This is a genomic window from Paraniabella ginsengisoli, assembly GCF_022513635.1.
Classification (GTDB): Bacteria; Bacteroidota; Bacteroidia; order Chitinophagales; family Chitinophagaceae; genus Niabella; species Niabella ginsengisoli.
This window is the reverse complement of the sequence record NZ_JAKWBL010000001.1, coordinates 747,820-978,505: the sequence shown is the minus strand read 5'-3', so window position 1 is coordinate 978,505 and position 230,686 is coordinate 747,820. Positions and strand designations below refer to the sequence as shown.

Below are 230,686 nucleotides of genomic sequence, written 5' to 3'. Positions count from 1 at the left end.
GTTCTAACATTATTCTTTTATTCAGTCAGGAGTTGATTAATGAATTTATAGAAGTCGCAAAACGACCAAAATTCAGGAAATACTTTTCGCTAAATGATTTGGATGATTTGTTAATTGACATGCAAACAAAGGCTATGTTTATTTCAGTTAAATCAGAAATAACTCATTGCCGAGATCCCAAAGACAACTTTCTATTAGCACTCGCAAAAGATGGCAGAGCAACTCATCTACTAACGGGAGACAAAGACCTTTTGATTTTAAAGAATATTGGTAAGACAAAAATCGTAACTATTGTCGAGTATATTTCCACATCGTAATAATTGCCCAATAACTATATTCGTATCTCGCAATCGCATAACAAAAAAATCAAAAAAATAATCAGTATTTTTGTTATCGAAATTTAACTATGCGTATTACATCTGAAAACAGGTTTAAAAAATTAATTGTTATTGGTGACAGGATTTTGATAAAACCAGCGAAGCCCGACGAACGTACTGCCAGCGGTTTATATCTCCCTCCCGGTGTTCAGGAAAAAGAAAAAGTGCAACAAGGTTATGTAATTAAAACAGGCCCGGGTTATGCCATACCAGTAGCCGTTGATGATGAGCCCTGGAAAAGCGAAGAAGACCAGGTGAAATATGTGCCTTTACAGGCAAAAGAAGGTGATCTTGCCATCTTCTTAATCAGTAGCGCCACCGAAGTAATGTATGAAGGTGATAAGTATTTTATCGTTCCGCAAAGCGCCATCCTTATGCTGGAGCGCGAGGAAGATTTGTAACCAATAAAAAGTAAAACACATGCAAGGTTTCCACACGAACATTGAATCGCTCACCATCGAGAACAATAACTTTAGAAAAGTATTATATACTGCATCACATATGCAATTGGTGTTGATGAGCTTATTACCCGGCGAAGAAATTGGAGAAGAGATACATAACGAAAATGATCAGTTCTTTCGCTTTGAACAAGGCGAAGGTAAATGCATCATTGATGGTAATGAATATGCAGTAAAAGATGGATCAGCGATCATCATTCCTTCGGGAGCAAAACATAATGTAATCAACACTGGAAATACTGCGTTAAAAATGTACACCATTTACGCACCACCTCATCATAAAGATGGTATTGTACGATCTACAAAAAAGAAGCCGAAGAAAATGAGAAAGATTTTGACGGGCAAACAACAGAATAACATCAAACCCAACGCCTGTAAATGTTTCGACAAACTATCATCGCTATTTTAGTTGGCATAGCTGCAACGCTTGCCACACAAGCGCAGCAAACAAAACTGCAAGTCGAACGATCATTTAAGAGCTATAAACGTCATTCAACTATTCATCCTGAAACAAAGATGATGGAGTTAAAACAAGTTGTACCGGGCATTGTGTATGACTTAAAATATGCCGACAGCGATAATTTCATGCAAAGGCGCATGTATTCAAAAGGAACGAATACCACATTTTTAAGAAAGCCGGCGGCAGCAGCACTTGCGGCAGTCCAGGAAGATTTGAAAAAATCCGGACTTGGCATTAAAGTTTTTGATGCTTACCGGCCATTTTCAGTAACTGAGAAATTTTGGGAGCTTGTAAAAGATGAACGCTATGTTGCAAATCCTGTCAAAGGTAGCAACCACAACAGAGGAACAGCCGTTGACCTTACATTGATTGACTTGAAAACTGATAAAGAATTGAACATGGGAACAGGCTTTGACAATTTTACCGATACTGCTCATCACACATTCAAAGCATTACCAAAACATATTTTAGATAATCGCGCGCTGTTGAAATCAGCTATGGAAAAACATGGCTTTACTGCGCTAGCCACAGAATGGTGGCATTACACATTCAAAAGTAATATTTCGTTTACCGTTCTTGATATTCCTTTTAGAAAATTATTCCGCTGATGGGATACGTTGAGGAAACATGAGCTGAATCAACAAAGCAATCACATAAACCATAATTGCTCCAATCATATTCAGCCATAAAAATCCGAGACTTATTATTTCATATTCATTTAAAATAAATAACAAAATAATCACTACTTCAGTAATAATGGCCGCAGCGAAAACAGCGTTGCCTTTTACTCTTTTTGCATAAAACGCCACCAGGAAAACGCCCAAAATAGTTCCGTAAAAAAGTGAGCCCAAAATATTAACTACTTCAATTAAGCTACTGCTCCAGTTGGCTACAAACATCGCAACGCCAATACAAAACAAACTCCATATAATCGTGTAGATTTGGGAATAAGCATAATCATCCCGCTTGGCTTTTTTGTAATATTTTTTATGAATATCTATTACCGTGCTTGATGACAATGAATTGATAGCTGCCGCAATGCTTCCCCAACTGGCCAGGAAAATCACAGCAATAATCAACCCCACAAGCCCTTTCGGCAAATAATCCATCACGAATTTCAAAAAATATAATTAGTATCATTTTCACTGCCGCCGTTTTCCTTAATTAAATCTTTTATATCATTTCTAATAAGGCTTACGCTGTCCTGTAAATGTTTTAAACCAATCAACTTTTCATCCGAATTAGTTTTAGCGTACCCTTTCAACAATACAGCTTTCTGATCATTAATGTGAGCAAGCTTTTCCTTCTGTATATCCAACGCATCATTGTATTGGGAATTCTCAAGTCTTGTTAATTCATAATCATTAAAAAATGCCGGAGCTTTGTGAAATTGATAAAATGAAAACACCAATACGCCTAGCAACAATATGCAAAACTGCATCGGCACCTTTACAATACCATTCATCAATAATCCTACCCGGCTTTCCTTTAAGTTTTTAGCTGTCAGATAGCGCCCCACCTGCGATTGATCGGTTCCAAAATAGGAAAGCGCTAAAAAAAGCCACCGATAATACCACTGAAAATATTGTAACGATCTCCCCAATCGAACGATCCGTTTTCAAAACCAGTTGTAATTACATTGAACTTCCCCAACTTACCTCCTATCGACAAAGCATCAGTAAAACCAATCCCTTCAGGCAATCCTTTCACCATATAATAACCCGCTAAAAACAAAGCTATCATTATAATAAAAAACTGCAATTGCTGTGTGTAAGCAATAGCCCTGGCTCCACCGCCAACAGTGTAAATAATAAGCAAACCACCAATTAACAAGTTTGTGACATAAATATTCCAGCCAAAGATCACTGACAAAATAAGCGACGGCGCAAATATGCTAATGCCCGTCGACAAACCACGTTGTAATAAAAACAGGAAAGAAGTAAAGGTTCGTGTTTTAGAATCAAATCGGCTCTCAAGATATTCATAAGCGGTATATACTTTAAGCCTGCTAAAAACTGGCACAAACGATATGCATATTACTATAGCAGCTAGTGGTAATCCAAAATAATACTGAACGAAACGCATGCCATCTGTGTAAGCCTGTCCCGGCGCGGCTAAGAAGGTGACAGCACTCGCCTGCGTACCAATAATACTTAGCAAAACAACATACCAGGGCATACTGCGGTTCGACAAAAAATACCCATCAAGATCCTTGCTGCTCTTGCTTTTATATATTCCATACAGAATAATGAGTATAAGTGTGCCGCCAAGTACTATCCAGTCTAATGAAGTCATGAAAATTTCTTCGTCAAATAATAAAAAAATACAATTAACAATATCAAAATAGCCGCCACAACTACATACCAGATATGCCACGATCCAAACAAAGGAGGCCTATTATCATCTTCATGCATAGTTATTATTTTTTACGAAAGCTGTTTAAAAAAACAATACACAATCCTATAATCAGCCCCAACATCAGGCCCAGTCTTACTTTCTTCACCAATGTGCCTATTATCAAGCCAATAATAATGGCTACAAAAAATGCCATTTCACCGCGCCTTACTCCCATTATCGTTTTCTTATTATTATCGCTCATTATTCAAATACATTTTTTTATTGACCCAGCTGTAGAATATATAGCATCGGTATTGCCACGCTCGTTTTATCGTTCCGGTTATCAATCAACAATTGATATACGATGTAGGAATTACGATGTACGAAATACCAGTAATCCGGAACCTGTAACCTGCAACCACACTGTCATCTATCAACTGTCACCTATCAACTTATCACTCCTGATTCAACGCAATCAAATTTGCCAGCAAGCGCATAGCACCTGGTACTGCGGCGGGCAGCTCTCTAAAAACACGAGTCCGGTATAAGTAAAATTTCCTTTTCCGTATTTAGCTGTAATCAGGCTACCTTCTTCGGCTCCTTCGCCCGGATCAGCCATTGACAGCAACGGTTTGAAATTGCTGTCCCAACCGCCTGCGTGATAAATACTTCGCTCCTGTATCCAATGTTCGAAATCTTTGTCTGTTATCTTGTTCGGAAAGTTAAACACTTTATGTGAAGGCGCCATAATTGTCACTTTAGCATTCTCATCAGTAATCCTGTTTCGAGTAATGCTAAAGTCATACGGACCAATTTTAGACTTTACAGAACCTATGTTATTACTCGTATTATATTGAACGATCAGGTTTCCGCCTTGTTCCACATAATTCATCAGCTCATCGTAATATTCATCCATCCATTCGTTGGTGTTGTAAGCTCTCACGCCAGTAATAATAGCATCGAAACGGCCTAAATCATATACAGGAAGTGTTGTTTTATCCAGAATAGTTACATCATAACCCATGCGCTCCAATATCACAGCCACTTTGTCCCCGGCCCCGGGAATATAACCTACTTTTTTCCAACAGTTTTTAAATCAATATTCAAAGTAGTTATAAAGTCAGGATAAAAATACCTGATGGAAGGTATGTGGTCGTAATCAATACTTCTTAAAGCAAGATGATAACCAACAGTATCTTTCGCAGTTTTTTTATTGGCATAAGCAGTTAAAGTATATACTTCTTCAGGCGCATGCTTTTCTGTTACATCAAAATTGAAAACAGCAGTTTTGCCGCTGTTTAATTGAAGTGTATTTTGCTGCACCCCAGAATAATCAATGCCAGTAAGGCCTGCGGTGATATTACCTTCAATATTTGCAAAAGCGTGCAATTGCGTTTGAACACGTTGCGTGCGATGATCGGTTTGATTAAACACCAGCAAATTAGGCGAAGCGGTTACGGTAGCGGGCGGCACAACAATCATGGGTTGATAAGTTTCGCCTTTTACAGGATCAGTATGTTTATACCTAACCGGCTTTTCAAATACAAAATCCTGGCCTTGAATATTAATTGAAAACTTAGCTATGTAAGCGAGTTGCACATCCGCAACGCCAATCATCTGCTGATCAGCCACAAAAAACAAACCTTCCTCTTTTCGTTCGTTTAACCAGTATGGTTGTGTTACTTCTTTGCTTAACGGCACCTCGATTTTCTTATCGAGTGTGAAATTCTTATTTTTTTCCAGTGTTTTATTTACACTCGTATTCACATCTGCAAGAGAAACAGATTTTAAAGTAGCATCTGCACCCAGCCTGTTATTTAAAACGATATTCAAAGAAACATTGCCTGTTTGAACAGCAAAAGGCTGGTTGGTATAAGCGTCAATATATAAGCCGCTACATTGTGCAATTAAAGCCTGTACTTCTTTTTTCTTTTTATTGATCCAGTAATCATCACCATTTTTATGCAACAATTTGTACAGCTTAACAAGTGCCGGCACGGAAGCCTGTGGAGTTGCAGTATTAAATTTTTGTTCAACTTCTTTAATCAGGTTTGAAATTTCAGTTCCGTTTTCACCTATTCTACTCCAACTTACATCAACACCATCTGTAAGCTCTTTCTTCGGCGCTTCACCTGCTGTTGTCCTGAAATATTCATAACTATCGCCTCTTGTTGCAGCAGAACCAAACCCCTGTGACTTATGCTGGCTGCGGCTTTCAGCTGCTATTTCTCCGTAACTTTTTCCAAGCAAACTATTAAACCCGCCAACATTTACATTAAACTGAGACGGATCGGTAGTATTGTTTCCTCCAAAATTGAAAGTGTTCCAAAGTATTCTTTTCGCCTGCCAAGGTTTTACATATTTGAGTTGTTCTGCAAATTGTTTAGGATCTGCAGCAGCTTTAAACGCTTCATTTGCCAAAATAGCGCTGGCCGTATGATGCCCGTGTCCGCCTTCGCCGGTTACCGGAAATCTTGTGATAATAACATCGGGTTGAAAATTACGGATCACCCAAACTACATCCGCTAATACTTTTTCTTTATCCCATTTAGTGAAAGTTTCCTGTGGGTTTTTTGAATAGCCAAAATCATAAGCTCTGGTGAAAAACTGTTCACCACCATCAATGCGTCGTGCAGCAAGCAATTCCTGTGTTCTTATCAAACCTAATTCAATGCCCTGCTCATCGCCAATCAGGTTTTGTCCTCCATCGCCGCGTGTTAGCGACAAATAACCGGTTCTATACAATTTATCATTAGCCAAATAAGCAATCAGCCGCGTATTTTCATCATCCGGATGCGCCGCAATGTATAGCACCGACCCCAACACTTTGAGCTTTTGAATACGCTGCAAAATTTGTGATGCACTTGTGGATTGTGCATACACGTTTATATAACATAACAAAAATGTATAAACAAGAAACCGAATTTTCATCTTACGAAAATAAAAGAAAACCTCGAAGGTTTTATAATTTATAGCCCACGGTTTAAACCGTGGGCTATAAATTATACGTGTATCCCGTATCAATCCTGCTGCACCAGTAACCTTAGCCCTTTTGCAGCATCTACCATTTCTTTCAATGCTGTTCTGGTTTCTTCCCAATGCCTTGTTTTGAGGCCACAATCAGGATTCACCCAAAGTTGCTCGACAGGTACAACGGCCATCGCTTTTTCCATCAATAGCATCATTTCTTCTTTTGAAGGTACTCTTGGAGCATGAATGTCGTAAACGCCAGGCCCTATTTCATTAGGATATTTAAAATCAGCAAAAGCATCCAGCAATTCCATTTGTGAGCGGCTACATTCAATAGTAATAACATCTGCATCCATATCAGCAATATTTTGAATGATGTCGTTAAACTCTGAATAACACATGTGCGTGTGAATTTGCGTATCGTCTTTTACGCCGCTTGCGGAAATACGAAACGCCTTCACCGCCCATTGTAAATATTCCTGCCAATTCTCTTTACGCAAAGGCAAACCTTCGCGGATGGCTGGTTCGTCAATCTGGATAATTTTGATCCCTGCATTTTCTAAATCCACTACTTCATCTCTGATAGCCAATGCAATTTGAGTGCAGGTTTCGCTACGTGGCTGATCGTTGCGCACAAAACTCCATTGCAAAATGGTAACCGGCCCGGTAAGCATTCCCTTTACCCATTGTTTAGTAAGCGATTGTGCAAATGCAGTCCAGCGCAACGTCATAGGCGCAGGGCGACTTACATCGCCATAAATGATGGGTGGCTTTACACAGCGGCTACCATAACTTTGCACCCATCCATTTTTAGAAAAGACAAAACCACCCAACTGTTCACCAAAATATTCCACCATATCATTGCGTTCAAACTCGCCATGCACCAACACATCAATGCCGGTTTCTTCCTGCCAGCGTATAGCTTCGGTTGTTTCCTTCGCAATCAAATCATCATATTCCTGCTGTGTCAACGCGCCATTTTTCAACTTTACTCTCCAACTTCTTACTTCAGCTGTTTGCGGAAAAGAACCAATTGTAGTAGTTGGAAACATTGGTAAACCCAGTGCTTTTCGCTGTTTTACTTTTCTTGTAGAAAAATCGCTGATACGCTGATCATCTTTTTCACCGATGGCTGCAACACGTTCTTTCACTTTATTATTATGAATTAAAATAGACGTTTTACGGCTTTCATTGGCCTCAATATTTTCTTTCATTTTGATACTTACAGCTTCGGCATTTTCATTGTTTGCCAGCTGTTTCAATGTTACTACTTCATCAATCTTTTGTTTGGCAAATGCAAGCCATGGCTTGATTTCAGGCGTTAGCGTTTTATCATTTGTTTCCAAATCCAAATCGCAGGGAACATGGAGCAATGAACAAGATGGCGCAATCAAAACCCTATCCGATCCTATTTTTTCAACTGCTTTATTGATCAATGAAAGTGATTGTTGAAAATCGTTTTTCCAGATATTTCTGCCATCCACAACACCTAATGAAAGATTGGTTTTAGTTTTTACAAAATCGGTTGCTAAAATATCATCCAATTGTGTGGGATAACGAACCAAATCAAGATGAATGGTTTGAACAGGAAGGTTCAAAACTGTTTGCAAGTTATCGCCATAACATTCAAAGTAACTTGCCAAAATAATATGCAAATGCGGGAAACGGTTCTTAATTTCCCTGTAAGCTTTTTCAAAAACTTTTTGCTCGGCTTCGCTCAGGTTTAATGAAAGACAAGGCTCATCAAACTGTATATAATGAGCATTGGCATCATCGAGTTTGCTTATTATTTCCAGATAAACAGGCAATAATTTTTTGATCAATTCCAATCTGTGAAAACCTTCCTCTTTTTCTTTTCCCAATAATAAATAAGATACTGGGCCTAACAAAACAGGCTTCGCGTTAATACCGCTTTCTTTTGCCTCCAAGAATTCATTCAGAATTTTTGTGTTATACAAAGTGAATGTTTGATTAGCAGTGAATTCAGGAACAAGGTAATGGTAATTCGTATCAAACCATTTAGTCATCTCCATTGCTGTTACATCCTGTCCATCTTGTTGATATCCTCTTGCCATTGCAAAGAGCAGGTCAATATCAGGCAACTGTTTGGCTTCCATCAAAGAATGATATCTTTCAGGAATAGCGCCAACCATAATGCTAACATCAAGCACCTGATCATAATAAGAAAAATCATTGCAAGGAATCAAATCTATTCCTGCTTCTTTTTGCAATTGCCAGTTTTGATTTCTGATTGTTTTCCCTGTTTGCAATAATTGTTGCACAGGAATTTTGCCTGACCAATATTGCTCGCAGGCTTTCTTGAGTTCACGCTGGCTACCAATCCGCGGATAGCCTAAGTTTTGTGTACGCATTTGTTGCTTTTAAAATGATAAAATCAGATAAAAGCTCTTTTGCTCAACTTCAACAATACTTAGGTGGATAAAAAATGTAAAGAATGCACATAAAAATCCCGGCAAGGCAAAGCAATTCCCTGAGATAAAATGCATCAATGACAATTTGCTTCATTCCACGAAAGCATAGTCAATACAGTAAAGGCAGGTCTCCTGGCTTGTAACATTTTCACCGTCCTTCCCGTCCCGAAAAGCATTCGGGGCAGTGGACAACAAGGGTAAAAACTTTTTGTTACTTACAGTTGCGGGACAGCTTGCGATTTGCACACAATTCCCTATTAATCTACGTTAAGTAAAACCTTTTCCGTTTGATAAAGAAATAAAGTAAAGAACTTGGGGCGCAAAGGTAATGATAAAAAACAAAGCGTTCTTCTTAACCTTCGCTCATAAATTCGGGTAACAGTACAAACTCTTCAACACCGGATACAATAGTTAATTTATGTAATGGATTTTCATATAAAAATCCATTATGTAGCATGGTTTCAATATGCGCCAGCAAATGATCGTAAAACCCGTTAAGATTAATGATATAAATATTCTTATCGTGAATAGAAAGATTGTTCCATGTGATCATTTCAAAAAGCTCATCCAGCGTTCCGTAACCACCGGGTAAAATAACGGCCGCATCACAGAGTTCGTACATCTTTCTTTTACGTATATGCATATCGCCTACTACCAATAATTCCGTGATTGTCTTGTGCGATCTTTCTCTGGCATCCAAGATCTCTGGAATTACACCTGTTACTGATCCGCCATTTTCCATAACCGCATTTGCCACATGTCCCATTAAGCCTACATTTCCGCCACCATAAACTAATTTTATACTTTTTGATGCCATCCAAATGCCCAGTGCAGTTGCTTGTTCTATAAACAAGTTTTCTTTACCGTCTTTCGAACCACAAAATACCGCCAGTGACTTTATTATCATGATTGAAAATTTTCTTACAAAGGAGTAGCATTTTTCCCTATCTTCAAAAATTAGTTGGACCGAAACAAAATAATTAATCAACAAATAATATGTCTGCAGGATTTTTATTCTCCATTGTCATTGCGTATTTTATCCTATTGCTTGTCGTAGCCTGGAAAACAAGTAAGAACAGCAATAACGAATCCTTCTTTATTGGCAACCGAAGCAGTAACTGGATGCTGGTGGCTTTTGGAATGATCGGAACATCTTTAAGTGGCGTCACTTTTGTAAGTGTGCCTGGCGCTGTGGGCAATGATGCTTTTGGATATATGCAGATAACACTTGGCTATATGATCGGTTATTTGGTGATAGCTTTTGTATTACTTCCTCTTTATTACCGGCTACAACTCACTTCTATATATGGCTATCTCAAAACCAGAATGGGGATGCTATCTTACAAAACAGGAGCTTGGTTCTTTATCATAAGCCGCCTTTTGGGCGCTACTGCAAGGTTATACTTAGTTGTAAATATTTTGCAAGCCACTATTCTCGACAGTTTTGGCATTCCATTCTGGGTGTCTACCGTTATTATATTAGTGATGATCATACTTTACACATTTGAAGGCGGTGTAAAAACCATTGTTTGGACTGATACATTACAAACATCGGGCATGTTACTTGGGTTGATTATTTGTACGATCTATTTGTTGCAACACATGAATATGAATATTACCGAAAGCCTTGATGCGATGCGTAGCTCAGGCCTTTCAAGGATATTTAGTACAGATGTAAATTCAAAATCATATTTTATCAAACAAATACTTGCCGGAGCTTTTATAACGCTAAGCATGACAGGTATTGATCAGGAAATGATGCAAAAAAGCATCTCCGTTAGCAAGTTAAAAGATTCTCAAAAAATATGGTATCGCTGGCCTTTATCATGGTAATCGTAATTGGATTGTTTTTGTACCTGGGAGGTTTACTACATTTATTTGCAGCAACGGAAGGCATTGCTGCAACTGGAGATCAGCTATTTCCTGAAGTGGCTGTGCAACACATGCCTCCATTCATTTCTATCATTTTTATCATCGCTTTAATTTCCGCCCTGTTTCCAAGCGCCGATGGTGCTATGACTGCGCTTACCTCATCTTTTTGTATTGATATTGCCGGGCTTAACAGAAGAGATGATATGACTGAACAGCAAAAAAAACGCTTCCGTCAAAAGATACATTTACTAGTTGCTTTTTTATTTTTATTATTAGTAATTATGTTCCATATTATTAATAATAACAGCATGATTGGCATTATACTTAAGTTGGCGGCATACACCTATGGACCGCTGCTTGGACTTTTCGCATTTGGTATTTTTGTAAAAAGAAGACCAGATGACAAACTGGTACCTTATGTTTGTTTCATTGCGCCCATCATCTGTTTTTTATTGATAAGTATCAGTCGCTGATATTCGGTGACTTTCAAATTGGATTAGAACTGATTATTATAAATGCATTATTAACTTTTATTGGATTATTTATCATATCAAAACCAGTAAGTGCAGAAATGCTGGAGCAGGATAGTGTACATTAGGCGGGGTTGATGCTCATCATTGTTTCGTGGGGACACGAACCAAGGCAGAGGGAAATAGAGAGTAGAAAATAGGAAGTGAAAATATAGTAAAACACATGGGTAAAGCAAATTAAAAATATGTTACAGTTAGCTCACAAAAATCTAACGGTTTATCAGTTTGCATTGCAATTGGTAAAGGAAGTGTATCAGCATACAAAGTCTTATCCGAAAGAAGAGCAATTTGTATTAGTAAGTCAGCTACGCAGAGCAGCAATATCAGTATGTAGTAATCTTGCCGAAGGTTCAGCAAGGACATCCAAAACAGAGCGGAAGCGGTTTTACGAAATATCAAGAAGCTCTTTGGTAGAAGTTGATACTCAAATTGAAATATCCCTGGTATTAGAATATTTACAGAAAGAGGATATTTCGAGCTTGGAAAATTATTTGGAATCTGTATTCAAAATGCTAAGTAAAATGATAGGAAATTTAAAAATAGAAACTAAATAACCCTTGTTCGTGCCAGCACCTATTACCTATTCACTACTACCTACTATCTAAGCAGAATGAATTACGAACTCTTGACCCAATTTGCGGATCAATACACAACAGCAGAAAGCGATTTACTCAAGAAAATAAATGATTTTACTTATAAAAATCATGCGGAGCCACACATGTTAAGTGGCCATGTTCAGGGCCAGCTGCTGAAAATGATCAGCTGCATGATCAAACCTGAACGCATTCTTGAAATAGGAACTTTTACAGGCTATAGCGCATTGTGCCTGGCCGAAGGACTTACTGAAAATGGAGTTTTACATACCATTGAATTCAGAGAATCGACAGCTAATATTGCGCGCAGTTTTTTTGAAAAATCAAAACATAAAAGCAAAATAAAACTCCATATTGGCAACGCATTGGAAATCATTCCTCAATTAAATGAACAATGGGACCTGATTTTTATTGATGCCGATAAGCCAGGTTATATCAACTATTTTGAGCTAATTTTCCCTCACATTAAAAAAATGGTTTTATCTTAGCCGATAATATTTTTTTCCATGGCGAAGCTTTGAAAGAAGATGCTAAAGGTAAGAGCGCCAAAGCCATCAGGCAATTCAATGATTATATCAACAATAGAGCGGATATTGAAAAAGTAGCCTTAACTATCAGAGACGGGCTTTACTTAATAAGAAAAATTTAAATCAGAGATGACAAAAAAATTTATTGTGTAGCTGTCTTTGTGCTTGCATCCATTTTAAGCTATGCACAAAACAATGAGATCATTAAAAATTACATCAAAACTTATTGCGGAATAGCCGTAGAAGAAATGCAACGGACCGGCGTTCCGGCGGCTATAAAACTGGCACAAGGCATTCATGAAACTATGGCTGGCCAAAGCCCGCTGGTAATGAAGTCCAATAATCATTTCGGCATAAAATGTAAAGAAGGTTATGCCGGACCTTATGTATTGCACGACGACGATGCACCGAATGAACGTTTCATGAAATATGAAAGTGCCGATCAATCTTACAAAGACCATTCTGACTTTCTGAAAAACCGCAGTCGCTATGCGGCACTGTTTGAATTAGATCCGACAGATTATAAAGGATGGGCTTATGGCTTGAAAAAAGCGGGCTATGCAACTCATTCAAAATATCCTCAACTGCTGATTAATTTCATTGAAAAATACAACCTGGAAGATTATACGTTGATGGGCCTGGGCCGATTAGCTTTTAATGATGACGTCAAAACTTATTTCGCCAAAGCTAGCAATGCAGCTCCGGCTTTGATGGAAGAAGTGCCTGCTATTAGTTACCCTGAAAATGATTTTCTTATTAACAACACAAAAGTAATTTTTGCGAAAGCTGGCTCCTCTTTAAATGATATCGCCCGAAGCTATAATATTCCATTAAGTAGATTGTACGACATGAACGATTTTGGACTTCCTGCTGACAAAGTAAAAAAAGGAACACTTATTTTTCTTCAATTAAAAAGAACTGTTTCGGATAAAGCTTATCATGAAGTGCAGGCCGGAGAAAGTATTTATGACATAGCACAAGCGGAAGGTATTCGACTTGAATCGCTGTTAAAATATAACAACCTAAGTAAGTTCGACTCACCAACTATCGGTACCAAATTGAAGCTACGCGATGACAAAACTTCTTTGGTTAAAAATTAATATAGCTCCAGTTATATGCATACCATTAAAGTTCATGATAAAACATTTACAACTTATTTAAGCGAACAGCAGCTTCAAAGCCGTATTAAAGAGCTTGCCAATTATATTAACCGGGATTTTGAAGGCAAAAAAGTTGTTTTTATTGCGATACTTAATGGATCTTTTATGTTCGTTGCGGACATTTTTAAATACCTTACTATCGACAGCGAAGTGAGTTTTATTAAACTGGCTTCATATAAAGGGCTTAATTCTACCGGCAGTGTTACTACTGCCATTGGACTTGACACTGATCTGCATGCGAAGCATGTTGTTATTTTAGAAGACATCATAGATACTGGCAAAACACTTCATTATTTCCTCCCACAATTGCAACACCAACAACCTGCTTCTTTAAAAATTGTTACATTGCTTCATAAAGCAGAAATGACACAATATCCGGTACCGATCGACTACACTGGCTTTGTGATTCCTAATAAATTTGTTGTAGGTTATGGCCTGGACTATGACGGGCTGGGCCGAAATTATAAAGAAATTTATCAGTTGGAGGAAGCCACATAACCCTAAAGGGGAATCGGCGGTTGAACGTTTGACAAAGTATCACCTTGTAAACTTATTAACTTATAAACTAGTGTCGTGTCATGCATAATACATCGTGTCTATTGTCACCCTGAGCTTGCCGAAGGGCGCATTGAACGGGCTTACAAGCTCAGCCTGACAGTCACCTTATGCATGACACGACACTAATAAACTACCAACAACTAATGACTATCTATACGTATTTAATTATTTTGATTTGTCTGTCCGCTACATTTGCCTACATCAATCAAAGATGGATTAAACTACCTTTCGTGATCGGACTTTTTTATTATCGACAATACTTTCTATTGGGATACTAAGTTCGCAGTTTTGGTTGGAACTACCTCATGACAGGTTTCATGATATAATAGAAGGAATACATATTGAAAAAATAATTCTAAATATACTGTTGGGATTTCTGCTATTTGCAGGAGCATTGCATACGGACTGGTCTAAATTAAAAAAGAAATCAGGCCCATTTCAATATTTGCCTTGTTTGGGGTAATTGTGTCTACAGCCATAATTGCAACGCTGTTTTACTACACAGCACATTTGTTACATGTAGAAATCAGTTTCATTTATTGTCTTTTGTTCGGCGCTTTAATTTCACCAACAGACCCTATTGCGGTGTTAGGAATTTTGACAAAAGCCAATGTTCCTAAAAAAACTGAAATAACAATTATTGGCGAAAGCCTATTTAACGATGGTGTGGGCGTTGTGCTTTTCATAGCACTTTTAGAGCTCGTAAAATCTGGTAGTACTACATTCGATTTTTCTGCGTTTGGTTTATTGTTTTTGCAGGAAGCCTTAGGTGGCATTTTAGTTGGACTGGTATTCGGATATTTGTTACATGCGTTGCTGAGAACGATAGATCATTACGAAACTGAAGTATTGCTTACGCTAGCCTTCGTGATGGGCGGTTATTCTCTCTTCAATTATGTTCACATATCGGGCGCGCTTGCGATGGTTGTAATGGGGCTTATGGTTGGAAATTTCAAACGAAAGGTGGCATTGAGTGACACATCGCAGGAATACGTAAACAAATTTTGGGAATTGGTTGATGTGGTACTGAACGCCGTTTTGTTTATATTAATTTCGTTTGTAATTCTATTAGTTGAGTTTAAAACAGAATACTTGATTTTAGGAGCTATTACCATATTCACTGTATTACTTAGCAGGTTGATTGTAGTTTATGTTCCTCAAAAGTTGATTGGAAGATTTTTAAATATGGATAGCAAAGCTGCTAAAATAATTTGGTGGGGCGGCTTGCGTGGCGGGCTTTCTCTTGCGCTTGTGTTGTCACTTCCTGCATCAGAAACAAAGGATATGTTATTAGTAGTAACCTATCTGGTAGTAGTGTTTAGCATTTTGATACAAGGATTAAGTATTGGCAGAGTGGCAAAAAATGTAATGAAGGACAAACAGACCTCATCCCAACCCTCTCCAAAGAAGAGGGAGTAAAAAATTCGAAAGAAAAGCATATCATAAAAACAATGTACTTTTTGCTAAAATCTTAAATCATGAAGCGCAATTATCTTTTACTATTATTCATTTTACTTGGCTTGTCCCTTTTGTCAGGCAGCTTAACTGCCGGTGTATCTTTAATAGGAAAAATAGGTATTAGCTTTTTTATAAGCAGTTCTCCTTTTTTAAAAGCTGGTGGCAATCTGCTTTAATGTTTTTTGCGCTGATGTTAATTATTGGTGCCATTTTATATTTTATAGACAAATCACTAAATGGAATCAAACGCAAAACTGTTTTAGTATTTTGCTTTATTATTTTCATGGCAGGATTGTATTTTACGTTCCGGGATTTCAGAACCGATTTAACACATCGCTGGTTGGGCGAGCGTTTTCACGTAGGTGTTTATTTATACTGGATAGGCTTTGGCCTCATGAGTTTATTTTTTGCATTGACAGAGAAAAAGAAATCATAATTGAGATAGAACCGAATGATTCAATACAATAAAAATGCGCGGATCAACCGCGCATACGCTCTATTTAATACTTTATTTATTTTGTTGTAATTATAATTGCGCCTTCTTTAGCTTTATCGCCGTAAAATTTTTTTGCCGTGTCTCCTTTTAAAACATCAATAGATTTAATAGTATTGGGAGCTAAACGATTTATGTCATTCTGTTTTACATGTTCACCGTTTAATACGTAGTAAGCGTTGGCTGGAGGATTTGACAAAACCCTTGTGTCTGATTTAGCCGGATATCCAACTACAACAACCTCTTCTATACCTGTTGATGGCTTTATCTGTACGCCAGACACTTTGCCTTTTAAATTCTTTTCGGGAAATACTTGCCCATCAGCAACACCCTGAAATATGATCTCTTTACCCCCTTCACTCATTGTAATCTTCTTCGCAACAATTTCGTTTCCTGAAGTGGTCATTTTTATATTACCGCCTTGTGAAGTCAATATAATTTTTTCATTTTTTGAGGCTATCGTCTTTGTGGTTACAATTACAACGCCATGTCCCCCTTTGGCCCATAAACAGCTTTAGCTGACGAATCTTTCAATACTGTGATACTTTCGATATCATTTGGATTTATATTTTCGAATTGTTCTCTTTCCATAGGTTGCCCATCCACAAGATATAAAGGATTTTCTCCAATTTTAAAACTTTTTGCCATTATTGCTGGTCGTTTCGAAGCGTGTTGTTTCGTAGTTATTTTCACAACTCCATTCGAACCCTTATCTCCATAGATACTGGTAGCAGAAGTGCCTTTTAAAACGTCAACGCTTTGAATGTTTGCTGAATTAATCGTGTTAATATCAAATCCATCTTCTTTAGTTTCACCATCTACAACTATCAAAGGTTTTACATCGGGATTACCAGTACTAATTGCAGTTTTCAAAGTCACCTTCGGCACGGTATCTTTTCGAGATACCTGGCTTTCTTTTTGTCCATCCCTTTTAACAATAGTTTCCTTCTGAGTTGTATTTTCTTTTTCAGATATATTATTTTTTATCACTTCCTTTCTAAAAGAAAGCAATAGCACCGCCACAACAGGCAGTAAAAACATAAATTTTATTAAGTGGATCTTTGCGCTTTTTATAGTGTTCATCATAACAATACGTTTTTTTAAAGATGAAAAATTGAAATGGTTGGTAAAGGCAAACTGACGGTTGCCCATTACTTTTAATAATAAATATTGATACTCTTTTCTATCCAATCCATTTTGTAATACTTTGCTGTCTGCAATAAATTCAAGGTTTTGTTTTACACTATGTCGAAGCAACCAAACAATTGGATTAAACCAGTTAAGCACACACAATAGCTCGCACCACATAATATCAATAGTATGTTTTTGCTTTACATGTACAAATTCATGCCTGATAATTTCTTCCAAATCTTCACCACTATGCATTTCGGTATTTATAAAAATGGCGTTGCCAAAAGAGAAAGGAGCAATAGGCTCATTAAGCTGATATATCTTCGTTGTATCATTTGAAATAAGTTCTGCTTTAGCTTTCATTCTTTTAAAAGAATAATAACGAATCATAAACCTAACCAACAAAACCAGCGACCCCAATAGAAGAACACTGATAGCCCAATCCCAATAAGAAAGCGCTTCGAAAAAGTTCTGTTTTTGTGGCAGCACAAAATTGATAGCCGGAATCCATTGCATCATAGCGTTTTCCTGCAATGCACGTTTTTCGAGAGATGGCATTATATCGATCAAAGGAATAATAAAACTTAACGCTGTGTAACCCAGCAAATACCAGCGGTTCCAGTTATAAAAAGTGAGCCGGCGCAAAAAAGTTGGTAAAAAAGATATACCACCGCGAGACAAATATTTAATTTCAGGATATAATCGATTATAACAGGCATTTCTTTGGATTTATGATTTAAAGATTTCAGATTATGTTCCCTCTCCTTCGGAGAGGGTTAGGAGAGGCCTACTTCTTCTTCCCTCCTTCAATCATATTCACGATTTCTTTTAATTCATCCGCGGAAAGTTTTTTCTGATCAATAAAAAAATTGACAAGCTCCTTGTATGAATTGCTGAAATAATCTTTAACCACACTTCCCATAAATTTTTTCTTGTACTCATCTTCTGAAACGATGGGCTTATATACATAAGTGTTGCCAAAAAGCCGGCCTGAGATATATCCCTTTTTCTCCAGATTTTTAATGGTTGATGCGACTGTTGTATAAGGACCGGCATTAGGTATATGTTCCATATAGGCCTTTACATGCCCCTCTCCCACTTTCCAGATGGCTATCATCAACTGCTCTTCCTGAGGTGTAAGCTTTATCATATTTTACGATTTAAATGCTAAATTACGATAATTTCGTAGAAAATCAAAAAAATATTTCCTCTGCATCCAAATGATACCAAAACACATCAATGTATTACCTTTATCAAATTCTTTAAACAAGTATAAATGAAGTATATTATCGTCTTTCTTTTTTCGCTGGTATTTAGTTTTAATAGTTCTGCACAGGAGAAACCGATGTACCTGCAGCAAAACACACCTCCGCCAGCTGTTTTATTGCTTGCAGACAGTACTACAAAGTGGAACCTCAAAGCTAAACTTGAAAAAGAAAAACCTCTTTTAATCATGTTTTTTAGCCCGGAATGCGATCATTGTCAACATGAAACGGAGGCGTTGATAAAAAACATCAATAAATTTAAAGGTATTCAGATTGTAATGGCCACTACCAGGCCTTTGTGGGAAATGAAAGCATTTGCACAAAAATACGGACTCAATAAGCACGGCATTACAGTGGGAAAAGATATTGCTTATGTAATACCTTCTTATTACGAAATGAAAAATCTTCCTTACCTCGCTTTTTATAATAAAGATAAAAAATTGATTTCCACTTTTGAAGGCAGTTTAGGTATTCCAAGTATTTTAAAAGCATTTGGAAGATAGGAATAGTTCATGGACTTATTCGTAACTTATTGTTTTCAATTTCTTCCCTGCGTTTTCAAAAGCTTTTTTATCAAGCGCTTCGCAACTAACAACAACGTTGAGCGGATCAGCCTCTCCAAAAATATTTGCAAAGGAAGTATCAGCAGCATCATACCCATGCGCAATTTTCACCAACCCATGTAGCGGAACCATTCGTGTTGCATCAAACAATATCCATTTACCATCAATATATGCCTCAAAGCAGGCATGAAAATCAGGTGGATTCAGCTGATATGCGTAAGCTGCTATATATCTAGCAGGTATGGATAAGGCACGGCACATTACAATGCCCAGGTGAGCAAAATCGCGGCAAACACCTTCACGCTGTGTGATCGTTTCAATAGCAGACGTATTTGCATTCGTACTTCCACTTACATAATGAACCGTTTTATATATCCAGTTGCAAATTGCCGTAACCTTTCCATAAGTTGTTTTGATGTTTTTGAATTCCATCTCTGCAAATTTGTACATCCTGTCTGCCTGGCAATACCTGCTGGGAAATAAATACGAAACCGCGTCAGGATGAATCGTATTTGCTTTCAGATCTGACTCTTTTTTAAAACGAACAGACTTTAAATGAAGCTCAACGGTAGCAGTGTAATTAATTTTAAAATGTCCGGGCTTAGTCACATGCACACGTAAAAATCTTGCTTTGCGCACACCCAAATCAAAAGGCTCTATTTTAATTTTCCCCGGACTTGTAACCAACTGCTCCTCAATGATAGTTTGAGATTTAGTTTGAGCTGCCTGTATATTAAAAAAGAATGTCGTGTCAGACTTTATGTTATACGACAACTCACTTGAAACCTTAAACTTCATATTGTTATTGGGCTTTTTTGTATAAATATTATTAAGTGATCTCTTTTTGATGAGTTTTAATGGAATTATTATCCGTCTCCGTTTGTTTAAAAGCTTTATCCATCCAGTCATCAGGCACTTCATCCAATGCCTGATGTAATTTCTTAGCCCACACATCAGATACAGGTTTTAGTTCGTCATACTCATATCGATTCTCAATGATATCACGGCTGTCTTTTTCGTAGATCACAACGTCTATCGGAAACTCAACATCATTAGAACTTACACGTGTAGAATCAAACGATAAAAAACCAGCCTTTAAAGCCTGCTTTATTGTTGTATTTTCATCAAGCACACGATTTAAGATCGCCTTCCCCTGTCCACTATTACCAATAATAGCATACTGCGAGCCCATTGCCATTTCTATCCAATTCCCTTCGCTGTAAAGCAGAAACAATTTATGTTCCTTGTCCTCTTTCAATTGCCCACCAACAATGGCGTTCAGGTTAAATTTATAACCAGACGCTGCCAGTTCCGCTTCATCTTCTTTGGCTACTCTTTTTATTTGTTCTCCAAAAGCGTTAACGGCCTCATACAATTTATTATATGGAATTCCATCTGCAACAAGATCCTGAAAATAAGTAATAGCTTTATCCCTTACAGATCGCAGCCCGCTTGTCATAATAAAAAGAGAACTTTTTCCATCTTCGTGAACGGATACTTTTTTCTGGTGGTAACATTAGTTCCTGCAGAAATGCGTGTATCGGAAATACCCACTAAACCATCCTTCAATTTAATTCCTAAGCAATAAGTCATATTATTTGAAAGTAATTTGAGTTGAAAATCTATATATTAATATGTACTTATAAATGTAAGGTTTTTTATGAAGCCAGCTTTAATGCTACTATCATCTTCCTTGCCACGCTCGTTTTATCGTCCCGATTATAAATCATCAAAACCTCGGCAGTTTATCCCTGAACTTGCCGAAGGATCGCACGCTTCTTTTATGTTACAAAAACCGACAGGTTTGTCGTTATACTTTCTTCAGTTTCCATCCTCCCCTTTTGAAGAGTATAAAAGATACAACTGTTATAGCTCCTTCTGCTACAGGAATAGCGATAAAAACTCCTGTCGCACCCATCTCAAAATAGTTGGCCAGTAAGTATGCAATGGGAATTTGGAACAACCAAAATCCAAAGAAATTAACTTTTGTTGGCGTCCATGTATCGCCGGAGCCATTAAATGCATTGATCATCACCATACCTACTCCATAAAATACAAAGCCAACCGCCATAATATGCATTGCTTGCCTGGCTACATTTCGCACATTTTCTACCTCGCTAAAAAAACTAACCAGCCAATCTCCCAGTAAAAAAAGATCAATGAAACCGTAAGCATAAAAATCACATTATATTTTACTGTTTTCATCACACTTTCTTCGGCACGGCCAGGTGCGTTTGCTCCCAGATTTTGGCCAACCAATGTAGATGCTGCTCCACTCAATCCCCAGGCAGGCAGCATAAAAAACATCATAAGTCTTAAAGCCGTTTGATAGCCTGCGCTTCCATCTTCACCACCGGTTACAGCAACCAGCCTTGCTAAAACGATCCAGCTGCACGATGCGATTACAAATTGAAAAATGCCCGGTGTTGCTATTTTTACAAGCGACTTCATTACTTCAGCATCCACTTTAAAATGCCTGGCAGCCAGCCGCATTAAACCTTTGCCCCAAAACAAATGGTAGGATTGATATAAAACACCAATACTTCGGCCAGTAGCTGTTGCAACTGCTGCGCCAGTAAGGCCCATCGCAGGTATAGGGCCTAAACCGTTAATTAAAATAGGACAAAGTATCACATTACAAATGTTTGCTACCCACAAGCTTTTCATAGCAATTGCCGCATTTCCAGCGCCTCTGAAAATACCGTTGATCAGAAATAACAACATAATAGCAATACTGCTTCCCATCATTATTTTAGTAAACATCTGGCCATGTTCTGCTGCTTGTTCAGTAGCGCCCATCGCCATCAATATTTCTTTGGCATAAATAATTCCTGCTATGCTCAAAACTGTATTTACCAAAAAGGCTATGATCAGCACCTGCGCTGCACTATGTGCTGCACCTTCCTTATTTTTCTCGCCAATACGCCTGGCTACAACTGCTGTTGCTGCCATGCTCATACCTATTGCTACTGAGTAGATCACTGTTAAAACAGATTCGGTAAGGCCAACGGTTTGAATAGCAATGCTGCTCTCTTTAAGGTGTCCTACAAAATAAAGATCCACTAATGCAAAAACCGATTCCATCATCATTTCCAGCATCATGGGAATAGCTAGCATGATAACCGCTTTGCGAATGCTAACCGTTGTATAATCAATCTCTTTACCCTGAAGTGCTTCTTTTAATAATTGAAATGATAGCGCTACTTTACCAGCACTCTTATGTGTCGTTGTCATGTAATAATGTATAAATGAATGAAAGTAATATCAGGCACCGAAATGGATTCGGTACTGATGCGTGTCAAAATAAAATCCGGCTGTACTAGTGGGTGCGTACGAGGATACCGGCAAAAAATACTTTCATTGTTTGGGCATTTAGTTGCGCAAAGATAGGAGGAATCATTAAATAAAAAAGCTGCCTCAATGTATTGAGACAGCTTTTAGTATTTTTCGAAAAGTTCTTTAAAGCTTCTGAAATATTTATTTCACTTCTTCGTAAGGAACGTCAGTCACATCTTCCCCACCAGCGTTACCACCGGGTTGAGCACCTTGCTGATCGTCTCCTGGCTGAGCTTGTGCACCTGCTGCTTCAGGGCCCGCCTGGCCAGATTTGTATATATCCTCACTTGCTGCGGTCCATGCATTGTTCAACTCAGTCATAGCAGTATCAATACCGGCTATGTCTTGTTGTTTATGCGCTTCTTTCAATTTTTCAGCAGCACTTTCAATGGTTGCTTTCTTATCCGCAGGCACTTTGTCACCATATTCTTTTAACTGCTTTTCAGTTTGGAAAATAAGGCTGTCTGCCTGGTTCAATTTTTCTATCTTTTCTTTTTCAGCTTTGTCAGTAGCTTCATTAGCTTTTGCTTCAGCCTTCATTTTTTCTACTTCGTCTTTACTTAAACCACTACCCGCTTCGATATGAATTTTTTGTTCTTTTCCGGTTCCTTTATCTTTTGCAGTAACGTGCATGATACCGTTCGCATCAATATCAAACATTACTTCAATTTGAGGAACGCCACGTGGAGCTGGCGGAATACCATCCAGGTTAAACATACCTAAGCTCTTATTATCTTTTGCCATAGAACGCTCGCCCTGTACTACATGAATCTGTACACCCGGTTGGTTATCGCTGGCAGTAGAGAAAACTTCTGATTTTTTTGTCGGGATGGTTGTATTAGAAGGAATCAATGTTGTCATTACACCACCCATAGTTTCAATACCTAAAGAAAGCGGCGTAACATCTAATAACAATACATCTTTCACTTCCCCGGTTAATACAGCACCTTGAATCGCAGCACCAATCGCTACTACTTCATCAGGGTTCACACTTCTATTAGCTTTTTTACCGAAGAATTTTTCTACGATTTCCTGAACTTTAGGAATACGAGTTGAACCTCCCACCAAAATCACTTCTTCAATTTCACTGGCGTTCATGCCTGCATCTTTCAATGCCGCTTCACAAGGTTTCAAACAACGCGCAAAAAGATCATCAGCCAATTGTTCAAATTTTGCACGAGTTAATTTCTTAACCAAGTGTTTAGGAACACCATCTACCGCAGTTATATAAGGCAGGTTAATTTCTGTTTCCGATGAGCTTGAAAGTTCAATTTTCGCTTTTTCAGAAGCTTCTTTCAAGCGTTGCAAAGCCATTGGGTCTTTGCGCAAATCGATCGCTTCTTCAGATTTGAACTCATCAGCCAGCCAATCCATGATCACTTTATCAAAGTCATCACCACCAAGGTGTGTATCACCATTTGTCGATTTCACTTCGAAAACACCATCACCTAATTCAAGTACCGAAATATCGAAAGTACCGCCGCCAAGGTCAAATACTGCAATTTTATGATCTTTACCACCCTTATCTAAACCGTAAGCCAATGCTGCTGCAGTAGGCTCGTTCACAATACGGCGAACATTTAAACCTGCAATTTCACCCGCTTCTTTTGTAGCTTGTCTTTGCGCGTCATTAAAGTAAGCCGGAACGGTAATTACCGCTTCATTCACTTCCTGGCCCAGATAATCTTCAGCCGTTTTCTTCATTTTTTGAAGCACCATTGCCGAAATTTCCTGTGGCGTATATAATCTGCCATCTATATCAATACGAACTGTATTATTGTCGCCTTTTGCCACTTTGTAGCTCCAATGGCTTATTTCTTCCGAAACCTCGTCAAACCTGCGCCCCATAAAGCGCTTCACAGACATAATCGTGTTTTGAGGATTAGTGATAGCCTGCCTTTTTGCAGGATCCCCAACCTTACGCTCACCATTTTTCAAAAAGCAACCACCGAAGGCGTGGTACGGCGGCCTTCATCATTAGCTATTACCACCGGCTCGTTACCTTCCATCACTGCTACGCAGCTATTGGTGGTTCCCAAGTCAATACCAATAATTTTACCCATAATATTTATATTTTTTCTTTGTTTTTTAGAATTTACCGTTTATGCGGCAATTACCTTTTTCAATGATTGTGCCGAAGCAGAAAATATGCAAAAATGTCAGTACTAAAAAGAGTCTTCCCAAAAATTGAGGCACAATAAGGTATTTTATGAGGTCGACAGTAAATATATGGCAGCGATCTTGCGTCGCACTCGTCAACGATAGAATATTACTGATCCTATATAAACGACGCCATTTTGCTTCTCCATAGCTGACCAGACGGAGACCGTCAGACCAGGTCAAAAAAAATTATGGATTTTTTAGGATCTGTGTTGCGCTTTTACTATAGCATACGTATATACCAATAGATTCAGCTGATTTATTTTTTAATCCCTACCTCTTTAAACATATTAAAAAGATGAACGCAATTAAATTTTTTAAATTTAACTACCGAAACAGCCTTTTAGGCGCGGGTTTACTTACCCTGGTACTTGTTAGCTGCTCAAAATCGAACGACGACTATTACGATCTGCCGGATGCCGCGGCAGTAGGCGTTGTACATGCATCAGCAGGGTTGCCCGCTTTAGATGTTGCACTTGACAATAACAGGCTTGGTGTAAGTTATTTTAACTACACCGACAGAATAGAATACTTCCGTGCTTACACAGGAAACCGGGAAATAAAGGTATATAATGCAGGCGCTGCCAGTGCAAACCCATTGTTTTCTAAAGGTTTAAGTTTTGATGCAGGAAAATATTACACCGTATTTATAGTTGATACTGCCGCCAAAATGGATGCTGTTTCGTTAGGCGACAGTACCCGTTCAGCTGGGCAAGATTCTGTTCGCATCCGCTTCGCGAATATGAGCCCGGACGCTTCCGGCCTCGACTTATATGTGAAAGGTGAAGCAAACCCGATAGCTACAAACATCACCTATAAAAAAGCTGGCAATTTTTTCAGTTATAAAGCAACTTTCAATATTGTATTCGAATTAAGGCCAACCGGGCAAAATACTTTATTGGCAACAATGGAACCGATTAATTTGATGAGAGGAAATATTTATACAATATGGAGTGGCGGTTACAGGGCCGGTAGCCAGGCAACCGGTACACGAATAAAGTTGGATGCCTTCGCTCATTAATTTATTGACCCGTACCTTTATGAAACTAAATCAGCCTACGCTTGCGAAAGTAAGCATGGCTGATTTTTTAGGATAGACGATCTTTTAAATTACAGCGGTAACGGGTGAAGCACAAACAACAAATAAAGAAGATTACTGATAAAACAGATAGGAACAAGCTAATTCCCGGTGATGCTCATTTTAGAAGACGTATATCCAGCAGATAAAACAGCACGGGCTGAAAATTCAAACGAAGCAGGTAATAAGCTGGTTAAAAAACACACATTGGCGTTAAGCGGAGATGAACTGGAACATACTTTAAAGGGATGCCAAAACAATAAAGAGCATCACAAAGAGGCGCTTTACAGAGGCTTTTACGGCTATCTAAAGGGTGTGGTGATTCGCTATGTAAATGATTACCACTTTGCTGAAGAACTTGTAAATGACAGTTTTATTAAAATCTTCAATAATATTTCTTCTTTCAATGCTCTTGGTCAAACCGGGGATATCACTTCATCGTTTAAGGCATGGGTTGCCAAAATTGCATCCCGCACGGCTATTGACTTCTTAAGAAAAAAGAAAATAGATTTTGGAAAAGAAGATATATCGGAAATGCAGATACCCCCTTTAGCACAGGTACAAATGCAGACCACAGAAGCAAAAGATATTTTAAAGCTATTAAATAAACTTCCACACACACAAAAAGCGATTTTTAATTTATACGAAATAGAAGGTTTTACACACCAGGAAATTTCAGGCTTATTGGCTATTCCTGAAAACGTAAGCCGCTCCTATCTATCCAGGGCAAAAAATAAACTCAAAGCCTTGTATAGCGAAAATTTCAGAACATGACAGATCCAAACGACGATATTATAAATTACATAAAAAGTGCGTTGCAGAGCCACGAAGAGCCGTACGATGAGGGTTCATGGGAAAGGTTTGCTGCAAAACACACTGCAATTCCTGTAAGGAAGAAGCCTGTTATTGCCTTGTGGGTAACAGCAGCTGCCGCAGTTATTATCGGTGTGATTTTATTTGCGCGTATTTTTAATAATACCAACGTTACTGACATACCCGTTGAAACGTATGATGTTGTAATTAAAAACAACACGGATACCAACATCGAAAATGAGATAATCAACGAGACTTTGCCGCAAATTGATAATGCGCAGGTAAATCCTAAAATATCTGATAATAACCAACAACAGTTGGCTGTAACAAAATCCATTGCAGCACCCGCTTTTAACAATAATGCTATTTTACCTGCACCTAATCCGGTAACACCTTCTTATCAACCAACACAACAACCAATAGCTTCGAATGCACCAATAATTAAAGAAGAGAAACAACAGGAAAAGAAAGTAGATTTTTGGAGAAACAATGTAGTGGACAACAAAAACAACGTCACCACTACAAACACTCCTAAAGAAAAAGAAAGTAATATTCTTATAGCTTCAACTGTACCAAAAACATCTGACAGAAAGCAGTCTGCAGAAAGAAACAGCAGATGGCAGCCGAGTCTTTATGTATCTCCATTATTTGGTGAACTTGGCATTAACATGGGTTATGGTGTTTCGCTTGGTTATGCTATCAATGATAAAATAAAAATAAGTTCAGGGATTGCACATACAAAACTATCGGCCTCCCGTGCTTTTGATCCCACCGCTCCAGCGGGAGGAGTTGCCAACGCTATGGCATCTGCACCAGTTGATTTAGCAGGTTCAAAAAATTCACTTGTAACTTATAATAGTTCAACAGCAAATTCTTCTCAAATAAGGACCTTACAACAAGTGGACGCTTCTTTATCCGGAATAGATATACCTGTTGAAATCAATTATAGCATTAATAAAAAGTTGTATGCCACAGCCGGCGTGTCAGCGTTGGTGGTAATAAACGATAATAAGACATACACATTTGCCGACAGCAGAAATGTAAAGATTTCGGTGGAAACAAATAAAGGAACACTTAAAGAAGACAGGTCTGTAATGTTTAACGAACAGAGTACCAGCAACAACCAGCCTTCTCAGGTACCTACAGAGAATACACCATTACTTGGCTTTTACAATATATCTTTAGGATATCGTCAAAAGATATCTGACAAGAATGCTGTATCACTTGAGCCTTTTATAAAAGTGCCTATGAAAAATGTAACGCAACAAAATCTTAAATATATGGGCACCGGGATACGCTTAAAATTTGATCTCTAAATATCGTCCTTATGATGCTTAGACCTGCCCTCAGCCAGTAGGTCTTTTTTCTTTTGCGCTACCTGACAAAAAAAACTTAGTAATAAAATAAATTAAAATCTATTTTGCTGATTGCGACCACACCCCTAATTTTGCGCCCGGAGAGATGGCAGAGTGGTCGAATGCGGCGGTCTTGAAAACCGTTGACTGTAACAGGTCCGGGGGTTCGAATCCCTCTCTCTCCGCAGACCACTGAAACCCGCATTAACTGCGGGTTTTATTTGTATATGAAGTATTGCTCGTGTATATGCAAATTTTATGCGATGAAAACATGAGAAAATTCCCGATAATTGGTTTGCTAATTTCTTCAGAAAATGTTTCTCACAGCTATAGCAACATTATTCTCTAATCTTTCAACTAAAAAAAGGTATTGCTTTGGTAAGTGATGTTGCCACACATTAGGATTGTTGGGATCGTTGCTGTAAAGCGTAAAATATTCTTCGTCGGGATTCAGTACGATTGTTGGACCGATTCTAACATAATAATTGCTGTGATAATAACCAGGTGTAACCAGATCAGGTATTTGTTTTCTTACAGCTTTAGACACTATATTACCAAGGTACTTTTCATATCTTTTTTGCGCTTTTTTACCAGGCTTGCTTAATTGGTTATACACATATTTAAGAGCAATATTTTTGGGAAATTTTTGCTGCCTGATCATCTTTTTCGCATGACGAAATGGATTTACAGTTGTAAAATCATCAACGGTTTGGATTGAAAAAGGAACTTCCGGTACCCAGTCAACAGGGTTTATGACGTTGTAAGCCCATCCGCCCTTAGTCTTCCTTTCATAATCATACGCATAATAAAGATTTCCTGGCTTGGGGCCAGCGCTGCAATAGGTTTTAAACTGTATGTCGCCCGGTAAACGACCATGTGCTTTTAAGTTTAGCAAATATGATGTTAGCAAAAAAGTGATCCCCGCACCCTGGCTATGGCCTGTCAGTATAAAATCTTTTATTCCTGTTTTATAACACGAATCAATTTTGTCTTCTATAGTAGATGAAAGGTTGGCCATTGCCACCAACCACCCAACATGTACAGCTGCATTAGGATTATCAGAAAGATTATACTCAAAGCTCTTTCCCTTTTGAAGTTGAATTTCACCTTTGGCCGGAACCATTGCTGCATAAAGATTCGCTAAAAAACTAGCCTCGGTTTGAATACTACCCTGAACTGCTATGACGGCTATTTTTTGATTTTTATGCACCCACAAGTCCCAAATATTATCAAAGGCCACAACTGGTGATCTGTATATGAAATCGTATTGATCTGGAACAGGAACGGCTTTATCGCCAACCCATTTATCTAGTGCAATATGTGCTTTCTGATTTATCTTCAACATTTCTATATATTCCTGCTTGTCAAAGTAGGGCTGCAACTCACTTGCGGCAACATCTACCAATTGACATACAGAGAACATAATCATTAAGATCTTCTTCATATAAGCTTCGATTATTTATTATACAGGGCTCTTATGTTCCGGGCCAAATCAATGGAAAGTTATGAAAAAGCTTTATGAAGTGAAAATAAATTAACAGCGCGGCATGCTCTTTACTACATATATGCTGCCCCTATTTGGGCTTTGGAATTACATGATGCTGATGAGCCCAGTTATTCCAACTATCAGACAAAGCTTTTACTTTATCCGGAAATTGCACGGACAAATCATTTAACTCCGTAGGGTCTTTTGTTATATCATATAAGCTCCATTTTTTTGTCCTTGTGCCATTACCAATTTCCAATTATTCTGCCGTACATATTTTGCACCTTCGTGCTCATTAAATAAAATACTGTGGCCATCATCTTTTTACCATTTAAAGAAGCTGCAAAACTCTTCCCTTCCAGTGGCAATATTTTATTACCCTTATATTCTTTAGGATAACTTGCTCCAGCAAGTTCGATAAAGGTTGCCATAAAATCCATCACATGCCCTACCCTGCTGGTGTTAATACTTCCTTTATGTTTTATGCCTGAAGGCCAGGAAACGATCATAGGTGTATGAATACCGCCTTCCGTTGATTGTGATTTCCATAAACGAAAAGGAGTATTAGCAACATTAGCCCAATCAGGGCCGATAGAAAAATAAGTAGTTTGCGGGCCAGGCATCACGCTCTTGTCCGTATTATAAGCTATTTTTTGTCCATCTCTTGTCTGTCCTGCTCTGTCAAATCCCGGCCCGTAGCGTTCACATAATTCAGCGCTTGCTCCATTGTCGCTTAAAAATACAATCAGTGTATTCTCCAACTGTCCTGTTTCTTTAAGTGCTGTCAATATGCGGCCAATCCCTTGGTCCATGCGATCAATCATCGCGGCATGCACAGCCATCGCTCTCGCATCCCAATCTTTATTGGGATTGTCTTCCCAATCGATTTCAGCGGGATGTCTGGGCGACAGTTTGGTTACCTTAGGATCTATCAGGCCCATTTTTGCCATTCGGCTGAAACGTTCTTGTCTAATGGCCTCCCAGCCTTTTGTGTAAGTATTTTTATATTTTTCAATATCCTCCGGCAACGCATGCAAAGGCCAGTGTGGAGCATTTTGCGCTACATATAAAAAGAAAGGTTGATCACCTTTTGCCATTTCCCTGATATAGCCAGCAGCCTTATCATTAATAGCATCGGTATGATAATAATCTTTAGGAACTTCCTTCACAGGTTCCGTTCCTTCCACCAGACTGAAAGGATCAAAAAAATCAACCACACCCCAAATAGTTCCGTAATATTTTTCAAACCCTCTGTTAGTTGGATATTGATCAATGGGAGAAAATAAAGGATGTTGTTCCTGGTGACTCAACCATTTTAACTGAGCTTCTTTAGTAGGTTGTGTAAGTGTATTAGAAACATGCCATTTACCTGACATTGCGGTTTTATACCCTGCTGCTTTCAACACTTCCGCAATTGTTACAGCATCATTTCCAATATGACCTTTATACGCCTGATCATCTTTTTGTGTTGTCATATCACCAATACCCGCGTCGTGATTATACAAGCCGGTAAGCAATGAAGCCCGGGTTGGGCAACACCTTGATACGTTATAGAATTGCGTAAAACGAATTCCATCTTTTGCGATCTTATCTAAGTTGGGCGTATGAATTTCTCCTCCATAACATCCTAAATCAGAATAGCCTAAATCATCAGCCATTATTAAAATGATATTAGGCCTTTTATTTTTTGCAGGCTTTTCGGGATTGGCACAACACAAACAAGTAATTGCTAAAAAACCAAATAAGAAATATTTCTTCATGTTTATTTTTTCACTGTTTATTAAAAGCTATGAATGTTTTAATCATTTCCTTCATTGCGTGGCTGACGGCTTAATGCCTGCATTTCTGTATTCACTCCTTCATCTCCTTGTTGTTTCATAAATTCTTTAAGCTTATCCTTGAGTTTTTGCTTGACGTCTTTATATGCAGTTTGCTGAGCCAGATTATTAAGTTGCCACGGATCTTTTATAACATCATACAATTCTTCTTCCGGCCTTATTACATACTGTTTTGCCCTTTCTGCATTTACTTTCATCCATTGCTTAAACAAAGGGGAAGAAGTTACAACATTCGAAAAGCTATTTTTAAAATTAAGATTATGAATAAGAAGATAGCGATCATTTCTGATAGATCTGTTGGCATAGGCTTCGCTTCCGTTTATAATACCCCGTGTTGTATTTACACCAAAAACATACTCCCGCATTTTATTTCGTCTACCAGTAAGAACTTCTTTAAAACTTTCACCGTCAAAACCTGTATTTCCTAATGCATCTTTAGAACCTGTGTTCATTGACATAGGATTGCCCCCGGCAATATCAATCAATGTCGGGAGTATATCAGTGTATTGAACCATCGCATTACTACGTGTGCCTGAACTAACCACACCAGGCCAGCGCACAATAAAGGCAGAGCGAAGTCCCTGATCATACAATGTCCATTTAGAAAAAGGAAAAGAATTGCCTTGTTCTGATGCAAACATCACGATCGTATTATTTTTATTACCGGTTCGTTCAATCATATCAAGACAGTACCCAACAAGACTATCAAGATAGGTGATCTCAGCAAAATAATCAACCATCTCTTCACGTGTCATTTTAGTATCAATCATGTTAGGTTCGAGCTTGATCTTAGATGCATCATATTGGCTTCGATCTCCCCTGTTCCATGGACCATGTGGTTGATTGCTTGTAAACATCAGGAAAAATGGCTTGTCAGCGGATGCATGAATGTATGCTTCAGCTTTGCTCAAATATACATCCTGTCCTTTTCCATTATCATGATTGCGACCTCCTAAAAAATCAAACGGATAAGAAGGCGCCGGGCCAAAATGTTTTTTACCAATTAATGCGGTGTTATAACCTAAATCTTTCAAATAGACCGGAAGCGTTTTAATACCATCATAAATAACACTATGATTAGGATAAGCGCCATTCCGCACAGGGCCAAGGCCCGTTAAGAGCGTTTGCCTTGTGGGAGCACAAATAGGCACCACATTAAACATATTATCAAAACATACACCTTCTTTTGCTAACCGCGACAGATTTGGTGTCTTCACCTGTGTACTGCCATATGGCTGAAGATCCCTCATCGTAAGATCATCTGCCATTATGAATAAAACGTTGGGTTGCTTATTCGATTGCTGGCCAATAGCAGTGGAAGTAAACAGCAGGCAGGCAATGAATGTTTTTAAAAAACAGTATCGCATCAATTTCTTTTTATAAACTAAAATTTTTGAACTTCATCAGGCTCTTTGATGGCCATGCAGGCCAAAGGTTTAATTAGCTTGTCAATATTCTATTTTGCACGATGTGTTTAGTAAAGAACATTTAAAATAATTACGGCTTTCTTGATAATTCGTTCATTGTAAACCTAAGGTCATAAATAGTTCCCTTATAAGTTTGCAACTTCCCAGCTTGCTCTTCGCCTTGTAAATGGCCATTGGTAACGTATCCGGCTTTGATCTTTGTAAAATCTTTAGCAAGCTTTTTTGACAATATTATATCATGATCAAATCGAATTTCAAGATCACCGCTGGCAGATAATCTAAAAAGAAGTTGCCCTTTTGTTTTTGGCAGAACGATATTTTCCAATATTAAACCGTCATTTATCTTAACTCCAATTTTACCTTGATAGGCATAAAGTTGGAAATTATCGAAGTAATCACAAATAACCCCTCCTTTGTCAACATTGGTTAAGTACGCTGTAATATAGAGTACATCAGGATTCCAGAGTTTTTTATTAAAAGAAAGGTCTGCAGCACTTTTATTTTGATCGACGCTATAACTCTGATCGAAAAATGCCGGCAGTGTTCCATCTAAGATCATAGTTTCAGTTTCGCCTTGTCGGTCTAACTCTTTTTCCAATAGCTGCTGCATTTCTGTCAGCTGCTTGCTTTGTGCAGTTTGTATTGCAAGATTTTTAAATTCTGATATGTCTGTATTCAAATTATAAAGCTCTTCTGGCACCCTATAACTATAACGATCTAATAAAAACCTCGTACGTTCATTTGTTTTCGCGTGTTCTATCCATGAATCAAAATAAAATTCATTACGCTCGACTTTATCAATATGTGTTATAAAACGCAGGCCAGGATGGTAGTTGCGGATATAATGAAGTCCGTCATCTGTAATAACCGCCCGTGCCGGAGTATAATTATACCAGTAATGAGGTTCTACAGATGTCTCTGCAAAAACATATTCGTGATGTGTTTTTTCTTATTCAAAAGAATGTCCTTGAAAGAAGCGCCGTCCCAGTTCTGCTCCGCCTTTCCTCCGGCAATATCAACCATCGTCGGCGTAAGATCGACCAACGAAACCAACGCATCCGACTCCGTTCCTTTTACTGTTTTTCCCGGCCAACGTACAATAAGCGGCACTCGTAAACCGCGGTCATACACGGTCCATTTTGCTGACGGGAACTGTGCGCCCTGATCGGAAGTAAACATTGTTACAGTATTCTCTTTCTTGCCCGCTTGATCAAGCGCTTTCATTACTTCGCCAAGCATCTTATCTGCTTCACCGATGCTTTGATAATAAGATGCAAGTGCGTGGCGGGTTTCTTTAGTATCGGCAAGGTAATCAGGCAATTTTAATCTTTCAGGATCAAAATCGCGATTCGGAAACCAGGGAACATGCGGCACCCAGGGAGCTATAATCAGGCAGATGGGTTGTTCAGGTTTTGTTTTGAAATGTTCCTCTATCATTCGCACTGTTTCCATTTTACGATCTAATCTATTTTCAACAGGTGCATATTTGCCGAACTCCTCACCAATACGTTCAAAAGGGAAATTATCTATTGGGTAAACATCCACCTTTCCGGAAATAACAACACGGTATCCCTGCTTCTGTAAAAACTGTGGAAGATTGGGCGTTCGGGCATGCACAGTAAAATGATTCATTTGCGAACCATTTTTAAATGGGTAAAGACCTGTAAATATTACACTTCTTGACGGTGCACACATCGGAGATGCAGCATATGCTTTATTAAAGCGCATCCCTTCAGAAGCTAACAAATCAATATTAGGTGTTTTAACATCGGCATTTCCATAACAACCAACATCCTGCTGATTCAAATCATCTGAAATAAATAATACAATATTGGGTTTGCTTTGAGCACTCGTCAAGATGAAAATATGCAGGCTAAAAATAGTTGCCGCAATCATCCTGGCTATATTTGGACAAATATATAATTCAGCAATTCTTTGAACTTTCTTCATAATATGTATATTCTTATACAGAAGGCAAGAACTGTTAACAGCTGGCAGTTTAAACATAATTTTCGAAGGCTTATTCCTATGATTAATTCAACATTATGGGGAATCAAGAAATCTTAACGCCAGTTATTTCAAATGGCGAAGCCAAGTTACTAAAAGTACCGGGAAACATGCTATTCAAAATCTAGATGATTTGTCTCAAAGCATTAATCATATTTCGAATAACATGAAATCAGTAAGCAGGTGTATAACAAATTGCACTTTTATTTATGAGAAAAAGACCCTTCGGCAAGCTCAGGGTGACAGTGCCTCGGTACTTGTCAGGCTGAGCTTGACGAAGCCTTTATACCGCATTTTCAAACTATCATTCCAGCAGAAATTGTATATCCTCAATCGTCAGCCCTTTCATTAAATTCTCTTCTGTGGTAATAAGATCATCTGCCAGTCTTTTTTCCCACTTGCCATTTTCAGTATTTTTTCTTCAATGCTATCACGGCATATCATTCTATATGCAAACACCTGTTGTTGCTGGCCGATCCGGTGTGTGCGATCTATGGCTTGGCTTTCAACTGCCATATTCCACCAAGGATCGAATAGAAATACATAATCTGCTTTGGTTAGCGTAAGCCCAGTATTTCCGGCCTTTAAGCTAATCAAAAAAACGGACGTGGTGCTTTCTTCTGATTGAAATGTGTTTACGAGATCCTGTCTTTTCTTCACATCAGTCTGACCGTCTAATCTCAAGGTTTCTATTCCTGCTTTGTTCAGATCACGTTCCAGTAAATCAAGCATAGAAGTAAACTGACTAAACACCAGCGCGCGATGCTGGGGTATAATACAATTTAGCTCATTGATCAGCACCTTTGTTTTCACGCTATTATAAGTAAATATATCTTCATCTTTTATAAGTTCACAACTGTTGCAAAGTTGCCTCAACTTGGTCAAACCAGCCAGCACACTTAGTTTCCCCTTGTTAAGGCCTTTTTCTTTTATTTCTGTGAATATATTTGTACGCACTTCTTCCTTAATACTTTCATAAGCACTCCGCTGATCGGCATCCATCTCACACCATAAAATAGATTCTGTTCTTTCAGGAAGATCTTTTGCTACCTGTTCTTTTGTACGCCTTAAAATAAAAGGCTTTATAAGTTTTTGCAAGGCAGCAGCTTTCTCTTCACTTGCCTGTTGTTCGATTGGTATCGCATATTCCTTTTTAAAAAACTCAGGCGAGCCTAATAAACCGGGCATTAAAAAATGTATCTGGCTGTGAAGGTCGCTTGTATTGTTCATAATGGGCGTTCCACTTAAAGCAATTTTTGTTCTTGCAGTAAGTTGCCACACAGCTTTGGTTGTTAACGCAGCCGGGTTTTTTATGTGGTGGCTTTCATCCAGCACAATCGTCTCCCATGCAATATTTTCAAGTAAATGAAAATCCTGTCGCATGGTGCCGTAACTTGTAATAAAAACCTGCGCTTCATTTTTAGTTAGTAACTGCATGTCTCTACTAGCACCATGTAGAATAACAACTTTTACAACTGGCGAAAATTTCTCAAGCTCCTTTAGCCAATTATATAAAAGGCTTGCCGGAGCTATTACCAAATGTTTACTAAGAGGATTAGCCTCTATTTTATATAACAAAAAACTGATTGTTTGCAAGGTTTTACCCAAGCCCATATCATCGGCAAGGCAGCCACTGGCACCAATTTCAGCGAGCAACCGCATCCACTCATATCCTGTTCGTTGATACGAGCGCAACTCATTTATTTTCAGGCCATCCGGTATTGGATAAAGTTCAGCTTCCTGCTTTTCCCATTTCTGCCATTTACCAAACCATTCTATGCCGATACCTGTTTTAACTAAAGGTTCACCATCAGCTCCGTCACTGGTAATATCACCAAGCATCAACCATTTGGCTACAAGTATTTCATCCTTTCTTACTTTTCCATGGCGCATTATTAAAGCATATTGTTTCATCCAGTCTTCACCCAATATACCCAGGCTACCATCTTTCAACATCACTGCTTTCTGGTTGTTGAGCAACGCTTTTTGCAAGCTGCTCAAAGGCACAACTTCTTTACCAAATTTCACCACAAATGCTATACAAGCGAAGTCTCCTTCGTCTGCCTGTTGCCTAATGATCGTTTCGGCTTTATGAGGCGAGTAACGAAAATGCCGCAACATATCAATTCCAAGCAAATCAATTTCATTATCAAGAAGTTTATGATAGGCTTTTAAAAAACCAGCTTCTTTTTTGTGCTTCCGCAAACGTTAAATAAAAGAAACCATTATTTTGATTGCTGAATTTTTCATGCAAGGATTGTAAAAACTCAACCAGTTCCTTTTCTTTTTCTTCGTTTCTTGTAATATTGACTATCCTGTTAGCTATTTCAACCTTAGAAATGGGTTCAAACAAACCCTCCACAATGATGCCATCATATACAAATTGAGGTTCGAGTTTCAAAAAGGTATTACTAAGTTCACTCAACAAAACCTGTACTTGCGGCACTACACATATCGTTTCCGTTTCAGTAAATTCGGTGCGGTCTATCTTAACCTGCCATTGATCCAATTTCCCTAAAACTATTTCAAGCTCGTCAGTCTCGTTTGTACTCCATTCCAGCTTACACTGTGTTAAAAACCAATCCAAGGCATCAAAGCTTTTCGGAGATATCTGATAATAACAATGATCGCGTTCTAATAAAAAATCAAAACGGCAAAAATCATCTATTCGCAATTGTTTCTTTCCAATCTCCACAAAAATTTCAATGGAAAAAGAAAGAGCAGCTTTACGCACTCTAAAAGCGATTTCAACTGGATATTGATAAAAACTACATTTAATGTTTTGAATGCGTTTGTCACCGGTTTGCACCGGATGATACCACTCGTTAACAGACAGACGCCTTATTGCACCAACGAACGCGTATATCTGTCGCTTATACGCGTTCTGCACTGCCGCTTGTTTATCTATATCATCAGTAATATAACCACATTGTTGATGCAGCGCTGCAGTAATTTTCTGCAATTCAATATTTGAAAAGCACAGGATCGATTTTAAAGTTTCATCATTAAACCCTTTGAAAGCCGTTCTGAGCTGTGCTCGTGTAAGAGGCTGCTCTCCTATTGTAATTCCGTCGGGTGTCTTGATCAGTTGCCGTAAAGATATGACCGGTTTTTTAGAGAATAAATTTGCCGGTTGAAAAAGTAGAAAATTCCTTGTATTTGCTATCGCCATTATATCACTTATCTGGCGCACAAATATAATAGATGAAAACGTTTTTACTATACAATCATACTTCAATAAATTATAACTTTTCAATAATCAACCATTACCAATAATAAGCTGTAACCTAATAAGCTATTACCTTTGGCGAAAGGTACAAATAATGAACAATTCTAATATTTCAAGAAAAAAATTTATAAAAAACAGTGCGATAGCAGCGCTTGGAGCGGGTATTACGCCATCGTTTGCAAAAAAATGGAATGATGATTCTTTAACAAGAAAACCTATAAATGCTGAAAGTCAAAATATGAAATTAAAAAATGTAAGACTGGAAACGGGTTTTGAATATGATGGCAATGAAGTAATAGCTACAAAAACCGAATTGTATTGCATTGAAATTGCTGATGGCAAATTTTCAGCCATATTACCCAACGACCCGAATGCAATGGCAACTGATGCCAAAGGTTGGTTAATGCTGCCAGCATTTAAAGATATGCATATCCACCTGGACAAAACTTTTTATGGAGGGCCGTGGAAAGCTGTGCGGCGAAGACAAGGAGGTGTAAAAGGTATGATCGCGCTGGAACAGCAAATACTGCCGGAACTGTTGAATACATCGGTTGAACGTGCAGAAAAATTGATCGAACTTTTGCAATCACGTGGATCTTCTTTTGCAAGAAGCCATGTAAATATCGAACCTACTTCAAAACTAAAATCACTTACAAATCTTCAGGAAGCTTTAGAAAACAAGAAAAAAACCTTTGGTGCAGAGCTGGTCGCATTTCCACAACATGGTTTATATTATACAGATTCGGTACCGTATATGAAAGAAGCTGCCAAAATGGATATTGATTTTATAGGCGGCGTTGATCCTTTTTCGGTTGATGGAGATATTGCAAAATCAATAGACTTTATTGTAAACCTGGCCCTTGAATACAATAAAGGCATAGATATACATTTGCATGAGTCTGGTGACTCGGGTTTAAAAACAGTAGAATACCTTATTGATCGCGTAAATGATAATCCGGTATTAAAAGGTAAAACTTTTCTTAGTCACTGTTTTGTATTAGGTAAACTGGAAAAAGCACAACAGGAAGCTATTGCAGATAAGTTGGCAGCGGCTGAAATAGGGATTGTTTCAACCATACCGTTTGGCGGATTGATCATGCCTATTCCAACACTTTATAAATATGGCGTTAGCGTTGCAGCAGGCAATGATTGCATCATTGATCACTGGAACACATGGGGATCAGGTAGCGTATTGCAAAAAACAAATGTTATGGCGCAACTTTATGGTTATGCAACGGAATTCGACCTTTCCCGAAGTTTGAAACTTGCTACGCAAAATATATTACCATTGGATGACACAGGAAAGCAGCAATGGCCTAAGAAAGGTATTGATGCCGATGCTGTATTATTAGAAGCGAGTTGTTCAGCTGAAGCTGTATCCCGCATTTCTCCTGTAAAATCACTCATATATAAAGGCAACACCGTTTTTTAATCTAAAAGATAATTTGTATGAATAGTTGTAAATTCGGACATAAACTTCAGCCACGAATGAGCCGTAATCATTCTACGCAAATGAGTATTTGAAGAACGAAGTTCGATGAGGTAAAAAAACAATATCAATGTTATTAATCAATTTCATTTGACCATTAAAAACATAAAAACAAACTGATGAAACAACCCCTCTATCTACTTGCACTAGCTTTGATTCTTTTAAACGCTTGTAGCAATACAAAAAAACCACCACATCTGAAAACAACATGGAAACAACATCCTTAACCGGCAAGAAGTGGAAACTGATTGAAATTGGCGGACAGCCTGTTGCAGATAAAATAAACAATAAAGAGCCTTTTATCGAGTTTAATAGCGGCGAGGAAAATCGCTATACTGCATCCGGCGGATGTAACGGACTGGGAGGCACGTACACATCATCTGATAATGGAAAAATAAAATTTGAGCAAGGCATGTCTACAATGATGGCGTGTGAAGATATGAGCATTGAAAATCAGCTAAAAAATGTTTTCGGCACAGCAGATAACTACACTATTGCCAACAATATTTTATCATTGAACAAAGCTAAAATGGCGCCACTGGCTCGTTTCCAGGCGGTAACTACAGTCAATGAGGGAGCTCTTTTAAACGGCAGCTGGGAAGTAGATTATATTTCTGGACCGCGAATCGCATTCAATGGTTTATACCCTAATAAAAAACCAACTATTACATTTAATCTTCCCGATACAATAGCAACCGGAAACAGCAGTTGCAATAATTTCAGGGTCTCATTCAAATTGGATGGCGGCAATATAAAATTCGGAATGCCAATGAGTACTAAAATGGCCTGCGAAGGCCAGGGAGAAAGCACCTTCTTCAAAACCTTGCAAACCATCAACAAGTTTAGTATTTCAGAAAATACATTAACTCTGATCATGGGAGATATAGCAGTGATGCGGCTTCAAAAGAAATAATAGTTTTTTTAAATAAAAAAGCAGGCGTTCGTTTAAGAGCGCCTGCTTTTTTGCTTATTAATCAATCTCAAACATTATTTTAGCTTATACACTTCAGTTCCTGCTAATAAGAAACAGCCCAAACCATAATCTTCAAAATCTGGCTTACTTGTGTAAGTAACAGGCTGCCCGTCTTTAGGCTCTTTCCCTGTACCCTGAACGTATCCCAAAAACCCATCCTTATGAACAGCATCTTTCACCATAGTTTTCCAGGCTTTTGTAATTGCTGGCAAGTAACTCTTTTTATCAAGAAACCCCTTTCTTACACCCCATGCAAATCCATAAGTAAATAAAGACGAACCGGTAATTTCTTTACCACCAAAATGATTAGGGTCGTGCAAACTTGCCGTCCACAACCCGTCAGGTCTTTGAATTTTTAACAACGCTGCACTCATGTCTTTAAAGTCTTGTAAATATTCCGCATAGTGTGGATCAGATGATGGTAACTCATCCAATACTCTTACCAATGCAGCAAGCACCCATCCATTGCCACGGCTCCAGTAACAATCTTCACCGTTTGGTTCTTTATAGGGTGGGTCAAAATCTTTATCGCGCCACCATAAATGATCTTCCCGATTGTATAAACCTTTATCTCCATGCGTATTTTTCGTGTATGCATAGATGTCGTACATCTTGTCGAAATACTTCTTATCGTTATACAAATTACCTAGTTTTGTAAAAACGGGCATCGCCATTTGAATCGCGTCAACCCAGCTCCAGTCTTCATTTCTGTCGCTGGCCACTACATTATCAATACAGGTTTTAATATCTTTTACACGCTCTTCCTTTTTATCTATCAGGTACAAATCAATATAGATTTGTCCGCAGCATTGATTATCTGCGTTTTTAGTACTCGTTCCTCCGTTCAATCCCCACTTATGTTTTTCACCCCATTGTACAGCATAATCATAATATTTTTTCTGAGGATCAACTTTATGCAGCGCCATCAAGCCTTCATAATAAACCGCTCTTGTCCAAATATTGCTCGGCCTTTCTTTATTAGTAATGATCGTCTTACCGGCATCAGGCCATTTATTCATGAAATATTGATTGGTAAGCCTCATCGTTTTCAAAATACTTTTTTCGATGGAAGCTTTTGACCAAAGGAATTTCCGCTTAAAATAAAAACTAAGCTAAGTAGCATTATAAACTTGAATCTCATGGCAAAAATTTGATTTCGTTAGACTTCAATATTACTTCATCGCAATTATTACTCCATCCTGTGGCGTCCTGACATGCTTATTTTAATGTTGTATTAATTTTCTATTGAATCAGCAATAAACAAATATCATCTTTGTTGCGTCGCACACTTTTTTGTGGAATATATTTCATCTTATATAAACGACAATTACACTATCGATAAATCAGAAAAGCAGGACAGGGATTACGCTTTTAACATTTGAGTATTTTTTTCCCGCTGATTGCCGCTGATTCTTTTTGTGCGTACATCTGCTGTTAAAAATTTGCGCTCATCTGCGGGGAAAATAGATAACAAATTTATCTAAAAGCGAAATCCCTGAGAAGCAGGATTGTACAGGACGTAACATACCTTGTTTCCTATTAAATTTGTTATCCATCGAAAGATTGCTCATATGAACCTAAAATTAATCACGGTAACAATTGCCTTACTATTCTTTTGTTTCACAGTTAATGCACAAACAAAAATTGACAGGAAGCAGTTGGTACAACGTCATACAGTAAAACTTAACAAAGCAGACACGCTCGCTTCCCTCTCAGTAGGCAATGGATCTTTTGCTTTTACGGTTGATGTAACAGGTCTGCAATCATTTCCAGATGAATATGCAAAAGGCGTTCCCTTAGGCACACAAAGTGCATGGGGTTGGCATGCATTTCCGAATGTTCATAATTACAAATTTGAAGATGCGCTGCGCGTCTATCATTTAAATGGCAGGGATGTAAGCTATGCAGTACAAAATGGTAGCGGGCCAGAAATCAATAAAAAAACCGCTGATTATTTCAGAGAAAATGAACACCGCCTGCATCTGGCTAATATTGGCCTCGAAATCACCAAAAATAATGGCTCGTTGGCTTCCCTGGCAGACATAAAGAATATTCAGCAATCACTTGACATGTGGGATGGCAGCATTAGTTCTTCCTTTACAGTAGAAGGTGTGCCAGTAAAAGTAATCACTTATGGCCATCAGCAACAAGATGCAATAGCTGTAAAAATCAATTCTCCATTAATGCTCAAAGGGCGTATTAGTATCCGTGTAAGACTTCCTTATCCAACAGGTAGTTGGGACGACAGAGGCAACAACTGGACAAGCGAAAACAAGCACCAATCAACAATAGTCAACAAGCAAGCCAATGCATCAACGATAAAGCATGTATTGGATACTACTCATTACTTTATTCAATCACTTTGGTCATCAAAAGCCACTTTCAAAGAAAAACAACCTCATTACTTTTTGATTACTCCAACAAATACTAATGATTTTGAATATAGTTGCTCTTTTTCTGCACAAGAGAAAAAAACAACCGCGCCCTCTTTTACAGCAACAAAAACCAGCAGCACAAAAGGATGGTTTGAGTTTTGGAATAGTGGTGGCGCAATTGATTTTGCAGGAAGTACTGATTCTCGCGCTAATGAATTAGAGCGCCGCATCATTCTGTCACAGTATCTTACCCGCATTCAATGTGCAGACGATTTTCCACCACAGGAAACAGGCCTTACCTATAATAGCTGGTATGGAAAACCACACCTGGAAATGCATTGGTGGCACGGTATCCATTTTGCCTTATGGGGTCGGCCTGAGTTATTACAAAAAAGTGTAGACTGGTATCTTAAAGTAGCAGATGTAGCAAAAGGAATAGCCCAAAGACAAGGTTACGAAGGTTTGCGCTGGCAAAAAATGACTGACAATGAAGGCCGTGAAGTGCCTTCATCTATTGGTGCATTTCTTATTTGGCAGCAACCGCACTTCATTTATTTTACTGAATTACTGTATCGTGCCAATAATAGTAAAGCTATACTTAATAAGTACAAAGACCTTGTTTTTGGTACTGCAGACTTTATGGCATCTTTCGCAAGATATGATTCTGTAACACATAAATACATTTTAGGCAAAGGCCTTATTCCAGCACAGGAGCGATTTAATGCTGAAGAAACATTCAATCCAACTTATGAGTTAGTGTATTGGCATTGGGCCTTGAACGTAGCACAGCAATGGCGCAAGCGCCTTGGTTTAAAAAGAAATGAAAAATGGGATGCTGTATTAAAAGATCTATCGCCGCTGCCAAAACAAAAAGACAAGTACTTGTTTGCCGAAAGTGCAACTGATTCTTACACTAATCCTGAATACAAAACCGATCATCCTTCTGTATTTGGAGCATTTGGAATGATGCCAAAGACGTCTATGCTTGATGAGCATATCATGAAAAACACTTTCAACTGGATATGGAATAACTGGAGCTGGCATGATACATGGGGATGGGATTTTCCAATGACAGCTATGACCGCAACCAGACTGGGTTTACCCGACAAAGCGATTGATGCTTTGTTAATGGACATACAAACCAACACCTACTTACCTAACGGACACAATTACCAGGAAGGCCGGTTAACTATTTACCTGCCCGGTAATGGAGGATTGCTTGCGGCTGTTGCTATGATGTGTGCCGGGTATGATCAGGCAAATCATAAACTTCCTGGTATACCCAAAAACGGTAAATGGAAGGTGAAGACTGAAGGCCTGCAAAAGATGCCTTGATTTTTTTAGCAATACCATATCAATGAATCGAAAACAATTCATACATCAAAGCAGCCTGATCAGTGCAGCAATATGCATAGCACCTGATAATTTTCTGACATCTTGGGAACCAGTATCTGACTTTGCCAAACGCTTAAAGCCCGTAGGCAGAGCATTAGAGCTTGAAGGGTATTACGTATGGTGCAACACCCCTATTAAAGGGCCTGATGGAAAGATTCATGTTTTTTCTCACGATGGGACAGTAAAAAGAAAATGAGCGGATGGATCAATGGCTGCGAAATTGCACACGCTGTTGCCGATAACCCTGAATCTGAATTTAATGTTGTGGGTACGATACTAAAGCCGCGGGAAGGTTATTGGGATGCAACCACTTGCCATAATCCATTCATTACAACATTCAATGGAAAATATTATCTGTACTATATGGGTAATTCAAATGGCAAAACAAATACTAAGCGTATTGGCCTCGCCGTTTCCGAGTCACTTAACGGCCCTTGGCAAAGAACCGACGCCCCCATTTTACTACCTGGGCCAGAAGGCGGCTGGGATGATCATTGTACAACAAATCCTTCTGTTATCCATCATAAAGGTAAATATCTGCTATATTATAAATCATGGAATACAAAAGAATATGAAGAAACAAAAGGCTCCATAAGAGGCAACAGAAAATATGGATTAGCCATTGCCGATAACCCTGAAGGCCCATTCATAAAATATGACGGTAATCCAGTAATAGATTTTTCAAAGCGGGGAAACAATGCCCAATTGGAAGATGCCTTTGTTTGGTATGAAAAAAATAAATTTTATATGATAGCCAGAGACATGGGTTATTACAATCATGAATATGGTATCATTATGCATTCGAAGACTGGCAAACATTGGAGCAAACCAGAGATTGCATTTTATGAAGCAGACAAGTATATCAAACAAGCTCCTGCCCCATCTCACTTATCGCGTTACGGCAGATTTGAACGGCCTCAATTACTTTTAGAAAATGGAAAACCGACTTATTTATTTATGACATCTCAGGGTGGCAAGTTTATGACAGCCTCCTCTTTTATTTTCAAAATTGTTTAATGCCGCATTACATAAAATATTTCCTGTTTACAACACTGGCTTGTTTAATATCCCTGGGCTTTGGTTTTCAAGCCATGGCTCAGCTGTGGCATAATAAGGAAAGGGTGCTCCATTACAAGCCGTCGGGTACAGATTTCATTTTACATCAAGGCGCTAAAAAATTCAATCGTGCCCTGTATGGCACAAATACTGGTTTTAGGGTTGAAGCTGGAGACTTGCCCGAATTTGCCCTCTACATGCCGGGAATGGGTGGTAATTGTAAAATTGGAATTTTATTCAACAACCAAAGCAAATGGATAACCGAAGCCGATGATATAAAAACCACTTACAGGCCGGGCGCTATGCTTTATGAAATAAAAGACAAACTATTAAAAAATGGAAGGCTTTACATTTCAGTACTTGCTATGGCAGAAGAAGAAGGAATGATACTGAAATTGGAGACAAAAGACGTACCCGCCAATACATCATTGATTATAGCTTATGGCGGAGCAACAGGCAAAAAATTCAGCCGTGACGGCGATATCGGAGCGGATCCGGAATCTTCTTTCTACCTTGATCCTTCTTATTGCAAAGACAATCAATACAACATCAAAGGGCATACATTTCAATTATACTATGGTTTTACAAAACCCCTGACGGATGATGAGCGGTACGAAATTCAATATGGGAAAAAGCCTGACTCCACTAAAAAAGATAAGCCCAAAATTATATCAGGCATATTTCCATTAAACAGCACAGTAAAACTTGCAGATGCTTATAAACAAGAATCGCCTTTACAATTATTTAAATCACATAATACAGTTACAGCACCCGCTATTGTAGCTTCGGTAAAAGTTGAGAACAATGTTTCCTATCTGCTTTTAAAGAACAATCTTTCTTCTATCAGTTACGCCATGCTTGATGGCCTTTTTCAAAAAGCAGAACAGGCAAGAAAGAAAATAGCAAACAGAGTAATTTTAGAAACACCTGATGTTTATATAAATCCTCTCGGAAGTGCATTATCTATTGCTGCTGATGCTATTTGGGAAGCTCCCAGTTATTTACACGGTTCCGTGGCATGGCGCATGCGATTACCTGCATGGCGGGGCGCTTATGTTGCGGATGCATTAGGTTGGCATGACAGAGCCAGATTGCATTTTGATAGTTATTTAAAATCACAGGTAACTAACATAGATGCAGGAAATATAGAACCTGACACCGCATTACATTTTGCCAGACAAAAAGAAAGAATGGGTAATGCAATGTTCAGCAACGGTTACATCTGTCGCAATCCCGATGGGAAAATACAACCGCATCATTATGATATGAACCTCGTATTTATAGACCAGCTACTTACTCATTTAAAATACACAGGAGATATTTCCTATGTCAGAAAAGTATGGCCGTCTATTAAATTGCATCTTCAATGGGAGAAAAGAAATTATGATATAGACGATGATGGACTTTATGATGCTTACGCGTGCATCTGGGCTAGTGATGCGCTGCAATACAGTGGTGGCGGCGTCACACATGCAACAGCATATAACTACCGGGCAAATAAAATGGCCGCTTATATTGCCAAATTGTTAAAGGAAGATGCAACTGCTTACGAAACAGAATCAGCTAAAATACTTAAAGCCCTGAATCAAAAACTATGGCTAAATGAAAAAGGAACGTTTGCAGAAAATAGAGATATATTGGGCCTTAAGCTCGCTCATTCGGCTCCCGGCCTTTGGACTATTTATCACGCCATCGATGGTGGAATAGCAACGCCTGCTCAACAATTTCAGATGCTACGTTATGTAGATGATAATATACCGCATATTCCAGTAAAGGCGAAAGATCTTCCTTTTAATGATCTGCAACTATTGTCCACTACAAATTGGCAACCTTATACCTGGAGTGTTAATAATGTTGCATTGGCAGAAAACCTGAACACAGCTTTAGCATATTGGCAAAGTGGTGAAAATGATAATGCCTTCAATCTTTGGAAGAGCAGTATTGTAGAGAGCATGTATTTAAGCTCCAGTCCTGGCGGCTTTCAACAGCTATCCTTCTACGATGCAGTAAGAGGCGAGTTGTACCGTGACTTTGCAGATCCGATCGGCGTAGCAGCCCGCACATTAACCGAAGGACTTTTTGGCATTGTTCCAGACGCCTTAAGCGGTTCACTATATATACATCCTGGCTTTCCTTCAGATTGGCGGTTTGCAAAGCTTTCTTTACCAAATATTTTATTTGATTTTAAAGCATCGGGAAACGAATCTGTATATAATATAAAACCACGTTACAGCAAGCAGATGAACCTTGTGTTACGCGTGAATGCATTTAAAAATGGAGTAGAAAATGTTTATATAAACGGCAAGAAAGCAAAATATCATTGGGTTCAAAATACGATGCATAACCCGGCAATAGAAATAAACGCAGGCGCACAATCGAATTATGAAGTAAAGATTATATGGAGTGGCAATGCTTTAAAAAAGGATGTATCCATTATCAACTCGGTAAAAGGTGAAAAATTCAAACTTCCCTATTCAAAATTATCAATTCAAAAAATAGATGATATTCAGGATGCTTTTTCCTTTCCGCAGCAAGGAACCCAAATCAACGAACTACATGCTAACACAGATGGGAATCATAACTTACTGTTGCATTTAAAACAAGGGAATGCCACATGGATTCAACCGGTATCCATTCACACAAAGCCCGCCATTGAGATAATAGAAACTGAAACCAATGAAAAGAGTTCCGCTATTAAATGTATCAATCATACGTCATTACGCAAAGAAGGAGTATTGCACCTTAACAATTATAAAGAAACATTTTCAATAGACGCCGGAGCAACAAAAAATTTCACATTAAGCGCCACTCATCTGAATAAAGGAAGAAATAAAATCTTCATTAATTTAAGTGATGGAACCAGCACCATTCAAACTATAACCAATTGGGATGTTCCTGCTTCAGCTCAATACGAGCCGATAAAAATTGACAACATCCTTAACGACAATATCACCAATACCTTTAAACATAAGTATCTTTCGCCCAGCGCGACAAGCACTACTTTACAAATTCCATGGCAGGGTATTGGCAACTGGTGCTACCCGCTTATTCAGCCCGAGATCGCTGAAGCAGGAATACAAAAGAAAGCAGTATATCTTGATAAGATACCTTTCAACATTGGCACACAAAATAACATTGCTTATACTTCACAATGGGACCAATTCCCGGATTCGATCAATATCCCGCTTAGCGGAAAATCATCTCATGCTTATCTTTTAATGGCAGGTACCACTAATCACCAACAAAGCCAGATGGTTAATGGAATTATTTATATAGCCTATACAGACGGATCGAAAGATTCTTTGGAACTGATCAACCCCGAAAATTGGTGGCCAATAGAACAAGATTATATGAATGATGGATTTGCATTCAAAACCGGAGCCAAACCTTATCGCTTGATTTTAAAAACAGGCGAACTTACAAGATCTTACAATGACTACACAACAATTAAAGGCTTTACAAATATGGCGATAGAAGGTGGTGCGGGAACCGTACTAGATATCCCTCTAAATCCAGATAAAGAATTGAACTCGTTAACATTTCGAACATTAACTAACGAAGTTCTAATTGGCTTAATGAGCCTAACTTTGCAAAGAAACTGATAATAAACAGTTATTATCATTAAAGAGCACCAAACATCTTTACATTGGTAATATCATATTCAAATGCTGTAGAATAATTTGAATCCGATTCTCCCACTCCAATTCTTACAAACTCCGTAGTTCAAAAAATTGAACTTTAAATAAAAAATCATTGCGCTATTTTTGTTCGCCATGTCCAAAGCAAAAAAAATATAGAAGATACACCAATGATGCAGCAGCACAAGGCTATCAAACAAAAATATCCTGATGCTATATTGCTGTTTCGTGTAGGAGATTTTTATGAAACTTTCGGACAAGATGCTGTGATTGCATCGCAAGTGCTGGGCATTACCCTTACCAAAAGAAATAATGGAGCGGCAGCTTCTTTAGATCTGGCAGGTTTTCCGCATCATGCGCTGGATACTTACTTACATAAATTAGTGAAGGCCGGTTATCGTGTTGCGATCTGCGATCAGCTGGAAGATCCCAAACAGGCTAAAGGTATTGTAAAACGCGGTGTTACCGAAATGGTTACGCCAGGTACGGCCATTAACGACAAATTGCTTGAACATAAAAGCAACAACTTTTTAGCCGGATTGCATTTTGTAGATGATCATAATTTTGGATTGGCGTTTTTAGACCTTTCTACCGGCGAATTTTTAATTGCTGAAGGCGACAGGGAATATGCTGATAAGCTATTGCAAAGCTTCTCCCCTTCTGAAGTAGTTTTTCAACGCCATCAGCAGAAAAAGTTCAAAGAATTCTTTGGTGGAAAAATGTATGTCTATACTTTGGATGAATGGATTTTTGATGAAAACTATGCGCAGGATACTTTATTAAAACATTTCCAAACCCACTCGCTAAAAGGCTTTGGTGTTGATGAACAAAGAAAAGGATTGACTGCTGCCGGTGCCATCATTCATTATTTAAAAGATACAGAGCATCCTAATCTGCAACACATTACTTCACTGCAAAGCATTCAGCGAAATGATTTTTTATGGATGGACAGGTTTACCATCCGCAATCTTGAGTTGATACATGGCAGCAACGACGGCAATCATACCTTATTAAAAGTGTTGGACAACACTGCTTCGCCAATGGGTGCGCGTATGTTGAAACGCTGGATATTATTTCCACTAATTGACATTAATAAAATAAATGAGCGTTTAGAATTAGTAGAAACCTTCATTAAGGAAACAGATCTGCGAAACGAATTAGTGCAAGCCATCAAACATTGCGGCGATATTGAAAGGCTTGTTGCTAAAATCCCTACAAAAAAATAAATCCGCGCGAAGTATTGCAATTAGCAAAAGGACTGCAACAGGTACAACTGATCAAAAACATCTGTCTAAAACATAGCAACTCGTACTTACAGCGTATCGGCGATGCCCTTAATCCTTGTCCGCTGATTGCTGATAAGATTTTTAAGGAGATCATCGAAAACCCTCCCGCAACAGCTACTAAAGGCGGTTTCATCAATAATGGCATTGCAACAGAGCTGGATGAGCTGCGTGAAATATCGCAAAGCGGGAAAGCATACCTGGCAAAAATGCAGGCTAGCGAAGCCGAGAAAACAGGTATCACCTCTTTAAAAATCGGTTTTAATAATGTATTTGGTTATTATCTGGAAGTGACCAACAGCCATAAAAACCGCGTACCTGAAAGCTGGATACGCAAGCAAACACTGGCCAATGCTGAAAGATATATTACACCCGAACTGAAAGAATACGAAGAAAAAATTACCGGAGCTGAAGACAAAATATTCGTGCTTGAACAACAACTGTATGATCAGTTATTGAATGAGTTGTTCGATTACCTGCAACCCGTTCAAACCAACGGAAATTTACTCGCTGTTCTGGATTGCCTTTGCTGCTTTGCACACAACGCCATTCACTATCAATATAAAAAACCGTTGCTGCATGATGGCGATGACTGGCAATTGAAAGAAGCCCGCCATCCGGTTATTGAACGTAACCTTCCGGTTGGCGAAAGTTATATTCATAACGACACAGAATTAAATAAAACCGATCAACAAATTATCATATTAACCGGGCCAAACATGAGTGGTAAATCTGCTTTGTTGCGGCAGACTGCGCTTATTACTTTGATAGCCCATATAGGAAGCTTTGTTCCGGTAACGGAAGCAAAAATTTCTTTGACGGATAAAATATTTACACGTGTTGGCGCATCAGATAATTTGAGCGGTGGCGAAAGTACATTTATGGTTGAGATGAACGAAACAGCTGCCATCATTAATAATGTTACAGACAGAAGTTTAATTTTGTTAGATGAAATTGGTCGAGGCACATCCACGTATGATGGCATTTCTATTGCCTGGAGTATTGTAGAACATTTGCATCAGTCGCCTCATCAACCTAAAACATTATTTGCAACGCATTATCACGAGTTGAATGAATTAGAAGAAAAATTTGACCGCATCAAAAACTATCATATCACTAACAAAGAAGCAGGCAATAAAATTATCTTTTTAAGAAAACTCGCGCGCGGTGGCAGTACACACAGCTTCGGTATTCATGTAGCAAAAATGGCAGGCATGCCCACATCACTGATTAAAAGAGCCAATGAAATTTTAACGCAGCTGGAAACGCAGCATGTGGATGAAGAGTCGAGAAGACAGGAAGACGGAAAGACGGGACAACGGAAAACCGAAAACATTTCGCAAAAAGTAAAGCAGCTAAACACGCCAGAATTTCAACTTTCGATTTTTGATGCACATAGCCAAACCTTTGATGAAATACGGCAATTGCTTTCAGATATTGACATTAACCGTTTAACGCCGGTTGAAGCTTTATTGAAATTGCAGGAGATTAAAGGGAAGATTAAGTAGGTTTTAAAACGCACTAAAAGTCACCTATGAATCAGTTCTTTTGTATTATTTATTTGTCTTTGCTGATCGCTTGCAGTTCTGGGGAGAGCAAAAAAATAATTCCAGAGAACCAATCATTACAACCCAGGTTTGACATACGTGTAGAATTGATCAGCATTGTATTACGCTTGGCAAGCTATGACGAATACAATATGCCTAATGCGACAAACTATATAAATCGGATTCATGATCATTACGACCATTATAAGGATCATGAATTAATTCAGTTTGCGAAAAAGCTGAGAATTGAGACAGGTATGGGATTTGATGGCCCGATGTCATTGGCTGTACATTTAAAATACAGCGGCAATAAATTTTCTTTTATGGAATACAGCCAGAATCATTTGGATTCGCGATGGAGTCTAAAAAATGCAAAGAAGTATGTTCATTTACTGAATGACTTTTACATTAAATCAAACTCTTCAGTTTTTTTAAAGAAAATCAAGAATACTATAATAGAGGTATTCAATTATTTAAAACTGCCATGATCAGTTTCGATCAAAAATGGTACACCGCATTTTACGGAACTCCACCTTTGGAAAATTTTAATATCATTATAGGATTTTCCAACGGTAGGGCGAATTACGGTGTGAGAGCATTACCTGTTAATAGCCTATTAGACGTGTACTCAATTATAGGCAGTTCTCAATTCGACAGTTCGGGTTATCCAACTTTTAATTCAAATGATGTTGAACAACTCCTCACACACGAGTTTAATCACTCTTTTGTTAATCCTTTACTTGACAAAAATATAAATAATGAAAAACTCGTCGTCAGTGCGAAAAAACTGTTTGGAATCACGTCTGAGCAAATGCAAAAAACACTTATGCGAGTTGGCAGCCTTTAGTTAATGAAACAATAGTAAGAGCCTGTGCCATACAATATTTAAAAGATCATCACGCTTCACAAAGCGAAATAGATTTAGCAATAAATAAAGAAATAGAAAAATCATTTCTGTGGATGCCGGCATTTGTCGAACTCATTGCTGAGTATAACAACAATAGAAAAAAATATCCTACGCTAGAATCGTTCTATCCCAACTTAATTCAAGGATTTGTTGATGCATCTAACAATATACCAGCTTTATTGAAATTGCAGGAAACGGTAAAGTGAATCATCATATCTTATTTCAGCGGATTTATAAAACTTGGCTCAGCCGGTTCCTGAATGTCGTAATCCCTTACCCAGCCTTCGTTTTCAATTTTAATATGTTCTATTGCAACACTTGTGGAATTAGCGTCTAAATCTGGCAATGCCTGATACTCTGAAACCCAGCATCTGTATATTTTATAAACGATTACCAGTTGCCCTGCTTCGTTATATAGTTCAATAAGTATATCCTTTCTGAAATCTTTTAAAGAAACTTCAGCGCCTAATCCTGAGCCGAGATTCCAAACCTTATTAGCCCATCGCTCAAACTCCAGATCATGTGTTACACCCCTTTCCAGGATGATCGGCGCATAATCAGTTTTGCCAGGACTTTTTCTTACATTATTGGGTTCTCCGCCATCTCTGAATTCTACAACTTCCGTTATTTTAGTAAGTCCGCTTATTTTGCTTACACCTGCGACATATTTTCCATCCCATTTTACACGGAACTTTAAATTTTTATACGGATCAAACCTCGTTGGATTCACTGTAAATTTTGCCATAACTTTTGGGTGCTTAGATGATATAATCTCTGTAACATCTAAAAGTAAATCGTTTGATTATATCAAAAAATACCGCATTTATGGGGCTGTTATTTTTCTCTTTCTGTCAAAATAAATTGCAACAAGTAAAGGAATTAGATGCTTCATTAATTAAATCCAATACGATCAACAATGATCGCCCCTTCTGGTTGTTTGTCAAATATGAATCTGATCTGTTGTATTTGATCTGGCTCAAAGTGGGGATCAATATTTTTGAAGGTCGAAAAAGGCAACTGTACAAATTGTAAAACCCTTTCAACTGGCATATTCTTTCTAAGGTCAGGCAGGTAGTTCCATTTGGCAAGTTCTGTTTTTAACAACGGCGCCATTACATAAAAATCAGTAAGTGTTTTCGTCACCACACAATTTTTCGTTTTTATCTGAATAGAAAAATTAACCTGATTAATTTGGTCACTGTTATTGCTAACAAAAAAGAAAAGTCCTTTTGCAGTGTTTAATGAAGATCTATTTAATGCAGTGTCTGATACATTTACCGCATAATAAGGATAACGCTTATTATTTTTCTTATATGCCCACTCCAGAAATGCGCCAACGTTTTCCTGCCCAAACTCTTCACCATTTCTAAGCGGCAATACCTTTTCCGACCATTTTTTTAGTCCTGTTGTTTCTATTGAACAGCCTGGCAAACTGGCCGTTAGCAGATCCTGGTCTTCCTCAAAATCGGCAAAGTATTTAAATGAATTGTCTTCGTACTGATTAATGTAATAATTTTTGGGTAAGAAGTCGAAGCCATTTCTACAATCTTTCAATAAAGGAATATATTGTTTCTGCCCTTGAAGTGTAGCATGTAAAAACGCAGAAATGTAAATATCCGCAATCTTTCGTTGATCCTCTCCGTTTAGCAATGTTGCTGAATTTACAAAATACTGGTTGGGGAATCTTTTATCCTTTACTCCCCATGCAGTATTAAACTGTCCGTGATTTGCCTTATATATGTATAATATTGCTTTCAGATAATTTTGAGATGAATCAAACTTAATGCGGTTATACATTTTTACACCGGCACAATAATAAACGTCCTGGTCATGGCTTCCATGAAGAAGCAAATAATTTACATTCTTAAGTTTTAAAGGAAATTCAATCCCCTTGGCCTGTCTACCGGCAGGTGCAATCTGAACAATGCTTTTGATAGAAAAATTAAAATTAAAACTGATGCTTCCATTAAATGGGTACCTGTCCATTTTGTTTAAAGCCAGAGCAATTGCAACTGCGTCAGCTCCTCTTGAATGACCAACTAAACAAATATTGTTCATGTCTACCTTTCCCTGAAATGGGTTTCCCTGAGTATTGTTCCATTTTCGCCAATATTCCAGATGCTTTAAAATAAGCCAGGCGCGTGTATTCATTTCGCCAAACCAAAAATCATCAAACCAGCTTTCATTCAAAAAGTTCTCATCAATAGATACTACGATAAAGCCTTTACTCGCCAGTAACTCTCCCATATATTCATAACCCTGGTCTGAGTAATCCGACATTAAATGATTTCCATGCACAAATACCACCAGCGGAAAATTGCCTTTTTGTTCGGGATACCATACGCTGCCATTAAGGGGTAAATTCTCTGTGCCAAATCCCCAGTAAGATTTTCTTAGGTAAGATTTTACTGCCGATAAAGGTTGAAGAAATGCTGAACCGTCAACAGGATCTGTCTTCAATGATATATTCTTACTGTATTCAGCGCGTTGCTTATCTGTACCCGAACCATAAAACATCCGCGCCACTTTGTAAATTCGTTTTTGCATCGGGTCCTCTGCTTTCTGCGGAACAGGTATATTTTGTTGCCAGTATTTTTCCGACACCGGCACAGCATGATTAACACCTTTGCTAAATAGCATTAAAAATATTACGACATTAATACTAACTGCCAAAAAAGCAAAACCAGCCGCTCTTTTCCGCTGGCTCTTCTATTAAGGCCAATGCCAATCAGAATACCGCAAATCAGTTCTAAAAAAAAAAAAGGTCGATTAAACTTTTCATCCGGCAATATAGCCGTTAGCACAAAAGTTCCGATTATAGCAATAATAATATACTTGTTAACCTTACGTATAAACCTGTATAAATAGTACGATAAGCCAAAAATCAATACTGTTAATAATAAAGAGCTTAGTATTACAATGATCAGATCAATAATAAAAGGTAATCCGGTTCTTATAACACTTCCCAAATATAAAATGCAAATAAGCGCGGCTACCATGGCAGCTACCAAGGCACCCAGAGATGATCTGTTTAAAATTTCGAGACTTTTTTCAGCATGTTGCTTCAGCCGTAATTTGGTTTTGTGTAGCATTGGTAGTATTGGGCTATAAAACGATCCCTGTAAGGATAATACAGTAAAATTAGCAGCTCTTTTTCAATTTGTTTAGAAAACATTTTTTTAATTATATCAGCTTTCTTAAACGAAAATGTTATAACTCAAATACATAGTGAATATTACAACAATATAACAAGTAGCAGAGCACTTATATTCAAAATCAGTATTTCTTCGTTTCTTTGCGCACGATGATTTTTAATAAAAAGATAATATTAGGACTTAGTGTGCTTTTTGCAACTTGCGCCAACGCTCAGGATACCTCTACCGATAGTATTGCAAAAGAAAAAACGACGGTTGAATTCAATGATAAAGGCTTACAGTTTAAAAAAGGTGAAAATTTCCTTTTAAACTTTCGATTTAGAACCCAGCTAAGAGCGGGCTATTTTAGCAGGTTGGACGATGAGAATGAACCAGGCTTTGAAGCTATTGTAAGAAGGATGCGTTTAAGATTTGAAGGCCATTTACTTTCACCTAAACTTGAGTATAAAATACAGCTAAGTTTTGCCAACCGCGATATGGACCTGGAAAGTGGTGCACCGCAAATTGTTCGGGATGCCGTTTTTTATTATAAGCCTAACAGCTTTTGGTCATTCGGTATGGGCCAAACTAAACTACCCGGAAATCGTGAGCGTGTCAATTCATCTGGCGAGTTACAAATGCCTGATCGTTCTATTGCTAATGGAGAATTTACCGTTGACCGGGACTTTGGGATTTTTGTGGACCGTGATTTTGAAATAAAGAAACATGTGATACAATTACGTACCGCTATTTCTACAGGAGAAGGCCGTGGCCAACTTAAAACTGATGATGGGCTTGCCTATACCGGCGTGTAGAATACATGCCCTTTGGTTATTTCAAAAACAAAGGTGACTATTTCGAAGGAGATCTTGATTTTGAAGAAACTCCAAAAGTTTCGCTTGGGTTCACTTATACAAAAAATTTCAAAACAACCAGAACGGGCGGCCAGTTGGGTAAACCAATGGTGAGCGCTTATGATGAGGATGAAAAATTGTCCGCTAATATCCGAACAATAATGGTTGATGGTGTATTTAAATACAATGGCTGGGCATTTCTGGGAGAATATTATGACAGAAAAGTTGATGATTTTTCAGTTACAGATTTTAGTTCAAGGCCTGACGACAGACTTATTTTTTTAACTATGCCAGCAGGTACGGCTATCAATTTACAAGGAAGTAAAATGGTCTCTAAGAAAGATGAAATAGTAGCACGTTACACCCAGGTAAAGCCACACGACGATCTGGCTCCTTATCAATATTTATTAAGAACAAAGGCAATTGGTTACTCCCATTATTTTAATAAACATAAATTTAAAATACAAGGGTATCTGGGACTTGATGATCGCATCGGAAATTCAGAAGAGTTAGATGATCCCTTCGAAAACCGGTTAAACGGAATGATACAAATAGAGATTGGTATATAACACTATAATCAATTGTATTGTTAAAATACTCCTTCTGAATTTGTAATATAAAAGGAAGTCGAAAGTTCTGAACCTTTCTCTTCCTTTTCTCAATTTGGCAGAAGTGATTTTATATTACCATTACGGCGTTGAATAATCAATATTACCGTCCGCATCTATTAAAATCTTCCCTCCGCTCACTGTTCCTTTAGCTTTTATTTCAAACGGCCTGCCTGCTTCTAATAATAATACAATGCGATTATCAACAATTTTCACATTGTTCACATCTGATGTATTTGTGGGAACACTTGCAATTATTTCCTGAGAGTTGAACCTTATATCAGTAAAAGATTCTCCAACATTATTGTTGTGTGCGCATAGAAAAATAGGTTTGCTACTGCCCGAAAGATCAACCCTCCTGAATTTTTGTTGTGCCTGAAAACCTGCAACTATTTCCCCCTTTGTATTGGCCAGCATTATATAGGGAATTTTACGCCCGTTAACTTTTTCAGGATCAATTATAGCTGGAATAACAATATGCTCCTTCTGTTCATCTAAATAATATATTTCGTTAAAATTTTGTATATACGGCAATCCGTACATAATCATCCGGCGGGCATTGCAATCATAAACAAAGTGTGTGTCATCATCAATGCGGCCGGTGATAAAAGGAAAATCAAAACCATAATCAATACTTTTAACTGCGTAGCGCTCTTCAAACAGTAGTTTACCATCCTCATAAATATTCGTCTTTCCTTTTCCGCCAATTTCTTTTTCAAAAACAATAAATAATTTATCATTAGTGTTAAAAACGGTGTTTACATAAGTAGCTCCTTGTTCAAAAGGTAATAGCATTTTATGCTCCTTACTACCGTACAAACCGTAAACACCGTTTTTCTTTACCCGGTAATACTCATTTTTCACAAAGCCGGCCTCCTCAAATTCAAAAGGAACTATTTCTGTTTTATCAATGAAGTTATAAATGCCAAAATTACTGCCGTCAAAAGATCCTAAAATTGTGTTGTCTTTTACAAAATCAACCGTAGGTTCCTGCTTAGTATATACAAAATTTTTAGGGAGTATATTTTTGCCAAGACTATCTGCAATAAAGTATTCTTTATTCGTTGTTAAAAACAGATAGTGTTTACCATTAGCGTCTAATGGCATTATATTAGAAAATTCTTGAGGTACAATAAGTGCATTATTTTTATCGAGTGCGCCCAACAGGTTGTTTGACTTTACAATTACAAAATTTGCATTATCATAATAATGAGCCAAAACAGTAAAATCCTTTTTTCTATTTGCCGTGTAGCCAAATCGATTACTTCAACATCAAAATATTCAGCAGAGATAAAGCCTCCCCGTCATTAAAGCCTTTAACATTATTTGCGTAAAGTAGTTTTCCATTATTCATTTCAAAAATCAAGGGCTTTTTCTTATCAAATGCGATTATTTCTGCTCCATTCGCATCTATTACAATTTTCTCGGTGGCCGTTTTTTTGAAGTCAAAATCGCAAATCCATCCATCACATTGGCATCATACTTTTTCATATTTTTGGGGAATTGTCTGCGCCAAACAGAAAATTGGTAAAAAGAGAACTATAAATGAAAAGGGCAAATATTTTACGTTCATAATTTTTTTGTAAATAAAGCTTGCGTAATTTAAAAATGACGCCTATTTCGATGAATCAACGGAAATATTCGACAAAATGCTGAAAAGGGTCTTAAAATGATTATGGCAGCACTTAAACTTTTTGCAAATTATATTTGTTCTTTGTACCAATATTCAGGTAAAACACATACATGAAACTTGACATACTCGCAATTGGTGTACATCCCGATGATGTAGAACTGGGCTGTGCCGGCACCTTAATAAAAGAAATTCAGAACGGCAAAAAAGCCGGAATAATTGACCTCACCCAAGGAGAATTAGGAACTAGGGGAACTATTGAAACCAGGTATGCTGAGGCTGCAGCTGCCGCCAAAATATTGGGAGTTTCCGCTCGGAAAAACCTGAAAATGAGGGATGGTTTCTTTAAAAATGATGAAGAACATCAGTTATTATTGGTAAAAGCTATCCGCAAATACCAGCCAGATATTATTTTAGGAAATGTATTGATTGATCGCCACCCCGATCACGGAAGAGCGGGAAACCTGATTAGTGACGCCTGCTTTTTATCCGGTTTGGCTAAAATAGAAACGAAAGATGACGAAGGTAATACCCAAAAAAGTGGCGCCCACGGTACTTTTTGCAATATATGCAGGATTGGTACCATGAGCCTCAACTGCTTATAGATGTGAGCGATGTTGTTGATCTGAAAATGAAAGCAATAGAAGCATACACAACCCAGTTTCACACTAACGAAAGTGGTGCCGAAGGACCCCAAACGTATATCTCAACTCCTGATTTTAAGGATAGCCTTTTGGCCAGAATGAGAATGATGGGGAAGCGTATTGGTGTAAAATATGCCGAAGCTTATATGAGCCAAAAACATATTGGCCTTAACAACCTAGATGCCCTCATTTTACAAGAAACCTGATTATTAAGAGTTTTACACTTTTTTACATTGATCGCCGATGTAATTGGTTACCTTTGCAACCTAAACAACAAACGAATTTAATTTAATGTCAATACCTAAGTTTGCCACGCCTCCCGCTCCATCATTTCATACCGTTTTAAAAACGCGTATTAATGATTATTTTAAGCAGCAAGGTAAACCAGGCACAGGCAATATAAGGCTTTATTCCAAAGCTTTGTTCTTGGTTGTTGGGTTTATCGCTTTATATGTACACCTTGTATTTTTTACGCCACCTGCCGGATGGGCTATATTTGAGTGTTTACTCTTAAGCCTTTTCACATCAGCAATTGGCTTTAATATAATGCACGATGGTGCGCACGGAAGTTTTAGCAGCAAACCCTGGGTAAATACTATTGCGGCATCCTCATTAAACTTTTTAGGGGCTAACACTTTTATGTGGAAGATGAAACATAATGTAATTCATCATGCTTATACCAATATAGATGGCATTGACGATGATATTGACGCAAAACCTTTTTAAGGCTTTGTGAAACACAGAAATACCATAAATTTCATAAATATCAGCATCTTTATTTTTGGTTTGCCTACTCGCTACTTTATCTGTTTTGGATATTTTTTACTGATTATAAAAAATACTTCACAAAAAAAGTAGGAACTATTCCTTTAAAGAAAATGACAACGAAAGACCATCTTACCTTTTGGGGATTTAAGCTATTGCATATTGTGTTATTTATTGTTGTTCCAATAATAACTGTGGGTGTTGGTACTTGGGCAATTGGATTTGTATGCTACGGATTGTTTGCCGGCTTTGTTTTAAGCATCGTATTTCAATTAGCACATACTGTTGAGCATACTCATTTTCCTGTTCCAAACATAGAAACTAATAAGATCGATGATGAATGGGCTGTACACCAGTTAAAAACAACAGCCAATTTTGCTACCAAAAACAGGTTAGCTTGCTGGTTTATGGGCGGGTTAAACTTCCAGGTAGAACATCATCTTTTTCCTAAAATCTCACACATACATTATCCCAAAATTAATAAGATCATTAAAAGTACCTGCGAAGAATTTAATGTAGGGTATATTGAATATAAGAAAGTGAAAGACGCTGTTGTTTCACATGTAGCTTATTTAAAGCAACTTAGTTATCCCAGCTTTAGCCATTAAATTTTACTTTCAGAAGAGAAGATGAAAATATCAGCGATTTACAGCATTAAGTTGTGATATTAACTTAGTTTAAAAGGTAAAGTAAATTTGAAGTCGCTTCCTTTACCAGGCACACTTTCAACCCATATTCTGCCACCAAGTTTTTCTACAAATTCTTTGCATATAACCAGACCAAAACCTGTATTAGTTGAGGACAAGGACGACATACTTCCAAACAGATGTTCCTGATTGTTTTCACTTATACCAATACCATTATCTGATACAATTATTTCGACCCAATCCTCGGCCATAATTGTGAAGATCGTTACTTTACCTCCTTCACCTGTAAATTTAATGGCATTAGAAACCAGATTTCTCAAAATGGTTTTTAATATTTTATCATCAGTATAAATTTCCATGTTGGGAACAGTGATTGAAGACAGGTCAATATCCTTTATTTGTGCGATAGAATCAGATGAGATTACTATGTCTTTTATAACCTGGGCCAGATTGACCTTATGTGGACGATAAACAAGTTGCCCTGTTTGGGATTTAGTCCACTCCAAAAGGTTATCGAGTAACGAAAATGTATTTTCAGCCGTTGTATGTATCAGTCCCAAATACTCCCCTGCATCGTCCTGATTTAGATTTTCCGTGGGTTCTAATAATAATTTCGATAATAACTGGATGTTATAAATCGGGTTTCTCAAGTCATGAGCAATGATAGATAAAAGCGTATCTTTTGTAGCATTAAGCTCCTTAAACTGCGCTTCACTTTTCTTTATAATATCCTCTGCTTTTTTTGCTCTGTAACATCGCGAACAACGCCAATAAGAAATCTTTTTCCGCTAGCATCGAAAAACCTAGATTTACGTGTTGAAATGATCCGGGTAACGCCACTACTGAGGGTTAAAGACTCTTCCTTAATACTTTCTATACCTGTTGCCAGAACATGCCTGTCTATTTCCAGGAAGGAGTCCTTTTCATGCGGCAAAACATTTTCTAATAATTTCTGACCGATTATTTGCCCTCGCGACAATTCGAACATATTACAAAAAGCATCATTAACTAACAGCAGAGTGCTATCTTGATCTTTTACAAAAACAGAATCACCCATATTATTTAAAATAATATAGAGCAAACTTTCTCCGTTTGTATCAATCATCGTTTCATTTTTCAACGATGATTGACTAAGCAAACTGAAAATATTATCCGCCCTTATTAAATCTGCAATTTTATGATGTAGGTCATTTAGAGGTTCTGTGTTATTCATACATATTATTGTCCCGTTCTAAATAAAGAGGTATGGTTTTCATGCATCTGCTATCAGAATGAATAGCGGTTAAATAAAAATAATAAATTAGCGCAAATTATTCAAGATTTTAACAATGTCTCCGCTCTTACGCCCTTTATCAATTGATTCACAATGATAAAAACGACTATCCTTTCATGAAAAATCATACGAATGTAAAACTCGTTTAATTTATAATTACACTATCAAAATTTTTAAGGGTCGTTAATTGACTTCTACACTTTCCTTCCATGTAATTCCGCTTATGTCCACCAACTCCAAAGTATAACTTCCTTGTAAAAAGCTGAATTTTTCATCGATAAACTGAATCGTTGCTTTGGCCCCCAAGGGCAGTATTAAGCTATGCTTGCCAGGTTTCACCTTAGCAACATATGCATTCTTTATATGACCAGTTGTTAATTTCGAAAGGTGTTCTTGTTTCTGTCCGAAAACAATATTACCTTCTTTATCGGCCAATTTTATACCGATAAGAAAAGAGCCATACACATCTGCTCCCTCGTCCCGAAAAACGGTGAATGATAAAGTATTACCTTTAATATATGTATTGCTAATGTCGACGTGTGGACGAACGGAAAGATTGTGCAGCTTTCCATATACGCCGCCATGAAAGTATTGATTCGTAAATAAGGTTAATCCTAAAATTAAAATAGAACCTGTCAGAACAGTCATACGTAACCCTTTGCCTTCAAGTGGTAACATCCCTGAACCTAAAAGCTTAAACCACTTACTCCCTGTAAAAAGCTTTTTCTTTATAAAATAAGCATCCAGGGAATATTGCCCACCGCCAGAAAGAAAAACTGTAAACCCGGCAGCTACACCAAGTACGCCAATCTGCCATTCATCCAAACAAGTGGTTCCCAGCCAGCCGGATGCCAGGAGAATACCGAAGGCTAAGCTAAATACAACAATGCTCATCAGACGGGTAAATAAACCGAATATGAATAATAAGCCTGCTATCCCTTCGACGATCGTAAAAATGCTCATAGCCCACCAAAGTGCATCAGGGCTAGATACCAAATATTCTATAATGGGTTTTATACCCAATGCGTTTGGCAGAAAATGATTGAATTTTTCGCCGATATATCCGGCCTCGTCCGGGTTGAGTTTATTTTCTAAGATTAATCTTCTCCAGAAAGCTGAGAAATAAGTCCAACCTACCACCAAGCGTAATGCCAGGGTATATAACCCCTGATTCAAATATGTATTTTTTTCCATTCTTATGGATTTGAAATTAGATAATTTGATGCATCTGAAACCGCCAATAAGTATCGTTATTGGAGTTACAGATTCAATCAATCAAAAATCAAATCAGATATTGCTGGTGAAGGATATAAATAAGGACTGATCTAGCATAATCGTTTTCAGAAAAAGCTAATTCGATATAGCCAATTTTCGAGTTTTGCCAATTGAAAGGGTCAAACGCATGCAGAGACTTGTCAACATTTTTTTGTGAAATGATGCAGCTGAGCTTCTGTCATAATTCGCTCTTAAAAATGTATGACAAGCAGGAGCTTTATTAACTTTTATTGATAGATCGGCAATTGGTAGATCAAGAATTTGTTTGATCTCTCTTTTGGCTGAACAGGGAAGGAACAGCAAAACAGCTATTAGAAAGGTAGTGGCTTTGATGAATATATTTTTTGTATTACCTATCACTATACCGATATTTCATTTTATAAGAATGTCAAATATATCCATTTTTTGTATAGTGCTGGCGATGCTAAAATGCATTGTGTACATATAGTTTTTTTTTATTACATTTCTTGTCAACACCCTCGCTTTTGATCAATTATCTCGCACTCGTCCGGTGCGAATGAAAAATACTTGTTATGTACAAAACAATCTCAGCATTTTCATTTTATCACCAAATAGTGATATATTCGCTCACCTATTATTAAAATTATTGATCAACCTATGATGAATAAATGACCTTAAGCTAGTTTGATGAAAAACCACGCCGTGAGCTTTATCTGGAAACGCCAAGCACCTCCCCTTTTGATGGGGGTGCTTTATTGTGTGCCAATCGTTAGAAATATTTCTTGTCTTTTATTAATTCATTGAGGCAGAGCCAGTATCAACAATGGTTTTGAACGCAATTTTTATTTGCTCAACAGAATAGTGATGGCGCTTTAAGGTGTCAGCAAACTCTTCATTTAAAGCATTTACCATCTGCTCTATGCATTCGAATGATTGTAGAACAGTGATGGTAAACCTGACACCAGAATGCTTATGAGATACTGCAGGGAATATACCCAGATTTAATAAAAATCCCCTTTTCATCATTTGTTCAACAATTTCACAAGCCAATTCAGCTCTGGAAGTTGCCACGAAAAAAATAGCTGAGTCGTAATTTGAGATTAACGGTAGAGATGTTTTTTAAATAGTTCACGTGCATATTGTATCCTTTTGGTTAGTTCATCCTGAAGAACGTATATCTCATCTGTCAAGTGAATTTTTGCAGAGGCGATTGCCGCTCCCAATATTGCCGGTTGCAAAGGTCCTGAAGAGTTGAAGGTTGTGCCACAAGTTCTAACTTTCCTTGCCAATTCTTTATCAGGAAATACCAGTATTCCGCCGCCAGTCGCAAAACCTTTCGCCATCGAAGAAGCAACAATCATCTTACGATGTATCTGCTTATTACCTAAAACAAAGCCTCTTCCATTTCTGCCGAAAATACTCATACCGTGAGCGTCATCAATATATGCATAGAATGCAGGATATCTATTCAGAAAAGTAAATACATCCTTCAGAGGAAAGCGATCTCCAAACATCGAATAAATGCCATCTGCAAAATACCAAACTCGCTTAAATCTTTTTTGCAAAACTTTTATCCGCTCCTCCAAAAGATCGATTCGATTATGTCTGAGCACCTCAAAGTGAAGTGGCCAATTAGCTCTGAAAGTATTAATCCCACTCAAAACAGAATTATGTAGCTGCTGATCAACGATAACAGCATCCTCACTATTAAGTAACACGGGTATAGCAGAAAGATGGGCCAAGGTAGTAGACGGGGCTATAAGACAAGGTGCATCAAATATATGGCCCATCAAAGATTCTAATTCATCATAAAGTTCTAAAGATACATAGGCCCTGGATTCAGAGAATTGTGTTCCAAACCTGTTAATAGCATCAATTGCAGCATTCTTCAGGCGCGGATCATGTTCAAGCCCTAAATAACTGCATGATGTAAAGTTATGAAGCTGATACCTATTAATAACAATGGTGTTATTAATAGCCAAGTTGCCTTCCTGAATCAGATGTAATATACCCTTTTCAACTCCTTCAGTAATAGAGTGATCGATTGCTTTTAACAAAGTTTCGTGATTCATAAAGCGGTTAAATTCAGGACTGAAAATTAGAAAGAAATCAAATAGAAGTAGCACTATTTTTCACCGGATAGTAACAATTTATTTAAAGCAAAAGTTTAATTGTATAGGATGCAACATATACTGGCTAGCATTATTATCTATCTGAATATAGATGAGCGTTGAGGACTTATATAGCGACGTTTGAATATTTGTAAGTCAAGCCAAGTAGACGCTCCAGGGCTTTGAAAATTCTGTCTCTACCTTCCTGCGTAGTTACATCAATGCCACACATTGTGCTGCGATTCGATTTTGCATGAAGGATGGTATAATAGATGGCGGCAACAAAGATCGCAACTGTTGGCCGATAGTCGACATTGGTTCCTTCAAAAATTTCATCTGCTTTATTCAATATTATCTCGCCTAGTTCTTCCCGCTCATCAGACAAGGTTTTTATAGCTTTATTTTTCTCCGAAATGCCCCACAGAATAATTTTTTGCATTTCAGTGGATTTTTGCAGATAATCGAAATCATCTCTAAGAAGTTTTGCCATGAAAGCTTCGGTAATATCCGGTAATACGGGTGCTTCATTTTCTGTCAGCTTCTGTTCTTCCATTTTCCAGAAGTCTACTTGATTAAGATACGCTTTAATCAAGCCATCTAAATTTCCAAAGTATTTATAAATTAATTTTTTGGAGACACCGGATACCGTTTCAATTTTATTAATTCTTATATTTTTGTATCCTTCTTTAACAAGGATTTTACCGACTGCAGTTATCAGTTTTCCTTTAGTTCTCTCTTTATCATAAATTTCGCCTTTATGTATTTTTCTTTTCATAACGTAAAATAAAGTGTTCGAATCAAAGTATTTAAACTAAGATATATAAGCCAAGCCAGGTATTTCTGATCACCCACCTTATTTTCTCCAGTCCCCTATTAACCAAAGTAGTGGAGCTTTATAAGGTATAATTCTAATACTCAACAACTTTAAAGCATAATTAGCTATAAAATTTTATTGGGAAAATAAACTAAAAAGGCTTTACAATCATGTAAAGCCTTTACTTCGGTGGAGGATACCGGAGTCGAACCGACGACCTCTTGCATGCCATGCAAGCGCTCTAGCCAGCTGAGCTAATCCCCGTTAAATTAGTGGAGAGCGAAATTAAAGGAAACAATTAATTTATCCAATAAGATTTTGCTGAAATAGTTATTGAGCTTTTTTGCCTTTAGAAAGCTGTGGTATGTCAACCTCCCGTAATTTATCGGCTGTATTTCTAAGTGTGCTGGCAATTTTTTCATCAGCTTTTACGCCAATTGTTCGTGTCGCAATTTCTCTTACCACAAACGGCACTATTAATCGCGGCAGCCACCCTGCACGTTTTAATAATACTTTTCCTATTAAAAATTCCGTGGCCCTTTTAATTCCAAACTTAACAAGCGGGTTGGTTGTACTTGTCTGCAATGCGCCATGTGTCATTTCTTTTACAGCAGCAAAAGGATTTAATTCATCCTTTATCCCTTCAAAGGCCTGTTTTATATTCGCTTTACTCTCTGTCAGCCTGGATTTGAGACGGTCTTTCTCGTCCATCAAATCTTCGTAATTATCAATATTAGGTTTAGCCATAAATTTTATTTATAACAATGTTTCTGATCAGGTTTATAATCTTCTTTTTCAATAATACAATTATTAATAACACTAAAAACAACCCGCCAGCTACTATGAAGAAGCCCAGCATTTGATTATTTAACTTTTGCCCGATCCACCAGCTTAGTCCAAGGCAGGCAAAAAACATGGCAAAAAGAAAGAGGCCAAATAAAAAAAGCTGAGAACTAAAGAAGCTCCTAGTTTGCTTCCTTTGTCCGCGATGCGTACAGTCGATAGTCGATAATAAGTTTTCGCTATGTCTTCTACATTATCAACAATGTCATCTAACTTGTCTTTTATATCGAACATGGAATTAGTTTGAGTAGTTAAATAAAAAGGTTGCCTGCAAAATTTGTCACAATAAATGCTATTATGAAAAACCTACGGGCAACCCCCTTTCAGCTAACGATTATATTAGCTTATCTGATTGGAATATTCTTCTGAAGCATCTTGTGCTTTGCTCTTTACTTTCTTAAAATTTGCCTTCGCCTTGTGGGAGAGATCCGACAGATTTTCTTTTCCTGATTCGATAAGGCTACCTAATGAGTCGGCCCAATCGTCAGCAGTATGTTTAATTTTCTTTCTTGTTTTTTTCCCTTCTTCGGTGTAAAACAATAACCCTATTGCTACGCCTGCCGCCGCTGCACCTAAAATACCAAGCAAGATTTTGTCTTTATTTTTCATAATTTAACTGTTTTAGTATTAACTAATTAATTTCTTTAATTACATACCCAAAAAACCGTACCAAAAAGCCACAAGCCGTAAAGAATTAAAAATTTAATCAAAAATAGAAATTTTAAAAATCAATCTCCTAAATTCTCTACTTCCTTATTCAACCACCTTTTTACAGCAGCGGTCGTTATTGATTTTGGTCTTTCAAGAGGCATACCTAACGCTCTGTCCCAACAAAGGCTCGAAAGAACACCCAGCGAACGGCTTACAGCGAAAAGCACGGTGTAGTATTCATACTCAACCATTCCGTAATGTACCAGCAATGCGCCGCTGTGCGCATCTACATTAGGCCATGGATTTTTACTTTTCCTAAAGATTGTAAAATAGGTGGCACCGTTTCATATATCCGCCAAACGGTGTTCACCAAGGGATCGTCAGGCATATGCTTTTTCCCAAAGTCCATCTGCGCCGAAAAACGAGGATCAGTTTTACGAAGTACAGCATGACCGTAACCAGGAACAACTTTACCTTCCGACAAAGTCTTTTCTACATATTCTTTAATCTGCTCAGCCGTTGGTTCGTCAGTGTTTAATTCCTTCTGCATTTCAAATATCCACTTAATCACCTCCTGATTAGCCAAACCATGTAAAGGCCCTGCCAATCCATTCATACCGGCAGCATAGCTCAAATAAGGATCGCTAAGTGCAGAACCCACCAAGTGCGTTGTATGCGCAGAAACATTGCCACCTTCATGGTCAGCATGAATCACCATATACAAACGCATCAGTTCTTTAAACTGTTCGTCGTCATAACCCAGCATATGTGCAAAGTTGCCAGCCCAATCCAGTAAGCCGTCTGGCTGCAAAGCCTTGCCCTGTTTGTATTTGCGGCGATATACATATGCAGCAATATGCGGAATGCGTGCAATCAGATCTAAAGTATCTTCAAACGTAGCAGCCCAATAATCTTTTTTACTCATCCCCTCCGCATATCTTTTTGCAAAAGTACTTCCACCTTGCAACGCCATAATTCCCACCACAAACATGGTCATCGGATGCGTTTCTTTAGGAAGCGCACTCATGGTCTCAAAAACATAAGAAGGTACATGGCTCCGGCGTTGTAATATCGAAGTAAGGTTTTCCACTTCTTCCAAAGTAGGTATTTCTCCAACCAACATCAGGTAAAACAAAGCCTCTGGCAGGGGTTCGCTACCGCCATTAGCTTTTGGTAATTTCTCCCTTAGTTCATCTATCGAATGTCTTCTAAAGCGTATTCCATCCTGAGCGTCCAATAAAGAAGTTTCTGTAATCAATGCTGTCATACCGCGCATCCCCTGATAAACCTGGGCAAGCGTTGTTTCACCAATGACCGTATCTCCATGTTCTTTCAGTATAGCTTTAATTTCATCGCCCAGCTTATCAGCCTGCGCCTTAAACTTTTGTTTCAGCATTTCCATAACACGTAAAATATTTGTTCTTTGATTATTCGGGTAAGCGTTCGCGCTAAAGATAATTAAAGGCAAGTGGTTCAGCAAATTATCTTACAGTTTTAACAGCAGTGTATTTACGGAAACGATTGCACCAGATATTCCATGCTTTGAAACATGTAAACAAGGTTTTATTTGACCGGCAATAAATATATGGTATCGGTATTGCCACGCTCGTTTTATCGTCCCGATCACAATTCATCCTACATAAACGACATGTAGTATACAGGGAACCTAAACGCGTTCTTGCAAAATCCTTCCTAAAATATTGATCACAATGTATTAAATATCAAAATTCAACTATTTTTGGCGGCTGAATGAAGATAATCGACTGGTTTATATTAAAACGTCTGCTAGTAACATTTATATTTTGTATGTTATTATTTACTGTTATCGCGGTTGCCGTTGATAGCAGCGAAAAGACAGACGACTTTGTAAAAACCGGATTGAGCAATTGGGAAATCTTTACACAATATTATATAGGCTTTATTCCTTTCATCTGGAGTTTGCTGTTTCCATTATTTGTATTTATTGCTGTTATATTCTTTACCAGCAAAATGGCCATGCGAAGCGAAGTAATTGCAATACTGGCCAGCGGCACATCTTTCAATCGTTATTTAAGGCCATATATAATTGGAGGCATTTTGCTGGCCGCTGTGTTGTTTATGGGCAGGTATTATTTTATTCCAAAAGCCAATGTGATTTACACTACATTTATGCAGCAAAAGCTTGACAAGCACAACCCGCTGAAAAACCGTCAGGAAACCAGTTGCTCCAATTGCTTTTATAAACGCATAGACAGCATTTCCTACATGGGCATAAAGAACTTTAATCCTGAAACACAGACCAGCGGCATATTTTTTATGGAGCGCGTAAAAAAGGAAAAGTTGTTTACAACCTGCGTGCTGAAGCGCTAAAATGGGACACAACCGGGAAAAAGAAAAGATGGGTGGCAACAAATGTTGTAGAACGTTTTGTTGACAGCCTGGGCGAACGTGTAAAATATTATACCGAGAAAGACGTAAAGCTGAATATATTGCCTACAGAACTTATACGCGACGAATATCAAAAAGATAAACTTACTACGCCTCAACTAATAGACTTTATTAAGAAGGAAGAACTCAGAGGCACTGAAGGACTTAATACATTGAAGGTAGAGCTATACAAGCGTTCGGCAACACCATTTACCGTTTTGCTGCTTACAATTATAGGCGCTGTTATTGCCTGCAGAAAAACCCGCGGAGGCAGCGGGTTGCATATGGCTTTGGGTATTTTGATTGCGGCTGTGTTCATTATCGCCGATCAATTCTCAACTGTATTTGCTGTTAAAGGCAACTTCTCTCCTTTCCTTGCTGCCTGGTTGCCTAATATCGTGTTCTTTTGTGTTGCGGTACGATTGTACTTTACAACACCTAAATAATCTCTGTTCATATACAGATCACAATCTCGTCTTCAACTTCAGCACCATTTCTTCTTTCCAACTTGCGTAATCGCCTGTTACAATATGTTTTCTTGCTTCGCCCACAAGCCATAAATAAAAGCTTAAATTATGAACGCTGGCAATGGTAAGCGCAAGTAGTTCCTTGGCTTTAAACAAATGCCGTAAATACGATTTGGAATAATATTGACTCATTTCGCAAGGCAATGCTTCATCTATCGGAGAAAAATCAAACTCCCATTTTTTATTATCAATATTAATAACTCCCTGTGTTGTGAACAACATGGCGTTGCGGCCATTTCTGGTTGGCATCACACAATCAAACATATCAATGCCCAGTCCAATACATTCTAAAATATTCCATGGCGTTCCTACACCCATTAAATAGCGCGGCTTCTGTTGTGGCAAATGCTGGCAACACCAATCGCAGATTTCATACATCACCGGTTCGGGTTCGCCAACGCTTAATCCGCCAATAGCATTGCCCGGGGCATCTTTCGAAGCAATATATTCGCAGGATTGTTTCCGCAAATCTTTAAAAGTTCCGCCTTGCACAATGGGAAATAAATTCTGTGTATAGCCGTATTTATCAGGTGTAGCATTAAATTGTGTAAAACAACGATCCAGCCAGCGATGTGTCAATTCCATGCTTTTATGCGCATATCCATAATCACTTCCGCCAGGCGGACATTCATCGAAAGCCATAATAATGTCGCCGCCGATACTTCGCTGTATGTCCATCACCTTTTCAGGTGTAAATAAATGTTTACTTCCATCTATATGCGATTGAAAGGTGACCCCTTCTTCTTTTATTTTTCTGGTTCCTGCTAAAGAAAAAACCTGGTAACCACCACTATCGGTGAGTATAGGTTTATCCCAATGATTAAACTGGTGCAAACCTCCAGCTTTTTCAAGTACATCTGTTCCCGGTCTTAGGTATAAATGATAAGTATTTCCTAAAATAATCTGTGCTTTAACATCGCTTTGTAGCAATTGCTGTGATACTCCTTTCACACTTCCGACAGTGCCAACCGGCATAAAAATGGGCGTTTGTATTTCGCCGTGATCGGTAGTAATTACCCCTGCCCGCGCATTGGACTTCTGATCCTTGTGTTGTAGCTCAAAACTTAGTGTTGCCATTGCCGCAAAAGTAATCAGTTAAGAATATATTTGCGCCATGCAGTTCTCGGCTGATATTATCCTTTACATTTTTATTTTCGTTAGTGCTGTTTTAACCGGCTATTATCTGTATTTTTTGCCAGATTAGCGTTTTACAGAACTAAAGCCAGAACCACCTTTCAAAACCCTGCTTCCATCATTGTCTGCGCGAGAAACGAACAACATAATCTTGAGAAAAATCTCCCTACCCTACTCCAACAGAATCTTGACAATGGATATGAATTGGTTTTGGTAAATGACAATTCTGAAGATGATACAAAGCAGGTATTACAGTGGATGGCGAGAAATAATCCTTTGCTCCGCGTTGTAAATATTGAGCGCAAGGGCAATGACCGCATCGGTAAAAAATACCCTTTGTCAATTGGTATACGTGAAGCAAAAAATGAACATTTCTTGCTTATCGATGCAGATTGTGTACCTGCATCCAATCAATGGGCACAAAAAATGATGGATGCTTTTGAACAAGATATTGAAATTGTTTTAGGCTACGGCGCATACGAAAAACACCCCGGCTTATTGAATAAGATCATTCGTTTTGAAACCTTCCATAGCGCACTTCAATATTTGTCTTATGCTTTGGCAGGACAAGCTTACATGGGCGTAGGACGAAACTTAAGTTACAAAAAAGAAGTATTTTTTAGACATAAAGGATTTGCATCCATCAGCCATATTCCCGGTGGAGATGATGATCTTTTCATCAGCAAAGCTGCAAAGAACAACAATACTGCAATCGTAATTGATACTGATGCACATACCATTAGTGTTCCACAAAAAACATGGCAAAACTGGAGGCGCCAAAAAACCAGACACTATAGCACTTCAAAATACTACAAGCCGAAACATAAGCTATTATTAGGATTGTACAGCCTTTCCCAATTTTTGTTTTATCCATTATTGATCGCTGCGGCAGTCATTTCGGGATGGCAAATAGCTTTAGCGGCATTTGTTATAAAATCAACCATACAGTATATTATTTTTTCTAAAGCCATGAAAAGATTGAATGAAACGGACCTCATCAAATGGATTTTTTCATGGATGTATGGATGATGTTTTATTACCTGTTTTTTGCCAACACGCTCTGGAAGAAGGAAAAGAAAACATGGTGAATGTAAAGTGATGGCAGTGGAGCGTTGACAGATGACAGGGATTGTAAAATCCAATAACTTTAATTTTATAAAATGGATATTCTTCTAAAATACTTTTCAGAATTTTCAGAAACACAACTCAAACAGTTTGCATCTTTAGAATCATTATATAAAGAATGGAACGAGAAGATCAATGTGATCAGCAGAAAAGACATCGACAGTCTTTATGAAAAACACGTGTTGCATTCTTTGGCGATCGCTGCGGCATTTAATTTTGATGCGGAATCAAAAATTGTGGATCTGGGTTCTGGTGGCGGATTTCCTGCTGTACCACTTGCTATTTTTTTCCAGACGTACATTTTCATGCGGTGGACAGCATTGCCAAGAAACTAAAAGTAGTGCAAGAGGTTTCGGATGCTATCGGATTGAAAAATATAACTGTTCAACATACAAGAGTTGAAGAAATAAAAAATAGAAAATTTGACTACGTTATATCTCGCGCTGTAGCGCCGTTAAAAGATTTGTGGACTTGGGGAAGGCCGTTGATTCAGAAAAACCTCACCCCAGCCCCTCTCCCAAGGGAGAGGGGAGTGACGGCGCTCCTGCACCAGGACTGATTTGCCTGAAAGGCGGCGACCTTGCGCTTGAAATTCAGGAAAGCGGCACCAAGCCTTATGTGACAGCTATTAAAGATATTTTTAAAGAAGACTTCTTTGAAGAGAAGTATATTTTATATGTACCGAAGTAAGGATCATAGTTCATGGCTTATGGTTCATAGCTTAATTACTCATAATGGAGCAGCTGATTCAACATCTTAAAAATTATTATCCGCTTAGCGACAAGGCAAACGAAGCTTTGATGAACTGCCTTGAAGAGAGAGTGTATGCGAAAAATGATTTTCTTATAAAAAAAGGTCGTATATGCCGTCATTTTTATTTTCTACAACACGGCGCTTTGCGCGGTTTTTATCATTTGAATGATAAAGAAGTAACGCATTGGTTTGGATTTGAAAACACGTTTATTACTTCTTTTCACAGCTACATAACGGAACAAACATCCATTGAAAATATCCAGTTTTTAGAAGGCAGTGTTCTTTGGGCCATTTCAAAAAAGAGCTAACTGGTTTGTTTAATGAATTTCATGAAATAGAAAGACTGGTACGGATCATCTATGAAAAGTATTACATACAACTGGAAGAACGCTATGTAAATGCCCAGTTCAAAACAGCATCCGAATTATATGATGACCTGATTAAAAACGCACCGCATATACTTGAAAGAGTGCCGCTTGGTTACATATCATCTTATTTAGGCATCACCCAGGAAACGCTTAGCCGCATCAGAAAACTGCATTAACAATTTCAAAAGTATTTTTTGATAAATATCAAATAGTCTCGATCATTGTCCATTTAGCTTTGTTCTAACAAAACAAAAAATTATGGAATCGAAACAATTTCAAAAACCATCAAATGCATTTATTGGCGCTTCATGGTCTGCGCTGCTGATTGGCGTAACTGCTTACATTATTGGATTATGGAATGCTGAAATGCAGCTAAACGAAAAAGGATATTATTTTACGGTGTTAATGTTTGGATTATTCTCGGCAATCTCCGTACAAAAAGCCGTGCGTGATCAGTTAGAAGGCATACCGGTTACAAACCTATATTATAGCATCGCATGGTTTGCCACCATTTTATCAATTGTATTAATTACCGTTGGACTGTGGAATGCTGAACTTACCAGAAGTGAAAAAGGCTTTTACGCCATGTCGTTTGTGTTAAGTATTTTTTCAGCCATTGCTGTGCAGAAAAATACAAGAGACGCGAGGATTGCGGAGGATAAAAATGGCGATAATAATTCAACTGAATCCAAATATTAAAATGGTGGATAGTCCATTGTCCATGGACTATCCACCAAAAACTCATTCTCCTTTCGAACTGTTCGAGGCGTCCTCGCCTCGAACGTTTATGCTATCGCCTCTTGGCGATTATAAAACACTTGTCGCCCGGAGGCAACAACATAGCGAATACGAGGCGAGGACGCCTCGTATAGCACAAGCCTACAATCATTCCCCTTTCAAATCCAACCTTATTTGCAACTCGGTAAATTGTTTGTCATCGATTGCCGATGGCGCATCGATCATTACATCGCGGCCACTATTGTTTTTAGGGAAAGCGATAAAATCGCGAATACTTTCGCTGCCGCCTAAAATAGAACAAAGCCTGTCGAAGCCAAACGCAATACCACCGTGTGGTGGCGCACCATATTCAAATGCTCCTAAAAGGAAGCCAAATTTATGTTGCTGCTCCTGCTCATCCATACCCAATGCTTCAAACATTTTTTGCTGCAATTCTTTCTGGAAGATACGGATGCTTCCGCCGCCAATTTCGTTACCGTTCAATACCATATCATAAGCATTGGCTTTGATATTGGCGTACGGATGTTTTAGATATTCAGCAGCATTTTCAATAACCGGATTGTTGTTAATCATTATATCAATATCCGAAGGCTTAGGCGATGTAAATGGATGATGGCGCGCTACCCAACGATTGTCTTCTTCGGCATACTCAAACAATGGGAAATCCAACACCCACAATAGTTTAAACTCATCATCTTTTCTAAAGCCTAATCTTTTGCCCATTTCCAAACGCAGTTCGCTGGTGGCTTTGCGGGTTCTTTCTTCAGCACCAGCTAATATTAATACAAGATCGCCAGCTTTCGCTCCGGCCGCATCAGCAATGGCTTTCAGCTTATCTTCACTATAAAATTTATCTACACTACTTTTATAAGTTCCATCTGCATTGCATTTGATAAACACCAAACCTTTCATACCAATCTGCGGACGCTTTACCCATTCTGTCAATTCATCGGTTTGCTTGCGCGTGTATTCGCTACCACCCGGTACAGCAATAGCAATAACGGTTTCAGCCGAATTGAATACCTGAAAATTAGCACCGTCTACTAAATGCGTATTCTCTTCTTTATCTGTAAAAATATGTTTAGGATATTTGATATTGAGTAGCTTCATACCAAAGCGAATGTCCGGCTTATCATTACCATATTGCCACATCGCTTCCTGCCAGCTCATGCGTTCTACTGCTTCGCTGTAATCAATTCCTTTTACTGTTTTGAAAATATATTTGATCAGGTTTTCAAACATATTCAAAATATCTTCCTGTTCCACAAAACACATTTCGCAATCTATCTGTGTAAACTCAGGTTGGCGATCTGCACGCAAATCCTCGTCTCGAAAGCATTTTACAATCTGATAATAGCGATCGTAACCGCTTACCATCAATAATTGCTTAAAGGTTTGTGGCGATTGAGGCAAGGCATAAAACTCACCGGGATTCATGCGGCTTGGCACCACAAAATCTCTTGCTCCTTCCGGTGTGGATTTGATAAGGAACGGAGTTTCTATATCCATAAAATTTTGCTGATGCAGATAATCGCGTGTGGCGCGGTTAACGGCATAGCGCAATTCCAAATTTTTCTTAACAGCATTACGGCGAAGATCGAGATAACGATACTTCATTCGGAGGTCGTCGCCACCATCCGTATCATCCTGAATAGTAAAAGGCGGTGTGACACTTTTATTTAAAATAGTAAAGCTTTCTACTAACAACTCCACATCTCCGGTTGGAATGTTGGGGTTTTTATTACTGCGTTCGTTTACCTTCCCGGTTGCCTGCAACACAAATTCGCGCCCTAAAGGATTTTCATCTAAAAGCGTATTCAACGATTCATTAAATAACAACTGGGTAATACCATAACGATCGCGCAGATCAACGAAAGTAATGCTGCCAAACTTACGAACCGTTTGCACCCAACCAGCCAGGGTAACTTCTTTATTTACGTTTTCGCTTCTTAATTCACCACAGGTATGCGTACGAAACATTATTATAGTTTTTCTTTTTGATGGATGACATTTATTCTACTGATGAACGGAGCGTCGCAAATTCGTCGCTATATATTCACCAGTCGGTAACATCATTTTTATGGGTTGCAAATATACCATGATTGGTCGATTTGCAGCCATTTGTAAAGGATTTGAAGGCATAAAAGCCAAATTTAACATCATCTCCTGTCAAATAACGCATTTAAGCGATGGCATTCATTTGCTTTGCGTGTGCCGTTTAAATAACTTGCTGCTACTTAGCAACCTCAAACAACTCCAATGCCTGATGTAAAAACCGAAAAAAGAAATCGCTTTCGTCTATTGACGCTACTGTTTATCTAAAAAAATTCCAGCCTTACCAAAAGCGAAACCTTTAGGCGCCGGAAACCGAAGTGTAAAAAGAATTATGACGGACAACGAGGTTTTGGCAATTTATGGATCGCCTGGCAATACTAATAATTTTACACAAATCTTAGCCCCCTTCCCGCTGGTTATAGCCTGGGATAAAAATGTGTTAGTACAGAAACTAACCTGTCATAAAAAAATTGCACAGCCCCTGCTAAATGTTCTAAAGGATTTACTGTCTACTTATGGAAAGAAAAGATTGCGCGAATTACATATAGATTACTACGGAGGTCTTTACAATCTCAGAAAGATGCGAGGCAGCGCCACAAGATGGAGCAGGCATTCCTGGGCGATAGCAATTGATCTTGATCCTGAAAGAAACCTGTTACGTGAAGATCATACCACTGCCCGTTTTGCAAGGTCCGAATACAAACCCATGATCGATATTTTTTACCGACACGGCTTTGTTGGTTATGGGCCGGAACAGGATTATGACTGGATGCATTTTGAAATAGGCATTTGAATTCTAATAATAATTTTTATACTCTAAATAATACGTTATGTCTTACGCCATTTCCTTACATATTGGTCTTAACAAAATTGACAAGAAACATTACGGCAGCGAATACCCGCTTGCCGGCTGCATCAACGATGCTAAAGATATGCTTGCTATAGCCAAACAAAAAAGTATGACGAATCGTATATTTTAATAGATGAGGCAGGCACTTACGCTAACATCACCGGTCATATGGCAGCCGCTGCAAAAAGCTTAAAAAGGGTGACATGTTCTTTATAAGCTATTCGGGGCACGGGGCTTACGTTCCAGATAAAAATAAAGATGAGATTGATGGCAAGGATGAGACCTGGTGTCTTTACGATAGAATGATTCTGGATGACGAACTTTCACAATATTGGGGCAAGTTTAAAAAAGGCGTTAAAATCTTTATGATATCTGATAGCTGCCACAGCGGAACTGTATCAAGAGCAATGAAAGCTAATGGCACACTTGATGAACCATTGCAAGGCAGAACAAGACTTATAAAAGACGGACCAAAAATTTTTGCAAAGCACAAAAGCCTTTATAATAATGCTTCGTCCGGAAATGCAGCTTCCACAAAAAGCAGTATTAAAGCATCTGTAATATTATTATCAGGTTGCCAGGATAATCAAACTTCGCTGGATGGTGACAAGAACGGCTTGTTCACAGAGAAGATGTTGAAGGTTTATAAGAATGGCTCATTTCCGGGAAGCTATGCTTTTTTACTGAAAGACATTTTGAAGCTCATGCCTTCAAACCAAACACCAAATTATTATTTAAGTGGCGGGCGCAATAAGTTATTCGAAAGCAGTAAGCCTTTTGATAAGTAAGCTGGCTTTTTAGGTGTTAGTTTATTCGTTTATTTTCTGAATGATCTTTGGAAGATTCATTTCAAATTTGCTTTCAGTGATATCCATACATAAACTATTTCTTAACCTTCCGACAATTTCGCCCAGTGAGTTACGTAACCTGATCAAACGGGAATATTCATCATTAATGTCTAAATTATCCTGGCCCTGCTTAACGCGGGTTTCAATTAACACAGCCAGACCGTCAATTTTTTGTTCTATTTGTTTAAGGGCTTCATCAGTAAAATGTATATCGAAAAAATCCGGTTCAATATAACACGGAATAAATTTCTTGGGAACAGTTCCTAATTGTAACCCAAAAGTATTTAATGTTTCCATTGCCACCCAGGCCGACAGAAGACTATTTTTAGATACTATAGAAAGCGTTGTTTCGGTATCCCGAACGCAACTTTCTATAAACTGCTTTATGTTGTCGCCTGCACCCATTGCCTCGCTATCTATTGTAACATCAATTCCAGCTTTTACAAGCGCATCCTTCAGTTTGTTTGCTATTAAAGCATCTTTATGATTATACGATATAAAAACCCTTTTTTGAGAAACCTTACTATTTTCCTCGATCGATCCTATCAGTTCAAGTAAAGCAAAAGCAACCTGGTTTCTAATTATACTCGCATTTTCAAAACTTAACATTCCCATGGATTCCTTTCGCAACATATCATTAAGCCTTGCGGAATGAGTATTTATCTGGCCGCTCAAGTCAGCATTATATTTTGTTCCAAGAAGTAACTCATTTACTGCAGCTTTTAAATTTCCTTGCTGGATGAATGCCTTGGCTCGCTGTGTATTTGTCTGCATAATTCAATTATTTAAAATCATAATCTTCTTCCAGCAAATAGCGAAGTGCAATTAAAACTTCTGCCTTTGCGAAACGGTCGGTTTTTCCTATTTTATCGGCATCTAAGTTTTCGATAACAATATCGATCCATTTGTTGGCTTTTAGCTTTTCAGAAAAGTCTCCATCCTTATAAGCGCTTACAGTTGCGATTATCTGCCAGGGAATGACCAGCTGGCGTGTAGCATCAGTATACGCCACAGCAGTGTTATCTGTTTTGAAATTTTTATCGCTCCTTTCTCTTAAGTTTATATCCACAGCCGCATCCGCTTTTTCCAGGCTACGCAACCAGTTTTTATTAAGCGTATCTATGTCGTTACCTAATATATTTAAAGTATGCAACGATAGTCCAGATAAACTTTTAGAAACAGCAAGACTTTCATACTCTCCTTCCTTTTGTTCATAATCGCTCCAACGGGCGTGGCTCTTGTCAGCAATAGTTTGAAGCAACCATTGTTTACCCTTTTGTATAGATGCTCTTATTTGCCTTGCGAATAAACTGTCCTTTATATTGGGAAGCGAATTATGCAACGCACGGAGCGCATGGCAAGTAGCATATGTTGCGCTATAATTCCTTACATGCTTTGGTAAAATAAACATAGGCCATGCACCATTGCTATCCTGATGCGATAATAAAAAATTGAGTGTAGAACAAGAAAATCTATTTGTCAATCCTAATATGCCATTGGTACTCACGATCCAGCTTGTAGCTCTGACATCATCAATATCTACCATTTCACGCCAGGAGCAATTGGCCTTATTCATTGACTTTTGTGCCTGATTAAGATATTGTATTTTTATATTATTATTTTGATCGAATGCAGGATCATGATATAACGCTGCCAGCAACTGAGAGGCTTCCCAGGTATTGATGTCGCTCGTACGGTTTACCTGACGAGCGCTATTGATTACTTCTTCTTTCAACTTTGAAGTAATAAGAATCAGTTTCTCCGGTTTGCGTATCACAGGCCTTTCATCTTTTTCAAAAAATATTTTATAACTAAAATAAATAGTTTCCCAATTGAAATAAGCCAATATAGCAATCAGCCAAAGCGACAAAAATGCCAGCGTAATGCGTCCGAAAATACGCTCGCGTTCAATACGTTTTTTTGAAATAAGCAATTGAGCAATTTTCTTTTCATTCTCACGCTCTTGCCTTTGCTTTTTAATATTTACAATAGGATCTAAAATCGTATCGTGTGCAATTTCGTAACTATAGCCACCAACCGAGTTTTGTTCACGACGGATTAGGAATGCTTGTTCCAGCATATCCAATATTTCTGGTGGTGCTTTAATATTAGTTATCTCGCTTATTAAAACATCTTTATCAACAGGAATGCGTCTGTATTCATTAGTGTTCGGAACAGTGTGAATAAGATTATTTTCCAGCAATTGCTGTGCCTTTTCTCTTAATTCTTCTGGTAACTGTTCAATTTGTCTTTTGTAATAATCACCATATAAATTATCAAAAGAAGGCAGATCTGATTTGTTGATTTGCTGGTCTACTTCGCCATGCTTTAGTTTATCCTCGATCCGCACTTCACAAGCCTGGCAAATAATCTGTAAATGGAATGGTTCAACCGTTATATTTTCATTATCCCTCCCAGTCGAAAATTGAGACAAGATGGAGCTAAGTGCATCTTCATCATAGCCGAAGGGATGTGTGGCAAACATTTCACTTTCAATTGCAGCAGGTTTCAAAATCGCTTGTCGCGCCTGCTCTGTAGAAAGGCTATGAATTTCGAAACGATTTTTAAGTAGGTTTGGCAATACATCAGTAAGCGAATGCATACTGCTTAATCTGTCAGAGCGGATAGAGAACAATACATGCACGTCTATATTTTCCGAAAGCATATCGTATTCATCATGCGAAAGATTATCAATATTTTCTCTTATTATATTGGGAACAGCAGTATAGAGAAGTTCAGCTAGTTCTCTTTTGAAAGCATCCTGCACTGCAGGTGGATTATTAAAAAACTCTTCGAACTGATCGAATATTAATAAAAATTTACGGGGCTGGGTAAGTTGTATTTTTTAAAATGATGCCATAATTTATATTGATAAGTGAACCTGTCAAGTACCGGATGTGGATGTTCCGGAACAGGCGCTATTTCTTTTAACCTGGAAATGATCTTATCTATCGGCGAGGTGGCATCGCCTTTCACTTCACTAAGCCTTATTTCAACTGGCGTATAACTTTGCTTTGTATTAAACGTTTCATTGTCAAGTAAAGGAACAATTGCTGCATTTATAAGTGAACTTTTACCACGACCAGATTTGGCAAAAAGCACTACCATTTTTTCTATCAATAACAGGTCATATAACTTTTGCGCATCCTGCTCTCTTCCAAAAAATATATTTTTCTCTTGCCTTGTAAAAGGTCTCACGCCGGGGTATCTGTACATTTTTTCCATGTATTATCCTTTATCCGATGGAATAAGGTCAATCAACTCCAGCACTGACATTGTAATACGGTTTAGTTCCACATCCAGGTTCATCTTATACTCTGTTCCATTGCTCACATCCTGGCAATATTTAGAATAGCGCATCTGGCAAGCGATAAGCTGATTTTTCTGATCGTTATCAAAAATATTACTGGCTATTATTTCAAATGCTTTTTCAAATTCACTTTGCTTAATGTAATCTCTTGCTGTGTCTTTAAAAGGTTTTATAATTGTTGCTACAGCTTCATCAATTTTGTTAGAAGCAACATAAAGTTTGTGTATCTCGTTTAGAAACTCAACCGGCGCACCATAATATTTTATATTGAATTGTTTTCTAAAAAGGATTCTGAATCATCATCAGCAAATGATGATTTTGCCGTATAGTTCTTATCCCTGTTATCAAAATCGTGCGTTTTTGTATTGATATATCTCATCAACAATTGAGTCCTCAACTTTTCCATTCGAAAACCTATAAAAATATAGGTATCCGCCTCTCTCAAAACGGTATTAAAAACATCAGGCACTTGTTTGTTATTTTCGAACAATGCTTTTAGATGTGTGAACATGTCTTCGAAATCGAGTATGATAGATTCCAATGCTTCGGGTTGGGCGGAACCAAAAAGATTATAAACCAAGGGTGTGTCTTTATCTGGCTTTTGCACTTCTGCAGGGCATTTGCTGGCCCTGCCGGTAAAATAATCGAACTGTGCTTTTTTTGAAGTTTTGCCATATGCGCCGGTCAACGTAAAATCAGGATTTGTATTAATCACTAGAGGGAAAGGAAGTTCTGTAATGCATTTTAAAATGGTCTCATCTGGTATTATCTTTTCATAAAACATACTTGCGAATCTTTGAGCTTTCGTTTTATGGTATTGGCTTTCAAACAAAAAAATTTCATTGTCATTATCAAAGTGAAGTATGCCATTATCAGGCTTATGCTTTAATTCTTCATATAATAATTGCTTAGCTGTTTTATCATTTTGTACTAAAAATCCAGGACCCAAAACCAGGATCGCTTTCTGGGTTTTGATATCATAATAGATATCATCCCAATCTATTGAAAACTGCTCAGGAGGTGTTCGTTCGGTATTGAATACTTCATTCATAATGTTAGGTTTAGAATCAGGCTTAGTATCAGGGTATCTTATATTTTTTCATAAAATGCAGGTACTTTACTATTTGATCAATTTCTTCATCACTTATATCTTTCATTGCAGGCATGTGAGCATTATATCGAAAACTTTTAGGAGCTTTGATATAGTGTGCAATATGATCATCTGTCCAATATTCTGTTATATTTTTGGGCACATTCATCTCAGGGCCAACCTTTCCTCCTATCTTGTTCATAGAATGGCAACTCAAACAATGTCTGCGAAACAAATGATAACCTTTTAGTATTGTGCTTTTCCCGGACAACGCATTCAAAAGCGAACTATCTCTTTCGACCAACCTGATTTGAACAAGCCCGTATGGCCAGGGAAGTTCCTTTGTTTTACTCAAATCAACATTCCAAACCAGGTAGAAAGGGCTATACGAATTATATAAACTATCAGGCCAGTTCCTTCCATCTTTGGCTTCCATATCTTTATAAACAATATAGCCTCCGGACAATTTCGTCATTTCTGAAGCGTGGCGTACGGGTGCATAGCCGTCCTTACATACAAAGATCACATCCGTTCCATCAGCCGAAAGATTATATTGATGCAATAAGTCAATCAGCATATCATTCAGCTTAACACCTCTATATATTTTTTTCTGTCAAAACCCGGATCGTATAAGATTTCTATTTCTTCAATTCGCTGAGCAGGTATTAAATTGATAAGCGAATCCACACGCACTTCAACTTCTCTTCGCTTTGCTATATCATTATTATATTCCTTTTTATGATTACTTCTGCAAGACCACATACAACAGGTTAAGGCAATTAAAACAACATGTCTCATGTGGAATCTTTAAATAGACTTTTGGTATAGCTGCGAAGGCTTGAATATAATAGCTCTGTTTTACTCAATTCTAAGTTATATCTTTTTTTAATGATAAGACATTGACTCACATCGCATAAATAGGTGATAAAATATAATTGCAGTTGCAGGTTACACTCAAAAAACGAGCTCTATTTTCCTGTACTTTTTTGAAACAGGAGCCTTAACTTTGACCTTTATAACTTAATATTACTTATACAACCTGATGCGTGTAAATAAAAAAGAAGCCAAATTACTGGAAGAAGCTATCGAACAATGGCAAAAGGATGATCTGCTTGACAATGATAAAGCGGGTCAGTTAAAACACTCTATTTCTTCTTATCGGAATGAATTCGATTCAGTAGCATTTTATTCTTCTATCGCAGCGGTTTCCTGCGCTTTACTTGCATTTGGCGCATTAGTGTTAGACGAAAAGTGGATTGAACGCCTTCGAAATTTCTTTGCTTTTTCTGAAATGGTGATTGGCGTTATGTTTGGGGCGCTTACTGTTTTCTTAACATGGATTGCAAAAAAAGAAAAAGAAAATATCAGTACGCATTTTTAGCTAACGAAAGTTTTACTGTTTTGATTGCGCTGGCTACGGGCGTATCTATTGCTTATTTTACCAGAAGTTTTGATGCCACTTATTTATCATATGGGTTTGGCATATTTATAGCCGCGGGCCTTTATGGATTGCTGGCCATTTACCTCGATTCTAAAATTTTATGGGTTTGTGCTTTGCTGGCCTTAATAACCAGTTGGGCCACTCAAACCTATGCCTGGTCTGGCGATGCAACGCACTCCTATTTTTTGGGTATGAACTACCCTTTGCGTATGGCTTTCTTTGGTGGCCTGCTTATAACTTGTGCGGCTGTGCTACAACGTTTTCATCAAACAAAAACTTTTTACAACCTTACCTGGTATAGCAGCTGGATATTCTTTTTATTGTCCGGTTTATTTTTATCCGTATCCGGCAACTTAAGCTACGACGTGTGGTCTGCTATAAAACAAGGTAAATTATTTATGTGGGCACTTTCTTACACCATTCTTTTAATTGCGGTGCTTTTATATGCAGTAAAGAAAAAAGATGACACATTGCGCGATATAGCGATCATATTTTTTCTACTTAACATTTACACACGATACTTCGAATACTTTTGGGACCGCACTAATAAAGGGCTATTCTTTGCATTGCTCGCATTATCGTTTTGGTTAATTGGCAAAAAAGCAGAGCAGGTTCGAAGACGGCTTTCGGAATAATTTTTATTGACCCAGCAGTTGAATATATGGCATCAATATTGCCACGCTCGGTTTATCGTCCCGGTTATAAATCAACATTTGAGATCCGTTCAAAACATAAAACCAATACCAACATTGGCGCCCAAACTTGTGTTCTCGCCAAAGCGTTGTGCATTCAGGTTAAGTGAAGGAAGGAAGGAAATCGTTTCGTTTAAAGGAACGCGGTAAGCAGCACCTAATTTTACCAGGGCTCCGCCATTAAGATTTACCCTGTCAAAATCGTTTGCTATTTTCAAAAGAGGTGCATATCCAACATCTAAAATAAACATCAAATTATTTCTGGTGCCATTGGGATAATATCTGAAGTCAGCAAATATGGGCAGCAAGGTCATATTGTGGTTGTCGCTAAAATAGCCTTCAGCAAATGTACTATCTGGTGTAAATGAAGTTTGAGAAGCTTTATAACTGGTGAATTGCAAGCCCACGCCCAAGCCAACAGAAAGATAAGAATTCAAAAAAACACCGTTTATAGTGCTTAGGGAATAGCCAAACTTTTTTACATAACCGCTTGCATAAGTTAGATTTGTTGAGTCCAGCGATTGAAGATATTGTGGTTCTGCAATATTAGTTATATTAAAATAGCCGCGCCCCTCTTTGGCTCTGAGTTGTGCAAACAACGATTGGCTGCAGATAAGCAGGCAACATATAAGCGCCAGTTTATTGATCTTCATTAAGAAAAGGTTTATGATGATTTTAGATACCGTTCTAAAGTTAGCGAAATAACCTTAATAACAATAGCTTTAGAATAGCACTAAACTTTTCATTTCAATAGCGGAATAAATCTATTCTTGCATTAATTAGTTTAAACCCATTCGCTCCTCTATTAGATAAGAATTTCTGTTAGCAGCATTGCGGGAAACGAGCTCGCTTAAAAATCCTGCAAGAAACAGCTGCACACCTATTATGATAGTAGTAAGTGCAATATAAAAAGTAGGACGGTTAGTAATCGCGTATTCTGGGGTAATGATCTTTGAAACGATCAATACAATTGATGTAACAAAACCTACTAAGAAAAAAGCATTCCCCACAAGCCAAAAAAGTGCATGGGCTTTTTAGAGAATTTTCCAACAAAAGTTATAGACATCAAGTCCAAAAACCCATTTATAAAACGATCCCAGCCAAATTTTGTGACGCCATACTTTCTTTTGCGATGCTCAACCACTTTCTCGCCTATTTTCTTAAACCCAGACCATTTGGCAATTACAGGTATATAACGATGCATTTCACCATATACTTCTATGCTCTTTACCACTTTTCGGTTATAAGACTTGAGGCCACAATTAAAGTCGTGCAATTTTATTTTAGAAACCTGGCTGGTTACCGCATTAAAGAATTTGGAAGGAATATTTTTTGTCAGCGTGTTGTCGTATCGAACCTTTTTCCAACCGCTTACCAGATCGTATTTATCCTCGACGATCATTTTATATAGTCCCGGAATTTCGTCAGGGCTATCCTGTAAGTCAGCATCCATGGTAATCACTACATTACCCTGTGAAACCCGGAAAGCCTCATTCAACGCAGCCGATTTGCCATAATTGCGTTGAAACTTGATCCCTTTAATATTTTCGTTTTTAGCACGAAGCTGTTGTATCACCTCCCATGAGCGATCCGTACTTCCATCATCAATAAAAATGATCTCATAACTAAAATTATTGTCCCTCATCACACGCTCAATCCATTCGGAAAGCTCCGGCAAAGATTCTTCTTCATTCAAAAGAGGTATAACAACTGAAATGTCCATTATGATTTTTTGTTACGCAAATATAAAGAGCCGGCAGTTGCCATGGTAACAACAACCCCTATAAATAAATATTGAAAAATAGCCCCCGATGCTGCCATTATCGCAAAATTCTTCTTGCCGCTTTCAATCATTGTGTCTATTTCTTGCGGTGTCCTGTTTTTTTCAGTTTTTAAAAGCTCCTGTTTAGTAAGCGCTGCTTTCTCTTCAATAATATGGGTATTCACTTTATAGAATATCAATGTGAAAAGCGCCATTATTAAAGTTACCACAACAAAACATCTGAAACCCTGATTAAATAGTGCTCCAAACTTAAATGGTTCTGCACTTTTTTTAACGAAAGCAGTAATAGCCCAAACGATTCCTAAGCCATAAATTAAATAACCGATATATTGTACAGGCGAGGTTTCGTCAACCTTATTTAAATAAAGTACCAATCCGGCTGCTACCATTAGCAGACCAGTTATTAACCCTTTAACCGTAGAAGATATTTTCAATCTGTAAGTTTTATTTTGCAGCTGCGCTGCGATTATTTTTTGTCGGAGGGAACGCTTAGTTGGTATTCGTCATGCACAGAAATAACCACGGCATTCAATTATGATTGATTTAATGTAAGCTTGTTTTTATGATATATACCCAAAGGTTTGCCGGTAAATTGTTTACCAACAAATGGCGTGTTTTTACTGAAAGACAAAACATTGCTTAATTCAAAAACCCAGTCTTCTTTAGGTAAAAATAAAGTAAGCGATGCCTCCGAGTTTTCAGCAATTGTTGGAACGGGTATATTTAAAATCCGCCTTGCATTTATCGCCAGAAGTTCCACCCAACGCTCCTGGGGCACTTCAGGCAAAGTAGTATTAAGAATGGCGTAAGTCGTTTGAAGATTGATCATTCCATTCTTCGCATATTCAAATTCTACAACCTTGTGGTCTTTATCCTGCGGTATATGATGTGATGCGATACAGTCGATCAAGCCATCAGCAACGGCTTTTTGAAGCGCCTTCCTATCTTTTTTATTTCTTAATACGGGGTTTACCTTTAGATTAGAGTCATAAGTGGTAAGATCCTCGTCGCAGAAATATAAATTGTAAGGTGTTGCCGAGCAGGTTACGCCTACTTTTTTTGTTTAGCATCTTTCACAAGTTTCAGTGAGTTGTCTGTGCTGATACCGGTTAAGTGTAGTTTAGATTCTGCATAAGCCGCCAACCTGATATTGGAAGCCACTGCAATCTCTTCCGCTATTTCCGGCCTTCCAGACAGCCCCATTCTTGTGGAAGTGATCCCTTCATTCATCAATCCATTCGGATTAATAGTTTTATCATCAGGAACCTGTATTAAAACCCCGTCAAATGATTTGATGTACTGTAATGCTTTTACCAAAATGCCTGCAGACTGCAACGGGCTTTTACCATCGCTGAAAGCCACAGCGCCACTGAGTTTCATGTCATACATTTCCGCAAGTTCTTTTCCTTCGGTGCCGCGCGTTATGCCACCCAAAGGATGAATGCTTACCGGTAATTGTTTCGCTTTTTGCACCACATATTCAACTACAGATTTCTGATCGATAGCAGGTTTGGTGTTGGGTACAATACAAACATCGGTATAACCGCCCGCCGCCGCCGCATTAGCGCCGGTTTCAAGCGTTTCGCGATATTCATAACCAGGGTCGGCGAAGTCGCTAAAAATGTCAATCCATCCCGGAGACACATGTAATCCTTTAACTTCAAGGGATTTGACACCCTTGGCTACAATATCTTTACCAATTGAAACTATTTTGCCGCTGGCAATTTGTATATCAGCAATATGACCATTGTGAGGCGATGTTGGGTCAATAATCTTTGCCTTCTTAATGATGATGTTCATTAAGTTGCGAAGATAAGGCTTCATCATTTATGATGTATAATTTATGATTTGTGATTTGAAATATTGTTTGATTTTAATACCTTTGCGCTCCTCCTGTTCAGAAATATCTGAATGTGATTGAGCTCGGGACGTAGCTCAGCCCGGTAGAGTACACGTCTGGGGGGCGTGTGGTCGCAAGTTCGAATCTTGTCGTCCCGACAATCAAAGTGGATTATCAACTAAATTAGGTAGCAATTTTGGTATTATTTTTTACTGAAATTGCTACCTTTTTTTATCCAGACCGGTTTCACTTAGCACCCACACCATCCTCGCGCGTGATATTGGAAAAGTAAAGGATTACCTTTCTCAAAGTGAATCTTGCCATAATGGTTCAGATTGCCATTCAGGTTTCAATCCTAATGCCTTCGGATCGACATTAGAGGCAAAACGGTCAACTAGCGACCTTATCTGTCCCGAAAAATTATTTCGGGGCTGGATCGTATTTAATAAGTATTTCATGCAGCAGAGATGAACATAAATCATGTGGTATTCATTTTCTTTAGGAACATCTTTTATCCAGGCATTCGGAGGTTTAGGTAGTAACTTGGGTTTTCCTGGCAAGTTTCTATTCCATAGCCTGCTATGATGCGCGCAGTGATTTCTGATTTGGGTAATTGACTGCAACCAGCTAGGTAAGAACGTGTGATTTACAGTCCCGAAATCTGCCGCAATTTTATCTTTTGATTTGATATCAGGTCTTAGATTGCCATATAGCTTTGAAAGGCCGCCAAAGCTCGTGAGCTCAAGAGATTTCCATGCTGGAGGAAACCTCAAATCATCTTTGTACTTTTTCTTGTGTTCTTTAATAAATGTATCTTTTGAACGATCAATTTCTTCTTCCAAAGTAGCTAACGTCTGAACCAGTTCTTTTACATTTGTAAATAACGCTGTATTTTGAAACCACCATGGGTCGAATTCATGAGACAAATAATAAACTAATTTTGTGCGAAGGCTAATTTCAATCTTTTCAATTACATCAAAGAGCAAAATCCTTAACTCCCGGTCGAAAATATAAAGAGCCATAACATCAGAAAATTTACTGCCAGATTTGAAAATATGTTTATCCTTATCGCTCTGCATTGGCCACCAATATCCTGCTAATCGATAATAACTGATATTGGAAAGAATCGTAACTATATCATCTTTAGGGTCTATTAATAAACCTCTTTGTTTTAGCTGTTCTATTTGTTCATCTATAGTGTAAGGTGGCTTGGTGTACATTTTCTAATATAAGCTAGTAAAAAAAACCCCTTGACCATCTAGACCGAGGGGTAAATATTGATAACGTATTGTTTAAAAGCAAAAGACACACCCTGGTACGCTGTTCTTATGGGTAGCGTGGTGTGTACTGTTATTACAAAGATAACCCATTATCACTACACTTGTGGAATGTGCGACGCAAAACCGACTTGATTTCTAAAGATTTAACTATTCTCAAATTTAATCGAGAGAACGTTGAAAAACTTCAAAATTTGCTCCATTTATTAGATAAGAAACCTGGTTCGTCGGTAAAATACATAAGCGTCTAATATAGGGCCACTTCCTCCGGTTATTCCCTTAACTTATTACAACTCGAACAAGTTAAAAAGATGATGCTGAAGCCGTTGATAATCCTTACTTAACGAAAAAATATCATGAGCATTCAGGATAAGCACTTTCTGGACAAGTAAGAAAGGAGCGCAGAGAAAAATAGAAGGAAATAGATATTGGCTAGCAATAGTTGTTTCGATTGCAGCGCTCTTGGGTGCTGTTGTTTCTTTGATATTGCAATTTCGATTGTTCTGATAACAAACTTATACTTCAATATTTCAACAGTTATCCTTTTATCTATTTGATTGAATTTTGAGAAATTTTATGTAAATTCAGATATGCAAAAAACAATAAAAAAATAGAATGTATAGATGAGGCAAATATCTTAAACATCAAAAGTTATTATTATAGCATCATATTCGAGGATGGAACGCACGATTTTTTGTTTTTGGATGATCAATTTCTATTCATACCAGTTAATTCCAACTTAGAATATGGTAAAACTGCACAAGGCTTAGGCATTATTTAAAAGAGGGTCAATTTAATCTTTTAGGCGTTCATGAAACGCTTGCTTCTTTAGGTGCAAAATTCACAGCACAACCTTAAATACTATTTTTATGAGTAAAAGGGCTGCTGCTGACGAACTCTCAAACCAAATAAGAAATCTCATACCTCTGATTTATCTTTTTTATCATACGCTTTAATGCATCATCCTAAATCAGTTCATGTGTTTGCTTTACCACGCCCATTACAAAAGTGCTTTGTACATGGCCAACATTATCTGTCTGGCTGAGTTTATTTACATGAAAATCGTAATAACGTTCCATGTCTTCTGTAAGCACTTTTAGCAAAAAATCAAACTCGCCGGAAATACTGTAACACTCCAACACTTCGGGCATGGACAAAATGGATTTGATGAATTTAGAGCCTGCTATTTTATTATGCTCTCTTAAAGATACGTGGCAAATAACCATTAAACGTTTACCCAGTTTGGCGGCGTCGAGCATGGCTGCATAATGAGTTATAATTCCAGATTGCTCTAATCGTTTTACACGCTCATGCACCGGTGTTGTACTTAAATGAATCGTATCTGCAATTTCTTTAACAGTGATCCGCGCATTTTTTTGAAGCAACTTCAATATTTCTAAATCTTTATTGTCCAGATTGATAGTAACTTGTTCTTTAAGCGCTTTATTTGCAGGCATAAAACAGTATTTTATTCTATAAAAATATAAATTTAAAGAATTATCTACTTAAAATATCTTTTAACTATATTCATTTATCCTGTTTTGTACTTTTGCCGGAGCAGCATGTCTGAACCTGGATTTGGGTGGATTTTCTGGATTAGAAGACTTAGGTGAGGAGAATTATTGAAAATATGATTCGTGCATTTGTGACATACATTTATTATAATCCTGCAAATCTTCTAATCTTATAAATCATGGTTCAGACAATGGCGAAGAATATGTGGGATGCCATATATTCAAACAGCAAAAGAGTGCGACGCAAAATTGATGAGTAATATTCATTTGCTGATAACAAAAAATATTAAATTCTAAATTTCAAATCTTAAATAAATAATATGTCAACCGTTACAAAAACTCAGATCGATTTAGACCTGAAGTACAAAGTAAAAGATATTTCATTGGCTGAATGGGGCCGCAAAGAAATCCGCCTGGCGGAAGCTGAAATGCCTGGCCTTATGAGCATTCGTGAAGAATATGCAGCTTCTCAACCGCTGAAAGGCGCGCGCATTGCGGGTTGCCTCCACATGACCATCCAAACTGCAGTGTTAATTGAAACGCTGGTAGCTTTGGGAGCGGAAGTTAAATGGAGCTCTTGCAACATCTTCTCAACGCAGGATCATGCGGCTGCGGCCATTGCTGCTTCTGGCGTTGGTGTGTTTGCATGGAAAGGCCAAACCCAGGCAGAAGCTGACTGGTGTATTGAGCAAACATTGTTCTTTGGTGCTGCTGATCGTCCTTTGAATATGATTTTAGATGATGGTGGCGATCTTACTAATATGGTGTTGGATGTTTATCCTGAATTGGTTCAACATGTAAAAGGTATCAGCGAAGAAACAACAACTGGTGTTCATCGTTTATACGAGCGTGTGGCTAACGGCACTTTACCTGTTCCTTCTATCAATGTAAACGATTCTGTTACTAAATCAAAATTTGATAACAAATACGGTTGTAAAGAATCATTGGTTGATGCTATTCGCCGTGCTACAGATGTAATGTTAGCAGGGAAAGTTGCTGTAGTTGGTGGTTATGGCGATGTGGGCAAAGGTTCTGCTGCATCTCTGGCTGGCGCAGGCTGCCGCGTTATTGTTACAGAAATTGATCCGATTTGTGCATTGCAAGCAGCAATGGACGGATTTGAAGTTAAGAGAATGATCGATGCTGTAAAAGAAGCGGATATTATTGTAACAGCTTCTGGCTGCCGTGATTTGATCACCGGCGAACATTTTAAAGCCATGAAAGACAAAGCTATTGTTTGTAACATTGGACACTTTGATATTGAAATTGATGTTGCCTGGTTAAACGATAATTACGGCAATACAAAGGATACTGTTAAACCACAGGTTGATATTTACACGGTAGATGGCAAAGACATTATTTTATTAGCTGAAGGCCGATTGGTGAACTTAGGCTGCGCAACTGGCCACCCAAGTTTTGTGATGAGTAACTCTTTTGCCAACCAAACACTGGCTCAAATTGAGTTATGGACGAACAACGATAAATATGAAAATAATGTTTACGTGTTGCCTAAACAGTTGGATGAAAAAGTGGCACGCCTTCACCTTGGTAAAATTGGCGTTGTGCTTGAAGAGCTGACAGACAAACAAGCATCTTACTTAGGTATTCCTAAAGAAGGGCCATTTAAGCCAGAACTTTACAGATACTAATAAAACTTTTAAGTTTTATATAAAGAAAAGCTGTCTCGGGGAGGCAGCTTTTTCGTTTTTAATAGAGATGATAATATTCCCCGCTGATTTTCGCAGATATAAAACATTGCTGATTTCCGCCGATGCGTTTTGCCTAAATTTGCGCAAAAAAATCAGCGTTATTTGCAAGAAATCCCTTTAGGTTTAGAAAGTTTTAAAACAATTTAGAGCAACATATTTCAATACATAGGAAAATAAATGAATCTTTCTCCTATATTAAAAGAAGCATAGAAATAAACCTCAAGAAACGATTTAAGTTACGGTTCAACTGACAAAGTAATATTTAATTTATCCATATTTGAATTTAAAAAATATTAAATAAAATACAAATATTATTTATATGTAACTTGATATTATAAATTATTATTTTATAAGCATTTACAATTTCTAATTTTTGAACTTTTTTGTTAGCGTTTTGTTGTAATCGTTGAAAAATACATGTCATTTCTTGAATAGAAAGGCATAAAAATTAACTTCGCAAGTATTAATGAAATTAAGACTTATACATATCATTGCATTCTTCCTTTTGTCACTTTTTGTGTCAAAGGAAATAGCGGCTGATGTAAAATTGATACATGCTCAAAAAAAGAAGTATGTAGCGATTGCGAGTCTCGTAGTACCGAAAAAGGCACAGAAGAAAGAACAGCAGAACAAGAACAAAAATTATTGGTGGATGCCATGCAAATACCTTTGCCTGCATGTAGTTTGTTGTTCGATCAAATTGTCTATAATGCCCCTTATATTCCTTGCATTGATTTAGGTATTCTTACCCCGCCTCCCGAACTTGCTTAATAGGTGTATTCCGCTCGCTGCGGCCAACACTTTCTATTCCACTCCTTTTGTAGTGACAGTTTAGTCCTGCAAAAATTCATTTTAATTAATAATAATACTGCCTATCAGCGGTTTCTAAATAACTACATTAAAACCTTTATATGAAAAAAGTATTTATAGCTTTCGCATGCCTTTTTGTTTCAGCGGTATCTTTTGCCCAGGTTACTGAACCTCAAAAAGTGATCAAACTCGGCTCTGATGCCCATTTTATAGAAGAACTGAATCTGGATCATGGAAAAGAGTATGGATTTTTAGCAAAAGATCTGCAGGAACTTTTTCCAACATTGGTTAAAGAAAAGAGGATCAGCGAGCGGTTTGGCAAAAATGCTTATCGCACCAAAGTAATTAAAGTGATAGATGAGAAAGCTTTAATTCCAGCATTGGTTTCCTCCATTAAAAAACAAAACGTAGAAATACAAGATTTGAAAAACAAACTTGTTACGATAGAAAAGAGTATGTAGCCTGATCAGATATTAAAGCTTTGGAGCCGCCTTTGTTGGGCGGCTTTTTTGTATTGCAACCAAAAATAATATTGCAGCGTCAATCGGTTATAAATGATACCATTATGCGAGCCCTGATATTCCTTTTAGTACCTCTGGTTTTATTTGGTTGCACCAAACACAAGCTTGAAAAATTCAACAATCGCATTATAGGCAATTGGGCACTTGTTGAAATAAATACATTCGGCGTAGGCAGTAGCCATATTGTTTTTGACGGGGGCGTTTTTCGTTCAACAATGACAACAGTGCAAAGTATTATGATCGAAACGACAATTCCTATTCGGGTGAGTGGTACATAGATGCTTACTTACACCGATGGAGAAAATAATAGCGACACCGAATTTATTTTAAGCATTGATGTATCTGATGGAAGGAATACCAAATTTGACAGTTTTGAAATACCACGCTTTGGTAATGCCAACCGGTTCAAAGCTAAAATTCGAAATGGCCTTAACACAGTAACTTATGTTTTTGAAAGAAGATGAAATATAAAAACACATACTCCTTTAATACCTGGATACTATAATCCGCCATTGGCGGAATCTATACAGCCTTAAAAGCATTAAACATAGAATCTATGTGGTTATGCAATTTCGCCAGAAATAATATATCTGCTTTTGGGTATAAAACTTGTGTAAATTTAGAAGAAGATACATCTTACTGATATATCGAATTATTACAACGAAAACACAATGATCATGCAAAATACATACTCCATAAAAAATACGATTCTTCTATTTTTCCTATTCATAATTGGTGTAGGATGCGCATCGCAGCAAAGCAGCACGCAATCAACAAGTACCACCGATTATGAGAAACTCGTGGACGAAAAAAGATATACATTTATTGCGCAAACAGTTATTCCAACCGAAGACAGTCGCTACAATCCCAGGTTGATGTTTCCTAATGGTAACAACCTTTATAATCTTACGTCCGGCTATGATCTAAAAATAACTCCAGATTCTGTCACTGCGTTTTTACCATTTTTTGGAAGATCTTTTACTGCCCCGCTTGATCCTTCCAAAGGAGGTATAAAGTTCACATCAACTGATTTTGAATACAAAAAATCAGTACGCAAAAAAATTACCAGATCACCATTACACCGAAAGATGTAAACGAAATACGAACGGTGTTTATTACAGTAACACCTTCAGGATACGCATCAGTACAGGTTTTAAGTTTGAATAGAACACCTATTTCTTTTAATGGAAGAATTGAACCTAAATGACCTCACCCCCAACCCTCTCCCGAAGGAGAGGGAGAGCAGACTCCGAAAATATATATTTCTCTATACTGACTTAAGTGCGACAATTATAAATTCACCAGTAAACTTGATCATAAACAACTGTTAGTAAATCAAGCTTGTTAATGGTTTTCCGTCCAAACAAAACCCTTTAAATTTGCCGGATGGTTGATTATGATAAAAAGCAGATACGTGTAGCAGTTTTAGATCTGAATGCAGGATATCCCAACCAGGGAATGCGGTGTATTAATGAGATCGTGCACAGGTGGGCAGAGCAGAAAGGTTACGATATTATTTACGATATTTTTGATGTTCGGGTAAAGAATGAACTTCCTGATTTGTCTTATGATATTTTTATTTCGAGCGGTGGTCCCGGAGATCCTTTAAGCACTCGTTTTGACGATTGGGATATCAACTGGAACAGATGGTTTGGAGATGTTAACAGATGGAATGAAAATCCTGACAATTCGAATAAGAAATTTGTATTTCTGATATGTCATTCTTTTCAGTTGGCATGCAGATATTTTAATGCCGGCTTGCTTTGCAAGCGAAAATCAACATCCTTCGGAGTCTTCCCGATGCATGTGATGCCCGAAGCGGTTGGAGATCCGGTATTCCGAAATCTTAAAAATCCTTTCTTTGGCGTTGACAGCCGCGACTTTCAGTTGATACAACCCAATCTTGATTTATTACACGACATAGGCGCTTATATTACCTGTCTTGAAAAGGAACGCCCGCATGTTCCTTACGAAAGAGCTGTGATGGGCATTCGCTTCAGCGATTATATTTTTGGAACCCAGTTTCACCCTGAAGCAGATGCAACAGGCATGAGCAGGCATTTTCAGGACGAAGATAAACGTGAGATGGTTATTAACAACCACGGAGAAGCCAAGCTTAATAGCATGTTAGAACACTTAGAAGATCCCGATAAAATTCACTGGACCAACAAAAATCTAATACCTAATTTTTTAAATGAAGCGTATAGTCATCTAATGGTGGAAGAAATGGCGGAAGTGTGATTTTATATAATCATATAGTACAGAAAAGCTCCTAACTATTCAGGAGCTTTTCTGTACTATATGAGTTGCTGTATAAATTTAATAACTTATTTGAACTACAATATCATTAGTGTCCAACTCTGTAGAAGGATATATAATATATTCTCCAGCAGAAGAAACATTAACGAATTCTTGCTGTCCTCCGTTATAATACAACTGAATTGTTGCTGTCTTATTTGGCGAAAGGTAAGAGATAACAACAGACATTCCTCGATATTCTCCAAAACCAGCATAATAAGTACCCTCGCCGCATTGATCACCCCCTAACGGCCAAGAAATATCCGAAACACCCGGGCCGACAGCGTCAAGAATAACATCTGAGTTATTATTGCATACTGTAATATTCCCCGAATCAAAAGTGACATTCTCGTTTTTTGAGTACTCTTTGATAGGAGAGTTGTTTGATGTAAAAGAAGTTACAAATCCGAAAACAAGAATAAGTAAAACTTTCATAATAAAACCGCTTAAAATAAATAGTAGGAATGATTGTGTATATTAAAATTCAATGAACTCTTTATCATAATCTGCTAACCACTTGCTTCCTTCGAAGCCCCATGATTCGCTAACAGGTACGCGCAACCAATAAAATGCTGTCGCCGCAACACTGGAGCTTGTAAGCAATAATGTTCTGCGATTAGGATCATTTATAGCAGGAAAAGTACAAGGATTAGATGCGACATTTGCCCAGGAAAAACCAGTAGTAAGTAGAAAATCCTTATTTACTGCTCCGGGCGCATAGTTTTTAAAACTACCACCAAAACCGTCATTACAAGGCCAATAGCCTGTAAGCGCACTATATTTTGAATGCTGTTTAATATCTGTAATACATAAATTTTGTACAATTTCTGCTCCGGTTAGCGCTGTGTTGAATACACGCACATCAGCCACATTAAATTGCATATGAGATGCAATAACATCACCTCTTCCCCATCCTATTGTCAAGGGTTCAGGCGAGGTAATCGGCCCCCAGGTCGTAATATCTAATTGATTAGCTCTTACACCATCGCTATACATTTGTAACCATTTTTTCCAATACTATCAGCCCAAAATACCATTGAGATAGTATGCCAATTCTCCCCATCAAACACAGGAGGTGCTGCAGCTCCGGGCCTTGACCTGGTTGTCCCTCCTTTTACTTCCATATTCCAGCCGCTGTTATTTGTCCAGCATACGAATCCAGCACTAGATGCACCAGCAAGTAAACTTCCACCACCAGGTTGTTCCGACTTTTTGTAAAAAATGGTGGGTAGGATCCAGCCGCTTTAGATCCCCTCACCTTTAATTCAATAGTGGTTGGAGCAGAACCGGGATTATATGCATTAGGATCACTCAATATAGCTTTTATAGCAGAACCTTGATTGCCTGTTAACAATGGACTTATGAAAGACCCTTCTTTCGTAAACTCAACAGACCCGAATCTTTCATTAAAGTGCAGCATAAATCCAGTAGTTTCATCAGGTGTTGTTCCTCCATAACTTTCATCTATTCCGCCATGCGTATTGGTGACAATTACTAACCATTCTTCATTTTTATTATATTCCGGTCTTGCTTTCAATGCTGTCATTATTTCTCCTATATATCCGTCAATCTTTGTAATAGCATCTTTATATCCTGTATTCGCCTGCGTAAACCCGCCTGCTTTGCCTGCAATTGATGGCGAATTAAAGTGAAGCACCATAAACTCAGGGTTATTATTTTTAATGCGGGTAATGGCAGAATCTTTTACTCCCTGATCACCAGTAGTAATTACCGGATCCAAAACTTCCGGCACCACTCTTTCAACTAATGTAGGCCAGGAAGAAATAAAGCTGGTTCGCATATTATTTTTACTAGCAGAAGATAGTATGTAAGAAAACATGGAAGGGAAAAATGCTGGAGCACCTCCATGCGTATCGTCCCCTGCAGGCGGCGAATAAATAAAAGTACTATCTAATATTTTATGGCGGCTATAAGATACACCTGAAACTAAAGTTTTCCACGAAGCGGCATCTGTACTCACTTCGTCTGTTACAGCATCCCATTGATATTTGGAATGGCTCAGCATAGCCGTAATAGTTGGCGGCGCTATAGCTTTTATTTCACTGCTCACAGCTCCGTCAATACCAATTAACAACACCCTTCTGCTGGTAGTTCCCGAAGTTGTATCTAGATCATCTTCAAAATAAGGAGGTGGATCTGCATATTTTTTGCAGGAGGTAGAAGCTACAGCAGCAATTATAAAAACCGTAAGTAAACTATATACTAATTTTATTTTCATCTTATTTCATTTTTTAGACAGATTGATAAACTTGGATACTTATGGTAGTTTAGCAGCCCCTATTTCACTGAACGCAGCAAACTTATCACCATCAAAAATTGCAGCCCTGTTGGGAATTGTAATTTTAAAATAACGTGCAGAAACTGGTGCAGGTAACAGTAGCGTTTGTAAGCCCTGAATATTCTGCAAAGTAAAGGGGCTTCCCGATACAGTAGTCCAGTCTGTTCCATTGTTACTGGTTTCTACAATAACTGTTCTAACTGCACGGCTGGTTCCCGTTCCATTTTGTCGCTGTGCCAATTGAAATGCGATAACATCCTGACTTGTCTGCATATCAACAGAAATAAAATGGGGAGGTTCTGGTGAACTTCCTGACCAGTTGGAATGCCAGAATGTTGTAAAGTCACCATCCTTTAATGTAGTAAGCCTGCCATTGGTAGCACCTTCACCTGAAGTTTCTTCCGAACTACCGGTAATCACCCAATTGGTTCTTACTAATGGAACCACGTTGGGTGCATCTCCACCAGTTTGAGTAATAGGGTTATACTCCCATATTTTTTGAGGCATAGGTTGATACTGCGCATTCATTCTTGCAGTTAAATTAGCACTCACAGCAATTCCCCATTGTTGAAAAAATGGTTGCCAATTCGTTTTCGTATAATCACAAATGGCTTCAAAGAAAAAATCTCTTTTTTGCTGGTCGCTGGTAGAAATACGTACCGCACGCCGGGTTCTTTTATACAGGTAGGGCATAAAATCCCAACCCCATGGCTGCCCGTTGTAGCCCCAGTTGGCAGGTATTTTATTAAATATTTGAAGAAACGGAGTCAGCCTTGCAAAGGGATCGTTAATCGCTGCATCCGAGCCATCAAAATTTCTTGTACCAATAGCAGACATAGCCCAAGTCACCGCAGGAGTAATTTTTCCTGCAAGGTCATCTACCGGAAACGTATGCTTTGCGGGATAAACGCCAAGTCGTTTTGCGTTTTTAAATATAAACAAGTTACATGTTGTTTCACCTAAAGTTCCCCAGCTCCAGTATTGGCCCTGCTGATTATTGTGTCCTATCTCGTGGAAGGTTCCCCAGCTTGCAGCATTTTCAAGATATTCATGGTCCGTAAATTCATCAAACCATCCATAACCATATTGGGCGCGAAACGGATACCCCGAAACGCCACCCGCACCAGGCGGCAAAGTAATATCCTGAACTACCCTCCATGGTAATAGAGGTGCCTGATCTACAGGATCATCGCCAGGTCCTAAAACTTCCTTCAAGCCTTCCCATTCATAATAATCAAATTTTATGGCATCGTTCCATTGCTTCATCAAGCCGTCTAAATTTGTAACATTTCTATCAATAAAAAATTGTCGCGGTAATGTGAAAATGATATTCTCGCTACGAAGCTCCAACCATGGCGTACAGGAGCTTCTTATAGCTGCCTGAAAATCGGCTTCGCTGGTTTGCCCATAAATATAATCAGGCATCTTCACTACATTGCTGAATGTAACCGGCACCGGGTTATCCATAGGCGTTTGAGGAATAATATATACAGGTCCGCCATATAAATTGCGCAGGTAATTGCGGCCCGGCGAGAGGCTTGTTCTTGAAAAAATAACCGGATCGCGCTGCGAATTTTGAACAGCCGATGCATCGTAGGTCCACGCACCAATCTGAACTAATAAAGAGTTCATCCCAACAGGCACATCAATTATTAGCAGCTCACCAGGTGCAGCATATAAGCCAGTACTTGTAATAGGCCCCACAGGATTTCCTATACTATTTAAAATAATTGGAGGCTGCGAAATTCTTAATTGCTCTTTGTCGGCCGGGAAATATTTAAAGTTCATATTAACGGTGACATTATTAAGCCTTGGCTCGTTGCTGCAAACAAGTCCGGGAAATATTCGGGCTTTTGCATATTTACTTGCGTCGACATTCTTTACACTGGTATCCACCGTTACGCCTGATGTGCCTTCCCCGTCGCCGGGAAAACCATCGTCAATGCCAAAATCCCGGTCTCTGTTGCAGGCAGACAGTACCAGCATTAAAGTGGCACAACCTGCTAATAGGGATAACAAACTTTTATTCATCCGTATATTTTTTAGTTTGCAGCTTCGCTGCGATTTTTCTTGGTAGGATGGAACTACGCTTATACATTCTCCTATGCGAGAAACATTTATTATGCTTTGTTTCATCTGTATACTTTTTAGGTTGCAGCTCCGCTGCGATTTTTTTTTACAAGACCCGTTATCGTACATTAATATATTGAGGTACCCATGTTTTACCATCTAGTTTCCATGACGGTGGCGTAAGTATACCTAACCATTGGTACACCTGCATGGCTACATCCACTGAATTAGGAACGGAACGATAAACTGCGTCTACAATAGGGGGACAAACTTTAGTACTGACATCATTAAAAATGCCAGGGTTGTAAGACTGTATTGTCAGATGATTGTTACCACCGCTTTGATCTTTGATAGTCTTACCATCAGGCTCAACTACATTTGACGGCCAAAATCCCATCAAGTTTGTTTTATATCCGTCTTCAGGAATATCAGTTCTACAGTAATTAGCCTGTATATAAGCATCTGGTAAAGCTGTATTATAAAACCGTATATCTGTTACAAAATAGTCGGCATTAATCTCACCATTACTTGATATAAGATTGCCTACATTAAATGGCCGAGGAGAATTAAGGTTACCGCGACTCGCTATATTAATGGGGCTGGCCGAGCGCACTCCATCAGTAAACACATAAACGTTACGAGTATTAGCATCTACCTGATTAATGGTAGCAGTGAGTGTATGCCACTGATTATCGGATACTTTTGTACCAGCTAATTGTGCATTTCCACTACCACTTTCATGTCCGAAATTAATCATCCAGTAATCCCCTTCTAAGAAGAACACCCAACCGGAACTCCATTAGAGAATCCAGCTCTTTTACCCAATATAGCAGGATAGTAATAATTACCAACGGGAACTTTCACTTTACATTGTATGGTAAAACTACCAGTAGCTCCAATATTCCCTAACGTACTGTTATTTTCAAGAGTAGCTCTTCGATTATCGGCTTGAGTTCCGTTATATAAAGGTGCAGTTCCTATATATGGTATCACGGTGGGCTTAGCTGCACTTTGAATTCTGAAATTAGGAATGGGTGTAAAGTTGTAGGCCAAAAACATTGTATTATGACGGCCATCTTTAAACGCGGACCAAATTTCACCTGCGCTTGGCACAAAGGGTGTATTGTTTCCTTTATTAGAACAAATCATTATAAGCCAGTTTTCTTTCAAGTAGGTTGGCCTGGCAGCAATTGCATCCATCATCTCTTTTATTTGAGCGTCTACCGCTAATACTGCATTTTTATAATCAGTATTTGATGCTAAATAGCCGCCAGCCGCGCCCACTGTTTCTACATTATGAAACTGTACCATTACGAGATCAGCAGATGAAGCTGCAGATAGCTCCGTAATTGCGGCGCCTTTTACCGCATCGTCATTATTGTCAAAAGATTGCTTCACGTTGGCATCAGCAGTAAGATTATCACCCAGCACTTTTGTTGCAGTAAAAGCAGCGGTCTTAATATCGGGCCTGGCATTTTTAATGCGTGTAAAAATGGTTGGATATTCTGAAAAATTGTTATCGCTGAAACTATTGCCAGTTACGCCATGTTTATCAGCGCCTGTACCGGTAAGTAGGTTAGCCCAGGTTAGATAATTGCCGTTAGCATTGTTTTCATAGTCGCTAAGCGCATCCCACGAAAATATTGCATTATCTGCCATATTTACCAACGTAGGTGCCTGCACTTTTCTTACTTCGTCGCCTACAGCACCATCGATCATTATAAATAACACTTTATTTTTTATAACAGTCGTATCAGCATCTCCTTCTCCTCCTAAATCGCTTTGTACTGATTTATTACAAGCAGACAATATCAACAGCCCTGAAAGGAGTGATGTAACAATGCCGCCTAAAAATTTATTTTTCATCTGTTTATTTTTATACTTTTTATGGTCAGATGGAATTACGAATATTCAATCTTGAAATAGTCTATATACTAAGCTGAAGAGCTATTAATTCTGAAATCTGATTTTGACAATATTCCCAACATCTTTACTATCATATCTAAAAAAGGAACCTACAAGCATTACATAGGTGATGGTGGGGTCGGTATCACTTGGAAACTCAATAAAGTCATTCACAACTCCATCAAAATACCCGATGTTATTGTAGCCCACAGCCAGGCTGCCATCAGGATTGAGTACCATAAATCCCGGACGCACAATGCCGTCGTATTTATTAAATGTACCGGACACCATAATTTTACCATCATTTAATTGGCCTGCAAAATTGGGTATACCACCTTCAACAGGTTTAAAATTGAATGTGTTATCTACATTACCATTCTCATCTATCATCACAATACCATTAGCCGCCTGTCCGTTATAGCTGGTGAAAGTACCCGTTAGCAATAACTTGTGTGTAGTACTGTTATAGGTGATTTTATTAATGCTACCATTTGCTCCTGCTGCGGCAAATGATGGATCGCGCCTGCCTGTTGCCAAATCAATACGTACGATACGGCCAGCAGACTGGTTTTCAAATGTTGTAAAATTCCCTATCAACAATAATTTGTTTCCCGGCGTTTCCACACCATCGAAAACATATCCGTTGGCAGATGTATAACCCTGTACCGGCCTCAAACCTACATTCAGATTAAAAGAGGAATCAATTCCACCATTCACATTTAATCGTGCAATCTGGCTAATTCTTATTTTATCGATGTAGGGGCTTTCTGAAGTTGATCTTTCATATAAAATACTATTATAATCCGTATAGTTACCTATCGCTACTACACCGGCAGATGTATTATAGAGTTTGTTTACAGCACCGGTAAATCCGCCGTTGAACGACGGTCCTATGGCAGTAGGTAGCGAACCGTCGCCGGCAATATCGAAAGCTGTGGTATCTAACATACCATTATCATGAAACCTCGTAATGTTGCTTATATTTCCTCTTGAATTAACGGAGCTGAAAACACCACCAGCAATTATTTTATCATCGGCGTTAATAAAAGCTGAAGTAACAACTCCGTTCAAGCCAACTGTTCCGATATTGAATACAGGTCTCAATCCAGTACCGCTAGCACCATTAGTAAGCAAACCTCCATTATTATTTATAAATGTAAGGCCGGTTATGGCAGCTAAAGAACTAGCTTTATTCTCATAATTTCTAAATGCACCATAAATTAAATATCCTCCTAAGCGCCTTGGCTCTATTCCAAGAATAGGGCCATCTGCAACACTGGTAGTTGTGTTAAAGGTTGGATCGATATTTAACTTCCCCTAATGTCGATAATGGGTCCGAAATAAAACTGACCGTTTATTTCTATAGCGCAGCTACCCGTACTGGCTGTAATAGGGATTCTTATACTTACTTCATCTGCTGATACAGACACTACATCAGCCGGAGTTTGATTGATATAAAAGCGAAAGTCGCCTTCCTTCCCTTCCAGCCCGTTTACTTTTAAGGTAACAACGGAACCTTCTGCAGCTATAGAAGGCGTAGGTGGTACATCTTCAAAATCTATTAATCCCTCAGGAGAAGTTGTATAAAGTGGATCTTCACTCACAACATTCTTCGTACAGGATAAAGCTCCGGCAGAAAGTACCGCTAACAATAAACAGTAAGCAGCTATTTTATTTTTAAGTTGTATCATGCTAATTAAAATGATGATGATAAATATCATTAGTTATCTATGCCTGCTGAATTTGCAGTTTCAAAAAATTTATCCGGATCAAAACCAAAAAATGAAAAGGATACTGTAGAACATGTACATACCCGTTTGAAGGATGTATGTTTACTGATGCCGCTAACGTAGGTGTCCATGTTTGAAAATCCCTGGCAGAAGATGGCGATGGGATATAAGACAACATCAACTGTCGATAACCTGCATAAGGCACACCCCCACCCGCATTATAAATGGAACCAATATTCATAATCTGCTCATCGTAAGAATTATAAATTTGACCCGGATAGGCCGCCATATTTTCAGGGTCTAATTGAGGAAAGTCGGTTAAAGACCGTGCCCCTTTAAACAAATACCTGGATAAAGCCTCGCGCCACACAGATGGTTTTATCTGCTGATATCTTGTAAGCGGTGGTCTGCCCAACTCATTTAACCTTGTGTTACATATTAAATAAGTGCGCCTAAGGCAGGAATCGGCAGGAGCAAAAAAGGTCACCTCTTCATTTTGAAAAGCCTCCGTCATTCCGGCGTAGTCAATGATCTTCACCAAAGAATCAAAATACTGTGGCTTTGATTTAAGATAGTCCAGTACGGTGCCATTAAATTTGTCGTCTTTAACACCGGTATCATTAAAGTAATCCTTTTTACACGCCCCCAACAGCAAGCTGATTATTAATAAGGGTAACGTTAATAGCTGAATTTTTTTATTCATCAGTATATTTTTATGCTTCATTTGCTAACAATAATTCTCCGTGTTATAGTTATTATTCCCAATAGTTATTCAGAGTCATTTCAGGATTATTGATCAATGCATCTCTATGTATCGGCCATGTCCACGCTCCTGCTCTAAAATTTTCTACAGTAGTATGATAGCAAAATTTATATGAAAGATCTATTACTCTCCTGCTTCTTACACAATCGAACCAATAATGCCCCTCGCCGATAAATTCGCGGGCCCGTTCTAAAAATATTTGTTCTTTTAATTCTTCTCCGGTCTGGGTTAGCGGAGAGGCTTTCGCCCTGTTGCGTATAATGTTAGCTGTTTCTTTAGCCGCACCATCGTTGCCCAATGCAGCATACGCTTCTGCCTGCATTAAAAAATATCCGGGTACCGATAAACACACTGCGTAGCATCGTTGCGATCATTAAAATCGATTGAGTTAGGATCTGCCGTTACCAGGAACTTCTTCATTTGGAAAGTTCTGTTTGCATTATAGGCAGTGGCAGGATTAAACCAAAGCTGTAAGCGCTGATCTGCTTCACCTTCAGGATACAAAGCTCTCATAAAATCTCCGGTGTAGCTCATGTAGGGAATACTTGCCGTATTTGGATTTAAAGGATCGTATTTCACCTGGTCAAAGAAATCACTCCAACCAAAGCGTTCACCATAATTTCTGTTTTGCGGAATACCAAATAAGTTTTCGCTGCTTCTTCCTTTAAAAATTTCAATATACCTTTCAATAGGAAGCAATTGATAAGCTCCTCCATTTTCATTTCTTGCCTCGTTAGCTAATTCTATTACATCGTTGTAGTACAGCTGGCTATTAGGGATATCAAAACCTGCCAGCCATAAATTCATTTCCATCATTAAGGCAATAGCCGCGCCTCTCATACCTCTGATACCAACGTAAAAGGGATCATCATAAGTCCAGGGCATTCCTTTATAATATTCCTTCATGTCGGCGATGCAGCCTCTAAGCACGTCGGCCATGGGCGCTCGTTTTAAAGGTTTGGCAAAATAGGGTTCCGTATAGTAAGCGACATCCCCAAACTGGCGCACCATAAAAAAGTAAGCTAAGTTTCTTATAAAAACTGCTTCTCCTGTGTAGGCAGCTTTCAATTCACCCGTAAGTGCCGGGTCGGGAACATCTCCAATTCTGTCCACCGCAATATTAGCCGCAGCTATTACACGATAATACCTGTCCCATTGTGTAAACCGAACGTGGTTAAAGATGGTACGCCAGTTATTTCCACTATAGTTAAGATCCACAAAGCGACGAATGTTATTATTAGCAAGATCAGCTATATAACCACGCCCCCAACCAAGCTCCGTATTTTCTTTTACCATACCCCTCTAAGCTCTCCTGCAAAAGGTAAATACGGATATTCATCTGTTCCTGCCCCAGCCTGCATATTCGGACGTGTGGTAGCCTGCCTAAACAACTCGTAATTACCGTTGGTGAAATTTTCTACATCCTTTAAGGTTTGCCAAAAGTTATTACCAGATAGATCACTCGGTGGATCTACATTCAGAAATTTTTTACAACCGCTTGTTGATGCGATTAAAAATGCTGCTGTAAAGAAATATATTAAACGTTTCATCTGTTATTTTTTTATTGATTTTATTGGTCAGATGGAATAGCTTGAAACAACTATTCTTTTGGTATTAGGTATAATAGCTATTTCATAATAAACATCATTTTTAAAATTGAACATTTAGTGACATTGAGTACGTGCGGGCATTGGGATAACCGTTAGAGTTATCACGGCCTAATGCTGATACCAACTCAGGATCGGGACCAGAGTACTTGGAAAAAGTGTACACATTGGCAGCCGTAAATGCAAGGCGGGCAGAAGACATACTTAATCTTTTAATCAGATTTCTGTTAAAATTATATGCGAATGTTATCTGGCTGATTTTCCAGTAGGAACCATCTTCCAGAAATAAAGACTGGTTGGTACGGAAAGGCTGTAAAACACCTGCTCTTCTGAAATCAAAAGGATTAGGATAAACGGCCCCAACAGTTCCGTTATAGCTACCCACAGCATCTGGTTTCCAATAATTATAATCCTCAATAGGTGGCAGTGCAGTACCTCCAAAAATATTCCCGGAGAAATTTGATAAATCGCTGGCAGCTGCTGCATTTAATACATCCCGCACAAGGGTATAGTTTACCTGTGTGGTAAGTGTAAAACCATTCCACTGAACGTTGGAAGTGATACCACCCGTGGCCCTTGAAACGGATTACCTAACGGCAACAGATCCCTTTCATCAATTACATAGTCTCCATTTACATCAACCCATTTAGGATCTCCTCCCTGAAAATAAAAACTTTGGTTACCAAGTTGCTGGCGCAAACCAGTAGAAGGATTTACCGGTACATCGCCCGTGCTTGCATATACACCCTGGTTGTAATAAAGCAATGGTGAAAGATCGCGGCCAATCCGATAAACTACCGGTACGTTTACACCGCCATCAGGAATCTCAAATATAAATTCTCTTACACCGTTTGGCAACCTGGTAACTACCCTTCTGTTAAGCGACCCAACAGTGTTCAACGTCCATTGAACAGGATTTTCATTTTTAAATATTCTCAGGGTCAACGATAACTCATGCCCGAATTTTGCTGTGCTGATTTCGTTGGTTACGAGATTCTGAAACCCACTTGTATTAGGTAACGGAATTTCTCTAGGTTCGTTATCGGCAGTTTCATAATAAGTATCATAGTTTATTTCAACCCTGTTCTGATCAAAAAGACCCAGCTCTACACCAAAGTTGGTAGAGGTTTTGGTTTGAGGTAAGAACCCTGTGTTAGGTACTCTTCCCAAATCAAGAAATACAGTTGGGTTATTATTATATTGTTGTCCAACAACGTATTTACCATATACATCGAAGATGCTGCCGGTAGGTGTAATATTTTTACCCCAGCTTACTCTGAAAGCACCAAATTTTATCCAGTCTACATTTTCGTAAACGAATTTTTCTTTTCCAAAATTCCAGCGGCCGCTGATGGCCGGATTTACTGTGTAACCAGCATTAGCACCGTTATTTGAAGTGGCATCTCTGCGGTAGTTAAAGTCGATAATATACCTCGTGTCCCAGTTAAACGTGGCATACCCACCATAACCATGTAAGCGTTTATCAGCAAGATTGTTTAAAACCCCACCCAGCGAAAATTGAGGATTATAACCGATGGGGCCTTCAATATCATCATTAGGGAAGCCAACTAATACATTGCGGTTTGCCCTGAATCCTTCTGCACTTATTTCAGTAAATGCTCCGGATGAGAAGAGGAAATACTCTCCAAACTTGTGTACATAATCCAGGCCAGTCCTGTTATTCAATACATATCGCCTGTCATACTGTGTTGTTCCTTCAGCATTATTGTTATTAACATAAGAAGGAATAAACACATCTTCTGTTCCCGAATTGAAATTATAACTGAAATTATTTCTGGCAGTAAGACCAGGTATAAACTGCCATTGCAGATCTAACGAACCTGATATATTGGCTGATTTGTTATTGCTTCTTACAGCATCAAAATTAAATATAGATCCCGTTCCTGAATAAATAGATGCAGGTAATAAAGATGAAGATCGTATCGCAGTATTCAACTCATCTTGTGTTAGATTTGAGCTACTTCCGGATTGACGCTGTCCCAAAGTTCCCCGCAAGTCTATTTGCGCCCTGAACTTTTCTGTGGGCTGGTAAAGCGCATTCATACTTAAAGTATAGCGCTTAAATCCGGTATTTTGAATAATTCCGTCTTCAATAATAGCCAATATTTGTTTTATAGTTGAAATTGCGATCACCGCCATATACCTGAATGTTATGTGTTTGGTTGAACGTTGTACGATAAAACAGATCCTGCCAATCAGTTGAATTATTATAGTATGGATTTAAACTATCCGACAAAGCGGGATTTACATTGATCAATGCCATCGCCGAGGCCAGAGAAGAATCATATTCCAAAATAGCATTAACCCTTCTCATACGCTCTTCCAAACCCCCAACTACCGACCGTAACCTTGGTGGCGTTTTGGTAAAGAATTGTCCGCTATACTGTACAATAGGCGTTTTAGACAAACCACGTTTAGTAGTAATAATAATTACACCATAGGCCGCACGAGAGCCATATTGAGCAGTAGCAGAGGCATCGCGCAATACGTCAACTTTCTCAATATCTTCAGGCGGTATAAGTGCAATGGGGCTAATACCTGGGCCACTACTTTGGAAGCCGTATTCGTATCCACCATTTACATCAATAGGTACACCATCTACCACAAATAACGGAGAGGTTGGCGTTAAAAAACCATCGGAGCTTATACTAATGCTGGAAGAACCACGCAGGTTAATAGAACCCATTCCACCAGGAGAGCCGTTATTATTTTGAACATCAAGACCAGCAACTTTACCTTGTAGTAATTCCACTACGTTAGATACAGGTACATCCTGCAAAGCTTTACCACTTACAGTAGCACTTGATCCGGTGGCAACATCCCTGTTCTTGTTACGATATCCTTCTACTCTTACTTCCTGCATTGAACTTCCGGCAGAACGTTCAAGTAATACCTCAAGCGTACTGTCTGAGGCGGTTATAACACGAAAATTCTGACTGTAGCCAGCATGGCTAAAAGTCAGCCTGCTTCCTAAAGCTATATTTACCGAAAAGTTCCCATTGTCATCTGTTACGCCTATCGCTTTGGGCGGTGTTCCGGAAGATATGGTCACATTTGCTTTACCCGTCAGAACATCTTTATCGATTACACGGCCTTTTACCGTAATGGTCTGATCGTTTTGGGCGTTCGCATCATTACACAGGCTGCAAACCAATATTAATATAAATGTCAGATAAGATAATCTCATTTCGCTCAATTTTGACTTTAATAAATTCATAGCCTGTTTTTATAGATCGTCTGTAGTTTTAGGTACGTCAGTTTTAAATGCAAATATGATTTCCCAATCGCCTGGCTCAAAAATGCCGAAGTTTAAACCAAATTGAGAGTTGATCCTGGCGCCGCCAAACCCAATACGGGAATATTTAAACCTTACGGCTGCCGTAGCACCATCTGTAGTGGTATATTTTGTTGGGATATTTGCTAATGGAATAGGATAAGCAACATCATACTTTACATAAGTAGCTGTTTTTTGCATATTGAAACCATGCACTAAATTCTCCCAATCAGTCTCACTAAATATGGAAGGGTTTAGTGGATTAAACAGTGTATCTAAAAACCGGAAAGTAATGGTATTCCCAACAGAAGGTTCTACTTTGCGGATATATACATCTACATCACCAGATCCTAAAAAACGGCGATCGTCTTTAGCTCCAACAACATTAGCTATTACAGATATTCCGAAATTCTCTCTAACAGGCTGGCCTGTATAAATATCAAGATTTGAAGGGATTGTCGGACTCTCACGTAATGGTTTTACTTTTAGATTTCTGTAAAATCTACGTCCACCAGAGTTTGATAATTCTACATCAAACAAATAACCGGAATCGGGCTGAGGGAGTATAAATTCAGACCTTCCTGATGACCAAAACGTAATGTTACCTGTATGAGGGCTCATTTCAAGAATAGGGTGATACTCTGTAACTCGCTTTGCTTCAATTTCGGCTAAAGAACTTTCAGAACCGTCATAAGCCTTTTTCCAAACTTTTACAGGAAAAGCCTCAGTTAGTTCATTAGCAGTTTCGCCGGTAACCCGACGTACGTTTATAATTTTAAAATCAGCAGGATAAGTAGTACTTCCTTTAAAAAAGTTATTAGTAAAATAAGTAGTTCGCCCTAAGTAAGGCTCATAAAGATCAATTGTAAACTGAGAATCGGCTCCTACTGTATTTCGCTCTTGCGGTAAATATTTTTTGCAAGCAAGTGCAGAAGCTACCAATAAAACGAGTACATAGCCGGCTTTTCTGCTGAATATACGGTTCATATATTTATTATAATTGTTCATTAATAGTTCTTTTATCTTATTCAGTTTCTTCTGAGCGCCTGTTTAAAGCATTGATAAAATCATTACCAAAGCCAAAATTGTGACCTACATCAAGCACATGCACAATAGCGTTATTGGTTTTAATATCGACCGTGTTAGTGTACACTCTTATCCAGTTTATTGTAAATACCGAACCGCGGGGATCACTAAATAATATGGCTTTAGGACCACCACCAAGAAAACCTGATGCATTGGTAACTTCATATTGCATATGCATATTATAACCATACTTCATAGAAGGAAACGGTAATCCATCTGCCCTGGCAGTGAGGTCTTCGGTGGTAACGAGGCCTTTGATAATATACTTACTAAAAAAACTGTCCAGTATGTTTTGATCCATTGTGCTAAACGATACCGGCGGTAAAGATGGCACCGAATCCCTGCGCGCATTATTTATATTCTGCAAAGCAATAGCGTAAGACCGGTTGCTTGTAGCAAATATTGTATAGCTTCCATTTTGCAAAGAGTCAGCTACGCCAGGCAGCCTGTTTATCACCAGCAACATGGAATCATAAACTCCGGGAGAAGAGCGCAGGTATGACAAAGCGTCTCCATTATAATGAGCGGCGTTATTATCATAATCTACAAACGGACTTTCATCCTTATTGCATGCCTGGAGCATTAACACCGCAATTAGTGGCAGCATCATCGCCCTGATCAACTTTATTGTAAATACTTTACTTTTCATCTGTTTATTTTCTATTTTTTTAAAGACCAGATGCCTGCCTGGTCTAACTGACAGAGAATTGATATATTCTTATGAGTGTCTTAAACATTAATGTGTTACTTCCAATAGTTGTTTTGCTGTATACCTGGGTTGCGGTTTATCACATCCTGTGCTATGGGCCAGTAAATTCCTCCTTTGTCTATCAAATCGTTAAAGGCCGGATTATTCCGTTTCAGTTTATTATATCTTACCAGGTCAAACCATCTCCACCCTTCGCCTAAAAGCTCCCTCCTTCTTTCAGCAAAAATTTCGGTAATCAAATCCAGATCTGCTGAATAGTTGAGACCAGAAATGCCCCGGTTCGAACGCATTGTATTAAGTTTCTGAATGGCCTCTTCACCACGACCCAATACTGCTAAAGCTTCGGCATTTAAAAGAGTTATTTCTTCCAGCCTTGTAAAAACAATTGAAGAATTGTACTTGGCAAATGTTCCATCGCCACTGCCACCATCAACTTGCCTAATCTTTTTGAAAACAGGGATTGCAGAAGAAAAATTTTCAAAATAAGCTTCTGTCGGAAGACCATTCAATGGATTAAAACCAAATCGCTGATCATTTCCGTTTGATCGCGGAAACAGAACTGCTATACTATCTTTATTCACATAAATATCCGGGAGTTGCTTAGACATTGGGAATGCTGTAGTATTGGCCAACGCTAACTGTTCAATATGACCAGAGGTAGTAGACTCTCCTCTCTCATAAATAAAGTTGAAGCCAACAAACTGGTTCCAGCTTACGTCCGAGGTACTGAAGAGAAACAGATCACTTACCAACTCCGATGTTGATACAGTTGTCAATTGCGCCTTAGGAGCGTTATCAAGAATAAATTGTGAGTACACAGCAGCGTTAATATAATCTCCTTCCAGGGCAGCAATATGTGCAAGGATGGCATAAGCCGATAATCTGCCAAGTAATGTATTTTTCCACTCGTCAGCACCTTTTCCATAATAATTAGGAGGATAAACAAGATCTGGATCTACTGTTGAATACTGATAAGGGAGCCTGGTTGCAACCTCGATCAGCTCGTTTTTTGCAAATCCTAAAACAGCGCTTTGATTGGTACGTGGAAAATTCTCAAAATTGCCTTCTCCTGTAGACGTTACCAGAGGTACATCTCCCCAGGTTCTTACCAGCATGTAATAAGCAAACGCTCTTATGGCACGCGCTTGCGCTATGTCAAGTTTATAATATGACTCAGTATACCTGGGATCTACAAGGCATTCGCCTACACGCTCAATAAACAAATTGCTCGCATTGATGATCGTATAATACCGGCGCCAGTTAGTGGCCTCCGTAATTAACGGAAAAGAGGCATTTAGATTTCCGTCAATTACAGCTTTTAAATCCGGACGACTTACGGCTTGAAAATCGCCGCCTCGCAGTTCACCTAATATCCAGTATGCATTATTATCTGAAAGTGCCGCGCGGAACAACCCATACATACCCAACAACCCAGCCCTTGCATCTTCAAATTTTGTCCAATGTTGATCTTCCGACGCCTGCCGCGTAGAAGCTGTATCTAACTGCTTATTGCAGGAGCTCACGAACGTGATACTGTAAAGTGCAACTATTGCAATGGACCATCTGTAAAGATAATTTTTCATTCGTGTATTCTTTTTTTGCCAACTTCCGTGGCCATTATTTATTCGAATGGAAACCCCGCTGATAAACTATACCCGCTTCGTTTTATATAAAGATGTAGTAACTTTTAACTGTTGATTTGAAAACTAGAAATTCACTCTAACTCCAAGTATTAATGATTGTGGATTAACCAAACCATATCCATTATAAATTCCATTATAATTAACCAGTTCCGGATCGTCGCCCTTAAAGGGTGATAGCGTTAACAAATTGGTTCCTGTAACATATAGCAAACATTTTCTAAACGCAGTTCTCGTACCATTTCTGCTCAAATCATATCCGATAGATAAAGAGCGAAGCTTGAGATAAGAGGCATTCTCAAGGAAAAGATCCTGATCTTGTCTGTAAGGGACAACCGCGCTCCAAGGGTTATACACCGGATATTCCGATAAATCCTGCTTACGCTCCCAAAACGTAATTTCTTTTACTGAATTAATATTGTTGTTCACTTCGGTATTAATAAAATCTAACCGTGAAGCTGCATATTGATTTAATGCATTTCTTTTAAGTGCATAGTAAAATTGAAAGTCCAATGAGAAATCATTATAGGTAAGGCTACTACCAAACCCACCGCTCATTTTTGGCATATAGCTTCCCTCCAGCACCTTATCATCGTCATTAATAGTATAATCGCCGTTTACATCTACCCAGCGAGGATCGCCTGCTTTTAACGGCACGCCTTTATACGTTATTGGCGTATTTGTTGATGGATTTTGAGGCACTTCTCCATCAGAATTGTAGATACCATTATTCTTTAGTATCCAAAAAGCATCGATTGGTTTCCCAATTTCCAATCTGGTATTTCCGATTTCTACATTGGCCAAACCATCGGGCAATGCAGACAATTCATTTTTATTATAATTAAAATTACCTGTAAAAAGCCAGCCAAGCCTATTCGCTCCCTGCGGTAGTATTTGTGCTGCCAGCGTTATATCAATCCCGGTATTATTTACTTCAAGTCCGTTTTTGTATGCACCTGTATATCCCCACTCTGCAGCAACTGGTACAGGCATCAGCATATCTTTATCGGCTTTTCTGTAACCATCAATACCAATTCTCAAACGATCTTCGAGCAGCCCAAAACGCAAACCGATGTTTAACTGATTTGTATAAGCCCAAGGTATTCCATACCCTACCCAACCAGTGCTATACGGTCTTGACAACCCACCGATTCCTGAATAAGACCCTAAAGTTGGTTCATCAGTAAAACCCAGATCTACACGATAAGCGGGACCAGCATTAAATCGGTCATCATTAAGTAGTTTGCCAATATGTCCATAAGAAGCGGTTGCTAATAATGAACTCAGGGTGTTAGAATTGATGATCATATCCTGAAAATCATATTCAATACCACCAGAGTAATTGGTAAACCAACGATTATCCGCCTGCATGTTTGATGAGCCTTCCCGACTTACAACTGCGCTTAATTTCAGCATTTCATTGTGAGTATAAACCGCGTTACCAAAAAAGGAGACCAATTTCGATTGCATTTTTCCAGGAAAATAATTCACAAGGAAACCTCTGGGAATTAAGTATTCCGCCTTATTAGGGTCGCCCTCAACAACGTTTATCTTAATGAAATCATTAGGAGTATTATTAGCATATGCATAGTCATATTTATAAACATCTGATACAAAATTTTGACCGCCTTTCAGGATTAACTTCCCCGCATCGCCTATTTCTAAATCATAGCTTAAACTATTGGTAAGAACTAATCTTTGATTATAACCAAAGTAGTTAGATACAAAATTATTTCCTTCAAGTAAGGTTCTTGGCCAAAATACATCACGAATACCTTCGTTATAATCAAATCCGATACGACCGGTATAATTTAATCTTTCAAATGGATTGGCGCTAATTGCCAGATAACCATTAATAAGATTATTAGTATTATCATCTGTTGCTCCAGTTGCATAGTCCTTATCAAACTCCTTTAGATAAGTGCCATAAAGTTCTTTATTAGGTGTTAGTGGATTAGTTAAATCTGGTATATAACGCTGCTCTGCCAATCGATCTCTTACATTTCTGTTTCTTTCTCTTTCCTGACGGGTATAGCTAAGCATACTGGAAACCATCATCCATTTTACAGGAGCTACATTGATATAAAACGATCCGTTGTAACGCGTGAATGACGTGGCATCGGCAGTGTTTGCATTTTTTGTAAGGCCGCTAAAGAAACGAAAGTTAGCACGGTCTGAACCACCGCTGATACTTGCATCTACATTATAGGTTGGAGAATATTGATAGTAAAGATCCGTCCAGTTGGATGCCCCATAATAATCAGCATTAGTAGAATCCCGCAAATATGGAGGGTAATTAAGACGATCATTTATAGTTCCATATTTGTTATAAAAAGGCTGTCTGAAACCATCTTCATAAGCCGCATTGGTTGCGTAAACCTGAGTTTGGCAGCATATCCAAAATAGGAATTAATGCTAATTTCTCTGAATCCTGATTTTGCATTTTTTGTAGTGATCCATATCGCTCCGTTTGCCGCCATTGATCCTAAAGAAGCCAGTGTAACAGGGTCTTTAATAACTTCAATAGACTCTATATTGTCCTGGTTATATGCAGCTAACAAGTTTGTAGCAGGGCCAATGCGATTAAAGTCGTACTTCTGAATTTCGTACGCAAATGGATTGTCTTGCGTCAACGGAATTCCATTTACATAAATTGTAGGTTGCTGATCGAATAGCTCTCGCTTACTTAACAACGGTGTAGAGATACCACGAATAAAAATATTTTGCTCAGTACCAGGTTCACCACTTGTTTCCTGAACATATACACCTGCTGCATTACCTTTTAGCATTTGCTGTACAGAAATGAAGGGTTGGCGTTGAACATATTGCAGGGGAACCTCGTTGATTGTCGATCCACTGAATTTTTCTGCCATCTTAACAAGGGAAACACCATTCGTTGCAGCACTTAACAATGTATCCTCTTCGGGTGAGGTTGTTGTATCTATTTCCTGGGCTGTGGCAACAACTGAGAGGCACAGTAATATCAATTGAAAAATAAAAATCCGTAACGAACAGAGGGCATTAACTAGTCTCATCAAGTTAAAATTTTAGTTTAGTCTGCGGCAATTGTTAAACTTTGAAATCCAAATATCTTTAACATCTTCTTAAGGGGCATGCAAATTATTAATCAATCATAGCAGTATATTAACCCATCTTGATAACCCTTAAATTATTACTATCAATATCCGGTAACACTGTAAATGTATAGATGAAATTTTGGTAAAAGAACGCGCAACCGTATGCGCAAATTTTCACGATTTGGTATGACCCTTTACTAAAAGATGCATTTGGTGGAGACTAAATGTTAAAATTAATTTTTTAAAATGCGCAGTTCTTTTGGGTAGTAATTGTTGATTCTATTAGGCAGAGCATTCATCCATCCTAAAGAGAAATATTCATTGGTAGCCAACTGCCAGCCTTGCCCTGAAACACTTGCGGATAGTGTGTTTTTCTGTAAATAAGCAATTGCGTCTGAAAGAGATAATTCATTTTTTTGACTTCTTCAGAAACCATTAAACTCATTGCTAAAGCATGATCAGGAATGAATTTTTTATGAGCCATTTCGCCCAATAAAACGCCAGAATAAATGACACGTAAATGTTGAAGCAATAAGTCAAATTCGTTGAACAAAATAGAAGGCCATGCATATACTTTGTCATTAACCTGTATTAATTCATGGCCATCTATTTTAGCCCATTTTTCAACAACAGAGGCTAATTGCTTAGTTGAAGATCTGGTGGCAACACGATGTCTATTTTTATAAACATCAGCATTTTTATTTTGAAAAGCAGTCAAAAAAAGCCTTCGCCCTTTGTTAGATGCGGCCAAAAGCGGTAACCATAATGGTTTGAAAAGGTTTTCACTTCCGTTATATTCCAATCAGGTTTGATTTCTAATTTGAGATTTGCAATTTGAAATTCATTGGCCAGCCAGTTCGTTATGTCTTCGTTTTCATCTTTTGAATAAGAGCAAGTGGAATAAATTAATACACCATCTTCTTTAAGCGCTGGCATCACATCGGCTAAAATCCTTTGCTGTCGCTGATTACAGAGCATTACATTATTTTCACTCCATTCATTTATGGCATTCCCATCTTTTCTAAACAAGCCACTTCCGCTACAAGGCGCATCAACCACAATAACATCAAAATAACCTTTCAGCTTTGAAAAATCTTTGGCGTCGTTGCTGGTTACAACTACATTACTACTCCCCCATTTTATAATGTTATCTTTTAGAATATTTACACGCTGCCTTATCACTTCATTACTTACTAATAAACTATCGTTAGAAATGAGCGATTGTAAATGTGTTGATTTACCTCCGGGAGCAGCACAAAGATCTAAAACCTTTAACGGTTTTGAAAGATCAACCGTTTGTTTTAATGCCTGTTCCAAAAACATACTGCTGGCTTCCTGCACGTAATAACAACCAGCATGAAACAACGGATCGAATGTAAAAGAAGGGCGTTGTGAAAGGTAATGACCATACTGGGACCATGTAACAGGTTGATCTAAAACATCTTTGAAATGGCTGTCCAGACTGTCTTTCCTTATCTTATGAGGATTGCGCCGAAGGGATGTAATCTGTCTGCCCGATTGATGAACATCAACAAAAGCATCTTCATTAAAACCTTCAATATCGGTTAAGGAATTTATTAAAGATAAAGGTAATTGCACAGGGCAAAAATAAGGAACGCAAGTGGGAAATAGCAAGTAGCGGGTAGGTTGCAGGTTTTCAGATTGCTATTGTTGGTTTAAAGCGTACCATTCGCACACCGTAATTTACAACTCCTGCATAGACATTTCCCACTTGCCACTTGCTCTTTTCCTACTTGCCAAATGATTATAACGCTTTTATTGCACCAACCAAATCCTGCAAAACTTTTTTAGCATCACCAAAAAGCATAGATGTTTTAGGTCGAAAAAATAAATCATTTTCAATACCTGCATAGCCCGGCTTCATACTACGTTTATTGACAATAACTGTTTTTGCAAGCTCTACATCTAAAACAGGCATACCGTATATAGGAGAAGCAGAATCTGATTTAGCAGCAGGGTTTACAACATCATTAGCACCTAAAATTAAGACAACGTCAGTTGTAGCAAACTCATTATTAGCCAGCTCCATCTCTAACAGTTTTTCATACGGCACATCAGACTCCGCCAGCAAAACATTCATGTGGCCGGGCATACGTCCAGCAACAGGATGGATAGCATACTTTACATCTACACCTTTGCTTTCTAATAATTTTTCAAGTTCATGGCATGCATGCTGTGCTTGCGCCACAGCAAGGCCATATCCGGGAACAATCATTACTTTATTAGCGTAACTCATTACAACTGCTGCATCGTTCAAGCTAATCTCTTTATAAGAGCCCTGCTCCCCTATAATCGCTGATCCTGTTTTCGATCCGCCAAATGAACCAATTAATACATTAGCCAAAGAGCGGTTCATTGCTTTACACATAAGAACAGTAAGTAAAGTGCCTGCTGCGCCAACAAGTATTCCGCCTGTAAGCATTACTTTGTTGTCATACAAAAATCCGCCGCAGGCCGCGGCCACACCTGTGAAAGAGTTGAGCAATGAAATAACAACCGGCATATCTGCGCCGCCAATGGGAAAGACAAACAGCAATCCATACAAAATGGAAAGAAAAAAATGATATAAAAAACATACGCATGTTCCGCAAGTGAAAACATCAGAAAAACAGACAATCCAATTATTGAAACAAGAATAAGTATATTGATTATTTGCTGTCCGGGAAATGAAAAGTCTTTAAACTTTCCATTTAATTTACCCCAGGCTACTATGCTGCCTGAAAACGAAACAGAGCCAATAATTAAGCCCAGCAAAATAATGATATAAGTGCCGATAGGTATAGCAACACCAATGCCACTTTCACCAACAAATACAGCATTTGTTTTAAGATGATCAAATTCAACAATACTAATCAATGCAGCACACAAACCGCCCATGCCATTAAATATGCTTACCATCTCCGGCATGGCTGTCATCTTTACTTTTTTGCTGACACCAAACCAATAACAGCGCCAATGGCTATGCCGCCAAAAATCCATACATAATTTCCTAATTTATTTCCTTCTTCATCCTGATATAAAAAAATAGTACCGATAATAGCAAGTCCCATTCCAAAAGCCGCCAAAAGGTTACCAGCTCTGGCTTTGGCGGGGTTGGACAACATTTTTAATCCAAGGATAAATGTTACAGATGCGATCAGATAAGTAAGTGTGAGTAAATGCATGTATAAAATTCTAATATTAAATTCTAATTTCTAACCGCCTCCACGTTTTCGGAGAATAGCTGCAAAAAATTAACATCAATTCTTCGGCTTCCTTCAAAAGGCCACACCTAGTTGCTTCTAAATCCAAATTTCCGTAACTTAAAATATGTCGTAACCAATATCTAGATTCCTTCGCCTCTCTTTTACAAATTTTAAATTTCATAGCAGCATCCTTCGCTCCAACATTGTCATTGACCTCAATATAATTAGCACCTACTGAATCCGCGGCTCTTATAAGTTGTTTTATGTATTCAATATTAATAACATCCTTCTTCACATTTACACAAAAGTCCCTTACAGTAAGAGAAAATTTCTCCGATCGTTCTTCAAGGTTATATATTTTCCCGTCCGCCAAATTGATAACTTTTGGTAATTAGATATTAGAATTTAATTTTTAGTATTTCTTCTTTTTGACTTAAACATTTCTAACATTCTGTCAGTCACTACAAATCCGCCTACAACATTTAATGTACCAACAATAACGGCAATAAAACCCAATGTCAATGCGAGATAGTTATCAGATTCTGCTTGCCCCATAACTATGATGGCACCAATAATTACTACACCATGTATAGCATTTGCGCCGCTCATCAATGGCGTGTGTAATACACTTGGTACGCGGCCTATTATTTCTATTCCGACAAAGATCATCAGTATTACAATGTAGATGATTTGCTGATTTGCGGTGATCCATTCTAACATATTTCAAATATTAAATTATGAATACTAAATAATGAATGATGAATTGCCTATTGTTTATTGTCTCGCCTATTGTCTATTGTCTATCGCCCTAACCCGTTCATTTACGATTCTTCTCTGATGCGTAATACACGCACCTTTCACCAATTCATCTTCCCAGTTAAGTTGTAATTCGTTTTCTTTATTAATGATGAGTTGAAGAAAGTTGAATATATTTTTTCCATACAATTTACTCGCATCAGAAGGCATAGTGCTTTGCAAATTTGAATTACCTATTATAGTAATACCATTTTGAAAAACCGTTTCGTTGTTTTTTGTAAGAGGTGTGTTGCCACCTGTCGATGCCGCCAAATCCACTATCACAGCACCTTTGCGCATACGCTGCATCATTTCTTCTGAAATAAGTATGGGCGCTTTTTTACCTGGTATTTGCGCAGTGGTAATTACAATGTCTGATTTAGCAATAGTTTCAGCAATTTTCTGCTGTTGCTTTTGCTTGTACTCATCTGTTTGCTCTACAGCATAACCTCCAGCTGTACTGGCATCCGCAGCACCTTCTACTTCAACAAATTTTGCGCCGAGGCTTTGCACTTCTTCTTTAACAGCAGGACGTGTATCAAACACTTCCACAACGGCACCTAATCTTTTTGCTGTAGCAACAGCCTGTAAACCAGCAACACCAGCACCAAGCACTAAAACCTTGGCAGGTGCTACACTTCCAGCTGCCGTCATAAACATGGGGAAATAGCGACTGTAAGCATTTGCAGCAGTTAATACAGATTTATAACCGGCAATATTTGCCTGAGAACTTAACACATCCATCGACTGAGCGCGAGTTGTGCGCGGCAACATGTCTAAAGAAAAAGTAGTAATGCCTTGTGCCGCATAAGCCTGTATCAGGCTTTGATTATTCAATGGTTGATAAACGCCTATTAGGATTTCCGATTTGAGATTTACGATTTCTGATTTTGATAACGGATGGATGGACAAAAGAATATCTGATTGCTCAATAACTTCTGCCCTGGTTTTTATTATAGCTCCTGCTTTTTCATAGTCGGCATTGGTGCAAAATGCCTGCTCACCTGCCCCATCTTCAATTTGTATATTGACAGTTTGCTTTATTAGCAAAGCCGCCACTTCTGCCAGTAAAGAAACCCTGGTCTCAAAATCCGGTTCTTTTAAAACGCCGATCGTCATAAGGGTTGGTTTTTCGTAAAGGATAGATTATATCCTAAAGATATTGAAACCCATTAAACCCTTACGCTAAAACTTTGTTTTTCTTTAAACTCTTTTCTGAAACTTACGATTCCGATATAAAATAAATCGATATCGCAGGAAACAGCTTCGTGACTTAGAATATTTTTCCAGGCAGTTTCCATTTCTTTGCTCCAATGAATGTCGTCAAAAATTAACAATGTTTCGTTATGTATATGTGGCAGTAATTGTTCAAAATATCTTTCGGTAGGCTCCTGGCGATGATTGCCATCAATAAAAGCAAAATCAATTTTTGAATTATTTTGTAAGACTTCTGATAATGTGTTATCAAAATTGCCACTTACTATTTCAATATTTTGCAGGTCTAATTTCTTGAAATTGTCTGACGCTTTATTAATTATAGCCGGCGCACCTTCCATAGTAATAATTTTTGCAGAAGGGTTTGCAAGTGCCAGATAACTTGTGGTTACGCCCAGCGATGTTCCTAATTCCAGCACGGTTTGAGGCTGATAAAACTTTATCATTCTATACAATAACTGCCCAAATTTTTTAGGCTTTGCGGCATTTTTGGCAATTGAGGCCACAGTTCTTTTGTCAGAAGCTGTCACGGCCGATCCAGCACCCATATCTTCTATGGTTAATTCCGTTGTATCATTCAATAATTCCTTACGCAATGTTTCTACCTTGGCGTAATCATCATATTTAGTAAAATCGTTCATCACTTTTGTTATGAACTCATATACAAAAGGCGAATGCATACCGTGGCCTTTGCTGTTGGCTGCATGAACATAGTATTTAAAATACTTAGCGGCGGCTTGTAATGGAGAGTAAGACATATCGGTTTCAGGTTTCAAGTTTCAGGAGACATACAACCGGCAACTTGTAACCAGCAGCCGGCCTCTCTTTTCTCATTTTCTTTCCCACAATTCATACGTATAATTAAAAGCATGCTTCTCGTCAGCATTGTTTGTGATGCTACTTATCAGTTTCCATTCTTTTTCTTCAATCACCGGAAAGGCAGTATCACCTTCAATTACAGTATCCACACGGGTCAGATAAATTCTTTTGGCTTTTGGAAAATACATTTTATAAATCTCGCCGCCGCCTATTACCATTAACTCTTTTACATCAGCTTCTTTAACCATAAACTCTACATCTTTAGTGCTGTTTAATACAATTGCACCATCAATTTTTAATCCCTTTTGGCTACTCAATACAATATTTTTTCTACCCTGCAAAGGCCGCTTGAAACTCTCAAATGTTTTGCGCCCCATCACAACAGGCATACCCCAGGTTACATTTTTAAAATGCTTCATGTCTTCCGGTAAATTCCAGACAAGCCCGTTGTCTTTACCAATAATGTTATTATTCGAGGCCGCAACTACTAAAGATATAATCATAGGAAATGTAAAATATTGAATGTTAAATTTAAAGTTCTAAATACTAAACTCTAAGTACTAATTTCTTAAACCGCTACCGGTGCTTTAATCGACGGGTGACTTTGATAATTTTCAAGTTTAAAATCGTCATACTTAAAACTAAAAATATCTTTTATTTCAGGATTGATTTTCATTACCGGCAATGGAAGCGGTTCGCGGCTCAATTGAAGATTAACTTGCTCCAAATGATTATTGTAAATATGTACGTCACCAAAAGTATGTACAAAATCACCCGGTTGTAAATCACAAACCTGGGCCACCATCAACGTAAGTAACGCATAAGATGCAATGTTGAAAGGTACTCCTAAAAATACATCAGCGCTACGCTGATATAACTGGCAACTTAGTTTACCATCAGCTACATAAAACTGAAATAAAGTATGGCAAGGCATTAAAGCCATTTCAGGCAATTCACCCACATTCCATGCACTAACAATAAGGCGGCGGCTATCGGGTGTCTTTTTTATTTGATTAATCAAATCACTGATCTGATCGATCACTTTACCATCTTTACCTTCCCAGCTGCGCCATTGCTTTCCGTAAACAGGCCCTAATTCCCCATCTTCATCTGCCCACTCGTTCCAGATACTCACACCATTTTCTTTGAGATAGGAAATATTGGTCTCCCCTTTTAAAAACCAAAGCAACTCATGAATAATACTTTTGACATGCACTTTCTTAGTTGTAACCAGGGGAAATCCCTTTTGCAGATCGAAACGTAGCTGATAACCGAAAGTGCTGATGGTGCCGGTGCCGGTACGATCTGTTTTTTGTGTGCCGTTGTCTAAAATATGTTGAAGGAGGTCTAAATATTGTTGCATAATGCAAGATAGATAATAATCGTTGCATAAATAAATGCCTGCAACAAATGTGAGAAACCTGTCAGTTACTAATACTGGCCGGAAACTTGCTTTATCATTTACTGGTTAACTTTTTATTAAAATGACAGGTATTATCTTTATCCCGCGTTAGCGGCATTGGTATAAACCACTAAAAATCACACAATAGTTGCAGCGCAATTGATTATTCAAAAAAGAAATTTTAAAGATGCAAGTTCAGAACAACAAAAATCATGTAAGATATTATGCACCGCATCATTTTGTATTTTATCCATTAACAGCCGTTCTAACATTTATCGCAGGATATAAAGCTGCTAAAGATGAAGGAACCATCTGGTTTTTTATAACCGTTCTCTTAATAGTTATTATATGGCTGGCTTTCATGATGCGCCAACATTATGCGCTTACTTTACAAAATAGATTGGTAAGGCTTGAAATGAGACATAAATACTCCATGCTTACAGGAAAGGACTTTGAGCCTTTGGAAGAGAAACTTTCTTTTGAACAAATTGCAGCGCTTCGTTTTGCTTCCGATGAAGAATTGGTACCTTTAGCAATAAGGGCAGCAAAGGAAAATTTATCTCCACAAGCTATTAAAGAAAGCATCGTTAACTGGAAACCCGATCACATGCGGGTTTAAACATGTAAGATGTCAGAAGTAGAGGATGTACGAAATTATCATGAGTCTTGCGTCAGACATCGTAAGTCGTGCACTGTTGAATCATATTGTGGAGTACAAGAGTGCGACGCAATATCGCTGCCATATATTCTTCAGCCTGGTTCAAAAAAATAACGCCATTATTTGAGAACCGTACTTGTTAACTTGTAAACTCTTCAACCCGCCACCCGCCTTCGCTTAAGCTCCTTTTCGATTAATCCTAATTCTCTACCTGTCTGGCCTTTTACAGAAGTATTTTCTTGTGCACGGCGCATCAGATAAGGAATTACATCCTCAATAGGCCCGAAAGGCAGGTATTTACTCACATTGCAACCCGCCTTTGCCAGGTTAAAAGTAATATTATCGCTCATGCCATATAACTGGCTAAAGTTGACATGAGGATGATTGAATGGAATATTATTTTGCTGCAATTTTTCTACTGCCAGCATATTGCTATGTTCATTATGCGATGCTACTAATAACCCGACACGATCTAAATTGGTGATGCACAAAGCTACTCCCGCGTCAAAATCGCGGTCGCTACTAATTTTATCGGGTTGAATGGGAGACGCATAACCTTCTTCTTCAGCACGTTTTCTTTCTTTCTCCATATAAGCGCCTCTAACCAATTTGACTCCTAATATAAAATTCCGCTCTTTCGCAGCATCAATACAGTCTTTTAAAAACATAAGCCGATCATGCCTGTAATGCTGAATCGTATTATAAATAATAGGATTTTCTTTATTAAAAGAATCCATCATCAACATTACCAAAGCATCGACAGGATCCTGTATCCATGTTTCCTCCGCATCTACGAGCATGCCGATATTTTTTTCCGCAGCCTTCTCGCACACGCGCATCATCCTGAGTCTTACTTTATGCCATTCTTCTCTTTCTTTGGGTGTAAGCTCATCTAAAGCACCCAGGTATTTTTTATTAAAGATCCCTGCCTTTTGTGCATTATCTGATCCAGCTTCTCAAGTAACGAAAACCTTGTCAGTCCCGTTACCTTTACGCTCATAAACGGAATATTGGGTTGCGTTGCAGCGTAGTCGATCACTTTTATAAATTCTGAAGCGGCCTGATCATATGCTGCATCACCGCCTTCACCTCCTTCTACACCATAATCCAATATTACATCTACCTTATATTTTCCTAAAACTCTTGCCACATCGGCTGTTTGCTCCAAAGTTTCGCCACCTGCAAATTGTTTAAAAATCGTATTTCTTATCAATCGCTTTACTGGCAGCTTAGCCTTTATAGCCCAAGGTGTTACTCTCGTGCCTATTTTAACCAACAAAGGATTTCCCATCAGGCTAAACAATGTTTTAGCGCTTTTAAGTTCCTTGTCCGATTTATGCTGGAAAGCAAATTCTGTATTATTGAATGATATTTCGGGTACGTTCATACGCATGCAAAAATAATAGGAAGTGGTATATTTTGAATACAGATTGTTGCACAAACGATTGAGCAGTTAAGTGATACATTTATTTCACCCGTTAAATAGCTGCATTTTTGATTTTACAAACACCCGGATAAAGTGAAAGCCGCACCGAAGCGCGACTTTCACGAAACCATTTATATATCTTATATAAGATTAATCCTACAATAATCCAGCCAATTCCAAGCTTTTTTCTTCAACTTTCTTACTTCTATATTTTCGATGATGGGATCAGGCTCCAGAATCAATGAAGTTCCATTTTCCTTCCACCAAATAGTTGTTTTCAGCTTCTTCAAGGCAATAACTCCTGAAAGATATTTCCTGTCTTCCTGCGCATGCCATTGTTCTATCCATTCAAAATCCTCTGTGGGGATATTTTTAACGTCTGTGAAACTCACATATACACGTAAATAAATATCATCATTTAGTTGGTTAGGCTCGTGATGGTACAACTTTTTATATTCGTATTTATATCCATAACGCAATGCCGAAAGATCACTTAACACTGCTGATGCCGTTGGAAAACTCCCAGCGCCTTTACCATAAAAAAACTGCTGATCAGCAAAACCACTTTCAATAACAACGCCGTTATATTCATTTTTGACAAATGACAAAGGATTATCCGCAAGTACAAACTGTGGCAATACAAAAGCCGCAACGCCACCATCTACCAACTTTTTAGCTTGCGCCACAAGGCGTATCTGCTGGCCGCGGGCTTTTGCTACCAAAGCATCCGATTTATGTATGTTTTGAATTCCGGTAAATAAAATCTGGTCGGGCGTGGTTACAATTCCGTAGGCATGGCATAAAAATATGGTCCATTTGTTCAATGCATCAAAACCTTCCACATCCAATGTTGGATTGCTTTCAGCAAAACCCAATTGCTGCGCTAATAATAACGCTTCTTTAAAGCCGAGATTTTCGTCAAACATTTTGGTAAGAATAAAATTCGTACTTCCATTTACAATCGCCCTGATGCTATGCAACAAATCATTGTCATAATATTCTTCCAGATTTCTGATTGCCGGAATAGATGCACACGCCGACGATTCATACAAAAAGACCTTCCGGTTTTTTGTTGCATATCCAGCAACTCTTGCAAATGTTCCGCCACCATTTTCTTGCTAGAGCTTACCACTTCTTTTTTATTGTTCAGCGCCGTTTTCACAATCTCAAAAGCTGCATTGGCATCATCAATCACTTCAACGATCACGTTGATATCTTTATCCTCCAGCAATTCATCCCTGTCAGTTGTAAATAACTCCGCCGGTGCGTTCCTTTTTTCTGCGGATTTTTGATACATACTTTTTTGATTGTAGCACTTAAAGACGGTGTTTGTTTTAATACTTTATACAAACCTTCTCCCACTACCCCAAATCCAAACATTCCTATTACTAATTGCCTATGCTTGCTCATTTATATTTCTAATTTTTATTATCACTTTTTTTATTGTCCCGGCTTTTGAATATAGCTCAACTGTCTTGCCACGCTCGCTTGTGCTGTGGTACATGAATGATCTTTTTAGTTCACAGATAATAGTTGACAGATGACAGCAAAAACAACATGCTTTTTACTTCTTCGCTACCAATCGGTCAGACGGAGACCGTCAGACCGAGTCAACCCGTCAACCATCAACCGTCATCTGTCATCTTCCTAAAAACTCCCCAATCGTTTCTGTCAATTGTTTAAACTCCAGTAAAAAACCATCATGTCCGTAGTCAGACAAAATAAGTTTTACATGTGCATTAGGAATATTACTTGCTATAAATTCCTGTTCGTATGGTGGAAACAAAATATCGCCTTCCATACTTAACGCCAATGTTTTTGCCTTAATACTATTAAGCGCTTGTACCACGCCGCCACGCCCTCTTCCCAAGTTGTGCGAATCCATACTTTTGGTCAAAGCGTAGTAACTAAAAGCATTAAAGCGTGCCGATAATTTCGATCCCTGGTAACGCTGATAACTTTCACTTTTAAATCCTTCAATTAAATCGTCATCTACCTCCGACTGTGTTTTATTATAAGCCAGATCTGTTCTATAAGATAACAACGCAATACTTCTTGCTACTTCCAAACCTTTCTTTCCCGCATCTACCATTTTATTTTTCCAGGTTGCATCTGCTTCAATTGCTTGCCTTTGTGTAGCATTAAAAGCCTTTCCCCACGGCGAATGCACGGCATTGGTTGCGATCGGAAAAATATATTCAAACAGATCCGGATCCTGTACCGCCCATTCCATCAACTGTTGGCCGCCCGTGCTGCCGCCTATTCCTATTTTTATTTTGTTAATGCCTAATGCTGCCTGCAAAAGCCGGTAAGCATGTACCATATCCCTGATAGTGAAAAATGGAAAGTCATGATAATAAGAACTTCCTGTTGTCGGGTTAACATCTAACGGATTAATGCTTCCATAACAACTGCCCGGCATATTTACACAAATAATAAAATGTTTTGAAGGGTCAAATATTCTTCCTTCCCCAAGCATTTCCGGCCACCACTCATGCGGGCAACTATTAGCAGTTAAAGCATGAAATATCCAAACTACATTGTCCTTATCTGCATTCAACGCTCCATATGTAGTATATGCCAGATGAAGATTATTTAAAACCGATCCGCTCTCTAAAATAAATGGTTGCGTGTAACTAAAAACCTCTTGATTCATATTTATAGAAACTGTCTTTGCACAATGGTACAAAGACAGTTTGGTTTATTTTTATCCAAAAACTGTGGTAAAAGCCTGTTCAAAATCCGCCTTAAGATCATCAATGTGTTCAATACCTGCACTAATGCGTATCAGATTATCCAATACACCAGCGCCTTTTCTTTCTTCCTCACCTAATTGTTCATGCGTAGTAGATGCAGGATGAATGGCAAGTGTTTTAGCATCGCCCACATTAGCCAAATGGCTGATCAGCTTCAAAGAATTAATAAAATTTTTACCATTTTCAACGCCGCCTTTAATACCAAATTGCAACACACCGCCAAAACCATTGCTCAAATATTTTTTCGCTAAAGCATGATATTCGTTGCTTTCCAAACCCGGATACCATACAAACTCAACTTTATCATGTGCCTCTAACCATTTGGCTAATGCCAAAGCATTATCAACCGTACGTTGCACACGCAGCGATAACGTTTCAATACCTTGCAGCAACAGGAATGAATTAAATGGACTTATAGCCGGACCAAAATCGCGCAAACCTTCCACACGCGCTCTTATCGCAAATGCAATATTGGGTAAGCCCAGCGGATTGCCTTCACCAAAAACATCCCAAAACTTCAATCCGTGGTATCCTTCTGAAGGTTCGGTGAACTGAGGGAATTTGCCGTTACCCCAATTATAATTTCCGCCATCTATTACAACTCCACCAATGCTGGTTCCATGTCCGCCGATCCATTTGGTAGCAGAGTTCACCACAATATTGGCTCCATTCTGAAGCGGTTTAAACAAATAACCACCAGCGCCAAAAGTATTGTCAACGATCAATGGAATATCAAATTCTTTTGCTAATGCAGCGAACTTTTCAAAATCAGGAATATTCAACTTAGGATTGCCAATTGTTTCCAGATAAATAGCTTTTGTTTTAGCATCTATTTTTGATCGGAAACTTTCCACATTATCGCCTTCGGCAAATCTTGCTTCTATACCCAATCTTTTAAAAGAAACTTTAAACTGATTATAAGTACCACCATAAACAAATGAAGTACTTACGAAATTGTCGCCAGCTTCAAGAATATTAGTGATGGCTAAAAACTGTGCGGCCATTCCAGAAGAAGTAGCAACGGCTGCCACTCCGCCTTCCAACGCAGCGATGCGCTGTTCAAACACATCGGTTGTTGGATTCATGATACGTGTATAAATATTACCAAACTCACGAAGGCCAAAAAGATTTGCAGCATGTTCTGCATTCTTAAATTGATAAGAAGTGGTTTGATAAACAGGCAACGCCCGGCTGCCGGTTGTAGGGTCTGGTTGCTGACCCGCATGTAGCTGTAAAGTATCGAAATGCAGTGTATTGCTCATAAAATAAATTTTAAGCTTGAAGTAAAATGTAATAACAATAAAATAGGTTGGATAAGGCTTAGTAGCCTATAGAAAATATGTTATGCCCCGAAAGGCATACAACGCATACAACAACACATTGCTGACGCAATATTAAGTTTGATAGTATATGTTTGTTGCTGTAACATTTTCTCTAAAATATCCGTACTTTCTGTTATTCCAAAATATATTTCAATAACTCCGTTTATACACCGTCAAAAAAAGACAACAAAAAAGCCCACCAGATAAACAGGTGGGCTTCATATTTGAAATAATATTTTGATACTGAAACTACCGGCTTATCTTTCCCCGATTATTATCGGGGTTGGAGTTGGCACCTTGCTTCGTTTTATAGAAACAGGTTGCCAAGGCTTCACAGGGCCATACCCTCTGCCTTTCTTGATAAGTATATTAAAGAGCGATCTAATCCGTGGATAGATGAGGCGCAAATATAGAACAGTAATTTCAAATAAAAAAGCCCCGCAAAAATTTGCGAGGCTTTGAAATACTAAATTATTTTAGAATTTGTAACCTAAAGAAACTCCAAAGCCTACATTTCTAAATTTGGCATCTGGTTTTTCGCCGTCATCTTTAGGCTCTATGTTAGCTAATCCCAATTGAGCGTTTAGCTGTGCAGAAAATTTGTTACTGAACTCATACCCAACTAAAAGATTAGCACCCGCATCAAATGGTTTTGCATAAGAATATTTATCATCGTCCCCATCATTGTAATCATTTACAAACTGCAATTTAACCTCGTCGCTATTGGAAGCTCCACCGCCTTCCCATGAAATATTATCATCAAATTTTGCTTTACCGCCTATACCATAAGCTACATACGGACCGGCACCTAGCAATAGTTTTCCAGAACCTAATTCTGGCTTGTATAAGAAGTTAATAGGAACTTCAATATAAGAAGCATTCCACCTTGTTTCACCTTCATAATCTAAAAAATCAGTGCTTCTGGTTGTTTTAAACCCTTTAACGCTGAATAAAGCACCTGGCTGTACATAAAATTCATCGGCTACAGGAATATCAAATGTTACGCCCGCATGAAAGCCTGGGTTTATTTTAGTATCCCATTTATCGCCACCTCCATCTTTATAAGATACATTATTAAGGTTAAGACCAGCCCTAACACCTATTTCTACTTGTGCTTGCGATTGAATGGCTACTGTGCTAAAAGCAGCAAATAATAACCCTCCAAATAATAATTGTTTTACTTTCATCTGTTTACTTTTTAAGTGATTTAATGGTCAAATGGAATTCGGTATATAGTTACTTCACTTGAAGAAGAATAGCAACTGTTGCCTATTTCATAAGATTTTAAAAAATTTATTGAATTAACATAATAGACGGATACAAGGTTCAATTACTTTAAAAAAAGTAAAATTATTTTGTGCCAGCCTCTTGCGCTGCATCATTTTTCATTTTATCGTTCGCGGTAATTAAAAATTCCACACGACGGTTTTGTGCACGCCCATCAGCTGTTTCGTTAGAATACTTAGGATTTCTTAAACCGTAGCCAATCGTACTTAATCTTTGTATACCAATACCATGATCTCCTAAATAATTTGACACAACAGAAGCTCTTCTTTCTGATAAAGCCTGATTATATTTTTCTGTACCGGTGTTATCTGTATGCCCCTGAATCTCTACATCTGTATCCGGATATTTATTCAGAATAGTGATCAAATCATCCAAAGTAGATTGAGACGCGGCTGTAAGTTTTGCCTGGTCAAATCCAAACAATACAGCACTGCTAAATTCTACCACAATACCTTCTTCAACACGTTCTACTTTTGCACCAGGTACTTCCTGCTTGATTTCTTCAGCCTGTTTATCCATTTTTTTACCAATGATTGCACCGGCAGTACCACCAACAGCAGCACCAATAATAGCACCCAGCCCTGTATTTCCGGCAGCCTTTCCAATAACTGCTCCAATTGCAGCGCCTCCACCCGTGCCAATAGCTGCACCTTTTTGTGTTCTGGTAGCTGACTCGCACCCTGCTAATGTTAAGCCAGCGAATGCAGTGGCAAATAATGTTGTTTTAAAGTTTTTGATCATGTTTTGTGTTTTTTATGCCTGAACGGATGGTTTCCGGTCGGACGGGGTTTTTAAAAGATTTAAGCTCCTGTTTAAAATTTGAAGGATAATAAATGAATCTAAATGCTAAAAATTTTAACAGACTAAAATCCGTTATGCAGCCATCAAATTATATGCCAACGAAATTTAATAAACCATAGACTTGTGTCAAAACAAAAAGGTTGCCTGTTTGACAACCTTTTTATTATTAATATATTATGTCTTGCTATTGCTGAGCGTCTACGGCGCAGCAGCCATTTCGACAACTTTCGTAAGAACATAATTTGTTCCTTTCGCCATATCCTTTTTCTTTTTATCTTTTTTATCAGCTTTTTTACTGTAGCAACTTCTGAAGACTCCTCAACTGTTTCAGTTGTAACGTAAGCAGCACTATCGCTTACCGCCATTTCAGGGAAAATAGCTACAGGATTCTCTTCATCGAACTTACTTCCAACATTTATATATAGTTTGTTGCTGGTAGAATCGAAAACAAGAGTACCTTCTTTCAAAGATTTTCCAGAGTACCTGCTATCAGATTTAGCTGTAGTGCTAGAAGCTACTGTAGTTTCTTCCGTTTCTGCTACTACAACTCCGCTGTCAACATCATTTTGCAAGGTTTTTTGCACCGGAATTTTATAGGTAGATGGAGAAATTCTCAAATCTGCCTTAAACTTACCTTGCGGCATCCCATTTACCCAAACCATACCTTTGTTTTCAGCATCGCGGGTAATAGTAACCTGTGCAACACTTCCTTCCGTATCGGTGTATTCATATTTCCCAAGTACCGGAAAGATCATTTCATCTGTTAATTCGCCAGGCATTGGTGCCAAATCTTTTGCTTTTGGTTTATAATTTGTGGGTGTTTCAGGAGTTGTTGATACCTGAGCAAATGATACAGTAGCTACAGACATAGAAAGCGCCACCATCAATAAGAAATTCCTCTTCATTTGTTTATTTTTTACTGTTTTAATGGTTCAGATCAAAACCAAAAATTTATTGGTTTATTTTCTGATTATTTCAGCAAGGGCTTTATTAAAACGGTTTGACCCGTAGGCCCGAACTCAATCGGTGTAAGTAGAAATTATTATGCCAAAAATTTATTTGTAGGGTAATAAACCTTTATTTTAGATTTTAGTTATGAATTAGGATTAGCCAATGTTACAGGCCCAAATTTTCAAAAACAGGAACAATAAATTGGAAAAGAAAGATTTAAACAGCATAGATGTTACAGGAGCCCGTGTCCATAACCTCAAAAACATAGATATATCCATTCCCAAAAATCAATTAGTGGTCATTACCGGTATAAGCGGCAGTGGAAAATCTTCGCTTGCTTTCGACACAATATATTCTGAAGGTCAACGCCGTTATATGGAAACTTTTGGTGCTTATGCCCGCCAGTTTATTGGCGACATGGAACGGCCGGATGTGGATCAGATCACTGGCTTGTCTCCCGTTATTTCAATTGAACAAAAAACCACCAATAAAAACCCACGTTCAACAGTTGGAACCGTTACTGAAGTGTATGATTTCTTTCGCCTTTTCTATGCCCGTGTGGGAGAAGCGTATTCTTACAATACTGGCAAAAAAATGGTGAAGTGGAGCGAGGAAGAAATTGTTGAAAACATTTTTCAGCGATTCTATAATCAAAAAATCAATGTGCTGGCACCTTTGGTTAGAGGTAGAAAGGGACATTACAGAGAACTATTTGAAGATGTAAGAAAAAAGGGATTTTTAAAAGTAAGAGTAGATGGTGAGATAAAAGACATTGCTGCAAAAATGCAGGTTGATCGTTATAAAATACACAACATAGAACTGGTGGTGGATAGATTGCAGGTTACAGATGATCTTAAACCCCGCTTGAGCCAAAGCGTACAACAGGCTTTGAAATTAGGAAAGGATTTGATGTTTGTAAGCCCAGCCTCCCCAAACCCCTCCAAAGGTGGGGCTTACGAAGAGTCTTTAAAGAGCGGAGATGCTGCTGAAAATTCACGTGTGTCTATCTCCGATCAAAAAAGCATCTCCAAAATAGCAGCGGCTTGCAGGCTTCCCCTTTGGGGGCGGGGGGCTTCTTATTCCAAACTCCTGATGTGTGAAGATACAGGCATCAGTTACGAAGAGCCGTCGCCAAACGCCTTTTCATTTAACTCGCCTTACGGAGCATGTCCTTATTGCCGTGGATTAGGCACCAGCTCGGTAATTAATATGGATGCGATATTGCCCGACACATCTAAAAGCATAAAAGATGGCGGTATTGCTCCTCTGGGGGAAGAACGAAACGCCAGCGTATATCAACAGGTTGAAGCATTTGCCAAAAAACATAAGATCAACCTTATCAAACCAGTGAAAGATCTTACGCAGGCGCAGTTGGACTTATTATTATATGGAGATGGCGGTGCGGACAAAACATTACATCTCGACGGAACTGATGAAACCATTCCTGATTATTACAGCGGCAGCTACGAAGGTATCATTCCGATGTTAAAACGTTGGTATCTTTCTACTCAAAGCAATGAAGGTTTGCGCGATTGGGTTGAAAGGTTTATGGAACTACAGCCATGCCCCTCTTGTAATGGCGATCGCTTAAAGAAGGAAAGTCTTTGGTTTAAAATCGACAATAAAAACATCGCTTATTTAAGCAATCTTAATCTTGACAATCTTGCTGCATGGCTTGATGGTATTGAGTTGCGGCTCAGTAAAAAACAAAATGCTATTGCAAAAGATATTTTAAAAGAGATCAGGGAACGCTTAGGATTTTTGCTGGATGTTGGGCTTACTTATCTTTCTCTTAATCGACCCAGCCGCACTTTAAGTGGTGGCGAATCACAACGCATCAGGTTGGCAACACAGATCGGTTCTCAGCTACAAGGCATTACTTATATTTTAGATGAACCATCTATCGGCTTGCATCAACGTGACAATCATCGGCTTATTACATCTTTACAAAATCTTCGGGATATTGGAAACAGCGTATTGGTGGTAGAGCATGACAAAGATATTATGCTTGCAGCAGATTATCTGATCGACATCGGCCCACGCGCAGGTTACCATGGCGGGCGCGTGGTTGCGCAGGGAACACCCAAAGAAATTTTAAAATTAGATACGATTACGGCGGGTTATCTTAACGGACATCTAAAAATCGAAACACCAAAAGAAAGACGTGCAGGAAATGGAAAATTCATTGAGCTAAAAGGCGTCACAGGCAATAATCTTCAGAACGTAAGCGCAAAATTTCCTTTAGGAAAAATGATACTGGTTACGGGAGTGAGCGGCAGTGGCAAATCTACACTGATTAATGAAACGCTTTATCCTATTTTAAGTAATCATTGTTTTCCTGCCAGCAAGATGCATCCCATGCAGCATAAGTCTGTAAAGGGTTTGGAACATATCGACAAAGTGGTAGAAATAGACCAGTCGCCTATTGGACGCACGCCGCGTAGTAACCCATCAACTTATTGTGGATTTTTTACAGATATCAGAACTTTGTTTGCATCTGTTCCGGAAGCTAAAATTCGCGGTTATAACGCTGGCCGCTTTTCTTTTAATGTAAAAACCGGCCGTTGCGATGTTTGCGAAGGCGGTGGCATGCGCGTTATTGAAATGAATTTTTTACCAGATGTTTATGTGCCTTGTGAAAAATGTAATGGCAAAAGATACAATAGGGAAACCCTGGAAATTCGTTATAAAGGCAAATCCATTTCGGATGTTTTGAATATGACAGTAGATGATGCTGTCGAGTTTTTTCAGGCTGTGCCAAATATCTTTCGAAAAATAAAAACACTGCAAGATGTAGGCTTAGGCTATATTACATTAGGCCAAAGCGCTGTAACCCTTAGTGGTGGCGAAGCGCAGCGTGTTAAGCTTAGCACCGAGCTTTCTAAAAAAGATACCGGTAAAACTTTTTATATTTTGGATGAACCGACAACGGGGCTTCATTTTGAAGACATTAAACACCTGATTCATGTTTTAGATAAACTGGCCAACAAAGGGAACACGGTTTTAATTATCGAACATAATATGGATGTAATAAAAATAGCGGATCATATTATTGATATAGGTCCGGAAGGTGGCGATGGTGGCGGTAAAATTTTATTTGAAGGAACACCCGAAGAACTCGTAAAAAACAAAGAAAGTTATACCGGTAAATATTTAAAAGCGGAGCTGTGATGCATCTATGCCAAGGATCTCTCACAGAAAACCCACAAGTACACAGATGAATCATAAAAAAACTTCTGTGTTGATCTGTGCTTTCTGCGAGAAAAAAATTTGTATTTACTCTTAAATCTGAACGATATATGGCAAAAAAGACAAAACCATACAAGCCAACATTTGTTGACAAGTTTGAAGAATTGCCAGCGTCAATTCAGTCTGTCACAAATAAATTGCTTCAGAAATCTTTACAGGAATTTGTAAAACAAGCTGAATTCACGATAGCTTTTGTTAATGATATAGAAAAATGTCTTGCGGAACGAGCGGATCATTATAAATCGTTGCCTGATAATACGCAATACAATATTATCGGCAATGTTATTCCAAAATATCATCTATCCTATTTATTCAAACGCTCTGAAGATCAATTGGATTATTATAATTTTTGCATCAAATTTGACGAGTATGGACAAGTTTTGAAATACGGTTTGCCAAAAGATTATTATTCTACAATTATTCCTTTATTTGGTAAAGAAAAAGCGATACAATTGGCTGTAGAATATTCAATGCACAAAGACTACAAAAGCGAAAACATAGAAGAATCCCGATTGTATTGCGAAAACAATGTGCTTCTTTGGGACATATATTTATTGCAAACCAAAGAGAGAAAGAGAAGCAGCATAAAATATTGTAAAGCTGTTACGGTTGATGTTTCTACAAGATCGGTTGTTCAGGATTGTGATGCTCAAATATCAAGATCCGGCAATTCGCAAATGTCAGTTAAAACAATTGAGGTTGACGAAAATGACCTGGCCGGACTTTCACAAATTGATGAGTAATTTTATTTTTTTATTCTGAACTTGTTCAAACCTTTTGAATTAAAAGATTAGACAAGTTCCCTATCTTTAGTCAGACCTCAATTAATATTTATGCGTATTGATAACCTTAACGACCTGCCCGATTGGGATGATGACAAATTTGGAAACGAGGAAGAAGGTGAAGAGTGGAAGCCAAACCCAACCCGGGATGCCTGCAAAGCACTTTATCAAAAGTGGAAGGAAGTCATGATGATGTTAAATGGTTTGCTAGAAAATGATAAGCCCGAGAAAGGTGACGAAGTTTCCTATTTGGCCAGCGTAAAACAAATGGTTCTGGGTGATGCCTACGAAGTAGCCGCAAAAATCAGAAGTTCGGAAGCCGGCGGATTGTATGTATTGCGAATGGAGAACGCTGCCATTATTCGAAAAAATGCACAATACGTAGCAAGCGCGTTGCTTACACTTGGTTTTGAGGATAGTATTGACGAAAAATATGTAACCCTTTTAAGAACCGAAATTGATCAGTTCAAGGCGCTGTTTAAGGTTTGGGTAAACAGTTTTGAAAAAGATGAATATACCGACGACTGGGGACTGTTTGTGTAAAAATAAGACCTCCGAGGTTTTGAAAACCTCGGAAGACTTTATAATCAACCTCTGATCATTTCAATATGATCAATGCCTGCATCATCATAGATATCACTACAAGATTCAAACCCCAACAATTCATAAAATTTTTTAAGGTGAAATTGCGCTCCTATTTTTATAGATCGGCTTCCAAATATTTTTTCACTTGCGTGAATACTTTCTTCCATTAATACTTTTCCAAGACCTGTGTTTCGTGCTTCTTTTTTAGCACAACACGACCAATTGATTGTTCAGCGTAGCTTACACCAGGAGGCAATAGCCTTGCATAAGCCATCAATACTCCGTGCTGCCAGCCCATTAAGTGGTAGCTCTTCTGATCTTTTCCATCTACATCCTGGTAATAACAATGCTGCTCTACCACGAAGACCTCGCTACGCAATTCTAAAATAGTGTACAGCTCATGTAACGACAGCGCTTCAAAAGGCTTGCAAATCCATTCAATCATACAATGTATTTGATAATTTTCGATTGTTCTTCATCGCAACATAAAAAATAAATTACAAACTGCTAAATTTATGGCTTAAAGCTTTGCAAATGCACAGAATAATATCACTCTTTTTACTACTCCCTTTATTTCATAATATATCCGCACAAAATACCTTAGGCTCGCTTACGGTGGAAAAAATAATGCGCGATCCTATATGGATGGGTACTTCGCCATCGCAATTACAATGGAACCGAACCAGCGACACTTTATATTTCCTTTGGAATCCTGAAAAAAAACCTGCGGATTCGCTATACTACATCACACTAAAAAATCAAAATCCGCAAAAAGCCACAGTGGTGCAAAGACAACTTCTTACGAGCCCGGGGAGCTATGTATATAATTATGGGCGCGATCAATATGTATTTGAAAAGAACGGTGATATTTTTTTACAGATATAAAATCTGGCAAAACAAAACGTATTACAACAACAATTGAAGACGAAACAAATCCTCAGTTTTCCTTTCTGGATAAAAAGATTGTATACATGCTTTCATCAAATTTATATTCATGGGATATTAACTCCGGCGAAACGCAGCAGCTTACTAATATTGGAACGACCAGCAATAATTTTGGTGCAAAACAAAATGGCGGCAAAGAAGAACAATGGTTAAGAAACGATCAGCTTCAGAATTTTGATGTGCTTCGTGAACGAAAAGCAAAAAATGACACAAGTAATGCTTATAAAAAAGCATTGCCTAAAGAAAAAGCATTACGTTACCTGTTTGTGCGCGAAGGTTCTGTAAGGGGTTTGAGCATTAGTCCTGACGGGAGATTCGTAAGTTATCGCGCATTCAAACCTGTAAGTACAAGGAACACGATAATACCGGATTACGTAACAGAAACAGGGTACACAACAGATATTTCAGGACGAAATAAAGTCGGTGCTGAACAAGGTATTTCATCCTTCTATATTTTTGATAGGGAACGTGACTCTGTATTAACGCTTCCCATTGATGCGATTCCAGGTATTAAGGATCTGCCCGATTATCTTAAAGATTATCCTGTTGCCTTCGACAAAAAGAAAAAAGAAAATGCTAACCGAGCTGTTTCAGTTTATGGCATATCCTGGTCGCCAAAAGGCAAAAATGCCGTGATAGATATTTATGCAGATGATAATAAAGATCGCTGGTTAATGTTGTGGGATATGAACAGCAACCAACTAACTTTATTAAGCCGCCAACGGAATGAAGCCTGGATTGGCGGCCCCGGCATTAATAGCAATAGTATTGGCTGGATCAGCGAAGATATTTTTTGGTTTCAATCGGAAGCAACCGGCTATTCTCATTTGTACACCATTAATATAAAGACCAAAGAAAAAACGCAACTCACATCAGGTGAATATGAACTACATGATGCTATTTTATCAGAAAATAAAAAAACTTTTTTATCACTACCAATGAAGTTCATCCCGGGGAAAAACATTTCTACAGTTTGGATATTGCAAGTGGTAAAAAGGAAAAGATTACTTCGATGACAGGCTCCAATGATGTGAGCCTGGCGCCGAACGAAAAATATATTGCGGTGCTTCATTCCTATTCCAACAAGCCATGGGAATTGTATTTGCAACCTACCAAAGCTGGCGCTAAACCCCAACAAATAACCTTTAAAGCACAAAGCAACGAATTTAAATCGTATCCATGGCGCGATCCGGAAGTGATCACATTCACTGCATCTGACGGAGCCAAAGTTTATACAAGGGTTTACAAGCCTACCAACCCACATCCCAATAAACCAGCAGTTTTATTTGTGCATGGCGCAGGCTATTTACAGAATGCACATAAATGGTGGAGCAGTTATTTCAGAGAGTATATGTTCAACAACTTGTTAGCTGATAATGGCTATTATGTGATGGACATTGATTATCGAGGCAGCGCAGGATATGGCCGTGATTGGCGCACCGGCATTTACAGACACATGGGTGGAAAAGATCTGAGCGACCATGTTGATGCGGTTAAATACATGGTAGACAATTATGGCATCAACCCTAATCATGTTGGATTATATGGCGGATCTTATGGTGGCTTTATGGCGCTCATGGCAATGTTTACAAAACCCGATGTATTCAGCGCTGGCGCTGCATTACGTCCTGTAACAGATTGGGCAAATTATAATCATGGATATACTTCTAACATTTTAAATGAGCCTTATGCGGATAGTTTAGCCTATTACCGAAGTTCGCCAATTTATTTTGCAAAAGGCCTAAAAGGCGATCTGCTAATATGCCACGGCATGGTAGATGTGAATGTACATTTTCAGGATGCTGTAAAACTTTCGCAAAGGTTAATAGAGTTAGGTAAAGACAGTTGGGAACTGGCGGGTTATCCCATGGAAGACCACGCTTTTACCGAACCTAGTAGCTGGACGGATGAGTACAAAAGGATTTTTAAGTTGTTTGAAAGAGTTTTAAAGAAATAGTGAGTGACTTGTCCATGGTCGATTGACCATAGTCCATGACGTTCCCCATTAACCCCTACCATCAAAAAACTATTCTCTATTTTCGCTGCTTACATGAATACATTCTCCAACATAAAAGAATTACTGTCAACACTGATACGGGAACATAAATTGCTGACGGAAATGTTTGAAAAAAGAAAAACGCTTTCGTACAAATATGATTTTGCGCTGGAGATGGTTGATTATAATGAAGATCGTATCCGTTATTTAATTGCTCATTCTGTAATTAGAGAAAATGGAAATTTTCTTGAAATAGATGACCAGTTTTTACAGTTTTTTGAACAGGTGTTGGAAGTGAACGAAGAAATCAATACCGCTTCCATCAATGCTAATATTCAAAATGTAAAAGAAAATATTCTTTATTATCTAAAAGAAAATAATGAAGCCAGAAAGTATGATTATCTGAGAAAGGTAAAAAACACTTTGCGGAAAATAGGCACCGTAACTTTAAGAAATGTGATCGACTTAAAAAGGAACACGGATAATACCTTTAAAAACGAACCTAATTACAAAGTAAAAAAGCCAAGCTTGAAAATCTTGACCAAAAAAGAATTGACATCAATTCGTTAACGGAGCAAACCTATTATCTGGTTTCGGAAGAAGAACAAACCTTTTTTAAATCGGCTTTGGATGAAGAACTGAACAGGGTAATTACACAGCTTAAACTTCAATTAAACGAATGCCGACACAATCTGATCAATACTCAAAAACAAATAATTGAATACCTCAATCAAATCAGGTATCAAAGCGGGATTATTGAAAAACTGCGACAAATAAAATACCTGAAAGACCAGTTTACCTTGCGCACAGACACGGATATTGACGAAGTGTTTACGAAAAACAATGATGTGATTTTTGAAACAAATCCAACCTATCCGCTTAAATTAAGTTTAGACTTTTTGCAAATTAATAGCGAGGCCCACAACAGCATCCGGAAAGTTGCAAAGAAAAGAACGGCATCTGTAAAAGTAAAAATTGCATTAGCAAAAGCTATCTCAAACGAATATTTTGAAAACAATGTTGAAGAGGAAATTCAAATCAATTTGGAAGAAATCAGAAATAGTTTTGTTGCTTCCGGAAACAACCTCTTCGATTTTATAATGGCTTACCAGTTTGAAAAAACTTTGTCTTTTGATGATAAAGTAACCGTGTATTGCCAGTTGATTTCGCAATACGAATCTTCATTTACTTTAACAGGAAAATACAACTCGCACCAAGAAATTGAATACGCAATGGTTTACCCCAAATAACGCAACAATGGACGCACCAAAATATACAGCCGAAATTTTTGACATACTAAGTAAAGGAAAATTCATTTGCTCCAACAGCAATGAGGAGCATATTCGTAAAGTTTATGCAACCATTGATAACGAACAAAATTTCGAATTCTTATACAATTATTTTCTGAATATCAATTTCGTTTTAGAAAAAGGAGATGAATACTATTATTTCAGCAGGCAGGAAATAACAGTTGACTTAGAACGCAAAATAGAACAGGCATTCAAGTGGATTGACATGCTCGATTTTTTAAAACCTTTGACAACGCTTTCGGTTCGGGCTACCGTTTTACGCCTTCCGACATTTTGGTAAAGTTGAATCTTGATGCGGAATTAAAATCAAAAATAGAAGGGCTAAAAAATATAGCAGTGGAAAAGAAAAGCCCAATGAAATACTGGAAAAGATATTGAGCGACCTTGTAAAAGATAAGTTTATTGATATTGAAGATCCCAATTTTCAGCGATACAAAGTATTGGCTTCGTTCAAATATCTGGAACAAATTGTAATGACCATAAATATTTCTGAAGAAATTAAGAATGAGATACCTGAGTAAAATAATAATGATTGAAAGTGCCAACGTCAGGTACACAGAAGTAAACCTTGATGGAAATGTGCATTTAACAGGCACGCAAGGAGTTGGAAAAAGTACTTTGCTCAGGGCTTTGCTTTTTTCTATAATGCCAACCAGCAAAAGTTGGGAATACCTGTTGGCAAAAAAGCCTTTGTTGACTTTTACTTTCCTTATCCCAATTCTTATATCATTTATGAAATAACAAGAGAAACCGGCCCTTACTGCATTCTACTTTCAAAATCGCAAGGCCGTGTCAGTTTTCGATTCATTGATAGCGGCTATAAAAGAGCCTATTTTATTGGTAACGATGGAAACATTTCTGAGAGCTGGGACAAAATAAAGCTGGCATTAAACAAAGACAGCATCGCTAGCTCCAAAAAGATTGATCGTTATGAAGATTACAGAAATATTTTGTATGGCAACAGCCAGGGATTAGGCGCTGAATTTAGAAAATACTCATTGCTTGAAAGTAGGCAGTATCAAAATATTCCGAGAGCCATTCAGCACGTATTTCTTAACTACAAAGTAGAGAGCGAATTTATAAAAGACACAATCATTAAATCTTTAAATGAAGAAGAAATAAAAATTGATCTTTCCAATTATTCGCATCATCTGAAAGATTTTGAAAACCAATTAGGCGATATTAAAAAATGGACAGAAAAAACAAAAAGCGGAGAAATAGTTGTACGTAAGCAGGCAGAAACCGTTATTGCCACTTACGCTACAATTAAATTTAATGAAAACGAAAAGCGCAAATTGGCGGGTGAACTGGTTTGGCAGCTAAACGAAATAAAGCAACAACAGCCTAAAATAGCTGAAAAACTAGAAAAGGAACAGGTAAAGCAAAACCATCTTTTGGAAAAAACAAAAGACATAGAAGCAAAATTTCAGCATAAAAAGATAAGATTACTGCCGAAATAAATGTATATAACGGTAAGCTGAAAGAAGCCAAAACAAAGGCTGACGAATATGCAAAACTGAACATTGAAAGCATTATTAAAAAAGTAGCGAAAAAAGCAGATTGGGAAACGGAAAAAGAAAATCTAATCGGTCAAAAAGAACTTTTAGAATCGAACTTTACCGATATCAAACAAAAGTTTGAAGCTCAGATTCATCAGCTTCAAAATCAATTTGTTGCTTTTGAAAATTTGAAACAAACAGAAATTAATGACGCCCTTCAAAAACAATTCATTTTTAAAGAAACGCTTACAAATGAATATGACCAACTGTTTGACGAAATAGAAAAACAGCATCAAGAAAAATCGGATCTGGCTCAAACCTTAATTGAAGAAAAGAAAACGGCTATTTCAAATCTGCACATTCAAAAAGCGAAAACAGAACACAAGCGATTATACGAAACTGAAATAGATACGTTGCAAAATGAAAATCGTGATTTTTTAGAAAAAATACGTATTGCCGAAAGCAACATAAAACAACTGAATGCAGAAACAGAAACCATAAAAAAACAATGGGAATTAGAAAAAGAAAAAATTGAAACATCGGCAACCAGCCAAAAAGAAAAATTTAAAGAACAGAGCTATAAATTTCAAGAACAAATAACACAGATTGAGAATAAAATAGAACAAAGCAAAGATTCTCTTTATAGCTGGCTGAATAAAGAATATCCAGGTTGGGAAAAAACAATTGGAAAAGTAATTGATGAAGAACAGATTTTATTCAAATCTGACTTGTCGCCGGAATTGATTGCAAATGCTGATGCTGGTTTTTATGGCATTCGTTTAAACCTGAATGAAATTGACAGATCGGTAAAAACCGTTGCCGATTATGAAAAGGAGCAAACAGATTTAAACAAAAAAATAGAATTGTTGCAAACAAAGATTGCTACAATTGATAAACAGTTCAATTCCGAAACAGACAATCTTAGAAAACAAAAACAAACTAAAATAAACGATTGTAAAAAAATTATTCAGAAAACCGAATATGATGTGCAGCAATACCATCAAAAATTGAATGCTGCAATTATAAAGCTGGATGAGTTGACGGCTCGCGCATTGGAAGAAAAGAAAACAGCTTTGGTTCAAATTGAAAGTAACATTGTAAAAGCAAATGCAGAAAAATTAGATGCAGAAAAAGCGGCAACCGAAGTAGCAAGAGAAATTAAAAAGCAAATAGACGCAAAGAAAAAGAGAAGCAGAAAAAAATTGAGGCTGAACAAAGCAGCGTTGCCGAATGGATTGCTGAAATTAAATTATCAATAAAGTCCGAACAGCAGGAAACAACAAAAAAACAGCCGCATTAGAACTACAAAAAAGCAGGAACTAAACGATAAAGGTGCAGACACAGCGCGCATTTCAGCTTTTGAACAAAGAATAAACGAACTAAAAACGGAACTGGATTTTATAGAGAAAAATCGCGACCGGGTTGCAGAATATAACAAGGATAAAAAAGAACTTTTTGATAAGGTTGAATTTTTTAAACATAAAAGAAAAGCCTTTGAAGAACAGTTAAGCACGGAATTTTCAAAACATCTTCAACAAAATAAAAAGCTGGCAGATGAAAGAAAACTACTTGAAGAGGAAATTGAGGCAACCGCAAAGCAGCTTAGCAATGTGGAAGAAGATTTGCGCGAATATGAAGCATTCAAACTAACCGATGCGTTCAAAAGCATTCCTGAGCTTTTAAGCGAGCCTAATGCAGAAAACAAAACGTTGGAGCGGGGCAAAACTTTGATAGCAGGGCTTAACGAAAAGCATTATACCGGCATCCAAAGATATACCGATTTGCAAGCCGCTATCCATAAGTTTAACGGCAATTTTTCTTCTCAAAACATATTCAAATTCAAAACGAATTTGATAGAGCAGGAAGCCTATTTTCAATTTTCAGAAGACTTACAAGAATTTGTAGAAGAAGATAAAATTGCTCTTTTTGAAAAAAGGATCAACGAACTTTTTGCTGATATTATCAGACAGGTTGGCAAAGAAACAACCGATTTAATGTCGAAAGAAGGCGAAATTGAAACGGTGATCAAAGACATCAATTCAGATTTTATAAAGCGAATTTTTACAGGCGTCATTAAAAGCATTGAGCTTAGAGTGGTGCCAAGTGAAAATAAAATTGTTCACCTGTTGGCAGAAATTAAAAAGTTTAATGATGAAAATATACATGAAATAGGAGCCTCCAATTTGTTTTCCTCAAATGAGCAAACAAGAGAAGCAAAAAATAAAACAGCTATTCATTTGCTATCACTTTTAACTGCCGAAATAGCGAAATATAAGCACAGCGATATTAATCTTTCTGACACGTTTGAGCTGGAGTTTAAAGTTATTGAAAACGATAACGATACCAATTGGGTTCAAAGCCTTGCCAATGTTGGCTCTAACGGAACGGATGTGTTGGTAAAAGCGATGATCAACATTATGCTGCTCAATGTATTTAAAGAGGGCGCCACAAAAAATAAATTTAAAGATTTTCGTTTACATTGTATGGTAGATGAAATTGGAACATTACATATTGAAAATGTTCGGGGTTACTGAAATTTGCTAACGATCGAAACATCTACATTTTAAACGGTTCGCCTCAGTCTATAGATGCGCTGGCATACAGATACACTTATAAACTTGCCAAACAAACCGACCCTCGTGATGGAAAACCTGTAACAATTATCAATCGGTTAATAACAAACAATAGAGATAGAAAATGAAGCTGCCTTTAAACATTGCCGAAAAATTATTATCTCTTCAAAATGGTGCAGCGATTCCTTCGAGTCAATTGCGCCACGGCATTATTGAAGATATGGTTTCGGATGGAATACTTTACAGGCCCGGAAAACACAGAAGCCTTATTCATGTTATGAATCAGGATCAGCTCCATCTTTATTTAGAAAATCGTTTTTCAATAAAAAATCTTGACGGATACGTTACAGCATGCAAAAACGAGAATATAACAAGGAGCGAATTGGTAGCTGTTTCTTCCGATTCGAAACTTACAAAAGTGAGAACCTTTAAAGGCTTTTTGGTGAATTGCTATACGCCCATACAGGCAACCTTAAATGACAAACCCATAACACTAAATTGCCTGAACGGAACGTTTCAGTTTATTTATGATTTTGAAAATTTTGTTCCTGAAAAAAATGTCACAATCATTGGAATTGAAAATCCTGAAAATTTTTATTACATCAGTCAACAGCAATATTTGTTTGAAAACATGTTGCCATTATTTGTGTGCCGGTATCCGCAAAATCAAAGCAAAGACTTGATTAAATGGCTTCAATTGATTCCTAACAATTATTGGCATTTTGGCGATTTTGACTTTGCAGGAATTGGTATTTATCTAAATGAGTTTAAAAAACATCTTGGCGAAAAAGCCAGATTTTTTGTACCTCCGAATATTGAAAAGCTCATTTCTCTAAATGGTAACAAACAACGTTACGACAAACAGAAACTATACTTCGACATTGATTTAATAATGGAAGAAAAACTGAAAGAACTGATACAGATCATTCATAAATACAAGAAGGGGTTGGATCAGGAAATATTAATCAGCGGATAGTCCATTGATCATTGACTATTGACTCTCAATACCCATACTTTTCCTTCCACAATTTCTTTAAATAATTACGCAATTCATTCTCGCGGGCATTATTTCCGGGATCATAAAATGCAGTGCCCGAAAGCGTTTCAGGCAAATATTCTTGTTCGGAAAAATTATTATCGTAGCTGTGTGAATATTTATATCCCTTTCCGTAATCCAGGTTTTTCATCAGTTTCGTAGGTGCATTTCTGATGTGTAGAGGCACGGGCAGATCTCCAAATTTATTAACGGCGGCCATTGCTTCATTTATGGCCATGTAAGAAGCATTGCTTTTGGGAGATGTGGCAAGATATACCGCGCATTGAGATAGAATAATTCTTGATTCGGGATGGCCTATTTTATTTACAGCATCAAATGTAGCATTGGCAAGCAGCAGTGCATTAGGATTGGCATTGCCAATATCTTCACTTGCCAATATCAACATTCTTCTTGCAATAAATTTTACGTCCTCCCCTCCTTCTATCATGCGCGCCAGCCAATACACGGCGGCGTTTGGGTCGCTGCCACGCATTGATTTTATAAAAGCTGAAATAATATCATAATGCTGTTCACCACTTTTATCGTACAGTGCTACTTTCTTTTGCGCTACATCCATTACTAATGCATTGGTAACTTCAATCGTATCTTTTGCAGTGCTACAAACCAGCTCAAGCAGGTTCAATAATTTCCGGGCATCGCCTCCGCTGATATTTATTAATGCATCTGTTTCTTTTAGAATTATTTTTTCTTTTTGAGAATAGCATCGTCGCTTATGGCTTTATGCAATAATTGTATCAAATCCTTTTCGTCTAATGCTTTCAATACATATACCTGGCAACGGCTCAACAATGCGCTATTTAATTCAAAAGACGGATTTTCTGTTGTAGCGCCAATCAAAGTGATAATGCCTTTTTCTACTGCATGCAGCAAAGCATCCTGCTGGCTTTTGTTAAAGCGATGTATTTCATCAATAAATAAAATACTTTGATATTCGTGCCTGGCTTTTTCAATTACTTCCCTTACTTCTTTCACGCCGGCATTTACCGCGCTTAACGAAAAAAAGAAACAGATAGTTGGCTTGCAATAATATTAGCAAGCGTGGTTTTACCTGTTCCTGGTGGACCCCAAAAAATAATAGATCCCAGCGATTTATTTTCAACAGATTTTTTAGTATGCTACCGGGTCCGATCAAATGTTGCTGACCTACAACATCATCAAGCGTTCGGGGCCTTATACGTTCTGCAGTGGAGTCATTCCACGAAATTATGGCACATTTGTTTTTAAAAACGTTACAATTTTCTGAAGACTCTCAGTTAGCTCAGGGCCATCCCAACCATGTTCTTCATTAGGATAAAATATCAGTTCGCTTTTTACATTAAAATTTTTTAATCTGGCCTCTAAAGAATAAGACTGCTGCTTCGGTACAACATTATCCAAACCTCCCTGCAATATTATTGTTGGCGGAGATTGAGCCGAGACAAAATTAATAGGACTGCTATCGTAATATAGTTGGGATCTATTCGCTGGTGTACCTCCTAACAAAAGATTCAGGCCGTATGCCATTTGCCTATTTGTGGAATAATAATAATTATATAAGGCTTCCATATCAGCAGGGCCAAAAAAAGACACAATAGCTTTGGGTTTCACAACGGAATTATTCTTATAGGCTTGCAATTGTGCTAAATGAGCTCCGGCACTGACGCCTACCAATACAAATTTATCAGAAATAAAAAAATCGCTTCTTTTATTGAAAATAAATTCCACAGCAGACTTTATATCCTGTTCCTGAGCAGGAAAAGCATTTCGAACAAAGTCAAATAACCTGTAGTTAACATTGAATATTGCATAGCCGGGAAATACATTTTTGAACTGCTCTATATTGGCGTTAAAGTCGGTTTTATCTCCTTCAATCCAAGCTCCACCGTGTATCAATACCATAACCTTTGTACCTTCAGTGCTTCTGTTAGCTGGTAGGTACGCATCCATTTTTTGATTTGCATTGCTTCCGTATGATATGTCAATAAGGGTTTGCGCCTTCTTAGCAGATAGAGGTATATCTTCCCTTTCATCTTTAGAACATGAAACCAAAGTGATCGTAAGCAGTAATGTCAGAATATGTTTCATAAGGGCAGGCTTTAATATAGAGAAGAGCAGCAACAGAAATCTACATCAAATCTACTCTTTTTCCATTTGCTTTACCGGCATTGTTATTTTCGCCTCTATACATAACAAATGCATTTGCTATTTTTGATATTTTCACTTTTCTTTGTACAAACAATTTTATCAAAAATTCCAGCAATATATCATCTCTTTTGCAGCAGCACCTCGATCTGCTAAATCACTGACATTTTTTAATTATCAGTAAACAAGTTTATCCATTTTAAAAAGATTTTGATATGTCTGCAACTGTAGCGCAAACAGCCGGTTATTTTATAGAGCTTGAAGAGGAATACGGAGCACATAATTATCACCCACTTCCAGTTGTATTAAGCAAAGGATATGGTGTATATGTATGGGATACAGATGGCAAAAAATATTTTGATTTTCTTAGTGGTTATTCTGCGGTAAATCAAGGCCATTGCCATCCAAAGATTGTCGATGCATTTACTACGCAGGCTCGGCAACTCACTTTAACAAGCCGTGCATTTCATAATGATAAATTGGGCGAATTTGAAAAATACATTACGTCGTTATTAGGTTACGATAAAGTATTACCAATGAATACCGGGGTTGAAGCTGTAGAAACAGCCATAAAACTTTGTCGTAAGTGGGCTTATGAAATAAAAGGTATTCCGCAAAATGAAGCACAGATTGTTGTGTGCAATAATAATTTTCATGGACGCACAACAACCGTTGTCTCGTTTAGCAGTGATCCCGAAGCGAAAAAAATTTTGGACCTTTTAGCAGCGGCTTTATTAATATTCCATATAATGATGTAGCGGCTTTGGAAGCCGTATTGCAATCGAACAATAATATTGCCGGTTTCTTATTAGAACCTATTCAGGGTGAGGCTGGCGTTTTTGTACCAGATAATGGTTACCTATCTAAAACTAAAGCTTTGTGCGAAACACATAATGTTTTATTTATTGCAGATGAAATTCAAACAGGACTTTGCCGTACCGGGAAGATGCTTGCCTGCGACCACGAAAATGTTCGGCCTGATATTGTCTTATTGGGTAAGGCATTAAGTGGCGGCATGATGCCTGTGAGCGCTGTTCTTGCTGATGATGAAATTATGTTGACTATTAAACCCGGGGAACACGGTTCTACTTATGGTGGAAATCCTTTAGCCAGCGTTACCGCTATTGCTGCTTTAGAAGTTTTGGTAGAAGAAAATATGGCCGAACACTCAGAAAACATGGGTGCTTACTTTCGCGAAGCTTTAAAAAAATACAATCGCCTTTAATTAAAACAGTAAGGGGAAAAGGTTTATTAAATGCCATAGAAATTGATAGTTCCAATGATAATATGGCCTGGGATATTTGTCTCGCTTTGAAAGAAAATGGCCTGCTTGCTAAACCTACGCATGGAGATAAGATACGATTTGCGCCACCATTGGTAATTACTGAAGAACAATTAAAAGATTGTGTTGTTATTATTCAGCAAACTTTACAAACATTTGAGTAACCCCCGACATTCATATAATTTCTTACCTGCTTTTTTGATTGGGGCCATAGAAGGCCTGATCGTGACTTTGGCGCTTTTTTGTTTTTTGTTAGCAAAAGGTATAGATCAGCAACATATATATATATATGTTGGTATAGCAGTACTTTTCATTGCAACGTTACTTGCGCTAGGCGCTTATTATACGCGAAAAGGAGAGCTTGAAAGCAGCAGCGGCGAAAGCAAAATTTTAAAAATATATCAGGCATTAGATATTGATGAGAAATTAAAAGAAGCAATGGTAGCTGATACGGTGCAGGAAAACCAAACATGGGAAAAGGAATGGCAGGAAAGTAATAATGCAACCAGCAGCCTTATGCCCTTGCATTACGCACGCTCCATGTTTAGCGGGTTTATACTGGGAGGAATTGTTATTTTAATCAACAATTATTTTTTGCAACTTCCAGATTACGCCGCATTCCTGATTCCATTTTTACTATTAGCTTTTTTAGGTTATAATAAATATAAACTATCAAATCAAAAACCCGTAAATGGTTTATTGCTTATATCGCTTTCGGGTATGGCGGCGGCAGTAGCGGCATATTATGCGGGCGGACTTTTTTAATCAATATTCAAATCCCCGGTTTTTATTTTGGGTTCGTTAGGAAAAAGTGCTGTGATCATCAATACTATACAGGCGAGCAACAACAAATAAATACCTAATAATTTTTCCGGGCAAACACCACCTTCACATCTTGTTATCACACCAAAATTTCTAATACCCCAGGCTAAGTTAAGCGCCGCAAAAAGTAAATTCACTCTTTTTGCCCAAACCCTTGGAATAAAAGAGCAAAGCAATATTAATCCAACCAATATAAAATGAGTTAAAGCAGGTTTTCCATACCTGGTCCCAGCGGTATCAACGCCAGAAATTGTTATAGCAGGATCTTCAATTCGCATCCAGGGCATCAAACATGCCGCAATTAAAAGCACTGCTCCAATTATTGTTATTAGTAAAGAACGATTCATGGGTTGCAAAATAACAAGGTTTATCGGCAATAAAAAAAGCGCTCATTTAAAAGCGCTTTCAATTACATGATTTTTATACTTCTTAGAAGTAAAAAACACCACTTACACCAATTGCACGATGCTGATTGTTTTTGTTCGCATTGTCTTCGTTACTTCTTCCTGGATTAGTATTGGTTAACCCTATACCATATTGCGCATGCACACCAAATTTTCCAAAGTCTAAACCGGCAATAATGTTAGCACCAAAGTCAAATCTTTTAAAATCACCAGAACCGACAGTACCTTGTAAACCGGTACTATTTTCGTTAGGGTCTGCAGGATTATCATTACCCCAGTTAATATTTCTGGAAGTAGTATTTGTTTGGCCATCAACTGTTGTGGTTGTTTTAAGCTTACCACCTAAACCTAAAGCTGCGTAAGGACCAGCGCCTATATAAGCTTTCATTTTTTCATTAAGAGGCAACATCACCGCAACATTCACAGGCAATTCCAGGTACATAGGATTTACTTTGTTAGTAATTGTTCCGTCACTATTTTCTGACTCTGTACCTTTAGATTGAAAGTCAAGACCCGTTCTAATTTCAAATGTTGACCCTAAAGGTATAGCACCAATAACACCAGCATTGAAGCTATTAAGGCTTTTACTTGCATCGACAGACCCTTCTCTACCATTAGTAATATTTGTGTTGTTCCATCCCCTTTAATTCCAAATTTTGCATCAGCAAAGCCTTGAGCGTTTGCAGCACCAGCAAAAGCAAATAATGCAACCGCACCGATAATCATTTTACGTTTCATAATTTTTAATTTTAAGTTTACTTAGGATTCAATTTTCGACCTACCTTATCAAAATATTGTGCCAAATTTCGTAAATGATCAGGCCTGCTTTTTATAAATACTTAAAATAACTTGATTATCAGTATAGTGTAAATTAAATTATTTAATTCTTTGATAGAAATTCTAATGAATACTCATCAGAGATTTTTGTTTGCTCGTTATTGATATTTTGAATTTTTCTGACTGTTTTTAAAAGTTCAAGCAACTCCTTTCGGTAACCATCTTTATCCGTTTTAGAAGTTTGAGAAATGATCTGTTGCGCCAATTCATAACCACCAGTTCCTTTATATTCAGAATTTCTAAGCAACATGCCGAACTGTGCAAGACCTGCAGCTAAATGAATATTTTCACTCGCATTTCTAAAGGTAACCGGGCTTCCTGCAATTACTTTTTGTAATAACAAGCTTTTATCTCCATCTGGTTTCTTATACCTGAATTTAACCGTCATCACTTCATTGCTATTTGCAAAGCCAGAAGCTGCTTCTTTGTTATTGTGATATTTTAAATCATCCACAATTTTTAGTTCCGGTGCATTAATACCGACTGGTATTATTTCGTACAAAGCTGTAACGGTATGCCCGCTGCCTAGTTCGCCTGCATCTTTTTTGTCATCATTAAAATCTTCATTGGCAAGCATCCTGTTTTCATAACCAATCAATCGATAGCCCTGCACTTTTGCCGGATTAAATTCTATCTGCAATTTTACGTCCTTCGCAATGGTGAACATAGTGCCACCAAACTGGCTGATCAATACTTTTCTAGCTTCGCTTAGATTATCAATATATGCATGATTTCCGTTTCCTTTGTTGGCAAGCTTCTGCATTTTGGCGTCCTGATAATTGCCCGTTCCATAACCCAATACCGTTAAGAAAATACCGGTCTTTCTTTTTCCTCAATCATTCTTTCCAGTTCATCATCGCTGCTTTGACCTACGTTAAAATCACCGTCAGTACAAAGCACAATTCGGTTATTACCATTTTTTATGAAATTTTCCTGTGCTATTTTATAAGCCAGCTGAATACCGGCGCCACCCGCTGTAGAGCCCCCAGCCTGCAATCGATCGATAGCATCTTTTATTTTAATAGTTTCATTTCCTTCGGTAGAAGGCAATACAACGCCTGCGCTACCTGCATATACAACCATTGCCATTTTATCCTGCGGCCTTAATTGGTCGGCCAGCAATTTCATGGAAGATTGAACCAACGGCAATTTGTCGGGCGACGACATGCTGCCGCTTACATCAATCAGAAAAACGATATTGGCAGCTGGTAAATTTTCAGTTGGTATTTTTTACCCTGCAGGCCGATTGATATCAACTGGTGCTTTTCATTCCAGGGACAAACGGTATATTCTGTATTAATGCTGAAAGGCTCGTTGTTAGAGGGCTGCGGATAATTATATGTGAAGTAATTAATCATTTCTTCAATACGCACCGCTCCGGCTGGCGGCAATTGTCCATTATTAATAAATCTTCTGATGTTGCTATAAGAAGCGCCGTCCACATCAATCGAAAAAGTAGAAAGCGGATTTTCTTTTGATTTTAAAAATGGGTTTTCCTGAATATGATCATATCCTTCGCGGCTGAAATTGGTATTGTTGCGCCTGCTATCGTGTTGAGCAACAAGCCCTCTTACGTGATCAGCGACGGCAGCTCTTACACTTGTCATTTGACTTTTTTGTTTGCCAAAAGCAGCAACATTGGCAACACTTCCAACAATGGCGCTTTTCTGTTGAGTGCCGTACCCAACTACGACCACTTCCTCTAAGTTTTGATTGACATTTTTTAGAACGATGTGCATCTTCGTTTTTGCTCCAACCTTAATTTCCTGCTGCTGAAAACCGACAGCAGTAATAACTAACACCGATTTGTCGTTTTCTATATCCATTGAAAAATTTCCATTATCACCAGTGGTAGCTGAATTTGATGTTCCTTTTTCCTGAACAATAGCAGCGGTAATGGGTTGATTATTTTCATCCACAATTTTTCCATTGATGCTCTTTTTTACAATGGTAAAGGCCAGTAAAGCGATACATAATGTAGATGCAGTTAAAATTTTTATGTATTTCATAAAATTATTTTTGATGTATGAACATAAGATGCAGGAAAGAAGAGGATTGCATAAATACCGCCCATCCTACCTCCACATAGACCTCCGAGGTTTTGAAAACCTCGGAGGTCTATGTCACATTGTAATGATGATGCATTCGGTTCAAATCAGAAAATCTTAAATTGCATGTGTAATCTTTTGGATTTTTGCATCATTGTTCAGTTATGTGCTAAAGTTGAAGAGTGCGACGCAATTTCGCTGATAGAATTACAGAAGCTGAGTTCATAATAATAATTGTTAAAAACTCCCCTTCAGGGGGCGGGGGTAAAAATATTTGGCGCAGGTTTTTAAAATAACATCTCTTAAAGAGGCAAGTGATGACAGCTTGTTGCTTGAGTTTAAGCAAACCGGCGATCAGCAGGCATTGGCGGAGCTATACCTGCGCTACAGCGATTTGCTATATGGTGTATGCCTGAAATATCTGGAAGACGCTGATGATGCAAAAGATGCGGTAATGAATATTTACCAGGAATTGTTGCGCAAGATACCGCATCACGACATTCAAAATTTTAAAAGCTGGGTGTATGTGCTTACTAAAAATTATTGCCTGATGCAATTACGCAGCGCCAAAAAGCATATTACCGTAAATTTAGAACAGCACACTGTGCAATCGGACGATTTTTCGCATCTGGATAGTATAATAGAAAAGGAGGAAGCTTTTAAAAGGCTCGAAAAATGCATCGAAAAATTGCCGGAAGAGCAAAAAAGCAGCATCCGATTATTTTATTACGATAGTAAATGTTACAACGAGATTTCGGAAACAACAGGCATGGATTGGAATAAAGTACGCAGCCTGATACAGAACGGACGGCGTAATCTTAAAATTTGTATGGAAAAAAATGCAGCAAACTAATAATACATATCCGTTTTATGGGCCGGAAGATATTAAAAGATATCTGAGCGGCAGCATGAATGCACAAGAAATGCATGATATGGAAAAAGCTGCGTTGAGCGACCCGCTGCTGGCAGACGCCATTGACGGGTTTAGAGGGTTTAGAAATGCAAATGCAGCTATTGTTGATAAGCATCTGAACGATATAAGAGCTGCCATTTTAGGCACCCAGGAAAAAGAGAACCTGGTAGTTCCTATTACAAAAAATAATAATAGTTGGTGGCGTTGGGCGGCTGCGGCTTGTAGCCTGGGTATTATTGCCAGCAGCATTTGGTGGTTTACTCAAAAGGATCAAAACGGAATTGGGAAAAGTCCTGTTGCTGTAATAGAGACGCCAACGGCTGAAGAACAAAAACCTGCTCCGGCTCTGCAAAATTCAGATTCTGTTGAAACCGCCCTCACGGATATAAAGAAAGCAGGTAAAATTCCAACGCCATTAGTGGCTGAACAGCCTGTCGCTGATCTTTCTAAAGGAAAATCAAAGATAAATGCATTTTCTGAATCGAAAAATAGTACGGTACCTGTAGAAGCAGCGGCAGAAGTAACCCCAGATGCACCTTTAATAGCTGCCACCAACAGCGAAGCCCAACCGGCTCAACAGCAAGATTTTAACGTTAGCCAACAGCTTATGATCAGAGGAGACAAAGCCTATGCTCGATCGAAAAACGAATTAAAGGCCGCGATAACGTCACAACCGCCGAAGATGATTTACGGGAAAGTAACTGACAAACGAGGTATTCCTGTCCCCTCTGCTACAATCGCCTTTTCGCCAAATAAGGGAACAGTTACCAACTCAGATGGCAGTTTTGCGCTACCCGCTGACGATAGTAGTGTGAAAGCAACCATATCTATGGTTAGCTATCAGCAAACAGTAGCTACTCTTACACCTGGAAAAAGTAATAATATTACACTTTCGAAAATGGATCAGGATTTAAATGAGACGGTAGTTGTTGGGTATGGCCAACAGAAAAGGAAGGGTAAATTAGGCGATTTCCAAAAATTCAAAGCAAAAACTGAAGCGCCAAATGAGGAGGTTATTTACCCCGAAGAAGGCTGGTCTGACTTTTACCAGGAACTGGGCAGCAACCTGGGGGTGGATAAATCGAAAGCCACCAAAACGCTGCAAATAAAATTTACAGTTGACGAAAATGGAGATCCGGTGGATTTTACTATTGTGGAAAGCCCTGATGAAATTTTAACCAAAAAAGCTATTGAGTTTATCAAAAAGTCAAAATGGAAAAACTTTAAGCTTGATAAAAAAGCCTTGGTAAAAATAGAAGTCAATTAAAAAAATGCTCCTGTTAGAGATTAAATCCTTAATCGACAAACTGCCATTTCGGCGCAATTAAATTAGGTTCGATTTTCATCATTCAAAATATACGCTTCAAATTTTCAAGAAAGAGTCTTTCTCACTTCTTCGTTAGGGTGGGGGATGAGTTAATATGTCATAAAAAAAGTGATTAATTTATACGTCTTCTAGAGCGGTTCTATCTAAAATTTAATTTTAGATAGAACCGCTCTTTCATTTCAATGTGTTCTTCGTTTTATACATTTTCAGATTTTTTATCCTTCATAATAACTTGAGATAACAAAATGAAATAATAAGAATTTATAATTCGAAAATTATATCAAAAATATTTTCATTTAACTAATATAATAAATTTAAAATGAAATAGTTATTATGCAACAAAGGCAAAAATATTCAAAAGGTAATTTTCACAGTAGAATTGATCCTTAACTTCCTGTAGGAAATTATATTTTACAATATATATAATTTACAAATGATTAATAAATAATATATTATACAAATATTGATGACTATTATTTTTAGTAACAAAAGACATGATAAGAATTTAAAAATATACTAATATAATTAGTATATTTTTCGGCACTTTTCTTACAGAAACAAAAAGCATTAAAAACGAAATTTTTATGTTTTTAAAAGCAGGTACTAAAAATTATTTTAACAGTTATGAAAAATACAGAAGTGGAAAAATGAGAGAATTGATGCTTAAATTCAATTTAGCTAACATAAAAAAGCGAGCCACTTCTTACTTGAAGTGGCTCGCTTTTTTTATTGTAATTCCTCAGTGAGAAATAATATAGACCGTAATTATACTCCTGTCCAATTGGCAGGATCCTCTCTCCAACTTAACAATTGAGTTGCCTGTTCTGCTTGTATCATTCCCTTTTCCTGAGCAAGCTCTAGCAAGACAGGATAGCTGGTTAAAGGGTGATATTTTATATTGCGCTTTTCAAAAGCTTCTCTTGCAATAGAAAAGTCGTAAGTAAAAATCGACACCATTCCAACAATTTCCAGCCCCGCTCCTTCTAATGCATCTACTGCCTGCAAACTACTTTTTCCTGTGCTTACCAAATCTTCTATCACCACAATTTTTTGTCCTGGCTCATAACGCCCTTCAATTTGATTACCCAATCCGTGATCTTTGGGCTTTGGACGAACATATAAAAAAGGAAGTTTTAACTGATCGGCGCCATCGCTCCCCAGGCAATTCCGGCTGTAGCCACACCCGCCAAAGCATCGGCATCTGCAAATTCTTCAAACAACACATTGCACATTTCGCTTTTGATAAAATCGCGGATAAAGGGATAAGATAACACGCTTCGGTTGTCGCAATAAATGGGGCTTTTCCAGCCGCTTGCCCAGGTAAACGGATTTTCGGGACTTAATTTTACGGCATTGGCCTGTAATAATTTTTCTGCAACAACTTTTGCATCATTCATTATATGCTAATTTTAGGTTGCGAAAATATACGTTTCTCAAACTCCGGCGTTAAAAAGCTGGGTTTTATAATCCACATAGTTATGCAGATTACTATTTATATACACAACAAACCCGTTTATTTGGTTGATGCCCTGGACGAACAACTGGAAAAATGGCACCATCAGCCAGAGACTATTTTTATAGATGAGTTGGACATGCACACTATAAAATCGATGCTTCATGAAATTAATTTGCCCGAAATCAGGCGGGGCATATTTCTTCATGCTGATCTTGGCGAGCTGAAAAGCCAGTTTTTAAAAAATTTGAAGTGCATGTAGCAGGCGGCGGATTAGTTATTAATGAAAATGAAGAATTACTGATGATCTTCCGCAGAGGCGCTTGGGATTTACCAAAAGGCCACCTGGATAAAGGCGAAACCATTGAGGAATGTGCTTTAAGAGAAGTGCGGGAAGAAACAGGTTTGCAAAATCCGGAATTGAAACAATTTTTGGCGACTACATATCATAGTTACGAGCAGGGAACGCATCATATTATGAAAGAATCTCATTGGTTTTTGATGAAAAGTGCCCTCGCAGAAAAGCTGATTGGTCAAACTGAGGAAGATATTGAAAAGATCGAATGGGTAAAAAAGGAGGATATGAATCAGTATTTGGCTAAAGCTTATCCGTCTATAAGGGATGTGGTGAATGCGTATTTGTCCTAATCCGATTGTTTAAATTGTGACTGAAAATTGACAGCTTATCCATCAAAAACTCTATCTTTAATAAATGTCGATTAGACATTTTATAGCAAACCGTCTTTCAGGCATGTAAATTCAGTCCAAATTAAACAATAGCATGACCCGCGATTTCTTTCTTAAAGCCATATTCCATTTAATATTAACAACCAACGCTTATACCGCTTTTGCAAATAGTATTTTTCAGTACACTAAAAAAGACAGCATACCTGTTGCGACGCAAGTTGGCGTTTCTGCGATAACAGAACATATTGAGCCAATTAAAGCCCCATTCGCTATGCCTCAATTGCAAAGGCCGGAATTTCCCGCATTAAGTGTAACTATTCTATCGTTGGGCGCTAAGGAAGGAACAAAAGTTACCAAAGAAATTCAAGCAACGATAGATAAGGTACATCAGCAAGGCGGTGGTAAAGTCATTATCCCAAAAGGACGTTGGCATACCGGGCGCATTGAACTGAAGAGCAACGTAAATCTTGAAATAGCTAAAGGTGCCGAACTTTATTTTAGTGGTGAAGTGGAGGATTATCGACCAGCAGTTTTTACAAGGAATGAAGGTATAGAAGTAATGTCGTTGGGCGCTTGCATTTACGCAAACGGGCAACGAAATATAGCAGTAACAGGTAAAGGGAAATTAATCGGGCCAGCAAAAGATGGATCAGTACGGAAGCAAATTATGACAAAAGATGTGATTGAAAATGTTGTATCGCATACAACACCTGTAGCAGAAAGAGTATATGAAGGTCACAATGGTGATTTTATCTTTCCGCCCATGTTCATCTCTCCTATCAATTGCAGCAATGTATTGATAGAAGGGATTTCACTTGAAAACACAGCCTTTTGGAATATTGTTCCTGTTTACTGCGACAGCGTTATTATACGTGGTGTAACCGTTCACTCCGTTGGAATACCAAGAGGCGACGGTATTGATATCGAATCTTCCAGAAATGTGCTGATTGAATATTGCACGCTTAGTTGCGGCGATGATTGTTTTACTATTAAAGCCGGAAGAGGTTATGATGGCCTTCGTGTGAATCGCCCTACAGAAAATGTAGTGGTACGTTATAACCTTGCCAAAGAGGGCCATGGTGGCATTACCTGTGGAAGTGAAACGGCATCAATGATACGTAATCTTTATGTGCATGATTGCGTGTTTAATAAAACAAGATCGGCCATCAGATTTAAAACGCGCAGGCCAAGAGGCGGCGGAGGTGAAAATCTTTTTTATGAAAATATAAGAATAAGCGACGCTAAATACGCTTTTGAATGGGATATGCTCGGCAGCGCACAACATGTTGGCAGTATGGCATCTCGCTATCCGCCAAGAGAAAAGAATGAATTAACACCGATGTTCAGAAACATAACTGCAAAAAATTTTATTATTGAAAGTACCAATCAGTTGATAAAAGCTACTGCTATTCCTGAAAGCCCGTTAACCAATGTTTCAATAGAAAATATAAAAGGAAATGTTGAGAACCTTATCGCAGCAGCTGATGTAGATGGATTTACTATCAAAAATGCTGAATTGAATGTACAAAATCCGGGAATCAATTTATTGGATGTTAGAAATATAATCTTCAAAAACGTGCGATTTACTTCGCCAGGAAAAGGATTGACTACAAATGTAACCGGTCCATTATCAAATAATATAAAATTTATTAAAACCATTCCTGCCAAACCTCAAAACTGGAAGAAACATTTTTGGCAACCTGATAAAGCAAGCGCGCCATTAAAGAGATAAATAGGATTCAACTGCGTTTATGTAGGATGAATTATATATTTTATAGTTGAAAAGTGCGACGCAATACCGATGCCATATATTGATTGATGACTCAAAAAAACTTCACAAATATTCAAATACAATGACCAATAATTTTCGACGTTCTTTATTATTTCTTGCTTTTGTATGCATGATGTACTTTACTGCAATAGCACAACCAAAATTAAAAATGGTGAGTGAACATAAAGGCCCGGTAATTGCATCGAGCCACCCCGATGTGCTGGCAAGTGGCAACAGATCAGGGTTTGAAACGGGCCAGGTAGTGAAACTTGACAACGTATATCACATGTTTGTGAATGAAATGTTTGAGCGGCCGCACAGGGATATGAGAATTGCTTACTGGACAAGCAAAGATGCTGTGAACTGGAAACGACAATCAACTATAGTGCCCAGCATTCCGGGAAGAACACATACCAACCCACGTGCGGAAGTTTGGGTGAATGCAGTGATTTTTAACGAAGCGGAAAATGTATGGAATATTTTTTATGTTGCTTATCGCGGCGGTGATAGCACTAAAGGTGAAATCACCGGAAACGATTACCAGGGGCGGATTTGGCGGGCAATGTCGGTTGTAAAAGGCAAAGAAGGTATTGCGGGACCTTATGCTGACATGGGCATTATGCTGGAGCCGGATGGAGAATCTCAACCGTGGGAAGGCCAGCAAGCAATAGCCTCTTTCTTTCCTTATAAAGCCGGCAATAGCTGGTATGCGATGTACGACGGGCATTATCACACACCGAAAGGTGGCTGGCCAACGGGTATGGCTTTTGCAAAAAACTTAAACGGCCCGTGGAAACGCATGCCAGATGGCTTTAATCCGTTAAAGGTTGCGGATGAGTTTATGGAAAACGAAATCGTGTATCAATTAAAGAATGGTAAGTATATAATGATCTTCGATTCGTTTGGTGACCAGGAAATTGGTTATAGCCTTTCGGATGACGGTGTGAACTGGAAAAAAGAAACGAGGATTAAAATACAGTCAATTAATAATACATGGGCCGAGCCGGGCGACCATTATACACGTACACCACTGTGCGCAATACCTGAAAAAGATGGAACTTTTACTGTTATTTATACAGCGATGACTAAGGTCAATAACAGGAATTTCTATGCTATTGGGAAATGCTCAATAGCGTGGAAATAGAATGTTTTTTGTTAACATGAATATGCTTAATTTTTAATTACATACCCATCAACAAGGCCAAATTGTTGGGCTATGGCTTCCGATAAATAATCTTTTAGTGAGCAGGCCTCAAGCGCTTCAATACCTTCAACCACCTTTGACGCATTAAGCTGCGAACCTTCCTTGTTTGGATGAGTGTGATCTTTTGGGAAAAAATCTTTTACAGCATCCGCGCCCATTTCATCGTAAGCATCAGCAATCAATGCATTTAGGTCAATAAAGTAAGCACCAGATTCTTCAGCAATCTGCTTGGCCCATAAACCATAATCTTTATCGCTTCTTGCGGTCTTTCCGTTTTTAAAATTATTACGGGGAACCGGCGAACAAATAATGAATTGCGCCTTTTGTTTTAGCATCTTGTACATACTTACGCATGTAGTAGCCATAGGTATAAACGGTTTCATTTATTTTTCTGATAGGATTATAAATGTCTTTATGCTCATTTCCTATTCCTTTTATGGTTCCTCTTGCCCGTGCTGTATCATCAAGCGGACTACCATCATTATGACCAAATTGCATAATAACAAAATCGCCTTTCTTTAACGTTTTCAATATAGCTTCCCATCTTCCTTCAGTAATGAAGGTGCGGCTACTTCTTCCACCAATTGCATGATTTTGTACATCGATCTTTGTGGTATCAAAGTAAGTATCAATCAGGCTTCCCCAACCCCACAACTGATCAGCACCTTTGCCACTGCCATTTTTAACAGTAGAATCGCCAATAATATATAATACCGGCTTTTCTGTCAAAATAGTGAACGACAAAAAAACAAGTGACACACTTAATATTAAACAAATCGTTTTTTTTACAATCATAGTTATTCGCATTTATTATTGATTAATAACAGACCCTATATGAATAATATATACTTCTTAGCTACTAAATATGCAGCACATATTTAGCAAGTAGCAATACCACTTTTATTTAAGGTCTTTAAAATAGGTACCAAATTCCGTTTGCGTTATACTGAACACAGTCCCGTGTCTCAAACCTTTTGGCATATCAATTTTATCAGAAATATCCTTCCAATTTTTCAGATCACTTGAAACAATTGCCCCATATTTATGGTCGCGATATTTATCAAAATAAACGATCCACTCGTTTCCCTTCTGCAATACTGTAGGGCCTTCTGCCCAATAGTTGCCGGTTATCGGCACACTTGCATCTGAATAAGTACCATTGATGGTTTTGCTGGTAGCTATCTTAATATTTTTTTCTGCAACAGGAAGTTTAGTTTCATCTTTTAGGAACATGATGTATTTTTTTCCCTTTTGCTTTATCGTAGCATCAATAACTGTAAAGCCCTTATCATAAAGTATTTCTGGCTTTGTAAAATTTTTAAAATCCTTAGTAAATACATAATACATGCGATGGTTATATTTTCCGTCTCCTGAAGAATCCGTCTGAGGAAATTTACCGGGAATGGTTGTTGCCCAATAAATCATATATCGTTGCTTTTCCGCATCATAATTAATTTCAGGAGCCCAACAGTTCAGCGCATTCTGCTGTTCCATCAACGGAATGTATTGTTGATCACTCCAGTGGATCAGGTCTTTCGATGACGCATAACCAATCCCCTTTTCATTCCAGCTCACCGTCCATACCATATGATATAAACCGTCGCCACCTTTTATAATGCAAGGATCACGCATCAATTTATCATTACCCGCAGCAGGTTTTAAGAAAGACTGATCATTATTAAGGGCGCTCCATTTATATCCATCTTTGCTATAAGCCATATGCAAGCCATCCTGCCCATTGTCTTTAAAATAGCAAAACATATACACTTGTTGCGCAAAAAGATGCCCACCAAAAAGAATATTGCTGTTATCAGGAAAAAATATTTTAGTCTCTTCATATACACTTAGCGGTTTAAGTTTTATTCAGATGGCTTTAGACTTATATAAACAGGTCGGTCACGGTCACATACGATTTCTCCATACTCCAACTTTAGTTCAGCAACCTGAATCACACTTCTCTTGTTTTCAAATGATCCTTTAGAAGCAGGCTTATCTTGCCTTCTGCCGGGGTGAGTAAAATAATAAACATAAGCACGGTCATTGTTAACTACCACATCGCAATGCCCGCCAATGGCCTGGTCATCGTTGCCCTTTCCCGGTTGTTCTAAAATTCGGTCAGATTGTTTTTCCCAATTCATTAAATCATCACTTGAAAAAATCTCCATTCCTTTCCACGCATCAACAATCATAAAATACTTATTCCTCCAAAAAAATACTTTAGGCCCCTCACCCCTTGTGTCTATTGCTTTTCCTTTATCTTCCCAATGATACAAGTCTTTGCTATCAGCATAGTAAATACTTTTACCATCCTTTTCATTATTATACCACATGCGCCAAAATGAATCATTTACTTTATAAACAGAAGCATCTATCACTTTTTCATTTACCAGTTTTAAAACTGATTGATATTGCCAATTTTTCAGGTCTCCGCTGGTTAGATGAACAATAACACGAGGATGGTTCCAGTCTTTAAAAGTGCCTGGCACATACGTCAGATACATATGATATAAACCATTATGCACTGTTACATCCGGAGCCCAATGTGTGTAGCCTTTATCCGGTCTGAAATTAATATTTGCTGTATCTAAATATTTCCAACTTGACCCGTTAACGCTTTCTGCTATACCGATGCGTGTACCATGTACCCAGCTAACCGAAGAGTCGGCAATACTCGCCCGGCGATTTGTATAAAACATCCACCAGCATTTTTTGTGCTTATTATAAATAATTACGGGGTCGGCTGCGCCGTGATAAACAGGATCATCATATAAAGGTTTTGTTACTGCTTTTTGTGCTTCAACATTTGCAACCCAAAAGCAAATAACTATCATAAAAATCAAACACCTCATAGTTTTATTTTAAAGGTGTTAAAGTAACGCTTCCTGAAAGTCCTGATGGAAGCGGGCTCCAATGCGAAGCATTAAAAATACCGTTCTTTGCGTTCTCAGGTTTTCTTGCCGGCATATTTGTATTATAGAATATTTTCCAGGGAATATTATTTTTATCCATGTAGGAAATCCTGTTAGCCATAAGATTGGCCACTATTATTTCCAGTTTGTTTTTCTGTTTGAAATCAGAAGCTGCAATCGTTGTTGTATAAGAAGGACCTATTAAGGTTGCCATCTTTTTTCCATTCAATAATACTTCAGCAGTTTCATGTACTTCACCAAGATCTAACAAATAATTTTTGGCTGCCGCTGGCCTATCAAACTCAATCGTATATTTAGCAACTCCTGAAAAATTATTCACTTTTTCATCTTTGAGTTCCGTCCATAAAGAAGGCGTTATTAACGTTGCTGAAGATGGCAGCTCAGGACCACCTTCCAAAAATTCTATTTTCCAATTTCCTTTTAAATCAACTGCGTCACCAGCGGTATGAATGTAAGGATAGCGCGTGCCTTGTTTTTTGTTATTATAAGACTGAATAATTAAAGACGCATGTGGCTCTAACTGCACTAGCACTTCCACGCCACCATCATTTGCCTTTCGCACATCAGCTAAACCTTTTTTCCCGTTTGTCGGATCAAATAAAGCTATAGAACTTGCTGCATCAGATAGTTTTATCCATTCTTCAATTTTCTGATCACTACGATTATTAGTAAAATACAAATGACCATGCTCATTTTTCCTGCGTAGTATATATACTGATTTATCTTCGGAATTCTCAGAACGCGCCTTAGCGTAGCTCATTAATGCTTCGATATCCTCGCTAACACAAACAACACCTTTACCCCAATTCGCCTTTGCGATAGCCCCTTCTGTTTGATAAGTCAATCTACTTAAAAGATCTTTCAGGCTTTTTCTTCGCATGTCAAGTTGGCCATAGCCAGGAACGTCTTTTGGCAATTCTTTATAAACTAAAAGCTTTGCGCCCTGTTTCACCAGGTTCATTATTTTACTAAACGATGCATCAGATATCAATTTGTTTCCGGGGAGCATTATAGCTTTATACTGATTGCCGCCTGTTATGAGTTTATTGTTTTGAAAAACGAATTGTTGCAACTGTCTATCTGAAAAGAAATCGAAGCTATATCCTCTTTCAATCATGTCATGAGAAACATGTTCAAAATCAGTATTTACAAAATTCTTTTCCATGCCATCAAAATGTTGGAGCAGTGTATTACCGGGTTCAGAATAACGATCAATTATTGGATAATACAATAGAATATCATTATCGGGGTTGCCTCTTTGTAAGAAAGATTGCACTCTTGCCACATATTTATTTAATGCATGAAAGTGTCGCCATTGTGGGTTTTCCGGCTGAAAGTGCACTGCAGCATAAAACAACCATCCAGGCCATTTCACTTCTTTCGGAGAGTATTCCGTACCATGATAAAAAATGTGGTTAACACCCCTAAAAAGAAAAGATCAACAGCCTTCTTAACATCACCCCAGGAAGACAGAAAATGTTCATCAAGCCATGTGGCTGATTCAGATGAAACAAGTGGTTTGCCTGTAACATTTGCTGCGGAGGTAGCAAACTTGAAACGCAAGACATCATTGCCTTCCGTTTCAGGAATATCAACTACACTGTACAAATCAAGCGTATTAGCAGGAGAACCATGACTTTGATTGCGTAATAACTTACCTTTTCCTTCGCCCCACTTTTTCCATTCCATTGTAAAATGTTCCAACAATAATTCATCAATCACTGAGCGGTAATCGTAAATAACGCGGCTATTTTTATCTGCATTTGATGTACCAAATAAAGCAGGCAATTCATTACGCAAGTCATATCCTTTCCTTTTTTCAAATTCCTTAAAAAAATTGGTGTCCAATTGGCTTCTCCTCTTGCGTCGTCTACTTCATAAGAATCATTAAAAAAGGAACGGAGATAACTTATATCATAACCTTTAAACGCTTCATCAAATCGTTTAAAATAATGCTGCGCGGCTTCTTTGGAGAAATGATCAATTGCATAACCTTCACCGCCGGGTGCTGCTCTTTCCACCATTTTCCCATGCAGTCCTTCAAACAGTGCGTACAAAGTCCAATTAGATGACGTTGATGGAGCTACCCACTTCAGTTTTCCGTTAACGTCAACTTTGCTTTTTATATCAATCGATGTACCATCATCCGCATAAGCCATTAAAGCTATAAGAGGCAAATCACCAGGAAACTGAATTTGATCCAGCGCCAGCTCCTGCAGGTTTTTATTCAGATATAGCGGATTTTGTACATTTCTTATATCCGTTTTCTTATTATTTGCCGTGCGAACGAATGCTTCACGTTCATAACTAATCCTTTCTTGTAATTGCTGCCCGGCCTTTAATGTATAAACTTTGTGAAAAATACTTTTGCTTGCATCAGCATCTTTCACCCATGGGCCTCCAAAAGGCCAACCCGTTCCGTTTGCGAGATCAACGCCCAGGCCCAGCCTTTTGCTTTCTTTCAATGTATAACTAAACAACTGCATCCATCGAGGAGAAAGAAAATCTACAAAGTTTTTTTCTTCACCATATATGCCATAAATGGGCGTTATCTCTACACCTCCAAGTCCAGCCTCTTTGTACTGTTCTAAATTCCAGCTAAGTCCTTTTTCACTTACAGCGCTGCCCTCCCACCACCATCGTGTCCAGGGTTTATTTTGTTGTGTAATGGAAGGCCATTCTATTTGGGCATCTACTTTTACACAAATAAGAAAGGAGATTACCAGACAGCCAAATTTCAGGGATGTAACTGTTGATTCAAATATTTTTTTAAAAGCACAATCGTTTCGTTAATGTTGACAAAAAATGTTACTGATATATGAACAAATACAATTCGTTTGTTAACTGATTCGTATTTCCAATAAATCAGTATGCTATAAAATTAACGAACTCCAATCATTAGCAATCCTGAACTATCCTGCACCACACCATATAAAAATGCCGCCATACAAATAGCGGCATTTCAACATACTTATTAATTAATCTTAGTACCCGGGATTTTGATATTGTGCCATTTGCTCGGGTGTCATGGCCCTTCCATCTATCTGTTGTGCAATCATCTGCAGATAAGGAATAGGTCGACGTTTATGATACATAGCAAAAGAAGGGCTAATATCAGCATTATAAAGTTTTGTTCTGTCAAACAGGGTTTCGGTACGAACAAGATCCTCCCAGCGAAAGAACTCACCACAAAGTTCACGTGTCCGTTCATTCAACATAAAATGAATAAACCGGCTTGTTGTTGACGTTACTGATGGCGGATACATCTCACTAGGCGCATTCGTTGTAAACAGCAAAGGCGTTGCAGCGTTCTGCATTTCTGTATTGTCCAAAGTATTGGAGCCACCCATGAATTTCCATATTTGGGGGCTTGCTTCGTTGGCTTTATATGCTGCTCTATTGCGTAAGATATTTACATAACTAAGCGCTGTTGTATAATCGCCTTTTCTACCATACGCTTCGGCTATAATCAGATAAGTTTCTGCCAGACGCGCGTAAGTACCATTTCTAATTCCTCTTGCTTCATTGTTTGTATTAGTTAAACGAATAGGATCAGAGAATTTAATCATCGATAAATACTTATTATTATTATAATCAGAAGTTATTGTTCCGCCTGAAGTTGTTTGTTTATATCTAGCAAATACAGAGTAGTAGCGCATTGCGGAAATTTGCGAACTTGACAACGGATTGTTTATGGGATTGACAATAAATAAGGTAGCAGTATCCCCCAACATTACCCTGGGTAGCCCGACCAATTCCGGAGAAGGCGCATTGGCAGATGTGAATACAGGGAGCCCGTTATTGGATGCGACGTTTCTGTAAAACACGGTTTGAAAGGTTTTGAAAAATCTGGAACTGAACTGATGCACCAACAACAGGCTTAGCTGTTTCATCAACAACAACACCAGTTACGGCTGTACTTTGTTGCGCCAGAGAAGTTAAGGGAATGATTAAAAAGAATGTTGCACATAGCAGCAATAAGCAACAAGACCACTTGTTTTCTTTCATCAGTTTATTTTTTATGTTTTTTAATGGTCTGATGGAACTTCGCAAATAATCATTTCTTCTTGAAAGAAGGAATGATCATGCTATGTTTCATATGACTGTTTGGTTTTAAAAAATCGTTAGAAGTACAATACTAATTTAGACAATTGAGAAAGCGCAACCGTCCTGAACCATCCTGCTTTAAATAAATAATTATATAAAAAAGAGTAATTAGTTTTTTAAATTTTAGCCTCTACATACGATATGATATGTGATGTAAAAAAGCAACTTCAGATTGTTCTATTTCATTTGCACAGCACTGTCATTAATTTCGAAAGGATGTTCTTTTAATAGCCTGTACATTTCAGCGCCAGCCAATAAAACAGGGCCATATCCGTGTGCGACAGCAAAAATTGCTTATAGGTCTGTAATAGTAAAACGCAGGATCGAATCCCATACCCGTGCCGACACACACACCTTCAACCTGTCCATTCGCTGCAACCTTTGTAGACACAGCATTCCAGGCTAATATCGCCATCGGCCCATAGGCCTTAGCATCCAGCCAGCCTTTATTGATGGCTCTTGCTATACAATAAGCATATATAGCAGTTGCAGAAGTTTCCAGATAAGAATCATTCCTGTTTAAAAGTTGATGCCAGAAACCCATTTTATCTTGTAACTGAGCCAGGCCCGAAGCATGCTTCCTGAGCATTTGTAAAATTTCATTTCTTGCAGGATGTTCTTGTGGCAAAGCATCAAGTAATTCAATCTTTGTCATAATAGCCCAGCCGTTAGCGCGTGCCCAGTGAAACTGAGGATGAGGTTCCATATCCTGTACCCAACCGTGCATGTATAAATTATTATCACTATTGAACATGCGCTTCGCAAATAGCTTATACTGTTTCACTGCTTCATCAAAATATTTGGAATTGCCGGTAAATTTACCCATTTGAGCAAGCGCCGGTAAGCTCATATACAAATCATCTAACCAAAGTGTATTTGACAAGGGCCGGTTGCGGGCTAATGTTCCATCGCTCAGCCTAAACTCTTTGGTCATTATATAATTAATGTAATTGTCAATTATCGGTTGAAGACGTTTTTTATCAAAACCCGCTGTTATTGTCTTTATCATAGCAGCAGCCATTGAACCAGCGTCGTCGAGTGCATGCGGTTCAATAACAGATCTCACAGGATTAGCAGCACCTTTATTCTTTTGTAGATACAATTGATAATGCTTCACAACATCCGCAATAAAATCAATTCGATCTTTTGTATAGGTCGTGTATTTCTTATCGCCGGTAGCAGCACCCGCTTCAAGCATTCCAGTATAAGTAACGCCCCATTCATAACTAATTAATCTAAAATCGCCTTTAGTGAATATGGTATTATTATCAGCCCGGGAAATATCGTTTACAGGTTTCTGATTTGTTTTATCTATGAGCGACATTGGTGTTACTGCATTCAGATAATTATAAACCTTATCTAAAACGTCCTTAACATTCTGAGGCGTCACTTCTCCATAAGGCACAACGTATGCAGGTTTCATAAGATGAAGCGGCATAGTAGCATCATTGCCTTGCCCGGTAACGTACTGCGCGGATGCTGTTGCGTTAACAGTAAAGCACAGCACCGACAATAAAAACTTGTTGATTTTTTTGCAAGCATGTAATAGGTTTTGATTTTGAATAAGCGATGTAAGCAGCAAGATATTATTGCATATAAAACACTTCTTTTAAGGGAATGGATACAGGTGATTTATCAGGATTAGTTTCCATGATGTCAGACATATAGGCCCACCATTTTTGCATGATAGATTTGGCCGGTAAGCTATCCATTGAATATCCCCGTCAAGCTTGAGTACACCAAACAGATCATTTGTCTCGGGATCAAGGAAGATTGAATAATCACCAATTCCTGTTTCTTTTAGTAGCTGAATCAATTCAGGCCAAATGTTGTCATGTCTTTTTTGTATTCTTCCTCAAATCCTTGAAGTAGTTTCATTTTAAAAGCAATCCGCTGCATATTATTTGGTTTAATAATGTTAGCAAACACAAAAGTATCAACAATGGAATGTGCAGCATCGCAAACAATCAGCACATACTTTAACCAAATTAAAAAGTTAAAATGATTAAAGCATCCTGAACTGTCCTGATATGTTAATCTATAAATGCAGCGCTTTTAAATGAATTATGGATTTAATGCATTTTTAAAGAAAGGAAAGTCGTTATTCTCAACATGTTGTTGTTTCATAACAGATATTATTTGGGAAATAATATCAGGATAATCTTTGGCAACATTATTTTTTTCGGCAGAATCATTTCTTAAGTTATATAATTCAACAGGTGCATTGGCGTCTTCCATAGCACCTAATCTTATCCCCTTCCAATCCCCAAGTCGCACAGCTTGTTTTACCGCCTTGCTCGTGAAATTCCCAATACAGATGATCATGTTTTTTTGTTTAGCAATTCCAAGCAATTCCGGCACTATTGAAATTCCATCAATATTACCCGGGACTTTCGCACCAGCAAGCTCAGCAAAAGTTGGTAACATATCCCAAAAAGCTCCAGCATAATCAGATCTTGTACCTGCTTTTATCTTACCTGGCCACCAGGCAATAAAAGGTGTTCTTATTCCACCTTCATACAAATCTCTCTTTATTCCTTTTAATCCTGCACTGCTATTAAAAAAAGCGGGGTCATTTCCTCCTTCTTCATGTGGACCATTATCACTCGCAAAAATGATAAGCGTATTGTTACTTATACCTTGTCTTTCTATTTCCTTTCGAATCTGCCCTACATACAAATCAAGCCGGCTAACCATCGCAGCATAAGCAGCATGGGGATACGCCTGAGGTTGATAACCTTTACCGCCCCACTCCTTAGGAACAGCAACTGGTTTTTCATCAAAAATTTTTATATAGTAATTAAGCAGGGAATCATTTTCAGGCAACTGTAATGCAGCATGTGGCAATGTATAGGAAAGAAAAAGAAAGAATGGCTTGTTGCTATTTGTTTGAATAAATTGTTGGGCTTTGTCTTGAATGAGTTGTGCAGCATAATCAACCTGATTTGAAGCCGTGTTAGGTAAGGTTATCTTTTTTTCATTGTGCCATAAATGATCGGGAAAATAATTATGCGCCAACGATTGACAATTGTAACCATAAAATTCATCAAAGCCTTGTTTGTTTGGATCACCTGTTGTGCCAACAAAACCAAGCCCCCATTTACCAAAATCTCCAGTTATGTACCCGGCACTTTTTAAAATCTTCGGGATTGTATTAGCGCCTTCTGGCAAAGGCCATTGGCCTTCTGGCTCGGTGGCTTTATTTCCTCGAATTGGTGTGTGGCCTGTGTGTTGGCCTGTCATCAAAGAAGACCTGGACGGAGCACATACAGATGTTCCGGCGTAAAACTGATCAAACTTCATCCCTTCATTTGCAAGCTGGTCAATATTAGGTGTTTTTATTTTTTGTTGTCCATAAACACCTACATCACCAACACCGAGATCATCTGCCAGGATAAAAATAATATTGGGACGTGTTTTATTATTTTGAGCTGCACATGAATAAATACTTCCGATAAATAATGTATAAAAAATTATTAGAACTTTTTTCCAATCATAATAATTCGGCTATTTGCTTTCAATAGTGGGTATTACTAAAATTGGAATCTGCGCTTCGTGTAAAATGCGCACTGATGTTTCGCCACTAAGTAATCTGGCTAATCCGCTACGATGATGAGAACCTACCACTATCATACCCGCACCTATTTCATGCGCGTAATTTATCACTTCGTCTTCTACCATTCCCAACAAAATTTTTGATTCTATTTTTTTGGTAATAACTCCGCTACAATTTTATCTAACTGCTCTTGCGCTATATTTTTATGCGCATCAATAAGATCCATCTCATTAGGAAGCACAGCAGTTTCAATACCCGATAAGGGATCAACCATATTGGCGGCTATATAACTTCCAACCGGAGCAATTACATGTATTAAATGCAAAGTGGAACCAAACTTATCAGCCATTTCAATTGCCTTATCCACTACCAAATTGGTTTGATCCTGTAGATCTAACGCTGCAATAATCTTTTCCATAGTTTTTTTGTTTATTAGCCTAAAGCTTATATTTAAATCTGATAAAAAGATAAGCTTAAATTAGTTAACATAAAGCTACTATTTTGAAACAAGAAAAAGAAGTTTGGTTACGGGGAAAAGATGTTAACGGTATCACAGCACATCTGCAACCAGTGGGCCATGCATTGCTTCAGGCAGAAGAAGAAATAATAATCCTCTTAGAAAATTTAAATGCCAAGTATTTATGGCAAACACCAGCCGGCTGCGCATCACCAGGATTTCATCTGTTGCATATTGCCGGAGTGCTTGATCGGCTACTTACTTATGCAGAAGAAAAAAAACTCACCGCAGATCAGCTTGATTATTTGCAACAAGAAACACATGTGCAGCCTGTAACAAAAGAAGAATTGCTTAGTAAATGCAAGATCCAAATCAATAACACTTTGGAACGGCTTAAGCAATTTTCAACCATCAACCTTACCGATAAAAGAAATGTCGGGCGATCTGCATTACCATCAACAGTAATAGGGCTTTGTACACATGCTGCAGAACACACTATGAGACATGTAGGCCAGCTTTTAGTAACGGTAAGAATATTAAACCACAAAAACTAATTATATCTTTTTCTCAGTCAGATATCTCCAATAACGCTTTGGAACATGGCGGACGTGCAATTTCGTATTTTTTCTGGCAGCTATGTTTGTACTTTTAAAATAATCCTGCCATAAAGTGCTATATAGTGGCTCATCTGCATCCAGAGGAATATAACTTTCTACGGTGCCCGCGTTCTCTGCAATACTCAATTCTACTTCATTAACAAGATCGCCATTATAATAAATTCCATAATTTCTTTTTTATCATAAATCAACCATTGCTGGTCGGCATAGCGATCTTTAAAAAATTTAGCAATCAACGGAAGTACATTAAAGTCTGGTTCTACTATAGAAAAATATAAACCATCACTACTTTTTTGAAAACGTACAAATGCTTTCATACGGTGCTTTTCCCGGTCTACTTTTTTCGCCAACTGATTTACAAAAAGCACATTAGGATCACCATAATTTTTCAGTATTTCATTACCACTTTTAAAAACATCAATTATAATCCTGAAGAGTTTATCATAAGCTTCGTTGACCTCCGAAAGAAATGCGACATAAATCTTTCTGGCATCGTCTGCAGATAATCGTTGCCGCAACCCTTTCCATACGCGGCTGGCAGACTTTTCATCAGTATGTATATGATGAATAATACCAAATATTGAATTTTGATGCGAAGACTTTTCATACAGGCGGGCATGAAATTCTTTCCTTTCAAAACAATCAAAAACCGCGGTGAGCATGCCTTTAAGGCTTCCATCAAAAATATAATCCATGGAAAATTATTAAAACATTTTCAATTGACTGGCATGTAAATCCTTGTACTTACTATGACCTAATTTCAGTATGGATGATCTAATATCAATCATTTGGAGATCACCCAAAGAAGTACGTGTATCTGCACAAGTTATAAAATACTGAGCTCTGTTAAAAGCAACACCTATGTTTTTAAGTTGATGGATATAAAGTTTACCAAACCTTCTGGCAGCAATTATTTTTTGCGCACTTTGCCTGCCAATACCTGGCACACGTAAGATCATGTAATAATCGGCTTTATTAATATCTATCGGAAATAAATGCGGGTTACGTAAGGCCCAACTTAATTTAGGATCAATTTCTGTTTCAAGGTTGGGATGTTCTGTATTTACTAACTCATCAACATTAAATCCATAGAAACGCATCAGCCAATCACTTTGATACAAACGATTCTCCCGCAATAACGGCGGTGCAGACCCAAATGCCGGCAATATAGACTTGGCATTAGGAATAGGTATAAACCCACTATAATAAACGCGCTTTAATGAAAACTTCTTATAAAAAAATCAGCAGTTTGCATAATCTGCTGATCAGTTTCGGGTGTAGCCCCCACTACCATTTGTGTACTCTGACCTGCAGGTACAAATGTTGGCGTTGCTTTGATCAGTTTTTTGTCTGCCTGGTACTGCCCTATTTGATTATTTACAAATAAAAGAGGCTTCTTTACATCTTCATGACTTTTATCAGGCGCAACCATTTTTAAACCAGCTTCAGTTGGCATTTCCAGGTTAATGCTCATTCTGTCTACATATAATCCCGCTTCCTGTATAAGTTCTTCGCTTGCTTTTGGAATTGTTTTAAGATGAATGTATCCATTGTATCGCTCATCCAGCCTAAGTTTTTTCACAATGCGTAGCAGACGTTCCATTGTGTAATCGGCATTCTTAAAAATACCGGAACTTAAAAAAAGGCCTTCAATATAATTCCGCCTATAAAAATTCATAGTCAGCTGTACTACTTCATCTACTGTGAAGGCAGCTCGCTTTACATCATTACTTTTTCTCGAAACACAAAAAGCACAATCATATATGCAATGGTTCGTGAGTAAGATTTTTAGTAGCGATACACAACGCCCATCTTCAGTATAGGTATGACAAATACCATTAGACGCATTACCAATACCATTAGTATTTTTTCGTTTACTGCCACTACTGCTGCAGCTAACATCATATTTAGCTGCATCAGCTAATATGGTTAGCTTTTCACGTAACCGGTCATTCATATTTAGAGATATTATTTACAGGTTGAACCATTTACCACAAAAATGCAGATACCCATAACTATCTCTTTAATCAAGCCTTTTCTTATACATCCAATTTTCCTTCAACACCATCACTATTATCGGTTTTATTCCCTGTAATAGCAGACCATGCGAATGTAGCTAACGATACTATTTTACCGGTTTTTGTATCCCAATAATAAGTATCACCTGGAGCAACCCTGATAATTGTTACATTCGGATCATCCTTACCTTCTTCAAACCAGGCTTTGGCCAAAGGCGACCATCTTTCTTCGATCGTTTCTTTATCTGTATAAATAAATGCTTCACCGAAAACTGAGAGATACTCATGATCACTATTATTCATAAAAAATAACTGCACCTTTTTGTCGTCGCCAATTTCAAAATTTTTGTTGCTATCAGCACTGCTAATAAACCAAAGATTTCCATCTTCATCACACTCCTGCAGCGTCATGGGCCTGGCGGTAATAGGTAGTTCATCCATCTGTGTGCAAAACATACATATTCGGGCTTTTTCAGATAATTCTTTTAACTTTTTTGCGGCTTCCTGGTGGTTTAGATTTTCTGTAGACATAAATTTAATTTTAATCGTTTTTACCACAAATGCATAAAGCGCGCCAAAAAATTTATGTTTAAAAAAATTATCACCCATCATACAAATTCAAAAATACTAAATATTACTAATATTTTTAGCATTATTTCCGGCTTGATTCTGGGTCAAATAAAAGATAAACGTCTTTACTTTTAAATCCACAACAAACCAGTATCATTCACGTACATTGATGTTTTTAGTCGCTTTCTTCCTCTACAGCAAAGACACCCGGAAACAGACTTCAATTTTTTCCTTAATTTTAAGCAGATAGTATAGCACCAGAAAAACACAAGCAACATGACAAAACTTCAAATACATGCTGGAGGCTTAACAGATTATATAAAAAATTTAAAAACAAAATATTTACTTCTTATAAAAGAAATAAATAGTGATGCAAAACTCACAGCATCAGAAAAATTGGATGCCCGACAAAAAGCACTGGAAGAATTTGAGGTTAACAAAAAAAACATCTATAGAAATTTATATTAGCAGTGCATGAATCGTTTCCTATAAACAGCACATCCAACTTCGGCTCAAATATTGCTTTGTATTCATTACGTTAAACACAAATAAATGAAGAAAAAATATGTATTTATTGGAGCTGGCATTATTGTAGCCACCGGCATTTTTATTTATGCAAATACAGGTAGAAACATTCCAAAAGGCATTACAGCCATTAGCAATTTTCAGCAAGAGCGATATTTGGGAAAATGGTATGAAATAGCACGTTTCGATTTTAGGTTTGAAAAAAACATGAGTCATGTAACGGCCGAATATTTATTAAATGATGATGGATCTATTAAAGTAATTAATTCAGGTTACGATTTTAAAAAATATAAGCGAAAACAATCAATAGGCAAGGCCAAATTCGTAGGTGACGAAGACGTTGCTATGCTGAAGGTTTCATTCTTCGGACCATTCTATGCAGGTTATAATGTAATTGCCATTGATGAAAATTATCAGTATGCATTAGTATGCGGAAAGAACCGGAAATACTTGTGGTTATTATCACGGGATAAAACGATGCCCGAACCAATAAAAGATAAATATCTTGCAGTAGCGAAAAGAGCGGGTTTTGATATTTCAGATCTTGTTTGGACCAAACAAAATTAAACAAAGACTGTGTATGCAAATCGTACAACCCGAAAACTATGATCACCTAAGTCCCTCCGATGCAGTTATACTACAGAAACAGCTGAGACAACAAATAAATCTTACGCCTTTAAAAAAGCCTATCAAGTTAATTGGTGGTGCAGATATATCTTTTAATAAATTTGAAGATACAGTATATGCAGGTATTGTAATTTTAAAATATCCGGAGATGATACCTATAGAAACAGTTTCTATTGTTGCCGAAACAAAATTTCCTTACATATCCGGCCTTCTGGCTTTTAGGGAACTCCCGCATTATTAAAAGCATGGGAAAAGATTATTACAAAACCCGATTTACTGGTATTAGATGGCCAGGGAATTGCACATGGGCGCCGCATGGGCATTGCCACACATTTTGGATTACTTACGGATGTCCCATCCATCGGTTGCGCTAAATCTAGATTAACCGGAACTTACACAGAGCCTGATAATAAATTATTCGCAGAAAGTGTGCTTATGGATAAGCAGGAACAGATTGGTGTTGTTTTAAAAACAAAATTAAATTGCAAACCTGTTTTTATTTCGCCAGGTCACAAAATAACTATTTCACAAAGTGTAGATATCATAAAAAATGTGCAGGCAAGTATCGCATTCCTGAGCCTACAAGACTTGCACATAATCTGGTTAATGAAACAAGAATAGCAGCGAAATCTACTAATGATTTGAAACTACTGTAAATAAAAAACCCGGCAACATACCGGGTCTCTTTGTTTTTTAGTAGGTTAGCGTTTTATGATTTTATGACTTCTCAGCTTTATCAGCCAATAATCCATCGTATCTTTTGTCATATCGTAAGCTTCTTACTTCTATATATACAAAACCAAAGCCGTGCCAAACTCCGATGAAATATGTTAACGATTTTTATAAAATGGGAAGCATAAATATTTCCGCATCTCGTAAATAGTTTTTCGCATCTCGAAAACTGCTGCATTATACGTCACTTAATTTCGCGGCTCAAATAACTATTCTAACAATGAGCTATCTAAAACAATTTATTTTTATTCTTTTAACTTTTACTTGCATTTGTGTATATGGACAAAACGGAAAGTTATCTGGAAATGTTTCTTCTTCCGATAACAAATCAGTTGCTGGAGCAACTATAAAAATTAATAAAACGCTTATTGCAACGGTAACAAATGATGAAGGTTTTTATGCAATTAGTAATATCAAGACAGGAATATATAAAGTTGTGGTATCAGCAATTGGTGTAAAGAGCCAGGAACAAGAGATACAAATAGAAGACGGAGATAATAAACTTGATTTCATACTTGACAAAACAGCCATAGAACTAGATGAAGTGCGAGTAAGCAGCAGCATTAAAAAATTTGCGGAAAAAGAAAGTGACTATGTGGCCCGCATGCCACTAACAAATCTGGAAAATCCGCAGGTGTATTCTGTTATTCCTAAAGAATTGTTTGCAGAACAGATTGCTACCGACTACCGGATAGCATTGATGAATGCACCTGGTGTAAACAATGTAACGCAAAGTCTGGGTTCTGGAGGTGTTGGGTTAAGTGTTCGTATGCGTGGCTTCTCGGGCAATGCGGGAACTATCAGAAATGGTATGAATACAAATTGGGTAACAATGAGTGATCCGGTAAATCTGGAAAGAATTGAAGTTATTAAAGGCCCGTCAGCTACATTATTTGGATCTACTCTGGTTTCTTATGGTGGTCTTATCAACCGCGTAACAAAAAAACCATTCAATTACTTTAAAGGCGAAGCAAGCTATACAATGGGCAACTGGTCTTTAAGCCGGGCCACGGTTGACATCAACACGCCTCTTACTGCTGATAAAAATTTATTATTCAGAGTTAACGCTGCCTTAGACAATCAGAAAACATGGCAGGATTACGGAAGAAGTAATTCTTTTGTAGTAGCGCCTTCGCTTACTTTTTATGCTACGCCTCGATTAAAACTTGATTTTGAACTTGAGCATTTCAATTATAATCTTAATTCAACTTACGTACAATTAACACCTAATTACAAGCAGGCCGGTTGGGATTTTAAAAGATCTTACACAAGCAATGACTTAAGAAGTGAGCAAAAATCTACTAATGTATTTGCTAAAGCGACTTATACTATTTCACAAAATTGGCTATCGGAAACTTACCTTTCGACTTCTTATACAGACAATAAGGCGAACTATTTATTCTTACTGTTTAATAATACTGCCGATAGTTTAACAAGGCAGCCGATGAAGATTAACAGCATTTTTAATACGAGCCAGTTTCAGCAAAACTTTATAGGCAACTTCAATATTGGTTCGTTTAAAAATAAGCTTTTAGTAGGCGCTGAATATACTTATTTGGCTACCAATGATACGAGATGGAGGTTTGTTTATGACAAGGTTAAAATAAACGGAGAGATTAATACCCCTGCAGTACCTATTATTAATATGGATAAGTATAATCAAACAATCGCAGGCCTTTCTCCCTTTTTGGCTGCAAATAGAAGCTATAAAACTATAGCTGCCTATGCTTCGGATGTAATTAACTTCACGGACAATTTCTTAGCGATGTTGAGTTTTAGATATAGCAACTATGAAGATGAAGTTAGTAATTATAAACAGAGTGCCATATCTCCAAAACTTGGTTTAGTTTATCAGGTGCTGCCTAAGAAAGTTTCATTATTTGCTAACTATATGAATGGCTATACCAACAAAGCCCCAGCGGTAACGAAAACCAGCCAACCTGACCTTGAACAATTTGAACCCGAATATGCCAATCAATTTGAAGGCGGTGTGAAATTTGAACTTCTGCATGGTAAGCTAAACGGTACAGTAAGCTACTACGACATAACTGTTGACAATGTAGTACGTCGCGACCCTACCGATGCAAACTTTTCCATCCAGGATGGAACAAGGCAAAGCAAAGGCGTTGAATTTGATTTGATCGCAAACCCTGTAAATGGCCTTAACCTAATCTTGGGTTATGGTTACAATGACAGCCGTTATACTAAAGCTGATGCATCAGTAGAAGGTAAAAGACCTTATGCGACACCATTAAATGTAGGCAATGCATGGTTAAGTTACAGAATTACCAGTGGATCTCTCAAAGGAATTGGATTGGGTATTGGTGGAAACTACCAGGACAAATCATTCTTCGATGATGCCAACCTAACTATCATTGATGAGTTTACAACTATTGATGGATCTATATTTTATGAGCATTCTAAAGTAAGAGTTGGTTTAAAACTTAACAATGCAACAAATAAAAAATACTGGACATCTGATTTCTGGGCAACACCAATGCCGCTGCGCCAGCTTGTTGCAAACTTTACTTATAAGTTTTAAATCTTAAGCTTTTTACGATGTGGGGTAGTAATTACCCAACATTTTTTTTATAAAAAGATGAAATCAATATTACTATTTTTTTCGCTTGTTGTAAATATATTGTGTGTAGCGCAAGACTCTGTTGTATCAGGTGTAACGCACCCTATTTATTCAACAATATTAAAAGAGGAAAGAACTTATACTATAAGTCTCCCTCAAAGCTATTATAACAAAAAATATACTCCTGTAAACTATCCTGTTTTTTATGTGCTGGATGGGGAAATGTCTTTTGATTATATGAACAGCATTGTAAAGTTCTTAAGCAAAGGTGTGTATGCCCATATTCCAGAAATGATTATTGTGGCGGTTCATAATACTAATCGAACAAGAGATCTGACACCCACGAAGTCTTCCGCCAAATCTCCCGATGATTCGACCAAAATACTATTCGAAAAAAGCGGCGGCAACGAAAATTTTACCAATTTTATTTCTAAGGAACTGATATCGCATATTGACAGCAACTACCGAACAAATACTTTTAAAATCATAGCAGGACATTCTTTCGGTGGCCTGGCTGTAACTAATGTTTTATTGCATCATCCGGAAATGTTCAATGCATACATTATACATGATCCCAGTTATTGGTGGGACAATGAATACACATTAAAAAGAATTGAAACGAATTTTACCTAATACTAATTTTGAAAAAGACGTGTTTTTATTTCCCAGGCGACCAACGAAGATAAAGGTGCTTTCGATGCACACTTTGAAGACATCAAAATTTTCAGGCATATTGTTGATTCAATCAACAATGCATCACTTGCTTTTAAATATGCGTATTATGAAAACGAAGATCACGGCACAATAGCGCTGCCAGCCACTTTTGATGGACTCAAATACATTTTCGAAGGCTTTTGGATCGACTTTAAAAAGGTAAAAGATCATAAGAACTTATTACCGGATCACTATAAAGATTTTTCAGAAAAAGTGAATTGTCGATTTAATCCGGGAGAACCAATGCTGGACTTTATTGTAAACTATTTTAATCAACAAAATAAAAAGGAAGAAGCGCAAGAAATATTAAAACAGTATCAATCTCTATATCCCAAAACAGCTCCTGCGAAATTATAATCATTTTTTGGAAATACTTCTCTTAAAACTATACATGGCTACTGTAATCGGCAAAAAGAAAAAAGACAATCTATTGAATCGCATCATTGCATGGATACACCTTTGGCCCAGCATTGTATCAGGACTAATATTAGTATTTGTTTGCCTGACGGGAACTGTCATTGTATATGGTGATGAAATAATGGACTTCACAGCGGGAGATGCAAAATATGTAAAACCACAAACCACTGAAAAAATTACAGTACAACAGATTACCAAAAATCTCAAAAAGTCTTATCCTGGATATACGGTTTCTGAATATGTATTTTTTAAAGACCCGGCAAGAAGTATTAGGTTACGTGCCTTTAGTGCCAAGCCGCTGATGCTTTCGATGATATACATGGATCCTTATACAGGCAAAATTCTGAAAAAGGACAACAGTATTTATTTCTTTTTTACAACTGCTCATTTGCATGCCGAATTGCTAGCTGGGCCAATTGGGCATTGGATCGTAGCCATTTCCACTATTATTTTTGTAATCAGTTGTATAACGGGCCTGGTTTTGTGGTGGCCTAAAAAATGGAACAAAGCTACGCGCCAGGCCAGCTTTACCATTAAATGGAAAGCAAGGTTTAAAAGGTTTAACTACGATCTGCATAATGTTTACGGATTTTATTCGCTGATCATTTGTCTTGTTTTAGGATTAACAGGATTGATGATCGCATTTCCCGGCTTTATGGATTTTACTATAAAAACCTCAGGTGCCCAAATAGCCGAAATGAAAGAAGCGCTACCAGTGATAGATACTACTAAAGAATCAAAAGACGCTGTAGCCTTTGCCTATAAAGTTTTGAGCAACGAGCCCCAAAAGGAATCCGTAAGTATATGGAATTTTGATCAGCAAAAGCTCGGAGCATTTATATTTACATCTGGCAATGTAGGATTAAAGAGTATTGAAAAAGCTGATATTACAATTTATGATCGTTATACCGGAGAAAAACTAAACATTGACCCTAAATATATCAAACACGAAAAAACAGAGAATATTATCTGGCAATTACACATGGGACAATGGTGGGGATGGATTGGCAAAACTTCTACATTTCTTGCGGGAGTTGTAGCCACTTCCTTACCAATTACTGGTTTTCTGATTTGGTGGGGTAGAAGAAATAAAAAAGAAAAAAGTAGCCTCACAAGCAACAATAGTTTCTACCTAATTTTTTTCAGATGGCTGTGCGCTTATTGTGTTAGCGGCGATCCAGCCAGTAGTCCAGGCATTCTGAAAATTGTAGCCTCCGGTGATACCATCTACATCAATCACTTCGCCGGCAAAAAAAGATTAGGTACTATTTTACTCATCATCGTATTCGAATTAATCTCGCTTAAAGTAATTCCACCAGCTGTAACAAACTCTTCTTTAAAAGTTGTTTTTCCTTTTACTGAAAACTGATACGCCGTTAACTTCTTAATGAGTTCATTTTGAGGCTTCGCCTGTAAGTCAGCACGGCGGCAGGTTTCAGGCACGCTGCATTCTTTTAAAAAGAATTCCCAAAGCCGCTGTGGCAAACCAAAAGGGTTTTTATGATGCAGCAATTGAGCACCGCTTTCATTACGAAGTTGTAAAAAAATTCTTTCAAGCTATGCTCATTGTATTCCGGGAGCCAGTTGATCAATATATCAAACTGCCAGTTTTTATCAGCTAATTCTATTGCAGCATAGGCACTTAGCTTTAATGTTGCCGGGCCGCTTAATCCCCAATGCGTAATAAGAACAGGTCCTCGTTGTTGCAGTTTGATTCCTGCAATTTTCACCATTGCATCTGCTACGCTTACACCCATCAATTGTGTGATTGGGTGTTTTGGAAGATTGAATGTAAACAGTGATGGAACCGGAGCGGAAATGGTATGGCCTGTATTCTTTAACCATTCGAACATAGTTGCTTTAGGAAAACCGCCGGTAGCAATACATATATAATCTGCTGTTAGTTTTTGATTGGTGGATGTTTGCAATACAAACATATCAGCTTCGCTACAAATTTCTTTTACCTCACATTGCATGTTGATCTGAACATTATATTGATCCACTTCACGCAACAGGCAATCAATAATGGTTTGAGAAGAATTGGTTACCGGAAACATCCTTCCATCAGCTTCTGCTTTTGTTTCCACACCTCGCTCTTTAAACCATTCAATCGTGTCTTTCGTAAAAAATTGATGAAAAGTTTTCTTTACAAAATGAGTTCCGCGCGGATAACGTTTACTCATTTCTACTATATCAAAACAAGCATGCGTAAGGTTACAACGCCCACCGCCACTCACTTTCACCTTGCTTAATAATTTATTTGACCTTTCAAGTATTATAACTTTAAGCTCAGTATTTAATCTTGCAGCGTTGACCGCACAGAAAAAACCTGCGGCACCGCCTCCTATTACTATGAGCGTCTTTTTTTAATGATCTGAAATTTAGATAAGAGTTACAAGTGATCGTTTATCATCTATTCACAAACAAAAAGATTAGCATTATTTTTTTCAGCTTCTTCAATTGGCGTATAATCAGAAAGAATATCGGCCTTGTCTTTTCTTACACATACATCGTGCTCAAAATGAACGGAAGGTTTACCATCTTTTGTTCTAACTGTCCATCCATCTTTTTCGGTGAATACATTTTTAGAGCCCATATTTATCATTGGCTCAATAGCTATTACAATTCTTTCTTTAAGCTTAGGGCCACTGCCACGCTTTCCATAATTAGGTACTTGCGGATCTTCGTGAAGGCTTTGTCCCAACCCATGTCCTACAAGTTCACGCACTACGCCATAGCCATTTTTAATTTCAGTATGTTCCTGAATGGCAAACGCAATATCACCAATACGATTTCCCGTCACTGCTTTCTCTATGCCTTTATAAAGCGATTGCTTTGTAATCCGAACTAATTGCTGCACATCATCTTCGGCCTCACCAAGTACAAAAGTATAAGCATGATCTCCATGCCACTTGTTTAAAATAACTCCAACATCAATAGAAATTATATCACCGCTTTTAAGTTCGTTATTATTAGGAAACCCATGTACTACAACATCATTTACCGAAATGCATGAATTGAAAGGATAACCGTGATAATTTAAAAAAGATGGAATTCCATTGTTGTCTTTAATATAATTGCCAATAAATTCATCAAGGAACAATGTGGTCATTCCTGGTTTTAATATTTTAGCAACTTCACTTAATGTACTACTTACCAGTAAAGCGCTTTTACGCATTAACTCAATCTGCTCATCTGTCTTAATAATAGTCATAGCCTGCAAATTTCATAAAAAAACCCGGCATTTTTTACCGGGTTTACTTTCTAAAAATAAAATATATTTTAAATCTGAACAGCTGAAGCAGATTGTCTTCCCTGAATCCGTCCGCTATTCATTAATCCATCGTACTGACGCATCATCAACTGGGTTTCGATTTGTTGCAATGTATCTAAAATTACACCAACCATGATCAACAAAGAAGTACCTCCGAAGAACATAGCAAAACCTTGTGTCATACCAAATAATAATTGAATGATACCGGGCAAAATACCAACAAAAGCAAGTAACACAGCTCCGGGGAACGTGATCCTGTCCATTATAGTACCAATATAATCAGTAGTTGGCTGGCCTGGTTTTACGCCTGGAATAAAGCCATTATTCTGTTTCAGGTTGTCAGATATTTGCTTTGGATTAAATATCAAAGCGGTATATAAAAACGTAAATCCGATTACCACAACTGAATAAATAAGCATATACCAACCATTCGTATGATCAGTAAACATTTTACCTAAAGCACCGCCATTGCTACCTAAAGTAAACAAAGTTGGAACAAACAAAATTGCCTGAGCAAAGATGATAGGCATTACACCTGCACTGTTCACCTTTAATGGTAAAAACTGGCGTGCTCCGCCAAACTGCCTGTTGCCTACTATCTGCTTAGCATAATTCACAGGAACCTTTCTTACAGCCTGGATCAATAATATACATCCCATGTTAATGGCAATATATAAGGCGATCTCTATAATAAATATGAGGATGTTACCTGAACGTTCAGAACGATATGCCAGCTCCTGGGCAAATGATTGTGGCAAACGTGCAAGGATACCAATCATGATCAATAACGAAACACCATTACCCAACCCTTTGTCGGTAATTTTTTCACCCAACCACATTACAAACATAGTTCCTGCCGTTAAAACGATCACTGTTGTTAAAGTGAAGTAGGCCGCACCGTAAGCTGGATCAATTGCCGGACCGGAGGTCTGTTGCAAGTATGCAACATAAGCAAATGCCTGAACAAAGGTTACAATTATTGTGATATAGCGTGTTATCTGATTGATTTTTTTGCGACCGCTTTCACCTTCTTTTTGCATTTTTTGGAAGGAAGGAACTAACACCGTCATTAGCTGCACAAAAATAGAAGCAGTAATATAAGGCATAATACCTAACGCGAAAATGGAAGCCATGTTAAATGCACCACCAGCAAAAGTATTGATCAGATCAAGAATACCATTTTGCGTTTGCGATTTGCTTAACTGTTCTAAGGCAATAGGATTAATACCGGGAAGAGTGATATGAGCACCGATCCTGTAAACGGCGACAAGCATTAAAGTAAAAAGGATTTTACTCCTCAACTCTTCAATGCTCCAGATATTCTTTAATGTTTTTATGAATTTTTTCACCTGTTTTCTCTTGAATATTTTTTACTAATTTTTTATCAAGAGGAACTTCGAAGAAGTTTCTTCTTAATTAAACAATCGTCAAAAGTAAATGACGCACTCTGGTGCGTCACGTAACTTATTCAGAATTATTTTAAAATTTCAACAGTTCCGCCAACTCCTTCAATGAGAGATTTAGCTTTCTCGCTTATAGCATGAACTTTAAAGTTGAATTTTCCTTTCAATTCACCATTTCCTAAAATCTTCACTTTATCAGTTTTAGCTACAGCACCGATTTCATAAAGACTGTCGAATGTAAATTCAGTCAATCCGTACGCTTCAGCATAATGATCAAATTGACCTACGTTAAATACTTTATAGGTTATTCTACCAGGGTTTTTAAATCCTCTCTTAGGCACACGGCGCTGAATAGGCATCTGACCACCTTCGTGAGCCATCTTGCTTTTGTAACCAGCGCGACTTTGTCCACCTTTGTTACCTTTAGTTGATGTGCCACCGTAACCACTACCTTCACCACGCCCAATTCTTTTCTCTTTGTGTGTAGAACCTTTTGCAGGTTTCAGTTCATGTAATTTCATTGTATTGCTTTTTTATTTACTTACGCCTCAAAGCGGAGGCTCGCTTTATAAAAAATAAATGTAGAATTAAGTTTGCAAATGTATAACACTTACACTCAAATTCTACATCCGTAGTCAAAAAATTAAATTTCTTCTACTTTCAACATGTGCTCCACCTTGCGGATCATACCAAGCACCTGAGGTGTAGCTTCATGCTCTTTGCTGCTGTTGGTTTTATTTAAGCCTAAGGCCTGCAAAGTAAGTTTTTGTCTTTGCGGACGATCAATCGGGCTTTTCACCAATGTTATTTTTACTTTTTTCATACCCCTGATCCGCCTGCGGCGGAATATTTTTAGAGTTAACTAATATTAAGTGTATTGGGCAAACCGTTTTCCGCCAGGCGGATTAGAGGTTTATCCGTGAAATACTTTCTTTAAACCTAAGTTGCGTGTTTTAGCGATAGTTACCGGCTCGCGCAACATAGCTAAAGCTTTAAAAGTAGCTTTTACCACGTTATGAGGATTAGCAGAACCTAAAGACTTTGCTAATACATCGTGTACACCAGCAGCTTCTAAAACAGCACGCATAGAACCTCCGGCAATTACACCCGTACCCGGTGTGGCTGGTAAAATCATTACCTTAGCTGCACCTTCTTTACACCACTGATCGTGAGGAATAGTGCCTTTTAAAATAGGAACTTTAATTAAGTTCTTTTTTGCATCTTCAATACCTTTTGTAATAGCTTCCTGAACTTCTTTAGCCTTGCCTAAGCCATGGCCCACAACTCCATTACCATCGCCCACTACTACTAAAGCTGAAAAACTAAAAGCACGGCCACCTTTTGTAGTTTTTACCACACGGTTAATGGCTACCACCTTGTCTTTTAACTCAAGATCGTTTGCTTTTACTTTGTTGTACGTAACTGTTGACATTATTTCTATTTAGAATTATAATATTTATTAAAATTGAAGTCCGCCTTCTCTTGCACCTTCTGCAACAGCCTTTACACGACCGTGGTAAAGATACCCACCACGATCAAAAACAACTTCTGTTACTTTAAGTTCACCAGCTTTGCGTGCAATTGCAGCTCCAACTAACTTGCTTTTTTCGCTTTTGTTTCCGCTTTGAGCCTTAATATCTTTATCTTTTGAAGAAGAAGCAGCAATAGTTACACCAGTGCTGTCATCAATCAACTGCGCATAAATATCGGTGTTGCTACGAAATATAGCTAACCTTGGTTTTTGCGAAGTACCACTTATCTTTCTACGAATAGTGTGGCGTATCTTAGTTCTTCTTAATGATTTTGCGTTTGACATCTTTTTTACCCCCATCCCCTAAAGGGGAGTGTTTTTTACGTTTCTGATTCTGCCAGAAACTATTTTTATTTAAAGATTTTTATATTCGAACCCATATATTCTCCGCCAGTTAGCGAATAGGGGCTTTATTTACCTGCAGATTTACCAGCTTTCTTCCTTACGATTTCACCTACAAAACGTACACCTTTTCCTTTGTAAGGCTCTGGCTTGCGAAGGCTGCGTATTTTAGCGCAAACAGCTCCAACCAATTGTTTATCGCTTCCTGAAATGGTAATAATAGGGTTTTGACCTTTTAATTGTTCAGTAGCTACTGTAAGTTCTTTTGGAACTTCAACAATGATGTTATGAGAATAACCTAAAGAAAGATCAAGAACATTACCTTGGTTAGTAGCTTTATAACCTACACCCACTAATTCCATCTTTTTCTCAAATCCATCAGTTACACCTTGTACCAAATTAGCTACTAACGCACGATATAAACCGTGTTGTGCACGATGTTGTATCTGATCAGTTGAACGGCTTAATGTAACCTGCCCGTCTTTAACTTCTACCTTAATATCAGAACTAACAGCTTGAGTTAACTCGCCTTTTTTTCCTTTTACAGTAACAACATTGTCGTTACCTACTTGTACTGTTACGCCATCGGGAACAGTTATTATTTTTTTACCTATACGTGACATTTGATTGTCTTTTTAAGATTTTCAATTACTATTTACTACTGTCAACCGGTCAGCCTACATAGGTCCGGCTTAATGTATTGACAGCTTCGATGCGCTATTAATAAATGTAGCAAAGAACTTCTCCGCCAACATTCTGTGCTTTAGCTTCTTTGTCGGTTAATACACCTTTAGAAGTAGACAGAATTGCAACACCTAAACCATTCTTCACTCTACGGATCTCAGCTGGCTTTGCGTACTGGCGTAAACCGGGACGGCTTACTCTTTCCAGGCTTTGAATAGCAGGCTGTTTTGTGTCAGCGTTGTATTTCAAAGCTATTTTAATAACGCCTTGCTTATTGTCCTCCTCAAATTTGTATTTAAGTATGTAACCTTGTTTGTACAAGATTTCAGTCATACGCTTTTTCAGGTTGGATGCAGGAATGTCAACCACACGGTGACCCGCCATTTGTGCGTTACGTATTCTTGTTAAGAAATCTGCTATTGGATCTGTTACCATTTTTATAATAATTAAATCAGTTCTAAATTTATTGTTACGGGCTACCTGTTACTGGCTAACCAGCAATCGGCAACAGGCAACTTTTCTACCAGCTGGCTTTTTTAACCCCAGGTATTTTTCCGTTCAAAGCCATGTCTCTTAAAGCAACCCTGGAAATACCAAAGTAACGTACATAACCTTTAGGGCGACCTGTAAGCTGGCAACGGTTTTTAAGACGAACTTTAGATGAGTTTTTTGGAAGCTTATCTAAAGCGGCATAATCACCGGCTTTTTTCAACTCTTCTCTTTTGGCCGCATATTGCTCAACTAATTTTTCTCTCTTTTTAGCTGACGGGCTTTTATTGAAGTTTTTGCCATTTTGTATTATTCAGTTTTATTAATTACTCAGCTGTTCTTTTAATGTTCTTGAAAGGCATACCTAACTCTTTCAACAATTCGTAAGCTTCCTCATCTGTTTGTGCGGTAGTTACGAAAGTAATATCCATACCAGTGATCTTGTTTACTTTGTCAATATCAATTTCAGGGAAAATGATTTGCTCAGTAACACCCATTGTATAGTTACCACGTCCGTCGAAAGATTTCTCGCTAATGCCTTTGAAATCACGTACACGAGGCAATGCAACAGAGATCAACCTATCTAAAAACTCGTACATTTTCTCGCCACGCAAAGTTACCCTTGCACCAATTGGCATGTGTTTACGAAGTTTAAAGTTGGAGATATCTTTTTTAGATTGTGTCGTAACGGCTTTCTGTCCAGTGATTGTTGTTAGCTCATCTACAGCCACATCAACCAATTTTTTATCGGTAACAGCACCGTTTACACCACGGTTTACGCAAATTTTTTCAAGCTTAGGAGCCTGCATTACACTTTTGTAAGCAAACTTTTTAACCAAAGCAGGTGCTACTTCGCTTTTATATTTCGTTACCAACCTTGGGGTATATGATTTTGTGCTCATGATCTTTTGTTGTTTTAATCGCTAAAAAGATTAAATTTTTTCTCCCGATTTTTTAAATACGCGGGCTGTTTTTCCGTCTTCGCGCTCACGTCTAATTTTAGAAGGTGCTTTAGCTTTTGCATCCCATAACATGACATTGCTGATGTTGATTGGAGCTTCGCTTTTTACAATGCCACCTTTAGTGTTTTGCGCCGAAGGTTTTGTGTGGCGTGTTTTAATATTAACACCCTCAACCAAAATTTTACCTTCTTCTACCAATACTTCTTTTACAAGGCGTGGTTTGGTTTTGTCTTTATCTGCACCAGTAATCACAACCACCTGGTCGCCTTTTTAATGTTGTACTTGGGTTTAAATCTGTTGCTCATTTTTATTTAATTTGCTAATCTGATAATGTGCTAATCTGCTAATTTATCAAACTAAAACATGTCTATAATATCGAAAGATCTTCTTAAACTGACTGCATTAGCATATTAGCTAATCAGCTAATTATTTTATAGTACTTCTGGCGCTAATGATACGATCTTCATGTATCCTTTATCACACGCAACTCCCTGGCTACTGGTCCAAAAATACGTGTACCTCTTGGCTCATCAGCAGCATTCAATATCACAACGGCATTGTCATCAAACCTGATATATGAACCATCTTTACGGCGTAGTTTGTTGGTAGTGCGCACAATTACTGCTTTGGCAACTGTACCTTTTTTAATACCGCCTGCAGGCATTGCATCTTTAACGGTAACTACAATTTTATCGCCTATTCTTGCATAACGCTGGCCGCTGTTACCTAAAACACGAATACAAAGTACCTCCTTCGCGCCGCTGTTATCTGCTACATTTAACCTGCTTTCTTGCTGTATCATTTTACGAATTTTGAATTATGAATTATGAATTATGAATTTAAAATTCTACATTCATCATCCAATATTTATAATTTACTATTTTACTTTTTCAACAACTTCTACCAGCCTCCAACGCTTTAATTTGCTCAGCGGGCGGGTTTCCATGATTCTTACGGTATCGCCAATGCTGCACTCATTTTTTCATCGTGCGCATGAAACTTGCTCGTTTTTTTCAAAAACTTACCGTAGATAGGGTGCTTGATTCTTCTTTCAATAGCAACAGTTATGGTTTTTTCCATCTTGTTGCTGGTAACAACCCCTATTCTTGTTTTTCTTAAATTTCTTTCAGACATTGTAAATAATTTGCCGTTTGACGTTTTTTACTTCTGATGTTTACACATCAAAATATTTTATGCTTGTTCAACCGTTGTTTTCTGGCCGATCAAAGTTTGGATACGTGCAATGTCCTGGCGCAAACCGCGAATAGACATTGGGTTTTCAAGCGGAGTGATTGCGTGAGCAAATTCCAGCTTTTTTAATCTTTGTTTAGATTGCTCCAACTGCACTTTCAAATCTTCTACACTTAATCCTTTTACGCTATCTAAAAATTCTTTCTTTTTTGACATGACTTTATATTTGAGAGTGGCGAATTAATTTGTGATCAAATCTCTACGCATAGTAAATTTGGTCTTGATAGGTAGCTTTCCGGACGCTAATTGTAATGCCCTGCGTGCTACTTCTTCGCTAACGCCATCTACTTCGAATATGATACGGCCCGGTTGAACCACTGCTGCCCAATACTCAAGGTTACCTTTACCTTTACCCATACGAACCTCTGCAGGCTTGTTGGTGATTGGTTTGTCAGGGAAAATACGGATCCATACATTACCTTCCCTCTTCATGCTACGGGTAAGCGCCTGACGCGCTGCTTCTATCTGACGGTCGGTAATCCAATGAGAGTCTAACGCTTTTAAAGCATAGGAACCAAAAGATATCGTTGTACCTCTTTTCGCATCGCCTTTCATGCGACCTTTCTGCATTTTCCTGTGCTTTGTTCTCTTCGGTTGTAACATTGCTATTTAATTTGCTAATGTGATAATTTGCTAATGAGCCAACTTCACATTTATTTATTTAAATCTATCTTCATTAGCACATCAGCTTAGTAGCTAATCGCTAATTATTTTAATTAATTTTTCCTTTCTCTTGCACCACGGCGATCACCTCTTCTGTCGTCTCTGCGGTCTCCTCTGCGATCTCCACCGCCACCACCTGCGCTCTTATCGTTGCCTGCAATTATGTTCGGGTTCAGGTCTCTTTTTGCTAAAACCTCTCCTTTACAAATCCATACTTTGATACCGATTTTACCATATACTGTTTGTGCAAACACATTAGCATAATCAATATCCATACGGAAAGTGTGCAATGGAACGCGACCTTGTTTAAACTCTTCGCTACGTGCAATTTCAGCACCATTCAAACGACCGCTTAATTTCACCTTTATACCTTCGGCACCCATACGAAGCGCAGAAGCAATAGCCATTTTAGTAGCGCGTTTGAAGTTGATACGGTTTTCGATCTGACGGGCAATAGTATCGCCAACGATCATCGCATCAGTTTCAGGACGACGGATTTCAAGAATGTTGATCTGTACATCGTCATTGCCTGTAAGCTTCTTCAACTCTTCTTTAATTCTGTCAACCTCTCCACCACCTTTACCAATGATAATACCTGGTTTAGATGTATGAATCGTAATGATTAATTTTCCTAAAGTTCTTTCAATAACAATTTTAGAAATACCACCCTTATTGATACGGGCGTTCAGGTAAGTCCTGATTTTGTTATCTTCAATTAACTTAGAAGCGAAATCTCTTTTGCTTCCATACCAATTAGATTCCCATCCGCGGATGATACCTAACCTGTTACCAATTGGATTTGCTTTTTGACCCATGTTTATTGGTTATGCGTTTTTAGTTTCTTTTGTCTTTTTTGGAGCGGCAGCCTTTTTAGGAGCAGCTTTCACTTTTTTAGGAGCCTCTTCAGCTTTAACATCCACTATCAAAGTAACGTGGTTGCTACGTTTACGTACACGGTATCCACGGCCTTGAGGTGCAGGGCGCATACGCTTTAAAGTTCTGCCACCATCAACATATATAGTTTTTACAATTAATCCTGTTTCATCTCCACCTTCGTTCGCTTGTTTCCAGTTATTAATAGCGCTTAAAACCAGCTTGCGAAGAGGTACAGAAGAGTGTTTGGGATTGTGCTCTAATTCAGCCAATACCAAATCAACCCTTTGACCACGTATAAGGTCTGCAAGCAGCCTCATTTTACGGGGCGATGTTGGATAATTTCTAAGTTTTGCTACTGCTTCCATTTTTAAAATTTCAGGTTTCAGGTTTCAGGCTTCAGGTTTTATTTCTTTGACCTTTACCCTACTTTCATTTTTTATTATCAGTTGTAGTTTGTGGTAGTTTTTTAACTATTTTCCCCACTCGCTACTCCCTACTAACTAATTATTTTTATTTACCACCAGCATGACCCTTGAACTGGCGTGTTGGCGCAAACTCGCCTAATTTGTGACCCACCATAAACTCAGTTACATAAACCGGGATGAATTTGTTACCGTTGTGTACTGCAAATGTGTGGCCTACAAAATCAGGAGTAATAGTAGAGCGACGGCTCCATGTTTTAATCACCGATTTTTTATTTTTTCCTTCATTAATGGCTAACACTTTTTCTCTAAGTGAGTAGCTACATAAGGACCTTTTTTAATTGAACGAGCCATATCTTAATTTTCTAATTTCTAATTTCTAAATTTCAAATTACTTAGCCAGTTTCTTTCCGTTTTTACGCTGGATGATTAACTTATCGCTGCCTTTTCCTTTTGTTCTTGTTTTCAAGCCTCTTGAGTATTGTCCGTTTCTGCTACGAGGTTGTCCACCAGAAGCGCGGCCTTCACCACCACCCATTGGGTGATCTACAGGGTTCATCGCTACACCGCGGGTTCTTGGTTTAATACCTTTCCATCTGTTTCTACCGGCTTTACCCATGCTTTGCAGGCTGTGGTCGCTGTTACTTACAACACCTACAGTTGCGTAGCAGTTAATCAATATCTTTCTAAGTTCACCAGAAGGCATTTTTAAGATCGCGTATTTTTCTTCTTTGTTCGTAAGCTGTGCAGAAGAACCTGCGCTACGAGACAATTTGCCACCCTGATTAGGATTCAATTCAATATTGTGAACGTTAGTACCTAAAGGCATGTGCTTTAATTTAAGCGCATTACCAATTTCAGGTGCTACGGCATCGCCGCTGATGATCTTTGCACCTACAGTTAAACCTTGTGGAGCAATGATATAACGCTTTTCGCCATCAGTATATTCAACTAAAGCAATAAACGCTGTACGGTTTGGATCATACTCGATCGATGCTACAGTAGCTTCGATATCACGCTTATCTCTTTTAAAATCTACAACACGATATTTCTTTTTGTGTCCACCGCCTCTGTACCTCATAGTAAGGTGACCAGAAGAGTTACGACCGCCACTTCTTTTCTGAGTTTCTAACAAGCTCTTTTCAGGCTGGTTAGTAGTAATTTCAGCGTAAGCATTCCCGATTCTCCAACGGGTTCCGGCTGTCATCGGTTTAAATTTCTTTACTGCCATTTTTGTAATTTCTGATTTCTGATTTTGGATTATGATTTGCTGTCACTTGCCAAAAATCATTTTATTTTATTCAATATTTGCGGTGTTGAATCACCATTCTTTAACCTCACCCCGACCCTCTCCTAAATGAGAGGGAGAAGCACCTTTACATATTCGCGTACAGATCAATCTCTTCGCCTTCTGCTACTGTTACATACGCTTTTTTGTAAGAAGGCTTACGGCCTTTAATAAAACCTGCTTTGGTATAACGGGTTTTATTTTTAGCTGGAACTACTACAGTATTTACACCTGTTACGGTAACACCGTAAAAAGTTTCTATAGCTTTTTTAATCTCCAACTTGTTAGATCTTTTATCAACCTTAAATGCATAGCGATGCAGTTTTTCCTGCTGCGCATTTGCTTTTTCGGTTAAAATGGGTTTTATTAAAACTTGAGAAGGATTCATCTTCTATTAATTTGATAATTTGATAATTCTTATGCTTCAGCTACAATTTCTTCTTCTTCAGAGAAAACTTTGGCAGCGCTTTCAGTAAGTACTAATACTTCTGAGTTAACAATGTCGTAAGTATTTAAGTCGCTCAACGATACACCTAAAACAGAAGGTACATTACGTAAAGACAATTCAACATTATCGTTTGGCACATCAGAAACTAACATTAATTTCTTATCTCCAACATTAAGCGCTTTTAATACGCCAGTTAATGTTTTTGTTTTTGGAGCGTCGATGTTCAGATCTTCAACCACAACAATGGCGTTTTCTTTTGCTTTGTAAGAAAGAGCAGAGATCTTAGCCAGATCTTTAACTTTCTTGTTCAGCTTAAAGCTGTAATCGCGAGGTTTAGGGCCGAAGATAGTACCACCACCTTTGTATAAAGGATTACGGATGTTACCTTTACGGCTACCACCAGTTCCTTTTTGTTTGTGTAATTTCTTGCTTGATCCTTTTACTTCAGCACGGGTTTTTACTTTGTTAGTACCCTGGCGCTGTGCAGCTAAAAATTGTTTAACCGCAAGGTATATAACGTGATCGTTTGGCTCAATACCAAAAATATCATCGGGCAATTCTACTGAACGACCAGTACCCTTACCTTGTATATTTAAAACTTCAACTTGCATTTTCTTTAATTTATATGTTAAGGCTTTGGGTTAAATTAATTTTGAACTAAAACGATTGAACCAATATGACCGGGAACTGATCCACTAACCAATATGTAGTTCTTTTCAGCGAATATTTTCACCACTTTCAAACCTTTCATTTTAACTCTGTCGCCACCCATGCGGCCTGCCATGCGCATACCTTTCATAACGCGTGCAGCGTCTGAAGAGTTACCCAAAGAACCTGGAGCTCTTTGACGATCGTGCTGGCCGTGAGATTGCTCGCCCACACCATGGAAACCATGACGTTTTACAACACCCTGGAAACCTTTACCTTTAGACGTGCCAACAACACTAACTTCTTCTCCTTCAGAGAAAATGTCAGTGCTAATAGTTTCGCCTAAGGCTTTTTCTATTGAGAAATTTCTAAATTCTGTTGAAAACTTTTTAGCTGTAGTGTTAGCTTTTGCGAAGTGGTTTTTTTCGGCCTGGTTAGTGCGGCTTTCTTTTTTGTCACCAAACGATACTTGTAATGCATCGTATCCGTCGGTGTCTTTAGTTTTAACCTGTGTAACAACACAAGGACCTGCTTCAATGATCGTGCAGGCTATTTGTTTGCCTGTAGGATCGTAGATGCTGGTCATCCCTAATTTTTTCCCAATAATACCTTTCATCATTTAAAATTTTATGCCTTGCAGGATTATTGGGACTTGAAACACAGATGTGCGCTTTAATCGATCCCCGTTTGCTATCAACCTTTTCCTTTTTCGGGAAGTACTGATAGTAAACAAACCCTGAATGGCTTGTTTTATGTTGCTCTCAACTATAATTTGTTGAGAATATTTTTAATCAGAGCTCTTTTTTCCCGCCAAAAACGGAGTTGAGAGATGATATTTTTATTGATAAGAACTGTTGCGTTTTTAGCTGTTACTCCTTGGAGTTGTGAGCTTTTACGCTTTGATTTCTACTTCAACACCGCTTGGAAGGTCTAATTTAGACAATGCATCAACTGTGCGTGAAGAAGATGTATAAATATCCAACAATCTTTTGTGAGTAGCTAATTGAAACTGCTCACGGCTCTTTTTATTCACGTGTGGAGAGCGAAGAACTGTGAATATTTTACGGTGTGTAGGCAATGGAATAGGGCCTGTTACTACAGCGCCAGTGCTACGTACAGTTTTAACAATTTTTTCCGCTGATTTATCAACCAGGTTGTGATCGTAAGACTGTAATTTTATTCTGATTCTTTGCGACATTGTTAGATACCCATTTTAAATTGGGAGTGCAAATGTAGCACGAAGATTTTGAATAAACTAATTTTTAGAAACTATTTTTGTGGATTTTTTTGATTTCAACTCTTATTGTTACAAATGTGGCTTTCATGAAAAAACCAGTCTACTTAAAACTTCTGCTTTTCTATTTTTTGTATTGCATAACAGCTAACGCTCAACCAACTCGAAAGAGCAATATAATATTTTCAAACCTTGATTCTGCTTATAAGTACAAAGATTCTGTAACCCACTTGTGGTTAAAGCGCGAAGCAATTATTCCTGAAAAGCTTAGTTTACTCACAAAAATGCCTAATCTAAAATATCTTACCCTTACTGGAGGCTCGCTATCTATGATACCTCCAGAGATATACAAGCTAAAAAACCTACGTTCTTTAACTATCAGTGGGAACAAGCTAAAAATAATACCAAAAGATATTACGCGGCTCCAAAATCTGGAACGTTTATCAATAAACAATGCAGGCCTTCGGGAAATTCCAAAATGGGTAACAAAAGTAAAATATTTAAAATCCTTAGACCTTTCTGAAAACGATATACATTTAATAGGCGACGATACTCGATTCAATCCATCGCTGCAATATCTGAATCTTTCCTACAATCAGCTTAATGAACTTCCAAAATCGATTAGCCAGTTAAAAAAACTGAGTCGATTAAATATCAGAAATAACAGGTTTGAAATTTTCCCTAATGCAATTATTTTCTTACCCAAATTAAAAGCACTCGAAATAGAAAACAATCAATTAACACAGCTGCCTGAATTAAGCAAGATGCTTGAACTTGAGAGACTGTATATCTCCAGAAACCCTTTAACAGAGCAAACTCTTCACTCCTTTCCACTCTCGTTAAAATCCTTTTATGCCTACGATTGCAGTTTTACAGCAATTCCGCAATCGTTAAAAAACTGTAGAGATTTAGAAACCCTGATTATCACCAATGGTAATATAACTACAATTCCAGATTGGATTCCTTCTTTAAATTCTTTAAAATGGCTTAATTTAGAAAAAAACGAAATTGAGGTTATTCCTATTTTTCTCAAACAAATGGCGCAACTGGAGAAACTAATCTTAAGCAATAACCGTATTGATTCTATTCCACCCGAAATTTTTGAGGCCTCCAATCTTGTTGATTTTTCAATTGATAATAATCCTGTAAGGCATATTCCAGATGCTATACTCCAGGCAAAATCTCTCAAATATTTAACCATTGAAAAAACACTTATCCCTAAAGAAGAATATACCCGATACAGAAAAACTCTCGCTAAAAAGCCGGTTATTATTACTGCTGATGATAAACAAATGCGCTACGCTGAATCAAAAAACAGGAAAGACCCCTGCTATGCTGAAGACGAAATATTTGAGTACGATATTTTTACCAAGACAGAAGTTGCGCCTTCTTTTAAAGGGAGACCCGGGGCTGGATCCGCTTTTTTTAATCAAAATCTTAATTTCCCCAATATTTCTCCAAAAATTCAGAATAGCAAATCCTGGTCAGATACTGTTGTTCTCAAGTTTGTAGTCAAACCCTGGGGTGGGATTACAAAAATAACTCCGGTATCTTATCAATTAGAACAAACAAAAGAAGAAGCGACACGACTGCTAAAACTTTCCTGCCCTAATTGGCAATCCGGATTTACTGGAAGTAGAACGGTTTTAGCGTGGTGCTGGGTTCAATTTATTTTCAGGCAGTCGTTAGACGAACCCAGTTCATTTAAAAAAGAACTATTTGTAAAAATAATTCCGCGAGGGAGCAGTCAAGTTGTAAAATCGCTTTAAAAAGAATCTCCTTAATCATATCATCATAAATTTATTTCAGGTTTCCATCATTCAATCATTATTTTTGAAAAAAGTATTGTTAATGAAACGCTTATTGCTCCCTCTTCTGCTTCTAATTATTAGTCTATCTTCCTTCTCCCAACCCATCAAACGTCCCAAACTTGTAGTAGGCATTGTAGTGGACCAAATGCGCTGGGATTATTTGTATCGCTATTACGATCGTTACGATAACAATGGTGGTTTTAAACGTATGTTAAACGAAGGCTTTAGCTGCGAAAACACATTTATTAATTATATACCTTCATACACCGCTGTTGGACATACAACAGTTTTTACCGGTTCAGTACCCGCTATTCATGGCATTGCAGGTAATGGATGGATAGACCAGGCCACTGGTAAAAATGTGTACTGTACTGACGACTCAACAGTTGAGGCTGTAGGAAGCATTTCAAAAGCGGGTAAAATGTCGCCAAGAAATCTACTAACCACAACCATAACAGATGAACTTCGTTTAGCTACTAATTTTCAATCAAAAGTTATTGGAGTTTCCTTAAAAGACAGAGCTTCTATTTTACCTGCCGGACACAACCCCACTGGCGCTTTTTGGTTCGATGATGCAAAAGGCGATTTTATTACAAGTACCTGGTATATGAATGAATTACCAAAATGGGTGCAGGATTTTAATGCTAAAGACGAACCTGCAAGATTAACTGCTACACCATGGACAACGCTCTATCCCATCAATACTTATAAGCAAAGTACTGCTGATGCAGTAAAATGGGAAGGCAAATTCAAAGGTGAAAAAACGTCATCCTTTCCTCATGACCTGAGCGAACTTTATAAAACAGATAAAGATGTGATTCGCACCTCACCTTATGGTAATGTGCTTACGCTTGACTTTGCTAAAGCCGCTGTTGACGGCAACAACCTGGGTAATGGTTCTGCTACCGATTTTTTAACGATCAATTGCGCCTCTACCGATTATGTTGGACATAAATACGGACCTAACTCCATCGAGGTTGAAGACGTATATCTGCGCCTGGATAAAGAACTGGGCAGCTTCTTCAAATTCCTTGATCAGAAAGTTGGAAAGGGAAATTATTTAGTATTCCTTACTGCCGATCACGGAGCAGCGCATTCTATCAATTTCATGAAAGACAATAAAATGCCAGCTGATTTTTTACAAAGCATAAAAATTATTGATGGCCTCAATGAGACTTTGAAAAAGAGTTTAAAGAAGATAAACTTGTATTATCTGACAATAATTATCAGATCAATTTCAACAACGTAAAGATCAAACAAAATAACCTGGATTATAAAGCTATAAAGGCAACTACTATACATTACCTGAAACAACAGCCCGAACTTCAATTTGTAATTGATATTGAAAATATTGGCGTTGAACCAATACCAAAGGACATCAGAGAGCGTGCGATCAATGGGTATAATGCTAAGCGATCAGGCACTGTTCAAATTATTCCTTTTCCCGGATGGTTCGAAAGCGCTTATAATGGCACCGGCACCACACACGGCACCTGGAATCCTTTTGACACTCATATCCCTTTGGTTTGGATGGGTTGGGGTATTAAGCCCGGCAAAAGCAATCGCGAAGTGTACATGACAGACATTGCTCCCACTCTGGCAGGCCTGTTGCACATACAGATGCCAAGTGGTTGTGTTGGCAAAGCCATACCCGAAATAACGCCTTAAGCTTTTTATACATGTTGTTAAATGCCATCCTTTGCGATGGCATTTTTTATGAAATCAGCTGCAAAACATAAATCATCAAAATTGTGTCACACCCTTGTACTGCAGTACAAATGGCATCCTATATAAACGACAATAATCCAAACGATATATTGACCACAGGCAATATTTTTTACGATTAATCAGCTAATCAACTTCTTTGTTTAATTTACTGCAAAATCAAGAAAAATGGATATTACTCAATTATTCGAAAAAGCTGTAGCCGAAAGCAAAACGCTATCGGAAAAACCTGCTAACGATACGCTGCTGAAATTATATGCACTCTATAAACAAGGCTCTGTAGGCGACACTAACATAGATCCTCCATCAAATCCATTTGATATTGTAAATAAAGCTAAATACAACGCCTGGAGCGAGTTGGCAGGTAAAAGCAAGGAAGATGCTATGCAGGAATATATCGACCTCGTGGAGAAGTTGAAACATGGTCAATAACCACCATGTTATAATAACTCAACAATTTTCGGTTTTATCACTTCCATTATATATTGCGTGGCTTTATCAGCATCACGAAAACCACCCGCATTAATGTACCGGATCACACCTCTTTTATCAAGAATAATATTAGTTGGATACCCGCAACCAAAGCTAAGGCGTTGGCACTCCTGAGTGCTTGTGGAATACATGGGAAAGCTCACCCTCCGTTTCTTTCTTACCCATTTTATAGTAGGATTATCTTCAAACGTAATGGAAATAAATTCGAACGCTGCGCTATCTTTTAAAATACTGTATAGGGAATCTAATCCACGCATTTCAGCCCGACAAGGCGGACAGCTATCAAACCAAAAATTAATGAAAACTACTTTACCTTTTAAGTTTTGAGCAGAAACAATTCTCTTTCCACTTTTGAGTTCGAATTCGGGATACAATTTGCCAAGTACATAATCCTTTACCAAATCAAGCCGGGTCTGGGCATGTAATGTTAAGAAGCAGATAAAAAAAGGGCTAATATTAATAAAGAGAAGGATTTCATACGTTCAGTTAGTACAAAAATAGGCTTGCATCATTTGTATTAAATGTTAAAAGCCCACTCCTTTCGGAACGGGCTTTTAAAGCTATTTATATCTACCCTTCTCCTTCAGGACAAGGTGGCCAAAGGCCAGATGAGGTTGTTAGATTCTGAAGTGAGCGAAAGCTTTATTAGCTTCAGCCATACGGTGTGTATCTTCTTTCTTTTTGAAAGCAGCGCCTTCGCCTTTACTTGCAGCTACAATTTCATTAGCCAATTTATCAGCCATGCTACGTCCGTTGCGGTCGCGGCTATAACGAATCAACCATTTGATGCTCAAAGAAACTTTTCTGTCAGCGCGTACTTCTGCTGGAATCTGGAAAGTAGCACCACCGATACGGCGGCTACGAACTTCTACAGCAGGAGTAACGTTTGCCAATGCTTTTTCCAAACCTCGTAACCATCTTCATTAGTTTGTTTGGCTACTTTGTCCAATGCATCGTAAAAAATAGTGAATGCACCACTTTTTTTACCTTCCCACATAAGGTTGTTTACAAAGCGTGTAACCAGTTTATCACTGAACTTAGGATCTGGTGCTAAAGGGAGTTTCTTGGCTTGTGCTTTACGCATTTTATATTAATTTCTAATTTCTTAAAATCTAATTTCTAATATCTAAAAATTACTTTTTAGCTCTTTTAGTACCGTATTTAGAGCGGCTTTGCTTACGGTCTTTTACACCAGCAGTATCAAGGCTACCACGTACTATGTGATAACGAACACCAGGTAAATCTTTTACCCTGCCACCGCGAATTAACACGATAGAGTGTTCCTGCAAATTGTGTCCTTCTCCCGGAATGTAGGCAATAACCTCAATCTTATTAGTTAAACGAACCTTTGCCACTTTACGAAGCGCAGAGTTAGGTTTTTAGGTGTGGTTGTGTACACACGAGTACAAACGCCACGGCGCTGAGGGCACTGATCTAAAGCCCTTGATTTGCTCTTTGCTTTTATTATTTGTCTTCCTTTACGTACTAACTGGTTAATTGTAGGCATTCCTTGTCCTTTAATTTTTGGACGGCAAAGGTAGGATAAGATTTTGAATCAACAAAAATAAATTGTGTCTTTTTCTATCATCATTTTTTTGACAACATAGCCCACGGATTAATCCGTGGGCTATGAGAAATTTTCAATCGATCTGATGTTTTTGTTAAACTCTTTCTAACCACCCGTACTTATCGCCGTTCTTGTTTTCTTTATAATCTAAAAGTTCTTTTTCATGTCCGCCGAAATAGTCATCGAATCCACGTCAAGCTCCATTACAAAATCTTTATATTTCAGCTCTTTAACATGGCTAATGGTAGCCGCGGTTCCGGCGCCAAACACTTCTTTCAGCTGGCCATTTTTATATGCGTCTATAATTTCGTCTATCGATATTTTTCTTTCTTCCACTTCGTGTCCCGCATCTTTAAACATTTCAATCAGGCTCAGGCGTGTAATGCCGCCCAATATTGTTCCGTCTGTAAGATCAGGAGTAATTATTTTATCGCCAATGATAAAAAATATATTCATGGCTCCTACTTCCTGCACATATTTGTGTTCTATCGCGTCCATCCACAATACCTGGTCGTAGCCCTGCTTTTTGGCTTCGGCAGACGATAATAAAGATGCGGCATAATTACCGCCGGTTTTTGCAGCTCCTGTTCCGCCTGGTGCTGCGCGTGTAAACGTTTCTTCTACATAAATACGCGCTGGCGCCGAAAAGTAAGAACCAACCGGCCCCGTAATAATTAAGAATTTATAGGAGTTTGCTTCTTTCACACCCAATGTTTCTTCCGAAGCAAATAAAAACGGACGAATGTAAAGTGATTCATCATAGCCTGAAGGAATAAAGTTTTTGTCCAGCTCGATTAGCTGCTTCATTCCATCAATAAAAATCTCTTCCGGAACCTGTGGCATAGCCATACGTTCGGCCGAACGGTTCATTCGCTTCCAGTTCTCATGTGGCCTGAAAATATGGATATTACCGTTTTCATCTTTATGAGCTTTCTGCCCTTCAAAAATAGTTTGAGAATAATGAAGGACTGATAGGGCTGGAAGAAAACCGAGTTGTTGGTAAGGCCTGATCTTGACGCTGGACCACTCACCATTTACATAATCCGCCTCCAGCATGTGATCAGAAAAATACTTTCCAAAACCCAGATTCTTAAAATCTACCTGCGGCAATTTACTGTCTTTTATGCGCTCTACAGGTATTTGAACTGCCTCTACCATAAAATGTTATTTTTGACTATTATTGTTATTGCGAATATACGAACACTCTTGTAAAATTACCGTACCGTATGAGTTTGAACGAAATTACATTATCTCCATACCTGCTTACGCAAATGTATCCTTCCAGCTTAATTGAGTCGAAAAAAACTAATGAACCGCTGCACGTTGAAGCCGGAGAACAAAAAGATTTATCATCGGCAATAGATTGGAAGTCTTTAGGAAATAACCAAAAAAAGGTATTGATTGTTGTTAATTATGATAATATAGCAAACCTACCAGATCCTCAACTTGATTTTTTAACGCAATTACTAAAAGCCTGTCAGTTGAGCCTGAATGACATTGCGCTGATTAATGTAAACAATTATAAGAATGCTGATAGCACTGAAATCCTGAATCATTTTGACTCGCGAATTGTATTGCTATTTGGTATTAGTCCGCAGCAATTTGGATTCCCCTTTGATACACCTCCTTTTCAGGTGCAGAACTTTGCTAATTACACAGTAACGCATGCTCCTGCTTTGGAAAGCCTGGAAAACGATAAACCTGCTAAAGGACAACTTTGGACCAGTTTAAAAAAGATATTCAATTTATGACCCTGATTTTTGCTACCAATAATATAAATAAGGTAAAGGAAATCCGCAGCGCAATGAAAGGAGGGTTTGACATCATCAGTTTAAAAGAAGCTGGTATTGAAAAAGACATTCCCGAACCGCACGATACGCTTGAGGCCAACGCATCGGAAAAGTCTAAAACCATTTTTGAAATGACCGGGCAAAATTGCTTTAGTGAAGATACGGGGCTTGAAGTGGATGCTTTAAATAGGGAACCGGGTGTAAAAAGTGCGCGTTACGCCGATGAAGAACCTCAATATGTAGACAATATTGAAAAACTGCTTCACAAAATGGAAGGCATAAGCCATCGCAAAGCCAGGTTTAGAACGGTTATTTCACTGATCCTAAATGAAGAAGAACATTTTTTTGAAGGTATTTGCGAAGGTGTTATCACAACTAAAAGAATAGGCGACGGAGGTTTTGGTTATGACCCGATATTTATTCCAGATGGAGCGGACAGAACTTTTGGTGAAATGACAATGGAAGAGAAAAAACAGTACAGCCACCGGGCAAAAGCCTTGGCTGGATTGACGGAGTGGTTAATTAGCTAATTAGCCGATGTGATGATGTGATAATGAATTTGAACCTGGATTTTTTGATTTTTAGGATTAGGTGGAAAATTGACATAATCCTGTTAATCTTATAATCCTATAAATCACGGTTCAGACAAATGCGAAGAATCTGTAGGTTGATAGTTGCACCACAAATAACGCTGTGCGACGCAAAAATGATGATATATGTTCAACTGCCGGGACAATAATAAAAGAACGTGGTTAACAGGCTACGGGCTACCGATTATGAACCATAAACTATTTCCCTATATTTGAAGAACTTTTTAAATATTTACGAAATTTGGAACCGATACGCAACCATACGATTGAAGAAAGCGACTTAATTACAGGGTGCATCGAAGGCGACCGCAGAATGCAGGAGGAACTCTACAAGCGTTTTTCTCCCAAAATGTATGCAGTTTGCTTACGCTACGCTTCTAATGCAGAAGAAGCACAGGATATACTACAGGACGGCTTTATCAAGATTTTTAAAAAACTGGACAGTTTCAGGGGAGATGGTTCTTTCGAGGGCTGGATCCGCAGGGTATTTGTAAACACTTCTATTGAATATTTCAGAAGGAAAAAATACCTGCAACCGGTTACAGAAAAAGAAGAAAACACGATCGAAGGAAAATACGTTTCGGCATTAGATGAACTGGCAGAGAAGGATATCCTGGAGCTGATCACACGCTTATCTCCCGGCTATCGTACCGTATTTAACATGTATGTTGTAGAAGGTTATTCGCACAAGGAAATTGGTGACATGCTGGGCATTAGTGAAGGAACCAGTAAATCGCAACTTTCAAGGGCAAAAGCTCTTTTACAGGAATTAGTAAAAAACATATTGAAGACAGATCGAAATAAGTTTTACCATGAACAGCCTTAAAAAATATATGATATTGAAGTGGCACCGCCGGCTGAAGTATGGGCTAACATTTCCAGCGAATTGGATGCGCTTGGAGAAAACAAAACGCTGTCTGCAAAAATAAATTCATTAAAAGCAACGCCCCCGGCCAATCTTTGGGATCGCATTGCTACTGAATTAACCGAAGCCGAAAACATTTCAAAGGTTTCATCATTATTATATAACAGAGAAGAAACTCCGCCTGCTGCTGCTTGGGATAATATAGCTAACGAACTAAATGATCAAACAGGATTTAATGGCATAGCAGAAAAATTAGCTAATCAGGAAGTTTTACCACCTGTTACAGCCTGGGATCGTATAACCAACGAACTTGACGATCAGCAAGCGCTTGAGACCATCGAAAAGAAATTAGTCGATTTACAAATCAATCCACCTGCTTCTGCCTGGTTAAGTATCAGGAAGGAACTTGAAAATAAAAAAGAGCATCAATCGCTTGTTGTTCCAATGCATCATGGCTGGCTGAAGTATGCCGCTGCTGCATGTTTTGTTGCAATTATTAGTGTTACTGCATTTTTTATATTAAGTGATAATGACGGCGCTACTTATACTGCCGGCAACTCTACACAAAACACAAATGCGCCGGGTGTTAAAAATATTGCTGGTCCACAACAAGCTAATGCCGGAAGATCTCAAGAAGAAGTGTTACAAGGCATCAAAACCAGTCTGGGAAATGCTTACAGCGTTTCGATAGAAAAAAATAAAGAGCTGCAAAATCGTTATATTATTTTAATGACTCAAGATGGCAACGTTGTTCGCATGTCTAAAAAAGTGAGCAATATGGCTGACTGTATAGCTGGTGAAGATCATAGTTGCGATGACCAGATTTCTAAATGGCAAAAGGAAATGGCGAGCAGCAGCGTACCTTCATCTCCTGACAATTTTCTGGACATACTGGATTTGGCAAGTGAAGAAACCGGGCTTGAAACCAATCTTTAAATTTTGGATCAATATTACTATACTGTTAATAGCTTTATAGCGTAGACTGAAACTTCTCTACCTATTTTTGCCATAAAAAACATGGCACGTATCAAAGTAGCTTTACCTAACAACTTCTCTTTTTCTACCCATATTCCTATACGCATTACTGATATCAATTATGGCGGGCATGTAGGCAATGACGCACTATTAAGCATCCTTCACGAAGCAAGACTACAGTTTTTAAATCACCATGATTATACAGAAATGAATTTTGAAGGCACTGGCCTTATCATGGCAGATGTGGCGATTGAATTTAAAGCAGAAGCTTTCTACGGAGATGTGCTAACTGTATTTATCACCGCCAACGACTTCAGCCGTGTGGGTTTTGACCTGGTATATAAGTTAGAAAAAAGAGTTGAAGAAAAAACTGTAGTTATTGCTATTGCAAAAACTGGTATGGTTTGCTATAATTATAACTCTAAAAAGGTAAGCGCAGTTCCCGCTGAAGCAATCGCCAAATTTCAGCGATAACTTATTTTACACTTGTTGCTTAAATGGTTTACTTAACCAGAAGGCAGGTTTTTAAGCATGTCAGCAGTCATTGTAGCGAGGTCAAATTCCGGCTTCCATCCCCAATCGTTACGGGCTACTGAATCATCAATACTTTGCGGCCAGCTATCTGCGATGGCCTGTCGATAATCCGGCTCATATTCCATCACAAATTCAGGAATATGTTTTTTATTTCCGCTCCAATTTCTTTTGGAGAAAAGCTAAGAGCAGCTAAATTATAAGAAGTGCGTATACTTATTTTTTCTTTAGGGGCTTCCATTAATTCAATGGTAGCTCTTATGGCATCAGGCATATACATCATAGGTAAATAGGTATCTTCTGCTAAAAAGCTCGTATACTTTCGCTCGTCGATGGCATCGTGAAATATTTCTACGGCATAGTCCGTAGTGCCTCCGCCAGGCGCAGATTTGTAAGATATTAACCCAGGATAACGTAAGCTTCTTACATCTATGTCATATTTTATATTGTAATAATTGCACCAAAATTCCCCGGCATATTTGCTAATTCCATAAACCGTTGTTGGTTCAATAACCGTTTGTTGCGGACAGTTTTGTTTAGGTGATGTAGGGCCAAACACCGCGATAGATGATGGCCAGTATACTTTGTGTATATTTTCTTCGCGCGCAATATCCAAAACATTTAGCAAGCCCTGCATATTTAAATGCCAGGCAAGCCCCGGATTTTTTCTCCCGTAGCAGATAGAATTGCAGCTAATAAATAGATTTGTGTAATATTCTGGCGAATAACCTGCACATGCAACATCTCTTTATTCATTACATCAATACTCACGTAAGGCCCCGTACCCTTCAGCAATTCATTCTCTTCTCTAAGGTCAGAAGCAACAACATTGTTATTCCCATAAATCTTTCTCAATGCCAGTGTTAATTCCACACCGATCTGACCGGATGAACCAATAACAAGTATTTTGTCTTTAACCATAAAAAAATTGTTCGCAAACATATAAAATTTATGCTTTGTATTTCAGAGTTGCGCAATCGATTCCCCGCACTTCTTTTAACCCGGCTGGCGAACATATAGCATCAGTCTTGCGTCGCACAGCGTTATCGTTGGTACAGATGGCATCCTATATAAACGACAACAGTATAGGAGCGTGTTCCCATAACCTATTATTGATTATTCACAATTCATCATTCATTACTATTCATTATTCACCACTCAATACTTCAAAAATATTTCCGTTGCTCCATAGCCGTATTTCGGATCGTATTGATTAATAAAATAGTTCACTTCACTTTTTAATTTCAAAGCATCATGAATTTCGTCACGTAATTTTCCCGTACCAACGCCATGAATGATAATAAGCGTAGGCTGCATGTGGCTTACAGCCAGGTCATAAAATTTTTCAAAGGTTTTAAGCTGAAGTGTGAGCATCTCAAAATTACTCATTCGGGAGGGGTCATCAGTTAATTTTTCAATGTGCAGATCCACAACACTACGCGCTGGTTCCAGGTGCTTACGCGCTTCTTTAGCATTGTAAATTTTAAATCCTTTGTTCGCTAATTTATCAAGCGGTATTTTAATTTCTTCCGGCTCTTTATCCGGATACTTTTCAAATAACAAATAAGAAAAAGAAGCTTCGTTTTTTTGCTTAAGTTCTTCTATTCTGTTACAACTGTTTAGGCTTCAGTTTTATTACACTTTCAAAATGGTCCGCTTTATTCTTTTCGGCTTTCTCTTGAGAAAAATCAAATTCAAAAGCAGGGCTATCACTCATGTCTCCAAAAGCAACATCGTGAATATAAAAGTTCTCAAAAGGCTGAACAACGTTTTTCAAATCGAATTCAGAATCACCGAAAAAACTAAGCTTATAATCAAATTTATAAACCGCTTTTGTATTATTGACAAGATACACTTTAAGTTTTTCAACATACTCATCTCCAAATTCGTCCACATCCATTACAGGTAAAAAATTAAGCCACACTCCATTTTCAATGCGCTCTTCTTTTACCACTTTCTCCCTGCGCAGGTCATCAATATATTTTTTAGGTGGAGGTTGGTTAACTTTTTTCTTTTGTGTAAACTGTTTGTAATAGGGAAAATCGATCTGATCCATATAAACGGGAAACCTTACGCCACGCACTTCTATCATGGCCATTTGCTTGTTTAAAAAATCAACGATTACACCTTCTTCATCAGAATGTAACACTAAAACCTTATCTCCTATTTGATATTTCATCGGTGTCAAAAGTAGAAATTAAAATCCTAACAGTAAAGAAGGTTGATAAGTTTAAATGTTTATAAGTATTGAATAATGAAAGGTCAATAGTCAATGGACTATGGTCAATGGGCATTGCAACGCTTATGCAGGATGCTACATGTACAACAGTACAAGTGTCCGCCAGCTGGCGGAAGACCGATGCTACATATTTATTGTTGACTTACTAAAAAGATATTTACCGCATTTTATAGTTTCCATTCAAAAGGAATGATCAGCCTCGCAGTAAAATTTCTTCCCATATTGAAAACGCCAACTCTGCCTGTGACAGGATTTTCATCTGCATATTTCAACCGGCTTAAATGGCTTTGATATCCAATGTCAGTAATGTTTTGAACACCCAGATTAAGCGAAAATCTTTTCTGTCCGTTGATACTTATATCCGTACCTATTCCGGCATTAAATAACACATATCCTTTTGTTGCTGTTTCCGTTTCAAATCCTGCAAAAAATTATTCTGTGTTGCAACAGCATTCATTTCAACCTTCGCGTAAAAATTGGATAAAACTTTTGTTGCATTGGCGAATTCTCCACGCAGTTCTGTTAACAGGCTGGCTGGCGCAATTAAAGGCAGATTTGAAGAACCATCAACAGGATCCGTAAAGCGGCCTCTGACAAAAGAAATGGTATTTTCAAAATGCAACCAGTCAAGAGGATGCGGGTGCACATCGAAGCTTGCCTCAACGCCCATTAACCTGGCGCTTTGCTGACTAAATTGAAAAGCCGGAGCATCGTTTATTGAAGAGTCGGCGCCATTAGCACCTAACAGGCGATTGTAAAAAATATAATTACTTATATAATTAAAGTAAGGCGATACACTTATATCAACATGATTGGTAGTGATTTCAATTCCTGCATCTATTGATGTTGATACTTCGCTTTTCAAATTTCGATCGCCTAATTCATATCTATTGGTTCCTTCATGTTCTCCATTTGCAGAAAGCTCGGATGAATTGGGCGCCCTGAAACCCCTGCTCACATTGGCTTTTAACGATACATGCTCACTAACGGCATGTGTTGCTCCAAGGCTTGCTGAAAGATTTGAAAAGGTTTTATTGAAAGCCATAAACCGCTCGGCTCCTTCTCCTGCAAGGGATTTGTTGTCCAAACTTCTGATATCATATCTTAATCCACCACTCAAAGTTGTCTGGTTCCAGGTTTTTGCCGTGACACCATACACACCGAAATCAAAAAGATCGTAATCGGGAATGATGGCCTCTTCAGCCTTATTCTCGTTCCACTGTTTCATTCCATTTACACCAAAACTCGTTTTCCAATTTTTATTTTCTGCCAAATGATATGCTACGTTATAGTTGATGGTTTTCAAATCAAAAAAGCTTCGGGCTCATTCGGCGCATCTACTTCAGCAAATTCCTTGCGCTGGTTTTGCTGATAACCTATTAAAAAAGTTAATCGCCCACCGCTATTAAGTGCAAATGAATTATCCAGTGCAATTTTTGTGTGCTGAATACCCTGCCATGGGACCAGAGGTGTTTTATCTTTTTTAAAGATTCGGTCAATTCGTAACCTTCTAAAACCAAGTTGCCTTCTTCATCACGTTCACCTTCAACCATCCCAATTTTCTGATTAAAATGAGAAAATAAAAGGTGCGAAAAACCCCAGCTTTTGTTGACACCAACGTAACCTCCAAAATTCTTTTCACCAAAGCGGCTATTCAATACATTTCCATCATACTTGTTTTTATAATCTCCGGCGCTTTTAATGCTTCCATAAGCATTCCAATTGAAACCATTAATATTACCAGCCACATTAGCATACTGGCCAAACATTCGGTTATTGGAATTTACGGTGCTTTGCAAATTGGCTTGAACTGTATTGTTAGCAACCGGGGTATTAGTAAGAATATTGATAACACCACCAATAGCATCGCTTCCATACATCAGCGAGGCAGGGCCACGAAGTATCTCAATTTTTTGAGCACTATATTCATCAATTTCTAATCCATGTTCATCACCCCATTGTTGTCCTTCCTGACGCATACCATCGTTAATAGTTACTACACGATTGTAACCCAGTCCGCGTATGAATGGCTTTGCAATTGCAGGCCCTGTAGTTACAATAGCTACACCTGGCTCTTTCGCAACCACATCGAGTAAATTATTACCAACGGATCGTTGAATATCTTTATGCGAAAGGATGGAAATCTGCACAGGCGTTCGCTTCAACCGTGTTGCTGATGATACACCAGTAACTGTTACATTTTCATTTTCAACTACCGATTGTATCAGCGAAAAATCGTGTGTAGACATACCGGAAATAATAATACTTTCTACTTTTGATCTGTATCCGATATAAGAAACCTGAACTGTTAAATGCCCATTAGGTAAAGCATTAAATGCATAACGTCCATTCGCATCAGTTTTGGTAGAAATTTTTAAATCCGGAATTGAGACGGTTGCCCCAATTAACGGTGTATTCGACACCCCATCCTTCACAATGCCCGATAAACCTGCTTTATCTTCATTAGCATAAAGAATATTAATAATAAATAATAACACAACAGAAAGAATATATCTTAATTGCATAAACCTGAATTAATTTAGTGGACTTGATAAGAAGTGAAACAGCACTTACTTCAATGAGTAAGCATGTTATTAAGGGCAGGACTGGCTTCAATAAAGCAAAAGAAATAAGAGGTTGTTATTTCTTAGAATATCAACGCAGGAGGTCCGCGGCGTTGCGAATAATCAGATTGAAATGCTAACCAATTGTTTATCCAGGTATCAGAATAAGCTTCAGCAAAGGAAATGGAAAGTTCAGAATCAATTTCTTTTACTGCTAAAAAAGGTGAAACAGCAATTACATTAACAAAACCACAATTGAATTTATAAGCAGTTAATTGTACGTCGGAAGAATGGTTGCCAGAACAGGAGTAATCTGTATGTTTTGAAGCTAGATCATGAAAATATATTTTAGGTGTAACACTTACTGAAAAAACCAGTAAAAGTATTACCGCCAAAGATTTCCTTATTCGCTGATTCTTTTTCAAATTGAAACTATGTTGCAAATATAGCGTTAAAGAAATAAAAACTGTAATGCAGAGTTTACAGTTTAGAAAATGAATTAAAGTAATAATTATTCAACCTTTAAGTTTAGTACCACCTGGTCTTCGAGTATGCCTTCAAGCTCATCTCCTGGAAGCGCTTCACCAACGCCAGAGGGCGTTCCGGTGAAAATGACATCGCCAATATTTAAAGAAAAATATTTAGAAATATTAACCAATAGTGTATTGAAACTGTAGATCATCCGGCCAGAATTTCCCTGCTGAACTAATTCGTTATTTTTATAAAATCCAAAATTGATATTTTTCAAATCCGGAAAATCACTCATAGGGCGCCATTTACCCAACACCGCAGAGTTGTCCCAGGCTTTAGCCTTTTCCCATGGCAAGCCTTTTTGTTTTAATTCATTTTGTATATCGCGAGCAGTAAAGTCGATTCCCAAAGTGATGGCATCATAGTATTGATGCGCATATCTCTTATTTATATATCGTCCATTTTTGCAAATCCGTAAAACAAGCTCGCATTCATAATGCAATTCATTAGTAAACTCAGGATAATAAAACGGCAAATGAGGTTTTAAGAGTGCTGTTTTAGGCTTTAGAAAAATAACCGGTTCTTCAGGAACCTCATTACCAAGTTCCTTCGCGTGGGCTACATAATTTCTACCGATGCAAAAAATTTTCATTTCATAAGAGTTTTCTCTATGTTATCGTCAGTCAAATGCGTAGTTATTAACCGCATTCATTGCAGCATTCAGTCCTTGCGTTGCGAAAATCTCAATTGCTTCTACCGATTTTTCAATCTTATTTTTGATGATCGGTTCTTCAGCTTTTGTCCATTTTCCCAAAACAAAATCAGATTGCATTCCTTTCGGAAAATCATTCCCAATACCAAATCTTAATTTTGCATACGCAACAGAATTCACTGTTTCCTGTATACTTTTTAAACCATTATGCCCGCCATCGCTACCGGTACCTCGTATTCTTAGTTTATGAATCGGCAGCGCCAGATCATCTAAAACAGTCAGCGTATTTTCTAATCCAATTTTCTCCTTATCCATCCAGTACTTAAAAGCCTTGCCGCTCAGATTCATAAATGTAGTAGGACAAATACAGATAAAAATCCTACCCTTCCATTTGACTTCCGAAACGTAAGCCAATCTATCCTGCTTAAAACTTCCTCCATGTTTTTGAATGAATGCTGCAACCACATCAAAACCAATATTATGGCGTGTATGAGCATACTCATTTCCTATATTTCCAAGCCCTGTTATTAAAAACTTCATGTTGAACCATCAAAATTAAGAATTCTTTGTAAAATAATGATTTACGTTAAAATTAACTAACGCTATTTCGCCTGCTCTAATTATTTTTTTTTGAACAAACTTATGTGCTCCTATCATCGAAATTGTGTCACTCCCTTCGTTCGGTAACACTACTCAGCACTTCTAATAGTTATCCTTCAATTTCACATATGTTTGGGCGCACAAAAAAGCCTCAACAAAAACTGTTGAGGCTTTTAAATAAGAATGGCAGCTACCTACTCTCCCGCATTGTTGTGCAGTACCATCGGCCTTAAGGGGCTTAACTTCTCTGTTCGGTATGGGAAGAGGTGAACACCCTTGGTATAACCACCATAAAAAATTAAGAATGTAGAATTTAAAACTTTAGAATTTCAATTATACTACTATACTTCGTACATCGTAACTCTTAATTCGTACATCAATAAATTAACATATTGGAAAATAAAAAAATTAGAAGGAGTACCTAACAATTAATAAAATTAAAGCGTACGGGCAATTAGTACTACTCGGCTTTGATGTTACCACCTTTACACCTGTAGCCTATCAACGTAATAGTCTCTTACGGCCCTTAAAAGTAAACTCATCTTGAGATAGGTTTCACGCTTAGATGCTTTCAGCGTTTATCCTGTCCGTACTTAGCTACTCAGCATTGCACCTGGCGGCACAACTGATACACCAGCGGTACGTACGACCCGGTCCTCTCGTACTAAGGTCATGTTCTCTCAATTTACTAACGCCCACCACAGATAGGGACCGAACTGTCTTGCGACGTTCTGAACCCAGTTCACGTGCCACTTTAATCGGCGAACAGCCGAACCCTTGGGACCTTCTCCAGCCCCAGGATGTGACGAACCGACATCGAGGTGCCAAACCTCCCCGTCGATATGAGCTCTTGGGGAGATCAGCCTGTTATCCCCGGAGTACCTTTTATCCTTTGAGCGACGGCCCTTCCATACAGAACCGCCGGATCACTTTAGCCGACTTTCGTCCCTGCTCGGCCTGTTTGCCTCACAGTCAAGCTCCCTTATACTAATGCGCTCTGCGTACGATTACCAACCGTACTGAGGGAACCTTTGCAAGCCTCCGTTACTCTTTAGGAGGCGACCACCCCAGTCAAACTACCCACCATGCACTGTTTCCCGCTAGGGATTAGATTCTAAATCAAAGAAGGTTGGTATTTCAACGACCGCTCCACAATGGCTGGCGCCACCGCTTCATAGCGTCCCAACTATTCTACACATCCGTAATTCAAAATCAATGCAAAGCTATAGTGAAGGTTCACGGGGTCTTTCCGTCCCGTGGCGGGTAACCGGCATCTTCACCGATACTACAATTTCACCGGGCTCGTGGAGGAGACAGCGTTCAACTCATTAGACCATTCGTGCAGGTCGGAACTTACCCGACAAGGAATTTCGCTACCTTAGGACCGTTATAGTTACGGCCGCCGTTTACTGGGGCTTCAGTCAGGAGCTTTGTCTTGCGACGAACACCCTTCCTTAACCTTCCAGCACCGGGCAGGTATCAGGCTCTATACGTCATCTTTCGATTTTGCAGGGCCCTATGTTTTTGTTAAACAGTTGGTTGAACCATTTTACTGAGACCTACCGAAGTAGGTATGCTTTATCCCGAAGTTACAGCATCAATTTGCCTAGTTCCTTCTCCACGGCTCACCCGAGCGCCTTAGAATACTCATCCCGTCTACCTGTGTCGGTTTGCGGTACCGGCTGCTATGCTCGCTTTTCTTGGAAGCACATTCACACTTACGCTTCACCCGAAGGATCCACTCAGCTAATCCGTCAGCTTATAGTGCTACCTTGCTCCGTCACTTTTAATGCATAGCAGGCGCAGGAATATTAACCTGCTTTCCATCGTCTACCCCCTTCGGGTTTGACTAAGGACCGGGCTAACCCTGATCCGATTAACGTTGATCAGGAACCCTTAGACTTTCGGCGATAAGGTTTTTCACCTTATTTATCGTTACTTATGCCTACATTTTCTTTTGAAACCGCTCCAGCATACGTCGCCGTACACCTTCGATGCAGTTTCAATGCTCCCCTACCGATATACCACCTAGTGGCAATCATAGAGCTTCGGTTCATAGTTTATACCCGATTATTTTCCGCGCAGAGCCTCTCGACCAGTGAGCTGTTACGCACTCTTTAAATGAATTGCTGCTTCCAAGCAAACATCCTGGCTGTTATAGAAACTCTACCTCGTTTGATTAACTTAACTATGCATTGGGGACCTTAGCTGCTATTCTGGGTTATTTCCCTCTCGGCCATGGACCTTAGCGCCCACAGCCTCACTCCCGGTAAACATCTGTTAGCATTCGGAGTTTGTCAGGGTTTGGTAGGCGGTGAAGCCCCCTAGCCCAATCAGTAGCTCTACCTCTAACAGACTTTATAAACCGAGGCTGTTCCTAAAAACATTTCGGGGAGAACGAGCTATCTCTCAGTTTGATTGGCCTTTCACCCCTATCCACAGGTCATCCCAAGACTTTTCAACGTCAACGGGTTCGGTCCTCCAGTTAGTTTTACCTAACCTTCAACCTGCCCATGGATAGATCACAAAGTTTCGCGTCTACCCCCACTGACTAAGCGCCCTGTTAGGACTCGCTTTCGCTACGGCTCCGTTGTTTAAAACTTAACCTCGCCAGTGAGGAGTAACTCGTAGGCTCATTATGCAAAAGGCACGCCGTCACACCATAAAGATGCTCCGACCGCTTGTAGGCGTACGGTTTCAGGTACTATTTCACTCCCTTATTTAGGGTGCTTTTCACCTTTCCCTTACGGTACTGGTTCACTATCGGTGTCTGAGGAGTATTTAGCCTTACCAGATGGTGCTGGCAGATTCAAGCAGGATTCCTCCGGTCCCGCCCTACTCAGGATACCGCTCGTCCAGGTCAATTTACGCTTACGCGGCTTTCACGCCCTATGGCTTAATTTTCCAAAAATTCAGCTTGATGACCCTTTCTAAATGCGGTCCTACAACCCCGGTGCAGCACGCCACACCGGTTTAGGCTCTTCCCCGTTCGCTCGCCACTACTTAGGGAATCATTTGTTATTTTCTTTTCCTCCGCCTACTTAGATGTTTCAGTTCAGCGGGTTGGCTCTCATTACTGAGTGATACGTCTTCAACGTAACAGGTTGTCCCATTCGGAGATCCGGGGATGTAATACTCGTGTGCAGTTCCCCCGGCTTTTCGCAGCTTACCACGTCCTTCATCGCCTCTCAGACCCAAGGCATCCACCATACGCCCTTAATTGCTTTAAAAAAGTTTATAAAACTTAATTAATATGAGGCCAGCATCTCTGCTGGACTTTTTTATTTAGTTTGTTGTAGTTGTTACCCGACCACATTGCTTCAGACCAACCAAAAAAATGGTGATTTATACAATTATGATCGATAAACTTTGTTAGGTACTCTCCTAACAATATTTTTTCCAATATGTCAAAGAACTTTGACCCCCATCCCCTAAAGGGGAGTGTGAATCTTAGTTGATAATATGGTTATGAACCATCAGGCCTAAAAGCCATTACCATTACTCTAAAAGAACTGCTTTGTTGAAGTGTCATCTCTTCTCTACCTCACCTTCAACTTTGTGGAGGATATCGGAGTCGAACCGATGACCCTCTGCGTGCAAGGCAGATGCTCTAGCCAACTGAGCTAACCCCCAAGATTTTTTGTAGACCCGACCAGATTTGAACTGGTGACCCCTACATTATCAGTGTAGTGCTCTAACCAGGCTGAGCTACGGATCTATTTCTATAGCCCACTTACCAGCGGGTTTACATTAAAAAATTTAAAAGAGCTTTTTAAAAATCAATGAAAAATAAGGAAACAATAGCAGGTAAGTACTTGCTCTAAAAAGGAGGTATTCCAGCCGCACCTTCCGATACGGCTACCTTGTTACGACTTAGCCCCAATTACCAGTTTTACCCTAGGCAGCTCCTTACGGTTACCGACTTTAGGTACACCCGGCTTTCATGGCTTGACGGGCGGTGTGTGCAAGGTCCGGGAACGTATTCACCGTATCATTGCTGATATACGATTACTAGCGATTCCAGCTTCACGTAGTCGAGTTGCAGACTACGATCTGAACTGAGAGAAGGTTTTTGAGATTAGCTTCATATCACTATGTTGCAACTCTTTGTCCTCCCCATTGTAGCACGTGTGTAGCCCTGGGCATAAAGGCCATGATGACTTGACATCATCCCCTCCTTCCTCACGTCTTACGACGGCAGTTTCACTAGAGTTCCCAGCGTTACCTGATGGCAACTAGTGATGGGGGTTGCGCTCGTTGCGGGACTTAACCCAACACCTCACGGCACGAGCTGACGACAGCCATGCAGCACCTTGCTTTGTGTCTATTGCTAGAAATACCACTTTCATGGTACGGCACTCGCATTCTAGCCCAGGTAAGGTTCCTCGCGTATCATCGAATTAAACCACATGCTCCACCGCTTGTGCGGACCCCCGCCAATTCCTTTGAGTTTCAACCTTGCGGTCGTACTTCCCAGGTGGGATACTTAATGCTTTCGCTCAGACACACACAGTTTATCGCGTATGTCGAGTATCCATAGTTTAGGGCGTGGACTACCAGGGTATCTAATCCTGTTTGATCCCCACGCTTTCGAGCCTCAGTGTCAATATATGTGTAGCCAGCTGCCTTCGCAATTGGTGTTCTATGTCATATCTAAGCATTTCACCGCTACATGACATATTCCGCTAACCTCCACAATATTCAAGACTACCAGTATCCAAGGCAGTTTCCGAGTTAAGCTCGGAGATTTCACCTCGGACTTGGCAACCCACCTACGCTCCCTTTAAACCCAGTGAATCCGGATAACGCTTGCACCCTCCGTATTACCGCGGCTGCTGGCACGGAGTTAGCCGGTGCTTATTCATAGGGTACCGTCAGTCGACCTAGAAAGGCCTTTTTTCGTCCCCTATAAAAGAAGTTTACAATCCAGAGGACCTTCATCCTCCACGCGGCATGGCTGGTTCAGAGTTTCCTCCATTGACCAATATTCCTTACTGCTGCCTCCCGTAGGAGTCGGGCCCGTGTCTCAGTGCCCGTGTGACTGGTCGTGCTCTCACACCAGTTAATGATCGAAGGCTTGGTGGGCCGTTACCCCGCCAACTACCTAATCATACGCACACCCGTCTTCTAGCGTGTTGCCACTATAATATTAATGTGATGCCACATCAACATGTTACGGGGTATTAATCCAAATTTCTCTGGGCTATCCCCCACTAAAAGGAAGGTTGTGTACGTGTTCCGCACCCGTTTGCCGGTCTCAAGAAGAGCAAGCTCCTCTCTACCCCTCGACTTGCATGTATTAAGCCTGCCGCTAGCGTTCATCCTGAGCCAGGATCAAACTCTCCGTTGTAAATGAGTTTGATTACTGACTATTAAAAATTCTCAAAAAGAAAAAAATTAACGTGTCAAAAATCGAATAATTATTCTTGCTTTTGACTTACCTTTTGTTCGTGTTCACCTCTTCAGGTGAATCGATTGTGCTATTGCTTCCAAATTTTCAAAGAACTTAAAACCAATTCGCTAATTAGCTGATGCGCTAATATGCTAATGATTAAAGCTGATGTCAAAGATTATGAATCTTAAGGTCTAAAACCACATCAATATTTTAAGAACTATTCCCAATTTACTTCCCTTTAGGAGCTGGGGATATCATCTGATACTGTTGATATCAGCGGGTTTGAACCACTCTGGCGCCTCTCACGCCATATCATCTTTTGTAACTATTTTCTGAAGAACTTAAACAACTTGACTCGTTGTTTTTCGATTGGGATTGCAAAGGTAAACTCTTTTTCCAATCTGCCAAATTTTTTCGAAAGTTTTTTTGAAAATTTAGTCTTTTCAAAACCTCCCTAAAACCTCTCTAAGAACTACTTCCGCTTCCCTAAAAACGGACGGCAAAGATAAGGAGTTTTTTCGAAACTTTTAGCAGTATCCAAAAACTTTTTTTGAACCGTAGCTACCTGCTACTCACCAGTTAATACAACTAATGTACCCTCGAAACCTTTTGTACTTTATCCCCTTTTTAAAGAAGATTTTTTCAGAGAACTTATCCGTTATTCGCTAACGGGGTGCAAATATAGAACTCTTTACGACATCACAAAACTTTTAATGAAATTTATTTAAAAAAATTGAGAGTGATGCTGTTTCACACACAAAGAAGCAATAAATATAAAGTACACAAAGGTAATTACTGGTCAATTAAACTTTGTTTGTTTTAGCTTCTTTTGCGTTTATGTAAGATGATTCCTCAAATCAAGTATGCAACGCCAACGCACAATAAGAGCGCTATGAAAGAAAAATATTGCCGCAGATTGTATAAATGGTCAGACCGGGACGGTCAGACCAACAGACGGATTTAATTGTCGTTTATGTAGGATGATCTATATTCTACAGCACAAGCGAGCGTGGCAAGAAAGATGATGCATGTTTATAGATGATCCAATAATAAATAATCTGCCTGGAAAAGGCTAGTATGTATGCAAAACGAAACAGGCTGCCTCGTTTGGAGACAGCCTGTTTATTATTTTTTTGCTATTGTTATTATTTCTTAGCTGCTGCAGCTTCTTCCTGCTTCAACTGCCTTGTCATTACTACAGAAGCTACCGGAATACGGGGAGAGTTTAAGATTTCCATCTCTGGAGCTTTAATATCCTCAATTCTGATATTTTCGTTTATGGCAAGATCGTCGATCGGAACTTCGATTGTTTCTGCTAAATGCTTAGGCAATGTTTTTACCTTAACAGATTTGATTTTAGAAACAAACCTTCCGCCTTCTTTTACGCCTTTTGCTGCTCCGGTGTACTTTAGAGGGATTGTAGCTATGATTTTTTTGTCTTCTACAAGTTCTAACAAATCTATGTGAATAAGTACGTCAGTTACTTTATCAAACTGCAGATCTTTTAAAATGCATTTGTAAGTCGCGCCATCAACCTTAATTTCTGCAAACTGAAAATTGGGTGTGTACACCAATGGTTTAAATGCTGTAGCCGGCGCACTGAAACTTACTTCTTTAGCACCCCGTAAATTACAGCAGGCACATGTCCCTGAGAGCGAACCTGGCGGGTGGCTGACTTGCCAAATGCGGTCCTCAGTTGTCCTTCGATTGTAATTGTGTTCATTTTTATGTTGTTTTAATATTTACGATTTTGTAGTTCTTAAATTAGAGTGCACAAACAAACTTGTAATACTCTTATTTTCGAAAGCATGTTTAATAGCTACTGAAAAAAGCTGCGCTACCGAGATAACTTTAATTTTATTGCTTTCCTTTTTAACCGGAATTGTGTTACAAACCACTAACTCCTCCAATACACTATTTCCAATTGTTTCGTAAGCTTTTCCACTCATAAGCGGGTGGGTTATCATCGCTCTTACACTATTAGCTCCTCTTTCTTTAATCAAGGCAGCGCACTTGGCTAAAGTACCTCCGGTGTCGCATATATCATCAATAATCACCACATCCCTTCCTTCTACTTCACCAATTAAAGTCATGCTGGCTATTTCATTTGCACGTTTGCGATGCTTGTCACAAATCACCATATCGGCATTAAAATAACTCGCAATTTCCCTGATACGATTGGTTGCTCCCACGTCGGGGGCCGCAAAGGTAAGGTTTTCTAATTTAAGTTCTTCGATATAAGGGATAAAAACGGCATGGCTATCCAGGTGGTCAACGGGTATATCGAAATATCCCTGAATTTGCGGCGCGTGCAAATCCATGGTAACAATACGATCAGCACCGGCGGCTGTTAACATGTTTGCAACCAGTTTACTACCAATTGCTACCCTTGGGCGATCCTTCCTATCCTGCCTGGCATAACCGTAATAAGGAAGCACTGCAATAACTTTATAAGCTGAGGCCCGCTTTGCCGCGTCGATCATTAATAGAAGTTCCATTAAATTATCGCCTGGCGAATAAGTGCTTTGAATCAGGAATACATAATCGCCCCTGACGCTTTCCAGGTAATTAGGCGAAATTTCGCCATCAGCAAAACGTTGTATACTAACATTTCCGGGTTCGCAACCAAAATGCGTACAAATTTCTGCCGCCAACTCTTGTGACGCCGTACCCGCGAATATTTTAGCCGCATGTGGAATGGATTGAGCTTTCTGCATTGTTTTCTTGAATAAGCGGCGAAGATAGTTTTTTCTCACAGAAACCACAGATTGACACAGAGTTTTTAGTCCTTTTTTATTAACCACTTTTAGGCATTTCTGTTATCGTCCGTACTTTCTTATAGAATCGATTTTTATAAAAAAATTGGGGTGAGCAGTTTATTGTGCCTGATAATATAGTAGTGGTCGTTCAGAAGATTTAGACATATGCCCGTTTACTAATCAGATATTATTTTTTAAATTGTGTTTATGCAACCTAAAAACACCATCAAGCAATGGGCAAAAGACGATCGACCCAGAGAGCGTTTGTTAACTATCGGGGCAGATAATTTAAGCAATTCGGAACTGCTGGCTATTTTGATACATAACGGGACAAAGCAAAAATCGGCAGTTGATCTGGCCAAAGAAATTCTGCGCCTGGGAAATGATAATCTCAATGAATTAGGAACATTAAGTATTAAACAGCTTATGAAAGTAAAAGGAATTGGTGAAGCCAAAGCTATTACCATCGCAGCAGCTCTTGAATTGGGCCGAAGACGACAATCCGGAACTATGCCCGATCGGAATGTATTGATAACCTCGAAAGAAATTTCAGGATTTTTAAAAGAGCGACTTAAAGATTACCAGCACGAAGTATTTGCCGTTGTTTACCTTAATCGTGCTAATAAGGTTATAAGTTTTGATATTATTAGCGAGGGAGGTATTACAGGAACGGTAGCTGACCCGCGCTTAATCTTGAAAAGTGCTATTGAAAAAAATGCAGTATCCCTTATTCTTAGCCACAACCATCCTTCCGGAAGTTTAAAGCCTAGTAGAGCGGATGAGTATCTTACTGAAAAAATAAAACAGGCTGCCGGCTTTTTAGATATAAAAGTGCTGGACCATGTTATTGTTAGCGATGCAGGTTATTACAGTTTTGCGGATGACGGGCTGTTGTAAATCATTGTAAAAAGCCAGCCAGTTCTTCTATATGGTCTGTGTTAATATAATCTACACCCAGCTTTTTAAAAAAGTTCCAGGCATGAGCATTGTCCGGCGCTCCCCAAAAACGAATAGGCTTGCCAGTCTCATGCGCTTTTTTACAGCAACTTCTAAGGTTTTTTCTGATTGATTGTCCGGCTCGCCTACACCTTTCCAATTTGAATAGTTTTTAAAATTGGCACTGATGAGGGCTATTCGAGACAGATTTTTGGAAGAGTAGTTATAGTTCAAATCTCCGTCGAACCAAATAAAAGATGGATAAGTATATAATGAATCTTTATTAGGTTGATTACCTGTTATTACAATCCGAATGTTTTTACATTTTATTATTTCCGGATAGTTTTTCAATTGTGCGATGATGGCATTTAGCGTTGGCAGACCTTTCGACTTACAATCAATTAAAAGTAAGAGCTTATCGTGCTTGTGGGGATAGATCCTGCCTTTGTTATTTGTAATATGCTTATTGAAAGGTTCAAGGTATAAGTTTTTCAACGTCCTTTGCGCTTGGGTGTCGTTTAAATTATGCGCAACCAAAAGGTCGCCATTTACTAAATAAACATCTGCTTCGATAGAACCAAAACGATGCTCATAAGCCAAAGCGAGCGGCCGGGCTTGCTCATAATCGTTATGCGAATGGGCATTTTGAGCAGAATACTGCTTGGGTTGCGCCCAACCTCCTATTGCAACCAGCAGACAAAAAACCAGATGAATTTTCCTCATTGCAGCTGCAGCGTTTAATTATTTAAAAGACATCTTATAATCTACCTTGATTTTACCCGAAGAAATATCGCTTAGTTTTCGCTTTAGTAGTTGCTTTTTTAGTGCCGGCAGATGATCTATAAAAAGTTTGCCTTCTATATGGTCGTATTCATGCAAAATCACACGGGCTGTTATTCCCGTATAAGTATCTGTATGCAAATTAAAATCCTCATCCTCATACTCGATTGTTACAGACTCATGGCGTGTAACATCTTCTCTCACTTTAGGAATGCTTAAGCAGCCTTCATTGTAAGTCCAGGGTTCACCGTTCAGTTCTTTTACATAAGCATTTATAAAAACTTTCTTTATACCATTGTCTCCGGGGTATAAATCCGCTTCATCTTCTTCCAGGTTTTCGATGATTTGTTGTGAGTCAACCACAAATATGCGTAAAGAACGGTTAATTTGCGGAGCAGCCAAACCTACGCCATTGCTGCCATACATCGTTTCCCACATATTTGCGATCAACTCCTTTAAGCCCGGATAATCAGGCTCAACATCGGCTGCTACTTTCCTTAAAACAGGGTTTCCGTATGCTACAATTGGAAGAATCATGCGTGCAAAGGTAATTGATTATTGAAAATAGTAAGTAGGGAAAATAATGAGTGGTTTAGTAGGATGCAGCTATTACAAGACCTTCGAGGTATTAAAAACCTCGAAGGTCTTGTCGTCCATTATCTATTCAAATACTCCTGTAACATAATGGTGGCGGCTATTTCATCAACCAACGCTTTATTACGCCGTTGCATTTTTTTAAGCCCCATTTCAAGCATGGCATCTTTCGCCATTTTTGAAGTATATCGTTCGTCTACTGTTTCAAGTGGAATTTGAGGGAAATGCTTTTTTAATTCTTTAATAGCTTTATTTACCAAAGGCGTGGCGTGCGTATCGCTTTCGTCCCAATTTTTGGGCATTCCTATGATGATCTTTTCGACCTGTTCTTTTAAAAAATAATCTTTTAAAAAAGTTATTAACTGCTTCGACTCAATAGTAGTAAGTCCGGTCGCTATTATTTGAAAAGGATCTGTTACAGCAATACCCGTTCTCTTAAGGCCATAATCTATGGAAAGGATTCGAGGCAAATGATTAATTTAAGATTAATGTATCAACAAATCAGCTATTACAAAAACAGCAAATACAACGGAAGCAATACCGTTCGCCGTCATGAAAGCAAGATTAACACGACGCAAATCGTTTGGTTTTACAATGCTATGTTGATAAATAAGATGCTTACAAAAACAGTGACGCCTCCCCAATACAACCATCCAAACTGGCCTTTGATGCCTGCTATCACTACACAAATAATGCTTAATAAGTGTAATAATTCTGATACATGCAAAGCTCGCTTCTTGCCCAAAACTGATGGAATTGAATACAGCTTATTGTTGCGATCAAAGTCTTCATCCTGCAAAGCATAAATTATATCGAAACCGCTTACCCAAAAGATAACCGCAAAGGAAAAAAGTACCGGCAGCAAATCGAAACTCCCGGTAACAGCAAGATAAGCTCCAATTGGCGCCAATGACAATCCTAAACCTAATACCAAATGGCATAAAGGTGTAAAACGTTTGGTATAACTATACCCTAAAACTACCGCCAGTGCAATCGGAGACAGGTAAAAACAGATCGGATTAATAAAATATGTGCAGGTTATAAAAAGTATTGAGTTGATGGTGAACCACAAAACCCTTTCCGCTTTTAATAACCCGGCCGGAATTTCTCTAACAGCGGTTCTCGGGTTTTTCGCGTCAAAGCTTCTGTCGAGATAGCGGTTAAAAGCCATTGCGGCACTGCGTGCAAATATCATACACAAAATTACCAACACAAACAAGTACCCCTTTTCTTTAAAAAAAGCGCTACAGATTGATTGTATGTCTCTGAATTTATGACACCCAAAAAAAAACCGATTAAAGCAAAAGGCATCGCAAAGATGGTGTGCGAAAACTTAACAAGACTAAGGTATTTTTTTACTTTTGACATTAATTAATAGCTTTTAATTTTCTACGTACCAACTCCCATAATACAACACCGGCGGCAGTTGCAATGTTCAAAGAATGTTTCATGCCCAGCTGCGGAATTTCAATACAGCCATCACAAAGAGCAATGGTGTTTTGTTCAACTCCCGTTACTTCGTTACCAAAAACAACAGCTATTTTTTCATCACTGTTCCAAACGAGCTTATCAAGCATTGTGCTGTTTTCTACCTGTTCTATCGCATATACTTTATAGGTATCATTACGCAACTCGGCAATGGCTTCTGCGGCATTTGCAAAATGTTTCCAGGTTACTGAATCTTCTGCGCCTAAAGCAGTTTTCTTTATTTCCTTATGCGGCGGCTTTGCAGAATAGCCGGTTATGTAAATGGCTTCTACTAAAAAAGCATCGCTGGTTCTAAATACACTTCCAACATTGTATGCGCTTCTTATATTTTCCAGTACAACAATAATCGGCATCTTTTCGGAGGCCTTGACTTCGTCTGCAGATTTACGCCCTAATTCCTCCATACTTAATTTTCGCATCGCGCGAAGTTAGGTTGATAAATTGAAAGAGTTACAAGGTAGAAGTTGGGCAGCGCTGTTGTTTTGTAATAAGTCGCCGGAGGCTACAGCATAATTATTCGAGGCGAAGACGCCTCGAATAGCAAGCGCAAAATTAAGTTGATAAGTTTATAAGCTGAGATGTTTACAAGTAAGAATGCTTATCAGACTTTTTCTTTTGTAATAAGTCGCCTGAGGCGACAGCATAATCCTTCGAGGCGAAGACGTCTCGAATAGCGTGACTGTGTAGGAATATCTGATAGCGATTGAATATGTAGGCCGATATATATTCATCAGTACAAGCGATCCGCCAGCTGGCGGAAATATTGATGATAGAAGCAGATTACTGGTTACAAAAAGAAAATCCGGCTGCGGTTAACAGCCGGACCAAGGATAAGATATGGTTTGGTTTATGTAAATATTATCTTCCAGCGCCAAGGCCTATATTGTAAGCCAGTCCAACGCCGATGATACCTGTATTATATTTTTGAGATTCATTACCTACTTGAATCAGTCCATCATCGCCGTTAAATACTTTTGAATAATGAGCAAAAATGTTCCAGTTGCGATTATGATAACCCACTTCAGGTTTTAAGTAAAAACCGCCATTGGGCCTTACTGCTGCATTGTTGGAAGCAACTTTTTCATCACCGGTAATAACACCATACCCAACATCTGTTCCGATGTAAATACCTTCTTCTTTAGGATAGTACCTCACTAAAGCGGCTACGGGAACAACACCAAAACTATTATTATCTAAAGTGGCCCCATTCAAATCGTTTTCTTTGCCGAAATGATGTTGATACCCTGTTGCAACACCTAAGCCAAAATGCGGCGTTACTAAATTTTGATATGCTACATCCAGCCCGGCACTTGCAGCGGCGTTGTTAGATGGAACTGAAGCTCCGCCCAATACTCCGATTTTTATCATGTTCTTCATGCTTTGTGCATGAACTGCTGCTGTTGTAAATAACATTGCTGCTGCAATTACAATTGCTTTTCCTGTTTTCATGTGTGTGTACATTTAAGTTTAAAAGGCTGCAGTATAATCTCTATTGTCGTGTACTTTCTAATAATAGATTATTGCCACAGATTTTGCATCTTTAGACAAATGCCGTGCCAAGATGGTTGCATGATATAAAGAAATTTAGATAAGAACATCATGTCAACTCTTCATTATAGCATTTCCTACAGCACAATGCAAACATCTTTTAAGATCACAATACTGTGTCTTTAATTCAACTAACGATTGTGAGTCGTATGCATTTTTATTTTGGATACCCAGCATCTTAAAGCCTTTAGTTATTGCGTTTTGCTCTGGATTAGTTTCTTCAAGCCACCTCAGCGCTTTGTCTTTTATTTTTTGATCCTGATGAGATTTTCCATAAATAAACAACATGGGCACAACGGTATTAATTATTATATTATTGATCATATCAACACCAATAGGTTTTTCTTTAAAAGAAGGTTCATCTTTTAATGTATAATGATATTTCCAAAAATCGTTGGGCATTACAGAAAACCATTTCTTTACATTTGACAAGGCAGGTTCTTCAATTATTTTGGAAAAAGATGTGCCGCATTAAATACCAAGGCGGCTAATTGCGCCAAGCGCACAGTTGGAAAATTAAGAGGACGCATCCTTAAAAAGTGAATAGGAAAAGGAATGGGTTGCAATTGATACTTTCCTTTTAGAAAAGAATATTCCTTTTGTAATAATAAAACATACTTATCATCGTGGGTTCCATCATTCAACAACCCGGCCTGCCCCAATAGCAATGCTTCGAGTTGTATAAGCTGGCTTTTATGTTTAGCCAATATATTTACAGGTATACTTTTAGCAAGGGCTTCAAAAGCATCAGCGTTTGTTTTGGTACCGAAATTTCTGCACAGCAACCACCAAAAACTTTGCTCCCAATGATCATTATTAAGGGTTAAATAATTTTCGATCAGTGCGGCTTTGCGCTGTAAACGTTCTGCAATCAGCCGGTCTTTCCAAATAGCAAATGTCAGTTCTGATACGGTGCTTAAAAGGTTTTGGCAGGCTATGAATTGCTGCGAATGCATTAAATCATTATAGCGTTGTAACAGGCTATTTGAAATGCGATGACCAAGCTCAACAAGCGGTATATCATTTATAACTTTATCATCATTCTCATAAACTACATGTAAAATAACATTGGTGTAATTTTGATCCTCCTCGTGTCCATGTTTTAGCCAGTCGGATGTACGCAGGTGCAGCTCTACCGAGCCCGCCCAAATGGTATCGCAGATTTTTATTTTTGCATTGGTAAAATCCGGGCCCTGGTTAGAATTGATCGTTCCAGGAATTATAATTTCAATAGGTTCTCCATTAATCGTTGTAAGTTCCGACTTATTAAAATACTGGAACCGCCAAATAAATTGCAGCAGGTTTTCGTTCATTGGTGTTAGTTGTTAGCTTGGAAATATTCTATAAATTTTTTATTTGCTGTTATCGCACGATAGTATTCCCGCTGATTTTCGCAAATCTAAAACATCGCAGATTTTTACTGATGCATTTTCTGCAAATATTAGCGCAAAAAAATCAGCGAGTATCTGCGGGAAGATTCCTTTGGGTCAAAAATTTAAGCAACTTCCATATAAAAATATTAAATATTCTTCAAAGCTTTAACAACTCTATTTACCGGAAGTCCCATCACATTATAAAAATCGCCTTTTATGTTTTTGATTCCCACTACACCGATCCATTCCTGTATGGCATAAGCTCCGGCTTTATCATAAGGCTTATATTTTTCAACGTAAAATTCGAGTTGTTCATTTGTAAGTTCATTAAACTCGACTTCGGTAACATCTGCAAATAAAATTTCTTTGCTGTCTTTTATAATGGCAACTCCGGTTATTACCTGATGCGTGTTTCCCTGCAATGCGGAAAGAATTGTAAGCGCATCTTCTTTGTCTTTTGGTTTGCCTATGATCCGATCATTTAATACAACTACTGTATCAGCCGCAACAATAGTGCGGTCGTTATCTAAATGCCGCTTTACCGCCATCGCTTTTTTCCTGGCAATATGTATGGCTGCGTCAGTACATTTCAATTCGGGTGGAAAAGTTTCATCCACCTCCTGAACGATCACTTCAAATGAAATTTCTGCCATTCTAATAATTGCTTTCGTCTGGGTGAAGAAGAGGCGAGGATGAGTGGGGAAGTTGACATGTTGAAAAGTTGATAGATAGTGAATGGAGGATGGTGAATTGTGAATGGTCAATGGACGCTGTATCGTTTTAATAGGATGCCCCTCTGCACATCTGTACAAGCGAGCGTGGCAAAACCGCTGAGTTATATTCTTCTGCTGGTTCAATAAAAATAAACTACAAATAAATAAAGAAAAACAACATCGACAAAATGCCGGTAAACATTGCTGCTTTTGTGTAACTGCTTAATTGATGGTAATCGCTTG

Annotated in this window: 250 protein-coding genes, 5 tRNA genes, 3 rRNA genes, 21 pseudogenes and 2 riboswitches (2 of these 281 running past the window's edge); of the genes and pseudogenes, 93 read left to right on the top strand and 186 right to left on the bottom strand. The window is 38.3% G+C overall.

All coding sequences use genetic code 11. The annotated features are described in order from the left end of the window. The 4 genes from MKP09_RS05510 to MKP09_RS05495 all read left to right on the top strand — a co-directional run. Positions 1-317 carry the 3' portion of a putative toxin-antitoxin system toxin component, PIN family gene (locus MKP09_RS05510; RefSeq protein ID WP_240826788.1) on the top strand. It extends 100 nt beyond the left edge of the window, so 317 of the gene's 417 nt are visible here — the last part of the coding sequence; the start codon falls outside the window, past its left edge; its stop codon occupies positions 315-317. Between the two features lie 89 nt (positions 318-406). Next, positions 407-778 carry a co-chaperone GroES gene (locus MKP09_RS05505; protein WP_240826787.1) on the top strand — a complete coding sequence of 124 codons (372 nt, stop codon included), beginning with the start codon at positions 407-409 and terminating at the stop codon, positions 776-778. Between the two features lie 19 nt (positions 779-797). Continuing rightward, positions 798-1,244, top strand: coding sequence for a cupin domain-containing protein (locus MKP09_RS05500; RefSeq protein WP_240826786.1), 447 nt, complete (start codon positions 798-800; stop codon positions 1,242-1,244). Then, the gene (locus MKP09_RS05495; protein ID WP_240826785.1) at positions 1,214-1,903 is read left to right on the top strand and encodes a M15 family metallopeptidase; all 690 of its coding nucleotides are present in this window, start codon (positions 1,214-1,216) and stop codon (positions 1,901-1,903) included. Before MKP09_RS05500 ends, MKP09_RS05495 begins: the two co-directional genes overlap by 31 nt. On the opposite strand, the gene MKP09_RS05490 is transcribed toward MKP09_RS05495, so the two are convergent. The 8 genes from MKP09_RS05490 to MKP09_RS05455 form a co-directional block, all read right to left on the bottom strand. After that, the gene (locus MKP09_RS05490) at positions 1,892-2,407 is read right to left on the bottom strand and encodes a sodium:solute symporter family transporter (protein ID WP_240829287.1); all 516 of its coding nucleotides are present in this window, start codon (positions 2,405-2,407) and stop codon (positions 1,892-1,894) included. The two genes, MKP09_RS05495 and MKP09_RS05490, sit on opposite strands and share 12 nt — an antisense overlap. A 5-nt stretch (positions 2,408-2,412) precedes the next feature. After that, positions 2,413-2,814, bottom strand: coding sequence for a hypothetical protein (locus tag MKP09_RS05485; RefSeq protein ID WP_240826784.1), 402 nt, complete (start codon positions 2,812-2,814; stop codon positions 2,413-2,415). 32 nt (positions 2,815-2,846) lie between these two features. Next, positions 2,847-3,671 carry a sodium:solute symporter family transporter gene (locus MKP09_RS05480; protein WP_240826783.1) on the bottom strand — a complete coding sequence of 275 codons (825 nt, stop codon included), beginning with the start codon at positions 3,669-3,671 and terminating at the stop codon, positions 2,847-2,849. 43 nt (positions 3,672-3,714) lie between these two features. After that, complete coding sequence (locus MKP09_RS05475) at positions 3,715-3,894, bottom strand: hypothetical protein (protein ID WP_240826782.1); 180 nt, start codon at positions 3,892-3,894, stop codon at positions 3,715-3,717. 213 nt (positions 3,895-4,107) lie between these two features. Next, complete coding sequence (locus MKP09_RS05470) at positions 4,108-4,677, bottom strand: hypothetical protein (RefSeq protein WP_240826781.1); 570 nt, start codon at positions 4,675-4,677, stop codon at positions 4,108-4,110. Positions 4,678-4,703: 26 nt separating this feature from the next. Beyond that, positions 4,704-6,482: a PIG-L family deacetylase gene (locus MKP09_RS05465; RefSeq protein ID WP_240826780.1), complete on the bottom strand. Its 1,779-nt coding sequence runs from the start codon at positions 6,480-6,482 to the stop codon at positions 4,704-4,706. A 170-nt stretch (positions 6,483-6,652) separates the two neighbouring features. Beyond that, a complete protein-coding gene (gene metE / locus MKP09_RS05460) occupies positions 6,653-8,974 on the bottom strand; it encodes a 5-methyltetrahydropteroyltriglutamate--homocysteine S-methyltransferase (protein WP_240826779.1) in 2,322 nt (773 codons plus the stop codon). Between the two features lie 165 nt (positions 8,975-9,139). Beyond that, positions 9,140-9,331: riboswitch (cobalamin riboswitch) on the bottom strand. Positions 9,332-9,386: 55 nt separating this feature from the next. Further along, positions 9,387-9,941: an LOG family protein gene (locus MKP09_RS05455; RefSeq protein ID WP_240826778.1), complete on the bottom strand. Its 555-nt coding sequence runs from the start codon at positions 9,939-9,941 to the stop codon at positions 9,387-9,389. Between the two features lie 89 nt (positions 9,942-10,030). Here MKP09_RS05455 and MKP09_RS25505 point away from each other — a divergent pair, with 89 nt between their 5' ends. The 9 genes from MKP09_RS25505 (at position 10,031) to MKP09_RS05420 (ending at position 15,908) form a co-directional block, all read left to right on the top strand. Beyond that, positions 10,031-10,867 carry a sodium:solute symporter family transporter gene (locus MKP09_RS25505; protein WP_262915128.1) on the top strand — a complete coding sequence of 279 codons (837 nt, stop codon included), beginning with the start codon at positions 10,031-10,033 and terminating at the stop codon, positions 10,865-10,867. Further along, complete coding sequence (locus MKP09_RS25500; RefSeq protein WP_262915127.1) at positions 10,840-11,379, top strand: sodium:solute symporter family transporter; 540 nt, start codon at positions 10,840-10,842, stop codon at positions 11,377-11,379. Before MKP09_RS25505 ends, MKP09_RS25500 begins: the two co-directional genes overlap by 28 nt. Before the next feature lie 242 nt (positions 11,380-11,621). After that, on the top strand, positions 11,622-11,990 hold the full coding sequence (locus MKP09_RS05445; protein ID WP_240826777.1) for a four helix bundle protein: 369 nt from the start codon (positions 11,622-11,624) through the stop codon (positions 11,988-11,990). A 56-nt stretch (positions 11,991-12,046) separates the two neighbouring features. After that, positions 12,047-12,517 (top strand): O-methyltransferase, encoded by a 471-nt coding sequence (locus tag MKP09_RS05440; RefSeq protein WP_262915126.1) that lies wholly within the window; start codon positions 12,047-12,049, stop codon positions 12,515-12,517. 29 nt (positions 12,518-12,546) lie between these two features. Then, positions 12,547-12,678, top strand: coding sequence for an O-methyltransferase (locus MKP09_RS25495; RefSeq protein ID WP_262915125.1), 132 nt, complete (start codon positions 12,547-12,549; stop codon positions 12,676-12,678). A gap of 39 nt (positions 12,679-12,717) precedes the next feature. Further along, positions 12,718-13,656, top strand: a complete 939-nt coding sequence (locus MKP09_RS27260) for a glucosaminidase domain-containing protein (RefSeq protein ID WP_240826776.1) — start codon at positions 12,718-12,720, stop codon at positions 13,654-13,656. A gap of 15 nt (positions 13,657-13,671) precedes the next feature. After that, the gene (hpt, locus tag MKP09_RS05430) at positions 13,672-14,214 is read left to right on the top strand and encodes a hypoxanthine phosphoribosyltransferase (RefSeq protein ID WP_240826775.1); all 543 of its coding nucleotides are present in this window, start codon (positions 13,672-13,674) and stop codon (positions 14,212-14,214) included. Between the two features lie 474 nt (positions 14,215-14,688). Further along, positions 14,689-15,693 (top strand): cation:proton antiporter, encoded by a 1,005-nt coding sequence (locus MKP09_RS05425; RefSeq protein ID WP_317235254.1) that lies wholly within the window; start codon positions 14,689-14,691, stop codon positions 15,691-15,693. 59 nt (positions 15,694-15,752) lie between these two features. Beyond that, positions 15,753-15,908: a hypothetical protein gene (locus tag MKP09_RS05420; RefSeq protein ID WP_240826773.1), complete on the top strand. Its 156-nt coding sequence runs from the start codon at positions 15,753-15,755 to the stop codon at positions 15,906-15,908. A gap of 336 nt (positions 15,909-16,244) precedes the next feature. Here the strand turns inward: MKP09_RS05420 and MKP09_RS05415 are convergent, their stop codons facing one another. The 3 genes from MKP09_RS05415 to MKP09_RS05405 all read right to left on the bottom strand — a co-directional run bounded on the left by MKP09_RS05415 (position 16,245) and on the right by MKP09_RS05405 (position 18,506). Next, positions 16,245-16,658 (bottom strand): hypothetical protein, encoded by a 414-nt coding sequence (locus tag MKP09_RS05415; RefSeq protein ID WP_240826772.1) that lies wholly within the window; start codon positions 16,656-16,658, stop codon positions 16,245-16,247. Positions 16,659-16,702: 44 nt separating this feature from the next. Next, entirely contained in the window at positions 16,703-18,037 is a 1,335-nt protein-coding gene (locus MKP09_RS05410) for a M56 family metallopeptidase (RefSeq protein WP_240826771.1), read from the bottom strand. Positions 18,038-18,143: 106 nt separating this feature from the next. Beyond that, positions 18,144-18,506 carry a BlaI/MecI/CopY family transcriptional regulator gene (locus MKP09_RS05405; protein WP_240826770.1) on the bottom strand — a complete coding sequence of 121 codons (363 nt, stop codon included), beginning with the start codon at positions 18,504-18,506 and terminating at the stop codon, positions 18,144-18,146. 126 nt (positions 18,507-18,632) lie between these two features. Between MKP09_RS05405 and MKP09_RS05400 the strand changes: the two genes are divergently transcribed. Next, positions 18,633-19,124 carry a peroxiredoxin family protein gene (locus MKP09_RS05400; protein ID WP_240826769.1) on the top strand — a complete coding sequence of 164 codons (492 nt, stop codon included), beginning with the start codon at positions 18,633-18,635 and terminating at the stop codon, positions 19,122-19,124. Between the two features lie 15 nt (positions 19,125-19,139). On the opposite strand, the gene MKP09_RS05395 is transcribed toward MKP09_RS05400, so the two are convergent. The 4 genes and pseudogenes from MKP09_RS05395 to dnaK all read right to left on the bottom strand — a co-directional run bounded on the left by MKP09_RS05395 (position 19,140) and on the right by dnaK (position 24,529). Further along, on the bottom strand, positions 19,140-19,982 hold the full coding sequence (locus MKP09_RS05395) for a transglutaminase-like domain-containing protein (RefSeq protein ID WP_240826768.1): 843 nt from the start codon (positions 19,980-19,982) through the stop codon (positions 19,140-19,142). Positions 19,983-20,013: 31 nt separating this feature from the next. Further along, on the bottom strand, positions 20,014-20,643 hold the full coding sequence (locus tag MKP09_RS05390; RefSeq protein WP_240826767.1) for a hypothetical protein: 630 nt from the start codon (positions 20,641-20,643) through the stop codon (positions 20,014-20,016). A gap of 351 nt (positions 20,644-20,994) precedes the next feature. Then, positions 20,995-22,268: pseudogene (locus tag MKP09_RS05385) on the bottom strand (MATE family efflux transporter). A gap of 393 nt (positions 22,269-22,661) precedes the next feature. Next, positions 22,662-24,529: pseudogene (gene dnaK, locus MKP09_RS05380) on the bottom strand (molecular chaperone DnaK). 449 nt (positions 24,530-24,978) lie between these two features. Here dnaK and MKP09_RS05375 point away from each other — a divergent pair. The 4 genes from MKP09_RS05375 (at position 24,979) to MKP09_RS05360 (ending at position 28,111) form a co-directional block, all read left to right on the top strand. Then, complete coding sequence (locus MKP09_RS05375) at positions 24,979-25,701, top strand: DUF4397 domain-containing protein (protein WP_240826766.1); 723 nt, start codon at positions 24,979-24,981, stop codon at positions 25,699-25,701. A gap of 171 nt (positions 25,702-25,872) precedes the next feature. Then, complete coding sequence (locus MKP09_RS05370; RefSeq protein WP_240826765.1) at positions 25,873-26,532, top strand: RNA polymerase sigma factor; 660 nt, start codon at positions 25,873-25,875, stop codon at positions 26,530-26,532. Beyond that, the gene (locus MKP09_RS05365; protein WP_240826764.1) at positions 26,529-27,887 is read left to right on the top strand and encodes a hypothetical protein; all 1,359 of its coding nucleotides are present in this window, start codon (positions 26,529-26,531) and stop codon (positions 27,885-27,887) included. The genes MKP09_RS05370 and MKP09_RS05365 overlap by 4 nt, the downstream gene beginning before the upstream one ends. Positions 27,888-28,026: 139 nt before the next feature. Beyond that, a tRNA-Ser gene (locus tag MKP09_RS05360) sits at positions 28,027-28,111 on the top strand. A gap of 122 nt (positions 28,112-28,233) precedes the next feature. On the opposite strand, the gene MKP09_RS05355 is transcribed toward MKP09_RS05360, so the two are convergent. The 8 genes from MKP09_RS05355 to MKP09_RS05320 form a co-directional block, all read right to left on the bottom strand. Then, entirely contained in the window at positions 28,234-29,370 is a 1,137-nt protein-coding gene (locus MKP09_RS05355) for a lipase family protein (protein WP_240826763.1), read from the bottom strand. A gap of 130 nt (positions 29,371-29,500) precedes the next feature. Further along, complete coding sequence (locus tag MKP09_RS05350) at positions 29,501-29,671, bottom strand: hypothetical protein (protein WP_240826762.1); 171 nt, start codon at positions 29,669-29,671, stop codon at positions 29,501-29,503. Next, positions 29,658-31,172, bottom strand: coding sequence for an arylsulfatase (locus MKP09_RS05345; RefSeq protein ID WP_240826761.1), 1,515 nt, complete (start codon positions 31,170-31,172; stop codon positions 29,658-29,660). The genes MKP09_RS05350 and MKP09_RS05345 overlap by 14 nt, the downstream gene beginning before the upstream one ends. A gap of 38 nt (positions 31,173-31,210) precedes the next feature. Next, the gene (locus MKP09_RS05340) at positions 31,211-32,617 is read right to left on the bottom strand and encodes a sulfatase family protein (protein ID WP_240826760.1); all 1,407 of its coding nucleotides are present in this window, start codon (positions 32,615-32,617) and stop codon (positions 31,211-31,213) included. A gap of 130 nt (positions 32,618-32,747) precedes the next feature. After that, positions 32,748-33,356 carry a hypothetical protein gene (locus tag MKP09_RS05335; protein WP_240826759.1) on the bottom strand — a complete coding sequence of 203 codons (609 nt, stop codon included), beginning with the start codon at positions 33,354-33,356 and terminating at the stop codon, positions 32,748-32,750. A gap of 227 nt (positions 33,357-33,583) precedes the next feature. Then, positions 33,584-34,627 carry a sulfatase family protein gene (locus tag MKP09_RS05330; RefSeq protein ID WP_240826758.1) on the bottom strand — a complete coding sequence of 348 codons (1,044 nt, stop codon included), beginning with the start codon at positions 34,625-34,627 and terminating at the stop codon, positions 33,584-33,586. 405 nt (positions 34,628-35,032) lie between these two features. Next, on the bottom strand, positions 35,033-36,889 hold the full coding sequence (locus MKP09_RS05325; protein ID WP_240826757.1) for a DEAD/DEAH box helicase: 1,857 nt from the start codon (positions 36,887-36,889) through the stop codon (positions 35,033-35,035). Then, positions 36,843-37,646 (bottom strand): hypothetical protein, encoded by an 804-nt coding sequence (locus tag MKP09_RS05320; RefSeq protein ID WP_240826756.1) that lies wholly within the window; start codon positions 37,644-37,646, stop codon positions 36,843-36,845. Before MKP09_RS05320 ends, MKP09_RS05325 begins: the two co-directional genes overlap by 47 nt. Positions 37,647-38,007: 361 nt before the next feature. Between MKP09_RS05320 and MKP09_RS05315 the strand changes: the two genes are divergently transcribed. Both MKP09_RS05315 and MKP09_RS05310 read left to right on the top strand, forming a co-directional pair. Then, entirely contained in the window at positions 38,008-39,345 is a 1,338-nt protein-coding gene (locus tag MKP09_RS05315; protein ID WP_240826755.1) for an amidohydrolase family protein, read from the top strand. 265 nt (positions 39,346-39,610) lie between these two features. Continuing rightward, positions 39,611-40,315 (top strand): META domain-containing protein, encoded by a 705-nt coding sequence (locus MKP09_RS05310; RefSeq protein ID WP_240826754.1) that lies wholly within the window; start codon positions 39,611-39,613, stop codon positions 40,313-40,315. 74 nt (positions 40,316-40,389) lie between these two features. On the opposite strand, the gene MKP09_RS05305 is transcribed toward MKP09_RS05310, so the two are convergent. Continuing rightward, the gene (locus MKP09_RS05305) at positions 40,390-41,418 is read right to left on the bottom strand and encodes a glycoside hydrolase family 88/105 protein (protein ID WP_240826753.1); all 1,029 of its coding nucleotides are present in this window, start codon (positions 41,416-41,418) and stop codon (positions 40,390-40,392) included. A gap of 528 nt (positions 41,419-41,946) precedes the next feature. Between MKP09_RS05305 and MKP09_RS05300 the strand changes: the two genes are divergently transcribed. From MKP09_RS05300 to MKP09_RS27885, 8 genes and pseudogenes are all read left to right on the top strand, one after another. Continuing rightward, the gene (locus tag MKP09_RS05300; protein WP_240826752.1) at positions 41,947-44,085 is read left to right on the top strand and encodes a hypothetical protein; all 2,139 of its coding nucleotides are present in this window, start codon (positions 41,947-41,949) and stop codon (positions 44,083-44,085) included. A gap of 22 nt (positions 44,086-44,107) precedes the next feature. Beyond that, complete coding sequence (locus MKP09_RS05295; protein ID WP_240826751.1) at positions 44,108-44,341, top strand: hypothetical protein; 234 nt, start codon at positions 44,108-44,110, stop codon at positions 44,339-44,341. Then, complete coding sequence (locus MKP09_RS05290) at positions 44,338-45,162, top strand: glycoside hydrolase family protein (RefSeq protein WP_240826750.1); 825 nt, start codon at positions 44,338-44,340, stop codon at positions 45,160-45,162. Before MKP09_RS05295 ends, MKP09_RS05290 begins: the two co-directional genes overlap by 4 nt. Further along, complete coding sequence (locus MKP09_RS05285; protein WP_240826749.1) at positions 45,162-48,803, top strand: DUF4450 domain-containing protein; 3,642 nt, start codon at positions 45,162-45,164, stop codon at positions 48,801-48,803. Before MKP09_RS05290 ends, MKP09_RS05285 begins: the two co-directional genes overlap by 1 nt. A gap of 171 nt (positions 48,804-48,974) precedes the next feature. Then, positions 48,975-51,630: pseudogene (gene mutS, locus MKP09_RS27895) on the top strand (DNA mismatch repair protein MutS). 26 nt (positions 51,631-51,656) lie between these two features. Further along, positions 51,657-52,157, top strand: coding sequence for a DUF4932 domain-containing protein (locus MKP09_RS28850; RefSeq protein ID WP_240826746.1), 501 nt, complete (start codon positions 51,657-51,659; stop codon positions 52,155-52,157). Then, on the top strand, positions 52,082-52,516 hold the full coding sequence (locus tag MKP09_RS28845; RefSeq protein WP_490355043.1) for a DUF4932 domain-containing protein: 435 nt from the start codon (positions 52,082-52,084) through the stop codon (positions 52,514-52,516). The genes MKP09_RS28850 and MKP09_RS28845 overlap by 76 nt, the downstream gene beginning before the upstream one ends. An 11-nt stretch (positions 52,517-52,527) precedes the next feature. Then, positions 52,528-52,782: a DUF4932 domain-containing protein gene (locus tag MKP09_RS27885; protein ID WP_394801035.1), complete on the top strand. Its 255-nt coding sequence runs from the start codon at positions 52,528-52,530 to the stop codon at positions 52,780-52,782. A gap of 11 nt (positions 52,783-52,793) precedes the next feature. Here the strand turns inward: MKP09_RS27885 and MKP09_RS05260 are convergent, their stop codons facing one another. From MKP09_RS05260 to MKP09_RS05250, 3 genes are all read right to left on the bottom strand, one after another. Further along, the gene (locus tag MKP09_RS05260; RefSeq protein WP_240826744.1) at positions 52,794-53,321 is read right to left on the bottom strand and encodes a phage tail protein; all 528 of its coding nucleotides are present in this window, start codon (positions 53,319-53,321) and stop codon (positions 52,794-52,796) included. 146 nt (positions 53,322-53,467) lie between these two features. Further along, entirely contained in the window at positions 53,468-55,216 is a 1,749-nt protein-coding gene (locus MKP09_RS05255; protein ID WP_240826743.1) for an alpha/beta hydrolase family protein, read from the bottom strand. A gap of 8 nt (positions 55,217-55,224) precedes the next feature. After that, positions 55,225-55,668: a hypothetical protein gene (locus MKP09_RS05250; RefSeq protein ID WP_240826742.1), complete on the bottom strand. Its 444-nt coding sequence runs from the start codon at positions 55,666-55,668 to the stop codon at positions 55,225-55,227. Between the two features lie 248 nt (positions 55,669-55,916). Here MKP09_RS05250 and MKP09_RS05245 point away from each other — a divergent pair, with 248 nt between their 5' ends. After that, positions 55,917-56,525, top strand: coding sequence for a porin (locus tag MKP09_RS05245; RefSeq protein ID WP_240826741.1), 609 nt, complete (start codon positions 55,917-55,919; stop codon positions 56,523-56,525). A 5-nt stretch (positions 56,526-56,530) separates the two neighbouring features. Then, the gene (locus tag MKP09_RS05240) at positions 56,531-57,133 is read left to right on the top strand and encodes a hypothetical protein (protein WP_240826740.1); all 603 of its coding nucleotides are present in this window, start codon (positions 56,531-56,533) and stop codon (positions 57,131-57,133) included. Between the two features lie 120 nt (positions 57,134-57,253). On the opposite strand, the gene MKP09_RS05235 is transcribed toward MKP09_RS05240, so the two are convergent. Beyond that, the gene (locus MKP09_RS05235; protein ID WP_240826739.1) at positions 57,254-58,390 is read right to left on the bottom strand and encodes a WG repeat-containing protein; all 1,137 of its coding nucleotides are present in this window, start codon (positions 58,388-58,390) and stop codon (positions 57,254-57,256) included. 525 nt (positions 58,391-58,915) lie between these two features. On the opposite strand from MKP09_RS05235, the gene bshB1 reads away from it, so the two are divergent. The 4 genes from bshB1 to MKP09_RS05220 all read left to right on the top strand — a co-directional run bounded on the left by bshB1 (position 58,916) and on the right by MKP09_RS05220 (position 60,819). Then, positions 58,916-59,407 (top strand): bacillithiol biosynthesis deacetylase BshB1, encoded by a 492-nt coding sequence (bshB1, locus tag MKP09_RS05230; protein ID WP_240826738.1) that lies wholly within the window; start codon positions 58,916-58,918, stop codon positions 59,405-59,407. After that, positions 59,371-59,652 carry a PIG-L deacetylase family protein gene (locus MKP09_RS05225; protein ID WP_240829469.1) on the top strand — a complete coding sequence of 94 codons (282 nt, stop codon included), beginning with the start codon at positions 59,371-59,373 and terminating at the stop codon, positions 59,650-59,652. The genes bshB1 and MKP09_RS05225 overlap by 37 nt, the downstream gene beginning before the upstream one ends. Positions 59,653-59,737: 85 nt before the next feature. Next, entirely contained in the window at positions 59,738-60,172 is a 435-nt protein-coding gene (locus MKP09_RS25480; RefSeq protein ID WP_262915123.1) for a fatty acid desaturase family protein, read from the top strand. A gap of 80 nt (positions 60,173-60,252) precedes the next feature. Then, positions 60,253-60,819, top strand: coding sequence for a fatty acid desaturase family protein (locus tag MKP09_RS05220; protein WP_262915255.1), 567 nt, complete (start codon positions 60,253-60,255; stop codon positions 60,817-60,819). 59 nt (positions 60,820-60,878) lie between these two features. Here MKP09_RS05220 and MKP09_RS27255 read toward each other — a convergent pair whose 3' ends face one another. The 11 genes from MKP09_RS27255 to MKP09_RS05170 all read right to left on the bottom strand — a co-directional run bounded on the left by MKP09_RS27255 (position 60,879) and on the right by MKP09_RS05170 (position 69,254). Continuing rightward, positions 60,879-61,583, bottom strand: a complete 705-nt coding sequence (locus MKP09_RS27255; protein WP_317235253.1) for a sensor histidine kinase — start codon at positions 61,581-61,583, stop codon at positions 60,879-60,881. Continuing rightward, the gene (locus MKP09_RS05210; protein ID WP_240826736.1) at positions 61,580-62,071 is read right to left on the bottom strand and encodes a PAS domain-containing protein; all 492 of its coding nucleotides are present in this window, start codon (positions 62,069-62,071) and stop codon (positions 61,580-61,582) included. Before MKP09_RS05210 ends, MKP09_RS27255 begins: the two co-directional genes overlap by 4 nt. A 243-nt stretch (positions 62,072-62,314) precedes the next feature. Further along, complete coding sequence (locus MKP09_RS05205) at positions 62,315-63,325, bottom strand: TQO small subunit DoxD (RefSeq protein WP_240826735.1); 1,011 nt, start codon at positions 63,323-63,325, stop codon at positions 62,315-62,317. 834 nt (positions 63,326-64,159) lie between these two features. After that, a complete protein-coding gene (locus MKP09_RS05200; RefSeq protein ID WP_240826734.1) occupies positions 64,160-64,438 on the bottom strand; it encodes a hypothetical protein in 279 nt (92 codons plus the stop codon). Between the two features lie 29 nt (positions 64,439-64,467). Further along, positions 64,468-65,424: an aminotransferase class I/II-fold pyridoxal phosphate-dependent enzyme gene (locus MKP09_RS05195; protein ID WP_240826733.1), complete on the bottom strand. Its 957-nt coding sequence runs from the start codon at positions 65,422-65,424 to the stop codon at positions 64,468-64,470. A gap of 181 nt (positions 65,425-65,605) precedes the next feature. After that, positions 65,606-66,253, bottom strand: coding sequence for a TetR/AcrR family transcriptional regulator (locus MKP09_RS05190; protein ID WP_240826732.1), 648 nt, complete (start codon positions 66,251-66,253; stop codon positions 65,606-65,608). Positions 66,254-66,482: 229 nt separating this feature from the next. Next, positions 66,483-66,555, bottom strand: a tRNA-Ala gene (locus tag MKP09_RS05185). A 67-nt stretch (positions 66,556-66,622) separates the two neighbouring features. Continuing rightward, complete coding sequence (locus tag MKP09_RS05180; protein WP_240826731.1) at positions 66,623-67,039, bottom strand: hypothetical protein; 417 nt, start codon at positions 67,037-67,039, stop codon at positions 66,623-66,625. A 435-nt stretch (positions 67,040-67,474) separates the two neighbouring features. Further along, positions 67,475-67,744, bottom strand: coding sequence for a YtxH domain-containing protein (locus MKP09_RS05175; RefSeq protein WP_240826730.1), 270 nt, complete (start codon positions 67,742-67,744; stop codon positions 67,475-67,477). A 119-nt stretch (positions 67,745-67,863) separates the two neighbouring features. Beyond that, complete coding sequence (locus MKP09_RS25465) at positions 67,864-68,055, bottom strand: citrate/2-methylcitrate synthase (protein WP_262915122.1); 192 nt, start codon at positions 68,053-68,055, stop codon at positions 67,864-67,866. Positions 68,056-68,072: 17 nt separating this feature from the next. Then, the gene (locus tag MKP09_RS05170; protein ID WP_262915121.1) at positions 68,073-69,254 is read right to left on the bottom strand and encodes a citrate (Si)-synthase; all 1,182 of its coding nucleotides are present in this window, start codon (positions 69,252-69,254) and stop codon (positions 68,073-68,075) included. A 338-nt stretch (positions 69,255-69,592) separates the two neighbouring features. On the opposite strand from MKP09_RS05170, the gene MKP09_RS25460 reads away from it, so the two are divergent. Continuing rightward, positions 69,593-70,135 carry an LptF/LptG family permease gene (locus tag MKP09_RS25460; protein WP_262915120.1) on the top strand — a complete coding sequence of 181 codons (543 nt, stop codon included), beginning with the start codon at positions 69,593-69,595 and terminating at the stop codon, positions 70,133-70,135. Next, entirely contained in the window at positions 70,075-70,638 is a 564-nt protein-coding gene (locus MKP09_RS25455) for an LptF/LptG family permease (RefSeq protein WP_394801034.1), read from the top strand. Before MKP09_RS25460 ends, MKP09_RS25455 begins: the two co-directional genes overlap by 61 nt. Positions 70,639-70,656: 18 nt before the next feature. On the opposite strand, the gene tgt is transcribed toward MKP09_RS25455, so the two are convergent. After that, positions 70,657-71,796: a tRNA guanosine(34) transglycosylase Tgt gene (tgt, locus tag MKP09_RS05160; protein ID WP_240826729.1), complete on the bottom strand. Its 1,140-nt coding sequence runs from the start codon at positions 71,794-71,796 to the stop codon at positions 70,657-70,659. A gap of 174 nt (positions 71,797-71,970) precedes the next feature. Between tgt and MKP09_RS05155 the strand changes: the two genes are divergently transcribed. The 6 genes and pseudogenes from MKP09_RS05155 to yiaA all read left to right on the top strand — a co-directional run bounded on the left by MKP09_RS05155 (position 71,971) and on the right by yiaA (position 74,798). Beyond that, positions 71,971-72,882: a glycosyltransferase gene (locus MKP09_RS05155; RefSeq protein ID WP_317235252.1), complete on the top strand. Its 912-nt coding sequence runs from the start codon at positions 71,971-71,973 to the stop codon at positions 72,880-72,882. A gap of 131 nt (positions 72,883-73,013) precedes the next feature. Then, positions 73,014-73,537: pseudogene (gene rsmG / locus MKP09_RS27880) on the top strand (16S rRNA (guanine(527)-N(7))-methyltransferase RsmG). Next, entirely contained in the window at positions 73,450-73,668 is a 219-nt protein-coding gene (locus MKP09_RS05140; RefSeq protein ID WP_240829468.1) for a hypothetical protein, read from the top strand. The pseudogene rsmG and the gene MKP09_RS05140 overlap by 88 nt, the downstream one beginning before the upstream one ends. A 44-nt stretch (positions 73,669-73,712) precedes the next feature. Then, on the top strand, positions 73,713-74,039 hold the full coding sequence (locus MKP09_RS05135) for a Crp/Fnr family transcriptional regulator (protein WP_240826726.1): 327 nt from the start codon (positions 73,713-73,715) through the stop codon (positions 74,037-74,039). A 5-nt stretch (positions 74,040-74,044) separates the two neighbouring features. Further along, entirely contained in the window at positions 74,045-74,275 is a 231-nt protein-coding gene (locus MKP09_RS05130) for a cyclic nucleotide-binding domain-containing protein (RefSeq protein WP_240826725.1), read from the top strand. An 82-nt stretch (positions 74,276-74,357) separates the two neighbouring features. Beyond that, positions 74,358-74,798 (top strand): inner membrane protein YiaA, encoded by a 441-nt coding sequence (gene yiaA / locus MKP09_RS05125; protein ID WP_240826724.1) that lies wholly within the window; start codon positions 74,358-74,360, stop codon positions 74,796-74,798. A 186-nt stretch (positions 74,799-74,984) separates the two neighbouring features. Here the strand turns inward: yiaA and aspS are convergent, their stop codons facing one another. After that, positions 74,985-76,817: an aspartate--tRNA ligase gene (gene aspS / locus MKP09_RS05120; RefSeq protein ID WP_240826723.1), complete on the bottom strand. Its 1,833-nt coding sequence runs from the start codon at positions 76,815-76,817 to the stop codon at positions 74,985-74,987. A gap of 406 nt (positions 76,818-77,223) precedes the next feature. Here aspS and MKP09_RS05115 point away from each other — a divergent pair, with 406 nt between their 5' ends. From MKP09_RS05115 to MKP09_RS05105, 3 genes and pseudogenes are all read left to right on the top strand, one after another. After that, the gene (locus MKP09_RS05115) at positions 77,224-77,685 is read left to right on the top strand and encodes a M15 family metallopeptidase (protein WP_240826722.1); all 462 of its coding nucleotides are present in this window, start codon (positions 77,224-77,226) and stop codon (positions 77,683-77,685) included. Positions 77,686-77,722: 37 nt separating this feature from the next. Further along, complete coding sequence (locus tag MKP09_RS05110; protein ID WP_240826721.1) at positions 77,723-77,872, top strand: hypothetical protein; 150 nt, start codon at positions 77,723-77,725, stop codon at positions 77,870-77,872. 64 nt (positions 77,873-77,936) lie between these two features. Next, positions 77,937-78,530: pseudogene (locus MKP09_RS05105) on the top strand (caspase family protein); the annotation flags it as partial. 21 nt (positions 78,531-78,551) lie between these two features. Here MKP09_RS05105 and MKP09_RS05100 read toward each other — a convergent pair. The 7 genes from MKP09_RS05100 to MKP09_RS05070 all read right to left on the bottom strand — a co-directional run bounded on the left by MKP09_RS05100 (position 78,552) and on the right by MKP09_RS05070 (position 83,788). Next, entirely contained in the window at positions 78,552-79,364 is an 813-nt protein-coding gene (locus MKP09_RS05100; RefSeq protein WP_240826719.1) for a TIR domain-containing protein, read from the bottom strand. A 7-nt stretch (positions 79,365-79,371) separates the two neighbouring features. Further along, positions 79,372-81,399, bottom strand: coding sequence for a hypothetical protein (locus MKP09_RS05095; protein ID WP_394801033.1), 2,028 nt, complete (start codon positions 81,397-81,399; stop codon positions 79,372-79,374). Further along, on the bottom strand, positions 81,399-81,815 hold the full coding sequence (locus MKP09_RS05090) for an nSTAND1 domain-containing NTPase (RefSeq protein ID WP_240826717.1): 417 nt from the start codon (positions 81,813-81,815) through the stop codon (positions 81,399-81,401). Before MKP09_RS05090 ends, MKP09_RS05095 begins: the two co-directional genes overlap by 1 nt. A 3-nt stretch (positions 81,816-81,818) precedes the next feature. Beyond that, positions 81,819-82,073, bottom strand: a complete 255-nt coding sequence (locus MKP09_RS05085) for a hypothetical protein (protein WP_317235251.1) — start codon at positions 82,071-82,073, stop codon at positions 81,819-81,821. Between the two features lie 89 nt (positions 82,074-82,162). Next, entirely contained in the window at positions 82,163-82,951 is a 789-nt protein-coding gene (locus MKP09_RS05080) for a hypothetical protein (protein WP_240826716.1), read from the bottom strand. Between the two features lie 28 nt (positions 82,952-82,979). Beyond that, the gene (locus MKP09_RS05075) at positions 82,980-83,567 is read right to left on the bottom strand and encodes a c-type cytochrome (RefSeq protein WP_240826715.1); all 588 of its coding nucleotides are present in this window, start codon (positions 83,565-83,567) and stop codon (positions 82,980-82,982) included. Positions 83,568-83,572: 5 nt separating this feature from the next. Further along, on the bottom strand, positions 83,573-83,788 hold the full coding sequence (locus MKP09_RS05070) for a hypothetical protein (RefSeq protein ID WP_240826714.1): 216 nt from the start codon (positions 83,786-83,788) through the stop codon (positions 83,573-83,575). 244 nt (positions 83,789-84,032) lie between these two features. On the opposite strand from MKP09_RS05070, the gene MKP09_RS05065 reads away from it, so the two are divergent. Beyond that, on the top strand, positions 84,033-84,371 hold the full coding sequence (locus MKP09_RS05065; RefSeq protein ID WP_240826713.1) for a hypothetical protein: 339 nt from the start codon (positions 84,033-84,035) through the stop codon (positions 84,369-84,371). Further along, positions 84,326-85,066, top strand: a complete 741-nt coding sequence (locus tag MKP09_RS05060) for a hypothetical protein (RefSeq protein ID WP_240826712.1) — start codon at positions 84,326-84,328, stop codon at positions 85,064-85,066. Before MKP09_RS05065 ends, MKP09_RS05060 begins: the two co-directional genes overlap by 46 nt. Before the next feature lie 89 nt (positions 85,067-85,155). On the opposite strand, the gene MKP09_RS05055 is transcribed toward MKP09_RS05060, so the two are convergent. The 5 genes from MKP09_RS05055 to MKP09_RS05035 form a co-directional block, all read right to left on the bottom strand. Continuing rightward, a complete protein-coding gene (locus MKP09_RS05055; protein ID WP_240826711.1) occupies positions 85,156-85,776 on the bottom strand; it encodes a hypothetical protein in 621 nt (206 codons plus the stop codon). 335 nt (positions 85,777-86,111) lie between these two features. Then, positions 86,112-86,846 (bottom strand): glycosyltransferase family 2 protein, encoded by a 735-nt coding sequence (locus MKP09_RS05050; protein WP_240826710.1) that lies wholly within the window; start codon positions 86,844-86,846, stop codon positions 86,112-86,114. Next, positions 86,846-87,340 carry a DUF4199 domain-containing protein gene (locus tag MKP09_RS05045; RefSeq protein WP_240826709.1) on the bottom strand — a complete coding sequence of 165 codons (495 nt, stop codon included), beginning with the start codon at positions 87,338-87,340 and terminating at the stop codon, positions 86,846-86,848. Before MKP09_RS05045 ends, MKP09_RS05050 begins: the two co-directional genes overlap by 1 nt. 98 nt (positions 87,341-87,438) lie before the next feature. Then, the gene (locus MKP09_RS05040) at positions 87,439-87,816 is read right to left on the bottom strand and encodes a hypothetical protein (RefSeq protein WP_240826708.1); all 378 of its coding nucleotides are present in this window, start codon (positions 87,814-87,816) and stop codon (positions 87,439-87,441) included. A gap of 140 nt (positions 87,817-87,956) precedes the next feature. Then, positions 87,957-88,733 carry an amidohydrolase family protein gene (locus MKP09_RS05035; RefSeq protein ID WP_240826707.1) on the bottom strand — a complete coding sequence of 259 codons (777 nt, stop codon included), beginning with the start codon at positions 88,731-88,733 and terminating at the stop codon, positions 87,957-87,959. Positions 88,734-88,830: 97 nt separating this feature from the next. Here MKP09_RS05035 and MKP09_RS05030 point away from each other — a divergent pair. Next, positions 88,831-88,904, top strand: a tRNA-Pro gene (locus tag MKP09_RS05030). A gap of 147 nt (positions 88,905-89,051) precedes the next feature. On the opposite strand, the gene MKP09_RS05025 is transcribed toward MKP09_RS05030, so the two are convergent. Continuing rightward, complete coding sequence (locus MKP09_RS05025; RefSeq protein ID WP_240826706.1) at positions 89,052-89,966, bottom strand: Abi family protein; 915 nt, start codon at positions 89,964-89,966, stop codon at positions 89,052-89,054. A gap of 1,022 nt (positions 89,967-90,988) precedes the next feature. After that, the gene (locus MKP09_RS05020) at positions 90,989-91,480 is read right to left on the bottom strand and encodes an Lrp/AsnC family transcriptional regulator (RefSeq protein WP_240826705.1); all 492 of its coding nucleotides are present in this window, start codon (positions 91,478-91,480) and stop codon (positions 90,989-90,991) included. A 377-nt stretch (positions 91,481-91,857) separates the two neighbouring features. On the opposite strand from MKP09_RS05020, the gene ahcY reads away from it, so the two are divergent. The 6 genes and pseudogenes from ahcY to MKP09_RS04985 all read left to right on the top strand — a co-directional run bounded on the left by ahcY (position 91,858) and on the right by MKP09_RS04985 (position 96,818). Next, entirely contained in the window at positions 91,858-93,186 is a 1,329-nt protein-coding gene (gene ahcY, locus MKP09_RS05015; protein WP_240826704.1) for an adenosylhomocysteinase, read from the top strand. A gap of 971 nt (positions 93,187-94,157) precedes the next feature. Further along, positions 94,158-94,517: a hypothetical protein gene (locus tag MKP09_RS05010; protein ID WP_240826703.1), complete on the top strand. Its 360-nt coding sequence runs from the start codon at positions 94,158-94,160 to the stop codon at positions 94,515-94,517. A gap of 20 nt (positions 94,518-94,537) precedes the next feature. Continuing rightward, positions 94,538-94,855 (top strand): hypothetical protein, encoded by a 318-nt coding sequence (locus tag MKP09_RS05005; protein ID WP_240826702.1) that lies wholly within the window; start codon positions 94,538-94,540, stop codon positions 94,853-94,855. Further along, complete coding sequence (locus MKP09_RS05000) at positions 94,856-95,041, top strand: hypothetical protein (RefSeq protein ID WP_240826701.1); 186 nt, start codon at positions 94,856-94,858, stop codon at positions 95,039-95,041. A gap of 207 nt (positions 95,042-95,248) precedes the next feature. Beyond that, positions 95,249-95,784, top strand: a pseudogene (locus MKP09_RS04995) (DUF4251 domain-containing protein). 179 nt (positions 95,785-95,963) lie between these two features. Beyond that, a complete protein-coding gene (locus MKP09_RS04985; RefSeq protein ID WP_240826698.1) occupies positions 95,964-96,818 on the top strand; it encodes a type 1 glutamine amidotransferase in 855 nt (284 codons plus the stop codon). Positions 96,819-96,896: 78 nt separating this feature from the next. On the opposite strand, the gene MKP09_RS04980 is transcribed toward MKP09_RS04985, so the two are convergent. The 32 genes and pseudogenes from MKP09_RS04980 to MKP09_RS04830 all read right to left on the bottom strand — a co-directional run bounded on the left by MKP09_RS04980 (position 96,897) and on the right by MKP09_RS04830 (position 124,454). Beyond that, positions 96,897-97,310, bottom strand: coding sequence for a hypothetical protein (locus MKP09_RS04980; protein ID WP_240826697.1), 414 nt, complete (start codon positions 97,308-97,310; stop codon positions 96,897-96,899). Between the two features lie 42 nt (positions 97,311-97,352). Further along, a complete protein-coding gene (locus tag MKP09_RS04975) occupies positions 97,353-97,871 on the bottom strand; it encodes a DUF4983 domain-containing protein (protein WP_240826696.1) in 519 nt (172 codons plus the stop codon). Continuing rightward, the gene (locus MKP09_RS04970; RefSeq protein WP_240826695.1) at positions 97,853-97,999 is read right to left on the bottom strand and encodes a hypothetical protein; all 147 of its coding nucleotides are present in this window, start codon (positions 97,997-97,999) and stop codon (positions 97,853-97,855) included. Before MKP09_RS04970 ends, MKP09_RS04975 begins: the two co-directional genes overlap by 19 nt. Continuing rightward, positions 97,990-99,114, bottom strand: a complete 1,125-nt coding sequence (locus MKP09_RS04965; RefSeq protein ID WP_240826694.1) for an alkaline phosphatase family protein — start codon at positions 99,112-99,114, stop codon at positions 97,990-97,992. The genes MKP09_RS04970 and MKP09_RS04965 overlap by 10 nt, the downstream gene beginning before the upstream one ends. Before the next feature lie 39 nt (positions 99,115-99,153). After that, positions 99,154-101,205, bottom strand: a complete 2,052-nt coding sequence (locus tag MKP09_RS04960) for a M60 family metallopeptidase (protein WP_240826693.1) — start codon at positions 101,203-101,205, stop codon at positions 99,154-99,156. A gap of 157 nt (positions 101,206-101,362) precedes the next feature. Continuing rightward, the gene (locus MKP09_RS04955; protein WP_240826692.1) at positions 101,363-102,028 is read right to left on the bottom strand and encodes a DUF4983 domain-containing protein; all 666 of its coding nucleotides are present in this window, start codon (positions 102,026-102,028) and stop codon (positions 101,363-101,365) included. Beyond that, a complete protein-coding gene (locus tag MKP09_RS04950) occupies positions 102,016-103,110 on the bottom strand; it encodes an alkaline phosphatase family protein (RefSeq protein WP_240826691.1) in 1,095 nt (364 codons plus the stop codon). Before MKP09_RS04950 ends, MKP09_RS04955 begins: the two co-directional genes overlap by 13 nt. An 84-nt stretch (positions 103,111-103,194) precedes the next feature. After that, on the bottom strand, positions 103,195-104,283 hold the full coding sequence (locus MKP09_RS04945) for a delta-60 repeat domain-containing protein (RefSeq protein WP_240826690.1): 1,089 nt from the start codon (positions 104,281-104,283) through the stop codon (positions 103,195-103,197). Between the two features lie 173 nt (positions 104,284-104,456). Next, positions 104,457-104,840 (bottom strand): IPT/TIG domain-containing protein, encoded by a 384-nt coding sequence (locus tag MKP09_RS04940; RefSeq protein ID WP_240826689.1) that lies wholly within the window; start codon positions 104,838-104,840, stop codon positions 104,457-104,459. 37 nt (positions 104,841-104,877) lie between these two features. Beyond that, positions 104,878-105,582 carry a hypothetical protein gene (locus tag MKP09_RS04935; protein ID WP_240826688.1) on the bottom strand — a complete coding sequence of 235 codons (705 nt, stop codon included), beginning with the start codon at positions 105,580-105,582 and terminating at the stop codon, positions 104,878-104,880. A gap of 52 nt (positions 105,583-105,634) precedes the next feature. Then, entirely contained in the window at positions 105,635-105,964 is a 330-nt protein-coding gene (locus MKP09_RS04930; protein WP_240826687.1) for a RagB/SusD family nutrient uptake outer membrane protein, read from the bottom strand. Then, the gene (locus MKP09_RS04925; protein ID WP_240826686.1) at positions 105,964-106,938 is read right to left on the bottom strand and encodes a RagB/SusD family nutrient uptake outer membrane protein; all 975 of its coding nucleotides are present in this window, start codon (positions 106,936-106,938) and stop codon (positions 105,964-105,966) included. Before MKP09_RS04925 ends, MKP09_RS04930 begins: the two co-directional genes overlap by 1 nt. Continuing rightward, the gene (locus tag MKP09_RS04920; RefSeq protein ID WP_240826685.1) at positions 106,932-107,192 is read right to left on the bottom strand and encodes a RagB/SusD family nutrient uptake outer membrane protein; all 261 of its coding nucleotides are present in this window, start codon (positions 107,190-107,192) and stop codon (positions 106,932-106,934) included. The genes MKP09_RS04925 and MKP09_RS04920 overlap by 7 nt, the downstream gene beginning before the upstream one ends. Before the next feature lie 100 nt (positions 107,193-107,292). Continuing rightward, positions 107,293-107,751, bottom strand: a complete 459-nt coding sequence (locus tag MKP09_RS04915; protein ID WP_240826684.1) for a hypothetical protein — start codon at positions 107,749-107,751, stop codon at positions 107,293-107,295. An 11-nt stretch (positions 107,752-107,762) separates the two neighbouring features. Further along, the gene (locus tag MKP09_RS04910) at positions 107,763-109,409 is read right to left on the bottom strand and encodes a SusC/RagA family TonB-linked outer membrane protein (protein WP_240826683.1); all 1,647 of its coding nucleotides are present in this window, start codon (positions 109,407-109,409) and stop codon (positions 107,763-107,765) included. Next, the gene (locus MKP09_RS04905) at positions 109,360-110,457 is read right to left on the bottom strand and encodes a TonB-dependent receptor plug domain-containing protein (RefSeq protein WP_240826682.1); all 1,098 of its coding nucleotides are present in this window, start codon (positions 110,455-110,457) and stop codon (positions 109,360-109,362) included. The genes MKP09_RS04910 and MKP09_RS04905 overlap by 50 nt, the downstream gene beginning before the upstream one ends. 39 nt (positions 110,458-110,496) lie before the next feature. Further along, positions 110,497-111,552 carry a DUF5007 domain-containing protein gene (locus MKP09_RS04900; protein WP_240826681.1) on the bottom strand — a complete coding sequence of 352 codons (1,056 nt, stop codon included), beginning with the start codon at positions 111,550-111,552 and terminating at the stop codon, positions 110,497-110,499. Between the two features lie 16 nt (positions 111,553-111,568). Next, positions 111,569-112,279 (bottom strand): fasciclin domain-containing protein, encoded by a 711-nt coding sequence (locus MKP09_RS04895; RefSeq protein ID WP_240826680.1) that lies wholly within the window; start codon positions 112,277-112,279, stop codon positions 111,569-111,571. Between the two features lie 95 nt (positions 112,280-112,374). After that, positions 112,375-113,922 (bottom strand): RagB/SusD family nutrient uptake outer membrane protein, encoded by a 1,548-nt coding sequence (locus tag MKP09_RS04890; protein WP_240826679.1) that lies wholly within the window; start codon positions 113,920-113,922, stop codon positions 112,375-112,377. Positions 113,923-114,045: 123 nt separating this feature from the next. Next, entirely contained in the window at positions 114,046-116,262 is a 2,217-nt protein-coding gene (locus tag MKP09_RS04885) for a SusC/RagA family TonB-linked outer membrane protein (RefSeq protein WP_240826678.1), read from the bottom strand. 26 nt (positions 116,263-116,288) lie between these two features. Next, a complete protein-coding gene (locus MKP09_RS04880) occupies positions 116,289-117,014 on the bottom strand; it encodes a TonB-dependent receptor plug domain-containing protein (RefSeq protein WP_240826677.1) in 726 nt (241 codons plus the stop codon). A gap of 275 nt (positions 117,015-117,289) precedes the next feature. Continuing rightward, complete coding sequence (locus tag MKP09_RS28840) at positions 117,290-117,445, bottom strand: methyltransferase RsmF C-terminal domain-like protein (protein WP_490355042.1); 156 nt, start codon at positions 117,443-117,445, stop codon at positions 117,290-117,292. Between the two features lie 107 nt (positions 117,446-117,552). Then, positions 117,553-117,609 (bottom strand): annotated as a pseudogene (locus tag MKP09_RS28835) (hypothetical protein); the annotation flags it as partial. 161 nt (positions 117,610-117,770) lie between these two features. Continuing rightward, on the bottom strand, positions 117,771-118,655 hold the full coding sequence (locus MKP09_RS04865) for an RsmB/NOP family class I SAM-dependent RNA methyltransferase (RefSeq protein WP_240826674.1): 885 nt from the start codon (positions 118,653-118,655) through the stop codon (positions 117,771-117,773). A gap of 166 nt (positions 118,656-118,821) precedes the next feature. Then, positions 118,822-119,694 carry an NAD(P)(+) transhydrogenase (Re/Si-specific) subunit beta gene (locus MKP09_RS25450; RefSeq protein ID WP_394801032.1) on the bottom strand — a complete coding sequence of 291 codons (873 nt, stop codon included), beginning with the start codon at positions 119,692-119,694 and terminating at the stop codon, positions 118,822-118,824. Positions 119,695-119,750: 56 nt separating this feature from the next. Continuing rightward, positions 119,751-120,181: pseudogene (locus MKP09_RS25445) on the bottom strand (NAD(P)(+) transhydrogenase (Re/Si-specific) subunit beta); the annotation flags it as partial. 76 nt (positions 120,182-120,257) lie between these two features. Further along, entirely contained in the window at positions 120,258-120,635 is a 378-nt protein-coding gene (locus MKP09_RS04855) for a four helix bundle protein (RefSeq protein ID WP_240826673.1), read from the bottom strand. A 32-nt stretch (positions 120,636-120,667) separates the two neighbouring features. Then, complete coding sequence (locus tag MKP09_RS04850) at positions 120,668-120,982, bottom strand: NAD(P) transhydrogenase subunit alpha part 2 (protein WP_240826672.1); 315 nt, start codon at positions 120,980-120,982, stop codon at positions 120,668-120,670. A gap of 66 nt (positions 120,983-121,048) precedes the next feature. Next, a complete protein-coding gene (locus tag MKP09_RS04845) occupies positions 121,049-122,176 on the bottom strand; it encodes a Re/Si-specific NAD(P)(+) transhydrogenase subunit alpha (RefSeq protein ID WP_240826671.1) in 1,128 nt (375 codons plus the stop codon). 53 nt (positions 122,177-122,229) lie between these two features. After that, positions 122,230-123,030 (bottom strand): O-methyltransferase, encoded by an 801-nt coding sequence (locus MKP09_RS04840; RefSeq protein WP_240826670.1) that lies wholly within the window; start codon positions 123,028-123,030, stop codon positions 122,230-122,232. A gap of 72 nt (positions 123,031-123,102) precedes the next feature. Then, the gene (locus tag MKP09_RS04835; protein ID WP_240826669.1) at positions 123,103-123,594 is read right to left on the bottom strand and encodes a dihydrofolate reductase; all 492 of its coding nucleotides are present in this window, start codon (positions 123,592-123,594) and stop codon (positions 123,103-123,105) included. A gap of 65 nt (positions 123,595-123,659) precedes the next feature. Beyond that, positions 123,660-124,454 carry a thymidylate synthase gene (locus MKP09_RS04830; RefSeq protein ID WP_240826668.1) on the bottom strand — a complete coding sequence of 265 codons (795 nt, stop codon included), beginning with the start codon at positions 124,452-124,454 and terminating at the stop codon, positions 123,660-123,662. 226 nt (positions 124,455-124,680) lie between these two features. On the opposite strand from MKP09_RS04830, the gene MKP09_RS04825 reads away from it, so the two are divergent. Further along, the gene (locus MKP09_RS04825; protein WP_240826667.1) at positions 124,681-125,112 is read left to right on the top strand and encodes a DUF6526 family protein; all 432 of its coding nucleotides are present in this window, start codon (positions 124,681-124,683) and stop codon (positions 125,110-125,112) included. Between the two features lie 194 nt (positions 125,113-125,306). Here the strand turns inward: MKP09_RS04825 and MKP09_RS04820 are convergent, their stop codons facing one another. The 9 genes from MKP09_RS04820 to MKP09_RS04775 all read right to left on the bottom strand — a co-directional run bounded on the left by MKP09_RS04820 (position 125,307) and on the right by MKP09_RS04775 (position 133,648). Beyond that, a complete protein-coding gene (locus MKP09_RS04820; protein WP_394801031.1) occupies positions 125,307-126,056 on the bottom strand; it encodes a proline dehydrogenase family protein in 750 nt (249 codons plus the stop codon). Beyond that, a complete protein-coding gene (locus tag MKP09_RS04815; RefSeq protein ID WP_240826666.1) occupies positions 126,044-126,538 on the bottom strand; it encodes a proline dehydrogenase family protein in 495 nt (164 codons plus the stop codon). The genes MKP09_RS04820 and MKP09_RS04815 overlap by 13 nt, the downstream gene beginning before the upstream one ends. Positions 126,539-126,717: 179 nt before the next feature. Then, positions 126,718-127,560, bottom strand: coding sequence for a hypothetical protein (locus tag MKP09_RS04810; protein ID WP_240826665.1), 843 nt, complete (start codon positions 127,558-127,560; stop codon positions 126,718-126,720). Beyond that, positions 127,533-127,874 carry a hypothetical protein gene (locus MKP09_RS04805; RefSeq protein ID WP_240826664.1) on the bottom strand — a complete coding sequence of 114 codons (342 nt, stop codon included), beginning with the start codon at positions 127,872-127,874 and terminating at the stop codon, positions 127,533-127,535. The genes MKP09_RS04810 and MKP09_RS04805 overlap by 28 nt, the downstream gene beginning before the upstream one ends. 342 nt (positions 127,875-128,216) lie before the next feature. Then, a complete protein-coding gene (locus tag MKP09_RS04800; protein WP_240826663.1) occupies positions 128,217-129,233 on the bottom strand; it encodes a homoserine O-acetyltransferase family protein in 1,017 nt (338 codons plus the stop codon). A 51-nt stretch (positions 129,234-129,284) separates the two neighbouring features. Beyond that, the gene (locus MKP09_RS04795; RefSeq protein WP_240826662.1) at positions 129,285-130,595 is read right to left on the bottom strand and encodes an O-acetylhomoserine aminocarboxypropyltransferase/cysteine synthase family protein; all 1,311 of its coding nucleotides are present in this window, start codon (positions 130,593-130,595) and stop codon (positions 129,285-129,287) included. Between the two features lie 314 nt (positions 130,596-130,909). After that, positions 130,910-131,022: riboswitch (SAM riboswitch) on the bottom strand. Positions 131,023-131,131: 109 nt separating this feature from the next. Then, positions 131,132-131,842, bottom strand: a complete 711-nt coding sequence (locus tag MKP09_RS04790; RefSeq protein WP_240826661.1) for a porin family protein — start codon at positions 131,840-131,842, stop codon at positions 131,132-131,134. A gap of 163 nt (positions 131,843-132,005) precedes the next feature. Further along, positions 132,006-132,683, bottom strand: coding sequence for a YiaD family glycine zipper/OmpA-like lipoprotein (locus tag MKP09_RS04785; protein ID WP_394801006.1), 678 nt, complete (start codon positions 132,681-132,683; stop codon positions 132,006-132,008). A 143-nt stretch (positions 132,684-132,826) separates the two neighbouring features. Further along, positions 132,827-133,648 (bottom strand): hypothetical protein, encoded by an 822-nt coding sequence (locus MKP09_RS04775; protein ID WP_240826660.1) that lies wholly within the window; start codon positions 133,646-133,648, stop codon positions 132,827-132,829. 247 nt (positions 133,649-133,895) lie between these two features. Here MKP09_RS04775 and uvrA point away from each other — a divergent pair, with 247 nt between their 5' ends. The 3 genes from uvrA (at position 133,896) to MKP09_RS04760 (ending at position 138,268) form a co-directional block, all read left to right on the top strand. Further along, positions 133,896-136,865, top strand: a complete 2,970-nt coding sequence (gene uvrA / locus MKP09_RS04770) for an excinuclease ABC subunit UvrA (protein ID WP_240826659.1) — start codon at positions 133,896-133,898, stop codon at positions 136,863-136,865. Positions 136,866-136,993: 128 nt separating this feature from the next. Continuing rightward, positions 136,994-137,686: a hypothetical protein gene (locus MKP09_RS04765; RefSeq protein ID WP_240826658.1), complete on the top strand. Its 693-nt coding sequence runs from the start codon at positions 136,994-136,996 to the stop codon at positions 137,684-137,686. A gap of 90 nt (positions 137,687-137,776) precedes the next feature. Continuing rightward, the gene (locus tag MKP09_RS04760; RefSeq protein WP_240826657.1) at positions 137,777-138,268 is read left to right on the top strand and encodes a hypothetical protein; all 492 of its coding nucleotides are present in this window, start codon (positions 137,777-137,779) and stop codon (positions 138,266-138,268) included. A gap of 44 nt (positions 138,269-138,312) precedes the next feature. Here the strand turns inward: MKP09_RS04760 and MKP09_RS04755 are convergent, their stop codons facing one another. Together MKP09_RS04755 and MKP09_RS04750 are read right to left on the bottom strand one after the other, a co-directional pair. After that, positions 138,313-138,477: a GNAT family N-acetyltransferase gene (locus tag MKP09_RS04755; protein ID WP_240826656.1), complete on the bottom strand. Its 165-nt coding sequence runs from the start codon at positions 138,475-138,477 to the stop codon at positions 138,313-138,315. Beyond that, positions 138,477-138,755, bottom strand: a complete 279-nt coding sequence (locus MKP09_RS04750; RefSeq protein WP_240826655.1) for a GNAT family N-acetyltransferase — start codon at positions 138,753-138,755, stop codon at positions 138,477-138,479. The genes MKP09_RS04755 and MKP09_RS04750 overlap by 1 nt, the downstream gene beginning before the upstream one ends. 89 nt (positions 138,756-138,844) lie before the next feature. Between MKP09_RS04750 and MKP09_RS04745 the strand changes: the two genes are divergently transcribed. From MKP09_RS04745 to MKP09_RS04705, 10 genes and pseudogenes are all read left to right on the top strand, one after another. Then, on the top strand, positions 138,845-139,195 hold the full coding sequence (locus MKP09_RS04745; protein WP_240826654.1) for a hypothetical protein: 351 nt from the start codon (positions 138,845-138,847) through the stop codon (positions 139,193-139,195). Continuing rightward, positions 139,192-140,271, top strand: coding sequence for a DPP IV N-terminal domain-containing protein (locus MKP09_RS04740; RefSeq protein WP_394801030.1), 1,080 nt, complete (start codon positions 139,192-139,194; stop codon positions 140,269-140,271). Before MKP09_RS04745 ends, MKP09_RS04740 begins: the two co-directional genes overlap by 4 nt. Then, positions 140,229-141,212 carry an alpha/beta hydrolase family protein gene (locus MKP09_RS04735; protein WP_240826652.1) on the top strand — a complete coding sequence of 328 codons (984 nt, stop codon included), beginning with the start codon at positions 140,229-140,231 and terminating at the stop codon, positions 141,210-141,212. The genes MKP09_RS04740 and MKP09_RS04735 overlap by 43 nt, the downstream gene beginning before the upstream one ends. A 93-nt stretch (positions 141,213-141,305) precedes the next feature. After that, positions 141,306-141,821 (top strand): hypothetical protein, encoded by a 516-nt coding sequence (locus MKP09_RS04730; protein ID WP_240826651.1) that lies wholly within the window; start codon positions 141,306-141,308, stop codon positions 141,819-141,821. 56 nt (positions 141,822-141,877) lie between these two features. Continuing rightward, the gene (locus MKP09_RS04725; RefSeq protein ID WP_240826650.1) at positions 141,878-142,501 is read left to right on the top strand and encodes a hypothetical protein; all 624 of its coding nucleotides are present in this window, start codon (positions 141,878-141,880) and stop codon (positions 142,499-142,501) included. A 7-nt stretch (positions 142,502-142,508) separates the two neighbouring features. Continuing rightward, the gene (locus MKP09_RS04720; protein WP_240826649.1) at positions 142,509-142,841 is read left to right on the top strand and encodes a condensin complex protein MksE; all 333 of its coding nucleotides are present in this window, start codon (positions 142,509-142,511) and stop codon (positions 142,839-142,841) included. 94 nt (positions 142,842-142,935) lie between these two features. Continuing rightward, positions 142,936-143,082, top strand: coding sequence for a hypothetical protein (locus MKP09_RS04715; protein WP_240826648.1), 147 nt, complete (start codon positions 142,936-142,938; stop codon positions 143,080-143,082). Positions 143,083-143,211: 129 nt separating this feature from the next. Next, a pseudogene (locus MKP09_RS25440) lies at positions 143,212-144,021 on the top strand (ATP-binding protein); the annotation flags it as partial. After that, positions 144,006-146,594: pseudogene (locus MKP09_RS04710) on the top strand (ATP-binding protein). The pseudogenes MKP09_RS25440 and MKP09_RS04710, both read left to right, overlap by 16 nt. Positions 146,595-146,757: 163 nt before the next feature. Next, positions 146,758-147,609 (top strand): DUF7281 domain-containing protein, encoded by an 852-nt coding sequence (locus tag MKP09_RS04705; protein WP_240826647.1) that lies wholly within the window; start codon positions 146,758-146,760, stop codon positions 147,607-147,609. A 25-nt stretch (positions 147,610-147,634) separates the two neighbouring features. On the opposite strand, the gene MKP09_RS04700 is transcribed toward MKP09_RS04705, so the two are convergent. The 4 genes from MKP09_RS04700 to MKP09_RS04690 all read right to left on the bottom strand — a co-directional run bounded on the left by MKP09_RS04700 (position 147,635) and on the right by MKP09_RS04690 (position 149,754). Continuing rightward, positions 147,635-148,345 (bottom strand): AAA family ATPase, encoded by a 711-nt coding sequence (locus tag MKP09_RS04700; RefSeq protein ID WP_317235250.1) that lies wholly within the window; start codon positions 148,343-148,345, stop codon positions 147,635-147,637. A gap of 23 nt (positions 148,346-148,368) precedes the next feature. Then, a complete protein-coding gene (locus tag MKP09_RS25430; RefSeq protein WP_317235179.1) occupies positions 148,369-148,662 on the bottom strand; it encodes an AAA family ATPase in 294 nt (97 codons plus the stop codon). A gap of 17 nt (positions 148,663-148,679) precedes the next feature. Further along, a complete protein-coding gene (locus tag MKP09_RS25425) occupies positions 148,680-148,763 on the bottom strand; it encodes an AAA family ATPase (protein ID WP_317235249.1) in 84 nt (27 codons plus the stop codon). Between the two features lie 130 nt (positions 148,764-148,893). Then, positions 148,894-149,754, bottom strand: a complete 861-nt coding sequence (locus tag MKP09_RS04690) for an alpha/beta hydrolase (RefSeq protein ID WP_240826645.1) — start codon at positions 149,752-149,754, stop codon at positions 148,894-148,896. Positions 149,755-150,026: 272 nt separating this feature from the next. Here MKP09_RS04690 and rocD point away from each other — a divergent pair. Further along, positions 150,027-151,257, top strand: a pseudogene (rocD, locus tag MKP09_RS27870) (ornithine--oxo-acid transaminase). Between the two features lie 34 nt (positions 151,258-151,291). Further along, complete coding sequence (locus tag MKP09_RS04670; RefSeq protein ID WP_240826642.1) at positions 151,292-151,858, top strand: VIT1/CCC1 transporter family protein; 567 nt, start codon at positions 151,292-151,294, stop codon at positions 151,856-151,858. Here the strand turns inward: MKP09_RS04670 and MKP09_RS04665 are convergent. The 6 genes from MKP09_RS04665 to MKP09_RS04640 all read right to left on the bottom strand — a co-directional run bounded on the left by MKP09_RS04665 (position 151,855) and on the right by MKP09_RS04640 (position 155,165). Beyond that, positions 151,855-152,262: a hypothetical protein gene (locus MKP09_RS04665; protein ID WP_240826641.1), complete on the bottom strand. Its 408-nt coding sequence runs from the start codon at positions 152,260-152,262 to the stop codon at positions 151,855-151,857. The genes MKP09_RS04670 and MKP09_RS04665 overlap by 4 nt on opposite strands. A gap of 82 nt (positions 152,263-152,344) precedes the next feature. Continuing rightward, positions 152,345-152,941, bottom strand: coding sequence for an outer membrane beta-barrel protein (locus MKP09_RS04660; RefSeq protein ID WP_240829260.1), 597 nt, complete (start codon positions 152,939-152,941; stop codon positions 152,345-152,347). Continuing rightward, a complete protein-coding gene (locus MKP09_RS04655) occupies positions 152,857-153,057 on the bottom strand; it encodes a hypothetical protein (protein WP_240826640.1) in 201 nt (66 codons plus the stop codon). Before MKP09_RS04655 ends, MKP09_RS04660 begins: the two co-directional genes overlap by 85 nt. Positions 153,058-153,199: 142 nt before the next feature. Further along, positions 153,200-153,955, bottom strand: coding sequence for a YfbK domain-containing protein (locus tag MKP09_RS04650; protein WP_240826639.1), 756 nt, complete (start codon positions 153,953-153,955; stop codon positions 153,200-153,202). Positions 153,956-153,960: 5 nt separating this feature from the next. Then, entirely contained in the window at positions 153,961-154,323 is a 363-nt protein-coding gene (locus MKP09_RS04645; protein WP_240826638.1) for a VWA domain-containing protein, read from the bottom strand. Between the two features lie 17 nt (positions 154,324-154,340). Further along, entirely contained in the window at positions 154,341-155,165 is an 825-nt protein-coding gene (locus MKP09_RS04640; protein WP_240826637.1) for a von Willebrand factor type A domain-containing protein, read from the bottom strand. Between the two features lie 313 nt (positions 155,166-155,478). Here MKP09_RS04640 and MKP09_RS04635 point away from each other — a divergent pair, with 313 nt between their 5' ends. Continuing rightward, complete coding sequence (locus MKP09_RS04635; protein ID WP_240826636.1) at positions 155,479-156,057, top strand: RNA polymerase sigma factor; 579 nt, start codon at positions 155,479-155,481, stop codon at positions 156,055-156,057. Next, positions 156,044-157,384, top strand: coding sequence for a carboxypeptidase-like regulatory domain-containing protein (locus tag MKP09_RS04630; RefSeq protein WP_240826635.1), 1,341 nt, complete (start codon positions 156,044-156,046; stop codon positions 157,382-157,384). Before MKP09_RS04635 ends, MKP09_RS04630 begins: the two co-directional genes overlap by 14 nt. A gap of 825 nt (positions 157,385-158,209) precedes the next feature. On the opposite strand, the gene MKP09_RS04625 is transcribed toward MKP09_RS04630, so the two are convergent. Beyond that, complete coding sequence (locus MKP09_RS04625) at positions 158,210-158,533, bottom strand: orotate phosphoribosyltransferase (RefSeq protein WP_240826634.1); 324 nt, start codon at positions 158,531-158,533, stop codon at positions 158,210-158,212. 44 nt (positions 158,534-158,577) lie between these two features. Further along, positions 158,578-158,841, bottom strand: coding sequence for an orotate phosphoribosyltransferase (locus tag MKP09_RS04620; protein ID WP_240826633.1), 264 nt, complete (start codon positions 158,839-158,841; stop codon positions 158,578-158,580). Between the two features lie 81 nt (positions 158,842-158,922). On the opposite strand from MKP09_RS04620, the gene MKP09_RS04615 reads away from it, so the two are divergent. From MKP09_RS04615 to MKP09_RS04600, 4 genes are all read left to right on the top strand, one after another. Continuing rightward, positions 158,923-159,159 carry a hypothetical protein gene (locus MKP09_RS04615; RefSeq protein WP_240826632.1) on the top strand — a complete coding sequence of 79 codons (237 nt, stop codon included), beginning with the start codon at positions 158,923-158,925 and terminating at the stop codon, positions 159,157-159,159. Next, the gene (locus MKP09_RS04610; protein ID WP_240826631.1) at positions 159,150-159,545 is read left to right on the top strand and encodes an NUDIX hydrolase; all 396 of its coding nucleotides are present in this window, start codon (positions 159,150-159,152) and stop codon (positions 159,543-159,545) included. Before MKP09_RS04615 ends, MKP09_RS04610 begins: the two co-directional genes overlap by 10 nt. A gap of 133 nt (positions 159,546-159,678) precedes the next feature. Then, positions 159,679-161,316 carry a glycoside hydrolase family 28 protein gene (locus tag MKP09_RS04605; protein WP_240826630.1) on the top strand — a complete coding sequence of 546 codons (1,638 nt, stop codon included), beginning with the start codon at positions 159,679-159,681 and terminating at the stop codon, positions 161,314-161,316. A gap of 121 nt (positions 161,317-161,437) precedes the next feature. Next, entirely contained in the window at positions 161,438-162,499 is a 1,062-nt protein-coding gene (locus MKP09_RS04600; RefSeq protein WP_240826629.1) for a glycoside hydrolase family protein, read from the top strand. Positions 162,500-162,525: 26 nt separating this feature from the next. On the opposite strand, the gene MKP09_RS04595 is transcribed toward MKP09_RS04600, so the two are convergent. The 14 genes and pseudogenes from MKP09_RS04595 to MKP09_RS25410 form a co-directional block, all read right to left on the bottom strand. Continuing rightward, positions 162,526-162,894: an SGNH/GDSL hydrolase family protein gene (locus MKP09_RS04595; protein ID WP_240826628.1), complete on the bottom strand. Its 369-nt coding sequence runs from the start codon at positions 162,892-162,894 to the stop codon at positions 162,526-162,528. Beyond that, positions 162,845-163,318 (bottom strand): SGNH/GDSL hydrolase family protein, encoded by a 474-nt coding sequence (locus MKP09_RS04590; protein ID WP_240826627.1) that lies wholly within the window; start codon positions 163,316-163,318, stop codon positions 162,845-162,847. The genes MKP09_RS04595 and MKP09_RS04590 overlap by 50 nt, the downstream gene beginning before the upstream one ends. 141 nt (positions 163,319-163,459) lie before the next feature. Beyond that, positions 163,460-164,320: a glycoside hydrolase family 43 protein gene (locus MKP09_RS04585; RefSeq protein WP_240826626.1), complete on the bottom strand. Its 861-nt coding sequence runs from the start codon at positions 164,318-164,320 to the stop codon at positions 163,460-163,462. Between the two features lie 98 nt (positions 164,321-164,418). Further along, entirely contained in the window at positions 164,419-165,408 is a 990-nt protein-coding gene (locus MKP09_RS04580) for a glycoside hydrolase family protein (protein WP_240826625.1), read from the bottom strand. A gap of 4 nt (positions 165,409-165,412) precedes the next feature. Further along, positions 165,413-166,015, bottom strand: coding sequence for a glycosylhydrolase-like jelly roll fold domain-containing protein (locus MKP09_RS27865; protein ID WP_394801028.1), 603 nt, complete (start codon positions 166,013-166,015; stop codon positions 165,413-165,415). A 111-nt stretch (positions 166,016-166,126) separates the two neighbouring features. Further along, positions 166,127-168,158 (bottom strand): annotated as a pseudogene (locus tag MKP09_RS04575) (glycosyl hydrolase); the annotation flags it as partial. A 315-nt stretch (positions 168,159-168,473) separates the two neighbouring features. Then, the gene (locus MKP09_RS04570) at positions 168,474-169,316 is read right to left on the bottom strand and encodes a RagB/SusD family nutrient uptake outer membrane protein (RefSeq protein ID WP_240826624.1); all 843 of its coding nucleotides are present in this window, start codon (positions 169,314-169,316) and stop codon (positions 168,474-168,476) included. Continuing rightward, entirely contained in the window at positions 169,288-169,497 is a 210-nt protein-coding gene (locus MKP09_RS04565; protein ID WP_240826623.1) for a hypothetical protein, read from the bottom strand. The genes MKP09_RS04570 and MKP09_RS04565 overlap by 29 nt, the downstream gene beginning before the upstream one ends. A 340-nt stretch (positions 169,498-169,837) precedes the next feature. After that, on the bottom strand, positions 169,838-171,103 hold the full coding sequence (locus MKP09_RS04560; protein ID WP_240829250.1) for a glycoside hydrolase family 88/105 protein: 1,266 nt from the start codon (positions 171,101-171,103) through the stop codon (positions 169,838-169,840). Positions 171,104-171,182: 79 nt separating this feature from the next. Beyond that, complete coding sequence (locus MKP09_RS25420; RefSeq protein WP_262915247.1) at positions 171,183-171,248, bottom strand: hypothetical protein; 66 nt, start codon at positions 171,246-171,248, stop codon at positions 171,183-171,185. Positions 171,249-171,408: 160 nt separating this feature from the next. Then, positions 171,409-171,570, bottom strand: coding sequence for an L-rhamnose mutarotase (locus MKP09_RS04550; protein WP_240826622.1), 162 nt, complete (start codon positions 171,568-171,570; stop codon positions 171,409-171,411). Positions 171,571-171,660: 90 nt separating this feature from the next. Further along, the gene (locus MKP09_RS04545) at positions 171,661-172,998 is read right to left on the bottom strand and encodes an arylsulfatase (RefSeq protein ID WP_317235246.1); all 1,338 of its coding nucleotides are present in this window, start codon (positions 172,996-172,998) and stop codon (positions 171,661-171,663) included. Between the two features lie 105 nt (positions 172,999-173,103). Next, positions 173,104-173,277 carry a universal stress protein gene (locus MKP09_RS25415; RefSeq protein ID WP_262915115.1) on the bottom strand — a complete coding sequence of 58 codons (174 nt, stop codon included), beginning with the start codon at positions 173,275-173,277 and terminating at the stop codon, positions 173,104-173,106. Positions 173,278-173,297: 20 nt separating this feature from the next. Continuing rightward, entirely contained in the window at positions 173,298-173,570 is a 273-nt protein-coding gene (locus MKP09_RS25410; RefSeq protein WP_262915114.1) for a universal stress protein, read from the bottom strand. Positions 173,571-173,653: 83 nt separating this feature from the next. Here MKP09_RS25410 and MKP09_RS04535 point away from each other — a divergent pair, with 83 nt between their 5' ends. Then, positions 173,654-174,163, top strand: coding sequence for a DinB family protein (locus tag MKP09_RS04535; RefSeq protein ID WP_240826621.1), 510 nt, complete (start codon positions 173,654-173,656; stop codon positions 174,161-174,163). On the opposite strand, the pseudogene MKP09_RS04530 reads toward MKP09_RS04535, so the two are convergent. The 4 genes and pseudogenes from MKP09_RS04530 to MKP09_RS04515 form a co-directional block, all read right to left on the bottom strand. Further along, positions 174,164-174,888, bottom strand: a pseudogene (locus MKP09_RS04530) (TIGR03915 family putative DNA repair protein). Between the two features lie 42 nt (positions 174,889-174,930). Next, positions 174,931-175,362, bottom strand: a complete 432-nt coding sequence (locus MKP09_RS04525) for a helix-hairpin-helix domain-containing protein (protein ID WP_240826620.1) — start codon at positions 175,360-175,362, stop codon at positions 174,931-174,933. A gap of 80 nt (positions 175,363-175,442) precedes the next feature. Beyond that, the gene (locus tag MKP09_RS04520) at positions 175,443-176,183 is read right to left on the bottom strand and encodes a putative DNA modification/repair radical SAM protein (protein WP_240826619.1); all 741 of its coding nucleotides are present in this window, start codon (positions 176,181-176,183) and stop codon (positions 175,443-175,445) included. 82 nt (positions 176,184-176,265) lie between these two features. Next, the gene (locus tag MKP09_RS04515) at positions 176,266-176,775 is read right to left on the bottom strand and encodes a pyridoxamine 5'-phosphate oxidase family protein (protein WP_240826618.1); all 510 of its coding nucleotides are present in this window, start codon (positions 176,773-176,775) and stop codon (positions 176,266-176,268) included. A 315-nt stretch (positions 176,776-177,090) separates the two neighbouring features. Here MKP09_RS04515 and MKP09_RS04510 point away from each other — a divergent pair, with 315 nt between their 5' ends. From MKP09_RS04510 to MKP09_RS04480, 6 genes and pseudogenes are all read left to right on the top strand, one after another. Beyond that, entirely contained in the window at positions 177,091-177,282 is a 192-nt protein-coding gene (locus MKP09_RS04510; RefSeq protein WP_240826617.1) for a hypothetical protein, read from the top strand. A gap of 84 nt (positions 177,283-177,366) precedes the next feature. Then, positions 177,367-177,906 carry a lipocalin family protein gene (locus tag MKP09_RS04505; RefSeq protein ID WP_240826616.1) on the top strand — a complete coding sequence of 180 codons (540 nt, stop codon included), beginning with the start codon at positions 177,367-177,369 and terminating at the stop codon, positions 177,904-177,906. 13 nt (positions 177,907-177,919) lie between these two features. Further along, a pseudogene (locus MKP09_RS27860) lies at positions 177,920-178,587 on the top strand (endonuclease V). A 331-nt stretch (positions 178,588-178,918) separates the two neighbouring features. Continuing rightward, complete coding sequence (locus MKP09_RS04490) at positions 178,919-181,240, top strand: TonB-dependent receptor (RefSeq protein ID WP_240826614.1); 2,322 nt, start codon at positions 178,919-178,921, stop codon at positions 181,238-181,240. A gap of 57 nt (positions 181,241-181,297) precedes the next feature. Then, complete coding sequence (locus MKP09_RS04485; RefSeq protein WP_240826613.1) at positions 181,298-181,912, top strand: alpha/beta hydrolase; 615 nt, start codon at positions 181,298-181,300, stop codon at positions 181,910-181,912. Positions 181,913-182,384: 472 nt separating this feature from the next. Next, positions 182,385-183,779 carry a PepSY-associated TM helix domain-containing protein gene (locus MKP09_RS04480; protein WP_394801003.1) on the top strand — a complete coding sequence of 465 codons (1,395 nt, stop codon included), beginning with the start codon at positions 182,385-182,387 and terminating at the stop codon, positions 183,777-183,779. Between the two features lie 14 nt (positions 183,780-183,793). On the opposite strand, the pseudogene MKP09_RS28830 reads toward MKP09_RS04480, so the two are convergent. The 25 genes and pseudogenes from MKP09_RS28830 to rpsJ all read right to left on the bottom strand — a co-directional run. Beyond that, positions 183,794-183,895: pseudogene (locus tag MKP09_RS28830) on the bottom strand (hypothetical protein); the annotation flags it as partial. Continuing rightward, positions 183,865-184,758 carry an aminoacetone oxidase family FAD-binding enzyme gene (locus MKP09_RS04475; RefSeq protein WP_317235244.1) on the bottom strand — a complete coding sequence of 298 codons (894 nt, stop codon included), beginning with the start codon at positions 184,756-184,758 and terminating at the stop codon, positions 183,865-183,867. The gene MKP09_RS04475 and the pseudogene MKP09_RS28830, both read right to left, overlap by 31 nt. Positions 184,759-184,823: 65 nt before the next feature. After that, positions 184,824-185,624 (bottom strand): type I methionyl aminopeptidase, encoded by an 801-nt coding sequence (gene map, locus MKP09_RS04470; RefSeq protein WP_240826612.1) that lies wholly within the window; start codon positions 185,622-185,624, stop codon positions 184,824-184,826. A 68-nt stretch (positions 185,625-185,692) separates the two neighbouring features. Continuing rightward, positions 185,693-187,033, bottom strand: a complete 1,341-nt coding sequence (secY, locus tag MKP09_RS04465) for a preprotein translocase subunit SecY (RefSeq protein ID WP_240826611.1) — start codon at positions 187,031-187,033, stop codon at positions 185,693-185,695. Between the two features lie 125 nt (positions 187,034-187,158). Further along, complete coding sequence (gene rplO, locus MKP09_RS04460) at positions 187,159-187,608, bottom strand: 50S ribosomal protein L15 (RefSeq protein WP_240826610.1); 450 nt, start codon at positions 187,606-187,608, stop codon at positions 187,159-187,161. Positions 187,609-187,730: 122 nt separating this feature from the next. Then, positions 187,731-187,910, bottom strand: coding sequence for a 50S ribosomal protein L30 (gene rpmD / locus MKP09_RS04455; protein WP_240826609.1), 180 nt, complete (start codon positions 187,908-187,910; stop codon positions 187,731-187,733). Between the two features lie 90 nt (positions 187,911-188,000). Beyond that, positions 188,001-188,519 carry a 30S ribosomal protein S5 gene (gene rpsE, locus MKP09_RS04450; RefSeq protein ID WP_240826608.1) on the bottom strand — a complete coding sequence of 173 codons (519 nt, stop codon included), beginning with the start codon at positions 188,517-188,519 and terminating at the stop codon, positions 188,001-188,003. Between the two features lie 27 nt (positions 188,520-188,546). Beyond that, positions 188,547-188,903, bottom strand: coding sequence for a 50S ribosomal protein L18 (rplR, locus tag MKP09_RS04445; protein WP_240826607.1), 357 nt, complete (start codon positions 188,901-188,903; stop codon positions 188,547-188,549). Positions 188,904-189,028: 125 nt separating this feature from the next. Next, the gene (gene rplF / locus MKP09_RS04440; RefSeq protein ID WP_240826606.1) at positions 189,029-189,583 is read right to left on the bottom strand and encodes a 50S ribosomal protein L6; all 555 of its coding nucleotides are present in this window, start codon (positions 189,581-189,583) and stop codon (positions 189,029-189,031) included. A 97-nt stretch (positions 189,584-189,680) separates the two neighbouring features. Further along, complete coding sequence (gene rpsH, locus MKP09_RS04435) at positions 189,681-190,079, bottom strand: 30S ribosomal protein S8 (RefSeq protein WP_240826605.1); 399 nt, start codon at positions 190,077-190,079, stop codon at positions 189,681-189,683. Positions 190,080-190,164: 85 nt separating this feature from the next. After that, positions 190,165-190,356, bottom strand: a complete 192-nt coding sequence (gene rpsN, locus MKP09_RS04430) for a 30S ribosomal protein S14 (protein WP_449586485.1) — start codon at positions 190,354-190,356, stop codon at positions 190,165-190,167. Positions 190,357-190,459: 103 nt separating this feature from the next. Further along, entirely contained in the window at positions 190,460-191,035 is a 576-nt protein-coding gene (gene rplE / locus MKP09_RS04425) for a 50S ribosomal protein L5 (protein ID WP_240826604.1), read from the bottom strand. A 30-nt stretch (positions 191,036-191,065) separates the two neighbouring features. After that, a complete protein-coding gene (gene rplX / locus MKP09_RS04420) occupies positions 191,066-191,353 on the bottom strand; it encodes a 50S ribosomal protein L24 (RefSeq protein WP_240826603.1) in 288 nt (95 codons plus the stop codon). A gap of 205 nt (positions 191,354-191,558) precedes the next feature. After that, a complete protein-coding gene (gene rplN / locus MKP09_RS04415) occupies positions 191,559-191,897 on the bottom strand; it encodes a 50S ribosomal protein L14 (protein WP_449586482.1) in 339 nt (112 codons plus the stop codon). A gap of 75 nt (positions 191,898-191,972) precedes the next feature. Beyond that, positions 191,973-192,175: pseudogene (rpsQ, locus tag MKP09_RS04410) on the bottom strand (30S ribosomal protein S17). A gap of 111 nt (positions 192,176-192,286) precedes the next feature. Further along, a complete protein-coding gene (rpmC, locus tag MKP09_RS04405; RefSeq protein ID WP_240826602.1) occupies positions 192,287-192,502 on the bottom strand; it encodes a 50S ribosomal protein L29 in 216 nt (71 codons plus the stop codon). Positions 192,503-192,526: 24 nt separating this feature from the next. Then, on the bottom strand, positions 192,527-192,949 hold the full coding sequence (gene rplP / locus MKP09_RS04400; protein ID WP_240826601.1) for a 50S ribosomal protein L16: 423 nt from the start codon (positions 192,947-192,949) through the stop codon (positions 192,527-192,529). A 113-nt stretch (positions 192,950-193,062) separates the two neighbouring features. Continuing rightward, the gene (gene rpsC, locus MKP09_RS04395) at positions 193,063-193,824 is read right to left on the bottom strand and encodes a 30S ribosomal protein S3 (RefSeq protein ID WP_240826600.1); all 762 of its coding nucleotides are present in this window, start codon (positions 193,822-193,824) and stop codon (positions 193,063-193,065) included. 9 nt (positions 193,825-193,833) lie between these two features. Continuing rightward, entirely contained in the window at positions 193,834-194,250 is a 417-nt protein-coding gene (gene rplV, locus MKP09_RS04390; RefSeq protein WP_240826599.1) for a 50S ribosomal protein L22, read from the bottom strand. Positions 194,251-194,395: 145 nt separating this feature from the next. Beyond that, entirely contained in the window at positions 194,396-194,608 is a 213-nt protein-coding gene (gene rpsS, locus MKP09_RS04385; protein ID WP_449586481.1) for a 30S ribosomal protein S19, read from the bottom strand. Positions 194,609-194,698: 90 nt separating this feature from the next. Beyond that, a complete protein-coding gene (gene rplB, locus MKP09_RS04380) occupies positions 194,699-195,538 on the bottom strand; it encodes a 50S ribosomal protein L2 (protein WP_240826598.1) in 840 nt (279 codons plus the stop codon). A 145-nt stretch (positions 195,539-195,683) separates the two neighbouring features. Then, positions 195,684-195,983, bottom strand: a complete 300-nt coding sequence (gene rplW / locus MKP09_RS04375) for a 50S ribosomal protein L23 (RefSeq protein ID WP_240826597.1) — start codon at positions 195,981-195,983, stop codon at positions 195,684-195,686. A 29-nt stretch (positions 195,984-196,012) separates the two neighbouring features. Next, positions 196,013-196,654: a 50S ribosomal protein L4 gene (rplD, locus tag MKP09_RS04370; protein ID WP_240826596.1), complete on the bottom strand. Its 642-nt coding sequence runs from the start codon at positions 196,652-196,654 to the stop codon at positions 196,013-196,015. Between the two features lie 35 nt (positions 196,655-196,689). Beyond that, complete coding sequence (rplC, locus tag MKP09_RS04365) at positions 196,690-197,310, bottom strand: 50S ribosomal protein L3 (RefSeq protein WP_262915113.1); 621 nt, start codon at positions 197,308-197,310, stop codon at positions 196,690-196,692. A 273-nt stretch (positions 197,311-197,583) separates the two neighbouring features. Beyond that, entirely contained in the window at positions 197,584-197,889 is a 306-nt protein-coding gene (gene rpsJ / locus MKP09_RS04360) for a 30S ribosomal protein S10 (RefSeq protein WP_008584585.1), read from the bottom strand. Between the two features lie 266 nt (positions 197,890-198,155). Between rpsJ and MKP09_RS04355 the strand changes: the two genes are divergently transcribed. The 4 genes from MKP09_RS04355 (at position 198,156) to MKP09_RS04340 (ending at position 201,893) form a co-directional block, all read left to right on the top strand. Beyond that, entirely contained in the window at positions 198,156-199,694 is a 1,539-nt protein-coding gene (locus MKP09_RS04355) for a leucine-rich repeat domain-containing protein (RefSeq protein ID WP_240826595.1), read from the top strand. An 82-nt stretch (positions 199,695-199,776) separates the two neighbouring features. Then, positions 199,777-200,985, top strand: coding sequence for an alkaline phosphatase family protein (locus MKP09_RS04350; RefSeq protein ID WP_240826594.1), 1,209 nt, complete (start codon positions 199,777-199,779; stop codon positions 200,983-200,985). A gap of 281 nt (positions 200,986-201,266) precedes the next feature. Beyond that, positions 201,267-201,404 carry a hypothetical protein gene (locus tag MKP09_RS04345; RefSeq protein ID WP_240826593.1) on the top strand — a complete coding sequence of 46 codons (138 nt, stop codon included), beginning with the start codon at positions 201,267-201,269 and terminating at the stop codon, positions 201,402-201,404. 225 nt (positions 201,405-201,629) lie between these two features. Further along, positions 201,630-201,893, top strand: coding sequence for an acyl-CoA-binding protein (locus tag MKP09_RS04340; RefSeq protein ID WP_240826592.1), 264 nt, complete (start codon positions 201,630-201,632; stop codon positions 201,891-201,893). Between the two features lie 8 nt (positions 201,894-201,901). On the opposite strand, the gene MKP09_RS04335 is transcribed toward MKP09_RS04340, so the two are convergent. The 4 genes and pseudogenes from MKP09_RS04335 to MKP09_RS04320 all read right to left on the bottom strand — a co-directional run bounded on the left by MKP09_RS04335 (position 201,902) and on the right by MKP09_RS04320 (position 204,678). Next, the gene (locus MKP09_RS04335; protein WP_240826591.1) at positions 201,902-202,354 is read right to left on the bottom strand and encodes a peroxiredoxin family protein; all 453 of its coding nucleotides are present in this window, start codon (positions 202,352-202,354) and stop codon (positions 201,902-201,904) included. 216 nt (positions 202,355-202,570) lie between these two features. Beyond that, positions 202,571-203,037 (bottom strand): annotated as a pseudogene (rpsG, locus tag MKP09_RS04330) (30S ribosomal protein S7). A 49-nt stretch (positions 203,038-203,086) separates the two neighbouring features. Further along, positions 203,087-203,460: pseudogene (gene rpsL, locus MKP09_RS04325) on the bottom strand (30S ribosomal protein S12). A gap of 207 nt (positions 203,461-203,667) precedes the next feature. Beyond that, positions 203,668-204,678, bottom strand: a complete 1,011-nt coding sequence (locus MKP09_RS04320; RefSeq protein WP_240826590.1) for a branched-chain amino acid aminotransferase — start codon at positions 204,676-204,678, stop codon at positions 203,668-203,670. Between the two features lie 68 nt (positions 204,679-204,746). Between MKP09_RS04320 and MKP09_RS04315 the strand changes: the two genes are divergently transcribed. The 5 genes from MKP09_RS04315 (at position 204,747) to MKP09_RS04295 (ending at position 208,214) form a co-directional block, all read left to right on the top strand. After that, positions 204,747-205,271 (top strand): hypothetical protein, encoded by a 525-nt coding sequence (locus tag MKP09_RS04315; RefSeq protein WP_240826589.1) that lies wholly within the window; start codon positions 204,747-204,749, stop codon positions 205,269-205,271. Continuing rightward, a complete protein-coding gene (gene rdgB, locus MKP09_RS04310) occupies positions 205,268-205,840 on the top strand; it encodes an RdgB/HAM1 family non-canonical purine NTP pyrophosphatase (RefSeq protein WP_240826588.1) in 573 nt (190 codons plus the stop codon). Before MKP09_RS04315 ends, rdgB begins: the two co-directional genes overlap by 4 nt. Before the next feature lie 301 nt (positions 205,841-206,141). Further along, a complete protein-coding gene (locus MKP09_RS04305) occupies positions 206,142-206,726 on the top strand; it encodes an RNA polymerase sigma factor (RefSeq protein ID WP_240826587.1) in 585 nt (194 codons plus the stop codon). A gap of 18 nt (positions 206,727-206,744) precedes the next feature. Then, on the top strand, positions 206,745-207,701 hold the full coding sequence (locus MKP09_RS04300; protein ID WP_240826586.1) for a hypothetical protein: 957 nt from the start codon (positions 206,745-206,747) through the stop codon (positions 207,699-207,701). Between the two features lie 81 nt (positions 207,702-207,782). Beyond that, positions 207,783-208,214: an acyl-CoA thioesterase gene (locus MKP09_RS04295; RefSeq protein ID WP_240826585.1), complete on the top strand. Its 432-nt coding sequence runs from the start codon at positions 207,783-207,785 to the stop codon at positions 208,212-208,214. A gap of 32 nt (positions 208,215-208,246) precedes the next feature. Here MKP09_RS04295 and MKP09_RS04290 read toward each other — a convergent pair whose 3' ends face one another. The 19 genes and pseudogenes from MKP09_RS04290 to MKP09_RS04200 all read right to left on the bottom strand — a co-directional run bounded on the left by MKP09_RS04290 (position 208,247) and on the right by MKP09_RS04200 (position 222,969). Beyond that, positions 208,247-208,402, bottom strand: coding sequence for a hypothetical protein (locus MKP09_RS04290; RefSeq protein ID WP_240826584.1), 156 nt, complete (start codon positions 208,400-208,402; stop codon positions 208,247-208,249). Then, entirely contained in the window at positions 208,399-208,908 is a 510-nt protein-coding gene (locus MKP09_RS04285; RefSeq protein WP_240826583.1) for an NAD-dependent epimerase/dehydratase family protein, read from the bottom strand. The genes MKP09_RS04290 and MKP09_RS04285 overlap by 4 nt, the downstream gene beginning before the upstream one ends. A 2-nt stretch (positions 208,909-208,910) precedes the next feature. Further along, positions 208,911-209,192 carry a Rossmann-fold NAD(P)-binding domain-containing protein gene (locus tag MKP09_RS04280; RefSeq protein ID WP_240826582.1) on the bottom strand — a complete coding sequence of 94 codons (282 nt, stop codon included), beginning with the start codon at positions 209,190-209,192 and terminating at the stop codon, positions 208,911-208,913. Between the two features lie 237 nt (positions 209,193-209,429). Beyond that, positions 209,430-209,834 carry a Smr/MutS family protein gene (locus tag MKP09_RS04275; protein ID WP_240826581.1) on the bottom strand — a complete coding sequence of 135 codons (405 nt, stop codon included), beginning with the start codon at positions 209,832-209,834 and terminating at the stop codon, positions 209,430-209,432. 46 nt (positions 209,835-209,880) lie between these two features. Next, complete coding sequence (locus tag MKP09_RS04270) at positions 209,881-210,450, bottom strand: hypothetical protein (protein WP_240826580.1); 570 nt, start codon at positions 210,448-210,450, stop codon at positions 209,881-209,883. Positions 210,451-210,677: 227 nt separating this feature from the next. After that, the gene (locus MKP09_RS04265) at positions 210,678-210,899 is read right to left on the bottom strand and encodes a hypothetical protein (protein WP_240826579.1); all 222 of its coding nucleotides are present in this window, start codon (positions 210,897-210,899) and stop codon (positions 210,678-210,680) included. Next, positions 210,878-211,816 carry a TonB-dependent receptor domain-containing protein gene (locus tag MKP09_RS04260; RefSeq protein ID WP_240826578.1) on the bottom strand — a complete coding sequence of 313 codons (939 nt, stop codon included), beginning with the start codon at positions 211,814-211,816 and terminating at the stop codon, positions 210,878-210,880. The genes MKP09_RS04265 and MKP09_RS04260 overlap by 22 nt, the downstream gene beginning before the upstream one ends. Before the next feature lie 82 nt (positions 211,817-211,898). Further along, on the bottom strand, positions 211,899-213,035 hold the full coding sequence (locus MKP09_RS04255; protein WP_240826577.1) for a TonB-dependent receptor: 1,137 nt from the start codon (positions 213,033-213,035) through the stop codon (positions 211,899-211,901). Positions 213,036-213,157: 122 nt separating this feature from the next. Next, the gene (locus tag MKP09_RS04250; protein ID WP_240826576.1) at positions 213,158-213,469 is read right to left on the bottom strand and encodes a hypothetical protein; all 312 of its coding nucleotides are present in this window, start codon (positions 213,467-213,469) and stop codon (positions 213,158-213,160) included. A gap of 116 nt (positions 213,470-213,585) precedes the next feature. Then, entirely contained in the window at positions 213,586-214,197 is a 612-nt protein-coding gene (locus MKP09_RS04245; RefSeq protein ID WP_240826575.1) for a fumarylacetoacetate hydrolase family protein, read from the bottom strand. 27 nt (positions 214,198-214,224) lie between these two features. Next, complete coding sequence (gene pth, locus MKP09_RS04240; RefSeq protein ID WP_240826574.1) at positions 214,225-214,797, bottom strand: aminoacyl-tRNA hydrolase; 573 nt, start codon at positions 214,795-214,797, stop codon at positions 214,225-214,227. A gap of 241 nt (positions 214,798-215,038) precedes the next feature. Next, positions 215,039-215,150: ribosomal RNA gene (gene rrf, locus MKP09_RS04235) — 5S ribosomal RNA — on the bottom strand. Positions 215,151-215,291: 141 nt separating this feature from the next. Beyond that, positions 215,292-218,087, bottom strand: a 23S ribosomal RNA gene (locus MKP09_RS04230). Between the two features lie 329 nt (positions 218,088-218,416). Next, positions 218,417-218,489 (bottom strand) — tRNA-Ala (locus tag MKP09_RS04225). An 11-nt stretch (positions 218,490-218,500) separates the two neighbouring features. Continuing rightward, positions 218,501-218,575: transfer RNA gene (locus MKP09_RS04220), tRNA-Ile, on the bottom strand. Between the two features lie 106 nt (positions 218,576-218,681). Continuing rightward, positions 218,682-220,207: ribosomal RNA gene (locus tag MKP09_RS04215) — 16S ribosomal RNA — on the bottom strand. The 16S, 23S and 5S rRNA genes sit together here with 2 tRNA genes alongside, the layout of an rRNA operon. Positions 220,208-221,397: 1,190 nt before the next feature. Then, a complete protein-coding gene (locus MKP09_RS04210) occupies positions 221,398-221,751 on the bottom strand; it encodes a 50S ribosomal protein L25 (RefSeq protein ID WP_240829237.1) in 354 nt (117 codons plus the stop codon). 15 nt (positions 221,752-221,766) lie between these two features. Then, positions 221,767-221,975, bottom strand: a pseudogene (locus MKP09_RS28825) (50S ribosomal protein L25); the annotation flags it as partial. Positions 221,976-221,994: 19 nt separating this feature from the next. Continuing rightward, positions 221,995-222,969: a ribose-phosphate diphosphokinase gene (locus MKP09_RS04200; protein WP_240826573.1), complete on the bottom strand. Its 975-nt coding sequence runs from the start codon at positions 222,967-222,969 to the stop codon at positions 221,995-221,997. Positions 222,970-223,218: 249 nt separating this feature from the next. Between MKP09_RS04200 and radC the strand changes: the two genes are divergently transcribed. Next, the gene (radC, locus tag MKP09_RS04195; RefSeq protein WP_240826572.1) at positions 223,219-223,908 is read left to right on the top strand and encodes a RadC family protein; all 690 of its coding nucleotides are present in this window, start codon (positions 223,219-223,221) and stop codon (positions 223,906-223,908) included. A gap of 1 nt (position 223,909) precedes the next feature. Here radC and MKP09_RS04190 read toward each other — a convergent pair whose 3' ends face one another. The 10 genes and pseudogenes from MKP09_RS04190 to MKP09_RS25395 all read right to left on the bottom strand — a co-directional run. Next, positions 223,910-224,107, bottom strand: a complete 198-nt coding sequence (locus MKP09_RS04190; protein WP_240826571.1) for a hypothetical protein — start codon at positions 224,105-224,107, stop codon at positions 223,910-223,912. Positions 224,108-224,349: 242 nt separating this feature from the next. Continuing rightward, positions 224,350-224,670 (bottom strand): annotated as a pseudogene (locus MKP09_RS28820) (PI-PLC domain-containing protein); the annotation flags it as partial. A gap of 18 nt (positions 224,671-224,688) precedes the next feature. Next, a complete protein-coding gene (def, locus tag MKP09_RS04185) occupies positions 224,689-225,264 on the bottom strand; it encodes a peptide deformylase (protein WP_240826570.1) in 576 nt (191 codons plus the stop codon). 119 nt (positions 225,265-225,383) lie between these two features. Next, positions 225,384-225,791 carry a Holliday junction resolvase RuvX gene (ruvX, locus tag MKP09_RS04180; RefSeq protein WP_240826569.1) on the bottom strand — a complete coding sequence of 136 codons (408 nt, stop codon included), beginning with the start codon at positions 225,789-225,791 and terminating at the stop codon, positions 225,384-225,386. A 119-nt stretch (positions 225,792-225,910) separates the two neighbouring features. Continuing rightward, positions 225,911-226,534 (bottom strand): UbiA-like polyprenyltransferase, encoded by a 624-nt coding sequence (locus MKP09_RS04175; protein ID WP_240826568.1) that lies wholly within the window; start codon positions 226,532-226,534, stop codon positions 225,911-225,913. 154 nt (positions 226,535-226,688) lie between these two features. Next, on the bottom strand, positions 226,689-227,228 hold the full coding sequence (locus MKP09_RS04170; RefSeq protein ID WP_240826567.1) for an RNA methyltransferase: 540 nt from the start codon (positions 227,226-227,228) through the stop codon (positions 226,689-226,691). 439 nt (positions 227,229-227,667) lie between these two features. After that, a complete protein-coding gene (locus MKP09_RS04165; protein ID WP_240826566.1) occupies positions 227,668-228,258 on the bottom strand; it encodes a hypothetical protein in 591 nt (196 codons plus the stop codon). Positions 228,259-228,411: 153 nt separating this feature from the next. Then, positions 228,412-229,670: pseudogene (locus MKP09_RS04160) on the bottom strand (DUF2851 family protein). 206 nt (positions 229,671-229,876) lie between these two features. Then, the gene (locus tag MKP09_RS04155; RefSeq protein ID WP_240826565.1) at positions 229,877-230,383 is read right to left on the bottom strand and encodes a Maf family nucleotide pyrophosphatase; all 507 of its coding nucleotides are present in this window, start codon (positions 230,381-230,383) and stop codon (positions 229,877-229,879) included. A gap of 214 nt (positions 230,384-230,597) precedes the next feature. Beyond that, positions 230,598-230,686, bottom strand: partial view of a UbiA family prenyltransferase gene (locus MKP09_RS25395; RefSeq protein WP_317235178.1) — the 3' end only. 484 nt of this gene lie beyond the right edge of the window; only the last 89 of its 573 coding nucleotides appear in the window; its start codon lies beyond the right edge, outside the window; its stop codon occupies positions 230,598-230,600.

What these genes read in the sequence shown, in the direction of transcription:
- MKP09_RS05505 (WP_240826787.1), top strand. Translation starts at nt 407, where the DNA reads ATGCGTATTACATCTGAAAACAGGTTTAAAAAATTAATTGTTATTGGT.
- MKP09_RS05500 (WP_240826786.1), top strand. Translation starts at nt 798, where the DNA reads ATGCAAGGTTTCCACACGAACATTGAATCGCTCACCATCGAGAACAAT.
- MKP09_RS05495 (WP_240826785.1), top strand. Translation starts at nt 1,214, where the DNA reads ATGTTTCGACAAACTATCATCGCTATTTTAGTTGGCATAGCTGCAACG.
- MKP09_RS05475 (WP_240826782.1), bottom strand. Translation starts at nt 3,894, where the DNA reads ATGAGCGATAATAATAAGAAAACGATAATGGGAGTAAGGCGCGGTGAA.
- metE (WP_240826779.1), bottom strand. Translation starts at nt 8,974, where the DNA reads ATGCGTACACAAAACTTAGGCTATCCGCGGATTGGTAGCCAGCGTGAA.
- MKP09_RS05455 (WP_240826778.1), bottom strand. Translation starts at nt 9,941, where the DNA reads ATGATAATAAAGTCACTGGCGGTATTTTGTGGTTCGAAAGACGGTAAA.
- MKP09_RS25505 (WP_262915128.1), top strand. Translation starts at nt 10,031, where the DNA reads ATGTCTGCAGGATTTTTATTCTCCATTGTCATTGCGTATTTTATCCTA.
- MKP09_RS25500 (WP_262915127.1), top strand. Translation starts at nt 10,840, where the DNA reads ATGGTATCGCTGGCCTTTATCATGGTAATCGTAATTGGATTGTTTTTG.
- MKP09_RS05445 (WP_240826777.1), top strand. Translation starts at nt 11,622, where the DNA reads ATGTTACAGTTAGCTCACAAAAATCTAACGGTTTATCAGTTTGCATTG.
- MKP09_RS05440 (WP_262915126.1), top strand. Translation starts at nt 12,047, where the DNA reads ATGAATTACGAACTCTTGACCCAATTTGCGGATCAATACACAACAGCA.
- hpt (WP_240826775.1), top strand. Translation starts at nt 13,672, where the DNA reads ATGCATACCATTAAAGTTCATGATAAAACATTTACAACTTATTTAAGC.
- MKP09_RS05420 (WP_240826773.1), top strand. Translation starts at nt 15,753, where the DNA reads ATGAAGCGCAATTATCTTTTACTATTATTCATTTTACTTGGCTTGTCC.
- MKP09_RS05405 (WP_240826770.1), bottom strand. Translation starts at nt 18,506, where the DNA reads ATGATAAAGCTTACACCTCAGGAAGAGCAGTTGATGATAGCCATCTGG.
- MKP09_RS05400 (WP_240826769.1), top strand. Translation starts at nt 18,633, where the DNA reads ATGAAGTATATTATCGTCTTTCTTTTTTCGCTGGTATTTAGTTTTAAT.
- MKP09_RS05395 (WP_240826768.1), bottom strand. Translation starts at nt 19,982, where the DNA reads ATGAAGTTTAAGGTTTCAAGTGAGTTGTCGTATAACATAAAGTCTGAC.
- MKP09_RS05390 (WP_240826767.1), bottom strand. Translation starts at nt 20,643, where the DNA reads ATGACAAGCGGGCTGCGATCTGTAAGGGATAAAGCTATTACTTATTTT.
- MKP09_RS05375 (WP_240826766.1), top strand. Translation starts at nt 24,979, where the DNA reads ATGAACGCAATTAAATTTTTTAAATTTAACTACCGAAACAGCCTTTTA.
- MKP09_RS05370 (WP_240826765.1), top strand. Translation starts at nt 25,873, where the DNA reads ATGCTCATTTTAGAAGACGTATATCCAGCAGATAAAACAGCACGGGCT.
- MKP09_RS05365 (WP_240826764.1), top strand. Translation starts at nt 26,529, where the DNA reads ATGACAGATCCAAACGACGATATTATAAATTACATAAAAAGTGCGTTG.
- MKP09_RS05355 (WP_240826763.1), bottom strand. Translation starts at nt 29,370, where the DNA reads ATGAAGAAGATCTTAATGATTATGTTCTCTGTATGTCAATTGGTAGAT.
- MKP09_RS05345 (WP_240826761.1), bottom strand. Translation starts at nt 31,172, where the DNA reads ATGAAGAAATATTTCTTATTTGGTTTTTTAGCAATTACTTGTTTGTGT.
- MKP09_RS05340 (WP_240826760.1), bottom strand. Translation starts at nt 32,617, where the DNA reads ATGCGATACTGTTTTTTAAAAACATTCATTGCCTGCCTGCTGTTTACT.
- MKP09_RS05330 (WP_240826758.1), bottom strand. Translation starts at nt 34,627, where the DNA reads ATGAAGAAAGTTCAAAGAATTGCTGAATTATATATTTGTCCAAATATA.
- MKP09_RS05315 (WP_240826755.1), top strand. Translation starts at nt 38,008, where the DNA reads ATGAACAATTCTAATATTTCAAGAAAAAAATTTATAAAAAACAGTGCG.
- MKP09_RS05310 (WP_240826754.1), top strand. Translation starts at nt 39,611, where the DNA reads ATGGAAACAACATCCTTAACCGGCAAGAAGTGGAAACTGATTGAAATT.
- MKP09_RS05305 (WP_240826753.1), bottom strand. Translation starts at nt 41,418, where the DNA reads ATGAGGCTTACCAATCAATATTTCATGAATAAATGGCCTGATGCCGGT.
- MKP09_RS05300 (WP_240826752.1), top strand. Translation starts at nt 41,947, where the DNA reads ATGAACCTAAAATTAATCACGGTAACAATTGCCTTACTATTCTTTTGT.
- MKP09_RS05295 (WP_240826751.1), top strand. Translation starts at nt 44,108, where the DNA reads ATGAATCGAAAACAATTCATACATCAAAGCAGCCTGATCAGTGCAGCA.
- MKP09_RS05290 (WP_240826750.1), top strand. Translation starts at nt 44,338, where the DNA reads ATGAGCGGATGGATCAATGGCTGCGAAATTGCACACGCTGTTGCCGAT.
- MKP09_RS05285 (WP_240826749.1), top strand. Translation starts at nt 45,162, where the DNA reads ATGCCGCATTACATAAAATATTTCCTGTTTACAACACTGGCTTGTTTA.
- MKP09_RS28850 (WP_240826746.1), top strand. Translation starts at nt 51,657, where the DNA reads ATGAATCAGTTCTTTTGTATTATTTATTTGTCTTTGCTGATCGCTTGC.
- MKP09_RS05260 (WP_240826744.1), bottom strand. Translation starts at nt 53,321, where the DNA reads ATGGCAAAATTTACAGTGAATCCAACGAGGTTTGATCCGTATAAAAAT.
- MKP09_RS05255 (WP_240826743.1), bottom strand. Translation starts at nt 55,216, where the DNA reads ATGCTATTTAGCAAAGGTGTTAATCATGCTGTGCCGGTGTCGGAAAAA.
- MKP09_RS05250 (WP_240826742.1), bottom strand. Translation starts at nt 55,668, where the DNA reads ATGCTACACAAAACCAAATTACGGCTGAAGCAACATGCTGAAAAAAGT.
- MKP09_RS05240 (WP_240826740.1), top strand. Translation starts at nt 56,531, where the DNA reads ATGCCCTTTGGTTATTTCAAAAACAAAGGTGACTATTTCGAAGGAGAT.
- bshB1 (WP_240826738.1), top strand. Translation starts at nt 58,916, where the DNA reads ATGAAACTTGACATACTCGCAATTGGTGTACATCCCGATGATGTAGAA.
- MKP09_RS05225 (WP_240829469.1), top strand. Translation starts at nt 59,371, where the DNA reads ATGCAGGATTGGTACCATGAGCCTCAACTGCTTATAGATGTGAGCGAT.
- MKP09_RS25480 (WP_262915123.1), top strand. Translation starts at nt 59,738, where the DNA reads ATGTCAATACCTAAGTTTGCCACGCCTCCCGCTCCATCATTTCATACC.
- MKP09_RS05210 (WP_240826736.1), bottom strand. Translation starts at nt 62,071, where the DNA reads ATGAATAACACAGAACCTCTAAATGACCTACATCATAAAATTGCAGAT.
- MKP09_RS05205 (WP_240826735.1), bottom strand. Translation starts at nt 63,325, where the DNA reads ATGGAAAAAAATACATATTTGAATCAGGGGTTATATACCCTGGCATTA.
- MKP09_RS05190 (WP_240826732.1), bottom strand. Translation starts at nt 66,253, where the DNA reads ATGAAAAGAAAAATACATAAAGGCGAAATTTATGATAAAGAGAGAACT.
- MKP09_RS05180 (WP_240826731.1), bottom strand. Translation starts at nt 67,039, where the DNA reads ATGGCTAAACCTAATATTGATAATTACGAAGATTTGATGGACGAGAAA.
- MKP09_RS05175 (WP_240826730.1), bottom strand. Translation starts at nt 67,744, where the DNA reads ATGAAAAATAAAGACAAAATCTTGCTTGGTATTTTAGGTGCAGCGGCG.
- MKP09_RS25460 (WP_262915120.1), top strand. Translation starts at nt 69,593, where the DNA reads ATGTTATTATTTACTGTTATCGCGGTTGCCGTTGATAGCAGCGAAAAG.
- tgt (WP_240826729.1), bottom strand. Translation starts at nt 71,796, where the DNA reads ATGGCAACACTAAGTTTTGAGCTACAACACAAGGATCAGAAGTCCAAT.
- MKP09_RS05135 (WP_240826726.1), top strand. Translation starts at nt 73,713, where the DNA reads ATGGAGCAGCTGATTCAACATCTTAAAAATTATTATCCGCTTAGCGAC.
- yiaA (WP_240826724.1), top strand. Translation starts at nt 74,358, where the DNA reads ATGGAATCGAAACAATTTCAAAAACCATCAAATGCATTTATTGGCGCT.
- aspS (WP_240826723.1), bottom strand. Translation starts at nt 76,817, where the DNA reads ATGTTTCGTACGCATACCTGTGGTGAATTAAGAAGCGAAAACGTAAAT.
- MKP09_RS05115 (WP_240826722.1), top strand. Translation starts at nt 77,224, where the DNA reads ATGACGGACAACGAGGTTTTGGCAATTTATGGATCGCCTGGCAATACT.
- MKP09_RS05110 (WP_240826721.1), top strand. Translation starts at nt 77,723, where the DNA reads ATGTCTTACGCCATTTCCTTACATATTGGTCTTAACAAAATTGACAAG.
- MKP09_RS05100 (WP_240826719.1), bottom strand. Translation starts at nt 79,364, where the DNA reads ATGCAGACAAATACACAGCGAGCCAAGGCATTCATCCAGCAAGGAAAT.
- MKP09_RS05090 (WP_240826717.1), bottom strand. Translation starts at nt 81,815, where the DNA reads ATGGAAAAAATGTACAGATACCCCGGCGTGAGACCTTTTACAAGGCAA.
- MKP09_RS05080 (WP_240826716.1), bottom strand. Translation starts at nt 82,951, where the DNA reads ATGAATGAAGTATTCAATACCGAACGAACACCTCCTGAGCAGTTTTCA.
- MKP09_RS05075 (WP_240826715.1), bottom strand. Translation starts at nt 83,567, where the DNA reads ATGCTGATTGACTTATTGCATCAATATAATCTTTCGGCTGATGGAACG.
- MKP09_RS05070 (WP_240826714.1), bottom strand. Translation starts at nt 83,788, where the DNA reads ATGAGACATGTTGTTTTAATTGCCTTAACCTGTTGTATGTGGTCTTGC.
- MKP09_RS05065 (WP_240826713.1), top strand. Translation starts at nt 84,033, where the DNA reads ATGCGTGTAAATAAAAAAGAAGCCAAATTACTGGAAGAAGCTATCGAA.
- MKP09_RS05060 (WP_240826712.1), top strand. Translation starts at nt 84,326, where the DNA reads ATGGATTGCAAAAAAAGAAAAAGAAAATATCAGTACGCATTTTTAGCT.
- MKP09_RS05055 (WP_240826711.1), bottom strand. Translation starts at nt 85,776, where the DNA reads ATGAAGATCAATAAACTGGCGCTTATATGTTGCCTGCTTATCTGCAGC.
- MKP09_RS05050 (WP_240826710.1), bottom strand. Translation starts at nt 86,846, where the DNA reads ATGGACATTTCAGTTGTTATACCTCTTTTGAATGAAGAAGAATCTTTG.
- MKP09_RS05035 (WP_240826707.1), bottom strand. Translation starts at nt 88,733, where the DNA reads ATGATGAAGCCTTATCTTCGCAACTTAATGAACATCATCATTAAGAAG.
- MKP09_RS05025 (WP_240826706.1), bottom strand. Translation starts at nt 89,966, where the DNA reads ATGTACACCAAGCCACCTTACACTATAGATGAACAAATAGAACAGCTA.
- MKP09_RS05020 (WP_240826705.1), bottom strand. Translation starts at nt 91,480, where the DNA reads ATGCCTGCAAATAAAGCGCTTAAAGAACAAGTTACTATCAATCTGGAC.
- ahcY (WP_240826704.1), top strand. Translation starts at nt 91,858, where the DNA reads ATGTCAACCGTTACAAAAACTCAGATCGATTTAGACCTGAAGTACAAA.
- MKP09_RS05010 (WP_240826703.1), top strand. Translation starts at nt 94,158, where the DNA reads ATGAAAAAAGTATTTATAGCTTTCGCATGCCTTTTTGTTTCAGCGGTA.
- MKP09_RS05000 (WP_240826701.1), top strand. Translation starts at nt 94,856, where the DNA reads ATGCTTACTTACACCGATGGAGAAAATAATAGCGACACCGAATTTATT.
- MKP09_RS04985 (WP_240826698.1), top strand. Translation starts at nt 95,964, where the DNA reads ATGGTTGATTATGATAAAAAGCAGATACGTGTAGCAGTTTTAGATCTG.
- MKP09_RS04980 (WP_240826697.1), bottom strand. Translation starts at nt 97,310, where the DNA reads ATGAAAGTTTTACTTATTCTTGTTTTCGGATTTGTAACTTCTTTTACA.
- MKP09_RS04975 (WP_240826696.1), bottom strand. Translation starts at nt 97,871, where the DNA reads ATGTATAGCGATGGTGTAAGAGCTAATCAATTAGATATTACGACCTGG.
- MKP09_RS04970 (WP_240826695.1), bottom strand. Translation starts at nt 97,999, where the DNA reads ATGGAAGTAAAAGGAGGGACAACCAGGTCAAGGCCCGGAGCTGCAGCA.
- MKP09_RS04965 (WP_240826694.1), bottom strand. Translation starts at nt 99,114, where the DNA reads ATGAAAATAAAATTAGTATATAGTTTACTTACGGTTTTTATAATTGCT.
- MKP09_RS04960 (WP_240826693.1), bottom strand. Translation starts at nt 101,205, where the DNA reads ATGAATAAAAGTTTGTTATCCCTATTAGCAGGTTGTGCCACTTTAATG.
- MKP09_RS04950 (WP_240826691.1), bottom strand. Translation starts at nt 103,110, where the DNA reads ATGAAAAATAAATTTTTAGGCGGCATTGTTACATCACTCCTTTCAGGG.
- MKP09_RS04940 (WP_240826689.1), bottom strand. Translation starts at nt 104,840, where the DNA reads ATGATACAACTTAAAAATAAAATAGCTGCTTACTGTTTATTGTTAGCG.
- MKP09_RS04935 (WP_240826688.1), bottom strand. Translation starts at nt 105,582, where the DNA reads ATGAATAAAAAAATTCAGCTATTAACGTTACCCTTATTAATAATCAGC.
- MKP09_RS04930 (WP_240826687.1), bottom strand. Translation starts at nt 105,964, where the DNA reads ATGCAGGCAGAAGCGTATGCTGCATTGGGCAACGATGGTGCGGCTAAA.
- MKP09_RS04925 (WP_240826686.1), bottom strand. Translation starts at nt 106,938, where the DNA reads ATGGTAAAAGAAAATACGGAGCTTGGTTGGGGGCGTGGTTATATAGCT.
- MKP09_RS04920 (WP_240826685.1), bottom strand. Translation starts at nt 107,192, where the DNA reads ATGAAACGTTTAATATATTTCTTTACAGCAGCATTTTTAATCGCATCA.
- MKP09_RS04910 (WP_240826683.1), bottom strand. Translation starts at nt 109,409, where the DNA reads ATGGCGGTGATCGCAATTTCAACTATAAAACAAATATTGGCTATTATT.
- MKP09_RS04905 (WP_240826682.1), bottom strand. Translation starts at nt 110,457, where the DNA reads ATGAGATTATCTTATCTGACATTTATATTAATATTGGTTTGCAGCCTG.
- MKP09_RS04900 (WP_240826681.1), bottom strand. Translation starts at nt 111,552, where the DNA reads ATGAACAATTATAATAAATATATGAACCGTATATTCAGCAGAAAAGCC.
- MKP09_RS04895 (WP_240826680.1), bottom strand. Translation starts at nt 112,279, where the DNA reads ATGAAAAGTAAAGTATTTACAATAAAGTTGATCAGGGCGATGATGCTG.
- MKP09_RS04890 (WP_240826679.1), bottom strand. Translation starts at nt 113,922, where the DNA reads ATGAAAAATTATCTTTACAGATGGTCCATTGCAATAGTTGCACTTTAC.
- MKP09_RS04880 (WP_240826677.1), bottom strand. Translation starts at nt 117,014, where the DNA reads ATGAGACTAGTTAATGCCCTCTGTTCGTTACGGATTTTTATTTTTCAA.
- MKP09_RS04850 (WP_240826672.1), bottom strand. Translation starts at nt 120,982, where the DNA reads ATGTTAGAATGGATCACCGCAAATCAGCAAATCATCTACATTGTAATA.
- MKP09_RS04845 (WP_240826671.1), bottom strand. Translation starts at nt 122,176, where the DNA reads ATGACGATCGGCGTTTTAAAAGAACCGGATTTTGAGACCAGGGTTTCT.
- MKP09_RS04840 (WP_240826670.1), bottom strand. Translation starts at nt 123,030, where the DNA reads ATGTCTTACTCTCCATTACAAGCCGCCGCTAAGTATTTTAAATACTAT.
- MKP09_RS04835 (WP_240826669.1), bottom strand. Translation starts at nt 123,594, where the DNA reads ATGATTATATCTTTAGTAGTTGCGGCCTCGAATAATAACATTATTGGT.
- MKP09_RS04830 (WP_240826668.1), bottom strand. Translation starts at nt 124,454, where the DNA reads ATGCAACAATATTTAGACCTCCTTCAACATATTTTAGACAACGGCACA.
- MKP09_RS04825 (WP_240826667.1), top strand. Translation starts at nt 124,681, where the DNA reads ATGCAAGTTCAGAACAACAAAAATCATGTAAGATATTATGCACCGCAT.
- MKP09_RS04815 (WP_240826666.1), bottom strand. Translation starts at nt 126,538, where the DNA reads ATGAACGTACCCGAAATATCATTCAATAATACAGAATTTGCTTTCCAG.
- MKP09_RS04805 (WP_240826664.1), bottom strand. Translation starts at nt 127,874, where the DNA reads ATGTATCAAAAATCCGCAGAAAAAAGGAACGCACCGGCGGAGTTATTT.
- MKP09_RS04800 (WP_240826663.1), bottom strand. Translation starts at nt 129,233, where the DNA reads ATGAATCAAGAGGTTTTTAGTTACACGCAACCATTTATTTTAGAGAGC.
- MKP09_RS04795 (WP_240826662.1), bottom strand. Translation starts at nt 130,595, where the DNA reads ATGAGCAATACACTGCATTTCGATACTTTACAGCTACATGCGGGTCAG.
- MKP09_RS04790 (WP_240826661.1), bottom strand. Translation starts at nt 131,842, where the DNA reads ATGAAAGTAAAACAATTATTATTTGGAGGGTTATTATTTGCTGCTTTT.
- MKP09_RS04785 (WP_394801006.1), bottom strand. Translation starts at nt 132,683, where the DNA reads ATGATCAAAAACTTTAAAACAACATTATTTGCCACTGCATTCGCTGGC.
- MKP09_RS04775 (WP_240826660.1), bottom strand. Translation starts at nt 133,648, where the DNA reads ATGAAGAGGAATTTCTTATTGATGGTGGCGCTTTCTATGTCTGTAGCT.
- MKP09_RS04765 (WP_240826658.1), top strand. Translation starts at nt 136,994, where the DNA reads ATGGCAAAAAAGACAAAACCATACAAGCCAACATTTGTTGACAAGTTT.
- MKP09_RS04760 (WP_240826657.1), top strand. Translation starts at nt 137,777, where the DNA reads ATGCGTATTGATAACCTTAACGACCTGCCCGATTGGGATGATGACAAA.
- MKP09_RS04755 (WP_240826656.1), bottom strand. Translation starts at nt 138,477, where the DNA reads ATGGAAGAAAGTATTCACGCAAGTGAAAAAATATTTGGAAGCCGATCT.
- MKP09_RS04750 (WP_240826655.1), bottom strand. Translation starts at nt 138,755, where the DNA reads ATGATTGAATGGATTTGCAAGCCTTTTGAAGCGCTGTCGTTACATGAG.
- MKP09_RS04745 (WP_240826654.1), top strand. Translation starts at nt 138,845, where the DNA reads ATGCACAGAATAATATCACTCTTTTTACTACTCCCTTTATTTCATAAT.
- MKP09_RS04730 (WP_240826651.1), top strand. Translation starts at nt 141,306, where the DNA reads ATGAATACATTCTCCAACATAAAAGAATTACTGTCAACACTGATACGG.
- MKP09_RS04720 (WP_240826649.1), top strand. Translation starts at nt 142,509, where the DNA reads ATGGACGCACCAAAATATACAGCCGAAATTTTTGACATACTAAGTAAA.
- MKP09_RS04705 (WP_240826647.1), top strand. Translation starts at nt 146,758, where the DNA reads ATGAAGCTGCCTTTAAACATTGCCGAAAAATTATTATCTCTTCAAAAT.
- MKP09_RS04690 (WP_240826645.1), bottom strand. Translation starts at nt 149,754, where the DNA reads ATGAAACATATTCTGACATTACTGCTTACGATCACTTTGGTTTCATGT.
- MKP09_RS04665 (WP_240826641.1), bottom strand. Translation starts at nt 152,262, where the DNA reads ATGAATCGTTCTTTACTAATAACAATAATTGGAGCAGTGCTTTTAATT.
- MKP09_RS04655 (WP_240826640.1), bottom strand. Translation starts at nt 153,057, where the DNA reads ATGAAACGTAAAATGATTATCGGTGCGGTTGCATTATTTGCTTTTGCT.
- MKP09_RS04645 (WP_240826638.1), bottom strand. Translation starts at nt 154,323, where the DNA reads ATGTCGTCGCCCGACAAATTGCCGTTGGTTCAATCTTCCATGAAATTG.
- MKP09_RS04640 (WP_240826637.1), bottom strand. Translation starts at nt 155,165, where the DNA reads ATGAAATACATAAAAATTTTAACTGCATCTACATTATGTATCGCTTTA.
- MKP09_RS04630 (WP_240826635.1), top strand. Translation starts at nt 156,044, where the DNA reads ATGCAGCAAACTAATAATACATATCCGTTTTATGGGCCGGAAGATATT.
- MKP09_RS04620 (WP_240826633.1), bottom strand. Translation starts at nt 158,841, where the DNA reads ATGAATGATGCAAAAGTTGTTGCAGAAAAATTATTACAGGCCAATGCC.
- MKP09_RS04615 (WP_240826632.1), top strand. Translation starts at nt 158,923, where the DNA reads ATGCAGATTACTATTTATATACACAACAAACCCGTTTATTTGGTTGAT.
- MKP09_RS04605 (WP_240826630.1), top strand. Translation starts at nt 159,679, where the DNA reads ATGACCCGCGATTTCTTTCTTAAAGCCATATTCCATTTAATATTAACA.
- MKP09_RS04600 (WP_240826629.1), top strand. Translation starts at nt 161,438, where the DNA reads ATGACCAATAATTTTCGACGTTCTTTATTATTTCTTGCTTTTGTATGC.
- MKP09_RS04595 (WP_240826628.1), bottom strand. Translation starts at nt 162,894, where the DNA reads ATGCTAAAACAAAAGGCGCAATTCATTATTTGTTCGCCGGTTCCCCGT.
- MKP09_RS04585 (WP_240826626.1), bottom strand. Translation starts at nt 164,320, where the DNA reads ATGTTTTGCTATTTTAAAGACAATGGGCAGGATGGCTTGCATATGGCT.
- MKP09_RS04580 (WP_240826625.1), bottom strand. Translation starts at nt 165,408, where the DNA reads ATGAGGTGTTTGATTTTTATGATAGTTATTTGCTTTTGGGTTGCAAAT.
- MKP09_RS04565 (WP_240826623.1), bottom strand. Translation starts at nt 169,497, where the DNA reads ATGAAAGAAAACAAGTGGTCTTGTTGCTTATTGCTGCTATGTGCAACA.
- MKP09_RS25415 (WP_262915115.1), bottom strand. Translation starts at nt 173,277, where the DNA reads ATGGTAGAAGACGAAGTGATAAATTACGCGCATGAAATAGGTGCGGGT.
- MKP09_RS25410 (WP_262915114.1), bottom strand. Translation starts at nt 173,570, where the DNA reads ATGGAAAAGATTATTGCAGCGTTAGATCTACAGGATCAAACCAATTTG.
- MKP09_RS04520 (WP_240826619.1), bottom strand. Translation starts at nt 176,183, where the DNA reads ATGAATGACCGGTTACGTGAAAAGCTAACCATATTAGCTGATGCAGCT.
- MKP09_RS04515 (WP_240826618.1), bottom strand. Translation starts at nt 176,775, where the DNA reads ATGTCTACAGAAAATCTAAACCACCAGGAAGCCGCAAAAAAGTTAAAA.
- MKP09_RS04510 (WP_240826617.1), top strand. Translation starts at nt 177,091, where the DNA reads ATGACAAAACTTCAAATACATGCTGGAGGCTTAACAGATTATATAAAA.
- MKP09_RS04505 (WP_240826616.1), top strand. Translation starts at nt 177,367, where the DNA reads ATGAAGAAAAAATATGTATTTATTGGAGCTGGCATTATTGTAGCCACC.
- MKP09_RS04490 (WP_240826614.1), top strand. Translation starts at nt 178,919, where the DNA reads ATGAGCTATCTAAAACAATTTATTTTTATTCTTTTAACTTTTACTTGC.
- MKP09_RS04485 (WP_240826613.1), top strand. Translation starts at nt 181,298, where the DNA reads ATGAAATCAATATTACTATTTTTTTCGCTTGTTGTAAATATATTGTGT.
- MKP09_RS04480 (WP_394801003.1), top strand. Translation starts at nt 182,385, where the DNA reads ATGGCTACTGTAATCGGCAAAAAGAAAAAAGACAATCTATTGAATCGC.
- map (WP_240826612.1), bottom strand. Translation starts at nt 185,624, where the DNA reads ATGACTATTATTAAGACAGATGAGCAGATTGAGTTAATGCGTAAAAGC.
- rplO (WP_240826610.1), bottom strand. Translation starts at nt 187,608, where the DNA reads ATGAAATTACATGAACTGAAACCTGCAAAAGGTTCTACACACAAAGAG.
- rpmD (WP_240826609.1), bottom strand. Translation starts at nt 187,910, where the DNA reads ATGAAAAAAGTAAAAATAACATTGGTGAAAAGCCCGATTGATCGTCCG.
- rpsE (WP_240826608.1), bottom strand. Translation starts at nt 188,519, where the DNA reads ATGTCAACAGTTACGTACAACAAAGTAAAAGCAAACGATCTTGAGTTA.
- rplR (WP_240826607.1), bottom strand. Translation starts at nt 188,903, where the DNA reads ATGTCAAACGCAAAATCATTAAGAAGAACTAAGATACGCCACACTATT.
- rplF (WP_240826606.1), bottom strand. Translation starts at nt 189,583, where the DNA reads ATGTCACGTATAGGTAAAAAAATAATAACTGTTCCCGATGGCGTAACA.
- rpsH (WP_240826605.1), bottom strand. Translation starts at nt 190,079, where the DNA reads ATGGTAACAGATCCAATAGCAGATTTCTTAACAAGAATACGTAACGCA.
- rplE (WP_240826604.1), bottom strand. Translation starts at nt 191,035, where the DNA reads ATGAGCACAAAATCATATACCCCAAGGTTGGTAACGAAATATAAAAGC.
- rplN (WP_449586482.1), bottom strand. Translation starts at nt 191,897, where the DNA reads ATGATACAGCAAGAAAGCAGGTTAAATGTAGCAGATAACAGCGGCGCG.
- rpmC (WP_240826602.1), bottom strand. Translation starts at nt 192,502, where the DNA reads ATGTCAAAAAAGAAAGAATTTTTAGATAGCGTAAAAGGATTAAGTGTA.
- rplP (WP_240826601.1), bottom strand. Translation starts at nt 192,949, where the DNA reads ATGTTACAACCGAAGAGAACAAAGCACAGGAAAATGCAGAAAGGTCGC.
- rpsC (WP_240826600.1), bottom strand. Translation starts at nt 193,824, where the DNA reads ATGGGTCAAAAAGCAAATCCAATTGGTAACAGGTTAGGTATCATCCGC.
- rplV (WP_240826599.1), bottom strand. Translation starts at nt 194,250, where the DNA reads ATGGAAGCAGTAGCAAAACTTAGAAATTATCCAACATCGCCCCGTAAA.
- rplB (WP_240826598.1), bottom strand. Translation starts at nt 195,538, where the DNA reads ATGGCAGTAAAGAAATTTAAACCGATGACAGCCGGAACCCGTTGGAGA.
- rplW (WP_240826597.1), bottom strand. Translation starts at nt 195,983, where the DNA reads ATGAATCCTTCTCAAGTTTTAATAAAACCCATTTTAACCGAAAAAGCA.
- rplD (WP_240826596.1), bottom strand. Translation starts at nt 196,654, where the DNA reads ATGCAAGTTGAAGTTTTAAATATACAAGGTAAGGGTACTGGTCGTTCA.
- rplC (WP_262915113.1), bottom strand. Translation starts at nt 197,310, where the DNA reads ATGATGAAAGGTATTATTGGGAAAAAATTAGGGATGACCAGCATCTAC.
- rpsJ (WP_008584585.1), bottom strand. Translation starts at nt 197,889, where the DNA reads ATGTCGCAAAGAATCAGAATAAAATTACAGTCTTACGATCACAACCTG.
- MKP09_RS04350 (WP_240826594.1), top strand. Translation starts at nt 199,777, where the DNA reads ATGAAACGCTTATTGCTCCCTCTTCTGCTTCTAATTATTAGTCTATCT.
- MKP09_RS04345 (WP_240826593.1), top strand. Translation starts at nt 201,267, where the DNA reads ATGGGTTGGGGTATTAAGCCCGGCAAAAGCAATCGCGAAGTGTACATG.
- MKP09_RS04340 (WP_240826592.1), top strand. Translation starts at nt 201,630, where the DNA reads ATGGATATTACTCAATTATTCGAAAAAGCTGTAGCCGAAAGCAAAACG.
- MKP09_RS04320 (WP_240826590.1), bottom strand. Translation starts at nt 204,678, where the DNA reads ATGGTAGAGGCAGTTCAAATACCTGTAGAGCGCATAAAAGACAGTAAA.
- MKP09_RS04315 (WP_240826589.1), top strand. Translation starts at nt 204,747, where the DNA reads ATGAGTTTGAACGAAATTACATTATCTCCATACCTGCTTACGCAAATG.
- rdgB (WP_240826588.1), top strand. Translation starts at nt 205,268, where the DNA reads ATGACCCTGATTTTTGCTACCAATAATATAAATAAGGTAAAGGAAATC.
- MKP09_RS04295 (WP_240826585.1), top strand. Translation starts at nt 207,783, where the DNA reads ATGGCACGTATCAAAGTAGCTTTACCTAACAACTTCTCTTTTTCTACC.
- MKP09_RS04285 (WP_240826583.1), bottom strand. Translation starts at nt 208,908, where the DNA reads ATGCAGGGCTTGCTAAATGTTTTGGATATTGCGCGCGAAGAAAATATA.
- MKP09_RS04280 (WP_240826582.1), bottom strand. Translation starts at nt 209,192, where the DNA reads ATGGTTAAAGACAAAATACTTGTTATTGGTTCATCCGGTCAGATCGGT.
- MKP09_RS04270 (WP_240826580.1), bottom strand. Translation starts at nt 210,450, where the DNA reads ATGAAATATCAAATAGGAGATAAGGTTTTAGTGTTACATTCTGATGAA.
- MKP09_RS04255 (WP_240826577.1), bottom strand. Translation starts at nt 213,035, where the DNA reads ATGCAATTAAGATATATTCTTTCTGTTGTGTTATTATTTATTATTAAT.
- MKP09_RS04245 (WP_240826575.1), bottom strand. Translation starts at nt 214,197, where the DNA reads ATGAAAATTTTTTGCATCGGTAGAAATTATGTAGCCCACGCGAAGGAA.
- pth (WP_240826574.1), bottom strand. Translation starts at nt 214,797, where the DNA reads ATGAAGTTTTTAATAACAGGGCTTGGAAATATAGGAAATGAGTATGCT.
- MKP09_RS04200 (WP_240826573.1), bottom strand. Translation starts at nt 222,969, where the DNA reads ATGCAGAAAGCTCAATCCATTCCACATGCGGCTAAAATATTCGCGGGT.
- radC (WP_240826572.1), top strand. Translation starts at nt 223,219, where the DNA reads ATGCAACCTAAAAACACCATCAAGCAATGGGCAAAAGACGATCGACCC.
- def (WP_240826570.1), bottom strand. Translation starts at nt 225,264, where the DNA reads ATGATTCTTCCAATTGTAGCATACGGAAACCCTGTTTTAAGGAAAGTA.
- MKP09_RS04170 (WP_240826567.1), bottom strand. Translation starts at nt 227,228, where the DNA reads ATGCGAAAATTAAGTATGGAGGAATTAGGGCGTAAATCTGCAGACGAA.
- MKP09_RS04165 (WP_240826566.1), bottom strand. Translation starts at nt 228,258, where the DNA reads ATGAAAACAGGAAAAGCAATTGTAATTGCAGCAGCAATGTTATTTACA.
- MKP09_RS04155 (WP_240826565.1), bottom strand. Translation starts at nt 230,383, where the DNA reads ATGGCAGAAATTTCATTTGAAGTGATCGTTCAGGAGGTGGATGAAACT.